The sequence below is a fragment of the Labrys neptuniae genome, assembly GCF_040797145.1.
Lineage (GTDB): Bacteria > Pseudomonadota > Alphaproteobacteria > Rhizobiales > Labraceae > Labrys > Labrys neptuniae.
Window position 1 is genome coordinate 57,672 of sequence record NZ_JBFNQD010000006.1, and the last position, 225,036, is coordinate 282,707.

General features: G+C 64.2%; 210 protein-coding genes and 2 pseudogenes (2 of these 212 running past the window's edge). 104 read left to right on the forward strand and 108 right to left on the reverse strand.

What is annotated here, in order from left to right; all coding sequences use genetic code 11:
* On the reverse strand, positions 1–514 hold the 5' portion of the coding sequence (locus ABXS05_RS18230; RefSeq protein WP_311940551.1) for a YVTN family beta-propeller repeat protein. 461 nt of this gene lie to the left of the window's left edge; only the first 514 of its 975 coding nucleotides appear in the window; the start codon lies at positions 512–514; its stop codon lies beyond the left edge, outside the window.
* A 39-nt stretch (positions 515–553) separates the two neighbouring features.
* Positions 554–1,765 (reverse strand): ABC transporter substrate-binding protein, encoded by a 1,212-nt coding sequence (locus ABXS05_RS18235; protein ID WP_367624927.1) that lies wholly within the window; start codon positions 1,763–1,765, stop codon positions 554–556.
* A gap of 301 nt (positions 1,766–2,066) precedes the next feature.
* Here ABXS05_RS18235 and ABXS05_RS18240 point away from each other — a divergent pair, with 301 nt between their 5' ends.
* From ABXS05_RS18240 to ABXS05_RS18265, 6 genes are all read left to right on the forward strand, one after another.
* A complete protein-coding gene (locus ABXS05_RS18240) occupies positions 2,067–2,549 on the forward strand; it encodes a DUF2380 domain-containing protein (RefSeq protein ID WP_367625118.1) in 483 nt (160 codons plus the stop codon).
* A gap of 66 nt (positions 2,550–2,615) precedes the next feature.
* On the forward strand, positions 2,616–3,314 hold the full coding sequence (locus tag ABXS05_RS18245; RefSeq protein WP_367624928.1) for a (5-formylfuran-3-yl)methyl phosphate synthase: 699 nt from the start codon (positions 2,616–2,618) through the stop codon (positions 3,312–3,314).
* Positions 3,311–3,910, forward strand: a complete 600-nt coding sequence (locus ABXS05_RS18250) for an amino acid kinase family protein (RefSeq protein WP_367624929.1) — start codon at positions 3,311–3,313, stop codon at positions 3,908–3,910. The genes ABXS05_RS18245 and ABXS05_RS18250 overlap by 4 nt, the downstream gene beginning before the upstream one ends.
* Entirely contained in the window at positions 3,907–4,464 is a 558-nt protein-coding gene (locus ABXS05_RS18255; protein ID WP_367624930.1) for a flavoprotein, read from the forward strand. The genes ABXS05_RS18250 and ABXS05_RS18255 overlap by 4 nt, the downstream gene beginning before the upstream one ends.
* Positions 4,443–5,843 carry a DUF6513 domain-containing protein gene (locus ABXS05_RS18260; protein ID WP_367624931.1) on the forward strand — a complete coding sequence of 467 codons (1,401 nt, stop codon included), beginning with the start codon at positions 4,443–4,445 and terminating at the stop codon, positions 5,841–5,843. Before ABXS05_RS18255 ends, ABXS05_RS18260 begins: the two co-directional genes overlap by 22 nt.
* 234 nt (positions 5,844–6,077) lie before the next feature.
* The gene (locus ABXS05_RS18265) at positions 6,078–6,653 is read left to right on the forward strand and encodes a DUF447 domain-containing protein (protein ID WP_367624932.1); all 576 of its coding nucleotides are present in this window, start codon (positions 6,078–6,080) and stop codon (positions 6,651–6,653) included.
* Between the two features lie 147 nt (positions 6,654–6,800).
* Here ABXS05_RS18265 and ABXS05_RS18270 read toward each other — a convergent pair whose 3' ends face one another.
* Complete coding sequence (locus ABXS05_RS18270) at positions 6,801–7,889, reverse strand: hydantoinase/oxoprolinase family protein (protein ID WP_367624933.1); 1,089 nt, start codon at positions 7,887–7,889, stop codon at positions 6,801–6,803.
* An 82-nt stretch (positions 7,890–7,971) separates the two neighbouring features.
* Between ABXS05_RS18270 and ABXS05_RS18275 the strand changes: the two genes are divergently transcribed.
* Positions 7,972–8,694, forward strand: coding sequence for a HisA/HisF-related TIM barrel protein (locus ABXS05_RS18275; RefSeq protein WP_367624934.1), 723 nt, complete (start codon positions 7,972–7,974; stop codon positions 8,692–8,694).
* A gap of 284 nt (positions 8,695–8,978) precedes the next feature.
* Here the strand turns inward: ABXS05_RS18275 and fae are convergent, their stop codons facing one another.
* The 7 genes from fae to ABXS05_RS18310 all read right to left on the reverse strand — a co-directional run bounded on the left by fae (position 8,979) and on the right by ABXS05_RS18310 (position 15,514).
* The gene (fae, locus tag ABXS05_RS18280; protein ID WP_311940534.1) at positions 8,979–9,485 is read right to left on the reverse strand and encodes a formaldehyde-activating enzyme; all 507 of its coding nucleotides are present in this window, start codon (positions 9,483–9,485) and stop codon (positions 8,979–8,981) included.
* 156 nt (positions 9,486–9,641) lie between these two features.
* A complete protein-coding gene (locus ABXS05_RS18285) occupies positions 9,642–10,490 on the reverse strand; it encodes a triphosphoribosyl-dephospho-CoA synthase (RefSeq protein ID WP_367624935.1) in 849 nt (282 codons plus the stop codon).
* Complete coding sequence (locus ABXS05_RS18290) at positions 10,487–11,398, reverse strand: ATP-grasp domain-containing protein (RefSeq protein ID WP_367625119.1); 912 nt, start codon at positions 11,396–11,398, stop codon at positions 10,487–10,489. The genes ABXS05_RS18285 and ABXS05_RS18290 overlap by 4 nt, the downstream gene beginning before the upstream one ends.
* A gap of 94 nt (positions 11,399–11,492) precedes the next feature.
* Positions 11,493–12,467, reverse strand: a complete 975-nt coding sequence (mch, locus tag ABXS05_RS18295) for a methenyltetrahydromethanopterin cyclohydrolase (RefSeq protein WP_311940530.1) — start codon at positions 12,465–12,467, stop codon at positions 11,493–11,495.
* Complete coding sequence (locus ABXS05_RS18300) at positions 12,464–13,618, reverse strand: ATP-grasp domain-containing protein (protein WP_367624936.1); 1,155 nt, start codon at positions 13,616–13,618, stop codon at positions 12,464–12,466. The genes mch and ABXS05_RS18300 overlap by 4 nt, the downstream gene beginning before the upstream one ends.
* Positions 13,584–14,477 (reverse strand): NAD(P)-dependent methylenetetrahydromethanopterin dehydrogenase, encoded by an 894-nt coding sequence (locus ABXS05_RS18305; protein ID WP_367624937.1) that lies wholly within the window; start codon positions 14,475–14,477, stop codon positions 13,584–13,586. Before ABXS05_RS18305 ends, ABXS05_RS18300 begins: the two co-directional genes overlap by 35 nt.
* Positions 14,477–15,514, reverse strand: coding sequence for a beta-ribofuranosylaminobenzene 5'-phosphate synthase family protein (locus ABXS05_RS18310; RefSeq protein WP_367624938.1), 1,038 nt, complete (start codon positions 15,512–15,514; stop codon positions 14,477–14,479). The genes ABXS05_RS18305 and ABXS05_RS18310 overlap by 1 nt, the downstream gene beginning before the upstream one ends.
* A gap of 180 nt (positions 15,515–15,694) precedes the next feature.
* Here ABXS05_RS18310 and ABXS05_RS18315 point away from each other — a divergent pair, with 180 nt between their 5' ends.
* The 7 genes from ABXS05_RS18315 to ABXS05_RS18345 all read left to right on the forward strand — a co-directional run bounded on the left by ABXS05_RS18315 (position 15,695) and on the right by ABXS05_RS18345 (position 22,875).
* A complete protein-coding gene (locus ABXS05_RS18315; protein ID WP_367624939.1) occupies positions 15,695–16,723 on the forward strand; it encodes a formyltransferase in 1,029 nt (342 codons plus the stop codon).
* Positions 16,717–18,351, forward strand: a complete 1,635-nt coding sequence (locus ABXS05_RS18320; protein WP_367624940.1) for a formylmethanofuran dehydrogenase subunit A — start codon at positions 16,717–16,719, stop codon at positions 18,349–18,351. Before ABXS05_RS18315 ends, ABXS05_RS18320 begins: the two co-directional genes overlap by 7 nt.
* Positions 18,339–19,283, forward strand: a complete 945-nt coding sequence (gene fhcD / locus ABXS05_RS18325) for a formylmethanofuran--tetrahydromethanopterin N-formyltransferase (protein WP_311940520.1) — start codon at positions 18,339–18,341, stop codon at positions 19,281–19,283. The genes ABXS05_RS18320 and fhcD overlap by 13 nt, the downstream gene beginning before the upstream one ends.
* The gene (locus ABXS05_RS18330) at positions 19,280–20,086 is read left to right on the forward strand and encodes a formylmethanofuran dehydrogenase subunit C (RefSeq protein ID WP_367624941.1); all 807 of its coding nucleotides are present in this window, start codon (positions 19,280–19,282) and stop codon (positions 20,084–20,086) included. Before fhcD ends, ABXS05_RS18330 begins: the two co-directional genes overlap by 4 nt.
* A 121-nt stretch (positions 20,087–20,207) precedes the next feature.
* Positions 20,208–20,414, forward strand: a complete 207-nt coding sequence (locus ABXS05_RS18335; RefSeq protein ID WP_311940517.1) for a hypothetical protein — start codon at positions 20,208–20,210, stop codon at positions 20,412–20,414.
* A gap of 182 nt (positions 20,415–20,596) precedes the next feature.
* On the forward strand, positions 20,597–22,177 hold the full coding sequence (locus tag ABXS05_RS18340; protein WP_311940515.1) for a sensor histidine kinase: 1,581 nt from the start codon (positions 20,597–20,599) through the stop codon (positions 22,175–22,177).
* A complete protein-coding gene (locus ABXS05_RS18345; RefSeq protein WP_367624942.1) occupies positions 22,174–22,875 on the forward strand; it encodes a response regulator transcription factor in 702 nt (233 codons plus the stop codon). Before ABXS05_RS18340 ends, ABXS05_RS18345 begins: the two co-directional genes overlap by 4 nt.
* 91 nt (positions 22,876–22,966) lie before the next feature.
* On the opposite strand, the gene ABXS05_RS18350 is transcribed toward ABXS05_RS18345, so the two are convergent.
* On the reverse strand, positions 22,967–23,332 hold the full coding sequence (locus ABXS05_RS18350; RefSeq protein ID WP_367624943.1) for an alpha/beta fold hydrolase: 366 nt from the start codon (positions 23,330–23,332) through the stop codon (positions 22,967–22,969).
* Positions 23,333–23,584: 252 nt separating this feature from the next.
* Here ABXS05_RS18350 and pqqA point away from each other — a divergent pair, with 252 nt between their 5' ends.
* From pqqA to ABXS05_RS18380, 6 genes and pseudogenes are all read left to right on the forward strand, one after another.
* Positions 23,585–23,677, forward strand: a complete 93-nt coding sequence (gene pqqA / locus ABXS05_RS18355; protein ID WP_068288997.1) for a pyrroloquinoline quinone precursor peptide PqqA — start codon at positions 23,585–23,587, stop codon at positions 23,675–23,677.
* A gap of 44 nt (positions 23,678–23,721) precedes the next feature.
* Complete coding sequence (pqqB, locus tag ABXS05_RS18360) at positions 23,722–24,639, forward strand: pyrroloquinoline quinone biosynthesis protein PqqB (RefSeq protein ID WP_367624944.1); 918 nt, start codon at positions 23,722–23,724, stop codon at positions 24,637–24,639.
* Positions 24,636–25,654: pseudogene (gene pqqC / locus ABXS05_RS18365) on the forward strand (pyrroloquinoline-quinone synthase PqqC). Before pqqB ends, pqqC begins: the two are co-directional and overlap by 4 nt.
* A complete protein-coding gene (gene pqqE / locus ABXS05_RS18370; RefSeq protein WP_311940508.1) occupies positions 25,651–26,781 on the forward strand; it encodes a pyrroloquinoline quinone biosynthesis protein PqqE in 1,131 nt (376 codons plus the stop codon). The pseudogene pqqC and the gene pqqE overlap by 4 nt, the downstream one beginning before the upstream one ends.
* Positions 26,778–27,467: a hypothetical protein gene (locus ABXS05_RS18375; protein WP_311940506.1), complete on the forward strand. Its 690-nt coding sequence runs from the start codon at positions 26,778–26,780 to the stop codon at positions 27,465–27,467. Before pqqE ends, ABXS05_RS18375 begins: the two co-directional genes overlap by 4 nt.
* Complete coding sequence (locus ABXS05_RS18380; protein ID WP_376717729.1) at positions 27,448–27,807, forward strand: hypothetical protein; 360 nt, start codon at positions 27,448–27,450, stop codon at positions 27,805–27,807. The genes ABXS05_RS18375 and ABXS05_RS18380 overlap by 20 nt, the downstream gene beginning before the upstream one ends.
* A 13-nt stretch (positions 27,808–27,820) precedes the next feature.
* Here the strand turns inward: ABXS05_RS18380 and ABXS05_RS18385 are convergent, their stop codons facing one another.
* The 11 genes from ABXS05_RS18385 to ABXS05_RS18435 form a co-directional block, all read right to left on the reverse strand.
* Entirely contained in the window at positions 27,821–28,105 is a 285-nt protein-coding gene (locus ABXS05_RS18385; RefSeq protein WP_311940504.1) for a hypothetical protein, read from the reverse strand.
* 86 nt (positions 28,106–28,191) lie between these two features.
* Complete coding sequence (locus ABXS05_RS18390; protein WP_367624945.1) at positions 28,192–29,028, reverse strand: quinoprotein dehydrogenase-associated SoxYZ-like carrier; 837 nt, start codon at positions 29,026–29,028, stop codon at positions 28,192–28,194.
* 43 nt (positions 29,029–29,071) lie between these two features.
* Positions 29,072–29,620: a PQQ-dependent catabolism-associated CXXCW motif protein gene (locus ABXS05_RS18395; RefSeq protein ID WP_367624946.1), complete on the reverse strand. Its 549-nt coding sequence runs from the start codon at positions 29,618–29,620 to the stop codon at positions 29,072–29,074.
* 4 nt (positions 29,621–29,624) lie between these two features.
* Complete coding sequence (locus tag ABXS05_RS18400) at positions 29,625–30,440, reverse strand: substrate-binding domain-containing protein (RefSeq protein ID WP_367624947.1); 816 nt, start codon at positions 30,438–30,440, stop codon at positions 29,625–29,627.
* 43 nt (positions 30,441–30,483) lie between these two features.
* Positions 30,484–30,963, reverse strand: coding sequence for a c-type cytochrome, methanol metabolism-related (locus ABXS05_RS18405; protein ID WP_376717733.1), 480 nt, complete (start codon positions 30,961–30,963; stop codon positions 30,484–30,486).
* A 339-nt stretch (positions 30,964–31,302) separates the two neighbouring features.
* Complete coding sequence (gene xoxF5 / locus ABXS05_RS18410) at positions 31,303–33,105, reverse strand: lanthanide-dependent methanol dehydrogenase XoxF5 (RefSeq protein ID WP_311940499.1); 1,803 nt, start codon at positions 33,103–33,105, stop codon at positions 31,303–31,305.
* 352 nt (positions 33,106–33,457) lie between these two features.
* Positions 33,458–34,402 (reverse strand): quinoprotein relay system zinc metallohydrolase 2, encoded by a 945-nt coding sequence (locus ABXS05_RS18415; RefSeq protein WP_367624948.1) that lies wholly within the window; start codon positions 34,400–34,402, stop codon positions 33,458–33,460.
* A 29-nt stretch (positions 34,403–34,431) separates the two neighbouring features.
* Positions 34,432–35,163, reverse strand: coding sequence for an ABC transporter ATP-binding protein (locus tag ABXS05_RS18420; RefSeq protein WP_367624949.1), 732 nt, complete (start codon positions 35,161–35,163; stop codon positions 34,432–34,434).
* Positions 35,132–35,917 carry an ABC transporter permease gene (locus tag ABXS05_RS18425; RefSeq protein ID WP_367624950.1) on the reverse strand — a complete coding sequence of 262 codons (786 nt, stop codon included), beginning with the start codon at positions 35,915–35,917 and terminating at the stop codon, positions 35,132–35,134. The genes ABXS05_RS18420 and ABXS05_RS18425 overlap by 32 nt, the downstream gene beginning before the upstream one ends.
* Positions 35,902–36,888 (reverse strand): ABC transporter substrate-binding protein, encoded by a 987-nt coding sequence (locus tag ABXS05_RS18430; RefSeq protein ID WP_367624951.1) that lies wholly within the window; start codon positions 36,886–36,888, stop codon positions 35,902–35,904. Before ABXS05_RS18430 ends, ABXS05_RS18425 begins: the two co-directional genes overlap by 16 nt.
* Complete coding sequence (locus ABXS05_RS18435; protein ID WP_311940490.1) at positions 36,885–37,055, reverse strand: hypothetical protein; 171 nt, start codon at positions 37,053–37,055, stop codon at positions 36,885–36,887. Before ABXS05_RS18435 ends, ABXS05_RS18430 begins: the two co-directional genes overlap by 4 nt.
* A gap of 134 nt (positions 37,056–37,189) precedes the next feature.
* Here ABXS05_RS18435 and ABXS05_RS18440 point away from each other — a divergent pair, with 134 nt between their 5' ends.
* Positions 37,190–37,576, forward strand: coding sequence for a c-type cytochrome (locus ABXS05_RS18440; RefSeq protein WP_068289025.1), 387 nt, complete (start codon positions 37,190–37,192; stop codon positions 37,574–37,576).
* A gap of 82 nt (positions 37,577–37,658) precedes the next feature.
* Here the strand turns inward: ABXS05_RS18440 and ABXS05_RS18445 are convergent, their stop codons facing one another.
* Both ABXS05_RS18445 and ABXS05_RS18450 read right to left on the reverse strand, forming a co-directional pair.
* Entirely contained in the window at positions 37,659–38,969 is a 1,311-nt protein-coding gene (locus tag ABXS05_RS18445) for an MFS transporter (protein WP_367624952.1), read from the reverse strand.
* Positions 38,970–39,158: 189 nt separating this feature from the next.
* Positions 39,159–39,824 (reverse strand): helix-turn-helix transcriptional regulator, encoded by a 666-nt coding sequence (locus ABXS05_RS18450; RefSeq protein WP_367624953.1) that lies wholly within the window; start codon positions 39,822–39,824, stop codon positions 39,159–39,161.
* Between the two features lie 127 nt (positions 39,825–39,951).
* Between ABXS05_RS18450 and ABXS05_RS18455 the strand changes: the two genes are divergently transcribed.
* Positions 39,952–41,115 (forward strand): NAD(P)-binding domain-containing protein, encoded by a 1,164-nt coding sequence (locus tag ABXS05_RS18455; RefSeq protein ID WP_367624954.1) that lies wholly within the window; start codon positions 39,952–39,954, stop codon positions 41,113–41,115.
* A 221-nt stretch (positions 41,116–41,336) separates the two neighbouring features.
* On the opposite strand, the gene ABXS05_RS18460 is transcribed toward ABXS05_RS18455, so the two are convergent.
* From ABXS05_RS18460 to ABXS05_RS18470, 3 genes are all read right to left on the reverse strand, one after another.
* On the reverse strand, positions 41,337–43,514 hold the full coding sequence (locus ABXS05_RS18460) for a xanthine dehydrogenase family protein molybdopterin-binding subunit (protein ID WP_367624955.1): 2,178 nt from the start codon (positions 43,512–43,514) through the stop codon (positions 41,337–41,339).
* Between the two features lie 14 nt (positions 43,515–43,528).
* The gene (locus ABXS05_RS18465) at positions 43,529–43,981 is read right to left on the reverse strand and encodes a (2Fe-2S)-binding protein (protein ID WP_367624956.1); all 453 of its coding nucleotides are present in this window, start codon (positions 43,979–43,981) and stop codon (positions 43,529–43,531) included.
* 276 nt (positions 43,982–44,257) lie between these two features.
* Positions 44,258–44,716: an Lrp/AsnC family transcriptional regulator gene (locus ABXS05_RS18470; RefSeq protein ID WP_311940477.1), complete on the reverse strand. Its 459-nt coding sequence runs from the start codon at positions 44,714–44,716 to the stop codon at positions 44,258–44,260.
* 122 nt (positions 44,717–44,838) lie between these two features.
* Between ABXS05_RS18470 and ocd the strand changes: the two genes are divergently transcribed.
* Positions 44,839–45,888 (forward strand): ornithine cyclodeaminase, encoded by a 1,050-nt coding sequence (ocd, locus tag ABXS05_RS18475; protein WP_367624957.1) that lies wholly within the window; start codon positions 44,839–44,841, stop codon positions 45,886–45,888.
* 350 nt (positions 45,889–46,238) lie between these two features.
* Complete coding sequence (gene ctlX / locus ABXS05_RS18480) at positions 46,239–47,171, forward strand: citrulline utilization hydrolase CtlX (RefSeq protein WP_367624958.1); 933 nt, start codon at positions 46,239–46,241, stop codon at positions 47,169–47,171.
* Positions 47,172–47,256: 85 nt separating this feature from the next.
* On the opposite strand, the gene ABXS05_RS18485 is transcribed toward ctlX, so the two are convergent.
* The 4 genes from ABXS05_RS18485 to ABXS05_RS18500 form a co-directional block, all read right to left on the reverse strand.
* Positions 47,257–49,332 carry an AAA family ATPase gene (locus tag ABXS05_RS18485; protein ID WP_367624959.1) on the reverse strand — a complete coding sequence of 692 codons (2,076 nt, stop codon included), beginning with the start codon at positions 49,330–49,332 and terminating at the stop codon, positions 47,257–47,259.
* Positions 49,333–49,640: 308 nt separating this feature from the next.
* Complete coding sequence (locus tag ABXS05_RS18490; protein WP_367624960.1) at positions 49,641–50,708, reverse strand: helix-turn-helix domain-containing protein; 1,068 nt, start codon at positions 50,706–50,708, stop codon at positions 49,641–49,643.
* Positions 50,709–50,711: 3 nt separating this feature from the next.
* Complete coding sequence (locus tag ABXS05_RS18495; protein ID WP_367624961.1) at positions 50,712–51,365, reverse strand: hypothetical protein; 654 nt, start codon at positions 51,363–51,365, stop codon at positions 50,712–50,714.
* A 462-nt stretch (positions 51,366–51,827) separates the two neighbouring features.
* Positions 51,828–52,784, reverse strand: coding sequence for a DMT family transporter (locus ABXS05_RS18500; protein ID WP_367624962.1), 957 nt, complete (start codon positions 52,782–52,784; stop codon positions 51,828–51,830).
* 326 nt (positions 52,785–53,110) lie between these two features.
* On the opposite strand from ABXS05_RS18500, the gene ABXS05_RS18505 reads away from it, so the two are divergent.
* Positions 53,111–54,013 carry an alpha/beta hydrolase gene (locus tag ABXS05_RS18505; protein WP_367624963.1) on the forward strand — a complete coding sequence of 301 codons (903 nt, stop codon included), beginning with the start codon at positions 53,111–53,113 and terminating at the stop codon, positions 54,011–54,013.
* A 41-nt stretch (positions 54,014–54,054) separates the two neighbouring features.
* Here the strand turns inward: ABXS05_RS18505 and ABXS05_RS18510 are convergent, their stop codons facing one another.
* From ABXS05_RS18510 to ABXS05_RS18535, 6 genes are all read right to left on the reverse strand, one after another.
* Positions 54,055–55,014 carry an arginase family protein gene (locus ABXS05_RS18510; protein WP_367624964.1) on the reverse strand — a complete coding sequence of 320 codons (960 nt, stop codon included), beginning with the start codon at positions 55,012–55,014 and terminating at the stop codon, positions 54,055–54,057.
* Positions 55,015–55,268: 254 nt separating this feature from the next.
* Positions 55,269–55,961, reverse strand: a complete 693-nt coding sequence (locus ABXS05_RS18515; protein ID WP_367624965.1) for an ABC transporter permease — start codon at positions 55,959–55,961, stop codon at positions 55,269–55,271.
* Entirely contained in the window at positions 55,958–56,647 is a 690-nt protein-coding gene (locus ABXS05_RS18520; RefSeq protein ID WP_311940458.1) for an ABC transporter permease, read from the reverse strand. Before ABXS05_RS18520 ends, ABXS05_RS18515 begins: the two co-directional genes overlap by 4 nt.
* Before the next feature lie 6 nt (positions 56,648–56,653).
* Positions 56,654–57,433, reverse strand: coding sequence for a transporter substrate-binding domain-containing protein (locus ABXS05_RS18525; RefSeq protein WP_367624966.1), 780 nt, complete (start codon positions 57,431–57,433; stop codon positions 56,654–56,656).
* A gap of 70 nt (positions 57,434–57,503) precedes the next feature.
* On the reverse strand, positions 57,504–58,274 hold the full coding sequence (locus tag ABXS05_RS18530) for an ABC transporter ATP-binding protein (RefSeq protein ID WP_367624967.1): 771 nt from the start codon (positions 58,272–58,274) through the stop codon (positions 57,504–57,506).
* A 421-nt stretch (positions 58,275–58,695) separates the two neighbouring features.
* The gene (locus ABXS05_RS18535; protein WP_367624968.1) at positions 58,696–59,607 is read right to left on the reverse strand and encodes a LysR substrate-binding domain-containing protein; all 912 of its coding nucleotides are present in this window, start codon (positions 59,605–59,607) and stop codon (positions 58,696–58,698) included.
* Between the two features lie 96 nt (positions 59,608–59,703).
* On the opposite strand from ABXS05_RS18535, the gene ABXS05_RS18540 reads away from it, so the two are divergent.
* From ABXS05_RS18540 to ABXS05_RS18550, 3 genes are all read left to right on the forward strand, one after another.
* A complete protein-coding gene (locus ABXS05_RS18540) occupies positions 59,704–60,117 on the forward strand; it encodes an NUDIX hydrolase (protein WP_367624969.1) in 414 nt (137 codons plus the stop codon).
* Between the two features lie 101 nt (positions 60,118–60,218).
* Positions 60,219–60,506, forward strand: coding sequence for a CopG family ribbon-helix-helix protein (locus ABXS05_RS18545; RefSeq protein WP_311940448.1), 288 nt, complete (start codon positions 60,219–60,221; stop codon positions 60,504–60,506).
* A complete protein-coding gene (locus ABXS05_RS18550) occupies positions 60,494–60,781 on the forward strand; it encodes a type II toxin-antitoxin system RelE/ParE family toxin (RefSeq protein ID WP_367624970.1) in 288 nt (95 codons plus the stop codon). Before ABXS05_RS18545 ends, ABXS05_RS18550 begins: the two co-directional genes overlap by 13 nt.
* Before the next feature lie 39 nt (positions 60,782–60,820).
* Here ABXS05_RS18550 and ABXS05_RS18555 read toward each other — a convergent pair whose 3' ends face one another.
* The 5 genes from ABXS05_RS18555 to ABXS05_RS18575 form a co-directional block, all read right to left on the reverse strand.
* On the reverse strand, positions 60,821–61,801 hold the full coding sequence (locus ABXS05_RS18555) for an ABC transporter permease (RefSeq protein ID WP_367624971.1): 981 nt from the start codon (positions 61,799–61,801) through the stop codon (positions 60,821–60,823).
* On the reverse strand, positions 61,798–62,856 hold the full coding sequence (locus ABXS05_RS18560) for an ABC transporter permease (protein WP_367624972.1): 1,059 nt from the start codon (positions 62,854–62,856) through the stop codon (positions 61,798–61,800). Before ABXS05_RS18560 ends, ABXS05_RS18555 begins: the two co-directional genes overlap by 4 nt.
* The gene (locus tag ABXS05_RS18565) at positions 62,846–64,375 is read right to left on the reverse strand and encodes a sugar ABC transporter ATP-binding protein (protein ID WP_367624973.1); all 1,530 of its coding nucleotides are present in this window, start codon (positions 64,373–64,375) and stop codon (positions 62,846–62,848) included. The genes ABXS05_RS18560 and ABXS05_RS18565 overlap by 11 nt, the downstream gene beginning before the upstream one ends.
* A gap of 191 nt (positions 64,376–64,566) precedes the next feature.
* Positions 64,567–65,583 (reverse strand): sugar ABC transporter substrate-binding protein, encoded by a 1,017-nt coding sequence (locus ABXS05_RS18570; protein WP_367624974.1) that lies wholly within the window; start codon positions 65,581–65,583, stop codon positions 64,567–64,569.
* A 168-nt stretch (positions 65,584–65,751) separates the two neighbouring features.
* On the reverse strand, positions 65,752–66,264 hold the full coding sequence (locus tag ABXS05_RS18575; protein WP_367624975.1) for an OsmC family protein: 513 nt from the start codon (positions 66,262–66,264) through the stop codon (positions 65,752–65,754).
* A gap of 365 nt (positions 66,265–66,629) precedes the next feature.
* Between ABXS05_RS18575 and ABXS05_RS18580 the strand changes: the two genes are divergently transcribed.
* The 9 genes from ABXS05_RS18580 to ABXS05_RS18620 all read left to right on the forward strand — a co-directional run bounded on the left by ABXS05_RS18580 (position 66,630) and on the right by ABXS05_RS18620 (position 76,553).
* A complete protein-coding gene (locus ABXS05_RS18580; RefSeq protein ID WP_367624976.1) occupies positions 66,630–67,397 on the forward strand; it encodes an SDR family NAD(P)-dependent oxidoreductase in 768 nt (255 codons plus the stop codon).
* A gap of 380 nt (positions 67,398–67,777) precedes the next feature.
* Positions 67,778–68,917, forward strand: coding sequence for an ABC transporter ATP-binding protein (locus tag ABXS05_RS18585; protein ID WP_367624977.1), 1,140 nt, complete (start codon positions 67,778–67,780; stop codon positions 68,915–68,917).
* Between the two features lie 55 nt (positions 68,918–68,972).
* Entirely contained in the window at positions 68,973–70,079 is a 1,107-nt protein-coding gene (locus tag ABXS05_RS18590) for an ABC transporter substrate-binding protein (RefSeq protein WP_311940432.1), read from the forward strand.
* 183 nt (positions 70,080–70,262) lie between these two features.
* Positions 70,263–71,207: an ABC transporter permease gene (locus ABXS05_RS18595; RefSeq protein WP_311940430.1), complete on the forward strand. Its 945-nt coding sequence runs from the start codon at positions 70,263–70,265 to the stop codon at positions 71,205–71,207.
* 13 nt (positions 71,208–71,220) lie between these two features.
* A complete protein-coding gene (locus ABXS05_RS18600; protein WP_311940429.1) occupies positions 71,221–72,021 on the forward strand; it encodes an ABC transporter permease in 801 nt (266 codons plus the stop codon).
* 40 nt (positions 72,022–72,061) lie between these two features.
* Positions 72,062–73,393 carry a histidinol dehydrogenase gene (gene hisD, locus ABXS05_RS18605; RefSeq protein WP_367624978.1) on the forward strand — a complete coding sequence of 444 codons (1,332 nt, stop codon included), beginning with the start codon at positions 72,062–72,064 and terminating at the stop codon, positions 73,391–73,393.
* A gap of 3 nt (positions 73,394–73,396) precedes the next feature.
* On the forward strand, positions 73,397–74,413 hold the full coding sequence (locus ABXS05_RS18610; RefSeq protein ID WP_367624979.1) for a zinc-dependent alcohol dehydrogenase: 1,017 nt from the start codon (positions 73,397–73,399) through the stop codon (positions 74,411–74,413).
* Between the two features lie 72 nt (positions 74,414–74,485).
* Positions 74,486–75,217 (forward strand): histidine utilization transcriptional repressor HutC, encoded by a 732-nt coding sequence (hutC, locus tag ABXS05_RS18615; protein WP_311940425.1) that lies wholly within the window; start codon positions 74,486–74,488, stop codon positions 75,215–75,217.
* A 181-nt stretch (positions 75,218–75,398) separates the two neighbouring features.
* Positions 75,399–76,553 (forward strand): alpha-hydroxy acid oxidase, encoded by a 1,155-nt coding sequence (locus tag ABXS05_RS18620; protein WP_367624980.1) that lies wholly within the window; start codon positions 75,399–75,401, stop codon positions 76,551–76,553.
* Positions 76,554–76,845: 292 nt separating this feature from the next.
* Here ABXS05_RS18620 and ABXS05_RS18625 read toward each other — a convergent pair whose 3' ends face one another.
* Positions 76,846–78,183 carry a hemolysin family protein gene (locus ABXS05_RS18625; protein WP_311940625.1) on the reverse strand — a complete coding sequence of 446 codons (1,338 nt, stop codon included), beginning with the start codon at positions 78,181–78,183 and terminating at the stop codon, positions 76,846–76,848.
* Between the two features lie 459 nt (positions 78,184–78,642).
* Between ABXS05_RS18625 and ABXS05_RS18630 the strand changes: the two genes are divergently transcribed.
* The 4 genes from ABXS05_RS18630 to ABXS05_RS18645 all read left to right on the forward strand — a co-directional run bounded on the left by ABXS05_RS18630 (position 78,643) and on the right by ABXS05_RS18645 (position 82,981).
* Positions 78,643–79,962, forward strand: coding sequence for an ABC transporter substrate-binding protein (locus ABXS05_RS18630; protein ID WP_068289116.1), 1,320 nt, complete (start codon positions 78,643–78,645; stop codon positions 79,960–79,962).
* Positions 79,963–80,457: 495 nt separating this feature from the next.
* Positions 80,458–81,348 (forward strand): carbohydrate ABC transporter permease, encoded by an 891-nt coding sequence (locus ABXS05_RS18635; RefSeq protein WP_311942086.1) that lies wholly within the window; start codon positions 80,458–80,460, stop codon positions 81,346–81,348.
* Between the two features lie 3 nt (positions 81,349–81,351).
* Entirely contained in the window at positions 81,352–82,173 is an 822-nt protein-coding gene (locus ABXS05_RS18640) for a carbohydrate ABC transporter permease (protein ID WP_311942083.1), read from the forward strand.
* A 34-nt stretch (positions 82,174–82,207) separates the two neighbouring features.
* Positions 82,208–82,981, forward strand: coding sequence for an SDR family NAD(P)-dependent oxidoreductase (locus tag ABXS05_RS18645; RefSeq protein WP_311942080.1), 774 nt, complete (start codon positions 82,208–82,210; stop codon positions 82,979–82,981).
* 188 nt (positions 82,982–83,169) lie between these two features.
* On the opposite strand, the gene ABXS05_RS18650 is transcribed toward ABXS05_RS18645, so the two are convergent.
* Both ABXS05_RS18650 and ABXS05_RS18655 read right to left on the reverse strand, forming a co-directional pair.
* Positions 83,170–83,856, reverse strand: coding sequence for an RES family NAD+ phosphorylase (locus ABXS05_RS18650; RefSeq protein WP_311942077.1), 687 nt, complete (start codon positions 83,854–83,856; stop codon positions 83,170–83,172).
* Complete coding sequence (locus tag ABXS05_RS18655) at positions 83,849–84,535, reverse strand: hypothetical protein (RefSeq protein ID WP_311942074.1); 687 nt, start codon at positions 84,533–84,535, stop codon at positions 83,849–83,851. The genes ABXS05_RS18650 and ABXS05_RS18655 overlap by 8 nt, the downstream gene beginning before the upstream one ends.
* 215 nt (positions 84,536–84,750) lie before the next feature.
* Between ABXS05_RS18655 and ABXS05_RS18660 the strand changes: the two genes are divergently transcribed.
* Both ABXS05_RS18660 and ABXS05_RS18665 read left to right on the forward strand, forming a co-directional pair.
* Positions 84,751–85,563, forward strand: a complete 813-nt coding sequence (locus ABXS05_RS18660) for a hypothetical protein (RefSeq protein ID WP_367624981.1) — start codon at positions 84,751–84,753, stop codon at positions 85,561–85,563.
* 46 nt (positions 85,564–85,609) lie between these two features.
* Positions 85,610–86,215: a HutD/Ves family protein gene (locus tag ABXS05_RS18665; RefSeq protein WP_367624982.1), complete on the forward strand. Its 606-nt coding sequence runs from the start codon at positions 85,610–85,612 to the stop codon at positions 86,213–86,215.
* A 53-nt stretch (positions 86,216–86,268) separates the two neighbouring features.
* On the opposite strand, the gene ABXS05_RS18670 is transcribed toward ABXS05_RS18665, so the two are convergent.
* Complete coding sequence (locus ABXS05_RS18670; protein ID WP_367624983.1) at positions 86,269–87,171, reverse strand: LysR substrate-binding domain-containing protein; 903 nt, start codon at positions 87,169–87,171, stop codon at positions 86,269–86,271.
* Between the two features lie 275 nt (positions 87,172–87,446).
* On the opposite strand from ABXS05_RS18670, the gene ABXS05_RS18675 reads away from it, so the two are divergent.
* From ABXS05_RS18675 to aztD, 11 genes are all read left to right on the forward strand, one after another.
* Positions 87,447–88,970, forward strand: a complete 1,524-nt coding sequence (locus ABXS05_RS18675; protein ID WP_367624984.1) for a leucyl aminopeptidase family protein — start codon at positions 87,447–87,449, stop codon at positions 88,968–88,970.
* Entirely contained in the window at positions 88,960–89,865 is a 906-nt protein-coding gene (locus ABXS05_RS18680; RefSeq protein WP_311942058.1) for a proline iminopeptidase-family hydrolase, read from the forward strand. Before ABXS05_RS18675 ends, ABXS05_RS18680 begins: the two co-directional genes overlap by 11 nt.
* 24 nt (positions 89,866–89,889) lie before the next feature.
* Positions 89,890–91,551 (forward strand): ABC transporter substrate-binding protein, encoded by a 1,662-nt coding sequence (locus ABXS05_RS18685; protein ID WP_311942055.1) that lies wholly within the window; start codon positions 89,890–89,892, stop codon positions 91,549–91,551.
* A 20-nt stretch (positions 91,552–91,571) separates the two neighbouring features.
* Positions 91,572–92,588, forward strand: a complete 1,017-nt coding sequence (locus ABXS05_RS18690; RefSeq protein WP_367624985.1) for an ABC transporter permease — start codon at positions 91,572–91,574, stop codon at positions 92,586–92,588.
* A complete protein-coding gene (locus ABXS05_RS18695) occupies positions 92,588–93,559 on the forward strand; it encodes an ABC transporter permease (protein WP_311942048.1) in 972 nt (323 codons plus the stop codon). Before ABXS05_RS18690 ends, ABXS05_RS18695 begins: the two co-directional genes overlap by 1 nt.
* Positions 93,556–94,515, forward strand: a complete 960-nt coding sequence (locus ABXS05_RS18700) for an ABC transporter ATP-binding protein (RefSeq protein WP_367624986.1) — start codon at positions 93,556–93,558, stop codon at positions 94,513–94,515. Before ABXS05_RS18695 ends, ABXS05_RS18700 begins: the two co-directional genes overlap by 4 nt.
* Before the next feature lie 8 nt (positions 94,516–94,523).
* Positions 94,524–95,513 carry an ABC transporter ATP-binding protein gene (locus tag ABXS05_RS18705; protein WP_367624987.1) on the forward strand — a complete coding sequence of 330 codons (990 nt, stop codon included), beginning with the start codon at positions 94,524–94,526 and terminating at the stop codon, positions 95,511–95,513.
* A gap of 293 nt (positions 95,514–95,806) precedes the next feature.
* On the forward strand, positions 95,807–96,502 hold the full coding sequence (gene aztA / locus ABXS05_RS18710; RefSeq protein ID WP_367624988.1) for a zinc ABC transporter ATP-binding protein AztA: 696 nt from the start codon (positions 95,807–95,809) through the stop codon (positions 96,500–96,502).
* Complete coding sequence (locus ABXS05_RS18715; RefSeq protein WP_367625120.1) at positions 96,502–97,377, forward strand: metal ABC transporter permease; 876 nt, start codon at positions 96,502–96,504, stop codon at positions 97,375–97,377. The genes aztA and ABXS05_RS18715 overlap by 1 nt, the downstream gene beginning before the upstream one ends.
* An 18-nt stretch (positions 97,378–97,395) precedes the next feature.
* A complete protein-coding gene (gene aztC, locus ABXS05_RS18720) occupies positions 97,396–98,328 on the forward strand; it encodes a zinc ABC transporter substrate-binding protein AztC (protein WP_367624989.1) in 933 nt (310 codons plus the stop codon).
* A 73-nt stretch (positions 98,329–98,401) separates the two neighbouring features.
* Complete coding sequence (gene aztD / locus ABXS05_RS18725; RefSeq protein ID WP_367624990.1) at positions 98,402–99,643, forward strand: zinc metallochaperone AztD; 1,242 nt, start codon at positions 98,402–98,404, stop codon at positions 99,641–99,643.
* Here aztD and ABXS05_RS18730 read toward each other — a convergent pair whose 3' ends face one another.
* The gene (locus ABXS05_RS18730) at positions 99,644–100,525 is read right to left on the reverse strand and encodes a LysR family transcriptional regulator (protein ID WP_367624991.1); all 882 of its coding nucleotides are present in this window, start codon (positions 100,523–100,525) and stop codon (positions 99,644–99,646) included.
* Positions 100,526–100,639: 114 nt separating this feature from the next.
* Between ABXS05_RS18730 and ABXS05_RS18735 the strand changes: the two genes are divergently transcribed.
* Complete coding sequence (locus tag ABXS05_RS18735; protein WP_367624992.1) at positions 100,640–101,620, forward strand: quinone oxidoreductase family protein; 981 nt, start codon at positions 100,640–100,642, stop codon at positions 101,618–101,620.
* A gap of 263 nt (positions 101,621–101,883) precedes the next feature.
* Here ABXS05_RS18735 and ABXS05_RS18740 read toward each other — a convergent pair whose 3' ends face one another.
* The 5 genes from ABXS05_RS18740 to ABXS05_RS18760 all read right to left on the reverse strand — a co-directional run bounded on the left by ABXS05_RS18740 (position 101,884) and on the right by ABXS05_RS18760 (position 106,792).
* The gene (locus ABXS05_RS18740; RefSeq protein WP_311944866.1) at positions 101,884–103,044 is read right to left on the reverse strand and encodes a LysR substrate-binding domain-containing protein; all 1,161 of its coding nucleotides are present in this window, start codon (positions 103,042–103,044) and stop codon (positions 101,884–101,886) included.
* Between the two features lie 148 nt (positions 103,045–103,192).
* Entirely contained in the window at positions 103,193–103,891 is a 699-nt protein-coding gene (locus ABXS05_RS18745; protein ID WP_367624993.1) for an ABC transporter ATP-binding protein, read from the reverse strand.
* Positions 103,884–104,672, reverse strand: a complete 789-nt coding sequence (locus ABXS05_RS18750; protein ID WP_367624994.1) for an ABC transporter ATP-binding protein — start codon at positions 104,670–104,672, stop codon at positions 103,884–103,886. The genes ABXS05_RS18745 and ABXS05_RS18750 overlap by 8 nt, the downstream gene beginning before the upstream one ends.
* 11 nt (positions 104,673–104,683) lie before the next feature.
* The gene (locus tag ABXS05_RS18755) at positions 104,684–105,871 is read right to left on the reverse strand and encodes a branched-chain amino acid ABC transporter permease (RefSeq protein WP_367624995.1); all 1,188 of its coding nucleotides are present in this window, start codon (positions 105,869–105,871) and stop codon (positions 104,684–104,686) included.
* Between the two features lie 3 nt (positions 105,872–105,874).
* Complete coding sequence (locus tag ABXS05_RS18760) at positions 105,875–106,792, reverse strand: branched-chain amino acid ABC transporter permease (RefSeq protein ID WP_367624996.1); 918 nt, start codon at positions 106,790–106,792, stop codon at positions 105,875–105,877.
* 253 nt (positions 106,793–107,045) lie between these two features.
* Here ABXS05_RS18760 and ABXS05_RS18765 point away from each other — a divergent pair, with 253 nt between their 5' ends.
* The 8 genes from ABXS05_RS18765 (at position 107,046) to ABXS05_RS18800 (ending at position 114,525) form a co-directional block, all read left to right on the forward strand.
* The gene (locus tag ABXS05_RS18765; RefSeq protein WP_367624997.1) at positions 107,046–108,179 is read left to right on the forward strand and encodes a branched-chain amino acid ABC transporter substrate-binding protein; all 1,134 of its coding nucleotides are present in this window, start codon (positions 107,046–107,048) and stop codon (positions 108,177–108,179) included.
* 198 nt (positions 108,180–108,377) lie between these two features.
* On the forward strand, positions 108,378–109,832 hold the full coding sequence (locus ABXS05_RS18770; protein ID WP_149250518.1) for a 4-hydroxyphenylacetate 3-hydroxylase family protein: 1,455 nt from the start codon (positions 108,378–108,380) through the stop codon (positions 109,830–109,832).
* A 23-nt stretch (positions 109,833–109,855) separates the two neighbouring features.
* Positions 109,856–110,275 carry a RidA family protein gene (locus tag ABXS05_RS18775; RefSeq protein WP_367624998.1) on the forward strand — a complete coding sequence of 140 codons (420 nt, stop codon included), beginning with the start codon at positions 109,856–109,858 and terminating at the stop codon, positions 110,273–110,275.
* An 11-nt stretch (positions 110,276–110,286) separates the two neighbouring features.
* The gene (locus ABXS05_RS18780) at positions 110,287–110,964 is read left to right on the forward strand and encodes a DUF1028 domain-containing protein (RefSeq protein WP_367624999.1); all 678 of its coding nucleotides are present in this window, start codon (positions 110,287–110,289) and stop codon (positions 110,962–110,964) included.
* Positions 110,965–111,024: 60 nt separating this feature from the next.
* Positions 111,025–112,194: an acetylornithine deacetylase gene (gene argE / locus ABXS05_RS18785; RefSeq protein WP_367625000.1), complete on the forward strand. Its 1,170-nt coding sequence runs from the start codon at positions 111,025–111,027 to the stop codon at positions 112,192–112,194.
* Between the two features lie 135 nt (positions 112,195–112,329).
* Positions 112,330–113,289: a LysR family transcriptional regulator gene (locus ABXS05_RS18790; protein ID WP_367625001.1), complete on the forward strand. Its 960-nt coding sequence runs from the start codon at positions 112,330–112,332 to the stop codon at positions 113,287–113,289.
* Between the two features lie 80 nt (positions 113,290–113,369).
* Complete coding sequence (locus ABXS05_RS18795; protein WP_367625002.1) at positions 113,370–114,095, forward strand: glutathione S-transferase family protein; 726 nt, start codon at positions 113,370–113,372, stop codon at positions 114,093–114,095.
* The gene (locus tag ABXS05_RS18800) at positions 114,088–114,525 is read left to right on the forward strand and encodes an acyl-CoA thioesterase (RefSeq protein ID WP_367625003.1); all 438 of its coding nucleotides are present in this window, start codon (positions 114,088–114,090) and stop codon (positions 114,523–114,525) included. The genes ABXS05_RS18795 and ABXS05_RS18800 overlap by 8 nt, the downstream gene beginning before the upstream one ends.
* Before the next feature lie 44 nt (positions 114,526–114,569).
* On the opposite strand, the gene ABXS05_RS18805 is transcribed toward ABXS05_RS18800, so the two are convergent.
* From ABXS05_RS18805 to ABXS05_RS18825, 5 genes are all read right to left on the reverse strand, one after another.
* Positions 114,570–115,679 carry an RHE_PE00001 family protein gene (locus ABXS05_RS18805; protein WP_367625004.1) on the reverse strand — a complete coding sequence of 370 codons (1,110 nt, stop codon included), beginning with the start codon at positions 115,677–115,679 and terminating at the stop codon, positions 114,570–114,572.
* 354 nt (positions 115,680–116,033) lie between these two features.
* Positions 116,034–117,260 carry a plasmid replication protein RepC gene (gene repC / locus ABXS05_RS18810; protein WP_367625005.1) on the reverse strand — a complete coding sequence of 409 codons (1,227 nt, stop codon included), beginning with the start codon at positions 117,258–117,260 and terminating at the stop codon, positions 116,034–116,036.
* 154 nt (positions 117,261–117,414) lie between these two features.
* Entirely contained in the window at positions 117,415–118,407 is a 993-nt protein-coding gene (repB, locus tag ABXS05_RS18815; RefSeq protein ID WP_311944845.1) for a plasmid partitioning protein RepB, read from the reverse strand.
* A gap of 79 nt (positions 118,408–118,486) precedes the next feature.
* Positions 118,487–119,698 carry a plasmid partitioning protein RepA gene (gene repA / locus ABXS05_RS18820; protein ID WP_311944844.1) on the reverse strand — a complete coding sequence of 404 codons (1,212 nt, stop codon included), beginning with the start codon at positions 119,696–119,698 and terminating at the stop codon, positions 118,487–118,489.
* Positions 119,699–120,677: 979 nt separating this feature from the next.
* Complete coding sequence (locus tag ABXS05_RS18825; protein WP_367625006.1) at positions 120,678–121,487, reverse strand: alpha/beta fold hydrolase; 810 nt, start codon at positions 121,485–121,487, stop codon at positions 120,678–120,680.
* Positions 121,488–121,569: 82 nt separating this feature from the next.
* Here ABXS05_RS18825 and ABXS05_RS18830 point away from each other — a divergent pair, with 82 nt between their 5' ends.
* Positions 121,570–122,193 (forward strand): CGNR zinc finger domain-containing protein, encoded by a 624-nt coding sequence (locus tag ABXS05_RS18830; RefSeq protein WP_311944841.1) that lies wholly within the window; start codon positions 121,570–121,572, stop codon positions 122,191–122,193.
* A gap of 174 nt (positions 122,194–122,367) precedes the next feature.
* Here the strand turns inward: ABXS05_RS18830 and ABXS05_RS18835 are convergent, their stop codons facing one another.
* From ABXS05_RS18835 to ABXS05_RS18845, 3 genes are all read right to left on the reverse strand, one after another.
* Positions 122,368–123,726 (reverse strand): porin, encoded by a 1,359-nt coding sequence (locus ABXS05_RS18835; protein WP_311944840.1) that lies wholly within the window; start codon positions 123,724–123,726, stop codon positions 122,368–122,370.
* Positions 123,727–124,343: 617 nt separating this feature from the next.
* Positions 124,344–124,607 carry a hypothetical protein gene (locus ABXS05_RS18840; RefSeq protein ID WP_311944838.1) on the reverse strand — a complete coding sequence of 88 codons (264 nt, stop codon included), beginning with the start codon at positions 124,605–124,607 and terminating at the stop codon, positions 124,344–124,346.
* 113 nt (positions 124,608–124,720) lie between these two features.
* Complete coding sequence (locus ABXS05_RS18845) at positions 124,721–125,779, reverse strand: response regulator transcription factor (protein ID WP_311944837.1); 1,059 nt, start codon at positions 125,777–125,779, stop codon at positions 124,721–124,723.
* A 242-nt stretch (positions 125,780–126,021) separates the two neighbouring features.
* Between ABXS05_RS18845 and ABXS05_RS18850 the strand changes: the two genes are divergently transcribed.
* The 6 genes from ABXS05_RS18850 to ABXS05_RS18875 all read left to right on the forward strand — a co-directional run bounded on the left by ABXS05_RS18850 (position 126,022) and on the right by ABXS05_RS18875 (position 132,506).
* Positions 126,022–126,774 (forward strand): DUF899 family protein, encoded by a 753-nt coding sequence (locus ABXS05_RS18850; protein WP_367625007.1) that lies wholly within the window; start codon positions 126,022–126,024, stop codon positions 126,772–126,774.
* Between the two features lie 226 nt (positions 126,775–127,000).
* Complete coding sequence (locus ABXS05_RS18855) at positions 127,001–128,191, forward strand: aminotransferase class V-fold PLP-dependent enzyme (protein WP_311944834.1); 1,191 nt, start codon at positions 127,001–127,003, stop codon at positions 128,189–128,191.
* Between the two features lie 120 nt (positions 128,192–128,311).
* Positions 128,312–129,277, forward strand: coding sequence for an HpcH/HpaI aldolase/citrate lyase family protein (locus ABXS05_RS18860; protein WP_068289226.1), 966 nt, complete (start codon positions 128,312–128,314; stop codon positions 129,275–129,277).
* A 12-nt stretch (positions 129,278–129,289) separates the two neighbouring features.
* A complete protein-coding gene (locus tag ABXS05_RS18865) occupies positions 129,290–130,474 on the forward strand; it encodes a malate--CoA ligase subunit beta (protein ID WP_311944832.1) in 1,185 nt (394 codons plus the stop codon).
* Positions 130,475–130,486: 12 nt separating this feature from the next.
* On the forward strand, positions 130,487–131,383 hold the full coding sequence (gene sucD / locus ABXS05_RS18870; RefSeq protein WP_311944831.1) for a succinate--CoA ligase subunit alpha: 897 nt from the start codon (positions 130,487–130,489) through the stop codon (positions 131,381–131,383).
* 154 nt (positions 131,384–131,537) lie between these two features.
* Positions 131,538–132,506 carry a 2-hydroxyacid dehydrogenase gene (locus ABXS05_RS18875; RefSeq protein WP_367625008.1) on the forward strand — a complete coding sequence of 323 codons (969 nt, stop codon included), beginning with the start codon at positions 131,538–131,540 and terminating at the stop codon, positions 132,504–132,506.
* 144 nt (positions 132,507–132,650) lie between these two features.
* Here the strand turns inward: ABXS05_RS18875 and wrbA are convergent, their stop codons facing one another.
* The 6 genes from wrbA to ABXS05_RS18905 all read right to left on the reverse strand — a co-directional run bounded on the left by wrbA (position 132,651) and on the right by ABXS05_RS18905 (position 138,102).
* Positions 132,651–133,250, reverse strand: a complete 600-nt coding sequence (gene wrbA / locus ABXS05_RS18880; protein ID WP_367625009.1) for an NAD(P)H:quinone oxidoreductase — start codon at positions 133,248–133,250, stop codon at positions 132,651–132,653.
* Between the two features lie 330 nt (positions 133,251–133,580).
* Positions 133,581–134,426 (reverse strand): arylamine N-acetyltransferase family protein, encoded by an 846-nt coding sequence (locus tag ABXS05_RS18885; protein WP_367625010.1) that lies wholly within the window; start codon positions 134,424–134,426, stop codon positions 133,581–133,583.
* A gap of 106 nt (positions 134,427–134,532) precedes the next feature.
* Complete coding sequence (locus ABXS05_RS18890) at positions 134,533–135,048, reverse strand: c-type cytochrome (RefSeq protein WP_367625121.1); 516 nt, start codon at positions 135,046–135,048, stop codon at positions 134,533–134,535.
* A 289-nt stretch (positions 135,049–135,337) separates the two neighbouring features.
* Positions 135,338–136,657, reverse strand: coding sequence for a glycosyltransferase (locus ABXS05_RS18895; protein ID WP_367625011.1), 1,320 nt, complete (start codon positions 136,655–136,657; stop codon positions 135,338–135,340).
* Between the two features lie 47 nt (positions 136,658–136,704).
* Positions 136,705–137,292 (reverse strand): TetR/AcrR family transcriptional regulator, encoded by a 588-nt coding sequence (locus tag ABXS05_RS18900; protein ID WP_367625012.1) that lies wholly within the window; start codon positions 137,290–137,292, stop codon positions 136,705–136,707.
* 180 nt (positions 137,293–137,472) lie between these two features.
* A complete protein-coding gene (locus tag ABXS05_RS18905) occupies positions 137,473–138,102 on the reverse strand; it encodes a TetR/AcrR family transcriptional regulator (protein ID WP_367625013.1) in 630 nt (209 codons plus the stop codon).
* Between the two features lie 66 nt (positions 138,103–138,168).
* Between ABXS05_RS18905 and ABXS05_RS18910 the strand changes: the two genes are divergently transcribed.
* Positions 138,169–139,125 carry an NAD-dependent epimerase/dehydratase family protein gene (locus ABXS05_RS18910; protein WP_367625014.1) on the forward strand — a complete coding sequence of 319 codons (957 nt, stop codon included), beginning with the start codon at positions 138,169–138,171 and terminating at the stop codon, positions 139,123–139,125.
* A 497-nt stretch (positions 139,126–139,622) separates the two neighbouring features.
* Positions 139,623–140,498 carry a glycosyl hydrolase family 17 protein gene (locus ABXS05_RS18915; protein ID WP_367625015.1) on the forward strand — a complete coding sequence of 292 codons (876 nt, stop codon included), beginning with the start codon at positions 139,623–139,625 and terminating at the stop codon, positions 140,496–140,498.
* 363 nt (positions 140,499–140,861) lie between these two features.
* Here ABXS05_RS18915 and ABXS05_RS18920 read toward each other — a convergent pair.
* Positions 140,862–140,987, reverse strand: a pseudogene (locus tag ABXS05_RS18920) (helix-turn-helix domain-containing protein); the annotation flags it as partial.
* Between the two features lie 98 nt (positions 140,988–141,085).
* Here ABXS05_RS18920 and ABXS05_RS18925 point away from each other — a divergent pair.
* The 4 genes from ABXS05_RS18925 to ABXS05_RS18940 all read left to right on the forward strand — a co-directional run bounded on the left by ABXS05_RS18925 (position 141,086) and on the right by ABXS05_RS18940 (position 143,434).
* A complete protein-coding gene (locus ABXS05_RS18925) occupies positions 141,086–141,379 on the forward strand; it encodes a hypothetical protein (protein WP_367625016.1) in 294 nt (97 codons plus the stop codon).
* Positions 141,380–141,381: 2 nt separating this feature from the next.
* The gene (locus ABXS05_RS18930) at positions 141,382–142,074 is read left to right on the forward strand and encodes a DUF899 domain-containing protein (protein ID WP_367625017.1); all 693 of its coding nucleotides are present in this window, start codon (positions 141,382–141,384) and stop codon (positions 142,072–142,074) included.
* 469 nt (positions 142,075–142,543) lie between these two features.
* Positions 142,544–143,188 (forward strand): LuxR C-terminal-related transcriptional regulator, encoded by a 645-nt coding sequence (locus tag ABXS05_RS18935; RefSeq protein WP_311944880.1) that lies wholly within the window; start codon positions 142,544–142,546, stop codon positions 143,186–143,188.
* A 111-nt stretch (positions 143,189–143,299) separates the two neighbouring features.
* Positions 143,300–143,434, forward strand: a complete 135-nt coding sequence (locus ABXS05_RS18940) for a hypothetical protein (protein WP_311944816.1) — start codon at positions 143,300–143,302, stop codon at positions 143,432–143,434.
* Positions 143,435–143,703: 269 nt separating this feature from the next.
* Here the strand turns inward: ABXS05_RS18940 and ABXS05_RS18945 are convergent, their stop codons facing one another.
* The gene (locus tag ABXS05_RS18945) at positions 143,704–145,107 is read right to left on the reverse strand and encodes an amidase family protein (RefSeq protein ID WP_367625018.1); all 1,404 of its coding nucleotides are present in this window, start codon (positions 145,105–145,107) and stop codon (positions 143,704–143,706) included.
* A 187-nt stretch (positions 145,108–145,294) separates the two neighbouring features.
* On the opposite strand from ABXS05_RS18945, the gene ABXS05_RS18950 reads away from it, so the two are divergent.
* On the forward strand, positions 145,295–145,858 hold the full coding sequence (locus ABXS05_RS18950) for a chorismate mutase (RefSeq protein ID WP_367625019.1): 564 nt from the start codon (positions 145,295–145,297) through the stop codon (positions 145,856–145,858).
* 102 nt (positions 145,859–145,960) lie between these two features.
* On the opposite strand, the gene ABXS05_RS18955 is transcribed toward ABXS05_RS18950, so the two are convergent.
* Both ABXS05_RS18955 and ABXS05_RS18960 read right to left on the reverse strand, forming a co-directional pair.
* On the reverse strand, positions 145,961–146,374 hold the full coding sequence (locus tag ABXS05_RS18955; protein ID WP_367625020.1) for a hypothetical protein: 414 nt from the start codon (positions 146,372–146,374) through the stop codon (positions 145,961–145,963).
* A 21-nt stretch (positions 146,375–146,395) separates the two neighbouring features.
* Positions 146,396–147,580 carry an FAD-dependent oxidoreductase gene (locus ABXS05_RS18960; protein ID WP_367625021.1) on the reverse strand — a complete coding sequence of 395 codons (1,185 nt, stop codon included), beginning with the start codon at positions 147,578–147,580 and terminating at the stop codon, positions 146,396–146,398.
* A gap of 216 nt (positions 147,581–147,796) precedes the next feature.
* On the opposite strand from ABXS05_RS18960, the gene ABXS05_RS18965 reads away from it, so the two are divergent.
* Entirely contained in the window at positions 147,797–148,603 is an 807-nt protein-coding gene (locus ABXS05_RS18965; RefSeq protein WP_367625022.1) for an AraC family transcriptional regulator, read from the forward strand.
* 174 nt (positions 148,604–148,777) lie between these two features.
* Here ABXS05_RS18965 and ABXS05_RS18970 read toward each other — a convergent pair whose 3' ends face one another.
* The 5 genes from ABXS05_RS18970 to ABXS05_RS18990 form a co-directional block, all read right to left on the reverse strand.
* Positions 148,778–148,987: a hypothetical protein gene (locus ABXS05_RS18970; RefSeq protein ID WP_311944808.1), complete on the reverse strand. Its 210-nt coding sequence runs from the start codon at positions 148,985–148,987 to the stop codon at positions 148,778–148,780.
* A gap of 102 nt (positions 148,988–149,089) precedes the next feature.
* The gene (locus tag ABXS05_RS18975) at positions 149,090–150,055 is read right to left on the reverse strand and encodes a sulfotransferase family protein (RefSeq protein ID WP_367625023.1); all 966 of its coding nucleotides are present in this window, start codon (positions 150,053–150,055) and stop codon (positions 149,090–149,092) included.
* A 746-nt stretch (positions 150,056–150,801) separates the two neighbouring features.
* Positions 150,802–151,650, reverse strand: coding sequence for a GNAT family N-acetyltransferase (locus tag ABXS05_RS18980; RefSeq protein WP_367625024.1), 849 nt, complete (start codon positions 151,648–151,650; stop codon positions 150,802–150,804).
* A 420-nt stretch (positions 151,651–152,070) separates the two neighbouring features.
* Positions 152,071–155,262, reverse strand: coding sequence for an efflux RND transporter permease subunit (locus ABXS05_RS18985; RefSeq protein ID WP_367625025.1), 3,192 nt, complete (start codon positions 155,260–155,262; stop codon positions 152,071–152,073).
* Between the two features lies 1 nt (position 155,263).
* Positions 155,264–156,490, reverse strand: coding sequence for an efflux RND transporter periplasmic adaptor subunit (locus tag ABXS05_RS18990; RefSeq protein ID WP_311944802.1), 1,227 nt, complete (start codon positions 156,488–156,490; stop codon positions 155,264–155,266).
* Between the two features lie 349 nt (positions 156,491–156,839).
* On the opposite strand from ABXS05_RS18990, the gene ABXS05_RS18995 reads away from it, so the two are divergent.
* Positions 156,840–157,625 carry an SDR family NAD(P)-dependent oxidoreductase gene (locus tag ABXS05_RS18995; RefSeq protein WP_311944800.1) on the forward strand — a complete coding sequence of 262 codons (786 nt, stop codon included), beginning with the start codon at positions 156,840–156,842 and terminating at the stop codon, positions 157,623–157,625.
* 81 nt (positions 157,626–157,706) lie between these two features.
* Here ABXS05_RS18995 and ABXS05_RS19000 read toward each other — a convergent pair whose 3' ends face one another.
* A complete protein-coding gene (locus tag ABXS05_RS19000) occupies positions 157,707–158,786 on the reverse strand; it encodes an alpha/beta hydrolase-fold protein (protein ID WP_367625026.1) in 1,080 nt (359 codons plus the stop codon).
* A 413-nt stretch (positions 158,787–159,199) separates the two neighbouring features.
* On the opposite strand from ABXS05_RS19000, the gene opgC reads away from it, so the two are divergent.
* Positions 159,200–160,696, forward strand: a complete 1,497-nt coding sequence (gene opgC, locus ABXS05_RS19005; RefSeq protein ID WP_367625027.1) for an OpgC domain-containing protein — start codon at positions 159,200–159,202, stop codon at positions 160,694–160,696.
* Between the two features lie 13 nt (positions 160,697–160,709).
* On the opposite strand, the gene ABXS05_RS19010 is transcribed toward opgC, so the two are convergent.
* Entirely contained in the window at positions 160,710–161,111 is a 402-nt protein-coding gene (locus tag ABXS05_RS19010) for a DoxX family protein (protein ID WP_367625028.1), read from the reverse strand.
* 177 nt (positions 161,112–161,288) lie between these two features.
* Between ABXS05_RS19010 and ABXS05_RS19015 the strand changes: the two genes are divergently transcribed.
* Together ABXS05_RS19015 and ABXS05_RS19020 are read left to right on the forward strand one after the other, a co-directional pair.
* A complete protein-coding gene (locus ABXS05_RS19015) occupies positions 161,289–161,732 on the forward strand; it encodes an RES family NAD+ phosphorylase (RefSeq protein WP_367625029.1) in 444 nt (147 codons plus the stop codon).
* 134 nt (positions 161,733–161,866) lie between these two features.
* A complete protein-coding gene (locus ABXS05_RS19020) occupies positions 161,867–163,015 on the forward strand; it encodes an alpha-hydroxy acid oxidase (protein WP_367625030.1) in 1,149 nt (382 codons plus the stop codon).
* A 53-nt stretch (positions 163,016–163,068) separates the two neighbouring features.
* Here ABXS05_RS19020 and ABXS05_RS19025 read toward each other — a convergent pair whose 3' ends face one another.
* Positions 163,069–165,198: a glycoside hydrolase family 3 N-terminal domain-containing protein gene (locus ABXS05_RS19025; RefSeq protein ID WP_367625031.1), complete on the reverse strand. Its 2,130-nt coding sequence runs from the start codon at positions 165,196–165,198 to the stop codon at positions 163,069–163,071.
* 267 nt (positions 165,199–165,465) lie between these two features.
* Here ABXS05_RS19025 and ABXS05_RS19030 point away from each other — a divergent pair, with 267 nt between their 5' ends.
* The 3 genes from ABXS05_RS19030 (at position 165,466) to ABXS05_RS19040 (ending at position 169,249) form a co-directional block, all read left to right on the forward strand.
* A complete protein-coding gene (locus tag ABXS05_RS19030) occupies positions 165,466–166,794 on the forward strand; it encodes a glycoside hydrolase family 15 protein (RefSeq protein WP_367625032.1) in 1,329 nt (442 codons plus the stop codon).
* Positions 166,795–166,931: 137 nt separating this feature from the next.
* Positions 166,932–168,038, forward strand: a complete 1,107-nt coding sequence (aguA, locus tag ABXS05_RS19035; protein ID WP_367625033.1) for an agmatine deiminase — start codon at positions 166,932–166,934, stop codon at positions 168,036–168,038.
* Between the two features lie 107 nt (positions 168,039–168,145).
* A complete protein-coding gene (locus tag ABXS05_RS19040; RefSeq protein ID WP_311944784.1) occupies positions 168,146–169,249 on the forward strand; it encodes a polyamine ABC transporter substrate-binding protein in 1,104 nt (367 codons plus the stop codon).
* A gap of 20 nt (positions 169,250–169,269) precedes the next feature.
* Here the strand turns inward: ABXS05_RS19040 and ABXS05_RS19045 are convergent, their stop codons facing one another.
* The 4 genes from ABXS05_RS19045 to ABXS05_RS19060 all read right to left on the reverse strand — a co-directional run bounded on the left by ABXS05_RS19045 (position 169,270) and on the right by ABXS05_RS19060 (position 173,448).
* A complete protein-coding gene (locus ABXS05_RS19045) occupies positions 169,270–170,022 on the reverse strand; it encodes a helix-turn-helix transcriptional regulator (protein WP_311944783.1) in 753 nt (250 codons plus the stop codon).
* Positions 170,023–170,135: 113 nt separating this feature from the next.
* Entirely contained in the window at positions 170,136–171,710 is a 1,575-nt protein-coding gene (locus ABXS05_RS19050; RefSeq protein WP_311944782.1) for a DHA2 family efflux MFS transporter permease subunit, read from the reverse strand.
* A 96-nt stretch (positions 171,711–171,806) separates the two neighbouring features.
* A complete protein-coding gene (locus ABXS05_RS19055) occupies positions 171,807–172,991 on the reverse strand; it encodes an HlyD family secretion protein (RefSeq protein ID WP_367625034.1) in 1,185 nt (394 codons plus the stop codon).
* Positions 172,984–173,448, reverse strand: a complete 465-nt coding sequence (locus ABXS05_RS19060) for a MarR family winged helix-turn-helix transcriptional regulator (RefSeq protein ID WP_311944780.1) — start codon at positions 173,446–173,448, stop codon at positions 172,984–172,986. The genes ABXS05_RS19055 and ABXS05_RS19060 overlap by 8 nt, the downstream gene beginning before the upstream one ends.
* A gap of 101 nt (positions 173,449–173,549) precedes the next feature.
* Between ABXS05_RS19060 and ABXS05_RS19065 the strand changes: the two genes are divergently transcribed.
* Together ABXS05_RS19065 and ABXS05_RS19070 are read left to right on the forward strand one after the other, a co-directional pair.
* Entirely contained in the window at positions 173,550–173,912 is a 363-nt protein-coding gene (locus ABXS05_RS19065; RefSeq protein WP_367625035.1) for a hypothetical protein, read from the forward strand.
* A 289-nt stretch (positions 173,913–174,201) separates the two neighbouring features.
* Positions 174,202–177,102 carry a caspase family protein gene (locus tag ABXS05_RS19070; protein ID WP_367625036.1) on the forward strand — a complete coding sequence of 967 codons (2,901 nt, stop codon included), beginning with the start codon at positions 174,202–174,204 and terminating at the stop codon, positions 177,100–177,102.
* Positions 177,103–177,171: 69 nt separating this feature from the next.
* Here ABXS05_RS19070 and ABXS05_RS19075 read toward each other — a convergent pair whose 3' ends face one another.
* Positions 177,172–177,930 (reverse strand): SDR family NAD(P)-dependent oxidoreductase, encoded by a 759-nt coding sequence (locus ABXS05_RS19075; RefSeq protein WP_311944777.1) that lies wholly within the window; start codon positions 177,928–177,930, stop codon positions 177,172–177,174.
* Positions 177,931–177,972: 42 nt separating this feature from the next.
* The gene (locus ABXS05_RS19080) at positions 177,973–179,481 is read right to left on the reverse strand and encodes a xylulokinase (RefSeq protein ID WP_367625037.1); all 1,509 of its coding nucleotides are present in this window, start codon (positions 179,479–179,481) and stop codon (positions 177,973–177,975) included.
* A 232-nt stretch (positions 179,482–179,713) separates the two neighbouring features.
* Here ABXS05_RS19080 and ABXS05_RS19085 point away from each other — a divergent pair, with 232 nt between their 5' ends.
* From ABXS05_RS19085 to ABXS05_RS19115, 7 genes are all read left to right on the forward strand, one after another.
* Positions 179,714–180,370: a bifunctional 4-hydroxy-2-oxoglutarate aldolase/2-dehydro-3-deoxy-phosphogluconate aldolase gene (locus tag ABXS05_RS19085; RefSeq protein WP_311944775.1), complete on the forward strand. Its 657-nt coding sequence runs from the start codon at positions 179,714–179,716 to the stop codon at positions 180,368–180,370.
* Positions 180,367–181,320, forward strand: a complete 954-nt coding sequence (locus ABXS05_RS19090; RefSeq protein ID WP_311944774.1) for a shikimate dehydrogenase family protein — start codon at positions 180,367–180,369, stop codon at positions 181,318–181,320. Before ABXS05_RS19085 ends, ABXS05_RS19090 begins: the two co-directional genes overlap by 4 nt.
* Positions 181,321–181,324: 4 nt before the next feature.
* A complete protein-coding gene (locus ABXS05_RS19095; RefSeq protein ID WP_311944773.1) occupies positions 181,325–182,257 on the forward strand; it encodes an NAD(P)-dependent oxidoreductase in 933 nt (310 codons plus the stop codon).
* Positions 182,258–182,261: 4 nt separating this feature from the next.
* On the forward strand, positions 182,262–183,134 hold the full coding sequence (locus ABXS05_RS19100; protein ID WP_367625038.1) for an MBL fold metallo-hydrolase: 873 nt from the start codon (positions 182,262–182,264) through the stop codon (positions 183,132–183,134).
* A 41-nt stretch (positions 183,135–183,175) separates the two neighbouring features.
* Complete coding sequence (locus ABXS05_RS19105) at positions 183,176–184,069, forward strand: SIS domain-containing protein (RefSeq protein WP_367625039.1); 894 nt, start codon at positions 183,176–183,178, stop codon at positions 184,067–184,069.
* A gap of 197 nt (positions 184,070–184,266) precedes the next feature.
* Complete coding sequence (locus tag ABXS05_RS19110) at positions 184,267–185,784, forward strand: helicase HerA domain-containing protein (protein WP_367625040.1); 1,518 nt, start codon at positions 184,267–184,269, stop codon at positions 185,782–185,784.
* 188 nt (positions 185,785–185,972) lie between these two features.
* A complete protein-coding gene (locus ABXS05_RS19115) occupies positions 185,973–187,394 on the forward strand; it encodes a mannose-1-phosphate guanylyltransferase/mannose-6-phosphate isomerase (protein ID WP_311944768.1) in 1,422 nt (473 codons plus the stop codon).
* 193 nt (positions 187,395–187,587) lie between these two features.
* On the opposite strand, the gene ABXS05_RS19120 is transcribed toward ABXS05_RS19115, so the two are convergent.
* The 8 genes from ABXS05_RS19120 to ABXS05_RS19155 all read right to left on the reverse strand — a co-directional run bounded on the left by ABXS05_RS19120 (position 187,588) and on the right by ABXS05_RS19155 (position 195,728).
* Positions 187,588–188,370 (reverse strand): SDR family NAD(P)-dependent oxidoreductase, encoded by a 783-nt coding sequence (locus ABXS05_RS19120; RefSeq protein WP_311944767.1) that lies wholly within the window; start codon positions 188,368–188,370, stop codon positions 187,588–187,590.
* A gap of 378 nt (positions 188,371–188,748) precedes the next feature.
* Positions 188,749–189,750 carry an ABC transporter ATP-binding protein gene (locus ABXS05_RS19125; RefSeq protein ID WP_311944764.1) on the reverse strand — a complete coding sequence of 334 codons (1,002 nt, stop codon included), beginning with the start codon at positions 189,748–189,750 and terminating at the stop codon, positions 188,749–188,751.
* Between the two features lie 35 nt (positions 189,751–189,785).
* Complete coding sequence (locus ABXS05_RS19130; RefSeq protein ID WP_311944762.1) at positions 189,786–190,616, reverse strand: carbohydrate ABC transporter permease; 831 nt, start codon at positions 190,614–190,616, stop codon at positions 189,786–189,788.
* Positions 190,617–190,619: 3 nt separating this feature from the next.
* The gene (locus ABXS05_RS19135; RefSeq protein ID WP_311944760.1) at positions 190,620–191,486 is read right to left on the reverse strand and encodes a carbohydrate ABC transporter permease; all 867 of its coding nucleotides are present in this window, start codon (positions 191,484–191,486) and stop codon (positions 190,620–190,622) included.
* Between the two features lie 235 nt (positions 191,487–191,721).
* The gene (locus tag ABXS05_RS19140) at positions 191,722–193,029 is read right to left on the reverse strand and encodes an ABC transporter substrate-binding protein (protein WP_376717795.1); all 1,308 of its coding nucleotides are present in this window, start codon (positions 193,027–193,029) and stop codon (positions 191,722–191,724) included.
* 226 nt (positions 193,030–193,255) lie between these two features.
* Positions 193,256–194,206: a sugar-binding transcriptional regulator gene (locus ABXS05_RS19145; protein ID WP_311944759.1), complete on the reverse strand. Its 951-nt coding sequence runs from the start codon at positions 194,204–194,206 to the stop codon at positions 193,256–193,258.
* A 180-nt stretch (positions 194,207–194,386) separates the two neighbouring features.
* Positions 194,387–194,800 carry a MarR family winged helix-turn-helix transcriptional regulator gene (locus ABXS05_RS19150; RefSeq protein ID WP_311944758.1) on the reverse strand — a complete coding sequence of 138 codons (414 nt, stop codon included), beginning with the start codon at positions 194,798–194,800 and terminating at the stop codon, positions 194,387–194,389.
* 154 nt (positions 194,801–194,954) lie between these two features.
* Positions 194,955–195,728 (reverse strand): ferredoxin--NADP reductase, encoded by a 774-nt coding sequence (locus tag ABXS05_RS19155; protein ID WP_311944756.1) that lies wholly within the window; start codon positions 195,726–195,728, stop codon positions 194,955–194,957.
* Between the two features lie 637 nt (positions 195,729–196,365).
* Between ABXS05_RS19155 and ABXS05_RS19160 the strand changes: the two genes are divergently transcribed.
* The gene (locus ABXS05_RS19160; protein ID WP_367625041.1) at positions 196,366–197,850 is read left to right on the forward strand and encodes a mannitol dehydrogenase family protein; all 1,485 of its coding nucleotides are present in this window, start codon (positions 196,366–196,368) and stop codon (positions 197,848–197,850) included.
* Between the two features lie 124 nt (positions 197,851–197,974).
* On the opposite strand, the gene ABXS05_RS19165 is transcribed toward ABXS05_RS19160, so the two are convergent.
* From ABXS05_RS19165 to ABXS05_RS19210, 10 genes are all read right to left on the reverse strand, one after another.
* Positions 197,975–198,706, reverse strand: coding sequence for a phosphotransferase (locus tag ABXS05_RS19165; RefSeq protein WP_367625122.1), 732 nt, complete (start codon positions 198,704–198,706; stop codon positions 197,975–197,977).
* Between the two features lie 94 nt (positions 198,707–198,800).
* Entirely contained in the window at positions 198,801–200,432 is a 1,632-nt protein-coding gene (locus ABXS05_RS19170; protein ID WP_367625042.1) for a mucoidy inhibitor MuiA family protein, read from the reverse strand.
* A gap of 184 nt (positions 200,433–200,616) precedes the next feature.
* Positions 200,617–201,474, reverse strand: coding sequence for a type 1 glutamine amidotransferase (locus ABXS05_RS19175; protein ID WP_367625043.1), 858 nt, complete (start codon positions 201,472–201,474; stop codon positions 200,617–200,619).
* 333 nt (positions 201,475–201,807) lie between these two features.
* Positions 201,808–203,397, reverse strand: a complete 1,590-nt coding sequence (gene serA, locus ABXS05_RS19180) for a phosphoglycerate dehydrogenase (RefSeq protein ID WP_311932918.1) — start codon at positions 203,395–203,397, stop codon at positions 201,808–201,810.
* Positions 203,398–203,554: 157 nt separating this feature from the next.
* The gene (locus ABXS05_RS19185; protein ID WP_311932917.1) at positions 203,555–204,721 is read right to left on the reverse strand and encodes a phosphoserine transaminase; all 1,167 of its coding nucleotides are present in this window, start codon (positions 204,719–204,721) and stop codon (positions 203,555–203,557) included.
* A 182-nt stretch (positions 204,722–204,903) separates the two neighbouring features.
* Positions 204,904–205,824: a carbohydrate ABC transporter permease gene (locus tag ABXS05_RS19190; protein ID WP_311932916.1), complete on the reverse strand. Its 921-nt coding sequence runs from the start codon at positions 205,822–205,824 to the stop codon at positions 204,904–204,906.
* Between the two features lie 16 nt (positions 205,825–205,840).
* A complete protein-coding gene (locus ABXS05_RS19195; protein WP_311932915.1) occupies positions 205,841–206,947 on the reverse strand; it encodes a carbohydrate ABC transporter permease in 1,107 nt (368 codons plus the stop codon).
* A 196-nt stretch (positions 206,948–207,143) separates the two neighbouring features.
* Entirely contained in the window at positions 207,144–208,814 is a 1,671-nt protein-coding gene (locus tag ABXS05_RS19200; protein WP_311932914.1) for an extracellular solute-binding protein, read from the reverse strand.
* A gap of 237 nt (positions 208,815–209,051) precedes the next feature.
* Entirely contained in the window at positions 209,052–210,113 is a 1,062-nt protein-coding gene (locus tag ABXS05_RS19205; protein WP_311932912.1) for an ABC transporter ATP-binding protein, read from the reverse strand.
* A gap of 138 nt (positions 210,114–210,251) precedes the next feature.
* Positions 210,252–212,063 (reverse strand): amidohydrolase, encoded by a 1,812-nt coding sequence (locus ABXS05_RS19210; RefSeq protein WP_367625044.1) that lies wholly within the window; start codon positions 212,061–212,063, stop codon positions 210,252–210,254.
* A gap of 93 nt (positions 212,064–212,156) precedes the next feature.
* Between ABXS05_RS19210 and ABXS05_RS19215 the strand changes: the two genes are divergently transcribed.
* From ABXS05_RS19215 to ABXS05_RS19230, 4 genes are all read left to right on the forward strand, one after another.
* A complete protein-coding gene (locus tag ABXS05_RS19215; RefSeq protein WP_367625045.1) occupies positions 212,157–213,107 on the forward strand; it encodes an ABC transporter ATP-binding protein in 951 nt (316 codons plus the stop codon).
* Positions 213,107–213,874 (forward strand): ABC transporter permease, encoded by a 768-nt coding sequence (locus tag ABXS05_RS19220; protein ID WP_311932908.1) that lies wholly within the window; start codon positions 213,107–213,109, stop codon positions 213,872–213,874. The genes ABXS05_RS19215 and ABXS05_RS19220 overlap by 1 nt, the downstream gene beginning before the upstream one ends.
* A 64-nt stretch (positions 213,875–213,938) precedes the next feature.
* Positions 213,939–214,502 (forward strand): GNAT family N-acetyltransferase, encoded by a 564-nt coding sequence (locus ABXS05_RS19225; RefSeq protein ID WP_367625046.1) that lies wholly within the window; start codon positions 213,939–213,941, stop codon positions 214,500–214,502.
* Positions 214,503–214,533: 31 nt separating this feature from the next.
* Complete coding sequence (locus tag ABXS05_RS19230; RefSeq protein ID WP_367625047.1) at positions 214,534–215,025, forward strand: GFA family protein; 492 nt, start codon at positions 214,534–214,536, stop codon at positions 215,023–215,025.
* Between the two features lie 25 nt (positions 215,026–215,050).
* Here ABXS05_RS19230 and ABXS05_RS19235 read toward each other — a convergent pair whose 3' ends face one another.
* Complete coding sequence (locus ABXS05_RS19235) at positions 215,051–215,512, reverse strand: cupin domain-containing protein (RefSeq protein WP_367625048.1); 462 nt, start codon at positions 215,510–215,512, stop codon at positions 215,051–215,053.
* A gap of 299 nt (positions 215,513–215,811) precedes the next feature.
* Between ABXS05_RS19235 and ABXS05_RS19240 the strand changes: the two genes are divergently transcribed.
* Both ABXS05_RS19240 and ABXS05_RS19245 read left to right on the forward strand, forming a co-directional pair.
* Positions 215,812–216,021: a cold-shock protein gene (locus ABXS05_RS19240; RefSeq protein ID WP_149250444.1), complete on the forward strand. Its 210-nt coding sequence runs from the start codon at positions 215,812–215,814 to the stop codon at positions 216,019–216,021.
* Between the two features lie 1,130 nt (positions 216,022–217,151).
* The gene (locus ABXS05_RS19245; protein WP_311932900.1) at positions 217,152–217,361 is read left to right on the forward strand and encodes a cold-shock protein; all 210 of its coding nucleotides are present in this window, start codon (positions 217,152–217,154) and stop codon (positions 217,359–217,361) included.
* Between the two features lie 587 nt (positions 217,362–217,948).
* Here ABXS05_RS19245 and rpsU (ABXS05_RS19250) read toward each other — a convergent pair.
* From rpsU (ABXS05_RS19250) to rpsU (ABXS05_RS19265), 4 genes are all read right to left on the reverse strand, one after another.
* Positions 217,949–218,239, reverse strand: coding sequence for a 30S ribosomal protein S21 (rpsU, locus tag ABXS05_RS19250; protein WP_311932898.1), 291 nt, complete (start codon positions 218,237–218,239; stop codon positions 217,949–217,951).
* A gap of 120 nt (positions 218,240–218,359) precedes the next feature.
* Complete coding sequence (locus ABXS05_RS19255; RefSeq protein WP_367625049.1) at positions 218,360–218,845, reverse strand: hypothetical protein; 486 nt, start codon at positions 218,843–218,845, stop codon at positions 218,360–218,362.
* A 152-nt stretch (positions 218,846–218,997) separates the two neighbouring features.
* Complete coding sequence (locus tag ABXS05_RS19260; protein WP_311932896.1) at positions 218,998–219,903, reverse strand: lysophospholipid acyltransferase family protein; 906 nt, start codon at positions 219,901–219,903, stop codon at positions 218,998–219,000.
* 596 nt (positions 219,904–220,499) lie between these two features.
* Entirely contained in the window at positions 220,500–220,784 is a 285-nt protein-coding gene (rpsU, locus tag ABXS05_RS19265; protein WP_311932894.1) for a 30S ribosomal protein S21, read from the reverse strand.
* Positions 220,785–221,329: 545 nt separating this feature from the next.
* Between rpsU (ABXS05_RS19265) and ABXS05_RS19270 the strand changes: the two genes are divergently transcribed.
* Positions 221,330–221,809: an SRPBCC family protein gene (locus tag ABXS05_RS19270; protein ID WP_311932893.1), complete on the forward strand. Its 480-nt coding sequence runs from the start codon at positions 221,330–221,332 to the stop codon at positions 221,807–221,809.
* Between the two features lie 54 nt (positions 221,810–221,863).
* Here the strand turns inward: ABXS05_RS19270 and ABXS05_RS19275 are convergent, their stop codons facing one another.
* The gene (locus tag ABXS05_RS19275; RefSeq protein ID WP_311932892.1) at positions 221,864–222,445 is read right to left on the reverse strand and encodes a dienelactone hydrolase family protein; all 582 of its coding nucleotides are present in this window, start codon (positions 222,443–222,445) and stop codon (positions 221,864–221,866) included.
* 348 nt (positions 222,446–222,793) lie between these two features.
* Here ABXS05_RS19275 and ABXS05_RS19280 point away from each other — a divergent pair, with 348 nt between their 5' ends.
* Together ABXS05_RS19280 and ABXS05_RS19285 are read left to right on the forward strand one after the other, a co-directional pair.
* Positions 222,794–223,852, forward strand: a complete 1,059-nt coding sequence (locus ABXS05_RS19280) for a histone deacetylase family protein (RefSeq protein ID WP_311932891.1) — start codon at positions 222,794–222,796, stop codon at positions 223,850–223,852.
* Between the two features lie 25 nt (positions 223,853–223,877).
* On the forward strand, positions 223,878–225,036 hold the 5' portion of the coding sequence (locus tag ABXS05_RS19285) for an MFS transporter (RefSeq protein WP_367625050.1). The gene runs 149 nt beyond the window's last position; the window shows 1,159 of its 1,308 coding nt (coding positions 1–1,159); it begins with the start codon at positions 223,878–223,880; the stop codon falls past the right edge of the window.

Genomic DNA, 225,036 nt, shown 5'->3' on the forward strand with positions numbered 1-225,036 from the left:
CCTGGAAGCTGGTGGTGTCGATGAAATGGGCCATGTTGGTGGTCTCGGAGGTGTTCACCAGCATCTTGCCGTCAGGGCTGATGCCCATGCCCTCCGGCTCGACGCCGACGGGCACGGTGGCCAGCACCTTGTTTTGCTGCACGTCGACCACCGTCACCTGGGCATCGTCCTCATTGGCGATGTAGAGGGGGTTGCCGGAAGGGTGCAGGATGAAGAGTTCGGGATCGGGCCCCGACTGCAAGGTGCGGGCCACCTTCATCGTCGCCGTGTCGATCACCTCGACGCCGTCGTCGTCGCTGGCACACAGATAGAGGGATTTTCCGTCATTGGAGATGGTGATGCCGCGCGGGCGACGGCCGGTCGGCACGGTCTGCTTGACGGTCTGGGTCTCGGAATCGATCACGGAGATCGAATTGCCCTTCTCGTTGGAGACATAGACCGTATAGGCCTGCGCCGTTCCGGCCAGGCAAGCGGCCGCCAGCCCCAAAAAAGCAGCCTTGGCGAAATGCGGCATGATCCGGTTCCTCTCCAGGCGGGCATCCCCGCAGCGCGTTCACGGCAAATGACATTGGCTTTCGGGCTGATCGGCGCCGAGCGTATCGAGCACGCTGCGCTGATGCAGGTAACCGGGCTGCGGCGACACCGAAACGATCGCCATCGGCTGGGCAATCAGCACCGGCTGGCGCAGCTGGTGGTCCCAACCGCGAAAATTCACCGGTACGCCCTTGAAGGCGGCCAGCTGGAATTTCGGATCGACGAGGAAGGTCGAGATCGCCGCCGGATCTGCCGACTTGGTCCGCGTCACGGCTTCCCCCACCGCACGTACCGCGACCCAGGCCTGATAGTCGATCGGCCGCATGGTCCGCTTGGCCCGCTTGAAGAAGCGGCTCTGCAGCTGCGCCGAGCCCCAGGCATCCTGGGCGCGGTGCCAGGAGGTCGCGATCAGGCCCTGCGTACCGGCGATGACCTTGGGGTCCCAGGTGCGATAGCTGAGATAGTCGCCGAAATCGGCCTCCTCATCGGCCACCAGCATGATGTCGTAGTCGACGCCGCGGCTGAACACCAAGGCATCCGACTGGGTGATGCTGTCGCTGCGGGCGCGGGCGAGCGGACCGAATTCCCAGGCCTTCTCGGCTACGAGGGTAAGCCCGAACTTCTTGGCCGACTGCTTGAGCGCGTCGGCATAGAGCTTGTCCGCCGCGGTAGGCCCGTAGGTGAGGAAGAGCTTCATCCAACGCTTGGTCGCCAGATACTGCACCAGCGCATCGGTCAGCATGGCGCGGCTCGGCGGAACGTGGAACACATTGGCGCGGCAATCGGCGCCGCGCAGCTGGTCGTCCTGCGCGGCAGCGTTGAACACCACCACCGGCCGTCCCTTGAGGGCATCGGCGACGGCGAGGAGTTCGTCCGCCGTCAGGGCGACGACCAGGAATTTCGCCCCCGCATCGGCCAATTTGACGGCCGATTCCACCGGCGACTGGCCCTTGTCCAGCACGACCTGATCCAGCACATAGCGCTGGCCGGAAAAGCGGCCTGTGGTGTTGTTGTCGTCGATGGCAAGCCCCGCACCGGCCGCGGCCTCGTCTTCCGGCGTGGGATCGAGTTCGTAGAGCGCGGGCGGCGGTGCCTTGTGGGTAATGACCCCGATGCGGACCTCAAGCGGTTCGGCCGCCCTTGCCGTGCCGCAGGACAGCATGGCCACAAAGGCGCACAGCAAGGCTGCCATCAGGCTGGACAGGCTTTTTGAACTCGCAGCCGGTAACACATTTCGCTCCCGAACGCGCAGGCCTCTGCGTGCCTGAACATCAGCAAGCTTACGCATTGCAATTGAAGAACGTCAACTTAATATACCTAAGGAATTTATAAGCCGAATACAGTCTGTACTGGCCTTCATGTTCATGGCAATTTTTACTAGAACGTGAACTGACATGCTTTCATAGAATATTCTTAGTTGCGAAGGGACCACTGTGCTTGAATGGATGTCCCTGATTGCAGGAACGCGCCGGCGCAGCCTGAAGTATTGGATCGGAAGACATCGCGGCCAGCTGCAGCAGACGGGCGTGGCAATGCTTGTCCTGCTGGCAGCGGCCCTTGTGCACCCCGTGCCGGCCCGCGCCAGCGAGGCCGGTAAGGCCCTGCTCGCCCTGCCCTTCGGCTATCTCGACACGTCCGGCGAGGCATCCGACCAGAAGGAAGCCCATGCCGACCGGCTGAAGGCGATGTCGACCCGCCTGACCGACCGGCTGCAGGCGGGCGGCTTCTACCGAATCGTTCCGGCCACGCCGGGAATCATCGCCTGTGCCGGCAACGACCAGGATTGCCTGCTGGGAGAAGCACGCAAGGCCGGTGCGGATTTCATCCTGACCGGAGCCGTGCACAAGACCAGCACCCTGATCTCGGCGATCTGGGTTGGCGTTTTCGACGCCAAGGACGGCAAGCGCATCTTCTTCCGGCAGATCAGCTTCCGCGGCGACACGAATGAGGCCTGGCAGCACGCCACGGACTTCGTTCTGGGCCAGTTGCAGGAAGAGGCGCGGCAGGCGCGGTGAAAAATCGCATGGTTGCCGCCGAACGCCCATGAGGGCATTGTGGGACATAAAGAGGAAGAGCGCATCGTGACCCGTTTGCTTGTCAGTGTCGTCGACAGCGCCGAAGCTGGGCTCGCCCTTGCGCAGGGGGCCGATCTCATCGATGCCAAGGATCCGGAGGCCGGCGCCCTGGGCGCCCTGCCGCTTGCCACTATCCGCAGCATTCAGGCCGGCCTGCCCGAGGACACCATTACCAGTGCCGTTGCCGGCGACGACGACGATGTCGAGCGCCTTGCCGACAGTGCCCTGGCGATCGCCACCACCGGCGTCACCTTCGTCAAGCTCGGCCTCGGCCGGACGATGGCCCAGCCTGCCAGCGTCGCTGCGCTCGGCCGGCGGCTTGCCGGGCATGGCCGCTTCATCGCGGTCCTGTTCGCCGATGAGAACCCGCCGCTGTCCCTCACAGCCGCGCTGCATGAAGCCGGTTTTGTCGGTGCCATGCTGGATACGAGCCAAAAAAGGGGGATCCGCCTGCCCGACCTGCTGACGATGGACCAGCTCAGCTCCTTTGTGGCGGGCTGTCGCCAGCTCGGCCTGATGTCAGGGCTTGCCGGCTCCCTGCGCATCGAGGACATCGACCCGCTCGCCGTCCTCGGCCCCGACTATCTCGGTTTCCGCGGCGGGCTCTGCCTGGCCGGCGATCGCCGCGGCCAGCTCGACCCGCAGGCCATCGGCCGCGTGGCTCGCCGCCTTCAGGCAGTCCGGCACGGCGAGCAGGCTGCATGAGCCTGACCGTGGTCAAGATCGGCGGCAGCCTGTGCGGCTCGGCCCGCCTCGAGCGGCTGCTCGGACAACTCGCCAGCGAAATCGAGACACCACTGGTACTGGTCGCCGGCGGTGGCCCCTTTGCCGATGCGGTGCGCCAGGTCCAGGCGGCCATGCCCTTCGACGACATCCTCGCCCATCGCCTCGCCCTCGATGCCATGACGCACCTGGCCGAAGTGCTGGCCACCCGCCATCCGCGCCTGACAGCGGTGGGAAGCAGGGCTGACGTTACGACAGCTCTGGGGGAGGGCAGGCTCCCGATCTGGCATCCCGCCGAACTGCGTGCGGGACATCCCGATATCGCCGAGAGCTGGGCGGTGACGTCGGACAGCCTGGCGGCCTGGCTGGCGGCCGAACTGAGGGCCAACAGGCTCATTCTGGTCAAGTCTGTCGACGTCCCCGCCGAATCGACCCCCGCCGCCTTGGCGGCGGCCAATATCGTCGACGCCCATTTTCCCCGCTACGCGGCCCGGTTCACCGGTTCCATCGTGGTAGCGGGTCCTTCCAGCGACGACAGGCTTGCCGCGCTGTTTCCCGTTCCCTGCGAGGCCTCATGAGCCGGCGTCCTGCACAACCACGCCTGGCCTGGGCCCTCACCGGCTCCGGGCATTACTTCACCGAATGCCTGGAGCTGATTCGTGAAGTGGGGGATTGCGACCTCTTCGTCACCCGCGCCGCAGCTGAGGTGATCCGCATGTATCGCAAGCAGTTCGAGGCGTTGCCCAAGGGCACGCGGCTGATCAAGGACACCACGGCCAGCGCCGCCCCGGTCGGTGCCTTCTATCACGGCGACTACCATACGCTGGTGGTGGCGCCGGCGACCTCGAACACCGTGGCCAAATGCGTTTTCGGCATCTCCGACACGCTCGCCACCAATGTCTATGCGCAGGCCGGCAAATGCCGCATCCCCTCGATCGTGTTTGCCTGCGACACGGCACCGGAGATGGAGACGCAGGCCCCCTCCGGCATGGTCAAGGTCTATCCAAGGCGCATCGACCTCGACAATGTCGAAAAGCTCAAGGAATTCGAGGCGACGACGGTGGTCGAGACCTATGAGAGCCTGCGCCAGGCGGTGCTGGAAAGGCTGAAATGCGTGACCATCTCGCCCTGATCACCGGCCATCTCAGCCGCGTGAGGCTCGAACGCACGATGACGGCTCTGGGCCCGGTTTCCTTCGACTGGCTGATCCTCGATGCCGGCGTCAAGGTCGCTGCCCTGATGACGGAGGAGATCATCCGCCGGCGCGTCACCCTGCCCGAGGGCATCACGCGCGTCTTGTTGCCCGGCCGTTGCCGGGCCGATCTCGAAGCCCTTTCCGGCCATTTCGGCATTCCCGTGCAGCGCGGCCCCGACGAGATCGCAGACCTGCCGGCCTTTCTCGGCCGGGGCGGCCATCCGCCCGACCTCTCGAGCCACGACGTCACCATCTTTTCCGAGATCGTCGACGCCTCCCAGCTTTCGCCCGAGCAAGTGCTGGAACGCGCCCGCGCCATGGCTGCCAAGGGCGCTGATGTCATCGACCTCGGCGCACTGCCCGACACGCCCTTCCCGCATCTCGAAGACAGCATCAGGCTGCTCAAGCATCACGGCTTCAAGGTCAGCGTCGACAGCGCCGCGCCCGCCGAACTCAGGCGAGGCGCAGAGGCCGGCGCCGATTTCCTGCTGAGCCTCAACGAACACACGCTCGATCTTGCCCTGGGGACGCAGGCGGTCCCGGTGCTGGTGCCGGTCGAGCCCAGCGATCTCGCCTCGCTGCTACGGGCGGTCGAGCGCATGGAGCAGGAGGGCCGACCCTATATCGCCGATCCCGTGCTCGATCCCATCCATTTCGGCTTTGCCGCCTCGCTCGCACGCTATGTCGAGTTCCGGCGCCTGAAACCGCAGGCCGAAATATTGATGGGAACCGGCAATCTTACGGAGCTGACCGAAGCCGACAGCCTGGGCCTCACCGCCCTCTTGATGGGGATCTGTTCGGAACTCGCCATCCGCCAGGTGCTGGTGGTGCAGGTCAGCGCCCACACCCGCCGCACGCTGCAGGAGCACGACGCCGCGCGCCGGCTGATGTTCGCGGCCAAGGCCGATGGTTCCCTGCCCAAAGGCTATGGCTCGGCCCTGCTCGCTCTCCATGACAAGCGGCCGGTGGTGAGTTCGCCGGAACAGGTGGAGCAGAATGCGCAGGCAGTGCGCGATGCCAATTTCCGCATCGAGGTCAGCGATGACGGCATCCACGCCTATAACCGCGCCATCCATGCCCGCGGCACGGATGCCCTGGCCTTCTATCCCGAGCTCGATGTCGCCGGCGATGCCGCCCATGCCTTCTATCTCGGCACGGAACTGGCCAAGGCGGAGACCGCCTGGCGACTCGGCAAGCGCTATGCCCAGGATGAGCCGCTCGATTTCGGCTGCGCCGCGGACAGGCCAAGCGAAGACGCCACCGGCTTCAAGGCGCCCGGCCATACGCTGGCCGGCCGCAAGGAAACAAAAAAATGAGGAGAGCCGATTCTCTACCCTCCCCTGGAAGGGGAGGGTCGGCCTGACAAGGCCGGGGTGGGGTGACTTTCTCGTAGGAATATGCGGTTTTCTTCGGCAAGCGCTGCGTTTCTCACCCCACCCCGACACTTCGTGTCGACCCCAGACCATTCCGAGAGGAATGGTCGACCCCACCAGGGGAGGGTAAAGAATTGGCGCGCCACGAAAGTGGGTTGTCGCGTAGAGGAACGAATGATGCCGCGCATTCTCGAAACCATCGTCACCACGCTCAATGCCGACGGCAGCGCCCATCTGGTGCCCTTCGGCCTGATCGAGGAAGGCGAGCACTATGTGGTCGCGCCCTTCCGCCCCTCGCCGACCATCGCCAATCTGGAACGCCATCCCTTCCTTGCCGCCGCGGCCCCGGTCGACGTCAGGGTGATCGCCGGCTGTGTCACCGGGCGGCGCGGCTGGGCGACCCTCCCGTGCGAGCGGATCGAGGGCGTCAGGCTGGCCGAGGCCTTCGCCCATATGGAGCTTGCGGTCGAAGCCGTGGTTCCCGACGAGGCCAGGCCCCGTTTTCGCTGCCGCGTCGTACATCGGGGCCTGCATCAGCCCTTCCTCGGCTATAATCGCGCCCAGGCGGCCGTGCTGGAAGCGGCCATCCTGTCGACGAGGCTGCACATGCTCAGCCCCGACAAGATCCGCACCGAAGTGGATTACCTTCGCATCGCCATCGGCAAGACGGCCGGCGAGGCCGAGCTGGAAGCCTGGCAGTGGATCGAGGAAAAGATCCTGGCCGGGCCGACACCGGCTGGCTCATCCGGCTGAGACGCGCCCTCCGGACCCAAAACAGTTCTGTCATTCCCGGCCGAGCATAGCGAGGGGAAGAGAATCCAGGGGCTGAAAAACTCCAATTATGGCCCCTGGATCCCCTTCCCTCGCCACGATGTGGCTCGCCGGGGATGACAACGTGCTTCAGCCCCGAGCTGCATCCGAAACCTGATCGGCCGCGAGCAGTGCGAGCGACACCGCCGGCGCGCAGGAGGAGGCCCAGTAGCTCTCCGCCCCCTCGGCGCCCGGCACCAGATCGGCAAGATCGTGATAGGTGAGGCCTATGCGGGCCGCCAACGCCTGCACCACGAAGCGGCCGACGCCGCAGCCCACCACCGGCGGGCGCGCCGTGCCTTTGCGGCGCGACAGGATACGTGCGGCGGCATCGTGCAGGCGGCGCAGTTGCAGTTCGGCGAAATGAGCCGCCAGTTCGTTCCAGACATGATCGGGCGCGTCGCCCGCGTCCTGGCCGACGACGCGTGCGAGCCTTGTCCGCGTGGAGGCGAGGCTCTTGTCGCGGCCATCGGCCGTGTCGTGCTGGTCGGCCTCCTCGGGCAATGTGCCGAGCAGGCGATGGACATCGGCAATGGTGGCGAAATGCTCGGCGACCAGCGTGACGTCCTGCCCCTGGAAGGGCAGTCTTTCGGCGAGCGACATCAAAGGCGTGCGCACGACGCCGGCATAGACGAGTTCGCCCGATGCCAGTCTTTCAGCATCCGTATAGCCGACGCCCGTGATCCTGCCTTCCTCGATCGGGATGAGATCGGAGGTGGTTGAGCCGATGTCGACCAGCAGGGCATTCGGCAGGCGGGAAGCAACGAAGGCCGCGGTCGCATGCCAGTTGGCCGAGGCGACATCCACTGCATGGGCAGCCGCGCGATGGGGAGGCAGGAAACCCGCCCGTCCGCCATAGATGGCGATCTCGCCCTGGCAATGCCGGGTGGCCCAGTCGGTCAGCGCCGCGACGCCGGCGGCGCGATCGTCGAACAGAGCGCTGAGCTCACCGGTCATGGTCACCGCATGGTGGCGCGCCTCGCGCGCCCAGGCCGGCAGGGCGGCGAAGGCTCCGTCGAGCACTGCAAGCCCCTGCCTGATCTGGTAGGGTTCCTGCCTCACCGCCTTGAGCCGGCCTTGTGCCACGGCGGCAACCTTGACATGCACGCCCCCGAGATCCCAGCCCAGCACCAGGTCGTTCGTGGCGAGCCCCGGATCATCATACGCAGTCGAATCCATACCGATCACTTTCACGGCCTGTTGCTTCCACCATTCAAGGCGCCGTGCCACAAAGGGGCAACGCCGCTTTCGAGTCGTCATCATGCCCGCACCGGATCGACAGGACAAAGCCCATGCCGCTCCGGGCGCAAGCCCCGGCGTCGAGATCGTGCCGGTCATCGATCTCCGCCACGGATCGGTGGTGCGGGCCAAGGCCGGAGACCGGGCTCATTACCAGCCGATCATCACGCCGCTCAGCCCCACGGCTGATCCGGTCGACGTCGCCACCGGCCTGCTCAAGGTCGCCCCGTCCCCCCAACTCTACGTCGCCGATCTCGATGGTATCGAGGGACGCGGGCGCGATACCACAAGTCTCCGGCGTCTCGCCGCCGCCTTTCCGGCGGTACGCCTGTGGGTCGATGCCGGCATTGCCACCCGCTCGCAAGCGGAAGCCTTCCTGGAGGAAGGGCTCGGCCTTCCGGTGCTCGGCTCGGAGAGCCAGAGCGACGACAGGCTCGTGCGGGACCTGGCCGGTCAAGCCGTACTGTCGCTGGATTTTCGCGGCGACGACTATGTCGGCCCGGACGCGATCCTCGCCACGCCCTCGATCTGGCCGGAACGGGTGATCGTCATGACGCTGGGGCGCGTGGGCATGGGCAGCGGCCCTGATCTCGAAAGGCTGTCCACGCTTCGTCGGCAGGCTCCGGCCCGTTGCAGGCTCTATGCCGCCGGTGGCCTGCGGGACAAGGGCGATCTTGCCGCCCTCGCCGAAATCGGCGTGTCCGGCATTCTCGTCGCTTCTGCCCTGCATGACGGGCGCCTGTGAGGCTGTATTCGGAATGTCAGCCTCCGGCTGACATCTTGCGTGCTGGCAAACGCTTGGTTTCCAGGGTGTCAGCCTCGCTCCATCAATTGATGGAGCTGTGAGGCTGACACTCCTCGTTTCCCGCGCCCTACCGGCAACGCTTGGGTGAAGCGCATTGGGGCTCGCCGGAGAAACTGGGTTCCTCCGGCGAAGTTTCAGCGTCCGAGAAAGATGGCAGCCAGCCGCTGAAGCAGGCCTGCAGGCATGGGCGCAGCAGGCGGCTCCTGCCCAGGGCTGTCCCCGATCTATGCGGCGAAGGGGTGCTTGACCTGCTCGCGCTTGCTGGTGGCTTCGGCCGCGCTCGGCCAGCCATTGACGGCGCGTTCTATCGCCTGCTTGGTCGCTTCGTAGTTGTATTTCTGGATCTTGGCGTCGTCGTCCGCCAGCCAGTGGATGAAGACACCCACGCTGATGAAGATGTCGTCGGCCTCGTCGGCGGGAATGGTACCGTCGGCGACGCTGTCCTGCACCGCACGCGCCACGGCGTGCTGGGCCGGACCGAACATCTGCACCGCTTGCTTGGCGCCCTTGATCGTCACCTTGTTGAACAGCAAGGTGTTGGGCTTGCATTGCAGGTTTGGGGCGATCACCGCCAGAAGCGAGGTGAAGCCGTCTTTGTTGTTGGTGAGGGCGTTGCAGAACGCCGTCTCCGCGGCCGAGCCGCGAGGACCCATGATCAGGTCGATATGAGCGACTTCATTGCCGTCGCCGACAAGAGATTCGCCGATCAAAACCTTGTTGATCTTTGCCATATTCGATAGTCCTCCCTGCGAGAACAAAGGCCCCGATCCCTTGGAGCGGCGGCCGAGCCATCTATCCTTGTTTGCAGCGTTCGACACGGCGCCGAACCGGTTGGCCAGATAGCTTTATGAGCGTAATCGCGCATTCCGTCACCAGCAAGCATCCGTTCAGGTGCCCGCGGCCGGAAGGCGCATGATCGCGGCGGCAAACAATGTCGCCACGGTGAAGTCGGCGGAAGTTCCGGGGTTGAGATCTCCTTTCTTCAGTTCGGCATCGAATGCCAGCAAGGTTGCGAGCGAGGCCGGGCCTGGTGGACCCGCCTCGATGATTTCGGCGGCGCGCGCCCGCACGGCTTCGGCCTGCTCGCGGCCGCGGCGGCGCTCGATATGCGTATCGGCAAAACGCGACAGGAACGCCATGTGCACCGACGTGGTACACCAGGGCTCGTCGAGGCCCGCCGCTTGTGCCTGCCGGAGCGCCGGCAGGCCCGTCTCGAAGACATCCTCGAAATCGGTGAGATAGGCCCGGGCAATGCGGTCGCGCCCGGCGGCTTCACCCATCGCTTCGCGCAAGGTCACGGTCGGCGCTTCGTGGACATCGTGGCGATCGGCGCTTCCCAGCCCGCCGGGCGAAGCCAGGCGGATCGCCTCGAAAGCATCGCGCGCATCGATCCTGTCGAGTCCCGACAAGATCGAGGCAAGCGCCGCACGCAAGTCTCCCCCCGCCTCGGCGGCCGCAGCAAGCGGCGCACAAAGCAGCACGATACCCAGATTGGTGTTCCAGCCTATGGCCTCGCGCGTCGCCCGGATGGCAGCGAGGATACGAGCCCCGACGCTGGCGCCCGGTTGGCCGATCCAGGGTGCGGAGGCCACCGCGCTCGCCTCGAAATCGGCGACCTTGGTCTCGCCGATATCGGCGAAGACATGCACATTGCCGGGCTTCAGGGCCCGGAGTTCGGCGAGGCAGGCGTCCCGATAGGCACCGGCAAGATCGAGGCTGGGGCGGTGATAGTTCATGACACGGCCACCATTGCCGGACGGTGGGCGGCGTAGACGGCCTTCAGGAAGGCACGGACGACGGCCTCGCTGATATCGACGTCGACGATGCTCTGCAGGCCGGACCAGGACGGCATGCTGTTGACCTCGAGGAGCAGGAAGCGGCCGCGATCATCCTCGATGAGGTCGACCCCGCAATAGGATACATCGACTGCCTGCGCCGCCCTCAGGGCAAGGTCCGCAGCCTCCTCCGGCATCCGCCAGGGCGATGGGCGCCCTCCCTGGTGGACATTGGTGATCCAGCCATCGCCCTCGCGCGCCATGGCTGCCACCACGCGACCGTCGCAGACGAAGACGCGATAGTCCCGCCAGCCCTCGACGTTCCGGCGCACGAAACGCTGCAGATAATAAACCCGCGCCACCTCCTCGAGTTGGGGAAGATCGTCCGGTATGCCGATCAGGCGCAGGCCCTCGCCCTGGGAGCCGAACAGGGGCTTGAGAACCAACGGCACGCCCGGCTTGGCCTCGCGCCGCACGATGTCCATCGCCGCCTCCCGGCTCGACACCACGAAGGTATCCGGCGTCGGCAGGCCGGCCCTGGCGATCAGCAGGCTGGTCATCGATTTGTCGACGCAGCGCTCGATGGCGCGGGGGTCGTTCCACACCACCACGCCCGCGGCGACCAGGGCATGCAGCACGCCGAGCCGCAGGGTGGTCGCCTCGAAGGTGCCGCCCGATATGGTGCGCAGCAGCACCCCATCCGGCAATTCCCCCTCGAAGCCGGGAATGCGCAACGGCTCGCCCCCGCCGGTGACCATGGCCACATCAGCCAGGGAAAACAGCACCGGCTCGATGCCGCAGGCGCGCAGGGCGCCAAGCAGGCGCCCGCGATGCCATTCGCCATTGTCGGCTGCGAGACCGATGCGCAATCCGCGTCCCACAGGGTGTTCGACCGGGTTCAATTCGAGATGTCCTACCAAGGGTTCCTGCGAGGTTGGGGTCCTGTGAGCTCGGCGTTCGATGCTACGAGAAGGAGGCATCCACCAGGTCCGGCATCAGATGGCCGCCGCGGAAGGTCTCGCCGTTCTCGAGTGCGGTGACGATGACCTCCGCCGGGCTGAACAGATGCGGATCGATGGCATAGAAGTCTCCCTTGAAACGGCTGAAAATCTCGGCGAAGGGCTTGCCGTGGTCGCGGGAGGTGGGACTCGGCAGGGCTTCAGCCAGCGATTTGGCGGCCTGGGCGGTGCCGGCCACGAACAGGTGGACACGCCCGCCATAGATGATCGCATCGTTGGTGCGGCCCATGGCGCGTACGAAATCCGGCGTCGGCGGCGCCAAGGGCGCCGTGCCCAAGCCATCGACGATATCGGCAAGCGGAAAACCGAGGCTGTGCGCCTTGTGCAGCGCGACCTCGAGCACGCGGCTGACGACCTGGGTCGCCCCGGCCAGGCTCTGGGTCGGCGCATAGATGAAGGTGAGGGCTTCGGGCGCCAGCCGCGTCGCTTCCGCAACGTTGCGCACCACGGTCTCCGGTGGCGGCGAGGCGGTTTCCAGGATCAGGACGGCACTGTCGGCCTCGTCGCTGTAGCCCAGTTCCACGAAGAGAGGCTCCACCCGCGCGGCAGCGCGTCCCGGCCCCGAGCCAAGCGCGAAATAGGCCTCCTTGCCGCTTCCGGCGCGCAGGCTCCAGCCGGCATATTGGCAGCCGAGACACGCCAGGACGGGATTGGTCGTCTGCACATTGACGGAGAAGGGCCAGCGCTCCACCGGCCCCGTGGGCGCGATCGATACACGGCCGAGCCCCGCCAGGCAGATCTCAGCAACCCGGCGGCCCGCTTCGATGGAGCCGGGAACACCGGCACCGGCATCGATGAAGCGACATCCGCCCGGGCCCGCGCTGACGGTCAGCCGCAGACCCGCCGCATCGGCGACGAGGCTGTCGACCAACGGTCTGGCCAGGGCATTGACGCTTGGGGGCTGCAGAAAAATCGTCACGCGGGAATTCTCTCCTCTTGAACGAGACGGATGATGTCCGCACCACGCTGGTCGAGCAGACGTCGAACCTCAACAGCTTCCCCGCCTGTGGCGGCGACGGTGCAGATCGGCGCCCCGGCCTTGATCGCGCTGGCGCGCTCCGGCCGGTCCGCCACGAAAGCCGGCCATGCGATGTCGGGCACCCTGGCGACAGGCCTGTCGGCATAGACGATCATGGTGCCGGCGGCCGCCTCCGGAGGGGCCTCGAACACGCCCAATTCGCCTCGGCTTGCACGGCAATGGCGCTCGAACAGCGGCGTCTTCCGCCGGTCGAGGCAATCGAGCGTAGCGCCCGGCCGCGGATTGATCTCCAGCAGCCACCAGCGATCCGGCGTCACCATCAGGTCGGCGCTGGCGAGGCCTCGCAACCGGGTGGCCGCCACGATCCGGCCGATCGCCATCTCAATCTCAGGATCGATCGCAAGCGGCCCGCCCGGCTCGATGGCGCCGCCATAGCGCCATGCCGCCCCCCGGCCGGGCGAAACCCATTGACGCGTGCGGGCGATCATCTGAGCCCGGTGGCCATCGGCGAGGAAGGCGACGGAAACCGGCTCCCCCTCGACCGCCCGCTGCAGATAGCTCCCGCGCACCACCCTGTTGGGGCGGGCCTTGCGGATATGACTTCCGCCCGAACCGCCGCGACGCTTGGACAGCCAGCCCGAGGACGAGGCGACCGGCTCCAGCCGGACCTGTGGGTGGCCGATGCCGAGTTCCGCCAGCAGGCGCGCAAAGCCTATCGGATTCTTCAGGCTGGCCACCGTGTCGGCACTGGCACCGATCAGGCCGAAGCGCTCATCGATGGCCTGGATCAAGGCGGGGCTGGCTTCAAAGCCGCTGCCGAGAACGACGCCGAGAGGCGGCCCGGCACTGGCAAGCGCCAATTGGTCCAACGCGTCGAGGACGGCAAGGCCGGCGACACCCACGCCGAACCGACCCTTGACCTGGCGATAGCCCGCGGCCAGGGCTCTGGTATCGCTGTCACCGAAGAGGTCGACAACCAGCGGCCTGTACCCCGCGCGCCTGGCTGCAGCGGCAAGGCCGCGGCCCGACTGGGCGGCGATCAGGACGCTGGCGCCCTCACCCTGCGATCTCGAGGGCAAGCTTGTACGCATCGCGAAAATCCAGGCTGATCGGCTTCTCGGTTGCCAGAAGGCGACGGAACAGGCCGAGTTCGGTCTTGTATTTGACGTTTCCGATCGCAAGCGCACCGACCGCCAGCGCCTTGCCATGTCCAAAAGGCTCGCCATTGGCCATCACGCCGACGCCCTCCACCCCTGCCGGCGGGACGGCGTTGACATCGGCGGCGACCAGCAGGCCCGGCACGGACTCGAGATCGGCCGCGGAAAGGATGTTCACACCGGCGGGCCCGCTGGACAGGACGATTTCGGCACCGGCGACCGCCGCCCGGCGTGCCTCGGGCGTGCTGCCATCGGCATACCCGATATCGACGCCGAAGCGCTGCTTGATGCCAGCGGCAATGTCGCTCACTCGCTTGGTGCCGTCATGGCCCGCCAGCACGGCGTGGCTGCCCTCGAGCGCAACCAGTACGCCGGCGCAATAGGCGACGACACCGGTGCCGCCGAAGATCACGACCTTGCGGCCGGCCAGTTCGCCGCCATGCTTGTCCCTCAGCACGGCCCTGACCTTGGCGACCATGGCCGCGCCCGTGGTGAAGGAGCCGGCCGGATCGGTGAACAGATTGAGGGCGAAAGGCGGCACGAAGGCCTTCTGTGCGGCATCGAGCATGTCGAGCGCAAGGCCGCCGTTCTTGCCTCCGATGAAGATCGAGGTGCGGCTGCCATCGCCCGGCGCCCGCGAGAAGATGGCGTCCTGCACCAGCGGCCGGATTTCCTCCAACATCACACCCGTATAGGGAATGACGACATCGAAACCGGCATCGACCGCCATGTTGACGTCGAAGGGACTCATATGCTTGAGCGGCGAGAGCATATGCAGGATCGATCGGGCCATCAGAACGCGAGCCTCCTCTTGAGCGCATGGTCACGGTTGATCCGCACCTGAGCACCCTGGTTGCGTCCGCGGACGACCTCCAGGCGAATGCCTGGCGGCAACCCGTCGGCCTTCAGTTCGGCGACCAGCCGGCGTGCCTCGCTGTCGGAACCGATAATCACGAAACCGGTGGGGCCCCAGGAACTTTGCCCGATGCCGCCAAAGCCCCGCTGCTCGCAGGCGGCCAGCACCTTGGTGACGATCGGACTGGTGAAGCGACCGCCCTGCGCCGACGCAAAGTGATCACCCACCACGCGCTGCAGCTCGGCCACGCCGGCACCGAAAGCCTCGACATCCCTGCCGGCCGCGGCCGGCAGGATGCGCATCAGGGCAAGACGGCACAGATGTGCTGCGGCCGCCTCGGGAAAGGGCGGCAACTGCCGGAAGGCGCTGACCTCGGCCTCGCCATGCAGGCCGTGGGATGAGGTGTCGAAGACCAGCAGCACCCGCCAATCCTCGGGAAAGGGCAGGCGGGCCAGAATCGGAGGGGCGCGATCATCCTCGCCACGTCCGCCATCGAGAACCAGGCCGCCTTTTTCGAACGCGGCCAAGCCGGCGGAAGAACGATTGCCCCTGTCGAGCGCCTCTGCGGCGTCGCGCGCCTGAAAGGGCCGCCCCCGCAGTCTGGCAAGGCCCGCCGCGACCGCCAGGGCGATCTGCGTCCCAGAGCCGAGGCCGGCATGGGGCATGATGCTGCGCCGCAGCCGAAAATGGCCGCGCGGCTCGACCTGGAGATGGTGTGCCGCCGCTTCCGCATAGCGCAGTACGCGTTCGGCTTCCTCCCCCTCGGCGATCAGGCGTTCGGCATCCGATACGACGAGATCCACGGCAGGGCTGCTCACGGCCAGCCCCAGGCTGCCGAAACGGCGACCGAGACCGCCATGGAGATCGAGAAAACCGAGATGCAGGCGCGCACTCGCCCTTACCCGGATCGAAGCGGGACTTGCCAGGGAGGCGGACTCGAATCCGGGTAAGGTCGTTCCCTTCTGCTGGTACATCGGCGCGGCCTCCCCAATAGGAAAATATCATAACAAATAAACATCGTTGGCAACGCAGCGATTTCTTAGAAATAATCCATATTATTCTTATAAATTTGCCAGAGAGCATCGAGGTACTTGGCCGAACGCTGAGGTGGTTGTTAGCTATAGCGAAAATGAAAGGCAGGAGACGGCACACGGATGCGCGCCTGGATCGAAGGCCAACCGGTTGATCAGCACGAGGCCATCGCCGCTGCGGCGCGCATGCTGGGCGGGGCGCGCCTGCCCATCGTCGGCGGGCTGTCCGGCGATGTGGCGGCGGTGCGCGCGGCCTACCGGCTTGCCTTCCATATCGGCGCTGCGATCGACTGCGAGGGCTCGGATGCGCTCTATGCCGATCTCGGCGCCCTTGCCGCCCGTGGCGCGATGACCACCACCTGGGCCGAGGCGCGTGCCCGCGCCGACCGGCTGCTGGTGGTCGGGCGTCGGGTCGCCACCAACCCCTTGCTTGCCGAGCTCGTGGCGGCCCCCGCTCCCCTGGCCGGCGTAGCCGAACGCGACGTCCTTCGGCTGGAAGCGGCCCCTGACGCCCTTGCCGGGCAGCTTGCGCTGCTGCGCGCCCTCGCGGCCGGCCGATTGGCGCCAAGCCCGGAAACGGCAGAACTCAACGGCCTTGCCGGCAAGATCAAGGCCACCCATTTCGGGGTCGCGGTCTACGATCCCCAGGAATTGGGCGAACCGGCCGTCGGCATGCTGCAGGGTCTGGTCAAGGACCTCAATGACGAGACCCGCTTCTCCAGCCTGCCGCTCGGCGTGCCCGCCGCGGCGCGGTTGGCCCTGGCGGTCGGCAGCTGGACGACCGGCGATGCGCCGCGTGTCGGGCTGGGACGCGGCTATCCCGAGCACGATCCCTGGCGCTTCGACGCTCGCCGCCTGGTGGCGAGCGGGGAAGCCGATGCGGCGCTGTGGCTCTGTGCCCAGGCCCATGGCGAGACGCCGCCGGCCGGCATTCCCGCCATCGTGCTCGCCGGGCGCCCCGACGAGGCGCAGGCCGGCATCGTGATCGAGGTCGCCGTTCCGGGCGAGTCCGGTACGGCCGTCTGCTTCGACGAACGTCGCGGCACGCTCGCAACCATCGGGAGCGGCCCTTCTCCTCGAAACACCGATGCCGCCGAGATCCTCGACGCCATTCAAACCGCAATCGGCGAGAAGGGACCGGGATCATGCTGACGCGCATCGCGGGCGGCCGCATCATCGATCCCGTCTCCGGTCGGGACGGCAAGGCGGATCTGTGGATCCAGGACGAGCGCATCGTCGAAAAGCCGGTGCAGGCCGTCGCAGACACGGTGATCGACGCGCGCGGCTGCGTGGTGATGGCCGGCGGTATCGACGTCCATTCCCATATTGCCGGCGGCAACGTGACCCTGGCGCGCCTGCTGCTGCCCGAACTCCATGTCAGCGAAACCGCCGGCGACCCGGCCCTGCCCTTCTCGACCGCGCGCTGGTCGGGTTTCGAGACCGGTCGCCTCTACACGCGCATGGGCTATACCACGGTGATCGAGCCGGCGCTGGCGCCCAGTGCCGCCCTGGCGACCCATCTCGAACTCGACGACATTCCCCTGATCGACCGCGGCGCGCTCAGCGTGCTCGGCAATGACGACCAGCTGCTCTCCCTGCTTCGGCGCAAGGAAGGCGCCCAGGCGGTGCGCGACCTCACGGCCTTGACGCTGGCGACCTCGCGCGGGCTCGGGGTGAAGGTCATCAATGCCGGCGGGGCAGCGGCGTTCAAGCAGAATGTCCGCACCTTCGGGCTCGACGACGAGGTGCCGAGCTATGGCCTGACCTCGCGCCAGATCCTCACGGCCCTGCTCGATGCGACCACGGCCATCGGCGTGCCGCATCCCCTCCATGTCCATTGCAACAATCTCGGCCTGCCCGGTGCCGTCGATACGCTGATCGCGACCATCAAGGCAGCGGAGGGACGCCCCGTCCATTTCGCCCATGCCCAGTTCTACAGCTATGGCCGGCACGAGAGCGGCGGGATCGTCTCGGCCGCCGCCGAGGTCTGCGCGGCCCTGGCGGCGAACCCCAACGCAACCATCGATGTCGGCCAGGTGGTGTTCGGCCAGACCTGCACGATCTCCCTCGACATTCTCCGGCAATTCTCCAGCCGCAAGGCCGGCCGGCCACGCAAGTGGATCCTGGTCGACGGCGATGCCGAGGGTGGCGGCATCGTGCCCTATCGCTACAGACGCAACTCCGGCATCAACGCGCTGCAATTTGCCATCGGCCTCGAACTTTTCCTGCTCTCGCCGGACCCCTGGCGGGTGCTGCTGACGACCGACCATCCCAATGGCGGTCCGTTCACCGCCTATCCCCGCCTGATCCATCTGCTCATGGACAAGGCGGAACGGGATCGCACTTTGGCGAGCCTGCCGGACATCGTGCGCGAGCGCAGCGGTCTTGCTGCGATCGAGCGTGAATATACCCTGGCAGAAATCGCGATCATGACCCGCGCCGCGCCGGCACGCCTGCTCGGACTGGCCGATCGCGGCCATCTCAAGCCGGGCGCCCGTGCAGACGTGGCCATCTACCGCGAGGATGCCGATCGCACCGCCATGTTCGCCTCGGCCGAGCTGGTCCTGAAAGACGGGGTGGTCGTGCTGCGCCAGGGCGAGCCGCTGGGATGGCGGGCCGGCCGCACCCTGACCCTGGCGCCGGGCTTCGATCCGGCCATGACGCGCCATGCCGACCGCTATCTCGAGGAGCGTTTCGGCGCCGGCCTGGAGAGCTTTGCCGTGCCCCTGGAGGCCTTTGGCGAAAGAGATGTTTTCGAGGTCGAGCCATGTCTGATCTGACGCCCAACTCTGATCTGACGCCCAGCTCCGACCTGATGCTCAACGGCATCGCCATCGACGATACTTTCGCCGAGGCCTTCGGCATGGCCGCGACCGCGATCGTGCTGACGGCCGATACCCCGCACTGGGCCGAGATCGCGGCCGCGAGCCTGACGGGCTTTGCCACGTCGGTGATCGGCTGCGGCGTCGAGGCCGGCATCGACCGCAGCCTCTCGCCGGAGGAGACGCCGGACGGCAGGCCGGGCCTGCGCGTCCTCCTGTTCGGCTTCGATGCCGACGGACTCGGCAAGCAGCTGGCGCGTCGTGTCGGCCAGTGTGTGCTGACCAGCCCCGGCTCGGCCTGCTATGCCGGTTCCGACGGCAAGCGGCGCCTCAAGCTAGGCGCCAATATCCGCTATTTCGGCGACGGCTATGAAACGGCCAAGCGAATCGGGGGCCATCGCTATTGGCGCGTGCCGGTGATGGATGGCGAGTTCGTCTGCGAGCACGATACCGGCCTGGTCGAGGGTGCCGTCGGTGGCGGCAATCTCCTGTTTCTAGGCCGCGACCAGGCCGGCACCCTGGCGGTGGCCGAAGCCGCGGCCCGCGCCGCAGCAGCCGTGCCTGATGCGATCCTGCCTTTTCCGGGCGGTATCGTGCGCTCCGGTTCCAAGGTCGGCGGGCGCACCAAGGGCATGATCGCCTCGACCAACGATTCCTACTGCCCGACATTGAAGGGCCGTGCCCGGTCGGCCCTGGCGCCCGAGGTCGGAGCGGTGCTCGAGATCGTCATCGACGGATTTTCGGCCGAGGCCGTGCGCGCCTCGATGAGACAGGGTCTCCACGCGGCCGTCGAAGCGGGACCGCGGCACGGTCTCCTGCGTGTCACCGCCGGCAATTACGGCGGCAAGCTCGGCAAATATCACTTTCATCTGCGCGAGTTGCTGGCATGAGCGCCCTCACTTTTCGCCTGCGCGAAACCCCGCCCGAACGCCTCGACCTTTCGGGCCTGGTGCCACATCGCATCGGTGCTTTGTCGCTTTCGGACATCGAAAGACTCCCGATCGGCACTTCGCGCTTCGGTGTCGTCGTGGCCGATATCTTCACGGTCGAGGACGGCAAACGCGAGGAGATCCGCTTCGAGGGCGGCTCGCCTCGGTTCGACCTCGCGGGCGCTGGGCTGGAATCCGGCCGCCTCGTGGTGGACGGCGATGTCGGCCAGCGGCTGGGCCAGGCGATGCGCGGCGGCACGATCGAGGTCACCGGGAATGCCGGTCCGTTTGCGGCCAGTGCGGCAAGGGGTGGGCTCGTCCGTATCGCCGGCCACGCGGACGAACGGGCGGGCGGCGCCATCCACGGCGCAATGCATGGCCTCGACGGCGCGACCCTCGTCATCGAGGGCGATGCGGGCGACAGGTTGGGCGAACGCATGCGGCGAGGGCTGATCCTCGTCGGCGGGCGAGCGGGCGACTATGCAGGCTCGGGCCTGATAGCCGGCACCATCATAGCCCCGGAAGTCGGCGACAATCCCGGCTATGGCATGCGACGAGGCACCATCATCGCTGCCTCGCATGGCGCCCTGCTGCCGAGCTTCGTAGCAACCGGCCGGCATCGCCTCGTGGTTGGCGAATTGCTGCGCCGCGCCGTAGCACGCATCCGCCCCCAATCGGCCGAGCTCATCCCCCAGCAGGCCGAGCGCCTGGCCGGCGACCTAGCCACGCTCGGCAAGGGCGAGATCCTGATGCCCGCGGCATGAACGGGCAGGCAGCATTCCGAGGGTGCGCGGCTACCGCCTGGGAGGTAGCTCACAAGTGCAGCTTGATTGGAGCTGCAAACCGGAACAGGCTAATATCGCTTGCTGCAGCAAGAGGCACCCCATGTGGATTCTCCTGACCGTCTGCCTGATGAGCGCGCCCGACTCCTGCCGCGAGGAGCGTATCAGCTGGTCTATGGATACGCGGGACAGCATGGCCTGCTTGCTGCATGCACAGGAAACCATCGCCCAGTGGCAATCCACGCACCGGCAATGGAAAATACGCAACTGGCGCTGCGTCACCAAGCGGGACCTGCCCACCGACATCTGAAAACGGCACTCCCAACAGCGTTTTTCGATTTGCGACATCCGGCAGGAAGCCGGAGCAAACAAGCGTTTTCGTCCAAAACGCGCTTTGCCCGAGGTGCCGCAGCCTTGCGTCGGCGCCTCAGCTGGGCAAGTGTGCATCGTCTACCGACTACAATGGTCGGAACAATTGTGGTTCGTGGCGGCATGGGATCGATTCGAGGCTCTCTCTCCTTTCTGATCGCCGGCGCCGCCATGCTGACCCTGCTGGCGGCGGCCGGCCTGCTGTTCGCGGTGCGGACCTCCGACTTCGCTGTCGAGCGTCTCACCGTGTCGCAGCGCCGGCTCGATCTGCTGGCCGAGGCCTCCGGGCGTCTGACCGACTATGCCTTTGCCGCCATCGACAGCGCCCAGACCGCAGCCTCCAGCCGCCTGCGCCTGACTGCCCTGAAGAACCAGATCGACACCGTGCTGACGGCGGCCGGCGCCGACCCCTGGCAGGGCGAAACCATCCCCGGCCGCGTCGAGACGCCGGAGCGCATGCTGGCACTGCTGCGCGCGGATATCGCCGGCCTGGACGCGTCCATCACCGCCGGGCTCGAGCAATCGGATAGCGCGGCCCGCGGCGATACCATCCGCGGTGCCCTCAACGGCTTCGGCCTCAGCGCTGGTCCGCGCTTGTCCGCCTTGGTCGAGGCCGAGCGGCAGGCCGTCAAGCTGGCGCGCGAGGACATCGCCCGCACTTCCCAGCGCCTGACCATCGCGGCCATCGCCGCGGCGATCCTGGCCATTCTGATCGCGATCCTGCTGCACCAGCGCATCATCCGGCCGCTGCTGCGCCGAATCAGCGCCATCGACGACGCCGCCATCGCCATCGGTCGCGGCAAGCTCGATACCAGGCTCGCCGTCGGGGCGCGCGACGAACTCGGCCTGCTGGTGGCGCGCTTCAACCGCATGGCGGCCTCGCTGGCCAGACGCGAACATAAATTGTCGCTGGACAGGGCGGCACTCGAACGCATCGTGGCCGAGCGCACGGCCGATCTCACCACCGCCAATGAGAGGCTGGCCGGCATCGACCGTTCGCGCCGGCGCTTCTTTGCCGATGTCAGCCATGAGCTGCGCACCCCGCTCACCGTCGTGCTGGGCGAATGCGACATCGCCCTGCGAGCGCCCTCGATCAGCCCCGAGGAAACCCGCACGACTTTCACCACCATCCGTCAGCGCGCCTTCCGCCTGCATCGGCGCGTCGAGGACATGCTGCGCGTCGCGCGCTCGGAAAGCGGCGAGATCACCCTCGATTTCCGCCGCATCGACCTGGCGCGCCTGCTGGCGGACACCGTGGAGAGCTACGCGCCCGTGGCCAGGCGCCACCAGCTCGAAATTGCGCTCGTCCTGCCCGAATCGCCCGGCGACATCGTCGCCGACGGCGATTGGATCCGCCAGGTGATCGAGGGGCTGATCGACAATGCCATCCGCCATGCCAAGGGCGCCACACGCATCGAGGTGCGCCTGGAAGATAGCCCGGACGCCGCCGGCATCTTCGTCAGCGACAATGGCTGCGGCATTCCCGCCGAGGCACGGGAGCAGGTGTTCGAGCGTTTCGTCAGCCGCAACGGCGCTGCCTCTTCAGGCTTCGGCATCGGCCTGGCCTTGGCCCAGTGGGTTATCGCGCGACATCACGGCAGCATCGTTATAGCATCGGATCCAAACACCGAGCGCGGTACGCGGGTGGCGATCACGCTGCCTCGAGCCGCCGAAGGGAATACGCACACAGGATTTGCATCATGAATGTATTGCTCGTCGAAGATGATGCCGACATTGGCTCGATGCTCAGCAGGGGCCTCAAGGTCGAGGGATTCGACGTCACCACGGTGGAACGGGCGGACCAGGCCCTCGACACTGCCCGGGACATCAACCCCTGCGCGGTGGTGCTGGACATGATCCTGCCCGACGGTTCGGGGCTCGATGTCTGCCGGGCCTTGCGCGAGACCGGCTATACGGGACCGATCCTGTTTGTCAGCGCCAAGGACGAAGTGCAGGATCGGGTCGACGGCCTCACCGCCGGCGCGGACGACTACATCGTCAAGCCTTTTCAGTTCGATGAATTGGTGGCGCGGCTTCGCACCCACCTCCTGCATCGGTCCGGCACCTCGGATGAACATGAGCGCCTGATCGTCGGGCGCCTCGTGCTCGATCACGAGACGCGCCAGGCCCATTACGGCACCGTGCATGTGCGCCTGACGCAGCGGGAGGCTGAATTGCTCGCCCTGCTGATGCAGAGCGCCAACCATCCCGTCTCGCGCGGCGAGATCTTCGACCGCCTCTGGGCCACGCAGGGGGGCGTCTCGCTCAATGTCGTCGATGTCTATGTCGGCTATCTCAGAACCAAATTCGCCGACATCACCCGCGTCGGTGGCCCGCTGATCGGCACGGTTCGCGGCCGCGGCTTCATGCTCGACATGGCGGGCAACCGCTCGGGACGGTGAGAAAAGCGGCGGATAGCATTAGAGGCTAACCGGAGCGCCTCGCCGCTGGCAGCACGCTCTTGGAATCGACGGCCCGACTGGCGGTCCGTCATCAGGCGAGCGAGAGCAGCGCCTCGGCGAAGGCGGCGGGCGCCTCCTGCGGGAAGTTGTGGCCGATGCCCGGCAGGATGGCGCGCCGATAGGCACCCCTAAAATGCGGAGCGTCGTGATCGTCCGGCTTGGGCGGGTCGACGCCATCGGCACCGCCCTGCATCACGATTGTCGGCACGCCGATACGGGGCTGGCCGGCCAGCCTCGCCTCGATTGCCCCGAGCGCGGAATCGCCGGGCACCACGCCATAGCGATGGCGATAGGAGTGGATGACGATGTCGACGAAATCCGGATTGTCGAAGGCGGCGGCGCTCTGACCGATTTCGAGATAGGCGATGTCGAGGTCGCCGGCCTGGATGAGCTTCACGCACCGCTCCCAATGACAAGGACGAGCAAAAAAAGCGAGTCTGCGGGGTTGGCCAGACCGTACCAAATCGCTTCGCGACGGCAATAGCCCACAGCCTGAAAAATCCAACCGCTCCTTTCCAGCGGTTTTTCACTTGCGGTATTGATGGAAGACGTGGATAGTGTTGTTGGTAATGATCTTGGTATCATCCAAGATTAATACTTATAAATTCCTTATGAAAAAGCTCACAAACCAAGCAACGGAGGAATTGAAATGCGCTGGACCAAACCTGAAATCATCGAGTTCTGCGTTGGAATGGAAGTGACGGGCTATATGTCCGATGAGGACCTGCCGCCGGAATTCTAAGTTGAACCGGCGACAGCAACGGAATCGGGGTCGTGCAGGCAAGCTTGCATACCATCGTTCTCGGGGCGGCGGCCGGGGGTGGGGTTCCGCAATGGAACTGTGCTTGCCCGGTCTGCCGTCTGGCGTGGGCCGGGGATCCTAGGGTCCGGCCGCGCACCCAGTCGAGTATCGCGGTTTCGGTAAACGGGGGGGATTGGCTCTTGCTCAATGCCTCGCCTGACATCCGCCAGCAACTCCAGGCTGTGCCTGCGCTCCAGCCCGGGGATCCATCGCATCACAAGGGGTCCGCGCGCCACTCGCCGATTGCTGCGGTGCTTTTGACCAACGGTGATGTCGACCATGTTGCCGGCCTGCTGGGCCTGCGCGAGCGCCAGGCTTTCACGCTCTATGGCACGGCCGAGACGCTGGATAGCCTCGCCGGCAACCGGATCTTCGACGTGCTGGCGCGCGACCTCGTCGACCGAAAGGCGGTAAGGCCGGGCCAGAGCTTTGAGGCCCTGCCGGGCCTGACCGTGACCCTGGTACCGGTTCCGGGAAAACTGCCGCTCTGGCGCGAGAACGAACCGATGCGTCTGGGCGAGGAGAGCGAGGCGACGGTGGGCGTGATCCTGGCCGGCGGCGGCAGGCGGATCGCCTATATTCCGGGCTGCGCCGACGTGCCGCCCTGGCTGCGCGAAACCATTGCCGGTGCCGATCTGTTGTTGTTCGACGGTACGCTGTGGGAGGACGACGAGATGATCCGGCACGGCTTGGGCACCAAGACGGGGCGGCGCATGGGTCATATGCCGATTGCCGGCCCCGACGGATCGATGGCCGCCCTCGCCGGCCTGCCCGTGGAACAGCGGGTCTTCATCCATCTCAACAATACCAATCCGGTCCTGGTGGAGGATTCGCCTCAAAGGCAGGCGGTCGAGACGGCGGGTTGGCAGGTCGCCCATGACGGCATGGTATTTTCGCTATGACAACGCTCCTTTCCCCCGCCGCGCTGGAAGCTGCCTTGCGCGATATCGGCCATCGGCGCTACCACAATCTCCATCCCTTCCATGCCGCCTTGCATGGCGGCCGGCTGAGCCGCGACCAGGTCAGGGCCTGGGCCCTCAACCGTTATTTCTACCAGGCCATGATCCCGGTGAAGGACGCCACTATCCTCGCCCGCATGCAGGACCCGGGGCTGCGGCGGATCTGGCGCCAGCGCATCGTCGATCATGACGGCACCGGTGATGGCGATGGCGGGCTGGAGCGTTGGCTCAAGCTGACCGACAGCCTGGATTTCCCGCGCGATTACGTCGTCTCCACCCGCGGCCTGCTGCCGGTGACCCGCTATGCCGTGCAAGCCTATGTCGATTTCGTGCGCGACCGCTCGCTCCTGGAGGCGATCGCCTCCTCCCTCACCGAGCTGTTCGCGCCCACCATCATTTCCGAACGCCTTGCCGGCATGCTGGCGAGCTATGATTTCATCTCCCCTCAGGCCCTCGCCTATTTCGACAAGCGCCTGTCGCAGGCCCCCCGCGATGCCGATTTCGCGCTCGATTATGTCAAGCGCCACGCCACCAGCATCGCCCTGCAGCAATCCGTCCTCGCCGCCCTCGCCTTCAAATGTGACGTGCTGTGGGCGCAGCTCGACGGCCTGCATCACGCCTATGTGACACCCGGCCTGCCGCCGCCCGGCGCCTGGATTCCAGGCATGGAGCTGGCATCATGAGCACGCTCTCCGCCGAGGACGTCCCCAGCCTGCCGCGCGGGGTCAGGCTCCGCTTCGACAGCGTCCGCAACAAGCACATGCTGCTGGCGCCCGAGCGTGCCTTCGGCCTCGATGCGGTGGCCGCCAGCGTGGTGGAACTGGTCGACGGCCAACGCAGCGTCGGTGCGATCTGCGATCTGCTCGCCGAACGCTATGGCGAAAAGCGCGAGGTGATCGAGGGCGATGTCATCGCCATGCTCGACGATCTCCTCACCAAGCGGGTGATCGAGCGATGACGAACCACGCCCGCATCCCCAATCCGATCGGCCTGCTGGCCGAGCTCACCCATCGCTGCCCGTTGCGCTGCCCCTATTGCTCCAACCCGCTCGAACTCGACCACCGCGCGCAGGAAATGGACACAGCGACCTGGAAGCGCGTGTTCTCGGAGGCCGCCGCCCTCGGCGTCCTGCATGTGCATCTGTCCGGCGGCGAGCCGACGGCCCGGCCCGACATCGTCGAGCTGACCGCCCATTGTGCCGAACTCGGCCTCTACACCAATTTGATCACGGCCGGTGTCGGCGCGGCCGATGCCCGGCTCGAGGCCCTCGCCGAGGCCGGTCTCGACCATGTGCAGCTGTCGATCCAGGCTGCAACCGCGCAAACGGCGGAACATATCGGCGGCCTGGCCGGAGCCCATGCCAGGAAGCGCGACTTCGCCCGGCATGTGGTGGCGCTCGGCCTGCCGCTGACGATGAATGCCGTGATCCATCGCGCCAATATCGGCGAGGTTGGCGACATCATCGATCTTGCCGTCGAGATGCAGGCCAAGCGCGTCGAAATCGCCCACACCCAGTATTACGGCTGGGCGCAGCGCAACCGCGCCGCCTTGATGCCGACGCGCGCCGAGGCCGATGCCTCGATCGCTTTGGTGGAGGAGGCACGCGAAAGGCTGAAAGGCCGCATCGTCATCGACCTCGTCGTGCCCGACTATTATTCGGCCTATCCCAAGCCCTGCAACGGCGGCTGGGCGCGGCGAACCTTCAACGTCACGCCATCGGGCAAGATCCTGCCCTGCCATGCTGCCGAAACCATCCCCCACCTCGAATTCTGGTCGGTGCGTGAGCATACGCTGGCAGAGGCGTGGCTGAACTCGCCGGCCTTCAATGCCTATCGTGGCACCGACTGGATGCCGGATCCCTGCCGCAGCTGCGAGCGCCGGGAACGCGACTGGGGCGGCTGCCGCTGCCAGGCCCTGGCCCTGACCGGCGATGCCGGCGTGACCGATCCAGCCTGCCACAAATCGCCCTGGCACGACCGCATGCAGGCCCTGGCCGCCAGCGAATCGGCCGTTTCCTCACCACCGGCCTATGACTACCGCGTCATGACGGCCGCTCCCCGACCGATGGAAGGACAGCCGGCATGAACGATCGTGCACGTCGCAAGCCGGGAAGAGCATGGCTGTCCGCCCCGGCCCTCCTGGTCCTCGCCGGTGCTGCCCATGCGGCCGCGGCGACGCCGGACGCCGCCACCCTGCTATTCGAAGAACCCCAGCTCGACAAGACCGCCGTCAACCAGGTGCTCACCTACGCCTACCACCGCAAGAGCGCCGACGACAAACTCTACGGTGCCTCCTTCGACGATACCATCCGCCTCACCCTCGACAAGGGCGAGACGGAGCAGACCCGCACGGTGCAGGTCCAGCTCTTCAGCGGTGCGCACCGGCGCGCCGCCGGGCCGTTCGAGAACATGAGCGGCAATCCGGTGCTGAGCCTCTTCCTCGAGCATCATATCGGCGTGCTCGCCGAGGCCTACCAGGCCAATCCGCGCTATTTCAAAACGGCCATCCGTACGGCCCTGCGCGACAAGGCCGAGGTGAAGCCGGCTGAAATCCCCTTCGAGGGCCGCTCCCTTCCCGGCTGGCGCGTCTCGATCCAGCCCTTCAGCGACGACCCGAACAAGGCCCGGCTCAACGGGTTGGACACGCTGCGCTACGAATTCCTGGTGGCCAGGGACCTGCCCGGCGAGATCGCCCGCATCGAAGTCTCGGCGCCAGGAAAGAACAGCCCGCTGCTCGACGAAGGAATTTCCTATGAGGCCAAGCCTGACTGACACGCTTCTGGCATTGCTGATGCTGGCAGCCACGGCCGCTCCCGCGTTCGCCGCTGAGGTCGAGAACGACTATCCGACCAAGGCGCGAGTCGACTATGTGATCGGTTGCATGGCCGCCAATGGCGAGACGCGGGAAGCCATGGAACGGTGCGCCTGCTCGATCGACGTGATTGCCTCCATCCTGCCCTATGACGGCTATGAGAGGGCCGAAACCATCCTGTCCATGCGCCAGGGTGTCGGCCAGCAGTCCGCCATCTTCCGCAGCACCAAGCAGTTCGACGACGACGTCGCCAATCTCCGGCGCACCCAGGCCGAAGCCGAGATCCGCTGCTTCAAATAGGATTTCCAGGCACTCAGCCGTTCAGGGTCGCGCCATCCCACAGCGGTTCCAGACGCTGCCGGGCCTGCGCGACGATCTCCCTGTAATCGGGCTTGAAGGGCGTAGCCAATTGCTTTTCGAGATGGCCGAGAAGCCCGAGAAGGACGGCACATTCGGCTGTACTCTGGAAACAGGTGCCTGCCGGCGTGGCATCTGTTTTCGGATCGCACCAGCGCGACAGCAGTTCGAACAGGACGACGGCCTCGTTGGCATCGAGACCGATTTCGACGGTATCCTGCGTTTCCGGGCTTTCGGTCATGGCCTGATCACATCGCGGTGTTTCAGCGGCAATGTTGCGCACGACACGTTATGTGATCGATCCGAGGAGGCACGTCAAAGAGTTCCTCAACTGCCTCCATCCGCGGGAAAGGCGCGCTTGAACTCGTTCCCTTCCGTGTCCTTGGCATCGACGGAGATCGGCTGGCCGTCCTTGTCATAGCTGAAGCGGAAGGTCGGATCCTCGCTGAGCGAGATGCCGCCCTCCATAGAGAAGATCGGTCTCTGCCCCTGGGTGACCGCCAGGGTCTGCACGAACCAGGCCGGCGTGTAGAGCCGCGTCACCTGATCCATCTGCATGCCGGAATAATTGGGGTGGCGGATCTGAATCTGGGCTTCCTTGCTGCCCGTCCCGGAGAAGTCGCGAAAGCGCATCTTACCCAGATTGGCCTTGGCCTCGACAGGATCCTTGCCGGCTGGAGCCGAGCAGCCGCCGGCCGCTTTCACGAAAGCCTTGGTCATGTGCAGCCTGCCGTCGCTGGTCTCACCGACCGCCCGGATATAGGAATAGGAGTTGACGCGGATGCGCGTCGACAGGCTGAACTGCCTGCGCCCCTCACCGAGCTTGAAGGCAGCGACCAGCGGCGAGGGATTCTCGTCCACCACCAGGGTGATCGCCCTGATCGTGCGGCTGTCATCCGCCGGCAGGTCGACATGCACTTCGATCGGCACCAGCGCCGCATCCTCGGCCCTGACCGGCGCACTCAATCGCAAGACCGGCTCGGCATCGATGGTCTTTTCGCCGAAGAGATCCGGGCGGATCGACTCCCAGCTCGCCTCGCTCGGTGTGTCACCAGCCTCGGCCCAGCCCGGGATGGCGAGGAGCATGAGCGCGACCAGCCCCGTCCCACCCAGGAAGCGGCGGCGCGAAGGGCACGATCCTGCCCGTTTTTCAAGAAAGGTCATCGTCCATCTCCCTTTCTGATGCCGGCGGCACGAAGACAGCCGTTCACGGCCGCGGCTTGATCGTCTCCAGGGCCAGGCCTGCGCCCTTCCAGCCATCGACGCCGTCGGCATACCAATAGACCCGGCCATAGCCATAGCCGAGCGCCCGCTTGGCGGCGTTCCACGACATCCAGCAGTCCTTCTTGCAGAAGAACACCAGCGCCTCCTCGCGGCGGCCATGGGTCAACTCGGCCAGGCTACGCTTGAAATAATCCTCCGTCGCCGCCGCCAGAGCACCGCGCCCGACTTCCGGCAGCCATACCGCGCCGACAATGGTTTCATGCGGCGGATCGCGCCATAGCGTACCGGCGGGAAGCTCGGCAGGCTTCGGGGGATGCGGCAGGACATCGACGAAGATGGCCCCTCGCTGCTTCCAGAGTGCCTCGGCCCGCGCCGTATCCAGGACCGTGGCTCCGGCGAGCGTCGCCGGTGTCGGTGCCCTGTAGTCGTCGAGACGATAGCCGCTCGGCTCGGGCGGGGAACCGGCATGGGCGGGCAGTGTCGCAAGGGCCAGGACCAGAAGGACAGCACTGCGCGCGATCGGCCTGATCATCGCCTTATTCCTGCACCTGGCCCGCGGCGAGATTGGGCCGCTCGGCCGGCAGACTGTCGACGGAAACCTGCGGCACCCCATAGTCGGACAGCACCTGCGCGATCTCCTTGCTATGCTTGCGGATGGCAGCGTTGAGCGTGTGCTTCCATTGCGTCTCGTTGGCCCGGATGCCGAAGGTGATGCGATAGGCCAGGAGCGGGCGCTCGCTTTCCTGTACGAGCGGAATGACCTTGAGAGGCTTGGCCGCCTTGCTGGCGTAATAGCCGGCGATCGGCCCCCAAAGCAGCGCACCGTCGGTGTTTCCGGCGACGAGATCGTCGATGGCTTCCTTGCCCGCCGCATTGTCCTGCTGATCCAGCGTCAGCCCATAGCTCCTGGCGTTGGCGATCAAGCCAAGACGCTGCAGGTGGTCGCCCGGCGGGGTGCCGGCGATGATGCCGAATCGACGGCCCTTGAGGGCGGGATCCTCCAGCTTGGTGACGCCGGCCAGCGGCCCGTCCGCCTTGACCACGAGGACATAGGTCGACGCATAGTAGGGATTGGTGTGCTGGGTGAGATCGGAGCCCGAGGCGGCCCCGATGATCACGTCGCACAGGCCGGTGCCCAGCGTGTTGCGCACGAAGCCCATGCCTTGCTGCAGCCAGTAATAGCGCACCGGCCGCTGCAACTCCTTGGCGACGATCTCGGCGATGCGGTTCTCGAACCCTTCCTGGCGGCGGTTCGAGAACGGCATGTTGGCAGGGTCCGAGCAGACGCGCAGATTGGCCTTGTCGACGAGTTCCGGCACCTGCTGGGCATTGGCGGAATTCAAACCGAGCACCATCCCGGCCAGGACAAGGCCGGGAACAAGAAGCAGGCTGGACTCAGTTTGCCATGCAGGCCGTTTCGGCATCCTTGGCACTCTGCGGCTTGGGGTCGTGTTTTTCGGGACGGACACGTGCGAGGGCACCATCGCTGCGCGCCCGCAGATAAACATAGATGTCATCAAGATAGCACATCACGTTCCGGTTCGTGCCAAAAGTCGGCATCACCTTCTGGCTCGACGTGCTCACATCCTTGCGACCCTGGACCACGACAGTGGTGAACTGCTCATAATTCATCTTCTTCAGGGAATCGGTGAGCGCCGGCGCATAGGTCGAGCCTGCCCCGTCGGGGCCGTGGCAGACCGTGCATTCGGAATGGTAGCGCCGATAGCCGGAGAAGGTATACCAATCCACATTGCCATCTGCAGTGATGTTATAGGTCGGTGCACCCTCGGCATCGCTATACTTGCCGTCTTCACTGCTGGCCGGCTTGGCCGGGTCGGCGAAGGCCGAGGTCGCTGCGAAGAGGCCCAGCGCCAACGCCGTCAGGCCGAAGAGCGCGTTGCGATGCAGGGGGGCGGGGCGGTTCCCGGCTCGTGATTTCGTTGGATTGGCTTGAACAAGCAATCGTTTGTCTCCCACTCAGGGCACAGACCACCATTTCGCGGGCCGAAGGGCACCGAAAGCCGGAAGTCTTCGTTTTTGTCTGGCGAGGGGGCTGGGAAAGACGACGTCTCCCCAGCCCCGACGGGATGATCGGCCAAAGTGTTTGCAATTTGCCGATATCGACAAGGGGCGCAAAGACACCTGAGACAGCAAGCCAGGGCAAACGCGCATTCACGGCGGAACGCGCCTTGCCCTGGCTGCTGCATCACGTGCTCATGGCAGCGCGAACACCGTCAGCTGTCCGCCGAGCGCCGTGTAGTTGTTGAGGGCTGCATAGCCGCCAACGGCACCCAGACCCGCATTCGGATCGGTCAGGCCTGCCGCCAGGCCGATGCCGGCCCAGCCACCGACACCCGAGAGCACGGCGATATATTGCTTGCCCTTGTGGGTGTAGGTCATCACGTTGCCGATGATGCCGGAGGGGGTCTTGAACTTGTAGAGTTCCTTACCCGTCTTGGCGTCGATCGCCTTCAGATAGCCTTCCAGCGTGCCGTAGAACACGACGCCACCGGCGGTCGCGAGCGGTCCGGACCACACCGAGAACTGCTCGGGCAGCGACCAGACGATCTTGCCCTTGGCAGCATCCCAGGCAATGAAGTTGCCCATGCCGCCATGGCTGTTGGGGGCCGGATACATCGACAAGGTAGCGCCGACATAGGGCTGGCCCGGGGTGTAGCTCACCTTGAACGGCTCGTAGTCCATGCAGACATGGTTGGTCGGCACGTAGAACAGGCCGGTCTTGGGCGAATAGGCCATCGGCTGCTGGTCCTTGGAGCCGAGAGCCGCGGGGCATACGCCCTTGGTGTTGACGTCTTCGCCATTCTGCTCGGTCGAATATTTGGCCACGACCAGCGGACGACCATAGGTCTTGCTGTTCTTGTCCATGTCGACCTTGGTGGCCCAGTTCACGACCGGGTCATACTTCTCGGCAACCAGGAGCTCGCCCGTCTCGCGGTCGAGGGTGTAGCCGAAGCCGTTGCGGTCCAGATGGACCAGGGCCTTGTGCTCCTTGCCGTCGATCTTGAGATCGACCAGCGGGACTTCGTTGACGCCGTCATAGTCCCATTCGTCATGGGGGGTCATCTGATAGACCCACTTGGCCATACCGGTGTCGGCGTCACGGGCGAAGATGGTCATCGACCACTTGTTGTCGCCCGGGCGCTGCTTGGGGTTCCAGGTCGAGGGGTTGCCGGAACCGTAATAGACCAAGTTCAGCTTGGGATCATAGGAATACCAGCCCCAGGTGCAGCCACCGCCGGTCTTCCATTGGTCGCCTTGCCAGGTCTTGATGCTGGAATCCTTGCCGATCGGCTTGCCGAGTTCGGTGGTCTTTTCCGGATCGACCAGCATTTCCTCGTCCGGGCCCATGGAATAGGCGCGCCAGGCTTGCTTGCCGGTCTTCAGGTCATAGGCGGTGACATGGCAGCGCACGCCGAATTCACCACCGGAAATGCCGACAAGGACCTTGTCCTTGACGGGCATGACGGTCGCGGTGTTGGTCTCGCCCTTTTTCGGGTCGCCGTTGACGACGGACCAGACCACCTTGCCGGTCTTGGCGTCGAGCGCCACGACGGTGGTGTCGGCCTGGTGCAGGAACACCTTGCCGTCTGCATAGGCCAGGCCGCGATTGACCGTGTCGCAGCACATCACGGGAATGACGTTCGGATCCTGCTTGGGATCGTAACGCCAGATGATCTTGCCTTCATTGTTGAGATCGAGGGCATAGACCGTGTTGGGAAACGGCGTATGGACATACATGATGTCGCCGACGACCAGCGGAGAGCCTTCATGGCCGCGCAGGACGCCTGTCGAGAATGTCCAGGAAACCTGGAGCTTCTTGACGTTTTCCGCAGTAATCTGGTCAAGTTTCGAATATCGAGTATTCGCATAATCGCCGGTCTGCAGCACCCATTGATTGGGGTCCTGCGTCAGCTTTTGTACTTCGTCATTGGCGTAGGCCTGCGCGCCGAATAACAGCGAGCAGACCACGCCCAGCCACGCTATCAATATTTTCATTGGGCTTCCTCCGAGTGGCCACACGCATGCCGTCCCGCCGGACCACATGCCGAACTTGATGTCGTTCTTCTAGCCTTGGGGATACCTCGTCTCTTCGACAGCGTGTCACAGCCGGCGGATCCGCCTCGTAGCCATAGGCATAAGCCGCTGGCTTTCGAATCGACACTGCGATCCCCATCACGGTGCCGTTGGAAGTCGAAGATGCGTTACCTTATGCAACGTGTTCAGTTCATGCAAGATTTGACTGACATGCCACTAGATTTATTTTTACCTTATTATGGTGCGTCGCATCATTTATTGAGTGCACCGCAAAATCACGGCGGTACTATACGGTTCTTCGGCTGGGTACTGGCTATTCCCATTCGAGTTCGTGAAAGGCACTTGTGGCATTGCGTGGATTGAACTCGTCAAACAGCTGCCAGTTGTCGCGCTCGGATTGCCCGGCCCGTTCCGCCGCCTCACGCAATGTCCGTCCTTCGGCGATCATCGCGCGCACGTCGTCGCGCAGGCGCGTGAGATAGCGCTGCATCGGATCGGCCGCCGCCGGCCAGGGCATCGCGGCCGGACCATGGCCCGGCACGACGCGGGCGGCCGGACGCGAGCGCAGGGTGTCGATCACGGCAATCCAGCCCATGAGGCTGCCGTCAAGCGCCGGGACGTGGCCGGCAAAGAGCAGGTCTCCCAGGAACCAGGTGTTCGTCTTCTCGTCCAGCACGGTGAGATCGGTGTTGGTATGGGCCGTCGGCCAGGCCTCCAGCAGGAGGCGGCGGCCGCCGAGATCGAGATCGAGCCGGTCCTTGACGAGCAAGGTGGGGGCGATCGCCTCGGTGCCGGCGAAGGCGGCCTCCCCGATCAGCCGGCGCGTCGCCGACAGATAGGTCCCGGCACGCGCGGACAGGGCCTCGGGCAGGTTGGCATGGCCGACGATCGTCACGCCCGGCAGGCGGAAGGCGGCATTGCCGAGCAGATGGTCGGGATGGACATGGGTGTCGATGACATAGCGAATCGGCTTGTCGGTACGGGCGCGGATGGCCGCCAACAGGGCAAGACCGGCCTGCCGCGAACCACCCGTATCGATGACCGCGACCGCCTCATTGCCAATGACGAAGCCGGCATTGCCGATAGCATCGGCATTGCCCGGCGCGGCCAGTTCATGCGGGGCGGCAAAAACGAAGACGCCCTTGGCTATTTCCGTCATCGGCAAGGGCGTCGGTAGCGTCTCAGCCGAAGCGAAGCCGGGAAGCAGGACAAGGCAGGCCGTCATCCAAAGCCGGGCCAGCATCACGAGCCGTTGCATCCTGCAAGCTCCTTCCTCGGCCACCGGCCTTACAAGCCGAAGCGCTCGGCAAATTCCCGGTGCCGCGTTTCGATCCAGGTCGAATGCCGGTCCTGGCGCGCTTCCACGATCGCGACCTCATGGAGGATGCGGGTGGGACGGGGGCTCAGGAACAGCAGCCGATCGGCCAGGCCGATCGCCTCGCGCACATTGTGGGTCACCATAAGAACCGTGATGCGATGGTCGGCGACTTCTGCCAGCAGGCAGGCGCGCAGTTCCAGCGCGGCCTTGTCGTCGAGCGATACGAAGGGCTCGTCCAGCACCAGCAATTGCGGCTCCAGCGCCAGGGCGCGAGCCAGCGCGACGCGCCGCTGCAGGCCGAGCGACAGCGCATGCGGATAATGTGCGCGCCACTCGGAGAGGCCGAGCCGCCCGAACAGAGCGTCGAGGTCACGCCGGCGCTGCGACGGCGGCAAGGCGATGCGGACATTCTGTTCCACCGTCCGCCAAGGCAGCAAGCGCGGCTCCTGGAAGGTCACCCCGACCGTCAGCGCCGTGATGTCGGGCTCCACCCTGCCCTCGAAATCACGATCGAGCCCGAGCAGGATCTTCAGGGCAGTGGTCTTGCCGCAGCCTGAAGGCCCGATCAAGCAGGTGAATTCGCCCATGGCCAGCGAAAGGTCGAGCCCCCTGACGGCTTCCACGGCCCTGCCGCGATCATCGCGATAGATCTTGCTGGCGATGCTGAGGTCAAGCAAGAGCGGGGCGCCAACGTCGGGCATGCTTCTCAAGGGGCTGCAGCAGGAGGAATTCGATAGCGAGCATGACGCAGGTGAAAGCGAGAGCATAACCCAGCACCGCCGTGACATCCGAAAGCTGGAAATAAAGTGAAATCGCGTAGCCGACCCCCGACGAGCGGCCGAGCAATTCGACCACCAGCACGATTTTCCAGACCAGGGCCAGGCCCGAACGCGCGGCCGCAGCGATGTAGGGCGCCAGCTGCGGCATCAGGACATGGCGCAGCCAGGTTCCGGCCGGAAAGCGATAGACATGGGCCATCTCCTCGAGATCGCGATCGAGGGCCCACGTGCCCTCACGCAGCACCACGATGACATTGGGGATCTTGTTGAGGGCGACCGCCGTCACTGCCGCAGCTTCCGTCAGGCCGAGCCAGATGTAGCACAGCACGGCGATCACCAGGGCCGGCATGTTGAGCAGCACCAGGAGCCAGACATCGAAGGCTGCGTTGGCCCGGTGCCAGCGGCCGAGGACGATGCCGATGACGCTGCCGATCAGCATCGCCACGCCGAAGGCGCCGGCAACCCGCCACAGCGTGATGCCGATATTGGCGACCAGGTCGCCGCGCCGGGTCTCCGCGACGATGAAGGCGAGCACCGCCGCGGGCGAGGGCAGCAGCGGGCCGTTGGCCAGCCTGGCCGCGACCTCCCAGATCGCCAGCAGGGCAAGCAGCGAGACCAACCGGGCCGTGAGGCCGGCTAGGCGTCCACTGCTCCAATCTGTCAGTGTCCGGCCCAATAGAGCCCCTCCGGAAGGGTGGCGGTCTTGCCGACCAGCTTCTCGCCGCCGAGTTCGGCCAGCTTGGCGTAGAGCTTGGCAGCATCGGCCCGTTCATCGGCGATCGCCCGGTTGGGAATGCCGGTAAGGAAGGTACGCCTGAGCACGTTATAGGTCGCCTCGTCATCGGCCTGCATCAGGGGTCGGAGCTGCGCCCAGATCGCCTCCTGGCTCGCCAGGGCCTGCTTGGCCTGCCTGGAGGCGGCGGCAAAGGCGGCGATGCGCTTGTCATGTTGCTCGTCGCCCCGTTTGAAGACATAGCCGATGAAGGAGATCGGCCCCTCGACGCCGAAGGAGCGCGCGACCTCGTCGGCGCCGATCAGGCGCTTGAAGCCCTTGGCTTCGAGACGCGCGCAGAAATTCCAATAGAGCAGTGCCGCATCGAGTTCGCCCTGTTCCAGCTTCATGCTCAGCAAGGGAGGCGCCCCGAACACCGGCTCGGCCACCTTGGCCAGGTCGATGCCGGCCTGGTGCCGGGCATAGGCCTGCAGCAGGATCCAGCTCTTGTCGAGCGCCCCGCCGGCCACGCCGATGCGCTTACCGGCAAGGTCGGCGACCGTGGCGATCGTCGATCCCGGCGCCCGCATCACCGCCCCCTCCGAGGCCGAGAAGGGCAGGAACACGATGTCACGTCCCTCGCCGCGCATGCGCGCCGCCCAGAGCAGATCCGAGACGATGCTGTCGACGGCATCCCCGAGAAAGGCGATGCGCGCCGCATCGTTGGAGGCGAGCTTCAAGGGATCGATCCTCAAGCCCGCCGCCTCGTCCAGGCCGAGTGCCCGGATGGCAGCGAGCTCCCACTCGACCGTACCGAAGGATAGAACACCCACGCGCAACGGCGGCAGTTGCGCCCAGGCCGTTCCGGCCGAGCCAAGAAGTCCTCCCCCCAGACCGGCGCCCGCAAGCGCGAGAAATTGTCGCCGTTTCATCATTGCGGCAAACCGCCGTCGAAACCCGCCACGACGCGACCAACCCCATCAAATTGTTTCTGAAAAGGCCGCCGCTGCCGAACCGGGAGCGAGCCGAAATCGCCGGACATCAAGCACGCATCCTCCTTGTGCAGATAATATCTATTCTTGACAAGGAGTGTGATCATCATTCTTCATGCTGTCCAGTCACTTTACGTTGCGCCTAGACTGATTCACAACACAACACGACATGTGAAGAACAAAATAAGCAGAAATTAAGCTTAATCTTCGATGACTTCGGATGAATGGCCGAAAGGGAGAGAAAATGCGACAGGTCGCCGTCGGAATTCTTGCCTCTATCCTGATATCGAGCGCTGCACTCGCACAAGATGCAGCGCTCGGCGAAAAAGTATTCATCAAGTGTAAAGTTTGCCACCAGGTTGGAGAGACAGCCAAGAATGCCGTAGGCCCTGAGTTGAATGGAATAATCGGCCGTAAATCCGGATCGGTAGAAACTTATACCTATTCACCAGCAATGAAGAGTGCCGGCCTGACCTGGGCAGAGGACACTCTCTCAGAATATCTTAAGAGCCCAAAACAGAAGGTGCCCGGCAACAAGATGGCCTTTGTCGGCCTGTCGAAGCCCGACGACATCGCCAATGTCATCGCCTATCTCAAGCAGTTCGACGCCAGCGGCAAGAAGGCACCTTGAGGGGAGCGGCAACCACTGCACACCTACACTGAAAACGCGACAGGCGGATGGCGTCCAGCCCCGCCCGCCGGTCGCGCAGCCGTCATTCGGCAGCAGCGAATTCCGTCTTGGAATCATGCCCCAGGCCCAGGACCAGCAGGGCCGAGACCAGCGGCAGCAGCGACAGGGCCAGAAGCCCCATGGCGGTGCCTCCCGTCTGGTCCTTGAACCAGCCGATCAGATAGGGTCCGCCGAAGCCGGCGAGATTGCCGATCGAATTGATCAGGGCGATGCCGCCCGCCGCCGATGCGCCGCTCAGGAAGGCGGTCGGCAGGGTCCAGAACAGCGAGAAGGTGCAGAACACGCCGATGGCCGCCACCGTCAGGGCGATCATCGTCAGCACGGGATCGCTCAACGCGCTGGCCGCGGCCAGGGATAGCGCGATCAGGAACAACGGCAGCGCGACATGCCAGACCCTTTCGCGGGTGCGGTCCGAATGCTGCGCCCACAGCACCATGGCGACCGAGCCGAACACATAGGGTATCGCGGTGACGAAGCCGGTCTGGATGTTGCTGAGGCCGAAGGCCTTCACGATCTGCGGCAGCCAGAACTGCATGCCATAGAGCGCCCCGACGAAGCCGAAATAGACCAGGCTCAGCACCAGGACCCTGGGCGAGGCCAGCGCCTGACGCAGGCTCATATGGTGTGCGGCCTTCCTCGCGCCCTCCTCGCGCTCCAGGCGATCGGAAAGCCAGCGCTTCTGCTCGGGGCTGAGCCAGGCCGCCGACGCCGGACGGTCGGTGAGATAGAACCAGGTCGCGATGCCGAGCAGGGCTGCCGGCAGGCCCTCCAGAATGAACAGCCATTGCCAGCCCTTGAGACCGCCGACGCCGTCCAGACCCAGCAGATAGCCTGAAATCGGGGCACCGATCACGGTCGATACCGGCACCGCCACGGCAAAGGCGGCGAGGATGCGAGCACGGTATTTGGCCGGATACCAATAGGTCAGATAGAGGATGATGCCGGGAAAGAAGCCGGCCTCGGCCACGCCGAGCAGGAAGCGCAGCACATAAAAGCTGACCGGACCGGCGACCAGCGCCATCAGCGCCGAGACGATGCCCCAGGTCACCATGATGCGGGCGATCCAGCGGCTGGCACCGACCTTGTGCAGGATGACATTGCTCGGCACTTCGAACAGAAAATAGCCGATGAAGAAGATGCCGGCGCCCCAGCTGAACACCAGGGGCGAGAATTTCAGCTCGTCATTCATGGTCAGGGCGGCAAAGCCGAGATTGACGCGGTCGAGATAGGCCAGGAGATAGGCCAGCATCAGGAACGGCAGCAGGCGCCAGGATACGGCACGCACCGTCGACGCCTCGATCGCCTGCCCGTCCCGCTCCGCCATGGCGCTCATCGGGCAATCCTCCCCTTTGCTGGCGGATGCTTGCGACCGGCCTCGTTCGCCAAGCCGGCACACCGCCTTTCCGACGCCGGCGGCAAGCGCGTTCACGACGGAACGCTCTCACCCCAACGCCTTGTTCTGACGCGACCTTGCGGTTCCCGCTGATTCCGTCAAATCACAAAATGCGCCGGCGCCCGCCCGCTACGGCGCTTCTTCCCGGATGCGGTAGGCGCAGCGCCGGGCGCCGTGGACAATATGCTCGGTTCGCTCAACCGAGCAGCGTGGCCCGAGCATTTCGCGGAAAATCGCCAGTTCCGAACGGCAGAAACCCTGGCAGGCCGTGGCCGCCGCACAGATCGGGCAGTGGTTCTCGATGAGGAGCCAGCCCCCGTCCTCCGTCGGCCGGTGCTGCGCCATGTAGCCTTCGCGCGTGCGAATCCCGGCAAGCGCGGCGATGCGGGCCTCGGTTCCCTCCACCCGGCCGAGCTCGGCGCGGTAGGCCGCGCGCATCTCCTCCTCGCGCGCCGCGATCAGGCGCTCGAGCGCTTCGGGCCCGAGCAGGTCACGGATGTTGCGCAGCAGGCCGACGGTCAACTCGGCATGGGCGTCGGGAAAGCGGCCATGCCCCTGCGCCGTCAGCCGCCAGAACTGCGAGGGCCGGCCGACGCCCCGAGCCACCGATTCGGTCTCGACCAGGCCTTCGGCGGCGAGCTTGATCAATTGCTGCCGGGCGTTCTCGCCGGTCGTGCCGATCGCCTTGCCGAGCTCGGCCGCCGTCTGCTTCCCCTTCGTCTTCAGGAGGAACAGCAGGCGATCGGGCCCGGACCGTCCCTGCAGGCTCGAATTTTCCAGCTCCGGCGTCGACATGACCCTCTGCAGTCTATATTCAAAGCATGTACTTGCTTTATACGGTTGCGGACAGCGGGATGCAATCGCGCGATGGCCCCGTCGCCGCCCTCTTGAATTCCGGCAACCCGGCCGCCACTCTCGCAGCATGGCTGAGCATGATGAAGAGGGAGCGAAGGCCGCTTCGCCTCCCGCCGATCAGGTACCCGCGCGGGACGTCCACCTCGCCTACAAGGTGGACATCGTCGTGATCGGTGCCGGCCAGGCCGGGCTCTCGAGCGCCTATCATTTGCACGAACTCGGTCTGGCGCCCGGCCGCGGTTTTCTGGTGCTGGACAAGGCGCCTGCGCCCGGCGGGGCCTGGCAATTTCGCTGGCCGTCCTTGACGCTGAGCACCGTCAACCGCGTGCACGATTTGCCCGGCATGTCCTTTGCCGACGTCATCGATCCCGACCTCACCGAGGTGCCGGCGGCGGAGGCGGTGCCGCGCTATTACCAGGCCTATGAGCGCAAATTCGAGTTGCCGATCTATCGGCCGGTGACGGTCAAGGTGGTGTGCGAGCGCGGTGGGCGCTTCCGGGTCGAGACTGATAGGGAGACCTTTTCGGCGCGCGGCCTCATCAACGCGACCGGCACCTGGGAGACGCCCTATGTTCCCGACTATCCCGGCCGGGAGAGTTTCGGGGGGCGCCAGCTCCACACCCGCGACTATCGGAACGCCGAGGCGTTCGCCGGCCAGCGCGTCCTCGTGGTCGGCGGCGGCATCTCGGCCGTGCAGATCCTCGACGAGATCTCGCGCGTGACGCAGACGATCTGGGTAACCCGCCGCGAGCCTGAGTTCCGCGACAGGCCGTTCACGCCCGAGGACGGGCGGGCCGCCGTCGCCCTCGTCGAGGACCGGGTGCGGCGCGGCCTCGTGCCCGGCTCGATCGTCTCGGTCACCGGCCTGCCCCTCACCCCGGCCCTGCGGGCCGCACGCGAGCGGGGCGTGCTGGCGCGCCGGCCGATGTTCAGCGCGATCACGCCCGAGGGTGTGCGCTGGGCCGATGGCCACGAGGAGAAGGTCGACGTCATCCTGTGGTGCACCGGCTTTCGCTCCTCGCTCGACCACCTGGCGCCGCTGCAGATCCGCGAGGACGATGGCGGCATCGTGATGGCCGGCCGCCTGGCGACGCAGGTCGCCCGCGATCCGCGCATCCATCTCGTCGGCTACGGCCCCTCGGCCTCGACCATCGGCGCCAACCGCGCCGGCGCCGCGGCCGCCCGTGAGCTGACGGCGACGCTGGGGATCGGCGGTGGGGTAACCCTGTAGGTATCGACTCAAGGGCCGGGCGAGATGACGGACCTGCCGAACTAACGCCACGTACGCGCCCCCTCGCCCCGTTTACGGGGTGAGGGTAGGGGTGAGGGGCTACGCAAAGTGTTCAATATAAGAGGTCGCACTGCCCCTCATCCTTACCTTCTCCCCGTGAGAACGGGGAGAAGGGGCGGCCGGTGTCGCGCCTTTCCCCCGGCGTACGCGCCCGTGGGTCCTCACCCGGTCTTCAGCGCATCCGTGTCGATCGGCAGAGTGCGCACGCGCTTGCCGGTGGCGGCGAAGACGGCGTTGGCGACGGCCGGGCCGACGGCGACCGTCGCCGTCTCGCCGATGCCGCCGGGGGCCTCGGCGCTCTTGACCAGATGGGTCTCGATGACAGGCACCTCGTCGATGCGCATGGGCAGATAGGTGTCGAAATTGCCCTGCTCCACCCGGCCGTCCTTCAGGGTGATGGCACCGTGCAGCGCCGCGGTGAGGCCGAAGATCGCGCCGCCCTCGACCTGCGCGGCGATGGTGTCCGGATTGACCTGCAGGCCGCAATCGACGGCGCAGACGAGGCGATGCACCTTGAGCGTGCCGTCGGCCGCCGTCTCCACCTCGGCCACCATCGACATGAAGCTGCCGAAGGCGAACTGTACGCTGACACCGCGCCCGCGCCCCTTGGGCAGAGGCTGGCCCCAGCCCGCCTTCTCGGCCGCCAGCGTGAGCACGCCGAGCGCCCGCGGATTATGGGCGAGCAGGTCCTTGCGATAGGCGACCGGGTCCGCCTTGGCCGCGGCAGCCAGCTCGTCCATGAAGCTCTCGACCACGAAGACGTTGTGCGTCGGCCCGACGCCGCGCCACCAGGAGGTCGGGATGCCCGGCGGCTCGACCCGGACATAGTCGACATGGATGTTGGGCAGGGCATAGGGCGGCTCGGCCGCCGCCTCCACCGCATCGGAATCGATGCCGTCCTTGAAGGCCGGCGGGAAGTAGCGCGCCAGGATGGAGGAACCGGAAATGCGATGGGTCCAGGCCACCGGCTTGCCCGAAGCGTCGAGGCCGGCCGACATCCGGTCGAAATAATAGGGCCGGTACATGTCGTGCTGGATGTCCTCCTCGCGGCTCCAGATCACCTTCACCGGCCCGTCGACCTGCTGCGCGACCTTGACGGCGCGGGCGACGCCGTCCGCCTCCAGCCGGCGCCCGAAGCCGCCGCCGATCAGGTGGTTGTAGACCTTGACCTTGTCCTTGGGCAGGCCGGTGATCTCGGCGGCGATCGCCTGGGCCATGGTGGGCACCTGCGTGCCGACCCAGACTTCGCAGCCATCCTTGCGCACATGCACGGTGCAGTTCATCGGCTCCATGGCGGCATGGGCGAGGAAGGGCACCTGGTAGATGGCTTCGAGCTTCGTGGCCGCGCCGGCGAGCGCCTTGGCGGTGTCGCCCTCGTTGCGAGCCACTGCACCCGGCTGCTTGGAGGCCTCGGTGAGCTGGCTGATGATCTCAGCGCTGTCGACCTTGGCGTTCGGCCCGTCGTCCCAGCTGATATTGGCGGCGGCGAGGCCCTTCTTGGCCGCGCCCATATGGTCGGCGACCACGGCGACGGCGTCGTCGGTCTTGACCACCTGCCTGACGCCCTTGACGGCCAGCACCGCCTTGTCGTCCACGGATTTGGGCTTGCCGCCGAACACCGGCGAGATGGCGATGGCGGCAACCTTCATGCCCGGCAGCTTGACGTCGATGCCGAACTCGGCCTTGCCGACCACCTTGTCCGGCGTATCCAGCCGCTTGGCCGGGGTGCCCAGGAGCTTGAAGTCCTTGGGGTCCTTGAGCTTGAGGCTCTCGGGGGCGGGCACCGGCATGGTCGCGGCTTCGTCGGCGAGCTCGCCATAGCCGAGCGTGGCATTGCTAGCCGGATTGAGCACGGCGCCGTCGCGGGCCGTCAGCTTGGCGGCATCGACGTTCCAGCGCTTGGCGGCGGCGGCGACCAGCATGGTGCGGGCGGCCGCGCCGGCCTGCCGCAAAGGCTGCCAGAAGGCGCGTATGGTGGTCGAGCCGCCCGTCGCCTGGCTGCCGAGCAGGGCATTGCCGTAGAGCTTGTCGTCGGGCGGGGCATGTTCGAGCTTGACCTGGTGGAGGCCGACCTCCAGCTCCTCGGCCAGCAGCATGGCCTGGGCGGTGTAGACGCCCTGGCCCATCTCGACCATCGGCATCACCAGCGTCACCAGGCCCTGGCGATCGATGCGGATGAAGGCGTTGGGCGCGAAATCCTTGGCCTCCGCTGCGGCGACCGGCGATCCGGCCAGCGGCGGCAGAGCGAGGGTGAGAACGAAGCCGCCGCCAATGGCGGCTCCCGCCTTCAGGAAGGCGCGGCGATCGAGGTGTGAACGTGTATCGGTACCGTCGGGCATGATCCCTTCCTCCCTCAAGCAGCGGCGTGATGGATGGCGGCGCGGATACGCTGATAGGTGCCGCAGCGGCAGACATTGCCGGACATGGCGGCATCGATGTCCTCGTCGCTCGGCTTGGGCGTGGCGGCGAGCAGGGCCGCGGCCGACATCAGCTGGCCGGACTGGCAATAGCCGCACTGCACCACTTCGAGATCGAGCCAGGCCTGCTGCAGGGCCTTGCCCTGCGGGGTTTCGCCGATCGCCTCGATGGTGGTGACGGCGCTCTCGCCGACGCTTTCCAGCGGCGTGATGCAGGAGCGCGTCGCCGTGCCGTCGACATGCACGGTGCAGGCGCCGCACAAGGCGGCACCGCAGCCGAACTTGGTGCCCGTCATGCCCAGAATGTCACGCAGCACCCATAAAAGCGGCGTGTCGCCATCGGCATCGATGGTGTGGGCGGTTCCGTTGATCTTGATGGTATAGGCCATGGCAGTCTCCCGCGAGTCGGAAGGGCATATCCCCTCCTTGGAGTCGTTCCAGACAATCAGCCTAGGACGGCGGGAGCAAGAGCTCAATCAATCACAAGCCGGTGTGAACCTCGCGGCACCCGCATGGCGGGTGGATCGGCCCTGTCATCTCCCGCCGTCAGGGAGCGCAACCTCGCCGAGTATCACGCGACCAGCCTTCTCCACGAAGTGGGGAAGGCTGGTCGCGCCTTGTTCTGTCGGGGTACCGCGGCAACCACGACAGCCCGCAGCCATCCCTCACACACTGCTCAGCAGCAGGCTCGTCTCGCTGTTCGACACCCCGTCGATCAGCCGGACCTCGCGCAGCACGCGGTCGAATTCGGCGAGGCTCGCGGCGCGAATATTGGCGACCAGGTCCCAATTGCCGTTGGTGGTGTGCAGCGTGTGCACCTCCGGCAGGCCGCGCAGCTTGCGGATGACCTGCGTGGTCGATTTGCCGACCACCTCGATCATCATCACCGCATGCACGGCGTTCATGTCGTAATCCTCGCGGACGCGGGCGGTGAAGCCGAGCAGCGTGCCGGTTTCGATCAGGCGGTCGAGCCGGTTCTGCACCGTGCCGCGCGCCACGCCCAGCGCATCGGCCAGCTTGGAGAGCGAGGCCCGGCCATCGCTGCGCAGATGCGCGATGATGCCGCGATCCAGCGCATCGGGAATATATTTGACCGTCTCGGCATCCCGCCCCGTCACTGACATTTTTTACAACCCGACCTGGCAATCTGTTCAATGAACTGACAATTCTAGCACAGGATTGCGATTTCGGTGAACATCCGGACGGCCTAGGCTAAGGCCAACATTGACCGTTCAGGGATTTTTCGATGACCGCTCCCCTGCCCTCGCAGAAGGCGATGGTGCCTTTCGTCAGCGTCGAGAACATGATGCGCCTCGTCCACCATCTCGGTATCGAGCGGGTGCTGGCCGAACTCACCGACCTGATCGAGGAAGATTTCGCCCGCTGGGAGAGCTTCGACAAGACCCCGCGCGTCGCCAGCCATTCGCGTGACGGCGTGATCGAGCTGATGCCGACCTCTGATGGCACCATCTACGGCTTCAAATATGTCAACGGCCACCCGAAAAACACCGCCGAGGGCCTGCAGACCGTCACCGCCTTCGGCCTGCTCGCCGATGTCGCCACCGGCTATCCGGTGCTCCTGACCGAGATGACGCTGCTGACGGCGCTGCGCACCGCGGCGACCTCGGCCATGGCGGCCCGCCACCTCGCGCCCAAGGACGGCAAGGTGATGGCGATGATCGGCAATGGCGCCCAGGCCGAGTTCCAGGCCCTGGCCATGAAGGCGGTGTGCGGCATCGACACCGTCAGGCTCTACGACATCGACCCGCGCGCCACGCAGAAGGCCGCCCGCAACCTTGAGGGCAGCGGCCTCACCGTCATCCCCTGCACCTCCTCGCAGCAGGCGATCGAGGGCGCCGCCATCGTCACCACCTGCACCGCCGACAAGCAGTTCGCCACCATCCTCACCGACAACATGGTCGGCCCCGGCATCCACATCAACGCCATCGGCGGCGACTGCCCCGGCAAGACCGAGCTGCACAAGGACATCCTCGCGCGCGCCGACTGCTTCGTGGAATATCCGCCGCAGACCTGGATCGAGGGCGAGATCCAGCAGATGGATCGCTCCTACCCGATCACCGAGCTCTGGCAGGTCGTCACCGGCCAGGTGCCGGGCCGGCGCGACGAGCGTCAGATCACCCTGTTCGACAGCGTCGGCTTCGCCATCGAGGACTTCTCGGCCCTGCGCTATCTGCGCGCCCAGATCGTCGGCACCGATTTCTACCAGGAGCTCGACATGATCGCCGACCCCGACGATCCGCGCGACCTCTTCGGTATGCTGCAGCGCGCCCGCTGAGGCGGGGTCGGCAGAGATAGGCCATCGTCCGCTCCGCTGCGGGCCGTCATGGCCCGGCATTGTCCAACGTAGGTCGCGCTGCCCCTCACCTCTATCCTCTCCCCGCAAGAACGGGGCGAGGAGGCGCAAGCGTCGCGGCTTCATTCTCCGGCCTCCCGTCTCGCCCGACGGTTGGGCGAGATGAGACCGTTCCTGCACGAGCACGCCGCCGAAGTCCCCCTCGCCCCGCCCTTGCGGGGAGAGGGTAAGGGTGAGGGGCAGCACAGCCCCATGCGCAATCGCCCCAAAACCCAACCTGCCCCCTATCCCACCGCACCACCCGAACCAACGCGATAGCCCCCGGAGCCCCCATGTCCAAGCGCCCCGCCTTCTCCGTCCAGGCCCCCTCCGCCGTGGTGATGGTTCGCCCGCACCATTTCACCGTCAACACCGAGACGGCCGCCGACAATCATTTCCAGGTCGCCGGCACAGGCGGCGAGGACCTCGCCCCGCTCGCCCATGCCGAGATCACCAAGGCGGCCGAGACCCTGGCGGCCCATGGCGTCACCGTGCACCTCTTCGAGGACGAAAGCCTGGAAACCCCGGATTCGGTGTTTCCCAACAACTGGTTCTCCACCCATGCCGGCGGCCATGTCGCCCTCTATCCGATGAAGGCGCCGAGCCGGCGGCGCGAGCGCCGGGCCGACGTCATCGAGATGCTGAAGACCGATTACCGCGTGCAGGAGGTCATCGACTATTCGGGCCTGGAGCCCGACGGCCTGTTCCTCGAAGGCACCGGCGCCATGGTGCTCGACCATATCGACCGCGTCGCCTATGCCGTGCGCTCCGACCGCACCGACCCGATCGCCCTCGAGCGCTTCTGCACCCATTTCAACTTCGAGCCGATGGCCTTCGACGCCCGCGACGACAAGGGCGCCGCGATCTACCACACCAATGTGCTGATGTGCATCGCCACCGACTTCGTGCTGATCGGCCTCGACATGATCGCCGACACCGCCCGCAAGGCCGAGATCGTCGCCCGCCTCGAACGTTCCGGCCGGGACGTGCTGGCGCTGAGCAACCGCCAGATCGAGAACTTTGCCGGCAACGCAATCGAATTGCAGGGCAAGGACGGCCGCATCCTCGCCCTCTCGACCACGGCGCTATCAGCCCTCACGCCCGAGCAGCGCGAGATCATCGAGCAAAGCGCCATTTGCGTCGCGCTTGATATCCCGACCATCGAACGCGCGGGGGGATCGGTGCGGTGTACGCTGGCGGGGGTGCATCTGACACCGAGGGGATGAGCGGGGCTCTAAGAAGCAGTAAGATTCTACATGTTGTTCACATCTACATCTTACGATTCCAGTTATTATTCAGAACGCTATTCGATCATCGCCCATAACGGCTCAACTCTATTTGGAGAGCATTCCACAGAGAATCCAAAACCGCTTGCTGCAAGGTGAACCATACATCGTGTACACTCGTTGGGTTGCGGCCTTCCAAATCTTGTCTAAGGAAATCACGATAGACAGCATCAACTGCTTCATTGAGCTCAATATGAAATTCATTATGGCGGTAGACCTTTATTCGATGAAGTGATTGATGAAGACTTGGATATGCAGTTCTTATCGTTTCCCAAAAATAGTTTTTATTTGCGATGGACTTTCCATATGCCTCAATCGACTCTACCAAGCAGCGATTGCATACATTTAGAAAAAGCTGAAGATCACCTTGGTTCTGCGCGGGTTTCAACGCCATGAATTTATGGCTTTCAGGATATTTATTAGGGCCAAAAAGAGTTGGGAGATTTCCCGACGTACCAAGGCGATGAAGGTCATCTAGCGCAAAATCTATGTCTTGTAGCCGGACCGATATCCACTTTGTGCGTTCACTCGCGTCAATCAGCTTCTGGATAGTTTTGCGCCCTTCTCGACGGGCTGCCTCCATCGCGACATACGTGCCAACAACCTCAATCGCGACCGTTGGTATACCACTCGTCGTCTTAACAAGGCCGTAGGAATTTAAATGATCACTATATTCAGGAAGATATGAAAATTCTATATAATCTGCAGTTCGCCCACAAGCAAGCAGTTCAAAAACTTGATACTCGTCTGGATAGAAATCTCTTAGTTCTGATACAACGTGCCCACAGTAAAAAACTAAACTTCCGTCTCTTTCAATTTTTAAGTCACTTAAATCTGAAATATCAACTTTAATAGGGAAGTTTTTCTTCCCCTCCCGAACTTGTCTATACGTAAAACTAGCAGCCAGCCTGCACAAAAGCGGATGACCGCCATACTCTTTGTCAAAAGTCGTCGCGATTTCGGGAACAAATTTGAGCCCCATGCGACGACCAAGAACATTCAACATCCGCCGCACCTCATCGACGGATAGCCCGCTAAGGTAATTGTAGGGGACAATGCCAAAAAGTGGATTTTGGATGCCATCAATTTTATCTACCTCAACGAGCTTAGGGTTAACACCCGCGAGAATTGTTGAGAGTTTTCGAGTTTCACTTTGGGCTGCCCATATACTTTGCCAGAATGGCAAATAATCACGTTTCCAATGATTATCTGTTTTCGAGAAATGAGAAATGTACTCTACCTCATCGAAAATAATGGCAACCCTCTTTTGCCCCGGCATATTTTTGATTAAATCAGCAAGAGTCTCTGACAAAAACCGATTATCTTTAGGTACAATAAAATTATCGCCTACTCCGACGGCAGCCAGATCGAAAATAATTTTCTGCAGTAATTCTACCCAACTTCTTTGTCTGATCGACGGAGATTTACAATCATAAAATAATACCTCTACCTCCCCTTGCTCCTGAAGATCACGTCTTAATTTATAGAGAAATGAAGTTTTTCCTGTCTTTCTAAGGCCAAATAATCCTCGATTTTCTCCCCGTCGCGCACTGTCGGTAAAAGATTGCAAAAGGGCTGTTCTTCCGAAAAAATAAATATCTTTCTCTAGGGGTAGTCGATAATCAAATAAATCTCTAGAAAATAACTGAGAAGCTATCTTACTACGTACAAACCAAGCGTTCCCTGTTGAATTTTTTAGATCATCTTTATTAATAGCTACGACCATGCGTGCTTCGTTAGTCGAGGCATATTCAGTTACCCACTTCTCCGGATTCTTGGCATCGGACACAAGAATAACAAATAAACGCTCAACACGCCCGCGAGCAGGGTCGTCGTTAATAAATTGCTCGATTGATAGAAAAGTTCTAGCTTCAAGTTTATCGTATGGACTGTATATTAACAGTATTTCTTTATCGACTCCAAACGTTTCCTCGGTTGATGGTTCTGGTTTTATAAAATACACTGACGAACGCGAACCATACGCCCTTCTCTCATTTGCCCATGTCACGTCGAAGCCGTTCTGGAAGCATTTCAGCCAATCCAGCTCCTCCGGATGCCGGGTCAGATGACCAGACTTCACATCCTCATGAATACTTCCCATGCTCTGCCCTGATCATTATAATGCGGCTACCAGCGTCGTCTTATTTTTCCTTTATTGAAGATGATTTTAAAGACAATGGGGGTGATGTGTAAAGTCTGTTTTATCGCGACCTATTGTAAATGTTGTAGCTATTTCTTCCTCGCCAGATAAGCCAGATCCGATAAGCTATTCCGAGACATGACGGAATCAAAATTTACAAAAAAAAATTGCCGCGCGCAGCTAATAATGACCGGCACGTAAGTCGAGAATGGAATTCGGATTTTGGCTTGTCCTACCTTGCTCTTATTTTTGCGATCCAGTTAATACAATTATAGAACCAACCTCAGAGGCAAACTGCTTGCGGATGGTGGATCCACACTGGCGGTCAGGCCGAATAACAAATTTTCGAGTTCTTCCTCGGGGATATTCAACCGGGCCGCAATATGCTGACGCGCTACACCCTCGCGCCAAAGCTCTGTAAGGACGCGTTGCCATACTGCCGATCGCTCCGACGGGAGACCATCAGGCTCACTCTTACCGAAGCGCTTGTTTATATGAATGCAGAATGTCCGATAATTCCAATCGGAGATCCGGCCCATTCGGTGGAGACGATGAGCAAGGGCAGCAACAGATACACCCCACCGCTTCTTTGCTAGCACCAGCTGATCTAGGCTTCGAACCAACGGGATGGTCGCCACGACGTCGTCATGAGGCATCAAAAAGGACGATGCGAAGGCGTGCGCTTCAAGCTCGGCAGCACGTCCTTGATTAGGTCCACCATGCTTATGCAAAACGAGGTGAGCCAGTTCATGAGCAGCGTCAAAACGGCTACGTTCCGTGCTCTTAAAGGTATTCAGGAAAATATATGGTTCACTATCATGCCAGCAGGAAAAGGCATCTACATTCTTGGTATTCTCTGCTAGGGAAAAAATACGGATACCCTTCGCCTCAAGTAACTTAATCATATGCGAAATTGGCCGCTCGCCAATCGCCCAATGCTGGCGTAGTGCACGTGCGGCACCGGCGGGATCGCGTTCATGGCTGAGGTCGAGCAGGTCCGGCTGCGGCAAAACAAATTTTTCTCGTACCCAGGCTGACATCTCAAACGCTAAAGAACCAGCGGCTAGAGCGGCATCACGTTCCCGCGCAGACATCGCTGTAAGGCTCCGAAAACTAGCGGCATCCGCGCTAATTGGTGCTGCGTCATCCCGAAAGAAAAACTCTTGGGGAAACCCCAGCGCGCGCACTAAAGCGTTGACCGTGTCCTCATCAGGCGCCTGCTGCCCGTTTACCACACGTGACAATGTCACTGGCGATATGCCCGCTTGTTCAGCAAGAGCCTTTGCGGTCAACCGCCGTCGCTTCCGTGCTAGTTCCATTCTGCCAATATTGAACATGGCCTAGCGACGCAAAACTGCGGGCTCAAATTCGATGCTGTCCGGCCGATCGCCACTAGCAATCCCATCCGCCGGCCACTCGCCGCCACCTACGATAAAGATACGCTCAATAAAACCCGCGAAATTGTCTCCGGAAATGCCAGACGGCAACGACAGCTCAGCGCGGACGTCGTCGCCTTGAACCGATACACAAAAAAACCACACGCCAGTCCGGAGTTCCGCAAGACTTTGATCCCGCGCCGCTTCCATCTCTTCCTCAGGAAACAGTCCAGCTTGTCCCACCGCAATGACACGGTCAGCACCAGAGCCCTTTCCGGAAACAGCCTGCGGCCTGTGTAGCAGGTCGGCTGCGAGATCAACGCTTTGATACACGACCTTCAGCGGCCGGTCGGGATGTCGAACTGATTCAACGTTGTTCTCGCGGTAACGGATCCATCCGTGAGCTTGGAAAACCTGCCGTACATAACGCGTGCCGTAGATATATGCTAGCAGCCCCTCGGCTGAGGCAGGATCATCTGCTGTGGCATCTGCGCGTGCGGCGACCACGCCGTGCACGATTTCGAGCAATTCCTGACGCGAGATGCCAAAGTCGGCGAGACGAGCGTCGACTTCTGGATATTCAGCAAGTACACGAACCGTAGCCATCGAATCACCCAACGATAATTTTCTCTTCCTCATTTGTGGTAGAAAAAATTATCGTACGCAAGTCAATCCACTTGGATTAGCGATGTTGTTAAGCCGTTTTTCAACTTATATCGCGCTCCTAGCGCCGATACCTTATCTCCCTCGTAGACGCCGATCTGGGATGGAGTTCCTGATACTCAGACTCTGAGGTGTCCTTCAGCCCCAATAGTCACCACGTCCCCACTCACCTCATATGTCACGCAATCCATATCTAGCGCCGCAACGGGCGCCGCCCTTGATGAGGTCTACCAGCTGGTCGTATCTCCTCGATGCACGGCCGATCACACCGGGTTACAATGCCGGGTCGAGGGCGTCGATGCAGATGACAATGCGGCTGCCTTCTCGGGGATGGGGCGAGTGTGGCCTCGATGCCCAGCGGTGCAGGTCATGGGCCGGCACGAATGTCACGCCCGGTCAGCGCATCCTCATGGTCGCTCATTGCGGCCGAGCCGATGCCGTGGGCCTTTGCTTGATCAACGCCGGCAGTATCAGCCCGCCAACAATGAAGGCCGCGCCCCAGATGTCGTAGTCGTGCAGGCTTTCCCCGAGCAGGAGATAGGCGAGCAGGGCCACGAAGACGGTCTGCAGGTAGAGCAGCATGCTGGCACGGCCGGCGCCGAGCGCCTCGACGCTGCGATTGTAGAGATAATACATCAGCGCGCCGCCCGGCCCGGCCAGATAGGCGAGCGCCAGCAGGCCGTTCGCGTTCAGGGCGGAGCCGCCGCCGCCGGTCAGCTCCCACAGATAGAAAGGCAAGGCGGCAAGGGCGCCGGCGCCGAGCAGCACCACCACCGTGGGCAGCAGGGGGATGCCGAATCTGGCACGGCGCAGGAGCACGGTGTAGAGGCCCCAGCAGAAGGCGCTGCCGACGATCCACAATTCACCGGCGCTGAACTGCAGCCCCATCAGCGCGCCGAGATCGCCATGGGCCACGATGACCAGCATGCCGGCCAGAGCGAGCAGCGCGCCGATGGCCTTCCACAGGCCGAGCGGCTCGCCGAGCACGATGCGGGCAATCACCATGGTCATCACCGGTGACAGCGCCATGATGATGCCGGCGGTGGTCGCGTTGGTGAAATGGAGGCCAGTATAGATCATGCCCTGGCACAGCGTCAGGCCGATCGCACCGACGAGCAGGACCTCCAGCGGCCGCGAGCGGATCAAGGCGATGATCGCGCCGTAATGGCGATGCACGATCGGCAGCAGGATGGCGCAGGCCAGCAAGAGCCGCCAGAAGCAGAGCGCCCAGGGCCCCATTTCCGGCGCCGCCCATTTGGCCGCGATGTAGACGCCGGCCGAAAGCAGCCAGCCCAGGACGGCGGTCGCGTAGGCGATCGGAAGGGACTCGCCGGGGGCGGCCTTCGCCTCGTCGGGATGTGCTACTGGCAGCATGTGGTTCCCAGCCTCCTCCCCTCGCCGATGGACCGGGAGCGATGGCAGCCCCGTATCGCCGGGTGCCGTGCCCTGGCCTGGAGCCCCAGCGGCGCTCTTCGATCTGCCGGCCTGGCGACCAACCGCCCCTTTATTCGGATGGGGACCGTTTTTGCAAGATAACGAGGCCTTCGCCTTACCCGTTTCAGAAGATCGGCGTGTACGCTGCGAACAACAACCTCGCCTTTACCCCGGCTTTGCTTCCGTAACGGAAATTACGACTGATTGCGAACGCCGGTTGCCAAGCATAGTGTCACGATGCGCCAGTCTTTATCAAGGAGCATGCCGTGACCGAGCAAGAGCGCAGCCTGGAGGAAATCGCCGCCATCCGCGACCTGCTGGCCGCCAAGCCCCGGCCGGTCGGATGGGGCGAGCGGCGCGCACGGCTCGACGAGGTCGGCACCCACTGGCCTGTTGCCGACGACGTCGTCTGCACTGAAGTCGCGTGCGACGGCGTCCCCGGCGAATGGTCGATGGCGCCGGGCAGCGACGCCGGCAAGGTGCTGCTCTACTTCCACGGCGGCGGCTACTGCTCGGGCTCCGTCGAAAGCCATCGCCGGCTGGTGACGGAAGCCGGCCGCGCGGCGCGCATGCGGACCCTGGCGATCGACTATCGCCGCGCGCCCGAACAGCCTTTTCCGGCCCAGCACGAGGACGCCCTCGCGGCATGGCGCTTCCTGCGGCGGCAGGGCATCGCCGCCGAAGACATCGCGGTGGGTGGTGACAGTGCGGGCGGCAATCTCACCCTGGCCCTGATCGGCCGCCTGCGCGCCGCCGGCGAGCCCCTGCCCCGCTGTGCCTGGCTGATTTCGCCCTGGACCGATCTCACAATGTCGGGCGCGACGCTCGCCAGCAAGGACACGATCGATCCGATCATCCACAAGGCCTATCTGCAGGAGCTTGCCGGCGCCTATGTCCCGGCGGGGACGGACCGTGGCGACCCGCTCATCTCGCCTTTGTTCGCCGATCTGCACGGTTTTCCGCCGCTGCTGATCCAGGTTGGCTCGGCCGAGACGCTGCTGTCGGACGCCACGCGGCTTGCCGAGGCCGCCGGCAGCGCGGATGTGCCGGTGCGGCTCGAGATCTGGCCGCATATGATCCACGCCTGGCCGCTCTGGAATGCGGGCCTGGAAGACGGCCGGCGTGCGCTGGCCGCTGCGGGCGAGTTCATACGCAACGCCGGGGGCTAGACGGTTGCCGCCGACTCCCCGCCGGCGGCCGCCTTCTTCCCTTACGCCCGCTGCCGCGCGATCACCCCCAGCGCCGTGGTGATCGCCCGGGCGAAGGTCAGCGCGCCGATTCCGTCCACATCGCGCTCGGGCATGAATTCCACGAAGTCCATCGCCTCGATGCGGCCACGGCGGGCGGCACCCTTGATGAGGTCGACGAGCTGGTAGTAGCTCAGCCCCCCCGGGGCGCGGCCGATGACGCCGGGCACCAAAGCCGGGTCGAGGGCGTCGGCATCGATGCAGATGACGATGCGGCTGCCTTCGGGGATGAGGTCGAGCGCGGCCTCGACGCCCTGGCGGTGCAGGTCATGGGCCGGCACGAATTTGACGCCCCAGGCCAGCGCATCCTCGTAGTCGCTGGTGGCGGCCGAGCCGATGCCGCGGGCGCCCACCTGGATGATGCGCTCGATATGGGGCATTTCCGACGCCCGGCGCATGGTGGAGGAGAGGCCGAGGCGCTCGTCCATATGCACCTCGCGCCAGTCGATATGGGCATCGATCTGCAGGATGGTGTAGCGGGCGCCCGCCTCCGCCCCCAGGGCTTCGAGCATGGGGATGGGGATGGAATCATCGCCCCCCAGCACGATCGGCACCGCCCCGCGGGCGCGGATCATCTTGACGGCGGCGGCGATGGCGGCGCGGTTGGCGGCGCCGTCATTCTCGTCATAGGGCAGGTTGCCGCAATCGACGGCGCGCAGGCACGGCTCCGGGAAGAGCTTGCCGCCATTGTCGAAATCGTGGCGGTCGACATTGGCGGTGAAGGCGGCGGTGGCGCGGCGCAGGGCGTCGGGCGCATTGCGGCAATAGGCGCCGACGGAGCGGTAGGGCGTGGCGCAGGGCGCGCCGATCAGGGCGATCGGGGCGGCGAGCGTGGCAAGGTCGCGGCATTCCTCCAGGCCGAGGAAGGTGAGCGTATCGGCCGCCGCGCCGAACAGCGCGCCGAGATCGGCTTTCTGGTTCATGATGGGGATCCTCTATGCGGGCCGCCCGCGGGCGGCATCGGGTTGGAAAATGGAATGGCGAGCAACTGCTCACCTTCTGTCATTCCGGGCGCGGTGCAGCATGAAATGATGCGCCGCAGACCCGGAACCGCGTCGGAATGAAACGCTTTGCTCCTCCCGCGATCCCCGGACCAAACCTTTGGTTTGGTCTGACTGCACCGCATCACTGCGTGCTGCGATGCGTCCGGGATGACAACTCAAACGACTGCGGCGCCTCAGGACGGGCGGACGTCGAGATAGCCGGCCCAGCGGCGCTCGACGAGGCGGAAGGCGCCGACCAGGACGAAGGTCAGGACGAGGTAGACGATCGCGGCCGCGACATAGGGCTCGAACTGGATGTAGTAGTTCAGCGTGATCATGCGGGCGACGCCGGTGGTCTCCAGCAAGGTGACGGTGCTGGCGAGCGAGGTGGCGTGCAGCATCATGATGGTCTCGTTGCCGTAGAGCGGCAGCGCCCTGGTCAGCATCGCCGGCACCAGGATGCGCCGCGCCCGCGTCCAGCCGGACATGCCATAGGCGGTGGCGGCCTCCACCTCGCCGGGCGGGATGTGGCGCAGCGCGCCGGCGAAGATCTCGGTGGTGTAGGCGGTGGTGTTGAGCACGAAGGCGATCAGCACACAGACGAGCGGGCTGGAGAGCCAGGGCCAGAGCAGGCTGGCGCGCACGAGCTCGAACTGGGCGAGGCCGAAATAGATCAGGAAGAGCTGCACCAGCAGCGGCGTGCCGCGGAACACCAGCGTATAGGCGAAGACCAGGCTGCGGATCAGCCGGTTGGCGCTGTTGCGCGCGAAGGAAAGCGGGATGGCAAGGCAGAAGGAGATCGCCAGGGACGCCACGGTGAGGGTCAGCGTCAACCGGGCACCCTCGGCATAGAGGCCGAGATTCTCGGCAATGACGTCCCAGTTCATGGCGCCAGCTTCCTTGTGCCGAGCTCGTAGCGCCGCGCCAGCCAGGCCAGCACCAGCATGGAGAGGATGGTGATGGCGAGATAGAAGCCGCCGGCGACCAGGTAGAAGGTGAAGGGCTTGCCGGTGGCCTCGGCGGCCCCCTTGGCGCGGAACATCACGTCCTGCAGGCCGATGAGCGAGACCAAGGCCGTCGCCTTGACCAGCACCAGCCAGTTGTTGGTGAAGCCGGGCAGCGCCAGGCGGATCATCTGCGGCAGCACGATGCGGGTGAAGATGCGGGTGCGCCCGAGCCCATAGGCCTCCGCCGCCTCGATCTGGCCGCGGGGGATGTTGAGGAGCGCGCTCTTGAAGGTCTCGGTCATGTAGGCGCCGAAGATCAGGCCGAGCGTGGCGATGCCGGCCCCGAGCGGGGAGAATTCGACCTGGATGTCGAAGCCGAGCCATTCGCCGACCTGGCCGATGAAGGAGGGCAGGCTGTAGAAGACCAGCAGCATCATCACGAGATCGGGGATGCCGCGCACCACGAAGGTGTAGATCCCCGCGAGCGCCGCCAGCGTCCTATGGCGCGAGACCTTGCACAGGGCCGCGCCGAGGCCGAGCAGGACGGCCACCACCAGCGAGGCGAAGGCCAGCAGCAGGGTGATCGCCCCTGCCGCCAGGATCGTGCGGACGAAATCGAGGATCATCTCCGGTCATTCGCCGAAATATTTGGCGTCCAGCGCCTTGAGCGTGCCGTTGTCCCTGAGGATGGCGAGGCCCTTGTTGATCTCGGCCACCAAAGCGGTGTTCTTCTTGCCGATGGCGATGGCGACGCCCTCGCCGAACTCCTTGGCATCCTTGCCGGTGAGCTGCGGGCCGACCAGCTCGTAATCCTTGCCGGCATCCGACTTCAGGAAGCTGGCGCTAATCTGGGCCTGGTAGCTGATGTGGAGTTCGGCGCGGCCGGCGGTCAGCTCCAGATAGGGCGCGCTGCCGGTGTCGTAGCGCTTGATGGTGGCCTTGGGGAAATGGCTGGTGACATAGGCGTCCATCGGCGTGCCGGTCTGCACCGCGATGGTCTTGCCCGCCATGCCCTCGGGCGTGAACTCGAAGGTCGAACCCTTCTTGGCCACGAAGCGGAAGATCGGGTGGTTGTAGATGTCGGAGAAGGCGATCACCTTGCGGCGCTTCTCGGTGACGGTGAGCTGGGAGATCAGCGCGTCATATTTGCCGTCGATCAGGCCGGGGATCATGCCGTCCCAGGCGGCGTTGAAGATGTCGCAGTCGAGCTTGGCCGCCTCGCAGATCGCCTGCATCAGCTCGACGTCGTAGCCGACCAGCTTGCCGTTGGCGTCGATCGATTCGAAGGGTGGGAAGGTGGCGTCGGTGGCGATCTTGATCTTGTCGGCGGCCTGGGCCGTGAGGGCCTGGGCGCCGGTGGCGGCAAGGCCGAGCAGGAGGGCGGCGACGGCGTTTCTGATGCGAATGCTCATGATGGGTCTCTCGGGATGGGTTTGTGGTTATGGGAGCCGGTTTCCACCGGCCTTGGCCAGGCCGCTGCGGCTAATGCTGCAAACGCCCGGCAAGGAATTGCCGCAGCCTGTCGCTGCGGGCATCGGTGAAAACGGCTTCGGGCGGGCCCTCTTCCTCGATGGCGCCGTTGTGCAGGAAGACGACGCGGCTGGAGGCATGGCGGGCAAAGCCCATCTCATGCGTCACCACGATCATGGTGCGGCCCTCCTCGGCGAGGGCCTGCATGACCTTGAGCACCTCGCTCACCAGTTCCGGATCGAGCGCCGAGGTCGGCTCGTCGAACAGCATCACGTCGGGGTTCATGCTGAGGGCCCGGGCGATCGCCACGCGCTGCTGCTGGCCGCCGGAGAGATGGGCGGGATAGCGCTGCAGCACCTCCTGGCCGAGGCCGACCTTGGCGAGATTGGCCCTGGCGCGCTCGGTGGCCTCCGCCCTGGAGACGCCCAGCACGCTGATCGGCGCCTCGATGACGTTGTCGATGACGCTCATATGCGACCACAGGCAGAAATTCTGGAACACCATGGCGAGGCGGCTGCGCATGCGCTGGAGCTGCCTCTTGTCGGTGGCCCGGAGGAAGCCATCGCCATCCCTGACCGTCTTCAGCGCCTCGCCGTCGATGACGATGCTGCCGGCGGTCGGGCGCTCGAGGAAATTGATGCAGCGCAGGAAGGTGCTCTTGCCCGAGCCGCTGGCCCCGATGATGCTGATGACGTCACCCGCCGCGGCCTGGAGCGACACGCCCTTGAGGACCTCGACCTTGCCATAGGATTTGCGGATACCGTCCACGGCCAGCTTGTGCATGCTTCTTCCCAATCCGGCCGCGTTCGTCCGCCACCAAGACCCCTCTCCTGCGCCCAATGCGGTTCACGTAAGCAGGAACCGCTCCGATTTGTCATAGCCGGGCTTGACCCGGCTACCCAGAAGCCGCACGCACAAACCATCGAGGAGCTGGATTGCCGGGTCACGCCCGGCAATGACAAAGGTCGAGCAGCCTCGAAAAGCTTAAGTGAACTGCATTGCTCCTGCGCCGGACTTGTCCGTCCAATCGCGACGGTGCTCATAAAATCAGAAGGCCAGCCTGGGGCAATTGATATTTGATCATCAAATAGATGACGTCATTTCATCTATTGTGCATTCCCGGGGCATATTGCCTGCTAAGGAGGCATAGACCAGCGGTGTATCCGTCCCATTCCTGAAGGGATCTCAACTGTACACCATCCAGTCAACTGATCTGCCAGGCGGCGGCATCCTTGCCGAAACGCGCCAGCAGCCAGCGCAGGAAGAGCCGCACACCCGAGCGCTGCAGGCCGGCATGGGTGGAGACGACATACCAGCCGCCGAAGGCGTCGATGGCGGTGGAGAAGGGCCGCAGCAACGTGCCGTTCCGGACATCCGCGCCCGAAAGCGTGTCGCTGGCCAGGGCGACGCCGGTGCCGTTGATGGCGAGGTCGATCGCCATGCCGAGGTCGCTGCAATAGAGATGGCGGCTATAGGGGCCGAAATCGCGCTCGCCGGCCTCGGAGAGCCAGCGCCGCCATTCGGCGCCGTCGTCCCAATGCAGCAGGATGGCGCTGCGCAGTTCCAGCGGGCTGGTGATGCGCCGGCCGATGCGCTGGAACAAGGTCGGGCTGCAGACCGGCATGATGCTGACATGGGCGAGCTGCGCCGACCATTTGTCGTCCCAGCCGCCGGCGCCGAAGACGATGCCGATATCGGCATCCACCAGCTCATGGATACGGTGGTTCTCGGTGAGCTTGATATGGCATTCGACGGCAAGGTGGTCCTGGCAGAAATCGGCGAGGTTCTTGGCGAGCCAGCCGCTGGCGAACATCGGCGGGCAGGCGATGCCGATGCGCCCGCCGTCCTGGTCCGCCTCCGACAGGCGCAGCGCCGTGTTGGTGATGTCCTGCAGCGCGGCCGAGACCGTCTTGGCGAAGACCCGGCCGGCATCGGTGAGCACCACGCCGCGCCCCGCCTTGTGGAAGAGCGGATAGCCCAGCACTTCCTCCAGCCGCCGCAGCTGGTGGCTGACGGCGCTGTCGGTCAAAGCGAGCTCGCCGGCGGCCCGGGTCAGGCTTTCATGCCGCGCCGCCGCCTCGAAGGTGCGCAGCACGCCGAGCGGCAGGTTACGCATCGCCGCGCCCCGTCATGACACCGGCCTGGCCTTCATCCTCCACCTCGGATCTCCCAAAATATGGATGGCTGCCGGGATATCGCCTAGGATGGCGCCATGCCCTCCTCAGATGCGATTCGTATTGCAGCCGCTGTCATCATCCGTGCCGACGGTATGACACTCCTGGTCAGAAAACGAGGGACATCGGCCTTCATGCAGCCCGGCGGCAAGATCGAGCCCAACGAGCAGCCCCGCCAGGCCCTGTGCCGCGAGCTCGCCGAGGAGATCGGCCTCACGGTTGATCCAGCACACCCCGTCTATCTCGGCCGGTTCGAAGCCCCGGCGGCGCATGAGGACAACAGGATGGTCGAGGCCGAGATCTTCCGCCTCGACATCGCCGAGCCTGTCGCCGCCACCGCCGAGATCGAGGAGATCGCCTGGGTCGATCCCAAGGCACCCGGCCCGCTGCCCCTCGCCGCCCTGACGCGCGACCATGTGCTGGCCCTCGCGACGGCGCTTGGCGGGGGCTAGGATCGCGCATCCAAGTTTGGCAGCTGCTGATCGGTCACTATGGCGCGGAGCACCAAATTCCGATATGGTAACACCATGTAACACCCATATGAGGTGCCTCAATGCCACCCGCTTCCGCCACGACCAGCATCAAGCTGGATTCCAAGGTCAAGGATCGCCTCCAACGGCTGGCCGATGCTCGGCATCGCAAGCCGCATTGGCTGATGAAGGAAGCAATCCATCAATATGTCGAGCGTGAAGAAAAACGCCAGGCGTTCTACGACGACGCTCGCAAGGCTTGGGACGAGTACCAGGCAACCGGCTTGCATGTAACCGGGGAAGAGGTCGCGGCTTGGCTGGAAACATGGGGCACGGATGACGAGAAAGCCTCGCCTGTATGCCACAGGTAATCTTCTCGCCCGCTGCCCTTCGCGATCTCGAAAGGCTACGGGCTTTCCTGGACTCCAAAAACCAAATGGCGGGCAAACGAGCCGCAACGGCAATCATCCAGACCATTCAGACGCTTACGGCTCATCCTGAAATAGGGCGACCGATCCAGGATGCCGAAGAGCGAGAGCTCGTCATCAATTTCGGCCGCGATGGTTATGTGGCCCTCTACCGATACGATGGAGACAAAGTCGTGATTCTCGCCATCCGACATGGTCGGGAAGCCGGATATGATTGAATGATCTAAGCAGGAGAGAGACCGGCTCGATCGAGGCCCTCAATTCTCGCGCCGGCCGGCGAAGGCCAGCAGCAAAGCGAGGAAGATCAGGACACCGGCGCCGACCTGCTGCCAGTAGAAGTTCCAGCCGATCAATAGCAGGCCGTTGGAGACGAAGCCGAACAGCAGCACGCCGAGGATCGTGCCGGCAATGCTGGCGCGCCGGTTGCGGCTGAGCGAGGTGCCGATGAAGGCCGCGCCGATGGCGTTGAGCAGATAGGCATTGCCCGAATAGGGCACATAGGCGTTGACGTTGGAGGAGAGCAGGATGCCCGTCACGGCGGCGACGGCCCCGGAGAGGATGTAGACGATCGCCAGGATCCGCCGCACCGGCAGGCCGGAATAGCGCGCGACCTCCTCCTGGGTGCCGACGGCGAGGACGGTGCGGCCGAAGCTCGATTTCTCCAGGAGGAGCCAGGCGCCGAGCGCCAGCACCGCGACGAGGAGCAGCGAGACCGGCACGCCGAGAATGGTGCCGTGGCCGATGAAGGCGAGCGCGGGCGGTATGCTGCCGGCCGGCACATAGACGGGATTGCCGCCATCGGTGGTGAGCTGCTGCAGGCTGTGCCCGATGAACAGCGTGCCGAGGGTCGCCAGGAACGGCGTGATCGACAGCCGCGCGATCAGGACGGCGTTGAAGAGCCCGGTGCCGATGCCCGCGCCGACGCCATAGAGGCAGGCGAGCGCCACCGGCTGGCCCGAGGACACCGCCGAGACGAAGGCGAGGCTGCCGAGATCCACCGCCGTGCCCACCGACAGATCCGTGCCGCCCGAGGCCACCGTCAGGGTCATGGCGATGGCGACGATGGCCGTCAGCGCGACATTGTTGACCAGCACGCCGGTGATGTTGCCGAGCGTCAGGAAGCCCGGGGCCAGCACGGAGAAGACGGCCACCACCAGCACGAGCGCCAGCGGAATGCCGAAGCGCAGCAGGTCGAATGCCGGCCGGATGCGCGGCCCTTCGGCCCCAACGGCGCTCATGACGCCCTCCTGCGTGCGAGATTGGCGGTGGCGGCGACGACGGCCAGGATCAGCACGCCCTCGATGCCGTTGACCCAGTAGGTCGAGACATGGAGGAGCTGGAACCCGTTGGTGAGCGCGCCCAGAAAGACGGCGGCGAGCAACGTGCCGGCCACGGTCGGCAGCAACCGGCGCGAAAACATGAAGCCGAGAAAGGCGGTTGCCACCACCGGCAGCAGCATGTCGCCCGAACCGCCGGTCGCCCCGTTGAGGAAGGCGACCGACACGACGCCGGCCAGGCCGCCCAGCAGCCCGCTGGCCAGATAGGACAGTGCGACATAGCTGTTGACGGCGATGCCGGCGGCCTTGGCCGCCTCGCGATGTCCGCCCACCGCATAGGCACGCAGGCCGAGAGGCGTGAGATGCAGCAGCACGGCCAGGACCGCGCACAGGGCAAGGAGCAGCCAGCCGAGCACGGGAATGTCGAGCGGTCCGGGCAGGCCGAGCCAGTCGATCAGCGGTGACGCCGCGGGAATGGTGGTGTTCTCGGTCACCACCAGTTCGAGCCCGGCGCAGACATTCATGGCGGCCAGCGTCGCCAGCAGAGGCAGGATCCTGAGCCAGACCACGGCAAGCGCATTGACCAGGCCGACGAGGAGGCCGACGCCGAGCGAGGCCGCCACGCAGGCGAGGTCCGAGTAACCGGCCTGGTTGAGCACAGCGAAAATCGCGGCCGAAAGCCCGAGCGTGCCGGCCAGGGAAAGATCGATGCCGCCGGCGATCACATCCGAACCGCCGGTGATCAGCACCAGCGTCAGGCCGAACCCCAAGATGCCCAGCACCGCCGATTGCGACAGGATGAGGCCGATATTGGCGGGCGAGAGGAAGGAAGGCGCGTTGACAGCAAAGAAGGCCATCACGGCCAGGAAGAACAGCAGACCGCCGGCCCGGACCAGGCGCGCGGCGGCGCCGCTCGCGAGATCACGCCAGCCTGGGCGGATCTTCGCCTCGCGGGGCTCGGGGCGGATCGAGGCCGATGTCGCTGCGGCGATCGCCTCCAGGGTCTCATGCGGCATGGCTGGCTCCCTCCCCGGGATCGGCGCCTGTCAGGGCCGCGGCGAGCAGCTGGTCCGACGAGGTCGCCGACGTCTCATAGGTGCCGACCACGGCGCCGCGATGCATCACCAGGACCCGGTCGCACACGCCCAGGAGCTCGTCGAGATCGGCCGAAAGCAGCAGGATGCCCGCTCCCTTCTCCGCCAGCTCGGCGATGAGGCGATAGATCTCGGCCTTGGCCGCGACGTCGACCCCGACGGTCGGCTCGTCGAGAACATAGACGTCGGAGCGGCGGGCCAGCCATTTGGCGATCACCACCTTCTGCTGGTTGCCGCCGCTGAGGGTGCGCACGGGCGCATCCTGGTCGCTGGCCTTGATCTTGAGCGCCTCGATCAGTTTCGACACCTTTGAACGTTCGCCGGCGCGGTCGAGCCAGCCCAGGCGCGTGATCTGGCCGAGGCTGGCGAGCGTGGCGTTCTCGCGGATGGAGAGGCCGAGCGCCACGCCCTGGGCGCGACGATCCTCCGGCACCAGAGCGAGACCCACCTGCGCCGCCGCCACCGGGCTGGAGAGCCGCCGCACGCGACCGTCGACCTCGATCGTGCCCGCCCGCGTGGGCCGCAGCCCAAACAGGGCCTGGACGAGTTCCTTGGCTCCGGAGCCGAGCAGCCCGGTCAGCCCGACCACCTCGCCGCGATGCACGGTGAGGGACACATCGGCAAAGGCCGGCGGCGCGCCGAGGCCGGCAAGGGACAGCACGGGCCTGCCGCGCTCGGCGCGATGCTTGGGGAAGAGGTCCTTGACGTCCCGATCGACCATCAGGCGGGTGATCTCGCCGATAGTCGTGCGCGCGGGCTCGAGATGGGCGACGTCCCGGCCATTGCGCATGATGGTCACGACATTGCAGATGCGCTCGATCTCGGCGAGGTAATGCGAGATATAGATGCTGGTCAGGCCGCGCGCCTTCAATTGCGCGATGGCGGCGAACAGGCTCTCGACTTCGCGCTTGGCGAGCGCCGCCGTCGGCTCGTCGAAGATGATGAGGCGAGGCTTGGCCAGCAGCGCCCGCGTGATCTGGACAATCTGTTGCTGCGCTGTCGACAGGTCGCGGATGAGCGCGCCGCGGGGCAGGGCGATGCCGAAGAAGTGCTTGAGGGCCTCGTCGGCCCGGCGCTGCAGGCTCGCCTGCCAGACGCCGAGGCGCGATGCCATGGCTTCGCGCCCCAGGAACAGCGCCTCGCCGACGGTCGCGGTCGGCACCAGCAGCCGGTCCTGGTGAATGAAGGCGATGCCGAGCTGCTCCGCCTTCTGGGGCGAGAGATGATCGAGCGGCCGGCCCTCGAATTCGATGCTGCCGGCTTCCGGGCTGACGAGACCGGCCAGGGCCTTGATCAGGGTCGACTTGCCGGCGCCGTTCTGCCCGACCAGGCCGTGGACGGTGCCGGGCGCGACCACGAGCGAGGCGCCGTCGAGGGCCCGGGTCGGCCCGAAGGTCTTGACGAGGCCGCGCATGGCCAGAGCGGGAGGGGGTGAGGTCATGGCGTCGATCACTGGTCGGTCTCGCCGGCACACCGGCCGGCTCAGCCCTTGCTCAAGGAAATGCGGCACGGCACTGGCCACAAGGAAGAGCCACCCCATCCGTCATGCGGATGGGGTGGCTGGGCAGGATGGTGTCAACGAGGGCACCCTGCGGGGTCGGTCAGATACGGGGCGACCGGCATACTCGTCGATCAGGCCTGGCCGAGCTGCTTTTGCACCTCGGCGGCGTTCTTCTTGTTGGCGATCACGGCCGGCAGGAAGGTCTGCGAGGGCAGCGTGGTGTCGCCGTTGAGATAGCGGGCGAGGTTCAGGACCGCCTGGCGGCCGATGACCGAGGGCTGCTGGGCCGCCACCGCGCCGGCCGGCGCCTTGGGATCCTTGACCAGCGCCAGCACCTCGGGCGTGCCGTCGACGCCATAGGTGAGGATCTCGCTGCGCCCCGCGGCGATCAGGGCCTGGGTGGCGCCAAGCTGGGGAATGTCCCAGGCCGACCAGATGGCCGAGATCGATCCCTTGTCCGGATATTTGCTGAGCAGAGCGGTAATCTGGGCATAGGCGTCCTGCACCGTGTTGGGGATGACGTCCCTCAGTTCGGGCTGGATGATCTTCACCTCGGGATAATATTTCAGCACGTTGCGCAACTGGGTGTAGCGGATCTCGCAGACCGGAACGCCCGAAAAGCCGTTGAAGACCACGACATTGCCCTTGCCGCCGATATCGGAAACCAGCTGCAGCGCAAGCTGGGCCCCCAGGGAGAAATTGTCCGAGGTGGCGGTGTTGATGACGTTGGTCGAGGGCAGGTCGACGGAAAAGACCGGGATGCCGGCCTGGCGTAGCTTCTTCAGCCAGGGATCGACCACCGAGAGGGTGCCGAGCGTCTGGATCACCGCATCCGGCTTTTGCGTCACCAGGGTCTGCAGCTGGCTGACCAGTGTCTTGTCGTTGCGCCCGGCATCGAGCCCGATCGGCGTGCCGCCGAGTTCCTTCACGGTCTCGACCTGGGCCTGGTAGGCCTTGAGATCGAAGAAATGGTCGGTACCCGCGACGCTGATCGCGATGGTCTTGCCCTTGAGCGAGGGCAATCCCGCTTCAGGCTTGGCAGCATCATCGGCCCGAGCAGCGCCGCCCAAAGCTGCGGCGGCAACCAGGGCCGAGCCCATCTTGAGAAGCGAGCGGCGCCCGAGCGGGGTGGAGGAAATCGTCGTCATCGTGTCGGTCCAGCTTTGATTTGGCCTGTCTGTCGAGGCCTGACCGAAGCACACATGGTCGCCGACACAATGTCAACTAAATTTATAGACTTAATATAATTAATTGACCGCCAACCGCCGGAACCGTCACTGGGTCATGGGAACGCCTCCCCCGAGCAGCCCGACGCCTCAGGCCATCCGGTGCAGCGACACGCTCGTCTTCGGGCCGTTCTTGATGGTCTGGAACACCACGCAGTAGCGTTCGGTCAGCTTCAGCAATTGGTCGAGCCGCTCCTGCGGCGCCTCGGTATCGACATCGAAGCGAAGCCGGATCTCGGCAAAGCCGACCGGCGCCTCCCTGTCCACCCCCAGCGTGCCGCGAAAATCGAGGTCTCCTTCGGCGCTGACCTGGCCGGCCTTGAGCGGCAGGTCGATCGCCGTGGCCACCGATTTCAGCGTCACGCCGGCGCAGGCCACCAGGGCCTCCAGCAGCATGTCGCCGGAGCACAGTTCCAGCCCGGATCCGCCGGTCGCCGGATGCAGGCCGGCGGTCGCCAGCGCCCGCCCGGTTTCGACTTTGCACGCGATGCCCTCGCCATCGATCGAGCCCTTGGCCTTCAAGGTGATCAAGGCCGTCTTCGGGTCGGCGCGATAGCGCTCCTTGATCGGCGCCTGCATGGCGCGCAGTTCCGTCGAATCCATCTGTTCCTCCCGGACCATCGCGATATCATTGGCCCGAACTATAGGCCGCCGGCAGAGCCTGGCAATCGCTTCCCTAACAACAGCGAATCGGCTCAACGTTTGTCATTGCCGGGCTTGACCCGGCAATCCAACCTCCCCTCCATGCGTCGAAATCGCGAGCTTCTGGATGCCCGGGTCAAGCCCGGGCATGACAAAGATGGCGTATCGGTTACTTTCAACAATGCTCAAGCTGAACGATTGCCCTAGCCCAGAAGCCTCGGCACCTTGCGATCTGCGCGATTCTGTCTGATCAAATTAAGGCAGCCTTCACCGCCCCGATTGCAGAGCAGCCGGCATTGGCATTTCCCGATGGCGAGAGGAGCATCATGTCGCGTCCGATCTTCGACCTCACCGGCCGCCGCGCCGTCGTCACCGGCGCCAGCCGCGGCATCGGCCAGACCATCGCCCTCGCCCTGGCCGAAGCGGGCGCCGATGTCGCCGTGACGGCGCGGGCGCTCGGCAATCTCGACGAGACCCGCAGCCTCGTCGAAGCGTCCGGACAGCGCTGCATCGCCCTCGCGCAGGACGTCGCCGACGTCGAGAACTGCAGGGCCGTCATCGGCCAAGCCGCCGAAGCCCTCGGCGGCCTCGACATCCTGGTCAACAATGCCGGCGTCGAGAGTGTCCGCCCCTCCCTCGAGGTGGACGAGGCCCTGTGGGACGGCATCGTCTCCACCAATCTCAAGGGCGCCTTCTTCTGCGCGCAGGCCGCCGGCCGGATCATGGCCGGGGCGCAAGGGGGCGCTATCGTCAATCTGTGCTCCCTCACCTCCTTCGTCGGCATTCCCACCGCGGTTCCCTATGGCGCTTCCAAATCCGGCCTGCTCGGCGTCACCCATGCCCTCGCCGCCGAATGGGCCGGTCATGGCATCCGGGTGAACGCCATCGCGCCCGGCTATTTCCGCACGGCCATGACCGAGGTGTTCTACCAAGACGAAGCTTGGCAGGGGCAGATGCTGGCGAAGATCCCGCAGCGCCGTTTCGGCGAGCAGGCTGATGTCGCAGGCGTCGCGGTGTTCCTGTGCTCGGACGCCTCGGCCTATGTCACCGGCCATTGCATCCCGGTCGACGGCGGCTATCTCGCCTCGATCTAGGGAAGCTCGGGAGAATAAGTAAGCTGCTCTGAAGCTGTCATCCCCGGCCGAACCGCTCGCGAGCGCAGCGAGAGAGGGTGAGGGGAAGGGGATCCAGGAGCCATAAAGCCACATCCATCAGCCCCTGGATCCCCTTTCCGGGGTCTTCGACCCCGCCGGGGATGACGGGCGCACTTGTTGCCTGACTTCTGCTTGGCGCAATCGCCATCTCAACCCCGGCCTTCGTGCGCTGCACAATAATTAGCCAGAATGTCAAGCCGGGCAAGAATTGCGCATGTTGCGTTGACCGTATTTGTATGTAGCTGTATAGACAGGTTCATGCTGCCGTGAGATCGACCTGCGGGACTGGGCGCGGCGGCTTGGGAAGACAGGGGAACGAAATGGAATCTGCACCCCTCGGCATCAGCCCCTCCGGCGGAACGAGCCCCTTTGCCGTTTCCGTCAAGGATGTCGCCATGATCTTCGGCGACGTCCATGCGGTCAAAAGCGCCTCCTTCGACCTGCCCAAGGGCAAGTTCCTCACCATTCTCGGCCCGTCCGGTTCAGGCAAGACCACGCTGCTGCGCATGGTGGCCGGCTTCGATGCGCCGAGCCGCGGCGAGATCTTCATCAACGGCCAGCCCGTCAGCGCCGTGCCGGCGCACAAGCGAGCCATCGGCATGGTGTTTCAGAAACTGGCCCTCTTCCCCCACATGACGGCCGCCGAGAACGTCGCCTTCCCTCTCAAGATGCGCCGCCACGATGCCCGCGGCATTGCCGACAAGGTGGAGCGCTATCTCGACCTGGTGCGCCTCGGCGGCTATGGCGCGCGCCGCATCAACGAATTGTCGGGCGGCCAGCAGCAGCGCGTGGCGATCGCCCGTGCCTTGGTGTTCGAGCCCGACCTCCTGCTGCTCGACGAGCCCCTGGCGGCGCTCGACCGCAAGCTGCGCGAGGAGATGCAGCTCGAATTCCGCCGCATCCAGAAGGAGCTCGGGGTCACCACCATCAACGTCACCCACGACCAGCGCGAGGCCCTCGTGGTCTCCGACGAGATCATCGTGATGGATGGCGGCCAGATCCAGCAGAAGGCCCGCCCGCTCGACGCCTACCGGACGCCGACCAATCCCTTCGTCGCCAATTTCATCGGCGTCACCAATTTCATCGAAGGCGTGGCCGGTGCCGCGAACGGCTCCACCCTGACCTTCACCAGCGCGGGACGCAGCCTGTTCGGCATATTAGCCAATACCGCAGTCCCGCCGGTACCCGGCGAGGCCTGCCAGGGTGCCGTCAGAGCCGAGCAGATCCGGATCGCTTCGAGCGCGGAGAAGCTCCAGGGCCTCGAAACCATCGTGGACGGCGTGGTCGAGGATTCCATCTTCGAGGGCGAGCGCATCGTCTACGAAATACGGGTTTCGCCCCTCGGCGACGCGCTGCTGCGGGTCTTCGATCACGATCCCGTCGCCCACCAGCAATTCGCCCCGGGCGAGACCGTCAGCCTGGGATGGAATGCCAAGGATATGCAAATCTTCAAGAAGTGAATCTTCAAAAAGTGAAAAAGTGACCCGAGAAGGTCCATCCAGAGGAGAACCAGTGATGTCACACGATCAGTTCCTGTCAGCGCAAATCCGCCGGCGTACCCTGCTCGCTTCGATGCTGGCAGCCGGCGCCTCGGCCACTTTTGGCATGGGCCGGGCCATGGCCGACGAGCCCGAAAAGCCCTCCGAACTCATCGTGCGCGCCTGGGGCGGCAGCTGGGTCGACGCCCTGAAGGCGGGTGTCTCGGACAGCTTCACCAAGAAGACCGGCATCGCCGTGCGCCACGATCTGACCGAGGACAACGAGATCCAGCCCAAGCTCTGGGCGGCCGTGGCGCAGAAGCGCACCCCGCCGATCCATGTGAACTGGGACACCACCACCAACGCCACCAAATCGGCGCTGCGCGGCGTGACCGAGGATCTGTCCGACCTGCCCAACCTCAAGAACACCACCGAGCTCGCCAAGCCCGTCGGCCTCGACGGCTATCCGATCGTCAACACCTATGGCTATGTCTATGTGCTGGCCTACAGGCCGTCGGCTTTCCCGAACGGGGCGCCCAAATCCTGGAAGGACCTGCTCGATCCCAAGCTCAAGCGCCGCATCGCGCTCTACAATGACGGCATCGGCTTCCATTTCCCCGCCCAGGTCGCCGGCGGCGGCAAGCTGGAGGACATTCCGGCCAACATGCAGGCCGCCTGGGACTTCATCGCCAAGGTGAAGGAGCAGCAGCCCTTGCTGGGCGAGGATCCCGATTTCACCACCTGGTTCCAGAAGGGCGAGATCGACGCGGCCTGCACCATTTCCACCAATGCACGCGAGGCCAAGAAGAACGGCATCGACCTCGCCTGGGTGGTGCCGGAGGAAGGCGCCAAGTTCGACACGGACGGGCTGTGGATCCCCAAGGGCCTGCCGGAGAACGAGCTCTACTGGGCCAAGCAGTACATCGACCATGCCCTGACCAAGGAAGCCCAGCAGGTCTGGCTCGACGGCCTCGGCCTGCCGGGCGTGGTGCCCGGCCTCACTCCGCCGGCCGATCTCGTCAACAATCCCGCCTATCCGACCAAGGAGGAGGACTTCAAGCACCTCATCCGCATCTCGTCACGCACACAGGTGGAGAACGAGAGCAAGTGGTTCGCCAAGTTCAAGGAAATCATGCAGGGCTGAGGCCAAGGAGGCTTCTCCCTTTGCGGGACCTAAGGCACTTCCCATGGAAGTGCCTTAGGTCCCGGCAGGGGGATGAGGGGTGTTGGCAAATACCTTGCAAGGTCGTGTTTCACCCCTCATCCGCCCCTTCGGGGCACCTTCTCCCGCAAGGGGAGAAGGCAAATCCCACTAAGGACCGACAGGATGCGCTCTTCGCGTGCCGCCTATCCCCTGACCTGGCGCCTCATGGATGCGCTTGAGCGCCTGGCCGCTTTCCTGTGGCCCTCGAGCTTCCGGGCCGGGCTGCCCTATCTGATGCTGCTGCCCGCGCTCGTATTGGTCGGCCTGCTCGTGCTCGGCCTGATCCAGATGGGTGATGCCAGCCTGCGCGTCCTCGATACCACCACCTTCCTGACGTCGGAGACCTATACCCTCGCCAACTACCAGCGCGTGGTGAGCGAAAGCTTCTTCACCGCCGTGGCCGGGCGCAGCCTGATGGGCGCCGTCATCGTGACGCTTGCCACCCTGATCCTGGCCTTCCCCTATGCCTATCTGATGGTGCGCACGCCATCTTCAGGCCTGCGCAAATTCCTCCTGGTCGCGCTGTTCCTGCCCTTCTTCATCGGCCAGGTGGTGCGCGCCTATGGCTGGCTGATCATCCTGGGCAACCAGGGCATGGTCAACGAGGCCCTCGGCCTGGTTGGCGTCGCGCCGATGCGCCTGCTCTACAATTATCCCGCCGTGCTGTTCGGCCTCGTCCAGTACATGCTGCCCTTCGCCGTGCTGATGCTGGCGCCGGCCCTGACGGCGATACCGGCGGAACTGGAAGCCGCGGCCGCCTCGCTCGGCGCTGGTTGGGTGCGGACCTTTCGCCACATCGTGCTGCCTCTCGCCCGGCCGGGCCTGGTGGGCGCCGGCCTCGTCGTCGTCACCCTCTCGCTGACCGATTTCGCAGTGCCCGCCATCCTGGGCGGCGGCACGCAGGATTTCATCGCCAACGCCATCTACGACCAGTTCTTCCGCACCTCCGACCAGGGGCTCGGTGCCACGCTCTGCCTGATGCTGGTGGCGGTCGGCTCCCTTCTCGTCGGCGTGGTGTTCATGCTGTTCGGCGCCGGCACGCTGGCCATGAACGGCAAGAAGAACTGAGCGGAGAACGCAAATGACCGGCAGCACCAGCAAGTCCATCGTAATCTGGGGCTTCGTGGTCGCGGCACTGGTGATGCTGTCGGCGCCGACCATCGTGGTGCTCGGCGCCTCCTTCACGGCAGGCAACATCATCACCTTCCCGCCCGAAGGCTTTTCCCTGCGCTGGTACGGCGCCATCGCCCAGGCCAGCGACCTGCGCCAGGCCTTCCTGCGCTCGCTGATCGTGGCGACGATCTGCACGCTCATCGCGGTGCCGATCGGCACGCTGGCCGGCATCGCGCTCGCCAAATACAAGGTGCGCTTCGAGCGCTCGATCCAGGTCTACCTGCTGCTGCCCTTCACCATCCCGCTGATCGGCTCGGGCATCGGCATGATGCTGGTCTTCGGCAATCTCGGCGTGCTCGGCCGGCTCTGGCCGGTGGGCATCGCCTGCTGCGTGATCAACCTGCCCTTCATGATCTGGGCCGTCACGGCGAGTGCCAGCAATCTCAGCCCGGACCTGGAACTGGCCGCGGCCAATTGCGGCGCGCCGCCCCTGCAGCGCTTCCTCTACATCACGCTGCCCGCGGTGCTGCCGGGGGTGATCACCGGCTCGCTCCTGATGTTCATCCTCGCCCTCAACGAGTTCCTGGTCAGCCTGCTGCTGGTGGATGCCCGCTCCGTCACGCTGCCGGTGCAGATCTACAATTCCATCCGCTCCATCATCACGCCGGACCTCGCTGCCATTTCCGTCGTCTTCATCGCCTGCGCCGGCCTCGCCATCGCCCTGCTCGACCGGCTCGTCGGCCTCGACATCTTCCTCAAATCCAAATGACCTCCCCGGCCCTGCGAGGCCCCGCATCCAGGACAGAACCATGACCTCAGCCCGCTTCTACGACTATGCCAGCCTCAGCGCGGAGGAGAAGGCCGCCCTGCTGCGCCGTTCGGAAACGGACATTTCCAAATTCATCGAGAAGGTCGCGCCGATCCTGGAGGCGGTCAGGACCGAGGGCGATGCCGCGCTGGCCCGCTTCGGCCGGGAGCTCGACAAGGCCGAAGTGACCGAGGCCAACCTCAAGGTCACGCCGGCCGAGTTCGACGCCGCCTTCCGCGAGGTCGATGGCGACGTCATCGAGGCGATCACCTTCGGCATCGACAATATCCGCCGCTTCCACGAGGAGCAGAAACCCGAGGCGATGTGGCTGAAGGAGATCCGGCCGGGCGCCTATGCCGGCGACCGCTTCACCCCGATCCAGTCGGTCGCCCTCTATGTGCCGCGCGGCAAGGGCTCCTTCCCGTCCGTGACCATGATGACCTCGGTTCCGGCCGTGGTCGCCGGCGTGCCCAACCTCGCCATCGTCACCCCGCCGGCGCCCGACGGCGGAGTCGACGCGGCCACGCTGGTCGCCGCCAGGCTGGCGGGCGTGGAAACCGTCTACAAGGTCGGCGGCGCGCAGGCGGTCGCGGCCGTCGCCTATGGCACCGAAACCATCAAGCCGGCCCTCAAGATCGTCGGCCCCGGCAGCCCCTGGGTGGTCGCCGCCAAGCGCCTGCTCTCCGGCGTCATCGATACCGGTCTGCCGGCAGGCCCCTCCGAGGTGATGATCCTGGCCGACGACAGCGTGCATGGCGGCCTCGCCGCGCTCGATCTGCTGATCGAGGCCGAGCATGGTCCGGATTCCTCGGCCTATCTCGTCACCCATAGCCGCCGGGTCGCCGAGGAGGCGCTCGCCGCCCTGCCCGAGCATTGGGCCCGCATGACCGAGCAGCGCGTCGCCTTCTCCAAGGCCGTGCTGACGGGCAGCACCGGCGGCGTGGTGCTGACCTCCTCGATCGAGGAGAGCTACGCGTTCGTCAACGCCTATGCCCCTGAGCATCTGGAAATCCTGTCCGAGGAGCCTTTCATCCATCTCGGTCACATCACCGAGGCCTCCGAGATCCTGATGGGAACGCACACACCGGTGAGCATCGCCAATTTCTCGCTGGGGCCGAATGCCGTGCTGCCGACCAGCCGCTGGGCCCGCACCTTCGGCCCGCTTTCGGTGAACGATTTCGTCAAGCGTTCCTCGATCGGCTACGTCACCCCGCCGGCCTATGCCGAATTTGCCCGCCATTCCCACAAGCTGGCGCTCTATGAGGGCTTTTCCTCCCATGCCAATGCCGTCTCGCCGATCCGCGAGACCTATCTGACGAAGAAGGGCGGCTGAGCGATGAAGGCCGTCCGGCTGCATGATGTCAGGGATCTGCGCGTGGAAGCGGTCGAGGCCCCCTCAGCCCCGCCGCCTGGTCACGTGAACCTCGCGGTCAGGGCCGCCGGCATCTGCGGCTCGGACCTGCACAACTACCGGACCGGCCAGTGGATCACGCGCCGTCCCTCGGTGGCGGGCCACGAGTTCTGCGGCCGCGTGACGGCGATCGGCGAGGGAGTGAGCGGGTTTGCGGTCGGTGATGTCGTCGTCGCCGATTCCAGATTCTGGTGCGGCAATTGCCCCGCCTGTGCCGGAGGACGGCACAATGTCTGCGAGAATCTCGGCTTTGTCGGCGAGGCTTGCGACGGCGGTTTCGCCGATGCCGTGCAATTGCCGGCCCGGCTGCTGGTGCCACATGCGCCTTCGCTGCCGCCTCGCATCGCCGCCATGGCCGAGCCGCTGGCGGTGGCGCTGCACGTAGTACGGCGACTCGCCGCGCCGCGCGGAGAGCCGGTGCTCGTGGTCGGTTGCGGCACGATCGGAGGCCTATGCGCCCTGCTGCTCGCCCATCTCCACGACGGCCCCATCCTGCTCAGCGACCCCAATGCCGCGCGCGCCGGATTGGTGTCTGCGGTGAGCGGCGGCAGCCGGGTCGGCCTCGTGGCCGAGGACATTGCCGCTACCCTTGCAGGGCGGCGCCTGCGCCATGCCATCGATGCGACGGGCCATGTCGGGGCCATCGCCGCGACGCTCGGCCTCCTTGCCGGCGCGGGTGCGCTCTGCCTGGTCGGCATCGGCCATGGCAAGCTCGACCTCGACCCCACTGAGCTGGTCGAACGCGAGATCGCCTTGATCGGCTGCCATGCCTTCACCGATGACGAACTCGTGCAGGCCACCGCGCTGCTGGTGGAACTGCAAGGCGCCCTCGAACAGTTCTGCGAAATCCTGCCTGCCCTGGACGAGATTCCCGCTGCCTATGAACGCTTGCTGGCCGGTCAGGGCGCGAAGCTGAAAACCATCGTCCAGCTCACGGAATAGCCGTATTCCATCCGATTGAACCAGGCTTTCCGGGGCCTGACTTTCTCGACCCCCCACGCAGGAGACAGGACCATGGACGTTCTTTCCGACTCCGCCTCTCCCCTCTACGAGAAGGTCAAGGACTTCGTCCTCGGCAACATCGCCAGCGGCAAATGGGGGCGCCATGCGCGCCTTCCTTCCGAGCACGATCTCGTCGCCACGCTCGGCGTCTCGCGCATGACCGTGCATCGGGCCCTGCGCGAACTGACGGCACAGGGGCATCTGCGCCGCATCCCGGGCGTCGGCACCTTCGTGGCGCCACCAAAGCCGCAATCGACGCTCATCGAGATCAGCAACATCGCCACCGAGATCAAGGCCCGCGGTAGCCGCCATCGCGCCGAGGTGGTCATGCTCGAACGCATAGCCCAGCCCACGCCGGAACTGATGATCGCCTTCGAATTCGAGGCGATCAAGCCGGTCGACCATTCCATCGTCATCCATTTCGAAAACGACGTGCCGGTGCAGCTCGAGGAGCGCTACGTCAACACCGACCTGGTCAGCGGCTATCTCGACCAGGACTACACCAATGCGGCGACCTATGAATATCTGCAGCAATCCACGCCCCTGACCGAGGTCGAACAGCTGATCAGCGCCTTGCCGGCGGGAGTGGAAACCGCACGCCTGCTCCACATCCGCCCCGGCGACAGCTGCCTCGTCCTGCATCGCAAGACCTTCACCGGACCTGTTGTCGCGACGGTGAACACCTTCACCTATGTCGGCAGCCGCTATTCACTGGGCAGCCGCTATCTTCATACGGCGCGTTGATGACCGAACGCCCGCTTGCTCCGCTACCCACGACATTGACCTGTCATTCCCGGCGCCGCCGAAGGCGGCGGGAAGGGAATCCAGGGGCAACGAGATCCACTTCTGGCCCCTGGATTCCCTTCCCCTCGCTTCGCTCGGCCGGGAATGACAGGCTAAATTCTTCGAAAGTCGACGTAATTCCATGCAATTGGTGAATATTCACGATTATCGCGAGGCGGCCCGCCGTCGCCTGCCGAAGATCTTCTTCGACTATATCGATGGCGGATCCTTCGAGGAGGAAACCCTCCGGGCCAATCGAAGCGACTACGCCCGGCTGACCCTGCGCCAGAACGTGCTGGTGGAGCCGCGCGAGCAGGACCTTGGCACGCACTATCTCGGCACGCGCCATCCCCTGCCCTTCATGCTCGGTCCGGTCGGCTTTCTCGGGCTCTATGCCGGCAAAGGCGAGCAAAAGGCCGCCAGGGCCGCGCATGAGGCGGGGATCGCGCTCTGCCTTTCCAACTTCTCCATCGCCTCATTGGCGGATGTGCGGCAGGCGACCAAGGGGCCGCTGCATTTCCAGCTCTATGTGCTCGACGATCGCTCCCTTTGCGACGAGTTCCTGGAAGGCGCCCGGCTGGCTGGCGCGGATACGCTGTTCGTGACCGTCGACACTGCGATCACCGGTATCCGCGAGCGGGACGTCCGCAATGGCTTCCGCTCGCTGACGCGGGTGACGCCGGGCCTCTTCCTCGGCCTCGCCCGCAAGCCGGGCTGGCTCCTCGACGTGGCGGCGCGCGGCATGCCCAGCGTGCGAGCGATCGAGCACCGGCGCGATTTCGGGCGCGGCGCGCTCGAACAGGCCGCCAATCTGTCGCGCCATATCGACAAGACCGTGTCGTGGAAGGACATGGCCTGGCTGCGCGAGCGCTGGCAGGGCCGGCTGGTGGTCAAGGGCGTCCTCGCCCCCGAGGATGCGCTGAAGGCGAAGTCGATCGGCATGGACGGCGTGGTGATCTCAAACCATGGGGGGCGGCAGCTCGACAGCGCCTCGAGCACCATCGCGGCCCTGCCCGCCATCCGTCAGGCAGTCGGGCCCGACTTCTGCCTGATGCTCGACGGCGGCATTCGCCGCGGAGCCGATATCATCAAGGCCATCGGACTCGGCGCCGACGGCGTCATGCTGGGCCGGGCCTATACCTATGGCCTGGCCGCCGCGGGCGAGGCCGGGGTCGCCGACGTGATCGACATCCTCACCCGCGAGGTCTCGATCACGCTGGCGCTGATGGGCGTGGCCTCGATCGACGAGCTGAAATCGCTCGGCACCAAGGCCGTGATCGCGGTCGATCGAGGCTGAAATCTGCCAGTGTTTTCTGAGATTGCAGGTAAGGATGCCCATAGGTGCTAACCTAAGGGTCGGGCGAGATGATCGAGCTGAAGGTATGGCTCCACATATGAGCCCCCTCGCCCCGTTCTTACGGGAAGAGGATTGAGGTGAGGGGCTACGGAATACTTGGTTTTCGAGGTCCGCGCCGCCCCTCATCCTTACCTTCTCCCCGTAAGAACGGGGCGAAGGGGCGGCTGGCGTCGCGCCTCTCACCCTGAGTTAACGCCTATAGGCAAGGATGTCTGCGATCCCGGAAAGAGCCTCACGCCTCGGCGCCATCCACCCTGCGTGCCAGGAGCTTGTCGATGCGTCGATCGTCCATGTCGATGATCTCGAACACCCAGCCGCCATAGTCGAACTGCTCGCCGACCTCGGGCAGGTGGCCGAGCTGCGAGAGCGCGAAGCCGGCGATGGTGTGGAAATCCCGATCCTGCGGCCTTGTCTGCAGCTGGAGCCGGTCGAAGGCGGCATAGGCCGGCATCATGCCGTCGATCAGCAGCGAACCGTCCTGGCGCTCGACGATATCGGGCTCCTCGCCCTCGACCTCGGGCAGGTCGCCGGCCATGGCTTCGAGCAGGTCCGTCTGGGTGACGATGCCTTCGAGGCCGCCATATTCGTCGATGATGAGGGCCAACCGGATCGGGGTCCGCTTGAACTGGTCGAGCACCCGGAAGATCGGCATCGCCTCGTGCACGATCAGCGGCTGGCGCATGACGGCGAGCGGATCGAGCCTCTCCCCGTCCAGTACCCGGTCGAGCAGATCCTGCTTGACGATCATGCCGAGCGGCTCGTCGATATTGCCGCGCCCGACCAGGATGTGGTCGTGCCGGCATTCGCGGATAATGCGCAGCGTCTCCTTCGGATCGTCATCGATATCGACCCAGTCGATCTCGCGTCGCGGCGTCATGATATCGCTGATGCGGCGCCCGCCGATGCTGAGCACGCGCACCATCACCTCTTCCTGCGCATCCTGCAGGATGCCGGCATCCTGGCTGGCCCGGACCAGCAATTTGAGTTCCTCGGGCGAATGCAGCGATTCCTCCCCTGAGCCGGGCCGCAGGCCGAATGCCCGCAGCACCAGATTGCCGAGACCGTTCAGCATCAGGATGGCCGGCCGCAGCAGGAACAGGAACAGGCCCAGCGGCCGGACGATCCATAGCGCCGTGCCCTCGCTGCGCTGCAGGGCCAGGCTCTTGGGCGCGAGCTCGCCGAGGACGATGTGAAGGGCCGTGATGATCACGAAGGCAAGGGCGACGGCAATGGCATGCGAGCCGATGGTAGCGATCCCCGCCGGCAGCCAGCCGAGCAGCGGTTCGATGAGATGGGCGAGCGCCGGCTCGCCGATCCAGCCCAGCGCCAGGGACGAGATGGTGATGCCGAGCTGGGTCGCCGCCAAATTGGCGTCGAGATTGTCGATGGCGCGCAAGAGCGGGCGGGCATTCATCCGCCCCGCCGCGGCAAGCTCGGCCACCCTGCTGCGGCGGACGGCAACGAGCGAGAACTCGGCGGCCACGAAAAAGCCGTTGGCGGCCACGAGAGCAAAGACGGCTAGTACCCTCAACAAGTCCATGACGAGAGCACCGTCGTCGGAACCGGACATCATCTCCCCTTCCGCGCCGGGCGCGGTCCTTTCACAAAACGATCGCTTCTAGCATCGCCGCTCTGAAGCCGGGAGGCAAACCGCTCTTCGTCAAGGCTGTGCGAAACCTCCCGAAAGGGGAAGGCCGCTGGGGTCATGCCCCCGGAAACCCGACTTCAGGCGTGATCCGACAGATCGCGCCTGCTCGGGCAGCTTCGTTGTTGACTTAAACAATCTCCATGATAGCTTTTGGAATGTTATGAAAACATATGAAAGAAAAATACCAACGGCCGGAGGAAACAGCCTGATCTGCTAGCAATCGCTGCCAAAGCCCACTCGCCTTGCCTGAATTTGGATGAAGCTTGCGCATTTCACCAATGCTGCGGCGCGGGGGGTGCTTGCCCTCGCGACAGCCGGGCCAGGCCATCGATTTGCAGCCCATCGAGATGTCGAACACGACACCACAAGGAGGAGGAAACCATGCGAGCTCTCAAAACACTGTGCCTCGGCGCAGCGGCGGCGTTTATCGCCGGCCTGCCGGCGCAGGCCGAAACCAAGCTGACCATCGCCACCGTCAACAACAACGACATGGTGGTGATGCAGAAGCTGTCGAAGGATTTCGAGGCCAAGAACCCCGACATCAAGCTGAACTGGGTGGTGCTGGAGGAAAATACGCTGCGCCAGCGCCTGACCACCGACATCGCCACCAAGGGCGGCCAATACGACATCATGACCATCGGCCTGTTCGAGGCGCCGATGTGGGGCGAGCGCAACTGGCTGACGGCGTTCGACAACGTACCGGCCGACTACAAGCTCGACGACGTGCTCAAATCGGTGCGGGACGGACTTTCCTATAATGGCAAGCTCTATGCCCTGCCCTTCTATGCCGAAAGCCAGATGACCTTCTATCGCAAGGACCTGTTCGACAAGGCCGGCCTGACCATGCCCGAGCAGCCGACCTGGAAGGACATCGACGGCTTTGCCGCCAAGATCCATGATCCCGACCATGGAGTCTATGGCATCTGCCTGCGCGGCAAGCCCGGCTGGGGCGAGAATATCGGCCAGATCACCCCGGTCGCCAATTCCTATGGCGCACGCTGGTTCGACATGGAATGGAAGCCGCAATTCGACACGCCGGCCTGGAAGGAAGGCCTGACCGTCTATGTCGACCTCCTGAAGAAATACGGCCCGCCCGGCGCCGCCTCCAACGGCTACAACGAGAATCTCGCTCTGTTCGCCAGCGGCAAATGCGGCATGTGGGTGGATGCCACCGTCTCGGCCGGCTTCCTCAACGATCCCAAGCAGAGCAGCGTCGTCGGCAAGCTCGGCTACGCCCATCCGCCCTATGGCAAGTTCAACAAGGGCAACCACTATCTGTGGTCCTGGGCCCTGGCGGTGCCGGCTTCCTCCAAGGCACCGGACGCAGCCAAGAAGTTCATCTACTGGGCGACCTCGCCCGACTACATCAAGCTGGTCGCCGACTATTCGGGCATCGTCACCGTGCCGCCGGGCACCCGCCAGTCGACCTATGACAATGCCGACTACATCAAGGCTGCGCCCTTCGCCAAACTGACGCTGGATACGATCCAGACCGCCAACATGACGGACGCCACCCAGGAGAAGGTGCCCTATCGCGGCATCTCCTTCGTCGGCATTCCCGAGTTCCAGAGCATCGGCACTGCCGTCGGCCAGGAATTCGCCGCCGTCATCGCCGGCAAGAAGACGGTCGACCAGGGCCTTGCAGCCGCCCAGTCGCTGACCCAGCGCGCCATGCGCCAGGCCGGCTACCCCAAGAAATAGGGCAACAGCAAGACGCTGATGCGGTTCACTTAAGTATCTTCAAGGTTGCACGATGCTTGTCATCCCCGGCGCCGCCGCAGGCGGCGGGAAGGGGATCCAGGGACCGTAAATACGATCTTCGGCCCTTGGATTCCACTCACAAGCAAAGCTTGTGAGGATACCTCGCCCTCTCTCGCTTCGCTCGCGAGAAGCTCGGCCAGGAATGACGGTGCGCTTATTCTTGAACGGTCCCCAAGTGAACCGCATTGGCGCAACACACAGGCTTGCCGGGGCGATCCCGCCCCGCTCCGTGCCAAGATGCGTTTTCTCTCCCGGAACGCATCTTCGGCGGCGCGATCCCGATCCTGCCTGATCGAGATCGCGCCGCCTACTCCCGGAAAGCGGCTTGTTCGAGCCGAAACGCTTGCCCGCTCTCCCCTGTTTCGACGCGTCCTTGCGCTGCCGCCGATGCCGGCAGATCGCAGAACGCCCTGGGATCGATCCGAAAGGAGCTCCATGGCCGTCGCCTTGTTCGCCCGCCATCGCGGCGTCGGAGTTGACACGCGTCCCCTGCTGGCGCCGTCCGTTCTGTTGCTGTTCGTCTGGATGATCGTGCCGCTGGCCCTCACGATCTACCTGTCGTTCCAGCGCTACAATCTAAACTATCTCGACCAGACCGGCTTTGCCGGCTTCGACAATTACCGCTATCTCATCGAGGATCCCGGGCTGACCAACGCCATCCTCAACACGGTCATCCTGGTGGTGAGCGTGCTGGCGATCACGGTCGTGGTCGGCATCATCGGTGCCATCCTGCTCGACCAGCCGGTATTCGGACGCGGGCTCGCCCGGCTCTTGTGCATTGCGCCCTTCTTCATCATGCCCACGGTCAGCGCCCTGGTGTGGAAGAACCTGCTGATGCATCCGGTGAACGGGCTGTTCGCCTGGATCTCGCGCTCCCTCGGGCTGCCCGTCATCGACTGGTTCTCGGACTACCCGCTCGCATCGGTGATCATCATCGTGGCCTGGCAGTGGATCCCCTTCGCGCTCCTGATCCTGCTGACCTCGCTGCAATCGCTTGACCGCGAGCAGATCGAGGCCGCCCGCATGGACGGCGCCAACGGCCTGCGGCTTTTCGCGCACATCATGCTGCCGCACCTCTACAGGGCCATCACCATCGTGGTGATGATCGAGACGATCTTCCTGCTCTCGATCTTCGCCGAGATCCTGGTCACCACGGCCGGTGGCCCGGGCGATGCTTCCACCACCCTGCCCTACCTCATCTACAAGACCGCCCTCCTCGATTCCGACATCGGGGGTGCCTCGGCCGGCGGCATGCTCGCCGTGGTTCTCGCCAATCTCGTCGCCGTCTTCCTCATGCGCACGATTTCCCACACGCTGGAGGACTGACCGATGGCCGTCTCGCTCACCCGCCGCATCGTCGTCAGCCTGCTATGCTGGCTCATGACGCTGGTGCTGTTCTTCCCCATCCTGTGGATGATGATCACGGCCTTCAAGACCGAGCAGCAGGCGATTGCCACGCCCCCGATCCTGTTCTTCCAGCCCAGCCTGCACAATTTCGAGGAGATCCTGGAGAGCGCCGACTACCTCCACTTCTTCGCCAACAGCGTGATCGTCTCGGTCGGCTCGACGGTGCTCGGCATCGTCGTCGGCCTGCCGGCGGCCTATGCGCTCGCCTTCTTCCCCGGGCGGCGCGCCAAGGACCTGATGATGTGGATGCTCTCCACCAAGATGATGCCGGCCGTCGGCGTGCTCGTGCCGATCTATCTGCTGTTCCAATGGGCGGGACTGCTGGATTCGCTCCTGGGGCTGACCTGCCTCTACATGCTGATCAATCTGCCGATCATCGTGTGGATGCTCTTCACCTTCTTCCGCGACGTGCCCAAGGAGATCCTGGAGGCCGCACGCATGGACGGCGCCGGTCCCCTCAAGCAGTTCGTGTGGATGCTCTTGCCGATGACCATGCCCGGCATCGCCTCGACGGCGCTGCTCGCCATCATCCTGTCCTGGAACGAGGCGTTCTGGAGCATCAACCTCACGGTGACGCAGGCGACACCCCTCACCGCCTTCATCGCCCGTTTCTCCAGCCCCGAGGGCCTGTTCTGGGCCAAGCTTTCCGCCGCCTCGCTGATGGCGATCGGCCCCATCCTGATCTTCGGCTGGCTGACGCAGCGCCAGCTCGTCCGAGGTCTCACCTTCGGCGCCGTCAAGTGACGGCGCGACAATCCACCTGGAGGATATTGCAGCGATGTATTTGAAGAAATTCGACCTGTCCGGCCAGACGGCCTTCATCACCGGCGGCGGCCGCGGCATCGGGCTCGCCAGCGCCGAGGCGCTGCTGGAGGCCGGCGCCGAGGTGGTGATCTCCGATCTCGACCCGGCCGTGCTCGCCGGCGGCCGGGAGGCCCTCGCCGCCAAGGGCTGGACCGTCGATGCCGTCGCGCTCGACGTCACCGATGCCGATGCCGTCGGCCGGGCCGCGCGCGAGGCCAATGAACGCCATGGCGGCGTCGACATCCTGATCGCCAATGCCGGCATCGCCTGGCCCGACACCGGCGGCGAGGACATGACCGACGAGGTCTGGCGCAAGGTGATCGATGTCGACCTCAATGGCTGCTACTGGAGCTGCCGCGAATTCGGCCGGGCCATGCTGCAGCGTGGCAAGGGCTCGATCGTCACGCTGGGCTCGATGTCCGGCCTCATTTCCAACAAGCCCCAGCGCCAGGTCCACTACAACGCCGCCAAGGCCGGCGTGCACCACATGACCAAGTCGCTGGCCGGCGAATGGGCGCCCCACGGCGTGCGCGTCAATGCGGTGGCGCCGACCTATGTCGACACGCCGATGTCGCGCGGCGGCTTCGACAAGCCGGAACTGTTTCCGGTGTGGATGGAGATGACGCCGATGAAGCGCGTGGCCCGCGCCGACGAAATCGCCTCGGCCATCCTGTTCCTGGCCAGCGATGCGGCGAGCGCCATGACGGGCGCGGTCGTCGTCGTCGATTGCGGCTACACCATCTGGTAGCCCGATCTCGCGTCCATCGGGAGCTTCGTTCCCCCGACCCCGATGGACGCGGTGCCCCCTTGAAACCTTCAAAGAGTGAAACACGTCGCTCGGAAGCCGTCATTCCCGGCACCGCCGGAGGGGGTGGGAAGGGAATGACCGAGACGCTTCGGGCCGAACTCTCCATACCCCTCACGATCGCACGGCTATCAGGCCCTGCCCGCAACCAGCTTCACGCCGATGCGGTCGGCGAGCACGGTCAGCTCGGTGAGGGCATCAGCCGAGCCCAGAACGGCACGCGGCTCGCCCGCCGGAGCCAGGACATCGCCGGGAAGGCGGTCGCCGAACAGGACGAGGGCGAGCGCCCGATCGTCCTGCCGGGAAACCCAGCACAGGCCCTGCACGTCCGGCAACGCCGCATGGAAGGCTGCGGCCCAGGCGCGCGTGCCGGGATAGCGGTCCTTTTCCGTATCGATGAGCTGGGTCCGGCGCAGGCCGAGGCGGCGCAGGGCCGTGGCGCTGAGATCGACGAGCAGGAGATCCTGCCGGGGCTCGAGCCGGGAATGCACCTGGCCGGCCAGCCTGGCCTTGTCGAGAGTCTTCAGGCGCGCGGTGAAGGGCACGTCGTGAAAGACGGTTTCCATGGCGGCGCATTCGAAGGAGGTACCGCCATAGAGGGTGGGGATCGGCCCGCCCTCCCTATCCTTGATCGGGCTGAAGCGGGCATTGCCGGCAAGGCCCGGATTGAACTGGGCGGCCCCATATCTGTCGAGATGGATACGGTGGATGACCTGGCCCTTGGGCCAGGTCATCATGGCCGTCTTGGCGGCGAGCTGGGATGGTGGCGCGGGTGTCGCAGGGCGTGCCTTGGCAAGCCTCAGCGCGCCCCTAACCATGCAGCACGCCCTCCATTTCGTCGCGGGCCGCGGCGATGACCCGATCGGGTTCGCGCAGCAGCAGGTCCAGGGGACGCTCTCCGCCCAGATAGCTGTTGTCGGAGGCGAACCAATAGGCCGCGCCCCAGCCATCCTTGGCCTGGCCGAAGATCTTCAGAACCTCGCCCAGCGGCTTGGCCGGACGATATCCGGTCGAAGGATCCAGGCCGTAGCCGGGGAAATAGTCGACACCCTGGTGGCGGATGGCGAAGATCTGCCCGTCCTTCTTCCACTTGTTGGGCTGGGCGCTTGGATTGGTCGCGCTGAACCCAGCCACCTCGGCGACCTGGGCGGCGGTGAGCCACTCGCCCTCTTCCAGCACGGCCTTGCGGGCCTCGGCCGTCATCCGGGCTTCGGCGAGCATATGCTGGGGCAAGGGCACCTGGGGCACCAGGGCCTCGATGATCGACTGCAGCGCAGCCTTCTCGCGCCGGGCCACGATCGCCCCGACCAGGGGAGCAATCGCCTCGAACGTGTGGGCGAGCACCTTCGCCGCCGGAGAGCTGACCTGGTCCAGCGTCACGGCGATGACCTGCGTGCCCTTGGCACCGAGATGGCCGAGGCCATCGCGCACCTCTTCCGGGGTCCCGGTGATGGTGGTGACCCCCGACAATGTCTTGAGCGCCTGGGACGCCGTCATGTCACGCCCTCCAAAATTTGAAATGATCATGGTTATCTATATAGCATGATAACCCATATCATCAAGAAGGCCGGGCCAGAACGGCGGATCATGCCGGGCTGCCGGCACGCCACGGTTTTCCCAAAGCAGCGTTTCGGAAAATGCGAATTCCCGTCCATGCGGCGTGTCGCTAGGCTTCGAACATCGCAGCAGAGCCGCTTCCGGGGATTTGCCCAATGGCATGGACACAGCCTATCCAGCATGAGCAATGGCAGCCTGCCGGCCAAGGCGGCCTGCGCCATGTCGCCGAGGGCCTGCCGGCCGGCGACCCCGATCGCGGCGCGGTCCTGCTGCTGGGCAATTTCGACGGCTTCCATCGCGGCCACCAGGCCCTGCTCGATGCTGCCGGGATCATTGCCGGCGAGGACCTGCCCTTGGCCGTGATGTCCTGCGAGCCTCACCCGCGCAGCTTCTTCTGCGTGGCGGATTCGCCTTTCCGCCTGACCACGCCTGCCACCAAGGCTCATCGCTTTGGCGTGCTGGGGCTCGATTATGTCTTCTCACCGACCTTCGACGCCGCCTTCGCCTCGCTGACACCGGCCGAATTTGCCCATGACATCCTCAAGCGGGGCCTCGGCGTCAGCCACGTCGTCACCGGCGACGATTTCCGCTTCGGCCGTTCGCGGGCGGGGGACGTCGGCCTGCTGGTGCAGCTCGGCCGCTCCCTCGGCTTCGGCGTGACTCGCGTCCCCGAAGTCAGTGCCAACGCCCGGCGCTGCTCCTCCAGCCAGGTCCGGGCCTTTCTGCGCGCCGGCGACATCCAGGCCGCCAACGCCATGCTCGGTTCTGCCTGGACGGCGGAAACCGTCGCTTCCCGTGGCCAGCTCGCCCTTGCGTCGATGCTCTGCCGCCCGCCCGCCGGTCTCTATCTGTGCTGGATCGACAAGGGCACCCGACACCTCCACCTGGGCGCCGACGGCGTGATCACCCCGGAGCGGGGAACAGCGCCTGTTCCGGGCCTCCTTCGCTTTCTCGACCGGCTGGCCTGATCGGCCCGGCCGCCGAGACCCACGCAGCACCGACAACCGGACCATCATGGCCATCGAACATCTTGCCCGCACCGCCTACGCGACATTGCCCTGGAAGAACGGGCGCGGGGAAACCGACGAGATCTATCTTTCGCCGCAAGGCGGCTCGCGCGAGGACTTCGAGGTGCGGATCAGCAGCGCGCCGATCATCGAGGACGGCGCCTTCTCCAGCTTCCCCGGCGCCGAGCGGGTAATTACCCTGATCGAAGGCGAGGAGCTGGAGCTCGATTTCGGGCAATCCAAGCACCGCCTTCTGCCCTTCGCGCCGTTCCGCTTCGATACCGGCCTCGCCCCCGTTGGCCGGCCGGTCAAGGGGCCGGTACGGGTCTTCAACGTCATGGCCAGCCGCCGGCACTGGCACCATGTCGGGCAGCAGGTGCTGGCCGGCTCCGACAGCCATGCGGTCCCGCCCGGCGATCTCGTCGTCATCTTCGCCATCAGCGGCAGCTGGAACCTCGACACCACCACCCGGGGTGCCCTTCGCCTGGCGGAGCGCGACACGGTGGTACTGAGGCAAGAGGCGGCAGCGCTCCTCGCATCGGATGGCGGCAGAAAGGCACGCGCCCTCGTCCTGCGCCTGCGCTCGGCCATAGCCTTTGAGGAAGGCCTGTAATACCGACGCCATCGATGTTTGATCGGTCGAGCATCAAACCCGTTGGTATGATCTCAGCCGATCGCCATCGCCCGCTTGTGCTCGGCGACCTCGGCCAGCAGCCAGTCCTGGAACAGGCTGGCGCCCTGCTTGTTGCCGATGCTGCGGCGCTGATAGAGATAGATACCGGCGGGATAGGTATGGCGGGCACCGAAAGGGGCGACCAAGCGCCCCTGCTCGAGCAGGTCCTGCGCCATCATCGTATCGGCCAGCGCGATGCCGACGCCATTGATGGTTTCCCGCATGATCGCCGTGCAATCATCCATGATCGTGCCCGACTTCGACGGGCTGTCCACAATGCCTTCCTGCTCGAGCCAGCGCTTCCATCGCGTGGTTTCGCATTCATGGATCAGGTGATGATGAATGAGATCCGCCGGCGAACGCAACGGCAAGGGGCCTTCCAGCAGCGAAGGGGCGCAGACCGGTGTCAGCACCAGCGGGATCAGCAGCGTCAGGGCCGGGCCGGCCTTGTAGTCGAACTCGTCGACGATGGCCAAATCGAAATTGGCGCGTTTGCCCGAGGTCATCACCTCCAGGTCGACGGAGGGATGCTGGCGGCGAAAGCCCGGCAGCCGGTCGGCCAGCCATAGATTGAGCACGGGGGGCACGCACAGCACCCGGACACGGTGCGCCTTGGCCTGCCGTGGGCCGTCGTGAAAGCTGACATCGTCCGTCGCACGCCAGATCGCCTCGAAGGCCTCCGACAGGCTACGCGCATAATAGGAGCCCCGCGTCGTCAGTGTGACCTGGCGAAAGCCGCGCTCGAACAGATCCTGGCCCAGCGTCGTCTCGAGCGTGCGGATATGGCGGCTGACGGCGGAGGCCGTCAGATGCAGCTCTTCCGCCGCTTCCTTGATGCTGCCCAGGCGCGCGGCGGCCTCGAAAGCGCGCATGCCATTGAGTGAGGGGAGTGCCATGCGCCGATGATGAATTGTCGGATGAGTTTTTGTCAATCGACGTGGACGAAATTGGCGTTTGATCGCCTGCCGGCTTCGGGGATACCGAAGAAGGACCAAGTCGTCACGACAAAGCGACCACAGGGGACATCGGCACCGCACCGCTGCCAGAAGCGGTCGCGGCTCTGCGCATGCGCGGGAACTTCGGATCGAACGGCAAAGCCGGGCGCTGGAGCGAGCCTATGCGCCGGCTGGCTACCCGCGCGTCGCGCTGCAATGAAGGAGCCCGCCGTCCGATGCCGCAATCTCCAGTACCCGTGTTCGAGCCGGCAGACGACGTCTCCCCCACAGCCACCACCATCGTGGTCCTGAAGCCGGCCGGGCCGGCACTCGGCCCCCGGGCGGCCGTCCTGGACGCCGAAATGGGGGGCCTTCTGTCCCGGGTCTGCGCCGACCCTGTCACCCTTGCAGCCTCCGGCACCTGCACCGACATCTTCGCACCGCCGGCGGCATCGGTCCGGCGGGTGATCGTACTGGCCCTGGGCGCGCCCAAGACGCTCGATGCCTTGTCGCTGGCACGTGCCGGCGGCGCGCTCGCCGCGCATCTGGAAAGCAAGGGCATCGGCGAGGCGACGCTCGTCCTTGATCCCATTGCCGGCGCCAGCCTGTCCGGGGCGGAGATCCTGGCACGCGTCGCGCTCGGCATCCGCTTGCGCCGCTACCGCTTCGACCTGCGCAACAAGCGTCCGGTGGCTGAGGCGGATCAAGCCTGGCGGCTGGCGCTGGTCGGTGCCGGCAAGGCCGAGCTCGCCGCGGCGCTGGCACGCACCAATGCCATCGCCGACGGCGTCGACTATGCCCGCACCCTGGTCAATCTGCCGCCGAACCATCTTCATCCCGACAGTTTCCCAGATCACCTCGACGCCCTGCGCGAAGCCGGCATCGAGGTCGAGATCCTCGATGCGGCGCGCCTGAAAGAGCTCGGCATGAATGCTCTGCTCGCCGTCGGTTCCGGCTCGGCCCGCGCCCCGAGGGTGGCCGTGCTGCGCTATCGCGGCAAGGGCTCGGGCGAGCAGCCGCTCGCCTTCGTCGGCAAGGGCGTCTGCTTCGATTCAGGCGGCCTGTGCATCAAGGGTGGCGCCCAGATGTTCGACATGAAGGCCGACATGGGCGGTGCGGCCGCTGTGGTCGGCCTCCTGCTGGCCCTGGCCCGGCAGGGCAGCCCCGTCCACGCGGTGGGCGTGCTCGGCATCGCCGAGAACCTGCCTTCGGGCACCGCGCTCAAGCCGCGCGAGATCATCACGACGGCTTCGGGCCAGACCGTGGAGATCTTCGACACCGATGCCGAGGGACGCCTGCTCCTGGCCGACTGCCTCTACTACGCCGCCTCGCGCTTCGAGCCCTCGGCGATCGTCGACCTGGCTACCCTGACCTATTCGGTGATGCGGGGCCTCGGATCGGTCTTCGCCGGCCTGTTCAGCACCGACAATGCCGTCGCCGCACAGATGATCGCGGCCGGCGAAACAGTCGACGAGCGCTTCTGGCAATTGCCGCTCGACCGCGCCTATGACGAAGGCCTCTATTCACCCCTCGCCGATCTCAGGCACCACGCCAAGGACATGGAAGACGGCGACGCGCCCTATGCCGCCGCCTTCCTGCGCCATTTCACGCAAGGTCGCCCCTGGGTCCATCTCGATATCGCCGGCAAGGAACTGGCCGACAGCGACCGGCCCCTGGGCCGGCAGGGCGCTACGGCCTTCGGTGTGCAGATGCTGGAAGAATGGGTCCATAACCTCAATGGGAAGCACAATGTCGCTTGAGATCATCAGCCGGGAAGGCCGCGCTGCCTTCCGGAACTACGAGACCTGGTATCGCATCAGCGGCGAACTCGGTGGCGACAAGGCGCCGGTGGTGATCCTGCATGGCGGCCCCGGCGTCGCCCATAATTATGTCGATGCCTACAAGCTGCTCGCCCATGACGGGCGGGCCGTCATCCACTACGACCAGCTCGGCTGCGGCAACTCCACCTTGCTGCCCGAGAAGGGTGCCGATTTCTGGACGCCGCAACTCTTCATCGAAGAGCTTGAGAACCTCGTCGACCATCTCGGCATCCGCGCCGGCTTCCATGTGCTCGGCCAGAGCTGGGGCGGCATGCTGGGCGCCGAATATGCCGTGACCCGGCCTGATGGCCTGAAATCGCTGACCATCGCCAACTCCCCGGCCTCGATGAAGCTGTGGGTGGAGGAAGCCAATCGCCTGCGCGCCGACCTGCCCCGCGAGGTCCAGGACACGCTGACCCGTCACGAACAGGCCGGCACCACAGATGATGCCGAGTATCAGGAGGCGACCATGGTGTTCTATGAGCGCCATGTCTGCCGCGTCGTGCCCTTCCCGCCGGAAGTGGCGGCGAGCTTTGCCCAGGTCGCGCGCAATCCCACCGTCTACAATGTGATGAACGGCCCCAACGAGTTCCACGTCATCGGCACGCTGAGGAGCTGGAGCATCATCGACCGCCTGGCGGCCGTCGAGGTGCCCACGCTGATCCTGTCGGGACGCCATGACGAAGCCACCCCTGCGACCGTGCAGCCCTACAAGGACGGCATTGAGGGATCGCGCTGGGAGATCTTCGAGCATTCCAGCCACATGCCGCATGTGGAAGAACAGGAAAAATGCATGCGGGTGGCCGGCGACTTCCTGGATCAGCACGACCGGTAAACAAATCAGAAGAGGGGATCGACGATGAAGAAACTGCTTTTGGCTGCTGCAGCCACGGCCCTGCTGGCCGGCACCGGCCTGGCACCCGCCCAGGCCGAATACCTCAAGGAGCATCGCGGCGGCACCATACGCCTGCTGGCCCGCTCGGCGGCCGGAACACTCGATCCCCACATCAACTACACCGACCAGGGCTGGCAGATGTACCAGCCGGTCTATGACGGGCTGGTCATCTTCCGCAAGGCGGAAGGCAAGGACGGCTTTTCCGTGGTGCCCGACCTCGCCGAGGCGCTGCCCACCGTCAGCAATGACGGCAAGACCTTCACCTTCAAGCTGCGCAAGGGCATCAAGTTCTCGAACGGACAGGATCTCGGCGTGAAGGACGTCGTCGCCTCCTTCCAGCGCATCTTCAAGATTTCCGGCCCGACCTCCGGCACCTTCTATGCCGGCCTCGTCGGCGCCGACAAATGCCTGGCCGACACCAAGAGCTGCACGCTGGAAGGCGGCGTCGTCGCCGACGAGGCGGCCGGCACCATCACCCTCAACCTGACCAAGCCGGATGCCGAACTGCTCTACAAGCTGGCTCTGCCGCATGCGGTGATCCTGCCCGCCGACACGCCGGCCGAGGATATGGGCTCGCGCCCCATTCCCAGCACCGGGCCCTACATGATCTCGGCCTTCGATCCCAACAAGGGCATGACGCTCTCGCGCAATCCCAACTTCAAGCAGTGGAGCGAAGAGGCCCAGCCCGAGGGCTATCCCGACGTGGTCCAGTATGATTTCGGCCTGTCCGAGGAAGCCGCCGTCACCGCGATCCAGAACGGCGAGGCCGACTGGATGTTCGACCCGCTGCCGAGCGACCGCCTCGCCGAACTCGGCACCAAGTTCAAGGACCAGCTCCACATCTCGCCGCTGTCGGCGTGGTGGTATGCCCCGCTGAACACGCGCCTCGCCCCCTTCGACAACGAGAAGGCCCGCCAGGCCGTGGCCTTCGCCATCGATCGCAACACGCTGGTCAAGCTGTTCGGCGGCAAGGTGCTGGCCTCCCCGGTCTGCCAGGTGCTGCCGCCCGATTTCCCCGGCCATGAGGATTATTGCCCCTTCACCAAGAATCCGGGCGCCAAATGGTCGGCCCCCGATCTCGACAAGGCCAAGCAGCTCGTCGAGGAATCCGGCACCAAGGGCCAGAAGGTCACCATCATCGTCGAGGATACCGCGGTCTCGCGCTCCATCGGCGTCTATCTGCAGAGCGTCTTGACCAGCATCGGCTATGTCGCCGACGTCAAGCCGATCTCGACCAACATCCAGTTCACCTACATCCAGAACACCAACAACAAGGTGCAGATGTCGGTCAGCCAGTGGTACAAGGACTATCCGGCGGCTTCGGACTTCCTGAACATCCTGTTCGGCTGCGCCTCCTTCCGTGAGGGCTCGGACGCCTCGATCAATATCTCCGGCTTCTGCGACAAGGAGATCGACGCCAAGATGCAGAAGGCACTCGACCTCGGCGTCACCGACCAGAAGGCCGCCGACAAGATGTGGGCCGAGATCGACAGGCAGATCACCGACAAGGCGCCCGCCGTCGGGCTGTTCACGCCCAAGCGCCTCGATTTCGTCAGCAAGCGCGTCGGCAACTTCAAGTTCAACCCGCAGTTCAACTGGATGGTCACCCAGGCCTGGGTCCAGTGACGCACTGCGAGGGCACGCCCATGGCGAACCAAGCCATTGCCATACCGTACAAGACGCGAGGGCCCTGGGCCCTCGCTTTCGTGAAACTCAGGCGCAACCGGACGGCGATGGCCTCCCTTGCGGTCTTCCTGCTGATCGTGATCGCCTGCCTCAGCGCACCGCTCTATGCGCGCTGGGCGGGCGTGGACCCCTTCGCCTCGACACTCGACGCCGTCATCCAGATCGACGGCGCCGAGGTCCCGGTGATGGAGCAATCGACGGAGGGGCTCGGGCTCGGCTACACGCCGATCGGCCCGACCTGGCGGCTCGGCAACTACTTCCTCGGCGCCGACAGCCAGGGCCGCGACGTCATGGCAAGGCTTCTCTATGGCGGCCTCAACTCGCTGATGATCGCGGGCGCCGCCACCATCTTCACGCTGATCTTCGGCACGGCCGCCGGCCTGATCGCCGGCTATTTCGGCGGCATCGTCGACACCGTGCTGTCGCGCTTCCTCGACGTGTTGTGGGCGTTCCCCATCTATCTGCTGGCGATATCGCTTTCGATCGTCACCATCGCCCAAGGCATTTCGATTGGGCCGATCGTGATCGAATCCGGGAGCCTGTGGCTGCCGATCATCATCATCGGCATCGTCTACGTGCCCTATGTGGCGCGGCCTATCCGCGGGCAGGTGCTGTCGCTGCGCAAGAGCGAATTCGTGCTCGCCGCCATCAATCTGGGGGTGCCGGGATCGCGCATCCTCTGGCGCGACATCCTGCCCAACATCACCACCACCCTGATCGTCTTCGTGCCGCTGATGATGGCGCTGAACATGCTGACGGAATCGGCGCTCTCCTTCCTGTCGATCGGCGTGCAGCCGCCGGCGGCGAGCTGGGGCACCATCATCCAGGACGGGCAGGCGCTGCTCTATACCCGGCCCGCGGTCGCCCTGGCGCCAGGCATCATCATTGCCCTGTCGGTGATGGCGCTCAACGTCTTCGGTGACGGCCTGCGCGATGCGCTCGATCCGCGCTCCAAAGTGCAACTGGGGCGCGACTGATGATCTACGCCATCCTGCGCCGCTTCGGCCAGATGCTGTTCGTGATGTTCGGCATCTCGGTCATCGTCTTCCTGATCTTCTTCGCCACGCCGGGCGCCGATCCGGCGGCACGCATCGCCGGCCGCAACGCCTCGCCCGAGGTGCTGGCGGCGGTACGTCACAATTTCGGTTTCGACCAGCCGCTCTACGTCCAGTACGGCCTGATGATGAAGAAGATCTTCATCACCGGTGACCTCACCTCCTTCGTCAATCGCGGCTGGAAGGTGGTGCCGGCGGTGCTCGACGCCATCCCGGTCACGCTCTCGCTGGTGTTCGGGGCGGCGGTGCTGTGGGTGGTGGTCTCCGTGATCATCGGCATGGTCGCCGCCGCCACGCGCAACAGCTGGATCGACCGGCTCCTGATGGCGGCCGGGCTGATCGGCATTTCCATGCCGGTCTACTGGCTGGGCGAGGTGATGAATCTCATCACCCAGAGCCGCTATCACGACACCTGGCTGTTCGGTTGGGTACCGCCGCTCGGCTACAAGAACCTCCTCGACGATCCCAAGGGCTGGTTCCTCACCCTGGTCATCCCCTGGGTCACGCTCGCCGTGCTCTATATCGGCATCTACGGGCGCGTGCTGCGGGCGGCGATCATCGAATCCCTGCAGGAGGACTACATCCGCACGGCGCGAGCCAAGGGCCTGTCGGAGACGCGCATCCTGCTGCGCCATGCGCTCAGGACCTCGCTGATCGCCTTCGTCACCTTGTTCGGCCTCGATTTCGGGGCGCTGGTCGGCGGGTCCGCCTTGCTGACCGAAGTGGTGTTCGGCCTGCACGGCATCGGCAAGCTCACCTATGACGCCCTGCAGAACCTCGATCTGCCGATGATCATGGCAACCGTGATGTATGCCTCCATGTTCGTGGTCCTCGCCAATGCGGTGGTCGACTTCGTCTATATTCTCCTCGATCCGCGCGTGAGGACGTCATGATGCTGTCCGTACGCGACCTTCGGGTTTCCTTCCGCACCGATGACGGCCTGGTGCGCGCCATCGATGGCGTCTCCTTCGATCTCGCCGAAGGCGAGATCCTCGGCGTCGTCGGCGAATCCGGTTCCGGCAAGACCGTGTCGCTGCTGGCCGTGATGGGCCTGATCACCGATCCCAATGCTAGGATCGAGGGTTCGATCCGCTACAAGGGCCGCGAACTGGTGGGCCTGCCCGCCCGGGAGCTCCGGCGCCTGCGCGGCAACGAGATCGCCATGATCTTCCAGGATCCGATGACGGCGCTGACGCCGGTCTACACCATCGGCTGGCAGATCGCCGAGCAGATCCAGGCCCATCGCAAGATCGGCAAAGCCAAGGCGCTGGAACGGGTGGAGGAACTGCTGGCGGAGGTGAACTTCCCCAATCCGCGCGAGGCGATGTCGCGCTATCCCCACCAGCTTTCCGGCGGCATGCGCCAGCGGGCGGTGATCGCCATGGCGCTGTCCTGCGACCCGGCTTTGCTGGTGGCCGATGAACCCACCACGGCGCTCGACGTCACCGTGCAGGCCGGCATCCTCGACCTCGTGCGCAAGCTGCGCGCGACCCACAATTCGGCCGTGGTCTTCATCACCCACGACATGGGCGTGGTCTCCGAGCTCGCCGACAGGGTCATGGTCATGTATGCGGGCCGTGTGGTCGAGCGCGGCAGCCGGGCGGAATTGTTCTCCGACCCCAGGCACCCTTATACGCAGGCGCTCCTGGGTTCGATCCCGCCCTTGACCGGCGAGAAGCCCAGACGCCTACCGGCCATTCCCGGCTCGCCGCCCTCGCTGCTACGATTGCCGCAGGGCTGCGCCTTCGGCCCGCGCTGTCCGGTACGCTACGAGCCCTGCCAGGCCGACAAGCCGGACCTCGGCCGCGGCACGCATGCCGCCGCCTGCTTCCGGGTGGCGCAAGCATGAGCGGTGAAATGACAGACAGCAACCAGCCGATCCTCGAAACGCGCGCGCTCGGCAAGCGCTTCTCGATCGGCAGCCGCTTTTCTTCGGAAGGCAAGCGCACCGTCCATGCGGTCGACAACGTCTCCCTCACGGTGCGGCGCGGCGAGACCGTCGGGCTCGTCGGGGAATCGGGCTGCGGCAAGTCCACCTTGGCCCGTTGCCTGGTCCGGCTCTACGACATTTCCGAAGGCCAGCTCATCTTCGAAGGGGACGACATCACCGGCAGGTCGCTGGCCGAACTCAGGCCGCTGAGGCGCCGGCTGCAGATGGTGTTCCAGGATCCATCGGCTTCGCTCAACCCGCGGCGGCGCGTCGGCGACCTGGTGGCAGAGCCGTTGCGTATCCACACCAAACTGTCCTCCGCCGAGATCGCCAGGCGCGTGGCTGAGCTGTTCGATCTCGTCGGGCTGCTGCCGGATCATGTCATGCGCTATCCGCACGAGTTCTCCGGCGGCCAGCGCCAGCGCGTCGGCATTGCCCGCGCCATCGCGCTCAATCCGGATCTGGTGGTGCTGGATGAACCGGTCTCGGCGCTCGACGTGTCGGTGCAGGCCCAGATCGTCAACCTCCTGGCCGATCTCCAGGAGAAGCTGAACCTCACCTATGTCTTCATCGCCCACGATCTCTCGGTCGTCCGCCAGGTCTCGACCCGCATCGCGGTGATGTATCTCGGCTCGATCGTCGAGGAAGGGCCGGCCGAAGAGGTGTTCTCCACCCCGGCCCATCCCTACAGCCAGGCCCTGATCTCGGCAGTTCCGATCGTGGAGACGACACCGAGCGGCAGGCGCAAGCGCATCATCCTCACCGGCGACGTGCCCAGCCCGCTCAAGCCCCCGGCGGGCTGCCGCTTCCACCCGCGCTGTCCGGTCGCCCAGGATCGCTGCCGTACGGAGCGCCCGCAGATGCGGGGCTATGGCCCCGGCCGCAAGGTCGCCTGCCACTTCCCGGTCGCCTCCTGACAAGGCAAGCGGGTCGCCGGCTCCTGCCTACTCCCGGGGGCAATGTACGGTTCCTCCGAACCCCACTTCGCCCTACGACATCGTTATTGCCGAGAATCGGCGCCCACTTTTCGGCACGATGCTTTGGCGAAGTCACGTCACGCCTCTGCATCGTGACGTGACTTCGCCAAAGCATCGAACGCCACAGGTCATCCACGGCAGCATTCGTCGCACCGGCGGCGGCGCGCTTGCATCAGCGCCCCGATCTCGATAGTTATGTTATAACATCTCATATTGAGAGAACTGCAGCGGTCATGCCCGACAGAGCCGTCACTTTCGCCGATCTCAGCCTTGGTTACGGCCACCAGGCCGTGCTGACGGGGCTCGACCACGTCGTGCGCCGGGGCTCGCTCACCGCCGTGGTCGGCGCCAACGGGTCGGGCAAGTCCACGCTGATGCGCACCATCGCCGGCATTCTGCGGCCGATTGCGGGACGTTGCGCCATCGGCCCGAATCTCCGGCTCGCTTATCTGCCGCAGCAATCCGAACTCGACCGCTCCTTCCCGGCCCGAACCATCGACCTCGTCGGCCTCGGCCTCTGGCCCCGACGCGGATTGATCGGGCGCCATCGTGCCGGCGACCGGCGCGCCGTACGAGCGGCGCTCGCCGCGGTCGGCCTCGAAGGCTTTGCGAACATCCCCCTCGACCGTCTCTCGGGCGGCCAGATGCAGAGGGCCTTGTTCGCGCGGGTGCTGGTGCAGGATGCCGACCTGATCCTGCTCGACGAGCCCTTCAACGCCATCGACAGCCAGACCGTCGCCGTCCTGCTCGGCCTGATCCGGCATTGGCATGCCGAGGGGCGCACGATCATGACGGTGCTGCACGATCTCGACCTGGCCCAAAGCCACTTTCCCGAAATCCTGCGCCTCACCGGCATCGCCGAAGCCGAGCCTGCGGCCGCGCACCGGGGCAGGCAAGTCCTCCGCCTCGCGGCCGGAGGGCCGGCGTGATGGAGATGGTGCAGCAGGCGCTCCTCGCTCCCTTCGTGGAGTTCGCCTTCATGCGCCGCGCCCTGCTCGGCACGTTCCTCATCTGCGTCAGCGCCTGTCCGGTCGGTGTCTTCCTGATGCTGCGCCGCATGAGCCTGGCCGGCGATGCCATGGCGCATGCCATCCTGCCGGGCGCGGCGGCAGGCTTTGCCTTGTTCGGGCTGAAGCTGGTGCCGATGACACTCGGCGGCCTCATCGCCGGCGGCGTGGTGGCGCTCGGCGCCGGGGCAGTGTCGCGGTTCACCATCCTCAGGGAGGACGCCGCCATGGCGGCCTTCTACCTGATCTCACTCGCCGCCGGCGTGGTGATGGTCTCTGCGCGCGGCTCGGGCCTCGATCTGCTCCACATCCTGTTCGGCACCGTCCTCGCCCTCGATGATCAGGCCCTCGCCCTGATCGGCCTGATCGCGGCGGTGACCAGCACGACGGTCCTGCTGCTCTGGCGTGGCCTTGTCGCCGAATGCCTCGACCCGCTCTATCTGCGCTCGGTGTCCAAGCTCGGCCCGGCGCTCCATTTCGCCTTCCTGGTGCTGCTGGTGCTCAATCTGATCGCCGGCTTCCAGGCTCTGGGCACGCTGCTCTGCGTCGGCCTGATGATCCTGCCCGCGGCTGCCGCCCGGTTCTGGGCCGATCGGGCCGCCAGCCTGTGCCTCACGGCGATCGCCTTCGGGCTGGCCGCCTCCCTCGCCGGCCTGCTGCTCTCCTATCACGCCGCCTTGCCCTCCGGCCCCGCCATCATCCTGTCGGCCGGCTCGCTCTATCTCGGCTCGCTGCTGCTCGGCCCACGCGGGCTGCGGCTCTCGCTGCACGCCTCACCGCGCCGTCGCGCCATCTGACCACACGGACCTGCCCGCATGCTTCCCATCAAGATCCTGCCCGTCTTCGCCGTTCTCGCCGCCTTGCTGGGTACCGCGACGGCCGCGGTGGCAAAACCCCTCGATGTCGTCGCCAGCTTCTCGATCATCGGCGATTTCGCCAGGCAGGTCGGCGGCGACCGGGTGAGGCTGCGCGTCCTGGTCGGCTCGAACGGCGACGCCCATGTCTATGAGCCCAAGCCGGCCGATGCGATCGCCATGGCCAAGGCGGATGTCATCCTCGTCAACGGGCTGCAGTTCGAGGGCTTCCTCAAGCGTCTCCTGGAAGCCAGCGGCAGCACCGCCACCGTCGTGGAGCTTTCGGGCGGCATCGAAGCCCTCGAGGATCCGGCCGGCGGGCATTTTCATCATCATGACGGCAAGGCCGTTTTTCACCCGGCACCATTTGACCCGCATGCCTGGCAGGACGTGGCGAATGCCAGCCTCTATGTCGAAGCCATCGCCCGGGCCTTCTGCAGCGCCGACGCCGAGGGCTGCGAACTCTACAAGACCAATGCCCACGCCTATCTGCAGGTGCTTTCCGGTCTCGACCGGGAGATCCGGGCCATGATCGCCGCCATCCCCCCCGGAAAACGCGTCGTGGTCGTGGCGCACAATGCCTTCCGCTATTTCGAAGCGGCCTATGGCCTTGCCTTCCTGGCACCGCAGGGCGTCTCGACCGAGGCGGAGGCGTCGGCCACCGATGTCGCCGGCATCATCCGGCAGATCCGCCTCAAGCATGCCAGCGCCGTCTTTGCCGAGAACATCGCCGATAGCCGCCTGGTCGGGCAGATCGCCCGCGAGGCCGGCCTGCCGCTGGGCGGCACGCTCTATTCGGATGCGCTGTCGGAACCGGACGGCCCCGCCGCCTCCTATGTCGAGATGATGCGTCACAACGCCCGGACGCTCGCAGGCGCAATCACTCGCCGCTAGCTGCTCCCGACAGGCCGCGACCGGCCTGCCTTTCATTCGCCAACCCCTCAAATCTCGATCCATGGAGAAAACCATGAAGCCATTGCCATATCTTGCCTGGGCCCTGGGCCTCGGCCTTGCCCTCGGTCCCGCGGGCAACGTCGCTCTTGCCGAAGAAGACGACGTCACCGCCTGGCGGCTATTCGTGTCCGATCACGCGGCCCCGGTGGTGCATGTCATCGATGCCCTGAACGGCGGCATGCTCGCCCGCTTCAGCATCAAGGGTCCCGCATCGCTCTACCGCAGCGAAAGCGGCCGCACGGTGTTCGCGGTGCAGGGCTCGGCCGGAACGGTGTCGGCGATCTCGACCGGCATTGCCTTTCACGATCACGGCGACCATGGCGATATCGACATCGATGATCCCAAACTGCTCGGTCTCGGCATGACCGGCAGCAAGCCCGGCCATTTCGTCGAGCGCCAGGGCCTGGTGGCGCAATGGTTCGACGGCGAGGACAGGACGCGCCTCTTCACCGAACAGGATGTCCTCGACGACAAGGCAAATCCGCGCAGTGTCGATGTCGTCGCGCCCCATCACGGCGTGGCCGTGCCCTATGACAACGGCGCCGTGATCACCATCCCCGATCCGCAAGATGCCTCCAAGCGCCCGATCGGCGCCAGGATTGTCGGTTTCGACGGCAAGCCTGTCGGCCCCGACATCCCCTGCCCCGGCCTGCATGGCTCGGCCGGCTCGGGAAGCCTCTATGCTTTGGCGTGCGACACCGGGCTGCTGCTGATCGGGCAGGGCACCGGCGTTCCGGTGATCAGGCACCTTCCCTATGCCGCCTCCCTGCCCAAGGGCAGTTCCTCGACCCTGATCGGCGGCAGGGGCCTGCAATATTTCATCGGCAATTACGGCGCCGACCGCATCCTGATCGTCGACCCCTCCGAAGCCGGTGGCTTCCGCCTCGTCCAGCTTCCGACACGGCGCGTCCATTTTGCCGTCGACCCCATCCGGGCGAAATTCGCCTATGTCGTCACCGAGGACGGCCAGTTGCATCAGGTCGACGTACTGAAGGGCGAGATCGTCAAATCGCTGAAACTGACGCAGCCCTATTCGATGGATGGGCATTGGAGCGATCCGCGCCCGCGCGTGGCCGTCGCCGGCGACAGGATCGTGGTGACCGATCCGCTCGCCTCGACCCTCCACCTCGTCAATGCCGCCGATTTCACCGCGGCCGGGGAGATCAAGGTCGACGGCAGGCCCTTCAACGTCGTGGCCGTCGGCGGTTCCGGCAAGGTCCATGACCATGCAGCGGAAAACCAGTCCCAGCCATGATCAGCCAAAACGGGCGACGGCAAAGTCGACGAAGGAGCGCAGCTTCGGCGTGATCCGGCGATCCGGCGCATAGAGGATGTGCATGATCCGTGGCGGGACTTCATAGCCCGGCAGCAGCCGGACCAGCTGTCCGGCCTCGATCTCGCTCTGCACCAGCGAACTCGGCTGGAGCATGATGCCGAGGCCGGCCAGGGCCGCCGTAAGCAGGGCCTGGCCATTATTGGCCAGGAAGCGATAGGAGAGCTCGACCGTCTCCAGACCGTCGGGACCGGCAAAGCGCCATTGGTCGCGCGTATTGCCGTGCATGAAGCCGAGGCTTTCATGGTTCTTGAGGTCGGCCGGCTTTTCAGGATGGCCATGCGCCGCAAGATAGACCGGCGACGCGCAAACGGTGAAGGTCATCGGCCGCAACGGCCGGGCGATCAGGCTGGAATCGGCCAAGGGGCCGACGCGGAAGACGGCGTCATAGCCCTCGTCGACGAGGTCGACGACGCGATCGGACAAAGTGAGCTCAACATCGACCTGGCGATGCGCGGCCAGATAGTCCGGCAGGATTGGGGCCAGTTCATGCGCGCCGAAGGTCACCGGCGCATTGACCCGGATCTGGCCGCGCGGGATCGCCCGTGTCTCGGCGGCCAGCACTTCGGCCGCCTCGACCTCGGCCAGGATGGTGCGAACCCGCTCGTAATAGCTGCGCCCGATCTCTGTGACGCTCTGGCGCCGCGTGGTGCGGTTGATCAGCTTGACGCCGAGGTGATCCTCCAGCAGGCGCACATGCTTGCCCACCATCTGCGAGGACATCGAGAGCGCATTGCCGGCGGCCGAGAAGGACCCCGCCTCCACGGCCTTGGCGAACACGCCCATGCTGGTGAATCTGTCCATTAATTTGAAATGAATTGTTTCAAGTGTTGCAACGATCTCCCCATTTATCACGAAATGTAGGGAGATCATAACGAGGGTGACACCGAAATACGGTTCACCCGGGAGAAACGCTCCATGTCCGTCCAACGCAGAGTCGTCGTCAGTGAATACGGCGCCCCCACCGTGATGAAGCTCGATATGCGGGACCTGCCCGCGCCCGGCGCCGGCGACGTCCATGTCAGGCACACGGCGATCGGCTTCAATTTCATCGACATTTACCAGCGCAAGGGCATCTACCCGCTGCAATTGCCGAGCGGGCTCGGCTTCGAGGCCGCCGGCGTGGTCGAAGCGGTCGGTGCAGACGTCGATGAACTGAAGGTCGGCGACAGGATAGCCTACATCAATGCGGGCCTGGGCGCCTATGCCGACAGGCGCAATGTCCCGGCCGACAAGCTTGCCGTCCTGCCCGCCTCCGTCAGCGACGAGGCGGCCGCCACCTTGTTCTTCAAGGGCATGACGGCGCAATATCTGCTGCGCAAGACCCATGCTGTCCAGCCGGGCGATCTCCTGCTGGTCCACTCGGCTGCCGGGGGTGTCGGCCAGATCCTCAGCCGCTGGGCAACGGCGTTGGGGGCGACCGTCATCGGCACCACGGGCTCGCCGCAGAAGCGCGAGGCCGCCCTCGCCGCCGGATGCAAGGCCGTGATCGATCTCAACGATCCCGCCTGGCCCGAAGCCTTCCTGGCGGCAACCGGCGGCCGCAAGGCCCGCGTGGTCTATGATGCCGTCGGCAAGGATACGCTGATCAAGTCGCTCGACTGCGCCGCGCCCTTCGGGCTGGTCGTGTCCTATGGCGCGGCATCCGGCCCGGCGCCGGCTATCGACCTCGACCTTCTCAACAAGAAGGGCGGCCTGTTCATCACCCGCCCATCGATCTTCGCCCACAATGCCGATAGCGTCAGCTTCCGCGCCAACGCCGCCGATTTCTTCGACGCGGTCGCCAAGGGGCATGTGAGCGTCGACATCGGGCAGCGCTTCTCGCTCGACGAGATCGCCAAGGCGCATGAGGCCGCCGAGGCCCGCCAGGTCGTCGGCGCCATCCTGATCACGCCCTAGGAGGGTGGTGCTTGGGGCATTCGGCCATTTCTTGCACGAATGCTGCTGCCCCTCACCTTACCTCTCCCCGTAAGAACGGGGCGAGGAGGCGCAGACGCCGCAATCCATCCCCAGATCTCTCGTCTCGCCCAACCGTTGGGCGAGACGGTATCTTTTCGACACGAAGCGCTAGGTCGAAGTCCCCTCGCCCCGTTCTTACGGGGAGAGATAAGGTGAGGGGCTATGCAACTTCGCTAGTAAAATTCAGCCACTACGAGACGAGCTCACTGCTTTGCAAAACGCCTGGCGCATAGATCGGCGAAATGCCGGGCCGCGGGCGAGAGTTCGCGTTCGGCGCGGTGGGCGAGCACGATGCGGTTTTCGCGGTGCCTGCCGGTCAGGGGGCGGGTCACCAGGTTGAGCCCGTCATAGCTCATGTCCGAGGCCGGCTTGGTCGCCAGGATCGAATAGCCCAGGCCATGGGCCACCATGCCGCGCACCATCTCGAAGGAGATCGAGCGATAGGCGATCAAGGGCTTGATGCCGGCGTCTTCGAGAATGCCGGTGAAATAGTCGCGGCTGGGCGGGGCGTCGAGCAGGATCATCGGCTCGGCGGCGAGGTCCTCGGGCGCCACCTCGCTCTGGTGGCAGAGCGGATGGTCGGCGGCGAGCAGCACATAGGGCGTCAACTCGCCCAGGGACAGTTTCTCGAATTCCTCGCCGAGGTCGAAATCATAGAGCAGCGCCAGTTCGCTCTCGCCCGCCAGCAGGCTCTCGCGCAGGCGGCGATGATCGCCCTCGATCAGCTTGACGCCGATGCCGCCCATCTCGCGGATGAGAGAAGGCATGAGATAGGGCCCGAAGGTGTGGAAGCAGCCGATCACCAGCCTGGCGGTCTCGCCCGCCAGCGCCGCGCGCAGCGAACTCGCCCCCTCGATCCGGTTCGACGAGCCATACGACCGATTGGCATAGATCAGCGGCGAACCGTGGCGGGAGAGATGGATGTCGCGCACCTCGCACAGGAAGATGTGATGCGTGCCCACCTTCTCGCTCGACAGCAGTTTGCAGTCGAACGCCACCAGGGGATCGGCGATGCGCGGCGCGCCGGTCGAGGCCGTCACCCATTCGGTGCATTCGAACTTGTCGCCGATCTCGTCGCGGAAACGCCCGGCGAAGACATCGGAGATGTAGGACTGGTCGTCCCGCAGAACGTTGACGCACAAGACACCGTTCTCGACGATCTTGGCCGCCGCCGGGCTGAGATGATGGACGCAGACCAGCATGGTCGGCAGCTCCGTATCCGCCGAGACCGAGGCCATGGCCGAGACGGTCACCCCTGCCCGGCCGGCCGGGCCGTCGGTGGAGACCACGTTCACGGTGCAGGCGGCCTGGCTCATGCCGCCGAGAAATTTCTCCCGCACCTTCGGATCGATCCCCACGCCCATCCGCTTTCTCCCATTGGTCTTGAAGCCGGTGTCACCCCGGCCGTTCAGGCCGACGATCCTTCCGGAATTCGTCGGCGCTGGAAAATATGGATTTCCGCGGCACGGGTTCGGAAAAGCCGCAGCACGCCCGAGACTGGCAAGTGCCCGCTTAGAGATAGAGGTGATGCACCGTGTCGTTGGCGAGCAGGTCCTTGCTGGTGCCGCTCGCCGCGATCTGGCCGCGCACCAGGAGATAGCCGCGATCGGCGATCGAGAGCGCGGTCTCGGCATTCTGCTCGATCAGCAGCACGGTCTTGCCCTCGTCGCGGATGCGCCCGACGATGTCGAAATATTCGTCGATCAACTTGGGGGAGAGGCCGAGCGAAGGTTCGTCCATCACCACCAGCTGCGGGTTGCCGATCAGGGCGCGGGCCAGCGCCACCATGGCCTGCTCGCCGCCCGACATCGTCCCCGCCCCCTGCGTCAGCCTCTCGCGAATGCGCGGAAACAGGCCGGCCATCGCCTCCAGCCGGTCCTCGAACGGCACCCGGCATCTGGAGGCATCGAAGGCAAGCTTGAGATTCTCGCGCACGTTCAGGGTCGGAAAGAGCCGGCGCCCTTCGGGGACGAAGCCGACGCCGAGTGCCGACAGGCGTTCGGTTCCCACCGCCGCCACCTCCTTGCCGACAATGCCGATCGAACCGGCATCGAGCCTGATCAGGCCGCAAATGGCATTGAAGGTCGTGCTCTTGCCGGCTCCGTTCGGCCCGAGCAGGCAGACGAGCTCACCCTTGTTCACGGCAAGCGAGACGTTGCGCAGCATGGGCACCGGCCCATAGCTGGTCGAGACGGATTTGAGTTCAAGCATGGCCGGCCTTGTGTCCGAGATAAGCCTGCTGGACGCGCGGCAGCTGCCGCACCTCCTGGAAATCGCCGTCGGCGATCTTCCGGCCGTAATCGATGACGGCAACCCTGTCGGGCAGCGCCCTGACCAGGCGCATGTCGTGTTCGATGATCAGGAAGGACAGGCCGGCACGCCGGGCCATGACGGAGCGGATGCTGGCCATCAGGGCATCGGTGTCGCGGTCGTCCATGCCTGAGGACGGCTCGTCGAGCAGGATCACCTTCGGGTCGGAGGCAAGCGCCCGGGCAATCTCCAGGCGGCGGCGGTCGGCCTGCGGCAGCGTGCCCGCCAGGGTATGGCGCCGCTCATAGAGGTCGGGCGAGATGGAGCGGATCAATTCGCCCGCTCGCTCCGCCGCCTCGTCGAGTTCGGCGCGGGCCTTGCCCGGACGCAGCAGCGCCGTGAGCACGCCGGTGCGGGTGCGGCAATGCATGCCGATCACCACATTGTCGACCAAGGTGAGGTCGTTGAACAGCCGGCTCGACTGGAAGGTACGGGTGATGCCGGCGGCCGCGATGCGGTGGGCGGGATTGCCGGTGATGTCCCGCCCCTCCAGCGCCACCGTGCCCTTGGAGGGCCGGTAGATGCCGGTGATGACGTTGAACAGCGTGGACTTGCCCGCCCCGTTCGGCCCGATGATGCACAGGATCTCGGAGCGCCCGAGGCTGAGGTCCACACCATCGACCGCCGTCAGCCCGCCGAAGCGGATGGTCAGGCCGCGGGTCTCCAGAAGCGCCTGGCTCATGACCGGCTCCCTCATGGCTGGCCCCCATAATTGCGCGCGCGCTGCGGGAAGAGCCCCTGGGGCCGCAGGATCAGGAAGGCGATCACGATGACGCTGACGAAGAGCAGGCGGTAGTCGGAGAACACCCGGAGCTTTTCCGGCAGCAGTGTCAGCAGGAAGGCACCGATGATCACGCCGAGCGTGTTGTCCATGCCGCCCACGATCACCATGGTCATGATGGTGACCGACACCACGAAGGTGAAATTGTCCGGCGAGATGTAGCTGACATAGAAGGCGTAGATGGTGCCGGCGAAGGCGGCGAGGAAGGCATCGACGCCGAAGGCCAGGATCTTGTACCAGACCACGTTGATGCCCTGGCAGCGCGCCGCGAGCGGATCGGCCCTCAAGGCATTCCAGGCCAGGCCCACCCGGCTGTGATGCAGGCGCCCGGCCGAGAGGATGGCAAGCCCCACCAGCGCCGCCGAGAGATAATAGAAATTGGCCTGGCTCGGCAGCTTGTAGCCGAAGATGTAGAGCGGCTTGATGAAGGAATGCCCGAAGAAGGTCGGCGCGGGAATGCCGACCAGGCCGTTGGGTCCGCCCGTCCAGGACAGGTTGTTGAGCAATTGCTGGATGACGATGCCGAAGGCGATGGTCACCAAAGCAAGGTAGCTCTCCTTGGTGCGCATGGAGGGAAAGCCGAGCGCAAAGCCGAACAGGGTCGCCACCACCGCCGAGATCGGCAGGGTCAGCCAGAAGGAAATGCCGAAATTGATCGCCAGCAGCGCCGAGGTATAGGCGCCGATGCCATAGGAGGCACCTGTCGCGAAGTTCGGAATGTTCGCGCTGCCGAGCTGGAAATTGAGGGCGAGCGCCAGCACCGAATAGAGCTGGGCCACGATGAGCAGATGCAGTGCGTAGCTGCTGCCCTGCATGAAGAAGGGAAACGCCAGGACGATGGCGATGCCGAGGATGATGGCAACGCCGCGGTGCTGCCGGAAGGCGGCGATGATCTGTTCTTCGATCTGCGGCCTGAGCTGCAGGACGGCGAAACCCGCCCCGAGCAGGGCCAGCAAAGCGACGATGATCCAGGTCTGTTCGGCCAGGAGCAGGGCTCCGAGCAGGACGGCTCCGGCGAGCTCGACGCCGAGGACGATGGCCAGGGCACCGAGCGACGCGCCGGCACGGGCCTGCGACAGATTATGCGTGGTGGCGGCCATCGCTCACACCTTCTCGAAGACAGGCTTGCCGAGCAGGCCCGAGGGTTTGAAGACCAGCACGCAGATCACCAGCACGAAGATGCAGACCAGGCGATAGGAGGCGCCATCCGCCAGCAAAGCCTGCGCCAGCATCTCGATGCCGGCGATCAGGAGACTGCCGATGATCGCGCCCTGCATCGAGCCGAGGCCGCCGATCACCGCGGCCGAAAAGCCGATCAGGCCGAGCTGGATGCCGAAATCGAAGCGCACCACGCCGGCATGGCTGGCATAGAACAGGCCGCCGATGGCCCCGACCGCCGAGGCGAGCAGGAAGGTGGCGGCGAACATGCGGCTGGGATTGATCGCCATCAGCCGCGCCGTGTTGCGGTCTTCGGCGACGGCCCGGATCCGCATGCCGAGCGGCGTGTGCCGCATCAGGGCAAACAGGGCCGCCACCATGGCGATGCAGAGCACGATCACCGTGAGGCTGAAGGCCGGTATGGTCAGGCCGAACAGAGAGACTTCGCCCGTCACCAGGGCCGGGAAGGGCTTGGGATTGCTGCCCTGCGGATAGAAGCTGCGGATCAGTTCGCGCACCACGGTGCCGAGCGCCACGGTGGCGACCAGGGCCATCATGGCCGGGGCATTGCGGAAGCGACGGATCACCAGCCAGTCGAGCAGCACGCCGAGCAGGCCGACAAAAGCGATCGCGATCAGGCAGGCGATCAGGGCGGCCGGCACGGTATCGAAGCCGAGCATGCCGCCGGTCAGGATCTGGATCATCGCCAGGGCGACGAAGGGCGCCGTGATCGAGACGTCGCCATGCGAGAAATGGATGACATTGAGCACGCCGAACAGCAGGCTGAACCCCAAGGCCACCAAGGCATAGATGCTGGCCAGCACCAGCCAGTTGAGCAGATATTGCGCGAGCAGCGCATCCATAGAATTCCCCTCCCGCCTCGTTTGCCGAGTGTCCGGTCTTCTTTTCTAGGCATAGGCGGGGCAGTGATGAAAGCCGGCGCTGCTTAGGCATTTCTGAGGCAGTGCTTCAAAAATTGCGACTTCTCGCTTTCGCAAAAACTTCGCACCCTTGCTCTCGTCTTCGGACAAGCCGACCGGCCACGGGCTCCCAAACAAGAAGACAAGTCCAGCCATCCTGCCGTGGTCCGGCGCACCATCGAGCAAGGGAATAGACATGACCATCTTCAACGCACGCCGGCGCCGCCTCCTCGGCAGTGTGCTGCTGGCGACCGCCATGGCCTCGCTGCCGACTCTGGCCTTGGCCAAGGACACCATCAAGATCGGCTTCCTCGGCCCCCTCAGCGGCGGCAACGCGCCCCAGGGCCTGGGCGCCCGCAACGGCTTCCTGCTCGCGATCAAGCAGGCCAATGAGGGCAATTATCCCTATACGATCGAAGGCGTGGCGCTCGATGACGCCTCCGACCCGCAGACCGGCGTCTCGGCGGCCATGAAGCTGGCCAATGATTCAGCCGTGGTGGCGGCAACGGGCCATTGGAACAGCCCGGTGGCGCTCGCCACCATTCCCGTCTTCCATCGCTTCGAGATGCCGATGATCGTCTGGGGCGCCATCGGCCCGAAGATCACCGAGCAGAACCTGCCCGAGATCACCCGCGTTACCCCGACCCTGGTGGCCGAAAACCAGCCTCTGGCCGGCTGGGCCTTCAAGACGCTGGGTGCCAAGAAGGTCGCCATCGTCGCCGACACCTCCGACTATGGCGTCTCCAACGCTGACTTCTTCAAGAAGTTCTTCGGCGAGGCCGGCGGCCAGACCTCCTCCACCGACCTGCTCCCGGTCGGCACCACCGATTTTCGCACCATCCTCACCCGCATCAAGGGCGAGGCGCCCGACGCCATCTATTTCGGCGGCGTCATCACCGAGGCCGGCATCCTGCGCAAGCAGATGGCCGAGCTCGGCCTGACCATGCCGATGATCGGCATTTCCGGTTTCTACGATCCGGAATTCATCTCGGTGGCGGGCAAGGCCGCCGAAGGCACCATGGTGAGCTATCCGGCTTCCCAGTCGAACCCGGCTTTGACCAAGATGGAGGCCGACTACAAGGCCCAGAACTATGCCGAGGCGCCCAGCCCCTACACCAAATATGCCTATGAGGCGACGCAGATCCTCCTGAAGGTGATCGCCGACAACGGCATCGAGGACAAGGCCAAGCTCGCCCAGGCCATCCGCTCGATCAAGCATGACGGCGTGCTCGGCACCACCTCGTTCGACGATCACGGCCAGACCCAGATCCCGGTCGAGATCGAGATCAAGGTCGTCAAGGACGGCGCCTGGACCACCAAGACGAACTAGTCGCCTGACCTCACCGGTGCCGGTCGTTACGGCCGGCACCACCAACCTCCCGCATCACGGGGCAAGCCCTGCCTGCCCTGATCGACGGTCTGCGCCTTCGACCGGGCGCCCAAGATCTAGCGCACATGCAAAGCGGGCTCACCCGCCGCACACCTGGCGACATGCCTTCATGTCGCTGAAAACTTCGAAGGAAAGACCATGCTCAGAACGGGGCAGCAATACAGGGATTCGATCCGGGACGGCCGGCGCATCTGGATCAATGGCGAGCGCGTCAAGGACGTCACCGTCCACCCCCAATTCAAGCCGCTGGTCGACATCCGCGCGCGCATCTACGACCTCGCGCATGAGGACGCCACCCGCGACATCCTCAGCTATGAGGAAAATGGCGAGCGCTATTCCGTCGGCCTCAAGCTGCCCCACAGCCAGAACGACTGGCACGCCAAGCGCCTGGCCACCGATACCATCCTGGAGGATGTCGGCGGCGTCGTCACCCGCGTCGGCGACGAGACGGCCGGCGAGATGTGGTCGCTCTATGACGGCCAGGATATCCTGAACGAGGTCGACCCGCGCTTCTCCGTCAACATCCGCAACCACATCCAGCGCGTCGTCGACCGGGACCCCTTCCACGTCTCGGCCAATACCGATCCCAAGGGCGACCGTTCCAAGCGGCCGCAGGACCAGGATCCGGATATGCTCCTGCATGTGGTCAAGGAGACCGATGCCGGCATCGTGGTGCGCGGGGCCAAATACGAGACCGCCGCGGCCTATGCCAACCAGGCCTTCACCAAGCCGACCATCGCCAATTGGGGCAATTCGGAGCTGTCCGACTATGCCGTCGGCTTCGTATGCGACTTCTCCTCGCCCAACCTGCGCTTCATCGCCCGCACCGGCTTTGCCGGCCGCGCCCCGGCCGAGGACTATCCGCTCGCCAATCGCTTCGACGAGGTCGACTGCCTGGTCATCTATGACGATGTGCTGATCCCCTGGGAGAACGTGCTGTTCTACCAGCACACCAAGGCGGCTGCCTTCATCCGCGCCACGCTGCACCGCTATTCGGCCTTCGCCTTCGTGCAGCGCAACCTCAAGCTCGCCGACATGCTGATCGGCGCGGCCCTATGGAACGTGCGCCAGACGGGCCTGGAAAACCAGCAGGCGGTCCAGGAAAAGCTGGCGACGCTCGCCTGCTACCGCGAGGGCATCAACGCGCATCTGACCGCCGCGATCACCAATGCCGAAAAGAGCCCTGGCGGCCTGATGATGCCGAACCAGTCCCTCCTGATGACGGGGCGCGTGCATGCCTGCTCGCAGCTTCATCACATGATGCATATCGCCCGCGAGCTCTGCGGCGGCCAGATCTGCGTGACGCCCGACGCCGCCAGCTTCGCGGACGAGGAAGCCGGTGTCTGGCTGAAGAAGTACTACACGCTCAACGAGAACTGGGACAGCAACGACCGGCGCAAGCTGCTCGCCTTCGCGCGCGACCTGCTCAACTCCGACTATGCCGGCCATCGGCTGACCTTCCAGCTCTTCGCCCAGTCACCACCCTTCGCCCATCTCGGTGCCGTCTACCGCAATTTCGACTGGAACGACGCCCTGCGCTTCACCAAGAAATCCGCCGGTCTGTCGGACCGCATCCTCGCCGCCCAACGCTAATTCGGCACCCGGAGTACCCGATCATGATCCACAAGCGTCTTCGTCCCTTCAACACCAAGGACACCTATCCCGAGCAGAAGCTCAACACCGATCTCAGCCAGGGCGTGGTCGCCCGCGGCACCATGGTGTTCCTGCGCGGCCAGGTCTCCCAGGACCTCGACACCCGCGAGAGCCTGCATGTCGGCGATCCCCGGGCCCAGGCCCGCAAAACCCTGGAGAACATCAAGATGCTGCTGGAGGAAGCCGGCAGCGAAATGGCCCATATCTGCCGCATCGTGGTGTATCTGACCGATATCCGCTACCGCGAGGCGGTTTATCTGGAGATGGGCGAGTGGTTCAAGGGCGTCCATCCCTGCTCCACCGGCCTGGTGGTGCCTGCCTTGGCGCGGCCCGAATGGGTGGTCGAGATCGAGGTGACCGCCGTCATCCCCGACGCGGCCTGAGGGAGAGCCCGATGACCTTCTCGATCTCGGCGCGCTGCGCCCGGACCGGCATGTTCGGCATCGCCGTCTCCTCCTCCTCGCCCTGCGTCGCCGCGCGCTGCGCCCATGCGCGGGCCGGTGTCGGCGTCGTCGCCACGCAGAACATCACCGATCCCCGGCTCGGGCCGAAGGGCCTCGACCTGATGGCCGGGGGACTGTCGGCTCCGGACGCCCTCGAACGCCTCAAGGCCGAGGCCCCGCATCTCGAGTTCCGCCAGCTCGCCCTCGTCGACAGCGAAGGTCGCACTGCCTCCTTCTCGGGCAGCCGGACGCTCGGTACCCATCGGGTGGTCGAGGGCGCCGGCGTGGTCGCAGCCGGCAACCTCCTGTCGTCGCCGGAGGTACCGGTCGCCATGGTCGCGGCCTTCGAGGCCGCGTCCGAGCAGTCGCTCGGCGATCGCCTGATCGGCGCGATGCGCGCCGCGGTTAAGGCCGGAGGCGAGGAAGGCCCGGTCCATTCCATCGGCATGCTGCTGGTGCGGGATGTGGCCTGGCCCGTCGCCGATCTCAGGGTCGACTGGAGCGAGGGCGATCCGATCGAAGACCTCGACCGGCTCTGGCAGCGCTGGCAGGGCGAGATGGAAGCCTATGTCCAACGGGCCCTCGACCCGAGCCAGGCGCCGAGCTATGGCGTACCAGGCGATCTTTGAGCGGCTATACAATCGGGGCTCGGTCCGCGGGATCGGGCCCTTTCATGTGGCGATGACAGCATGGCAATCGAACCGACGACCCTGGACATTCTCGAGCGCCTGATCGGTTTTGCGACCCTCAGCCGGCAATCGAACCGCGAGCTGATCGGCTATGTCACCAGCCTGCTCGATGGAGCCGGCATCGGCTGGGATCTCGTCGAGAGCCCGGATGGCACCAGGGCCAATCTGTTCGCGACCATCGGTCCCGCCACCAATGGCGGGGTCGTGCTCTCCGGCCATACCGATGTCGTTCCGGTCGAGGGCCAGGCCTGGAGCACGGATCCGTTCGCCCTTTGCGAACGGAACGGCCGTTATTATGGCCGCGGCACCACTGACATGAAGGGTTTCGTGGCATCGGCCCTTGCCACGGCTTTGCGGGCAGCCAGGTGCGAACTGAAGACGCCTCTTCATCTTGCCTTTTCCTACGACGAGGAAATCGGCTGCGTCGGCGTGCGCAGCCTGATCGACCGGCTGTCGAGCCATCCGATCCGCCCTGCTCTGTGTATCGTGGGAGAACCGACCGGCATGCGCATTGCCACCGGGCACAAGGGCAAGGTAGCGCTGCGGGCCTGCTGCACCGGCCGCGCCGGCCATTCGGCCCTGGCGCCGCTCGCGCTCAACGCCCTGCATCTGGGGGCAGACTTCCTCGGCAGGCTGCGCGAGCGCCAGCGTCTCCTCGCCGAGACCGGCAGGCGCGACGAGCACTATGAGATCCCGTACACCACCCTTCACGCCGGGCGCATGAGCGGCGGCCAGGCCCTCAACATCGTGCCGGAATGCTGTGAGATCGAGTTCGAGATCCGCAACGTCGTCGGCGATGATCCCCAGACCATCATTGCCGGTCTGAAGGACGATGCCGAGGCGATCGTCGCGCCGCTGCGTCCCATCTTTCCGGAAGCCGCCATCGCCATCGACGAGGTCAATGCCTATCCGGGCCTGGAGACGCCAGTCGATTCCCCGGTGGTGACGTTGCTACGCCTGATCAATGAAAGCCGGGAGTCGCCCTTCAAGGTCGCCTTCGGTACTGAGGGAGGCTTGTTCCAGGACAGGCTCGGCCTGGCGACGGCGGTCTGCGGCCCCGGTTTCATGGCGCAGGGCCACAAGCCCGACGAATATGTCGGCGCTGACCAGCTCGGCCGTTGCGATGCCATGCTCGCCGCACTGGTCGATCGCCTTGCCGTTGGCCTGTGATCGCGTGCCCGAGCGGCCAGTTGCCGCTTTGACGGACCGTGCCGAAGCGAGGATTTTGTCTGGCAGTTGATCGAATGATTCAGGGCCTGCAACGCGAGGCGCCGATGCCGCCGCAGGCCGCGTGAGGAGCAACCCATGCGTTTTACCTTGCGACAATTGAGCTATTTCGTCGCCGCCGGCGAGACCGGCAGCGTCACGCGGGCGGCCGAGCTGGTCAACATCTCCCAGCCCTCGGTCTCGGCGGCGATCTCGCATCTGGAGACAGAGCTCGGCGTGCAGATCTTCGTGCGCCAGCACGCCCAGGGCCTGTCCTTGACCACACCGGGCAAGCGCCTGCTCAGGGCCGCCAAGGAATCGCTGCGCGCCGCCTATGAACTCTACGACGTCGCCAATGCCGCCGGCTCCATCGTGTCGGGCCCGATCAATGTCGGCTCCTTCCGCACTTTCTCCTCCCTGATCATGCCGGAGCTCTGGCGCGGTTTCATCGCCAAATATCCCGATGCCCAGATGGTGGTGACCGAGGGCAGCGAGGCCGAGTTGCTGGAAGGCCTGCGATCTGCCCGGATCGACATCGCCCTCACCTACCAGCTCAACCTGACGCCGGACATGAGCTTCCAGCCCCTGGTGGAAATGCCCTCCTATGTACTGCTGGCGGCCGACCACCGTTTCGCCACCAGATCAAGCGTGCGCCTGGAGGAATTGGCCGACGAGCCCTTCATCCTGCTCGACCTGCCGCTCAGCCGCCAATATTTCCTCTCCATGTTCGAGCAGCGCAGCATCACCCCGAGGATCGTCGCCGAAACGGCCAGCCCCTCGACCCTGCGGTCCTATGTCGGTGCGAGCCTCGGCTTTTCCATGCTGACGGTGAGGCCGGTGAACATGATGGCGGAAAACGGCCGCCCTCTCGCCTATGTCGAGCTCGAGGGCAATACCGCCCCGATGGTGATGGGGCTGGCCTGCCTGAAGGACATGCGGCGCCCGCGCATCGTCGACGCCTTCGAGGCTCATTGCCGGGAGGTCATCTCGGCCGATCATATTCCAGGCATGCGCGGAACCGAGTTAGGTCCCTCTCGTGTTATAGCCGATGAGGTGTAATCGATCCTGATTCTCGCACCCGGATGCCTGTCCGACCCGGCACCATGCGGCCGGACGCCATCTTGTGCATGGGAGGCGGCATGAACGAGCCAAGACTCATCCTCTACGAACTCGCCGGGTCCGACCCGCAGCTTCGCTTCAGCCCGCATTGCTGGAAGATCCGGATGGCCCTGGCCCATAAGGGGCTTCAGGCCGATCGCAGGCCGTGGCGTTTCACCGACAAGGAAGCCATCGCCTTCTCGGGCCAGGGGCTGGTGCCGGTTCTCATCGACAGCGCCAATGTCGTCTCCGATTCCTGGCGCATCGCGCTTCACCTCGACGAGCGCTTTGCCGACCGCCCTCCTCTCTTCGGCGCGCCGCAAGCGGCAGCCGTGACGCGTTTCATCAACAGCTGGGCCGATACGGCCCTGCTGCCGGCCATCGCCCGCCTGATCCTGCTGGATATCTACACTATCCTCGACGAGAAGGACCGGGACTATTTTCGCGCGAGCCGCGAACAGCGCTACGGCAAGACATTGGAACAGGTCGTCGAGGACCAGCAGCTCCATCTCGACAGGCTGCGCCACACGCTCACACCCCTGCGCCACTTGCTGGGTGGACAGGCCTTCCTCGGAGGCTTGCAGCCCAGTTATGCCGATTACTGCGTCTTCGGCATGTTCATGTGGGCCCGCTGCACCAGTGATGTCACCCTCCTGGCGGCTGACGACACCATCCATGCTTGGCGCGAGCGCCTGCTCGATCTTTTCGATGGTCTTGCGCGTCAGGCTCCCCATCACAAGGCCGTTTCGGAGTTGCCCGATGCCTGAGTTGCCCGTGTCGGCAGACTACGAGTTCCTGACCACCGACAAGCTGCGCTATGGCGATACGGACCGGCAGGGCCATGTGAACAATGCGGTCTTTGCAACCTTCCTGGAGACGGGCCGGGTCGAGCTCCTCCATGATCTTGCCGCCCCCATCGCGGATGTCGGCAGCTCTTTCGTGCTTGCGCGCGTGGTCATCGATTTTCGCGCCGAGGTGCTTTGGCCCGGGACGGTGGAGATCGGCACGAGGGTCAGCGCCTTCGGCCGCAGTTCGATCACACTCGATCAGGCCGTATTCCAGAACGGGGCGTGTGTCGCGCAGGGACAGAGCGTCGTAGTGCTCGTCGACAACAGCACGCGCCGCTCTCGTGCCCTTTCCGAAGGAGCTGCCAAGCGTCTGCACGAACTGGGCGCTCACCGGTCTCAGCCGGCCTAGAGCAAAACGCTATAGGGAACCGCAGACAGCCTTGCCATGTCCGCTTATATGATCGCCCAGGCCCGATAGCGGCCTCGCCCGGTGATCTCCCTCACGCCCAGTTCCGCAATGAGATCCTGCGCCGCCCGCGGCGTGATATCGAGCCGCTTGGCGATGAGCTGTGCCGAGGCGAGAGGCGTCGTCAGCAGCAGCTCGATCAAGGCCGGTAGTTTCGAGGTGGAGCGACGGCCGGCGAGGTGTCGTTCGAGCTGATGTCGAGCCAACATCCAGCGGTCGTGATCCTTCAATCCCTGTTCTGCCGCCACCGCGATGGCCTGGATGAAGGCCAGGAGCCGCGGCCCGGGACCATGGGCAAATCGCGTTTCACGAGGCAAGGCACGCAAGCCCACGCACAGGCAAGGCAGATGAAAGCGCGCCTTGTCGCGCGCCCGCAGGACAGCGGCTCCCAGCGCGCGCCCGAGCCAGGCGGCATATTGCAAGGGCTCGATGGTTTCCCAAGCGAGGACCGCAGTTGCTGCGGCCAGCACCGGTGGCAGACCGTCCAGGTGCCTGATGTCTTCGCGCCATTCCTCAAGGCGCGCTTCTTCGTCCCAGTCGGCATCATAGATGTCCGGCTTGCGATTGGGCGCCGAGGCGGTTTCGCCGGCGAGCACGGCTGATGAGCGCGAGACTATGGCATCGATGGCTGCGAGTTCGGCGGCCCAGGCCTGGTCCTCCTCCGTTTCACCGGGTTGGGCGATCGCCCTGTCCTTTCCTTGGCGCTCGGGATCATCTGCTTCCCGGGACGCGGGAGGTGATCCACCTTGCGGGGGGGCTTCCCTGCCGAGCAGGCTCGCCAGTCCTTCCTGCGAGAGAGCCCAGTCGGCTGGAGCAGACGCAATGCGTCGCCGGGCCCGCAGGACGGTATGGGCCCGGGTAAGCTCATGGGTCGGTGTGCGTGCGTCCATGGCCGCGTCGTGCAGCACAAGGTCTTCGAGATGTACCAATTCGCCGTCGAGCCACAAGCTGCCGGCGGCATCGTAGAAGTGGGTGCGCGCGATCCAGCCCTGCCGGATCGGGCTGGTGCGTAGCCTCTCGTCGAGCCGCGCAAGTCCATCCTCCGCGATGGCGAGAGGGACCGCAATTTCGCCCCAGGGTAGCTTTTCAAGCTCCAAACCAGCTATTTTCAAAGGCCTGATAACCCTAATGAAAAATCAAATAACGGAACCTAACACATATTTAGCTTCCGCCACATCGAGAAGGTCTTCTTTTGACCTTCGTCGTCGGCAGATGGGCTTCCAATTCCGACCTTGCCGATATTTAACGCTGTCCGACCTTGAAGCGGAGCCTGCCTCTCTCCATATCCCCGTTGTCGGGAGCACGTCCCCATTCTTCCCCGGTGGGTTGATGGGTTCCCGGGGTTTCCTCCCAAGAGAAACTTCTTGGATGCCTATCCAAGCAACGGCCGGTTTTCCGGCCGTTTTTTTTTGCAAAGGTCATCATTCGTTTCATCCTGGCCATGATGATCGTCAGGTTCGTGGGGGCTGTGGTTCGCGGGCATGGATTTGTGCCATCAGAATGGGGCCAAGCGACAATTGCCCTGCCTCGGCCTTGCGGGTGAGGCTGCGCAGGTAACCGCCAGCCGAATTGATATTGGCAGCTCGCTGCACGATGCAGGCGATGACGACGGCAGCCTGTGCTTCGCCCATCACGGTTTGCGCCTCCTCCCAGGCGCTTGGGCTGATCCGCAGGATGGAGCGGGCCAGGCTGGTGGCTCCGAGGAAATCACGCCAATTGCCGATGCCGTTGCGGGTGTAATCGACAATGTCGGGGCAGGCGCGCAAGACCATGCCGAGCGTGTAGCTGCCGTCGAGCATAGCGGCATGGCTTGCCGGTGCCGGTTTCGGCGCCTGAGCGGCGGATGTCGTTGGTTCAGAATCAATAAGGGATTCTGGATCTGATTTCTGTATGTGGCGCCCATTGCTGGACTCAATGGTGCTCACTTTTGCAGTTTTGATCTGTAGTTCCAAGCGGTTGAGAATGTCGTCGGCCAGTGCTGAAAGCTGGTCCGCCAAGGTCTCGAGCTGTTCGAGGGTGGCGCGTCGTGGCAGGCTTTCGACAAGGTCGCGATAGAGGGTGTGCAGGTCGAGCCAGATTTGGCCCTCTGCTTTCTCAGGGGTCTCGTGCATCAGTTCCTGTTGTGCGGCGGCGATCATTTTGGAGATGTCGCGCCGGCAGATGGTGATGCGCTCGCGGGCGAGCTTGAGCGATCGGGCGGCGTCCTCGACCTCGGTGGCGAGCTGCATGAACTCGTCGGCACGGGCAAGCAGGGGGGCGAGGTCGAAGCCATAGGCGAGCTCGATGCTGCCGCCGCGATTGCGACGGGCATAGCGCTTGCCGTTGGGGCTGTCGCGCCGGATGATCAGGCCGGCTTCGACGAGGACGGCAAGATGGCGTCGCAGTGTGGAGGCGGGCATGCCGTGGGCGCGGCGGCTGAGCTGCTCGTTGGATGGAAACACGATGATGGCTTCACCCGAAAGAGTGGTCTCGGGGTGGAAAGTCAGCAGGGCATTGAGGACGGCAAGAGAGCGCTCGGAAATGTCGAGACGAGCTCGTGCCGTGCATAGGGCCTGGTAGATCTCCCACTTTGGTCGTGCGCGCGTGGTTGGACGCGTCTTGGCGATCGCTTGACTTGCAATTTGGGCAAGTGTCAGCGTTCGCCGCCCAAAGGGCGACGTTGCATGATGAATCTGCACTCTCTTTCACCTTATCCAGGCAAAAGAAATCCGCTCGTCGAAGTACGACGCCTGAAACGCTTGACAGTGATTCGCGGAAATGAGATTCTCTGTTTGCTTACGACAGAAAAGGCTTCCGCGCGGCGACGCTCGGGGGCTTTTTTCTTTTGCGGGGTTAATCTCCTGTTTGGTTGCGTTGTTTTGCCTCCCTGAAGGCCTCGTAAAGTGCCTCCAGGTTGGACGAGAGGTAATTGCCGAACTCGCCCGCATCCTTCGATTTGAGCGAGAGGCTGAAGGACTTGCCGGTGTTTCGGTAACTGGCCGCCACGCGCTTGTCCTGCGCAGCCCAGTTGCCGGCCGATTGTGGTGCGGGTGCTGCGCGGACCGGTCTGCGTGCGCGCTGGAGATGGGTGAGCAACTGGTTGAAGCGGGCAGGCGTATCGAGATGGCGGAAGTCTTCCTCGGCGAGAAGTTCCTCCGCCTGGCTGGCTGCGCCGGGCCGTAGCAGGAGCTTCTTGAGTTCTTCCCAGCGGTCACGGCCGATCATCTTGGCGGCACCGATCGTCTCGATGATCGAGGCGGGTACGATCTCAGCCACCGACAGCATGCGCGACAACAGCGTATCGTCGACGGTGAGGGCCGATTTGATCGTATCCTTGCTTTGGCCCATCGCGAGCAGTTTGGCGGCAAACAGCGATTTCTCGATGAAGGACAGGTCGGCCCTGCGGGTGTTTTCCTGGCCCTGCGCGATGATATGGGCGATTTCCTCGACATTCTTGACCACGGCACGCACCCGTATGCCGAGCTCCCGTGCTGCGCGCGCCCGTCGATGGCCAAAGACGATCATATAGCGCCCGTCACTGTCCGGATGAGGGCGAACAAGAATGGGCTGAAGCTGGCCATCCTTCTCGATCCCCTGGCGGAATAGGGCAAATTCCTCCTCGTCGTCCTCGATACGATCGGAGACGAAGGAAGCGTCGAGAAGGTCCGGATCAAGCGCGACAATGGTCTCGCCATCGGTGAGACGTTTGGCACTCTCGGCCAGTTCTTCGATCGACAGCATCATGGAGCGCGATGCCCCGCGCGAAGCATAGTCGGAGCGCGTTTCATGCATCGTCCGATCCGCAGCCGGGCCGGTGATGCTCGCTAGAAGATTCTTGCGTGCCAAAGCGCCCTCCCCTGCTCTCGTCCAACATATTGAAAGAATGTATTTTTTTGCCGGTCTGCACGGCTGTCAAAAAACGCTTTCATCGCCGCCCCCATGCCTTGTGGACCAGAGCGGTGATCTCCTCATTCACGGCATTGAGAGCCTCGATCGCGCGGTCATAGGTCGATCGGATGAATTGGGAGCGGTCGACTTCGTAGAGGGTCTGGTTGGTGATGCCGGCATCCGAAATCGCGGTGGATTTCAGCATCGGGCTTTTCAGCATCTGATGGGGGAACAACGCCTGCATGAAGCCGACCATCTGGGTCTGAGGACCGTCTATGGGTTCGAAACGGGTGACCAGATATCGGAACCACTGCAGGCGCACTTCCGCTCCCGCCTTGCTGATCGAGCGCAGGACGCCGCCCAGCATCAGCAGGAACTGGCTCATCGACATGACGTCGAGCATCTGAGGGTGGATCGTGATCAGCACCGAGGTCGATGCCGTCAGCGCCGTCAGGGTGAGATAGCCGAGCTGGGGCGGGCAATCGATCACCACGACGTCATAACGATCCTCGACTTCCTTCAACGCGTTGGTGATGCGCGTGAAGAACAGCCGTCCATCCGGCGAGGCGCGGTTGGAGGCGGCGAGCGGCGTGTCGTACTCGTATTCCTGCAGCTCCAGATTGGCCGGCACGATGTCGAGGCCCGGGAAATTGGTCGGCCGGATCACCTGGGTGATCGGCTTCCTCTGGTCGTCGTAGCGCAGGGCCTCATAGAGCGAGAGATTCTTGTCGAGTTCGGGCTGGATGCCGTGCAATGCCGAAAGCGAGGCCTGCGGGTCGAGATCGATGGCCAGTACCCGGTGCCCGGTGAGGGCAAGGTGCTGGGCGAGATGGGCGGCTGTGGTGGTCTTGCCGCTGCCGCCCTTGAAGTTCACCACGGAAAGGATCTGTAGCTTTTCGCCGGCGCGGCGATGCGGGACATATTTCTTGAAGTCCGCCCGGCCATGCCGGTCGAGATATTGCCGCAGCTCCAGCATCTGCTCAGCCGTGTAGCTGCGTCGCCCCGAGCTGGAAGTGGTCGGAATCGGACCCTTGCCTTCCAGATGCAGTTTCTTGACGTTGGATTGGGTGACGCCAAGGAAATAGGCAACCTCCGCCAGCGAGAACGAGCGCAGGCTCTTCATCGCATTCGGCGGATAGTGCTCCACCCGGAGCATATTTAGCTTGTCCGAGATCAACTCCCCCTGCTGGAGGATGGTCTCGTGAAAGCTGAATGCCTCCAGATCCTGGTTTGAGATCGACATGTTCATCGACTACGATTCTCGGAATAACGCTTTTTCGCATGAAACAACATTTCAAGCGGGAATTATGCCCGATTCTCGCGAAGCGGCAATGAATTTTAGGTTAATGAAAGGTTAACGCCGAAATAGTGTCTCGAATCACTTCCGGCACAGCCTGTTTCGATCCTATCTTTTTGTATTATCGCTGGTTTTTTGCGGTTTGCACGGCTGTCAAAACGCCGCCTGAGGCCGGCAAGAAAAATAAAAGATTTGCGGCGCTGCCTATTGACGGGAATCGAAGTCTGATTCCCGGAGATTCTATCCTCTCCGAAGCAAATATCTCAAGACGAGGGCAGCGCGCTGTGCTTGTGACCGCGAAGGGCTGCCGATTTCAGGAGTGGCGATTTGCCATTCGCGCAAATGCCGATCGATTGCGGGCGATCAAGCGCGCTCGGAATCCTTCCTGGAAAGGGGAGGGCATGGGTGTCCTGTGCGGAATGCCGGGAAAGGTCCACCTTGGGGTAGACTTCTGACTGCGATGCCAATCTCGGACCGCAGGATGGCATGGGAGTGCCCGAGGCCTCGCCTGGAACGCAGGTCAGCCTCCCTGAGAATTCGCTGACCGATCGATCGCCAAGGGGCTCAGGATGTCGCCGAGCCTGACAGCGCCGCCGGGCCGTCGCTGAGATCCACCACCGCTGTTGTGTTTGCCGAAGATGCGCTCGATATATGGAGAGTCAGCTTCTCAGCTTCGTCAGGTGGCGGGGCGAGGCTGACATCCTGTTGTCCGGTGTTTCGTTTCCAAGGTGTCAGCCGGAGGCTGACACTCCCAAGCCCGCTCAAATGAAAATCGCAACTGCGGTGCTGGGCCTGCGTTTCGGAAAAGTGCCGAAGGGGAGGGAACGACGTCGGGTGTTCCGCAAGGGGCCTGCCGCCAGGCGCTCCGCGACTGAGCGATAGACTCCGCTCTTGTCGAGTCTCTGCGCGACGAGGGGAGTACCAACTTTCCTCAGGCGGGATCGTCGAGGACGGCAGCAACGATGGCCTCCGGTGCATCCTCCTGGACGAGATGGCCGGCGCGAGGCACGGAGATGAGGGCACCATCAGTGAGGCGGTCGGCGAGCTTGCGTCCCTGGGCGATGGGAATCCAGGCGTCGTCCGCTCCCCAGACGATGCGGGTCGGAAAGTCGGGACGTCGATAGCGAGCCTCGACCTCCTCGATATAGCGTTGGTTCATCTGCGCGATCTGGCGATAGAAGGCGCGCTGGCCGATGTCGCCCAGCCAAGGACCTCGATAGATCGACAGCGCCTCTTCGCTCAGAGGCTGCGCGACGGCATTGCCGATATAGGCGGAGACGAGGGCATGGTGGGCATAGGCCGGCAGTCCCGCAAAGGCGGCTTCATGGTGACCGACATGCCGGACGAAGGCAGACCCTTGCGGTGCGATCGCGACGGGATCGATCAACGTCAGGCCGGAAAAGGCGACATCGTCGAGGAAATGCGTACGCAGAGCGGTGGCACCGCCGAAATCATGGGCGAGTACCTGCGGCCTCTTGAGGCCCCATTCGCGCAGCATGGCACCGAGAAGCCGGTTCTGCATGCCGAGCGAGACATCCCTGTCCGGCATGTCGGATTGGCCGTAGCCGAGCAGGTCGTAGAAGAAGACCCGCCGCCTGCGGGCGAGCCAGGGAGCGATGCGGCGCCAGACCTGCGACGAGAAGGGGGTGCCATGCACCAGCACCATGGGGGGACCATCGCCCAGCATACCCCAGGCGATCTGGCTACCTTCGAAGGTGAAACGGTTGGTGAGTTCCAGCATGGCGCTTCCTCCGGAATAACCTCTTTATTTGAATTATAGGTTAGACTGGATTTTCGAGCGCGCAACCGCTAAATTCAAAATAATGGTTATTTCCGAGTCTCAGAGCCGATTTGCCCAAGGGTGGAGCGAAGCCGATTATGTCGGCGGCCATCCCGCGCTTGATTTCATCAACACCGTTGCCGACACCGGCAAGACCCGCCTGGGCGACAAGATCGGCAGCTGGGAGGCGCTGCGTGATTGGGTTGGCGGGGCAGGGCTGCTCTCGAAGCAGGAACTCGCGGCGTTCCTGCAAGACCCCGAGCTCGACGATGATGGCGCGTTGGCCAGGCTGCATGACCTACGGGAGCAGGCCTATGAGGGGATGCTCGGCCTTGCTGGCCTTGCGGATACGGCTCGCCAGGGCATGGCGTATCAGGGCATGGAGCATGTGGGAGAGGCGATCCGCGAGGCCTTGGGACGAGGCGCTTTCCGGGAGGAGGGGGGGCGATTCCGCTGGCGGCCGGACGCCGGCAGTTCCGAGCGCTGGCTGGACGCCGTCGCCTTGGGCCTCGAGGATTTCCTGCGCAGCGAGGACGTCGCGCGCCTGCGGCAATGCGCACGCTGCACCTGGCTCTTCGTCGATCGCGGGCGGGGAGCAGGTCGACGCTGGTGCGACATGCGCACCTGCGGCAATCGCGCCAAGGCCGAGGCTTTTCGCTGCCGGTGAGCGCTATTGGTAGCCGGCTATCTGCATCGATTTCATAGGCTAAGGAGAACGCAGCTCGGTGCTCGCTGGCCGGATTTAGTGGCGTTGTAATCCGGTGATCATTGCAGCGGATGATCCAATGAAAAGGGCTCGGCGCAAGCCGAGCCCTCATGGTTTGTCGCTGAAGACAGAGACTTAGAACACGCGCCGTATGCGGATGCCGGCCTGCCAGATATTGGGCGTGGCCTTGGTATTGGTGACCGTGGTGGTGGTTTCGCCGTCGGTCGTAGTGGTGCTGCTCGAACCCAGATTGAAGTCGGCCCGGGTGTAGGCGACTTCGGCGCCGATGGTAAGGCCCTTGACGATCGTGTAGGTGAGGTTGGCGGCGACCGTGAATTCCTTGTCGAAGGACTTCTTGCCGGCGAAGCCGAGCAGGTCGTCGTAGCGAACGTCGATATAGCTCGCCACGAGGTTGGCGTTCAGGACGGGCGTGATATTGCCGCCCAGTTCGCCGACGACCGACCAGCCCTTGCCGGCGCGGAAGGTGCTGTTCGAGCCGAAATAATAGTCGCTGTAGTTGTTGAAGATGCTGTTGCCGGCGCCGAGATAGTCGAGGGCGCCATCGGCATACTGGCCTTCAACGATGAAGTGCCCGCCATCGATGAAGGGCAGTTTCAACAGGCCCGTGCCGCCCACGGCCCAGCCATATTTCTGCTTGTGGGGGATATAGTCGGGGTCGGTGGCCAGAAGCGGAACGCCATTGGCATCGACGGCCTCGGCCGAACGGAACTGGTGGCCTGCAGCCTGGATGGCGACCGAGCCCCAGCTTTGATCCCAGCGCAACTGGCCGACCACGTCCGGAACCTGCTGGCCGCCCTGTTTCACCGCGACGTTGGAGCGGTGATCGCGGCCGTCTTCGACCGACAGCGTGGCACTGAAGCCACCGCCGAACTGGGCGGTGTAGGCCAGCAGGTTGACGGTGTTGCTCTCGGCATAATAGGGCGCCCAGATCGTATCGCCATATTCGTTGTCGTAGAAGCCGAAGAACGAATGGGCGTAGCCAGCGGTCAGGCCGCCGAACTGGATGAAGGCCTTGTCGATGGTGAAGGTGTTGCCGTTATAGACGCCGCCGCGGCCCTGGTGGCTGATCGGATGCGAGTCGGCATTGATCTGGAAATAGGAGCGCAGCAGGCCCCAGTCGGTCTGGGTGCGGGCATCGAACCAGATGCGGGCCTGGGTGTTGAACGCCGTGCGATCGTTGTTGCGGCTCCACTTGAAGTTCGAGCGCGTGACCGTCGGTGTTCCGCCGTTGACGGTCGTCTCGACGCGGCCGCTGCCGCTGCCGCCGAAGCCGCGGTAATCGGCACGGATTTCGCCGCCGATCTTCAGGCAGGTGTCGGTGCCGGGAATATAGAAGAAGCCCGGGCCGAACGCCGTGCAGACCTTCACATATTCGACGGCTTCGCCCTTGGTCATGGGCAGATCGGCGGCCTGGGCGATACCGACGACGGCGATGCCGGCTATGGTTCCTAGAAGCAGAGATTTGGTCGCCATGCGACTCCCCCTTTGAGGTTGTTACCGGGGGTGAGATTGCGACACTTCCTGAGTCATCGCAAAAAGAATCCGATCAATGTGTCAGTTGGTGTGGCCGTTTTAGGCATCAGTGTAACAAAAAGGCCACAATCTAATCAGTGTTCATGGGTGAGTATGAAGATATTTCTTTAAAAATACAACCGATTATTCGAATTTACATTACTAAAATCGCCCCTTGGTTGTATCGTAATCTGGAATAATTACACGCAATAACTATCTGATTGAGGCGCAATGCAACCTCGCGCTTGTGGTGCAAAGGCAGGCGATTCCCTATCTTCTTCTTGGGTTCGCGAGACCCTGAGCTATTGGAGCCCGGCCAGGAATTGACCTCCCTGGTCGGGTTTCGCTTTGGGTGGAGAGCTGCGGGGAATCGTGCGGAAGGCGGCGCGGCTGGAGGCCTGCGCACCGGGACTTCGGGGACCGCTTGAAACGGGCGATGCTCTGCGCGGGCCTTGGCAGATACGAGGCAGGTCTCACTGCCCCCATGGGGGAGTAATGGGAACGGAAGCTGCCAGCCGGACCTTCGGCATGTCATCCGCCAATATGTCTTGGGGGGAGGAGCTGTCCTCTCCCTCGCGCTACCGTGGCATGGGTGGCCATTGTCGCCCGATGGCGGCCAGTCCCGAGATCAGGGCGTCCAGGTTCTTGCCCCCGGCGGCGATTTTCTGATTGGACTTGTAGCAGGTATATTCGACCCGCTCGTCCTCGAAGACATCGATCTCGAGCCGGTTTTCCTCGACCGTGATCGTCAGGGTGACGGAGTCGGAACCCAAACGATCCATCATGAACCAGAGGCGATGCCGTTCCAGTGTTCGCAGCAATGCATAGAGCTTATGAGGCATGGGCGCTTCCGGTCCGCGCGGCAGGCGGCTGATCGTGAGGGCTCGCTGCGTCCGGCGATCCATTCGAGGCGAGGACGAATGGACGGCGCCGGCGAAGGAGGCAAATAAACGGGCTAGCGAGCTTGATGGACGCCGATGGGGGCTTCCTGCATCCCGCAGGACCGGGCGGGCTGGAGCTGCAGGGCATTCGTTCTCGCCACGACTTCGGTGCGGCTGCGAGCCTTCAGCCTGCGCAGGATGTTGCGGACGTGCACTCTCACCGTGAACTCGCTCATCCCGAGTTCGCGGGCAATGTCCTTGTTGGCCGAACCCTTGCGCAATTCGAGGACGATTTCCAGCTGCCTGGGTGTCAGCAGTGCCTGCAGGGGCTGCTCCTGTTCCTTCGGATCGGGCGTAACGGCTTTCCTTCGGTCCGCTTCCAGGAGCGGCGTGAACAATCCGCCCCGACGCACGAGGCGGGCGGCAAAGATGACATTGTCGATCGTCGATTCCGAGGGGACGACACCCCTTGCGCCCTGCTTGAGAAGAGCGATCAGCATGGCCTGGGTGGTAACGTCGGCGAGCACGAGAATGCGGGCTGCAGGTGCGGTCTCGAGGATCGCCCCAATGTCCCTGCCGATCGCCGCGATGCTGGGAGAATGCTCCGAAGCGATGAGAAGAACGTCGTTGGCACGAAGGGAAGCACTCGCCCAAACCTCGACATCCTTGAAGCCCTCCACTGCAAGAGCGGTCTCCGACGCCGTGAGGCAGCGCATCAAGGCCGTGCGGTGGAGGCCGCAGCCGCCGATCAGATCGATGGATATCGGAGGTATGTTGGTGCGCGTTCCGGCGCTCCTGCATTGGGTGAGACCATAGGTGTCGAAGGTTCGTTCGGCCTGCAGGGCATGCAAGCAACGTCCTTCGTCCACGCGAACCCCGATTAGAATCTCTGTCGGCGATAAGGTCATGCGGGCTTTGAAACCATCCTGGCGTTTCCTCCGGCAGATCAGTCCGAAAGTGCGGCTCGCCCCCAAGCCACTTACCTCAATCGAGGATTGCACTCCCTCCACCGTACCATCACATTTATACCGGCTTTTTTTACTGAATGTTTCTGCCAGTATTATACGTTGGTATGATGGTGGGCGGTGAAACTTGTTCTCACGGGTATTTGCAGCCGCCGATTCCGCCTTCATCGTGCCGATCTTCGGACGGCCTCAAATCCGGGCTGGGCAGAGCCTGGCTTACGCCGGAGCCCCTCCCTCTGTAAGAGAGAGCATAGGTAATATCATACAGAAGTGAACAAGGGTGAAAAGTTGGCGGCGCTTGGATCGCGGACGAGCCCGCGTCGGAATCCCGACTCACTTGTCACTCGCAGCGTTCGGACATCCCGCGCTAGCCTGGTCGCCATCGATACAGGCCGGGGAAGGCGAGAACGATGATCGACGACAACACCGCAGATCGACTTGGAACTCCCGAAATAGTCGATCGGGATAGTTTCCAGGCGAAGATAGAGGCGTTGCGGGCTCGGGAAAAGGTTCACACCCGGGAGGGCGATGCCATCGCCGCAGCCCGCCGGCGGCTGCCCATGGTCAAGGTGGATGGGGCAATCCCGCTCATCGGTACCCAGAGGGCAGTGACCTTGCTGGATGCCTTCGAAGGGCGCCGCATGCTCATCGCCTATTACTTCATGTGGCATGCCGGCCATCCTGCGCCGGAGCAATGCGAAGGCTGTACCTGGGTCACTTCGCAGGTCCGCGAACTGTCCTATGTGCATTCGCGCGATGTCACCTACGCCACCTTCTGCCAGGGGCCCTACCCGGAAAGTGCCCGCTATCGGGATTTCATGGGCTGGCAGATGCCCTGGTATTGCGCGCCTCGTGCCTCGCTCGATGCGCTCCTGGTCGGGCGCCGGGTAGGCCTGATGTATATCGTCTGCTATCTGCGGCTGGGGTCGGACGTCTTCGAGACCTATTGGACGACGTGGCGTGGCGTCGAGGCGATGGACAACAATTACCGGCTGCTCGATTTGACCGTCTATGGACGGCAGGAGGCGTGGGAGGACTCGCCTGCCGGATGGCCGCGACGGCTCGAAGGGGTCGACAGGATGCGTGTCGATGGGCGCCCTACCGCCCAGTGGTCCCGCCTCAAGGCCGGCTACTCCGACGATCTCGGCCCTTCCGGGCATTGAGGCCGCTTGTTGCTGGGGGCGGTTTGATCCTCTCGGGGCAGTCCGGGTAGGGTCTCACCCATCCGATGGGGTGCGGCAGGCTCTGAAAGTGTAGGGGGCGTCCAACGCCCTCAGGCTCGTGAATCTATCCCGACAGGTGTTGTGGGCAGGAGGCCCCCCGACCGATCATCACCCTCGAAAGCAACCGGCAGGCTCAGGACCCGCCGCACATTTCGGGAGGATTTAGATGGCCGGCTTCACCCAGCTTTTCGTTCCAGGACCGACCAATGTTCCGGAAGTCGTTCGCCAGGCGATGAACATGCCGATGGAGGACATGCGCGCGCCTGACTATCCAGACTTCACCCGCGGTCTGTTCACCGACCTGATGAAGGTGTTCCGCAACGAGACCGGACGCGTCTTCATTTTCCCCTCCTCGGGCACGGGCGCCTGGGAATCGGCAATCACCAATACGCTCAGCCCGGGTGACCGCGTGCTGATGTCGCGCTTCGGCCAGTTCTCGCATCTATGGGTCGACATGTGCGAACGCTTCGGCCTCGACGTCGATGTGGTCGATGTCGAATGGGGCACCGGCTGCCCTGTCGAGATCTATGCCGAGCGGCTTCTCCAGGACAAGGAGCACCGCATCAAGGCTGTCTTCGTCACGCATAATGAAACGGCGACCGGCGTGACCAGCGATGTCGCCGGCGTGCGGGCCGCGCTCAACGCGGCCAAACATCCGGCCCTGCTCTTCGCCGACGGTGTTTCCTCGATCGGCTCGATCGATTTCCGCCAGGAGGATTGGGGCGTCGACTGCGCCGTCTCCGGTTCGCAGAAGGGCTTCATGCTGCCGCCTGGCCTGGGCTTCCTGTCGGTCAGCCAGAAAGCTCTCGCAGCCGCCAAGACCGCCGGGCACAAGCGCTGCTACTTCTCCTTCGAGGATCAGATTCGCGCCAACGACACCGGCTATTTCCCCTATACGCCGGCCGTTCAGCTCCTGCGCGGGCTTCGCGTGGCGCTTGATCTCCTCCACGAGGAGGGCCTCGAGGCTGTCTTCGAGCGTCACAACCGCCTGGCCACCGGCGTGCGCAAGGCGGTGGAGGCCTGGGGGCTGAAGCTCTGCGCCAAGGAAGCCAAGTGGAATTCCGACACGGTCAGCGCGGTGCTGGTGCCCGAAGGCATCGACAGTGCCGAGATCGTGCGGCGGGCCCATTACGGCTACCAGACCTCCCTCGGCGTCGGGCTCAACAAGGTTGCCGGCAAAGTGTTCCGCATCGGTCATCTCGGCTGGGTCAACGACGTGATGATGTGCGGTGCGATCTCGGCGGCTGAAATGGCGCTGCGTGATTGCGGCGTGAAAGTCCAGCCCGGCTCCGGCGTGGGCGCGGCCCTCGAACATTATCGCCTGTCGGCCCAGCCGAGCCTGGCCAAGGCTGCCTAAGACGCAACTCTGCCCTCCCCATCCGGGGGAGGGCGAAGACATGCTCCATAAAGACTTGAAGCCAGTGCCAATGGGTCGCGCCCACGCTCGAAGCTGCGGCAACCCGGAGGGAGGAACATCATGAGCCACACCATCCATCACCTGCGAAAACTGCGGCTGCAACGCAGCGAACTCGCGGTACCGGGCTCCAATCCGGACATGATCCGCAAGGCCGCCGACGGCGAGGCCGACTATATCTTCCTCGACATCGAGGATGCGGTCGCCCCGCCGGACAAGGAGCGGGCCCGCAAGAACATCATCGAGGCCCTCAACGAGATCGACTGGCGCGCGCGTGGCAAGACCATCTCCGTGCGCATCAACGGCCTCGACACGCATTACATGTATCGCGACGTCGTCGACGTGATGGAGCAGGCGGGTGACCGGCTCGACACCATCCTGGTGCCCAAGGTCGGCGTGCCGGCCGATCTCTACATGGTCGAGGCCATGGTCAACCAGATCGAGACCGCCAAGGGTTTCAAGACCCGTGTCGGCCTGGAGGGTCTGATCGAGACGGCGCTCGGCATGGCCAATGTCGAGGCGATCGCCGCCTATGGCGGTCGGCTCGAGGCTCTGCATTTCGGCGTTGCCGACTATGCGGCGAGCTGCAAGGCGCGCACGGTCTCGATCGGCGGCCTCAATCCTGATTATCCCGGCGATCAGTGGCATGCGGCCCTGTCGCGCATGACGGTGGCCTGCCGGGCCTATGGCCTGCGCGCCATCGATGGTCCGTTCGGCGACTTCTCCGATCCCGAAGCCTATATCGCGGCGGCGAGGCGTGCCGCCGCGCTCGGCATCGAAGGCAAATGGGCGATCCATCCCACCCAGATCGCGCTTGCCAATGAGGTGTTCTCGCCGCCCGAGAAGGAAGTGAACCGTGCCCGCCGCATCATCGAGATGCTCCGGGAGGCCGAGGAGCAGGGCAAGGGTGCTGCCGCCCTCGACGGCAAGATGATCGATGCCGCATCCGAACGCATGGCCCGCAACGTCCTGGTCATGCACGAGGCCATCCAACAGTCGACCCAGCCGCGCGCCGGCCTGCCCAACTGACGAGGTACCCTTATGGACATCCATGAATACCAGGCCAAGGAACTGCTCTCGCGCTATTCGGTGCAGATCCCGCGCGGCGGGCTTGCCTACAGCCCCGAGCAGGCGACCTATCGTGCCAGCGAGATCGGCGGCGACAAATGGGTGGTCAAGGCCCAGATCCATTCCGGCGCCCGCGGCAAGGCCGGCGGCATCCGCATCTGCAAGTCGGACAGCGAAGTGTCGGATGCGGCCGAGGCCATGCTCGGCCGCAAGCTGGTGACCCACCAGACCGGCCCGAAGGGCAAGCTCGTCTCGCGCCTCTATGTCGAGGAAACCGTCGATATCCGCCAGGAGCTTTATCTCGGCATCGTGCTCGACCGCAAATCCGAGCGCGTGATGATCGTGGCATCGGCCTCCGGCGGCATGGAGATCGAGGAAATCGCCGAAAAGCAGCCTGACTCCATCATCCGCGCCATCGTCGATCCCGGTGCGGGCATGCAGCAGTTCCAGGCCCGCGAGATCGCCTTCGGCCTGGGGCTGGAGAACAACCTGATCGGCAAGGCCGTCGACACGCTGCTCGGCTGCTATCGCGTCTTCCGCGACTACGACGCCTCGATGCTGGAGATCAACCCGCTGGTCGTCACCCGCGACGGGAACCTGATCGCCCTCGATGCCAAGATGTCCTTCGACGAGAATGCGCTGTTCCGCCGTGCCGAGATTTCGGAATTGCGCGACAAGTCGCAGGAAGACCCGCGCGAGACCTTCGCCTCCGATCGTGGCCTGTCCTATGTCGGGCTCGACGGCAATATCGGCTGCATCATCAACGGTGCGGGCCTGGCCATGGCGACGATGGACATGATCAAGATCGCGGGCGGTGAGCCGGCGAACTTCCTCGATATCGGTGGCGGCGCCTCGCCCGAGCGTGTCGCCAAGGCGTTCCGGGCCGTGCTGGCCGACAAGAATGTCGAGACCATCCTGGTCAACATCTTCGCCGGCATCAATCGCTGCGACTGGGTGGCCGAGGGCGTGGTGAAAGCAATGCGCGAGGTCGGCGTGAACGTGCCCCTGGTGGTGCGCCTGGCCGGCACCAATGTCGAAGAGGGACGGCGTATCCTTGCCGAGTCCGGCGAGAAGGTGATCGTAGCCGAAACCCTGGCCGAAGCGGCCGAAAAATCGGTCGAGGCGATGCAGGCCTTTGCCAAAACCAAGAAGCATTGAGGGGGAAGCGAAATGGCAGTTCTGTTGAACCGCAAGACGCGCGTCATCGTCCAGGGCCTGACCGGCAAGATCGGTTCCTTCCACGCCCAGGACATGAAGCGTTACGGCACCAATGTCGTCGGCGGCGTCACCCCCGGCAAGGGTGGCCAGGAGCATCACGGCATTCCGGTCTTCAACACGGTCAAGGGCGCGGTGCGGGAGACGGGTGCCGAGGCCTCGATCGTGTTCGTGCCGCCGCCTTTCGCGGCTGATTCCATCATGGAAGCTGCCGATGCCGGCCTGAAGTTCTGCGTCTGCATTACCGACGGCATCCCCTCTCAGGACATGATGCGCGTGAAGCGTTATATGCGCCGCTTCCGCTACGAGGACCGCATGCGCCTGATCGGCCCCAACTGCGCCGGTGTCATCACGCCCGGCCAGGCACTGATGGGCATCATGCCTGGCAATATCTATCTGCCGGGCCGGGTCGGCATCGTCGGTCGCTCGGGCACGCTCGGCTATGAGGCGGCCTCGCAGATGAAGGCGCTGGGCATCGGTGTTTCCACCAGCGTCGGCATCGGCGGTGACCCGATCAACGGCTCGTCCTTCAAGGACATCCTGAAGCTCTTCGAGGAAGATCCGGATACCGACGCCGTGGTGATGATCGGCGAGATCGGCGGCCCCCAGGAAGCGGAAGCCGCCGAATGGGCCAAGCATCACATGCGCAAGCCGCTGATCGCCTATATCGCCGGCCTGTCCGCACCCAAGGGCAAGCGCATGGGCCATGCCGGGGCCATCATCTCCGCCTTCGGCGAGTCGGCCCAGGAAAAGGTCGAGATCCTGCGCGATGCCGGTGTCGCGATCGTGCCGACGCCGGCCGAATTCGGGCCGACCGTGGCAAGCGTGCTCGAAAGCAGGAAGGCGGCCTGACCGGCAAGGTCACGCCGCCCCTCGCCCACGCACCTGCAGGCAAGTGCGGACCTCTCCCCGTTAGAATGGGGAGAGGCTAGGCAAAGCAAAAGGGGCCGCGCGGCCCTATGGGTCGAAGCGCGCCCTGCTATCCCGCCGATCGCAAGGAGTGACCATGAAACCTCGGATTCTCGTGACGCGGCGCTGGCCTGAAGCGGTCGAACGCATCCTTGCCGACAGGTTCGACACGACATTCAACCAGAACGACACGCCGCTGACCGCATCGCAGCTGAGCGACGCGTTCAGACAGTTCGATGCTGTCCTGCCCACGGTCAGCGACAAGCTGCCGGCCTCGGTCTTTCCCCAGGCGGATGTGCGGACCAAGCTCCTGGCCAATTTTGGCGTCGGCTTCAGCCATATCGACATTGACGCGGCGCGCGCCCGCGGCATGACGGTGACCAATACGCCGGGCGTCCTCACCGACTGTACCGCCGACATCGCCCTCAGCCTGCTCCTTGCCGTGGCGCGCCGGGCAGGGGAGGGGGAGCGTCAATTGCGGGCCGGAGAGTGGGCGGGCTGGTGCCCCACCCACATGATCGGTGCCAAGGTGAGCGGCAAGACCATCGGCATCATCGGCATGGGGCGGATCGGCAAGGCAACGGCCAGGCGAGCCCATTTCGGCTTCGACATGAAGGTCGTGTTCTACAACCGCTCGAAAGTCGACGACGAGGCTGTCAGCGCCATGGGCGCGCGGCAGCTGGCAAGCGTGGAGAATGTGCTGGCCGAGGCGGACTTCGTCTCCCTGCATTGCCCGGGCGGCGCGGAGAACCGGCATCTCATCAATGCCGCGAGATTGCGGGCGATGAAGCCGAGCGCCTTCCTGATCAATACTGCGCGGGGCGACGTTGTCGACCAGCAGGCCCTGGTCGATGCGCTCGAAAGCGGGACGATCGCCGGCGCGGGGCTCGACGTCTATGACGGCGAACCGGCGGTGCCCGCCGCGCTCCTGCGCCTGGAGAATGTGGTCCTGTTGCCGCATCTCGGCAGTGCTACGGAAGAAACCCGCGTGGCGATGGGCATGCGGGCGGTCGACAATCTCACCGCCTTCTTCGAGGGACGGTCCGTGCCCGACAGGGTTGCGTAGCGTATCAGGCGACCTGTCGGAAGCGGCAGGAACTGCGATAGCGGCTTGAGACAGTGCCATTCCCGGTCCGTAGGGACCGGGAAATTCTGGGGCTACAGCTGTTGATCTGGGAGGCTGATCTTGCCGTCAGAGAGCCTCAGATCGTCAGCCATGCAGCTTGATTGCGGTTTCGGCGATCGCGCGGCCCTGATAGCCTGCGCCCGCCAGTTCGTTCTCGCTCGGCTGGCGGCTACCGTCGCCACCGGTGATGGTGGTGGCGCCATAGGGGGCGCCGCCGGTGACCTCGTCGAGCCGCATCTGCCCGGCAAAGCCATAGTTGAGACCGACGATCGTCATGCCGAAATGCAGGAGATTGGTGATGATCGAGAACAGGGTGGTCTCCTGGCCCCCATGCTGGGTCGCGCTCGAGGTGAAGGCGCCGCCGACCTTGCCGTTCAGCGCGCCCTTGGCCCAGAGGCCGCCGGCCTGGTCGAGGAAGTTCGCCATTTGCGAGGACATCCGGCCGAAGCGGGTGCCGGTGCCGACGACGATGGCATCATAATCGGCGAGCTCCTCGATCTTGGCGATCGGCGCGGCCTGATCAAGCTTGTAGTGCGATGCCTTGGCGACCGCCTCCGGCACCAGTTCGGGCACGCGCTTGACGTCGACGACGGCTCCGGCCTCGCGAGCACCCGCCGCGACTGCGTTGGCCATCGCCTCGATGTGACCATAGGCGGAGTAATAGAGTACGAGAACCTTTGCCATCGACATCTCCTCTCGATCCAGCGACCTGACTTGTCCGGGCTATTTGCGGTTCGGTTGGGCAGCCGCGCGATTTCCCTGATGAAGGTTCGTTCCCTGCCTCAAGGAAGATAGGCAAAGATACCGGAAGGAGAGCTGTCGAACAGCAAAATCGTGCCTGAGGCGACGACGACCGGGGCAAAGGAGGCAGCGTCGGGCAGACCGTGTGCTGTCAAGCCCGGGACGAACTTGGCCTCGCTGCCTTGCGGTTTCAGGATCCGCCGGACGACGAAGACCGCCAGCCGATCACCGATCAGCCGAACGGGTTCTGCTGCGCCGGCAAGGGATGCCCGTTCAGCTGGCTTTCTCGTGGCTGACCGCCTGGATTCTTTCCCAGACTTGTCCGGACCGGGGAATGTCGAGGTCGAAGATCGTATGGAACATCTCAGCGAGATGGTCCGCGCTCGTGATGCGCTGTTCGCTGACGCTGGCTGCCGTCACACTGCTCAGGCAGTCGTTCTTCAGGGCGACATAGCCATCCTCGGTATGCCGCAGGATCGCCAGCGCGTTTGTGAACGGCGAGCCGGGATCCTGCGTCAGCCAGCCCAGCGTGGCTGCTATGGCGGCCTCGTCGCTGTGATCGGGTCGGAAATCGAAGCTGTGTGCGAGGCCATTGGCATGGTTGCTGAAACGCAGCCAGCCATCGTCCGTCGACACGATTGAAAAATCGAAGCCGCGCTGGCGGATCGGCCCGGCGGCAAGCGGTACGGGTTCGATGATGCCGTCCGCCAGGCCGACCTCGGCAAGGTATGGTCGGTCGAGATCGACACGCAGTGTGAGATGGTTGCCGATGGCGACATCGCCCAATATTGCGCGGTTGACGCCGCCGCACAGGCGGGTGACGCGGAAACCGAGTGCGGCCAGTGCCGCGCCGAACAGACCGTTCATTTCGTAGCACCAGCCGCCGCGCCTGCCCTCCACCATCTTGGCGAAGGCGGCGGCCGGCGCGATCGAGGACGGCCATCCCATGAAAGCATCCAGCGCCTCCCAGGTGAAGGCCGTGAGATGGGCGCGGTGAAGTCTCGTCAAGCCGTTGGCATCGAGGGAAACTGGCCGGGCCACCCCGATTCTGATGAGATAGGCATCCAGCTGGGCGGACGTCAGGGCCATTCCATTGTCGCTGGCAGGGACGTGTTTCATCCTTCGGTTCCTTTCGATGGACCGTTTTCGAGGTTTGCGAGATCGTGTTTCAGGGGCCCCGTTGCGGGATCGCCGCGTCGTCAGGCGTCATCAGGGCCGGCCTGTCTCATTTGGCCGGCGGCTTCGGCAATGAAGAATAGGTCTCCGCGGGCATGACGGCGAACACGAAGGTGCTGGGCTTCTCGGAAGGGCCAAAGGGGCCTGCGATCTTGTTGGAGACCGGCTTGATGCTCTTCAAATAGGCCGCAATGGCTTCGGCATCCGCGCTGCTAAGGTGCGAGAAGGCTTCAAAGGGCATGACCGGCGCAAGCCTGCGCCCGTCGGGACGTTTGCCGGTCGTGATCGCGGTCACGATCTGCCGTGTGCTCCAATTGCCGATACCCGTCTCCTTGTCGGGCGTCAGATTCGGACCCGCGAAAACGCCGAGGCCTGGTATGGCAAAGCCGACATCCGAACCACCCAGATAGCGGCCCCTATCTGGATGGCCCAGGAAAGTTCCGGGCGTGTGGCAATCCGAGCAGCCTGCGACGGTCACCAGATATTTGCCCCGCTCGATGGATGACTGCGCTTGCGCCTCGATCGGGAATGCGCCGAGCGCGATGGCCAATGCGAGCAGGAACATAAGAACGGGTGAGACCCGGACGACCTTCCCGGGCCGGAAGGAGGCGGCGGGAAGCTCCTCGGCGCCGAGTGCCTTTCCGGTCGCGATGGAGAGGAGGACAGTAGAAAAGGCAGTCGGAAGGCGCTTCATTGGGGTGGCTCCGTTCGAAGGGGGGGGCCGGATAGCTTGCTATGGGCGAGTTGGCACAAGGCTCCGCCGTTCGCCGGTGCGGAGGGCAACGGCGTTCGGTAGTGCGGGAAGGAGCGACGGGGCGGTGGCCGGCGCTTCCGCCGCGCTCAGCGGCTGCCAATCAGGCGGCGGACAGGGTTCTTCGGGAAGGGCTCAGCGCGAAATCCTCGATCTCGGCGACGAGCCGCGCAGGCCCCGGGCCTTCCCGGGCGATGGCGCGCCCGAGTGCCGAAGCCCGCGCGGCGAAACTCGGCTCGGAGAGGACACGCCGTACGGCCTCAGCGAGCCTTTGCGGGGAAATTGAAGGATCCAGGTGCAGGCCCGCGCCGTGATAGTCCACGCGCGCGGCGTTGTCGTTCTGGTCGCGCCCCATCGGGAGAACGACGAGGGGGACGCCGTGGTGCAGCGATCGCATGACCGTGCCGTGCCCGCCATGGGTGACGACGGCGCTGGCCTTGGTCAGGATGTCGTCATGCACGGCATTGGCAACGATCGTGACATTCGCCGATGATTTCAGGCGAAGGTCTTCGAGTGCCTTGCCGAGGGTGACGACCACCTCGACCGGCTCGCCGGCCAAGCCGGATATCACCCGCTGGAGCACGTCGGCCTGCCCCTGATTGGTGGTGCTGAACGAGACGAGCACGAGGGGCCGCATCTTGCGCGCAGGCGGCCTCCTCCAGCGTTGGTGGGCCCAGCTCGGCAGCTCCAGAAGTGGCCCGACATAGCGCAGGTGGTCCGGCAGGCGCTCGGCGGGAAAATCGAAGCTGGCGCTGGTGGCAAGCAGATAGCGGCCTGCGCTCAGGGGCTGCTCGCGGACATGGGCCAGCGGCGCGGCACCGAAATGCGCGCGGGTGGCATTGAGGCAAGGCAGGAAGCCGTCCCAGGCTTGCTCGATCAGGGCCGAAACCTCGGCGTCGCGCGCCCGGTCCGCCGCCGAAAGGGCAGGCTGAAAGCCGGGACCGAAGGGCGGATGGCCAGGCAGGGGCCAGAGCGAGATATTGCTTGCGAGCAGGGCCGTCGGAACCTTGGCAACTTCGCCGGCGAGCATGCTGCCGAACAGCAGGTCCGAGCCGAGAAGCATATCGGTCGGCTCCGTCGCCAGGGTCTCGAGAATATCCTCGGCATAGGATCGTGCCGGTCCGACGAAGATCCGTTCGCACCCTCTTTGGAAGCCGGCCAGAGCGTCGGCGGTTTCCCAATCGCGTATGAAACAGCTTTCGAAGGAGCGATCTGGACGGTTCGGCGCACGCTGCCATGGCAGGAATCGAGCGCCTGCCTCGATCGCTTCCGTTCTCATCGTGTCATCGGCGATCAGGCGCACATCATGGCCCCGGCTGGCGAGGGCACGTATGGCGGCGAGCGTCGGCGGCACGTTGCCGCCGCCCTCCCAGCTGGCCGCCAGGATGCGCAGATGCGGCCTCGCATCCGTCGTCTTTGTCATTGCCTGGCTCCTTTCCCGATGGAGACCGGATCAGTTCGTATTTTGCTTCAGTCCTCACGCAGCAGACGCTCGATCGCCTGCGTCATGAGCCGGTGTGTATTCGCCGCCGAATGTCCCTGCGCGCGGCGCAGCAGATGCCAGATCCAGACATCGGTCTGGGCCAGCAACTGCGCGAGCCGATCCTCGCGAGCCTTGTCATCGAGCTTGTCGAGCCAGGCCTTGAACATGTCCCCGATCCACTCGCGATGACCTTTGCGTCCGCGATCGAGGACGGCGGCGAACTCGGGAATGCGGGCTTCCTGCCCGAGCGTCCGCACGAGGATGTCGCCGGTGCGTTCATAGTCGTCCATCAGGAGCGTGACGATGTCGGCTACGCTCTCTGCCGGCGCGCGCCAACGCTGGGCCCGGATCGAGACATCCATCTGGGCCGCCATGGCGCTGAGTACACCGGTCTTGCTGCCGAAGCGCCTTATCACGGTTTGGCGGGTGGTGCTGGCCGCGACGGCGATGTCGTCGAGAGTGATTTCGTCGAACCAGCGCTCTGCAAGGAGCGTGGTCAAGGCATCGACGATCTGCTGCTCGGTATCCTGAACCGCGGTGGCGCGCGCCGATTGACGATAGGCTCGCGGAGACATGGCGTCGTTTCCTAATTTTATGTTACATAGTGTAACGCGAAATTGGAAGAGCGTCAACGCGGGTTGATAGTGCGAATGGATACAACTTTTGATTGTGTCTATCGCAGTCGAGAGAGAGCAGGGCCTATCCCTGCGGGGAGAATGCCGGCTTCACACAATGCCGGAGGAACCTGTCTCCACCTATCCGTTTCGATCGATGGAGCCCGGGCTTTTTACCGCTCCGTTGGCGTCCGCCTGTGTTCGAAATCCCAGCCAGGCGACATTCAGCACGAGTTCGAGGATCTCCTCGCGCCTCGGTCCCGGATGATCGAGCCACCACACGGCAACCGCGTGGAGACCTTCCTTCAGAAACTCTGCCGTGCCATGTCGCTGCCATGACGGTTGATTTGGCGCGAAGTCGGCCAGGAGCGCTACGATGCCGGCGGACGCGCCGGCCTGGACCTCGCGCGAAACTTTCGCAGCGACCCGATCACCCGCCGGAACCGTCAGCAGCACCCGCGCGGCATCAGGCGACTGCTCGACGAATGTCAGGAAGGCGTCGATCGAGCGGCGGAACTTTTGCTCGAGGCTGGTGTCATCCTGCGCGATCACCTTGCCCTTGCCGATCAAGCTGTCGCGGATTGACTCGAGCACGGCCAGGAATAGCGCCTGTTTCGAAGGAAAATGATCGTAGAGAACCGGTTTGGTGATCTCCGCACGGGCCGCGATGTCGTCCATTTTCGTGCCGTCATATCCGTCGCGCGCAAATGCGCTCACAGCGGCCGCGATGATCCGGGCCCGCCGTTCTTCCGCGCTCAGACGTTTGCGCACCCTTGACTTCATCGAGATCGATACTAACCTACTTCAAAGTAGGTTAGCAAGTCGTGAGGTGAGACGATGCGCATTTTCGTTGCAGGTGCGACGGGCGCGGTCGGACGCCGCCTGGTTCCGCGTCTGATCGGCAACGGCCATAGCGTGGTCGGATTGACGCGAACTCCGGCGAAGGCCGGCTTCTTGCAGGAACTCGGCGCCGAGCCGGTTGTTGCCGACGCGCTCGATGAAACGGCCATCCGCGCATTGGTCGCTGCTGCGAACCCGGACGTGATCGTGCATCAGCTGACGGATTTGAAGGGGGCTTCGGACCTGCGCAAATTCGACCGCGTTTTCGCGAGCAGCAATCGGCTGCGCACCACTGGGACCGATCATCTTCTTGCAGCCGCGCGCGACTGCGGCGTGAAGCGGATCGTCGCGCAAAGCTTTTGCGGCTGGCCTTATGCGCGGGTTGGCGGTGATGTGAAAGTCGAGGACGATCCGCTCGACCAGGATCCGCCGCAAGAGCTCCGCGGTACGCTCGATGCGATCCGTTATCTCGAGCACGCCGTCACGACAACGCCCGGCCTGGTTGGTGTCGCGCTTCGCTATGGCGGATTCTATGGCTCCGACACGGGCGTCTTCGATCCAGCCATGATCGAACGGATTCGCAGGCGTCGCATGCCGCTGATCGGTGGCGGTACCGCGTGGTGGTCATTCCTGCATATCGATGACGCGGCGGAGGCAACCGCGGCGGCGGTCGAGCGTGGCGAGGGCATCTACAACATTGTCGACGACGATCCGGCGCCGGTGCGCGCCTGGCTCACCGAGATCGCTGCAATGCTGGGCGCAAAACGGCCATTCAGCGTGCCGGCATGGCTTGGCCGCCTTGCCGCCGGGCAGCATATCGTCGTCATGATGACGGAATCGCGGGCGGGATCGAACGCCAAGGCCAAGCGGGAACTCGACTGGTCGCCGCGCCATCCTTCATGGCGGCAGGGATTTGCCGAAATCATCCGGAATGAAGCGCCACTGGCTACCTAGCTCAGGACCCGCCTCGCCAGCATGCCAGGAGGCGTGAGCAACGGATTGGATCAGGCGGGCACTCCCGAAGGTTGATGGCCGGGACACAACCATGCTCCGAGCGCCGATCTTTGTGGCACTCCCGGAGGACGAGTTTCGATTGCGAGCGCAGTCGCTAGTGAGCTTCTTGCTGGTATGGACGCTGGGCCGAAGAGGGCTGGGCGCCGCCGCTTCCATGTGCCCCGATCCCGCTTGGGGCGGAGGTGCGCCACGAGGAGACGCCGGGATCGCTGCCGATTCCAGACGTTCATTCTGACATATCCCAACCACGTGCTCTGGTTGACTCAGATATAGAACGCGTTGAAGTCATGCCTCGACTTCGATTGATATACTAAGGTTATCTCCCAGTATCTTCTTGATTTTCCGTGTAACTATACAGAATAATGATGAGCTGTATTGATTCAGCAAATGGATCCGCCGCCGCATGGCGGCATCGGGTGTTTACAAGGAGGCGCCAAGTGTTCGTTTGCTATTCTCCCTATCATCGAACCGACAGCGGCCCGCCCAGCGGCGTCACCGAAGCCGATGTCGAAGCCGACATGAAGATCGTTGCTGCGCACTTCACGCAGATTCGCACCTATGGCGTCGATGGCGGCAATCAGTGGAATGCCGACAAGGCCCTGAAGAATGGCATCCGCAAGATGTCGGTCGGGGTCTGGGTCACGCCCAACGATGCATCGGCGACGAACAAGCAGATTGACCTGGCGTTGAGCCAGCTCGACGCTGCCGCCAAGAAGTACGGCGGGTTCGAGCACTTGGACCTGGTCATCGGCAATGAGGTCGATCGCACGGACGTCGCCGTCTATGCGCCGGCCGACATCCGCAACGGCATGGCTTATGCCAAGCAGGCAGTACAAAAGTATCCAACGCTGGATAGCGTCTATGTGACGACCTGCTTCAGCGGCACGGTCCTGGGACCCGGCCCTAACGCGGCCAAGTGGCAGCCGGTCGTCGATTTTTGCGACGAACGCACTTTGCTGACGGTCTATCCGTGGTACGGCGGCGCCGATCCGGGCAATATCGACAAGCAGATGCAGTGGTCGTGGGACAATGGCCTGAAGCAGGTGCAGGCGCGCAAGAAGCAGATCGTGATCGCAGAGATCGGCTGGCCGAGCGCCGGCGGCCGCGCGACATCGGTCGAAAACGAAAGGATCAACTTCGAGACGACGAAGAAGTGGGTGAACTACGGAAACCCGATGGGAATGCAGTTCGATACCTACTGGTTCGAGATGTTCGACGAGCGGTGGAAGACCAAGGAAGGCGCCCAGGGCCCGCACTGGGGCCTGTACACTGGCGGGCCAAATCCCCAGCCGAAGTTCGCCTTCGAGGGCTGAAACACGCCATGCCTGAAGCTCACAAGCAATGAACGCAAGGCCGTCCAGCCGGATCTGGTTGGGCGGCCTGCACCCGTGGTGATATGTCGGTTCGTCGCCTGCTCGGTGAGCGACAGCGCCTTGTTACTTGCTTTTTGCCAAATCCGTCATGCTGGCGGAAGTGTCGGCGGCCCTGAGACCGAGGGCCCCTTGGGCGACCGAGCCCATGGAGAAGCGGCGGTCACGCTCGCCCGTTCCACCGAACCCGGACAGTCGCCTGGGCCGCGTCGAGCGTTTGCAAGGACCGGCCAAGATCGCACGGGCAAGGACGATTTTGCCTCGGCGACGGCATAACACGCATGAGCTCCCGTCTCTTTCGGTTTGAAGCTGCGCCAACGCGAGGCCACGCAACGCCAGCCCCGGAGGGTCATCGCGCAATGTGACCCTCTTCAGCGCAGCGAGGGGCGCAACCGAGAGAGCGCGTGCGGTGGCAGTGATAAGCGAGTCCATTGAAATCCCGTCACACTTGTAACTCTCGCTGGGCCTGCCGACCGGGATAACGTCTTCGTATCGCAACCCCGGAAACGGCAAATGTCGGAGGATCGAAAATGACGATGTTTGCATCAGCAGGGAGGATCGGTTCGTTGCGAGAGCCTGCTACTGACATGGCCGGCTGGCTCGGGCTCGCCGCTGCCCCGACTTTCGCATTGATGGCCGGGATTTCTGCCGCTGGCTCGCCGGCCATGATGATGTGCTCCACCATCCCGACCTTCATGCCGATCAACGACATGGCCCTGATGTACCTGCTGATGAGCTTTTTCCATGGTTCGGCGTGGCTGAAATTCCTTTCCGGCCGTTTGCAGCGCCGCAACGTCCCCACCACCCAAACCGAAGGAGACTGACAATGCAGAACGCTGTCGTTTCACACGGTGAATGGCTGACCGCCCGCCGGAATTTCCTGAAGGCGGAAAAAGAGCTCACCCATCTTCGCGACAAGGTCGCCAGGGAGCGGCTCGCCCTCCCATGGGTGCGCATCGACAAGGACTATGTGTTCGACACGCCGAATGGCCCGCGCACGCTGGCCGATCTCTTCGACGGTCGATCGCAGCTTCTGGTGCAACATTTCATGTTCGCGCCGGGATGGAAGGAAGGCTGCCCGAGCTGTTCCTACATGGCCGATCACACCGACGGCATGAACAGGCATCTGGCGCATCATGACGTCACCATGATCGCCGTCTCGCGTGCGCCACTCGCCGAGATCGAGCGCTACCGCAGACGCATGGGCTGGCAGTTCAAATGGGTCTCGTCCTTCGGCAACGACTTCAACTATGACTTCCGCGTCAGCTTCACACCCGAGGAAGTCGCCAGCGGACATATCGACTACAATTTCGGGGAATGGCGGGAAACCGGCGGGGAATGGCCCGGCGTCAGCGCCTTCTGCAAGGACGATGCGGGTGAGGTCTTCCGCACCTACTCCACCTATGGGCGCGGCGTCGAGGTGATGATGGGCACCTACAACATGCTCGATCTCGCTCCCAAGGGCCGTAACGAGGCCGAGGGAATGGACTGGGTGCGCCGCCACGACCGCTACGAGTAACCGCCCCGGAGAGCAGCGACCGACCTGCCAACAGCGAGAAGATAAGGTGATTGCCGGGCTCCTTCGGGATGCCGGCAATTGCCTTTTTCGTTTCTGTAATCCGTGGCCGTAATTCACGCTCGCAGGCCGGCATCGAGTGCCCATCAGACGGGCTCGGAACGGATTTTTCCTGCCTAAGGACAAACTATGTTGTGATTTGCGGACAAAGATTGATTCACTGCGCACAACCCATGGGGGAATGAAGTCGCTCCAGCACCGTGAAATCAAACAACGCACTGGAATGAAAAAATGTTTCACGGTATGAATATGAACTGAGGCAGGTACCGGATCGTCGTCGTGGCTCGAAGCGCCCCGAAACAGAGAAGGCCCAAAACAGAAGACGTCGGATCAGAGGTGGCGCGCGCCGCAAATCGAGGGGCATATGAACGCCGAGGGGAAAAGCCAGCGTCAGGGCATCGAGGTCGATAGGATGCGGGGAGCTCCGGAAGGCCGGTTCAGGGTGCTGATCGCCGAGCGCAACCCCTTGGTTGTGGCCGCTCTCGGCGACATGATCAAGAATGATGCCCGTTTCGAACTGGTTGCCAGCGTGCAGTCCGGCGAGGCCTTTCTGGCGGCTGTGGCTGAGCCGAAATTCGATTTGGCCGTTCTCGGCTGGAAACTGTCCGACATGAACGGCGCCGAAGTCCTGGAGGAAATGCGCCAGCGCGGCCTGCATACACGCATCGTCATCTTCTCGAACGATCATGACATTGCCATTCTCAAGCAGTGCGTGCGCCTGGGCGTACAAGGCTATTGCTACCAGTTCGACGACCCCGCGATCCTGTTCGACACGCTGGTAGCTGTCGCCCATGGCCGGATCTGCATCCCTTACCTGGACGTATCCAAGATCAACGATACCCCGCTTTCACGCCTGACGACCCGCGAGCGCGAACTGCTTGCCGTGCTCGCCGATGGCTGGACCAATCTGCAGATCGCCGCCCGCACTGGTATCTCGGAAAACACCGTCAAATATCATCTCAAGAATCTCTACGACAAGCTCGAGGTGCGCAATCGGGCCATGGCGGTCGCCCTCTATGCCACCGAGAAGAGCAGGGGCCCGCAGGCCAATTCCTGACGCAAGGCGGCCGCCGGATTCACACACACTCGACTGGGATTACAGACTCGTACGTCATCCGCCTGTCATGACGGAAGGGCAGAAGGCCGCGCGTGTGAGGAGAGCGACGCGATGACCATCGAACTTTGGCCCTTTCTGGTTCTACCCCTTGCCGGGCTCGTGGCGGGGGCGGGCATCGTTCGCTTCGTCATCGGACCGGAATGGATGGAATGCCTGCGCCAGCGTCGCGAGTTTCAGCGCCGCTAGAGCAAAGTGCGTTCAAGTGTGAACGCTCGTTTGCTCCAGCTCGTTGTTTCGACGCGTCTTTGCGATTCGAGGTGATTCCGTCCCATCGCAAAACGCTTTGGGTTTCTTCCGGAAGAAGCTGCAAGGCGAGTGCTCGGCGACGGCCGGCATGGCCTGGTGACACCCTTACCCGAACGCCCGCATGTCGCGATCGGCTATCCGCGGGATCGCGGCCGATGAGATCAAGCAACACATTCCGACAAAGCCTCCGGGCCGAGCCAGCAAAGGTTTCAGCTGCCGGCGGGATCCACCACGCAGGGTGATCCGAATGCGGCTTCGATGACGGCGCCCGCCGCAAGGCACAGGTCCTCGCGAAAGCGCGGCGCCAGCACCTGAATCCCTGTCGGGGTCCGCCCGGTCATTCCGGTAAAGACCGAGAGCCCCGGCAGACCGAGGAAGGGCACGCCGATTTGCGGGATCTGAGCGCCCCAGACCCGCTCGAATGCGGCCTGGCCCTTGAGGTCCAGATCATCCTCGAACGGCAGGTCGGCCGATACGGGCAGCAACACCACCGGATAGGTCTCCATGAAGAGCTGCCACTGCCGGATCAAAGTGGCACGCCGGGTCAGTGCCTGCGAAAAAGAGGTGAGGGTCGTGGCATGACCGAGTGCCTGGTGACCCCGCAAAATGGCGAGCGCGCCTGGGTCGCCCTCCTTCTCGGCGGCGGCAAGCTTGGCCTCGTAGCCCTCGCCGATCCACAACCGGACCTGCAAATCGGCGGCTTCGCGCAGCGGTGGGAGGTCCTCGACTTCGTCGACGATCCAGCCGGCGGCCTCCAGATGCAGGGCGGCCTCGCGCAGTTTGGCGCGAATGGCCTCACAGGTGCCGATCCGGCCCGGATCGAGGCAAAGGGCGACACGCCTTGCGACCTCAGGCCCCGTCAGCGGCGCGGGCGTCCACCACGGATCGCGTACGTCCCGACGCGACAGCGCCCTGAGCGCGAGCCCGATGTCGTCGATCGAGCGCGCCAGCGGCCCGGATACCGCCGTGATCTGGCCGACGATGTCGCGCTCGGGAGACGAGGCGTTGTAGGCCGCCACCCGTCCGGGCGAGGGGCGCAGGCCATGGACGCCGCAGGCATAGGCGGGATAGCGGATCGAGCCTGCGATATCCGTGCCATGGGCGATGGCACCGATGCCGCTCGCGACCGCCGCGGCCGCGCCGCCGGACGATCCGCCCGGCGTCAGCGTGGGATCATGGGGATTCCGCGTATGGCCGTGCAGGCGGTTGTTGGTGAACCAGCGATAGGAGAAGGCGGGGGTGTTGGTACGGCCCAGCAGGACCGCCCCGGCCTCGAGCAGGCTGTCGACGACGGGGCTGTTGTCCGCGGCCAGCAGATCCTTCTGCAAGGTCACGCCGTTGGTGGTGGCATATCCCTTCTGGTCTACATTGACCTTGACGGTAACGGGGACCCCCGCCAGCGCGCCGGTTTCCTCGCCGCGGGCAATGGCGGCATCGATCCGGCCCGCCTGGGCCAGGACGTCGCCGGGCCGCATGTCGACCACGGCGTTGATCGACGGATTGACGGCAGACAGCCGCTCGAGGGCCGCCGCCGCGACGTCGCGTGCAGAGACCTGCCTGGATTTGACGAGAGCGGCGATTCTCACCGCGTCCAAGCGCCAGAGTTCATTCATCGCGGTTTTCCGATTCCCTCGATCGTGGCATGAAGGCAGAAATAGTGTCGGCTCGTTGCTCATGGAGCAAGAAGGATCGCGGCATCTCGCGCCGGCGCAGGGCAAATTCGCTTCCGCGATCGTGGAATAAGGTGCAACACCATTTGCACGATCGGCTTCAATCACCAATGAGGATCTTGGATTGAACATGTCGCGTATTGGATTGAACCAGGCAGCGGTGTGGCTGTTGCCATTGCTGTTTGTGAGCCTGTTCTTGGCGGCTCAGACGAGTTCTTTTGCCGACGGGATCACGCCCCTGGCGGAAAAGGTCGGCCATCGGCTGTCCTATATGAAGGATGTCGCCGGATATAAGGCGCAAAATCACCTGCCCATAGAAGACCTGGCCCAGGAAGCCAAGGTCCTGGCCAGTGCCAAGTCCGATGCGGAGAAACTGGGGCTGGATCCTGCCACGGTGGAGCCTTTCATCATCGCCCAGATCAATGCTGCCAAGGCCGTCGAGTATCGCTACCTGGCCGATTGGCTGGCGCAGCCTGAGACGGGGTGGCAACCGCGGCCGCTCGACAAGGTACGGCAGGACATCGCCCAGTTGAGCAAGGAGATTCTGCAGCAGGTGGCGCAGGACCTCAAAAGCGGACGGTTCACCTCGGACGAGCGCTCCAGCTTCTTCAAGGCAGTACACGAGCCCAATCTGAGGGAATCGGACAAGCAGCAATTGTTCATTGCCTTGCTGGCGATAAGGCTGGTGAAGTAGGGCTCAAGGGCTGCGCGCAGCGCGCCCTCAGATCGTGGCAGCCATGGGTTGCACCGGCCACGGGGAGGTGCAGCCACCTCCATCATAGCGCAAGCCGGCGGGTCATGCGGTTCCCCGTCCAGTCGCGATCTGCCGCGTGGCGAGGGCCGTGGCTTCCTCGGAAGAGGCGGCAATTTCCATGGCGATCCCGAAGGCCTTGGTGGCCATCGCCGTCTGGGCCCGGAGCGCGATGCGCTTCAGGCGATCAGGCTCGATGGCGATCAGGGACAGGCAGAGCCTGCCCAGGACCTGCTTGTTCGCCTTGAGCCAGATACCCCTGCGCTTGCGATCCTCATGGGCTTCTTCCGCCTGGCCGCCTGGAAAGATCACGACGAAGGGCTGGCCTTGCATAAGGAGTGCCTCCATCTCGCTCACCCAGCGCCCGGCATAGCCCGGAACGATTGCTTCGGGCCGGGACCGAATGATCGGAAAGTCGGAAACGTCGTGGACGATGAAGGCTTGATGGTCGAATGGCATGAGCGATCCTCGGTTTCATGGTCAGATGGCGGTGTCTTCGCCGAAAAGGCGGTGCGCACCCTGCTGGGAGGCCGCGATCGCCGCATTGGCCCGCCGGCGCAGATCGTCTTCATAGGCAGCAATCGCTGCCGGAAGTGGGGATTTGCCGGCAGCCACCATGCCCAGCCAGGTGGCGAGATGGGCGGCATCGTCCAGCGCCGTGTTGGCACCGACGCCACCGGCCGGGCTCATCGCGTGGATCGCATCTCCCAGCATCGTCACGCGGCCTGGCGTCCATGCGGGCAGGGCGTCGGCACTGCGTATCGCAAGCGCAGCGATGGTAAACCTGTCAGCCTCGGCAAACAGGGCACGCAAGCCACCGGCCCAGGAACGGGCGAGGTAACGCACCCGAGCCGCCAGTGCCTCGCCATCCAGCTCGCCCAAGGTCGCCTCGTCCAGTCCCAGGCCCGTCTGCCGGCCAATGACGGCCCAATAGAGATAATCCGCTATCGGCGTGAGCCCCGCCGCAGCCAGCGGGAAGCGGAAGGTCATGGCATCGACGATCACCGCGAAGTCGTCGGCGAAGATCACGGACGTACCGTCCAGGAGCGCGTCGGCAACCCGACCGTCGAAGGGGGGATGGGATTTGCCGTAGATGCAAACGGCACCGGTTTCCTTCGGTGCCAGCAGCGGCAAGGCCTGGCGACGTATGGTGGAATTCACGCCGTCGGCGGCGACGAGGATGTCGGCTTCGCACGCCGTGCCGTCTTCGAATCCTATTGTAACCGCGCCCTCCTTTCGCGCGTCGAAACGGCGAAAGGCCTTGCCGAAGTGGACACGGTCCTCGATGCCGCGCAGGAGAATCTCCCGAAGGGTGAGACGGTTGGCGCTGAGATCGCCATCGCTTGATGGGTCTGCGCCCACCGCCGCGGGGCGCCAGTTGCCGGAAGGCCGACCTTCGACCGGCCCGAGTCGGGTATCGAGAAAACGTCCATTCGAGTGAGAGATGGCACAGGTCTGGCGAAAAAGTTGGTTCAGTTCCGGTGTCAGGCAGGCCGCCAGCGCCTGTCGGCCCGTCTCGTCGATCCTGATCCTGTAGCCCTGCGTCCTGCTATCCGCCGCCTCGTCTCTTTCATAGACGTCAAACGAGATGCCGTGCTGTCTCAGTCCCTGGGCCAGACAGAGGCCGCCCAGCCCTGCACCGATGATAACGACATGAAGGGGCATGCGAAGCCTGTTCCGGGACAGGGTATCCGCGGCCATGGCCAGGTACCTGCCCTCATTCCTGTTTCGATGCGTCTTTGCGGTCCGTGGCGATTCCGCCCGGCCGGGAGACGCTCCTGCGTGAAGAAGACCAGGCTAGAGCAGAGCAGGAAATCCTGATAACGACATTTGGCCAAATAATAGTGAGAAGTGGCCAAGATGGTGCCTGATCTTCAGGGCATGGATTTCATCGAGCGGTCGGATGGGCCGCCGCTGGTTGCGATATGGGGCGGTGAGGAGCCGGAAAGCCGATATCGTCTGGGCACCCGTGAATATGATTGGCACTGCCACGTGCGCGGCCAGGTCTTTTGTGTCGAGAGCGGGCTTGTCCATGTGCGCACGTCGCACGGGTCATGGCTGCTGCCGCCTCACCGCGCCGGATGGATACCGCCAGGGGAGCATCATTGGGCCAGTGTCAGCGGTGCCACCAGCGGTTGGAGCGTCGTCGTGGCGCCGGAGCAGGCCCGGCAATTGCCGGGTCTGCCCTGCGTCTTCGGCATCAGCGAGTTGATGCGGGCGCTGGTGCGGCGCGCTGTTTCCTGGACGATGCAGCCATCGCTGTTCCCGGAGCAGCAGCGTGTCATGCAGGTTCTGCTCGATGAGATGGCACGCGCGCCGCACGAGCCGCTCCATCTGCCCATGCCATCCGACCCGCGGCTGGCGCGTATCGCGCGGGCTGTCCTAAGTGAGCCGGGCGACACCCGCACATTGGAGCAATGGGCGTTCTGGGGGGCGATCTCTGGGCGGACGCTGCGCCGGCTGATGCAAGCCGAAACCGGCCTCAGTTTCGCGGCGTGGCGCCAGCAGGTCCGATTGACCCATGCCCTCGAAATGCTTGCATGCGGGGAGCCGGTCGCCACCATTGCGGACGCCCTGAACTATGCCTCCCCCAGCAGTTTCATCGCGATGTTCCGGCGTGCCTTCGGCGAATCGCCGGCGCGCTATTTCTCGGGACGCGGACCGCGGGATTTCGAGGGGAGCCGCTAGGACATCTTCAGGAAAAGCGGATGGACTTTCGGATCGAGAAAAGGTGTCGGTGCGGCCGGAGAACCAGCCACACCGAGGCCGATGCGGGATTTGGCCCGATGCCGGAGCGGGCGATCGTGGCTTCAGGGAGAGCGGAATCGGTGGTTGCTGCTCTCCACGTGGAAGCTGCCAGGGTCAGGCCGGCTGGCGCCAATAGTGGTTCGACTGCCATCTTGGTTTGAAGTGCTGGCACCAATTGCCGGCACTCGGTGTCCAATGCTTTGGCAGGCGGCCGGCGCGGGCGCAATCAGTGGCGCTGTAGGGAATGCCGCGCTCCGTCGCGCACGCACTCAGTCCGATTGCCAGGCTGGCGGCCATCACGGCCAGAATCAGTTTCGTGCGCATGAACATTCCCTCACTTTCGCAACGTGGCGGTGAACCTGAACCGGACGCCAAGGGCCGTCAAGTCACTCCATGCCAGTGGCGTGGCCGCTGTTCGCGATGGACCTATCCCGCATGGGATCGCGCCCGCATATCGAAGAAATAGTCGCCCGGAAACCTCTCTCGTATCGCCTGATAGAGCTTCAGGTCATGGCCCAGCCGGGGACCGAGGCGTTCGGCCACCTCGTTCCTGTCGAGCGCGGCCATCTCGTCCGACGCCGGCGTGACGTTGTCGACATGATGTGGCAGCTCCTTGCCGAGGTAGAAGCTGATCGCCTCCAGGCTCTGCTTGTAGTTCTCGACCGTGCCGATATAGGCAAAGTCGTTGTCGACGTTTTTCAGCGCCGTCTCGAATTGTGCCGGACCGACTTTCTGCTGGTCAGGGTATCCAGCCAGATATCGCGTGCTGTAATTATCGAATGTCACGTCGTCGACATTGTCGAACGCATCGAAGATCGATGAGCGGGTGACGATCCTCGGGTCCTTCATGACATATTTCATGTAGAGGTAACATGAGATGGCATGGTCGATCGGGTCCCTCACGATCGAGACATACTGGTGGCGCCTGCCGGAATGCCTGTGAAGCCCGTACATGTAGTGGCCGAAGATGATGTCGACGTCATCGAGGGCGCTGTCGCTGAAGGTGGCGAACTGCTCTTCATGCAGGCAGGGATATTGATGATAGACCTGCAGCAACTGGATATCCGGGTCGCTTTGCAGGGCTCGCCGGGTGCTGGTTCCTGCCGTCTTGGGAATATGCATGAAATAGACGGCCGGCCGCGTCGAATGGGGACGCGGGTCATAACGGTGATAGCGGCGTTGAACCACGCTGCCATTGACTGCGACCTCGATCAGGATGGTGCCGAGCTCGCCGATCAGATGTTTGCGGGGTTCGAAATAGACGTGCCAGCCGAGCGCGTGCGGCCGGTTGGTCGCGATGGGAACGTCGGGGCGTTCGCAGGTCTCGACATAACCAAGCGGCTGCCGATTGACGAAAACCGAAAGTGAATCGATCGGGCTATGCGATGACACCCACCCTTCGATCTGGGTAATTCTATCACGCAGCGGATTTTTGTATTCCGTATCGATATAAGCAATCGCAGAATTATCCGTCATTGTTTCCATCTGGATCGTGTTTGGCCAACTCAATCTCGGAAAGCCCTATTTTGGACATATTCTCTACATGGTTGTCCAATTTGTGCAAAGGAGAAATGAAGAAACGCGCGTCCTTTCCCATGAAATCGGGATACTGTGCTTGTAATATCGTTTGTGTGTGCTGTTGCCGTTCAGATTCCGATGACCATTGGCGGGACGCGATTGCCTTGAGGGCTTATCTCATTGAACTTCAACAGGAATTTTGAAGCGCTAAATATCGGGGCGGATGTTCCCGGAAAGACCCCGGCATTTTTGACGGGTAGACTTGTGAGCTCTCTCCCGTAAGATCCTACCCAAGCTAGCAGGGGCGCCAAGGCTAGCGACTACGTTGCGGGGTTGTGGGTGTTCTTCTGCCAGGCGGTGCTTCACGTAGCATCCAAGTGTAGATCTCACCTGTGAGAACTCGACGTTGGTGAATTCAGGACCGGAGGAATTGAGTTGCAGGCTCATTCCTCCGTTTTCTGTTGTGGGTCCCGTTCCGCGCAAATCCGCCAGGTCGCTCGATGCACCGGCCTGTTTTCGGGCCTTTTATCGCCCGCTGCGATCGCTTTTTTATCCGAACAGTACGCGGCTGCTCACGCCGGCAATGCGAGCCGGCCCCTCGGCGTTGTGGCACGCAGATATCAGCAAAACGCGTTGTAGACTTCCGGGTTGAAGCGGCGGATCTCCCGCAGGGTGCGATAGAGCGGCGTCGACTTGGAGACGATATAGCGCGGACTCACGGTACCGCCGAAGCCGGAGAACAGCAGCATCGAGCCTGAATTGACCACCCCGTCGAAGTCGAAGGTCAGGCCACGGGCAACCGCCTCTCGGATACCGTGCCAGAGCAGCAAGGGGATGACGCCATTCGCACTGTCGGCCGACCGGGTCGACAGCAGGTAGTAATAGGCCTTGCTGTCCCAGGCGCAGAAGACGGCCGCCTTGGCCACGCCGCCATCGCGGGCTACCAGGAAGTGGCCGCGTCTGCGTTCCAGACTGGCCGTCGTGACCGCTTGGCAGGCCGCAAAATCGACATTGGCGCTTTCGTTGCGCGCTTCCAGATTGGCGCTCGCGAAGCGGAAGAATTCCTCCGGATCCATGTCCTGCGAGACGAGATGGTGCTCCTCGGCTCGACGGATTACGTTGCGCGTCTTGTCACGCATGCCGCGCCAGAGCTGTTGTTGTTCTGCCGGCTGGATCTCGAAGGTGAATTGCACCGAGACCTCGTAATTCTCGGCCTGGAAAGCGAGAGCATCCGAAATGCCCGCATGCATTTTCTGGCGGAAGGAGGCGATTGCCGGGAGCTTGCGCAGCAGTTCGCGGATGATCCCTTGCGTCTTCAGGAAGCGGTTCGGCTTCGATCCCTGGGGTTCGACAACGCCGGGGCCGAGGAAATGCGTCATCGGCGGCATGTTGGCGCTCTGCAGGCCAAGACGCGATTCCAGGACATAGGGCAGGCGTCCGACGGTGCGCCCTCCTTCCTGATGTTCCACGAACTCGACTTTCCCCAGCGTAGCCGCGTTCAGCCACCAGTCTTCATGGAAGACGGTCGGGACCAAGGGGTCGACAAGGATGCCTGACGTCGCTTTTTCCAACACGCTGCTGGTGGCCCAGTATGATTGAAATAATTATCGAATAATCGCGCTTCCTTGGTCGTTTACAGAATGATTCAGGCGGCGGTCAAGATTGAAGCTTCGAGTTTATGCTTCAATTTCAATAATAATTCCGAGGATACTATCCTTTTTCGTACATTAAAAATATTTAATTAAACCAAAAGTATTAGATAGGACCTGCGATGGGGTAGTGCGTCCGCCAAACTACCATCTTAGTTCTTTCCATTGCCGGCCTGCGCATGAAAAACCCCGCTACGTTGCCGTAGCGGGGTGGTTTGTGCGTTACGGAAGGAGCCCGATCTAATGGGCGGGGTTATCTCCCGCGTGGGGCTTGCCCCCGAAACGCTGCTTCACCCATTCGCGCAAGCCCTGGAAGAAGACATAGAGCATCGGGATCAGGAAGATGCCGAGAACGGAGGCGCCTACCATGCCGGCGAACACAGCCGTACCGACGGCGCGGCGGCTGACCATGGCGGCACCGGTGGCGATCACCAGCGGTACCAGGCCGAGGATGAAGGCGATCGACGTCATCATCACCGCGCGGAACCGCATCTTGGCACCGAGAATGGCGGCATCCCGGATCGGCAGGCCGGCCTCGCGCTGTTCCTTGGCGAACTCGACGATCAGAATGCCGTTCTTGGCGGCGAGTGCGATCAGCACCACCAGACCGATCTGGGCGTAGACGTCGAGAGAAAGCGTGGCGACCGGCATCCCGGTTATCGAGCCGACCCAGGCCAGGAATTGCGGGACGAACAGGATGCCGAGGAAGGAGGTGAACACCGCCACCACCACGGACAGCAACACGGGGATCGGAATCACCCAGCTCTCATACAGGGCCACCAGGAAGAGGAAGGCAAACAGCACGGCAAGGCCAAGGATGATGCCCGTCTGGCCGGAGGCCTGGCTCTCCTGATAGGAGGTGCCCGTCCATTCGAAGCCATAGCCGGGCGGCAGGGTCTTGGCCGAGACCTCGGCCATCGCCGACATGGCATCGCCCGAGGAGATGCCCGCCCCGGGCGAGCCGTTGACGCTCACGGCGCGATAATTGTTATAGCGCGCGATCGTCTGAGGCCCGAGCTGGGTCGAGATCGAGGTGATGGAGCGTAGCGGCACCATCTCGTTCTTGTTGTTGCGGATATAGATCTTCCACAACGCCTCGGTATCGTTGCGATCGCCGATCTCGCCCTGGATGTTGACCTGCCAAGTACGGCCATACAGGTTGAAGTCGTTGATATAGGCCGAGCCCAGCGTCGCCTGCAGGGCGGCGAACACATCCGACATCTGCAGCCCCAGGGCCTGGGCCTTGTCACGATCGATGTCGAGGAAGATCGACGGGTTGTTCGCGCTGAAAGTGGTGAACACGCGCGACAATTTCGGATCCTGGTTCGCAGCCGCGATCAGGCCCTGCGCCACGCCTGCCATGGTTGCCGGCTCGGCGCCCTCGAGGTTTTCCAGCATGTACTGGAAGCCGCCCGTGGTGGACAGGCCGATGATCGGCGGCACGTTGAGCGCCAGCACCTGAGCGGTGTTGATCGACTGCGTAGCGCCAAAAACCTGCCTGATGAGCGTCTGGGCGGAATCGGCCGCCTTCTTGCGATCCTCGAACGGCTTCAGGCGCGCCACCATGAAGGCGCTGTTCGACTGGGCGCCGCCATCGAGGAACGAGAAGCCGACGATCGCCAGATTGTCCTGGATCTGCGGCATTTTCTTGAGGATGCCTTCGACCTGTTCGACCACGGCTGTGGTGCGATTGACCGAGGCGCCGTCCGGCAATTGCAGGACGATGAAGAAGGCACCCTGGTCCTCCTCAGGCACGAAGCCGGTGGGGGTCTTCTGCTGAAGGAAATAGGTACCCGCCGCGAAGGCGGCGACGGCAACCACGCTCAGCACGGAGACGCGCACCAGCCTCGTCACCACGGCGGCGTAGCCGTCGCGGACATTGTCGATCCGCCGCATCACCCAGGCCATGATGCCGCGCTTCTTGCTGTGGCGCAGGAAGACGGCGCACAAAGCGGGCGACAGCGTCAGGGCGTTGAGGGCCGAGATCAGCATGGCGGCCGAGATGGTCACGGCGAACTGGCGGAACAGCTCGCCCGTCAGGCCCGGGATGAAGGCGATCGGCACGAACACCGAGAGCAGCACCAGGGTGATCGCGATGATCGGCGCGGTGATCTGGCTCATCGCCTTCTTGGTGGCGGCGACCGGCGACAGCTCCGGCTCCTCCTCCATCACGCGTTCGACGTTCTCCACCACGACGATGGCGTCGTCGACGACGATACCGATGGCAAGCACCAGGGCCAGCAGCGACACCGTATTGGCCGAATAGCCGAGCGCCAGCATGATGGCGAAGGTGCCGACGAGGCTGACGGGCACGGCGATGGCCGGAATGATGGTGGCGCGCAGGCTGCCCAGGAAGAGGAAGACGACGACCACCACCAGGATGAAGGCTTCGATCAACGTCCGGATCACCTCGCCGATGGTATCGGAGACGAAGGTCGAGGTGTCGTAGACGATGGTGGAGGACAGCCCCTTGGGGAAGTTCTTCTGCGCAGCGGCGAGGGTCTTCTGCACTTCCTTCGAAGTTGCCACGGCATTGGCGCCGGGCGACAGATAGATGGCGACCGCGACGGCCGGCTTGCCGTTGAGGCGCGAGGTGGTGTCGAGGTTCTGGGCACCCATTTCGACGCGGGCGACGTCACGCACGCGCAGCACCGAGCCATCAGGATTGGCGCGCACCACGATATTGCCGAACTGCTCCGGCGTGGTCAGGCGCCCCTGGGTCTGCAGGTTGAGCTGCAATTGCTGGTCCGCGGCGGCCGGCTGTGCGCCGATGCGCCCGACCGGCGCCTGCACGTTCTGCGACTGGATCGCGCTGGCGATATCGGAGGGCTGCAGGCCCAGATTGGTCATGCGCTGGGTATCGAACCAGATCCGCATGGAATAGTTTTGCTTGCTGAACAGGCTGGCCTGGCCGACACCGGGTGTGCGGGACAGCCGGTCGAGCACGTTGATCGCCAGATAATTGGTGATGAACAGCGGATCGAGCTTGGGATCGTCCGACGAGAACAGCACGAATTGCAGGATCGAGGACGAGCGCTTCTGCACCGTCACGCCCTGGGTTCGCACCGTGTCCGGCAGCTTGGCGAGCGCGGCCTGCACGCGGTTGTTGACGTTCACCGTGTCGATGTCGGGATCGGAGCCGAGCGCAAAGGAGACGGTGAGGCCGTAGCTGCCGTCATTGCCGCTGTTCGACTGCATGTACAGCATCTTGTCGACGCCGATGATCTGGGCTTCCAGCGGCTGGGCCACGGAAGATTCGACCACGGAAGCCGAGGCGCCCGGATAGGTGGCGCTGACCTGGACCTGCGGCGGTACCAGGTCGGGATATTGGGCGACGGGCAGGAAGCCCATCGCCAGCGCGCCCGCCAGGGTTATGACGATGGCGATGACGACGGCGAGGCGCGGCCGGTCGATGAAGACGGATGAAAACATCTTACTTGGCCGCCCCATTGTTGGAGGCGGGGGCCGGCGAGGGGGCGACCTTGATGCCGGGACGGACCTTCTGGATGCCGTCCACGATCACCTTCTCGCCTTCGTTGAGACCGGCCGAGACCATGGCGGTCGCGGGCGTCGTCTGGCCAAGCTGGACGCGGCGTTGCTCGACGGCATTGTCCGGGCCGACCACATAGACATAGCTGCCCTGCTGGTCGGTCAGCACGGCGCCGCGCGGGATGCCGAGAACCTGGATCGGCTCCACACCCTCAAGCAGCACGGTGACGAACTCACCGTCGATCAGCGGCCGGCGGTTGATCTCGCCAGGCGTGGCGCCGGAGACGGTGGGGTTGGCGATCTCGCCGCGCAGGGTCACCGTGTCGGTGCCGTTGGCGATGGTCGGATCGACGTAATTGAGCTTGCCGTCCTGCTCATAGGTCGAGCCGTCGGGCAGCTTCAGCTTGATGCGCACGGCGGCAAAGCCGCCGCGGCTGCCGTAATATTTCGACATTTCCAGGAATTGCGGCGACGGCACCGGGAAGGTGACATACATCGGATCTTGGCTGACGATGGTGGCGAGCGTTCCCGAGGTCGGCCCGACGATGTTGCCGGTGGTGACGGCGTAGCGCCCGATCTTGCCGTCGATCGGCGAGGTGATGGTGGTGTAGTCGAGATTAATCTGCGAGGTGCGCAGCTGGGCGTTCGCCCCCAGAATCTGGGCTTCGAGGGCCTGCTGGGAGGCGATCGCCGTGTCGACCGTCGATTGCTGGCCGGCAGGCGTCTTGAGCAGGGCCTGCGCACGCTCGGTCGTCAGCTTCGCATTGCGAAGCTGCGCTTCATACTGGGCGATCAGGGCCTTGTTGACGTCGAGGGCGGCCTGGTAGGGCGGCTGCTCCAGCCGGAAGAGCACTTCGCCCTTCTTGACCTCGCGTCCTTCCGTGAACGGGGTTTCCTCGAGCTGGGCGGTGACGCGGGCTACGATGCTGACCCGATTGATCGCCTCGATGCGGCCGATGAATTGCTGGGTCTGGGTGATCGGCATCTTGGCGGCGACGATGAAGCCGACGGCCGGAGGACCGGCGTTGGGCATCTGGGCGGCGGCCGGCGAGACGAAAACCGGCACCATCGCGGTCGAGCCGAGCAATGCCGCGAGGGCGAGCATTGGTAGGGGGCGGGGCTGGGCGTAGGAATTGGAAGAAAGAAAACGCCGTAGAATTGCTGCTATCATCACGCGCCCTGTCGCAAGATGCCAGCCGCTGCGGCGCTTGGCATCCCCATCGCAGTGATGCGGCGCCACGAGACAAACTGGATCAAAATAAAAAACAAAAACAATTTAGTAGAATGAACTGCCTTTTTGGAAGCTCCATTGTGGCAGATCAATGGCCTCCGCGGCACAAACCGGCAAGCCAGCGTCGCTCCTGCCCTAAATGGGACATTTTTGCAACAGCGCCGATGCCGCCCGACTTGGACATGACTTTCAAAAGAGGGGACAGGGCGGCAGAATCTTTCTACAGAAACTCGGCAAGAAAAGATGAAGCGCCGGGTCCGGCAAGGGCCGCTGGCGCAAGGGGGAAGTCATGAGTGATTTTGCCGGCAAGTCCGTGATCGTGACCGGTGGCAGCCTTGGCATGGGGCTGGCCTGCGCCACACGCTTCGTGCAGGGCGGTGCGGATGTGCTGATCGTGGCGAACGACAAGGCGTCCATCGAGACCGCCCTTGCCAGCCTTGGCCCGCAGGTGCGCGGCCTGGTGGGCGATGTGCGCAAGGCGGCAGACATGCAGGCAGCCGCTGCTGAGGCGGCGAGCGCCTTTGGCGGCGTCGACATCCTGGTGTGCTGCGCCGGCATCCAGCGCTACGGCACGGTGGTCGAGACGCCGGAGGAGGTCTGGGACGACGTGCTCGACGTCAATCTCAAGGGCATCTATCTGGCGGCCAAATACGCCATTCCCGAGATGCGCAAGCGCGGCGGGGGCGCGATCGTGGCGATCTCGTCCGTGCAGGCCTTCGCGTCGCAGACCTCGGTTGCCGCCTATACCGCCAGCAAAGGGGGCATCAACGCGCTGGTGCGGGCGATGGCGCTCGACCATGCCGGCGAGAACATCACCGTCAACAGCGTCTGCCCGGCCTCGGTCGATACGCCGATGCTGCGCTGGGCCGCCGATCTCTACAAGGGCGATTCGACCGCGGAAGCCACCCTTGCCGCCTGGGGCAAGGGCCACCCGATCGGGCGCATCGGCCAGCCCTGGGAGATCGCCGAGGCCGTCGCGTTCCTGGCCGGCGACAAGGCGCGTTTCATCACCGGCAGCGATTTCAAGATCGATGGCGGCGTGATGGCCAAGCTCGGCATCGTGCTGCCGGAATGAGGTTTTCCGGGCGCACCGGATTCACCGTGGTCAGCGCGCCGGCCCCTTGAAGCATCGAAGCGGCGGAGAGCCCCGATCGGGTTATTTCACCACGGTCTCGCCGCCGGCCATCTTGGGTGCTGGTTCGCCGCTGGCGCTGCTCGGCATGGCAGGGCTCACCGCCACCAGGGGCGGGGCGGTCACTGGCGTGAATTTCGAATCCACGAATTCGAGGGCATCCTCGATGGTCTTGCGCCACAGCGACCAGGTGTGGTCGCCATCGGTGACGCGGAATTCGATGTTGATCCTGTCGGCCATCAGCGTCTCGTAGAGGGCCATGGAGCCGCGCCAGAAATTGAGGCCGTCATGGTCGCCAACGGTGAGATAGATCGCCGGCAGTTCGCTGCCGGCTTCGATCTGCCGGGCGAGCAGGGTGAACACATTGGCGTCATTGAAGCGCCGGGCGTCGAAGGGCGTACCGAAGGCACCGCCGAAATGGGCGCCCTCCGGTGGCAGATCGGGGCCTCCGACCACGGTGGCCTGGTCGATGCGCTTGAAATAGCTGCCGCTCGCGCCCGCCCATGCCGTCATGGTCTGGGAGGTCGGGATGTTCTGCCACAGTGCGCCGGACAGGCTCGCGACCGCGACGAAGCGGTCCGGCCGCTTGAAGGCAAAGCGCAGCGCCCCGAATCCACCCATGGAAATGCCGGCGATGGCGCGGGATTTGCGGGTGCAATGGGGGGCGAAGCGCTTCTCGAAAGCGGTAGGCAGCTCGTTGAGGAGCGCGGTTTCGTAATTGCCCGGCCCCTTCACATCGGCGGAATCGACATACCAGCTGTTGCCGGCGGAGGGCATCACCACCAGCATCGGGTTGATGCGCCCGCTCTTGATCAGACGGTCGAGCGTCACCTTGATGGTGGCGAGCGACGACCAGTCGCGATTATTGGCGTCGCGGCCATGCAGGAGATAGAGCACCGGCCAGCCGGTTTCCGGCGCCGGCAGGTCCGGACGATAGACAGACACGGTCAAGGGCCGGCCCAAGGCCTTGCTGGGAAAGGACATTTCCTCGAGCGTGCTGGCCCTGGCCCCGGCGAGCATGGTCAATCCGGTAACGAGGCCGAGACAAAGCGTCATGGCCCTGCGGGCAACAGAAAAAATTCCTGCGGGTTCGGTGCGGACCATGCGCATTTCAAGCTCGTATTGTGCCGTGCGACAAGCGAATTCGTCGAAAGCCGGCGATCGCTGCTCGCATCCATCGCATGGTTGCTGCGCTGAGGCCGTTTGACCAGCCGCTTATGACGGCAAGCTGTGTCACAAATTTGGAAAACAACGACAATTTCCGGCCTTGACGTTGCCGGAGCGTCATTTTGTCGAACAGCGTGGCGATGATGCAACAGGGCATGCAACTTTTTGGCCGCAACTTCGTTCATCCCCGGTACAGGATGAGGCCGCCACTATGTCGCCAGGCTCCAAGAATCGCTTCTGAACTTGGTTGAGCGAGGTGCTGAAGGAAGGATGCCGAAGTGCTGGCATCCTGTCGTGGCAATTCAAGCGCGCCGCGGCGACAGCAGTGATGGAAGTGGAAGGCGCGTATTATGAACAATCAATTCAGCTTCTTGCAGCTGGCACGGCCGATGCGCCCCTATCTGCTTACGGCGCTTTTGTTCGTGCCCTGCTATTTTCTGCAGGCCTATCTGGGCTGGCACAGCTATTCATACTTTGTCTTCTTGCCGGCGGTCGTGCTTGCGGAAGTTCTGTTCGGCTTCGGCATTGGCCTGTTTGCCATCCTGCTGACGGCCACCGTCGTCACGTTCCTGTTCATCCAGCCCTTCTATACGCTGTGGCTGGCGCCCGCCCAGCTTCCGGCGCTGGCGTTGTTTGCCCTTACGGCGATCCTGATCTTCGGCGCTTGCGAGGCGGTGCGCCTGTTGATCGACTATGTTGCCGATCGTCGGCAAAACCCTCCGAAGCCGGTTGCCGCCAGCCCGGCGGTGAGGCCCAATCAGCGCGCCATCTCCGTCGACATGTGGCGCGGCTTCGTGCTGTGCACGATCTTCATCAACCACATGCCCGGCAACCTCTTTGAGGTCATCACTTCGCGCAATTTCGGTCTGTCCGATTCGGCCGAAGCCTTCGTCTTCATGTCCGGTGTCGCCATGGCGCTTGCCTATGGCCGCAAGTTCAATGCCGGCAAGGAAGTCGATGTCTCGCTGGCGCTCGGCAAGCGCGCCCTGAAGCTCTATGGCGTGCATGTCCTGATGACGCTGGCCGGCATCGCCATCTTCGCGGCAGGTGCCCTGCATTGGCGGATGCCCGATCTCATGGCGATGCATGGACGTGATCTCTACATCCAGGATGCCGGCACCTTCCTGCTCGGCACGCTCTCGCTCGGCCATCAGATCGGCTATTTCAACATCCTGCCGCTCTATATCGCCCTGATCGCCCTGGTGCCCGCTCTGTTCTATCTGGCGCGGCTGCATATCGGTGTGATGCTGGCCGCGTCGGCACTGCTCTACGGTTTGGCCCGCCACTATGGCTGGAACCTGCCGTCCTGGCCGATCGCCGGCGGCTGGTTCTTCAACCCCTTCACCTGGCAGTTCATGATGGCGATCGGTATCGCCGTCGGCCTGCTGCTGCAGCAGGGGCGGCTCGCCATCTCCAAGCCGCTGTTCGCCCTTGGCGGCCTGATCGTCTTCGCGGGTGCCTTCGTCGTCACCAACGGCTTCGGCCTGTCCTTCGGCGTGCGTGAGGCTGTTTATGGCTGGCTCGACCTCGACAAGACCAATCTCGGCCTTGGCCGCCTCGTGCACTTCCTGGGCATGGCCGCCTTCATCTATGGACTGGGCATCTCGCCCAAGCTGGCGTCGCTGCGGGTGATGCAGCCGCTGATCATGCTCGGTCGCCACAGCCTGCTGGTGTTCTTCCTGCTTTCGCTGCTGGCCGGAGCCGGTCAGGTGGTGCTGATGACGGGCCATGACGCGCTGTGGATCCAGATCGCCCTGGTCTGCGGCGGCATCGCCTTCCTGTGCGCCGCCGCCAAGTTCAGCGAGGCCGAGAAGGCGGCCGGCGGCCCGGTGATGGTGCGGGGCTGAACCAGCCCCCACCTCAGCGCAGCAGGGGCAGGATGGCCCGGACCCTGGCATCGCGCAGATAGAGGCCGCCCCACATCAGCACGCCGAGATAGACACCGAAGAGAAGGTGGCTGAAGACCGGCGTGCCCGCCCTGAGATTGGTGGCGACGGCGCCGCCCAGCAGGCCGGTGAGCAGCACCGCTCCCAGGATCGAGCTGCGCGGAATGGCGTAGAGCACCGTGGCGGCGAGGGTGATCACGCCAATGGTGCGGGCATGCTCGGGCGGATAGCCCAGGCCCTGCATGGTGTCGATCACCACCTGCAGGGGCACCAGCTTGATGGCACCGTCGAAGAGGAGGAAGACCACCACCAGGGTGCTGAGCACGATGCCCGTCCAAGAGGCACCCCTGGAGATGGAGGCGGTTTCGTTCGGCATGGCTTCGTCTCCGTGTTGGCGGAACGGGTTGTCCGCCCGTTGCCACAAGGACGTTCGTCTGCACGTGGGGCCGACAGGACCCGCGCAAGATCGTTCGCTTTTCCCGTTGTAAAAGGCTGCTGCCGGAGTATCTCTCGGCGCCGACCTGTTGCAGGCGATGAGGGAAGCGGGACGGATATGCGGTTATGGCGATTGGCGCGGCGCCCCTTCCTGGCTCTCGACGGCAGCGGCGCGGAGCGCCATGGCGCCCGCTGGACGTCACCGGGCCGGCCGGTCGTCAATTTCGCCTCGGAAGCGGCCCTCTCCGTCCTTATCGTCCTGCGTTACTTGCCGCGGGATCTGGAGGGAATCGATCAGGACTATTTGCTGGGCTGGACCGAGACTGAGGAAGAACCGGAGGACATTCCCTTCACGCCGGATCCGGTCGAGAAGCGGGCGAGGGGGGATGCATGGCTGTCCTCGAACCGCTCCCTGCTCGCAGCCGTGCCCTCCGCCGTGCTGCCGGAAGCCAGGCTCATCCTGATGAATCCGAGACATCCCAAGGCGGGCTCGATCGCACCCTTGACGGTGCGCCCGTTCAGTTTCGAGCAGTGCCTCAGCCTGCCTCCCATGCCGGGCTAGGATCGATGAACGTCCGTGGCTGGATGGCGCACCTGTCGTCCTCAGCTTCGTGCATCCGGTTGCGACGCGGCGCCTGGGCAATATTGCGAACCATGCCGTAGAGTACGCCCGGATCGAACCGGTAGAGCAACCAGATGCGCCTCGGGCAGTGCTACAATTTTCACGATTTCCGTCGCATGGCCAGGCAGCGACTGCCGGGGCCGATCTTCGACTATATCGACGGCGGTGCTGATGACGAGGTGACCTATCGGCGCAATACCGCTGCCTTCGAGGCCTGCGACCTGGTTCCGAACGTGCTTCGCGGAGTGGCGGAAGTCGACATGTCGGTCACGGTGATGGGCCAGAAGCTGGCCATGCCGGTCTATTGTTCGCCGACCGCGCTGCAGCGCCTCTTCCACCACCAGGGCGAGCGGGCCGTCGCGGCGGCGGCGGGAAAATACGGCACGATGTTCGGGGTGTCCTCGCTCGGCACCGTCAGCCTGGAGGAGGCGCGGCGGATCAGCGGCGGTCCGCAAGTCTACCAGTTCTATTTCCACAGGGATCGGGGCCTGAACCACGATATGATGGCGCGCGCCAAGAGCGCCGGCGTGCAGGCGATGATGCTGACCGTCGACAGTATCACCGGCGGCAATCGGGAGCGCGACAAGCGCACGGGATTTGCCATTCCCTTCAGGCTCACGCTCGCCGGCATGGCCCAGTTCGCGATCAAGCCGGCCTGGGCGATCAACTATCTCACCCATGAACGCTTCCAGCTGCCTCAGTTGCAGGAACACCTCAAGCTCGACGGCGGGGCGCTGTCGATCAGCCGCTATTTCACCGAGATGCTCGACCCCTCCATGTCGTGGCACGAGGTGGCGGAGATGGTGCGGCTTTGGGACGGACCGTTCTGCCTGAAGGGGATCATGTCGGCCGAGGATGCACGGCGTGCGGCGGAAATCGGCTGCAGTGCGATCGTGCTTTCCAATCATGGCGGCCGCCAGCTCGACGGCTCGCGCAGCGCCTTCGACCAGCTGGCGGAGATCGTCGATGCGGTGGGAGACCGGATCGACGTCATGATGGATGGCGGTGTCCAGCGCGGGACGCATGTCCTCAAGGCGCTCTCTTTGGGGGCCAAGGCTGTCGGGTTGGGCCGGTATTACCTATTCCCGCTTGCCGCAGGCGGGCAGCCCGCCGTCGAGCGCGCCCTGGAGCTGATGCGGATCGAGATCGAGCGAGGCATGAAGCTGATGGGCTGCACGTCCGTCGCCCAACTCACGCGCCAGAACATTCGCCTGCGTTCCTGAAACGGTTCCCGGTCCGCGCCCGGTCCGGCAAGCGCGATCCGCGATGGGGCGTCTCACAGCTTGAGCGTCACCCTGGCGTTGAGGAGCTGGCTGCGCCTGGCGCTCGAACCCAGCTTGATCTCGAAGTCGCCAGCTTCCAATACCGGCTGCAGGTCCCTGCCGGGGAAGGCGAGATCCCTCGCCGCCAGCGCGATGGTGACGGTGCCGCTCTGGCCGGGATCGAGGCTGATCCTGGCAAAGCCCCTCAGTTCCAGCAGGGGCCGGGACAGGCTCGCCACCAGATCATGCGTGAACAGGAACACGGTTTCCTGGGCCGCGCGCTTGCCGGTGTTGGTTACAGTGGCGCTGACCTCGATGGTGTCGTCGGGGCCGAACACGGCCTTGCTCACCTTCAGGCCCGACAGGCTGAAGGCGCCATAGGTGAGGCCATGGCCGAAAGGGAAGGCCGGCGCATTGGGGGCGTCGATATATTTAGAGGTGTAGTGGTCGTTCGGGTTGAAGGGGCGGCCCGTCGGATATTGCTCGTAGTAGAGGGGGGCCTGCCCGACTGCATCGGGCCAGCTCACCGGCAGGCGGCCGGAGGGCGATTCCTGCCCCATCAGGAGATCGCCGATGGCGGGGCCGGCCTGTTCGCCGGGCCACCAGGCCATCAGCACGGCCGATGCCTTGTGGAACAGCCAAGGCAAGGTCAGCGGCCGGCCGGCGAAGAGCACGACGACCACCTTCTTGCCGAGCGCCAGGATCGCCTCGGCGAGCTCGCGCTGCTTGCCCGGCAGCTCGGGATGCGCGCGGCTGGCGGCTTCCCCGCTCATCGGTGCCGTCTCGCCCAGGCAGAGCACCACGGTGTCGGCAATGCGCGCCGCTTCCACCGCGGTGGCGATGCCGGAGGTGTCGTCCGAGTTGATCTTCACGCCCTCGGCCTGTGCCACGACGGTAGCGACCTTGCCGAGGCTGGTACGCAGCGTGACGCTGTCCTCGGCCACCGAGGCGCCGCCCCAGGGACCGCGCATGTCGGCCTGGGCGTCGGCGAGCGGACCGATCAGGGCGATTCGCTCGGTACGCGTGAGCGGCAGGGCCTCGTTGTAGTTGGTGAGCAGGACGCAGGATTTGCGCGCCGCGTCGCGCGCGACCTCATGATGGTCGATGTTGCCGGCCATGGCGGCCAGGGGCGCCGTACCGCGCCGATAGGGCTGGTCGAACAGGCCGAGCCGCTCCTTGAGGGCGAGGACGCGCCTGACGCAGGCGTCGATCTCCGCCATGGTGACGAGGCCGCGCGACAGCGCCTCCGGCAGATGTTTGCGATAGGCGTTGGACACCATGTCGATGTCGACGCCTGCCCGCAGGGAGAGGGCTGCCGCCTCGGCGAGGTCGCCCGCGACACCATGGTTCAGCAGCTCGGCCACCGCATTGTAGTCGCTGATGATGACGCCGTCGAAGCCGAGCTTGTCGCGCAGCCAGCCCTTGAGCAGCGGCTCATGCGCCGTCATCGGCATGCCGGCCAGGCTGTTGAAGGCGGGCATGATCGCGGCCACCCCGGCTTTGACGGCAGCCTCGAAGGGCGGCAGATAGATCTCGTGCAGAGCCCGATCCGAAATATCCACCGAGGCGTATTCACGCCCGGCGACCGGCGCGCCATAGGCACAGAAATGCTTGGCGGTGGCGGCGATCGAGCCAATGGCCGACAGATCCGAGCCCTGGAACCCCTTGACCTTGGCAATCGCCATTTCGGCGTTGAGCCAGGAATCCTCGCCCGCGCTTTCGACGATGCGGCCCCAGCGCAGGTCCCTGGAGACATCGATCATCGGCGCGAAGGTCAAGGCAAGGCCGTCGTTCCAGGCTTCCACGGCCGCGATGCGCGCCGTGCGGGCCCAGGCAGCCCGATCGAACATGGCGGCTTCCGCCAGCGGCACCGGGAAGGCCGTCTTGTGGCCGTGGATGACGTCGAAGCCGAGCAGCAGCGGAATGCCGAGGCGTGATTCCTCCACGGCGATGCGCTGGACCTCGTTGACGTGATCGACGCCGACCATGTTGAGCAGATTGCCGATATCGCCGGAGCGGATGGCGTCGGGCGAGTCCCCGCCGAGCAGGGGGCCGGTCACCGCATAGCCCGAGGCAACCATATTGAGCTGGCCGAGTTTTTCTCGCAGCGTCATCTTGGACAACAGGGTCTCGATGCGGCTCATCATAACTCCTCGTTCGGCAGGCTTTCGCCGATCGCCGGATCGGCGGGGCCGATGTGCAAATCAGCCTCTCTTCCTTGCTTAACGCCTCGCGGCTTCTGTTCAACCCCCGCCTTGGTTAGCATCGCCGGAACATCGTGCGGTTTGGCGGAATCGCCAGGAACCGCAAGGGCGCTGTGGCCAATCCGTTGAATTGGCCGGGAACAAAGAGTTAGAGCAAGAACGACGTTTCCCGCTAACGTGTTTTGCTCTGGGAATCGGAGAGGGCAGATGAGCGTGATCACGGATCTGGATCGCTGGATCGAACAGCAATATCCCATTGCCGTCAGGAACATGCAGCTTGCGATCTCCGCCACGGCCACGGTGAAGGAGCGGCCGGGTTTCGGCCAGACCATCACGCCGAAAAGAGGTTCGGTGGTGGCATCGCCCGTACCGGCCTCCTACGATCCGGACCCCGACTATTTCTTTCACTGGTACCGCGACTCGGCCGTGGTGATCGATGCCCTCCGGCAGATCGATCCCCGCTGGCTGGACGGCGATATGGCAGCGGCGCATTTCTGCGATTTCGTCGATTTCAGCCTGTCGCTCAACGCTCTCAGGGGCGCCGATCTGGTCGCGGAGCCGGGTTGGCGCGTCAAGGTCGCCGAGGACTATCGGCAATTCGTGCGCGAGGATGCGGATCTGGCCAGCGCGGTGGTGCGTGGAGAAACGCGGGTCAACCCGGATGGATCCCTCGACATCTCGCGCTGGAACCGGCCGCAATATGACGGCATCGCGGCCCGTGTGCTGACCGTGCTGCGCTGGGCCTCCGGCCGATCCTTCGGTGTCAGGCACGACGATGCCGTCGCGACCCTGCTGGACCAGGACATCCGTTTCGTCCTCGCCCATTGGCGCGAGCCGAGCTACGACATCTGGGAGGAGGAAAAGGCGCATCACTACTATACGCTGCGCATCGAGGCGGCGGCGCTGGAGGAAGGGGCCTCCTGGTTGGCGGCGCAGGGCGATGCCGCGACCGCCCAGCGCGCCCGGGCGGATGCCGCGGAGATCCAGGGCCGCCTCCATCATTTCTGGCAGCCGGAGGAGGAGTTCTACCGCTCCCGCCTGACCGAGGACGGCAAGCCAACGCCGAAGGATCTCGACATCGCCGTCATCCTCGCCGCGATCCATGCCGCCGGCGCCCTGCCCACCCATTCGCTGCACGATATCAGGATGGAAGCGACGCTGGATCGCCTCGATGCGATCTTCGAAGAGGACTATGCGATCAACCGGGGCCGGCCCGAGGGACGCGGCATCGCGCTTGGTCGCTACCGGGGCGACGAATATTACTCCGGCGGGGCCTATTACTTCTCGACGCAGGCGGCGGCCGAATTCTGCTATCTGCGCGCGGCGGCCCTGCGTGCGGCGGACCCTGCCGCTGCCGATCGCCTCAAGGCGCGGGGCGACGCCTATCTCGAGACCATCCGTGCCTTCACGCCCGATGACGGCGAAATGTCCGAGCAGTTCGACCAGGCGACCGGCGAACACACCTCGGCCAAGCATCTGGCCTGGAGCTATGCCGGTTTCATCACGGCGGTGGAGGCGCGGCGAAAGGCGGGGTAAGCCGCCCGGCATAAGCACGATTTCGGCGACTTCCCTGCGAAACACTCTATCCCAAATGGGACATGGCGTCGGCGCCGACAAGGCTCCTACGATGGCCGGCAAGCCGCTGAGGCGGTACCGGATCAGAGGGGAAGGCCTTGTCGAAGACGCTCACCACCACGCCGCGGCAGGATGGTTTCCGCGCGCCCGGCGAGTTCGAGCCGAAAGCCGGTTGCTGGTTGATCTGGCCCGAACGGCCCGACACCTGGCGGCTGGGGGCCAAGCCCGCGCAGAAGCTGTTCGCCCGCGTCGCCACCGCGATCGCCGCAAGCGAGCCGGTCACGGTAATCGTCTCGGCGCGGCAGTGGCGTCATGCCCGGGCCTGCCTGCCCGACACGGTGCGGCTCGTCGAAATGTCGAGCAATGATTCCTGGTTGCGCGACAGCGGCCCCAATTTCGTCGTCAACGACCACGGCGAGGTGCGCGGTGTCGACTGGACCTTCAACGCCTATGGCGGGCTGAATGGCGGGCTGTATTTTCCCTGGGACCTCGATGACCAGCTTGCCCACAAGATTCTCGAAATGGAGGGGATGCACCGCTATCGCTCCACCCTGATCGCCGAGGGTGGCGGCCTGCAATGCGACGGGCAGGGCACGCTGATCACCACCGCGCAATGCCTGCTCAATGCCAACCGCAATGGCCATCTCGGCCTTGCAGCGGTTGAGCAGCAACTCGCCGACTATCTCGGCATCGACACCATCGTCTGGTTGCCTCGGGGCTTCGCCTTCGACGAGACCGACGGCCATGTCGACGACATCTGCTGCTTCGTGCGCCCGGGCGAGGTGGTGTTGAGCTGGACCGACGAGAAGGACGATCCGCAATATGAGATCGTGCGCGAGGCCGAGGACGTGCTGCGCTCGGCGCGCGATGCCCAAGGCAGGGCGCTGAAGGTGCACAAGCTGCCCCATCCCCTGCCGATCGAGACCACGGCCGAGGAAAGCGAGGGGGTGGACCAGGTCGAATTGACCTGGGCGCGGCCGGTGGGCAACCGCATCGCGGCGAGCTACATCAACTACTATCCCGGCAACAGCGTGGTGGTGGTGCCCGAATTCGGCTGCGCCCTGGATCGTCCCGCCAAAGCCGTCCTGGCCGGTCTTTTCCCCGGCCATGCCATCGTCGGCATCGAGAATTCCCGCGAGATCCTGCTCGGCGGCGGCAATGTCGCCTGCATCACGCTGCCCGTCTATGCCGGCCGTCGCGCCTAGAGCGGGCTTCGGTCTGCTTGGATAATTCTCCTCGTGATCTCAACGAGATGGGACCTTCCTGGTCTGAGCGGACCGGAAACGCTCCATCGGCTGCAAAGGAGGTTCGCATGCGCTCCCTGCTTCGTTCGGTCGTCCTTGTCATATGTCTCGCCCTTATCGGCCTGGCTCCAGTCCGGGCCGAGGACGAGAAGATCGTCAATGTCTACAATTGGACGGACTACATCGCGCCCGACACGGTGGAGAAATTCCAGAAGGAGACCGGAATCAAGGTCGTCTACGACAATTACGACGGTAACGAGATGCTGGAGACCAAGCTGCTGGCGGGCCGCTCCGGCTACGACGTGGTGTATCCTTCCGCCTTTCCCTTCCTCAGGAACCAGGTCAAGGCCGAGACCCTGCAGCCCTTGCGGCGCGATGCCATGCCCAATGCCGCCAAGGTCGACCCTCAGGTGTTGACCCTGATTGCGCAGGCAGACCCCGGCAACCAGCACGCCATGCCTTACATGGGCGTGACCGATGGCATCGGTTACAATGTCGAGGCCATCAAGCGCCGCATGCCGGATGCGCCCGTCGATTCCTTCGCCATGATCTTCGATCCGGTGATCGTCCAACGCTTCGCCGATTGCGGCGTTGCGATGATCGATGCGCCGACCGAGGTGATCCCCATGGCGCTGGCCTATCTCAAGCTCGATCCGCATTCGACCGCCCCAGGCGATCTCGCCAAGGCCGAAGCCCTGCTGAAGAAGGTGCGGCCCTCCATTCGCTATTTCCATTCCTCGCGCTACATCAACGATCTGGCCAATGGCGACATCTGCCTGGCGCTGGGCTGGTCGGGCGACATCCTCCAGGCCAAGACGCGTGGAGCGGCGGCAGCCAAGCCGGTCGAGGTGGCCTACGCCATCCCGCGGGAGGGCACGCTGGTGAATTTCGACACCATGGCCGTGCCCAAGGACGCGCCGCATCCCGACAATGCCATGCGCTGGATCGACTTCAATCTGCGGCCGGACATCGCGGCGGCCAATTCCAATTTCATATCCTATGCCAATGCGGTGCCGGCGGCGCGGCCTTTGCTCACCGAGGCGATTGCCAAGGACCCCGGCATCTATCCGCCGGACGACGTGAAGGCACGGCTGTTCGTGGTGACCAATTCCGACGTGGCGGTCCTCCGCCGCCAGACCAGGGCCTGGACGCGGATCCTGACGGGGCAGTGAGCCTGCCGTGAGAAGACGCCTCAGAGCGAGCGCCCGTCGCGTCCGCCGGCGAGCAATTCGACCTGGGAGTGCACGCCCAGCTTGGCATAGATGCTCTTGATGTGGTTGCGCACGGTGCCGGGCGATATGGCGAGCCTGCGGGCGATGGATTTGGCGCAGCCACCCTCCAGCATGAGGTCCAGGATCTGCCGTTCCCGGGCGCTCAGCCCGGTCTTGCCGCCGATACGGCCAGCCTGGCGGCCCGTCTGCCACAGTCGCCACAGCCGTTCCAGCACCAGCCGGATGGCGTCGCCGGCCCCTTCGGCGAGGACGAGGTCGGCATGGATGAAGCCGGGGCTTCCCCGATGGCGGAAGAAGGTCACGTAGCCGGCGGTGCCGGGTGAAAGATTGAACACGCCGGTGATTTCGTCGATGGTCTGCGACGGCTGGTAGAAGTCCCGATAATAGGGCGTCTTCTCGAAATGGAAGGTGTCGAAGCTGGACAGGGGCAGCAGGAAATCCTGCCGCGTGGCGGCGAATTTCTGGAAGAAGGGATCCTGGCGAAAGAGGCCCCCGTCATATTGGCGGTTCCAGCGATCGGGCCGCCCGCCGTCGATGGTGACGCAGGCGCCTTCCCGCAGATAGAGGCCGACATGGCAGCTGTCCGCTGCCAGGAGGTTGCGGGCGCTCGGTGCAAAGCGTTCCGCCAGTTGCGCCGGGGACGTTGCGGCGAACGCCTCGGCAAGGCCGCGATTCCACTGCGCAAAGCGGGACAAAGGGAGCCCTGGTTCCATGGGACGGCCATCGCATGTTGTTCGAGCGCGGCAGACACCGCTTTCGAACAACATGGCATAAAGTCCGGGAGGCTCAAATCGGTGCTTTCACCCTCAAACGAACCGCCAGACCCTCACTCCATCGCCATGCTGTGGTCCATTTCCGGGGGCTTGGCGGCCTTTCGCAGGAAGAAGACCAGCGGCATCGCAGCGAGTGTCAGCAGCATCATCAGCTTGAAATCATTGATATAGGCGATGATGGTCGCCTGCTGGCCGACCATGCCGTCGAGCATGGTCTGGCCCGCTGCGCTCAGCGGGTCGATGAGCTTGGCCCGGGTCATGTCCTGCAGGGCCTGGTTGTAGGGCGTGATGTGGGTGACGAGATCGGCGTGGTTGGCCTGGGTGCTCTCGATCAGCAGGGCCGAGGTCATGGAGATGCCGACGCTGGAGCCGATGTTGCGCGACAGGTTGTAGAGGCCGGTGCCGTCGCCGCGCAGGCTGGCATCGAGGGTCTGGAAGGTCACCGTGGTCAGCGGCACGAACAGGAAGCCGAGGCCCGCCCCCTGCACGAAGCCGGTGACGATGATCTGCCATTGCGAGATGTCGGGGGTCCAGCCGGTCATGTCGTAGAGCGACCAGGCCGTCAGGCCGAAGCCGATCAGCAGGAGCAGGCGGGTGTCGAGCTTTCCGACCATGCGGCCGACGATGAACATGCAGACCATGGTGCCGATGCCGCGCGGCCCCATCACCAGGCCGGCGGTCACCACCGGATAGCCCATCAGCGATTGCAGATAGGGCGTCATCAGCGCCATAGCAGCGTAATAGGTCAGGCCGACTGCTGATATCAGCACCACGCCGACGGCGAAGTTGCGGTCCACGAACAGGCGCGGCTTCACGAAGGTATCCTTGCCCGTGAAGGTATGGACCAGGAAAATGTAGAAGGCGGCGGCGCAGATCAGGGCCTCGAGCTGGATCTCGCCGGAGGAGAACCAGTCGAGCTGCTCGCCCCGGTCGAGGAAGACCTGCAGCGCGCCGATGGCGATGGAGAGCATGCCGAAACCAAGCCAGTCGAGCTTCACGGCCGTGCTGCTGCGGGTCTCGGTGACGAAGGCCATCACGCCGAGCATGGCGACGAGGCCGATCGGCAGGTTGATGTAGAAGATCCAGCGCCAGGAAATGTGGTCGGTGAGCCAGCCGCCGATGACGGGACCGAGCACCGGCCCCACCATCACGGCGACCCCGAATACGGCCATGGCCCCGCCGCGTTCCTCGGGCGTGTAGATGTCGAGCATGATCGCCTGGGCCAGCGGCACCAAGGCGGCACCGAACACGCCCTGCATCAGGCGAAAGCCGACGATCTGCACCAGGGATTGTGCCATGCCGCACAGCATGGAGGCGACCACGAAGCCGATGATGGAGACCAGCAGCAGGCGCTTGCGGCCGAAACGCGCGGCCAGGAAGCCCGAAGGCGGGGTCATGATCGCCGCCGCCACGATATAGGAGGTCAGCACCCAGTTGATCTGGTCCTGGCTGGCGGCGACGCTGCCCTGGATATGGGGCAGCGCGATATTGGCGATGGTGGTGTCCAGCGCCTGCATGATCACCGCCAGGATGACGCAGGCGGTGATGGCGCCGCGATTGGCGACCTTGGGGGCGGGCAGGGCGGGGCTGGAGATTTGGCCGGCGCTCGCGGTGGCGGATGCGCTCATGGCAGGCCTCGTTCGCAACGATCTGGGACTATAGGTGATGAAATAATCAGGTGCTCAAAAAGCGGGCCGGCGCACGGGAGCGCGACGGCGTCATCGTCAGCCGGCCTGGTGGTTGCCTTGGGGCTTGTCTTGTCCGAACCAGCTCGTCACGAAGCTGGGCAGGCCGCGGGCATGGCCGGTATCGACACCGACCACCGCGCTCATGCCGACCCGTAGGTTCGGCTTGTCGGGTGCGGGATCGATGCTGATGCGCATGGGAATGCGCTGGACCACCTTCACCCAATTGCCCGAGCTGTTCTGCGCCGGGAGCAGGGAGAAGCTCGAGGCGGAGGCCGGGCTGATGGTCTCGACCTTGCCGGTCCAGGTCACGCCCGGATAGGTGTCGACCGAAATCTCAACCGGCTGGCCGGGTTTGACATAGGTGAGCTCGGTTTCCTTCGGGGTCGCGTCCACCCAGATATTGGTAGTGGAGACCAGGTTGAAGGCGCGCTGGGAAGCGTTGAGATAGGCGCCGCGCTGCAGGGAATCGACATTGGTGACGATGCCGTCGAAGGGCGCCCGCACCACGGTGTCGCCGAGGTCGCGCTTGGCATTGTCGACGGCCGATTGGGCCTGGAGATAGAAGGGGTTCCTTTCCACCGGCAGGGAGGCGTCGCCGCCGAGCTGGGCCAGCATGGCCTGGGCATTGGCCTGGGCCACGATGACCTTCTGGCGCGCCGCATCGAGATCATGCTTGGCCTGGTCGAAGCTCTGCTTGGAGGCGGCGCTGGAGGATTGCAGGTCCTGCTGGCGCTTGAACTGGGCCTCGTAATAGGGAATGTCCGCCTTGGCCTGCTCGATCTGGGCCTCGGCCTGGGCGTAACTCGCCTGTAGGGTCAGAACCTGGTTGCGCACGGTGCCGAGCTGCGCTTCCGCCCCTTCAAGGGCCGTGCGGTAGCTGCCGGGACGGATGCGATAGAGCACGTCTCCCTTCTTGACGGCCTGGTTCTCGACGACGTCGATTTCCACCACCGTGCCGGCGACATCGGTGGATATGCCGACCATCGCCGCCTGCACATAGGCGTTGTCCGTCTCCATCACCTGCCCGCCGGTGACATAGAAATAGCCGCCGGCAACGAGGGCGACGGGGAGCAGGGCAAAGAGCAGGGGGCGGGTCAGCGAGCGCTTGCGCATCCTGGCCGGCTGCGGCGTGACCGCGTCCTGACCGGCCTTGTCGTCGGAAAGCCGCTCGATCTCGATGGGGTTTTCGAGTTTCTGGGCCTGGTTGCTGCCATCAGCCATGTTTTGCCTCCTTGTCGTCGACCGGCTGGCGGCAGGCTTCGAGAAGGTTGGCCTTCATCTGCGTCAGGGTGTCGAGTAGTTTCACGCGGTCTTCGTCCGGGATGGATGCCAAGGCCTCCGCCCGCGTCCGGTCGCCGAGAACGCGCATCTCGGCGAGAATGGGATGGGCGGCCGGCGTCAGGAAGAGCAGCCAGACCCGACGGTCGCTCGCATGCTGGCGCCGTTCGATCAGCCCGCGCGCTTCGAGCTTGTCGAGAATGCGCACCAGGGTGATCGGTTCGATTTCGAGCAGTTCGGCCAGCCCGCTCTGATGGATCCCCTCGCTGCGCGAGAGGAAGGCGAGCGCCTGCCATTGCGAACGCGTCAAGCCGATATCACCGGCGCGCTGCTCGAAGCGCTTCCGCATCAGGCGGGCGACGTCATGCAGGATGAAGCCGAGGGTGGGCTGGTTGAGCATATCTAGAACATGCCGTTCTAATTATAAGCTTGCTTATCTTTATCCATGATTATAACAAGGATGCCTCAAATGCAATCGCCCAGATGGTGCGGACCGCAAAAATGGCTGCTGATCACGCGAGATTTGATCGGGGTTCGGTCCTGACGGGGGCCGGCTTGCTGTGTGCGGCCTGGTTCGGGCTGGCGCTTGGCACGCAACCTGCGGTCGCCGCGCCGCGCTTCGTCAGTTGCGGCGGCGCAGCCATGCTGGGGGCTGCACTGCTCAATTGCTCCCACCTGGCACCGACCAAGCCGGCGCAGCTGTGCAATTTCAGCTGGAGCCTCCTGCAGGTCGGTAACGTCCCGCAGGTGGTGAGCGGTTCCTTCCTGCTGCCGCCGGGCGCCAACAACGCCCAGGTCTATCAGGGGGCCGGCTATGTCGCCGCCCTGGCGTCGCCGGTCATCCTCTGCCAGGACCAGAATTAAGACCGGTCTCGCATCCGGGGCTTCAAAACCCAACGATTTTCGACACCAAATCAAGGGTTTGGCGTGTATCGTCGGACGGAGCCAGGAGTCGTTTTCGATGAGGCTCGGGATGACCGTCACGGTCCGCTTTCGGCGGCCAGCCTCTCTATTGCCGCTACAACGCCCCAAAACAGCCCCTTTTGGTTCACACGCCATACAAGTCGGCCAAGCTATCGCTTAGGTTGTACTCACAGGCCATGAGCCGTTCGAGCTCGGCCCACCCCGGGTGGAAACCAAGAGGGCCAGATCAATGTCCGCGACCTTTCGCAGCGCGTTTGCGCTTTTGTTCATCCTCATCGCGGCGAGTTTGCCGCTGCAACCAGCCCGGGCACAGAGCCAGGGCGAAAAGCGCATTGCCCTCGTCATCGGCAATGCCGACTACAAGGCCGGATCATTGGCGACCAGCGCCAATGATGCGGGCCTTATCGCCCAGACCCTGCAGGCTGCCGGTTTCGACGTCACCGGCGCTCGCGACCTGGATCAGGATTCGCTGCGCAAGGCGTTCCGTGAATTCCTCGACAAGGCCTCCGCATCGGGACCCGACACGGTGGCTTTCGTCTATCTGGCCGGTTATGGCCTGCAATCGGAAGGGCAGAATTACTTCGTGCCCGTCGACGCCGCCATTCAGACGCCAGCCGCCGTGCCGGCAGAGGCGATACGGCTCTCCGATTTCATTCGGCCGCTCGGCGCCTTGCAGTTGAAGGCCAGCATCGTGGTGATCGACGGCGCGCGCGCCAACCAGTTCGCCCGCGGCGACCAGCCCCTCGCCGGCGGCCTGGCACTCGTCGATGCCGAGCCCAACTCCCTGATCGCCTTCAACGCCGCACCCGGTACGGTGGGGCCGGCCGAGCAGGGGCCTTATGGCGCCTATGCCCAGGCTCTCGCCGAAATGATGCGGACGGGCGGGCTGCCGATCGCCGATGTGTTCGACCGTACCCGGTTGCGGGTGAGCGAGAGGACCAATGGCGCGGTGCTGCCCTGGAGCGCATCGAAGCTCGGCGAGCCCTTCGCCTTCTTCGACCGTGCCGCCGATGCGCCCGCTCCGCAGGTTTCCCTGGAGGAAGACAAGGCGATGCAATCCAAGCGCATCGCCGATTTCGACGCGCGTGATGCCTATGTCGCCGCCGTGGATCGGGACACCATGCAGGGCTATCAGGACTTCCTGACTGCCTTTCCGCGCGATCCCATGGCCAAGCGCGTGCGCGCCATCGTGGCCGCCCGGCGCGAGGCCATCACCTGGCATGAGACCTGGAAGCGCGATACGCCCAATGCCTACTGGTCCTATCTCAAGCGCTATCCGCGCGGTCCCCATGCCTGGGACGCCCGCCGCCGCCTGAGATATCTGTCGGCCGAGATCGAGCCGCCGGCGCGTTTCGACGTGATCGAGTATGACGTGCCGCCGCCACCGGAAGTTGAGGTCGTCTATGTCGAACGTCCGGTAATCGTCTTCTCCGATCCCGAATTCGACCTGCCGCCGCCCCCGCCGCCGCCGGTGATCTTCCTGCCGCCGCCGCCGCGGGAATTCGTGGAGCTTCCGCCGCCGCCGCCGCCGGTCGATGAGTATGTGCTGCCGTCGCCGCGCTATGTGGCGATGCCCGAATGGGTGCGGCCGCCGCGTTACGTCGAGCCGCCGCCGCAGAACTTCATCTTCAACAACATCCACAACGCCACCGTCATCAACGAGACGCTGGAAGCCCCGCCCGAGCGCATGCCGCGCCAGGAAGGCGAGGGCGGCCTGACGACCGGAGAGAAGGCGGCCGGTGCGGCGATTGCCGTTGGTGCGGCGGCTGCAGCCGCTCGCGTCGCCCTGCCGCCCTTCCTGCGCAATCGCGGCGGGCGCGGTGGCCAACCCGGTATGACGCAGCCGGCTGTGGCGCCGCAGCCGGGTGAGCCCGGTCTGGCTCCGGCTCCCGGCGCACCACAAAAGCCGGGGCGCCTTCTGCCAGGACAGGCTGTTCCTGGCCAGGCTCTTCCCGGTCAGGAAGGCCAGCCCGGCCGATTGCTGCCGGGGCAGGAAGGTCAACCAGGACAGGCCGTGCAGCCCGGTACGCTGAAACCGGGGCAGGCTCAGCCGGGTCAGCCCGGTCGGCTGCTGCCGGGACGGGTCCAGCCAGGCCAGGCCGCCCAGCCGGATGAAACCAAGCCGGGACGAGCCCAGCCCGGACAACTCCTGCCGGGCCAGGCGGCCCAGCCTGATGAAGCCAAGCCGGGACAGCGCCAACCCGGCCTGAAGCCCGGTCAAGGCCAGCCGGGCAAGGCCTTGCCGGGCATGAATGGCGAGGCTCTGCCGCTCGATAACGGCAAGCCGCCATTGGGTGACACCCCGCTTCCCGGACGCAAGCAGCCTGGTGGCAAAGCCGCCAAGCCGGGTCAGCTCGGCCAGCCACTGCCCGGAGCACAGCCTGAGGGGCAGCCGGATCAGACCCAGCCTCAAAAACCCCTTCCGGGGCAGAAGGGCCAAGGTCGCCTGAGGCCGGGGCAGCCGCAGCCGGACGGCACCACTCAGCCTCCGGCCGAGAACGGCCAGCAGCTCGGCAAGCCATTGCCGGGAGCCGACGAGGCGCAGCCGCTTCCCGGCCGCAAACGGCCAAAGGGCCGTCAGCCCCAGGATGGTGGTATCCAGGCTCCGCGGCCTGGCGCTACCCCTGAGGAACAGGCCTTGCCTGATGCCGGAGCACCGTCGCAGCCGGCAGGCCGCAAGCGTCGCCCGGCCCAGGACGGGCAAGGCCTTGGCGAACCCTTGCCACCAGCCGGGCGAGCTCTTCCGGACGGCAGCGGGCAGCCGCAGCCCCAGCCGGGCCGTCGTCGCCCGCGCCAGCCCGATGCCGGTTTTGCTCAGCCGGACGAGCCGGCCCAGCCGTCCGGTCGCCGGCCGCGCGTCCTGCAGGGCCAGCCGGGTGGTGGATCTGACGAGGGTGGGGCACCCCCGCCGCGCCAGAAGCGTTTGAACCAGGCCCCCGCGCCGGACATGGAACCGGCCGTGAATGCACCGCGTCAGAATCGGCAGCTGCGCGCGCAGCCAGAGCTCGAGGGTGGGGCGTCCCGGCCGATGCAACGCCTGCGGCCGCCGGCGCAAGAGGGTGGTCCGGCCGCGGGTGGCGGCGGACGTCAGCGCCGCTGTGGCGGCCAGGGCGCACCGCCTTGTGAATGAGACGTGACGAAAACACCGCCCGGCTTGCCGGGCGGTGTTGCTTCAGGCCTTCTACCGGAGTTTTTCGGGTCAGAAGCCGCTGACGACATAGCCGCCATCGACGGGCAGCGTGGTGGCGGTCACGAAGATCGAGGCAGGCGAAGCGAAGAACAGGGCAGTGCCGACGAGATCATCGACGCTGCCCCAGCGCTTGAGCGCCGCCTTGTTGGCGATCTTGCCGGCCGGTACCGGATCCGACCACAGAGGCTTGGTCATGTCGGTGCGATGATAGCCGGGCGCGATCGCGTTGACGCGGATTCCCTCGGGCCCGAATTTGTGGGCAAGGGCCCGGGTGAGCCCCATGATGCCGGTTTTGCTGGCGCAATAGGCCGGCACGCTGTCATCGGCGAGATAGCTCAGCATCGAGGCGAAGTTGATGATGGACCCTTGCGATTTCACCAGCAGGGGGTGGGCCGCCATGGCAAGGCGCATGGCGCTGTTCATGTTGACGTCGACGACTTCGAGATAGGTTTCCTCGGTCCATTCGGCATCGGGCCGGGCGATTCCCTGGGCGTTGACGAGCACGTCGAGGGCCGGCAAGGCCGCAAAGAAGCGCTCGACCGCTGCCTTGTCGCGAACGTCGAGCTGCTCGAAACGGATGGACCGGCCACCATTGGCGGCTTTGGCTGCGGCCAGCCGCGCTTCGGTGGAGCCCGTCGCGATGACATCGGCGCCGAGATCGGCAAAACCCTGGGCGATGGCGAGGCCGATGCCGCTGGAACCGCCGGAGACCACGACGGTCTTGCCTTCGAACAGGCCGGGGCGAAAGGCGGATAGGACGTCCTGCATGGAGATTTCCTTCGATTGGATGAGAGAGGACCAGACGGCGGTTCAGCCTTGCTGCAGCCGGTCGAGATCGTCGTAGAGCGCCTGGGAATGGCGGTAGAGCCGGTCGAACACCGGCTGCATGCGGGCATAGGTCTCGGCCCAGGCCGAGTCGGGCAGGATCTCGGCGCCATAGCGCACGAAATGGCGGACGGCATCCTCGACCTTGCCGAAACGCCCCAGGGCCGTTGCCGCCATCGCGGCGCAGCCGACGAGGCCGCATTCGGTCTCCTCGGGCACCAGGATGGGCACGTTGTAGGCGCTGGCCTTGATCTTGAGCCAGAGCTCGGTCTTGGCGCCGCCGCCGGAGGCGACCACACGCTCGAGCTTCTGGCCGGTGGAGGCTTCCATCACCCGGATATGGCGGTTGACCGCGAAGGCCACCCCTTCCAGCGTGGCGCGATGGAGATGGGCGAGGCCATGCTTGGCGCCGATGCCGAAGAACTGGGCGCGGGCATTGCGATGGGCGCCGAGCCGCTCGCCGGCCAGGAAGGGCAGGAAGAACAGGCCTTCGGCGCCGGCCGGGGCCTCGGCGGCCTTGGCGACGATGTCGCCATAGGAGAGCGCCTTCTCATGGAAGGCGCGGCGGGCCCAGCGCATGGCGTCGCCCCCGGTTTCCAGCAGGGTGAACGGGCCCCAGTGCCCCTCGACGGTGCGCACGTTGCAGATCTCGGGATCGAGCAGCGGTTCGTTCGTCACCAGGGTGATGATGGAGGAGGTGCCCATCACATCCGAGGCCGTCCCGGGGTGGACGACGCCCGATCCGAGCACCGCCACCGGATAGTCGGCTCCGCCCACCAGGACGGGCGTGCCCTGGGCAAGGCCGGTCTCCAGGGCGGCGCCTGCGGTGACATGGCCGAGAATGTCGAGCGGCGAGCGGATCGGCGGCAGTTTGGCGGCATCGAGGCCGAGACGATCGATCATCGCGGTAGACCAGGTTCCGCTCGCCGGATTCATCAGGAAGCTGCAGGAGGCATCGCCCTCGTCCATGGCGATCTCGCCGGTCAGCCGCAGGTTGATGTAGTCCTTCGGCATCAGCACCGTGCTGGCGGCTCGATAGGCCTCGGGGTCGTTGTCACGCAGCCAGGCGAGCTTGAAGCCGGGCCAGGCGGGCGTCGGCGGGTTGCCGCTCTCGGAAAGGTAGGAGCCAGGCGGGTTGTCGCGCTCGAAGGCCGCCACCAGGCCCGCCGTGCGCTTATCGTTCCACAGGGGGGCGGTATCGCGGGTGGGATTGCCGTGACCATCGACCAGCACGGTGCCGTGCATCTGGCCGCAGGCGGCGACGGCCTGGATCCGGGCGGCGGCATTCTCCTGCCGGGCGAGCACGGTGCGGATGGCCGCCACGGTGCCGGACCACCAGTCGCTCGGGCGCTGTTCGGCCCAGCCGAAAGCAGGTACGATCTGGTCATATTCGCTGGCGGCAATCTCCAGAATGGCGCCTTTGCCGGCCTCGACCAGGGCTGCCCGGGCGCTGCCGGTTCCGACATCGATGGCCAGGATGAGATCCTGCGTCATGGGTGTGTCCTCGGCTCGCTCTTTGAAGAATGGGCGTGCAGCCATTGCCTCTGCATTTTTGGGAGTGATGCTACACGTTTTCCAGGCGGTCAACTGAAAATTCCGACATATTCATGTTGCATCGCAATAAAATCACCGAACTATCTTGCCGGGGCGACATGGAATATGTAGCATTGCTACAAAATTGACGCCCAGGCCGATATCATCGGCAAGCCCTGAGGAGAGCGCAGACATGGCCATCAACCCCATTGAGCGGATCGAGGCGATCGGCGTGGTGCCGGTCATCGCGATCGACAATCCCGCGGACGCAGTCGCGTTGGCCGATGCCTTGACGGCCGGCGGCCTGCCGATCGCCGAGATCACCTTCCGCACCAAGGCGGCCGCCGAAGTCCTGGCCATCCTGCACGACCAGAGGCCGGAGTTCCTGGCCGGTGCTGGAACGGTACTGGATCTGGAATCGGTGCAGGCCTGCAAGGACAATGGCGCGAGCTTCGCCCTCTCCCCCGGTTTCGATGCGGAGATCGTCGCTGCCGCCAAGGCGATCGGACTGCCCTTCGCGCCGGGCATCATGACGCCGACGGACCTTACCGCGGCCACGCGCGCCGGCCTGCGCCTGTGCAAGTTCTTCCCGGCCGGTGTCGCCGGTGGGCCGAAGGCCCTGGAAGGCATCGCCGCGCCCTTCAATCACCTGGGCGTTCGCTTCATCCCGACCGGTGGCGTCACGCTGGAGACGATGGGCGACTGGCTCAAGCATCGCTTCGTCGCGGCTGTCGGCGGCACCTGGATCGCCAAGCCCGAAGACATCAGCGGCGGCAAGTTCGCCGAGATCACCGCCAAGGCAAAGGCCGCCGTCGAGCGTGTCAAGGCGATCCGGGCGGGCGCGGCATGAGCAACTATCAGCCGGCGACCCGGCCGACTCTCTATTTCATCGGTGTGACCACCACCAAAAGCTCGATCATGCGGGTCTTCCCAGCCTGGGCCGAACATCTGGGCCTGAAGGATGCGGTGATCAAGGGCATCGACTTTCCTCTCCATGCCGATCCGGCCGCCTATCGCGAGGCGGTCGCCTTCATCAAGGCCGATCCCCTCTCGTTGGGGGCACTGGTCACCACCCACAAGATCGACCTCTACAAGGCCTGCCGGGACCTGTTCGACGAGGTCGACGATTTCGCCCTGCGCATGGAGGAGACCAGCTGCCTGTCCAAGCGGGACGGACGCTTGATCTGCCACGCCAAGGACCCGATCTCCTCCGGGCTCGCCCTCGACAATTTCATTCCCAGGGGCCATTTCGAACGGACCGGCGCCGAGCTCTTTTCGATGGGGGCAGGCGGTTCCACCATTGCCCTGACCTGGCACATGGTGCGCGAGGCACGCGGCGCCGACCGGCCGTCGCGCATCGTGGTCTCCAATCGCAGCCAGCCCCGCCTCGACGAGATCCGGCGCATTCACGAAGAGATCGGCATGCCGGTGCCGGTCGATTACGTGCTCGCACCCCACCCGACGGACAATGACGCGGTCACCGCTGCCCTGAAGCCAGGTTCTGTGGTGATCAATGCCACCGGGCTCGGCAAGGATGCGCCCGGTTCGCCGCTCACCGATGCGGTAGTCTTTCCGGAACGGGCGATCGTGTGGGACCTCAACTATCGCGGCGACCTCGTCTTCCTCGACCAGGCCCGGCGCCAGCAGGCGGCACGTCATCTCCAGATCGAGGATGGCTGGACCTATTTCCTGCATGGCTGGACTCAGGTGATCGCCGAGGTCTTCGACATCGAGATCCCGACCTCCGGCCCCTCCTTCGAACGGCTGGGCGAGATCGCCATCGCCGCTTCCAAGGGGTGATGCCGTGGAACGTATCCTGGTCACGCCGCGCTCGCTGACATCGGCGACCCATCCCCTGGTCGAACGCCTCCGGGCCGAGGGCCACGAGATCGTCATGCCGGCGCCCGGCAAATTGCCGGATGAGGCGGACCTGCTCGCACTCGTGCCGGGCGTGACCGGCTGGCTGGCGGGGGTGGAGAAGATCTCGCCGCGTGTCATCGCCGCGGCGAGCTCGCTGCGGGCGATCAGCCGCAACGGCACCGGGACCGACAATCTGCCGGTCGATACGCTGCTCGCGCGCAAGATCGCCGTGCGCATCGCCGCAGGCGCCAATGCGGCGGGTGTGGCGGAGCTTGCCATCGGCCTGATCTTCGCGGCGCTCCGCCAGATTCCCCTTTGTGATGCCGGCATCAAGCAGGGGAGCTGGCCGCGCCGGATCGGTGCCGAGATCCGGGGCCGCAAGGTCGGCGTGGTCGGCTGTGGCGCCATTGGCGCCGAGGTCGCGCGCCTGGCTGCCGCGCTCGGGGCCGAGATTCTCGCCTATGATCCGCAACGTCCTGCCGTCAATGTCGAGGCAAGCAGCCTGCGCTGGGTGGAGATTTCAGGCATGCTGGCGGAAGCCGATGTCGTCACGCTTCATTGTCCGGCGCCGGCCGATGGTCGTCCCCTGCTGGGCGCGACCGAATTCGCGGCCATGCGGCGTGGCGCGGTGGTGATCAACACGGCGCGGTCGTCGCTGGTCGATGAAGCGGCTCTGCTGGAGGCCCTCGAAGACGGGCGTCTCGGCTGTTACGCCACCGATGTTTTCGAAGAGGAGCCGCCGGCGAGCCTCGCTCTCGCCGGCCACGCCGGAGTGATCGCCACCAGCCATATCGGCGGCTTCACCCAGGAGAGCGTCGACAGGGCCACCGAGGTCGCCATCGCCAATCTGATGGATGCGCTGCAGGGGAGGGCGTGAGGGAATGCTGGAAGTCCTGCCCTTTGCCGGCCCGCTGGCCGGACAGCTCGCGAACCGTCCGCAGGCCGGCCTCTCGCTCTACTGGCTCGGGCAGGCCGGTTTCCTTCTCGACAGCGGCCGGCGCCGCCTGCTGATCGACCCCTATCTCTCGGATTCGCTGGCGCAGAAATATCGCGATCGCGGTCCTTCGCATGAACGCATGATGCCGGCACCGATCGAGATCGAGGACATGCCACCGCTCGATTTCATCCTCTGCACCCACCACCACACCGACCACCTCGATGCGGCGACATTGAACCCGCTCGCCCGGCGCTTTCCGCGGCTGCGCCTGGTGGTGCCCAAGGCCTCGCTGAAACTGGCGCAGGAGAGAACCGGGCTCGATGCGGAGCGCTTCATCGGCATGGATGCCGGCGAAACCCTCATGCTCGACCAGGACATCGAGGTGCGCGCCGTGCGGGCTGCCCATGAAGCGCTGCAGCGAGACGAGCACGGGCATCACCTGTTTCTGGGCTATGGCCTCGCGCTGAACGGTGTGTGTGTCTTCCATTCCGGCGATACGATCTCCTTCGCCGGGCAGGTGGATGAGGTGAGGGCCCTGGCGCCCGACCTGGCGCTGCTGCCGGTGAACGGCCGCTCACCGGAGCTCGCCGCTGCCGGCATCGCCGGTAACCTCACCCTGGATGAGGCGGTCGAACTGGCCTCGTCCTGCGGCATCGATGCCATGCTCGCCCATCACTACGGCATGTTTGCCTTCAATACGCTTGTGCCCGAGCGGATCGATGCCAAGGCTGCCGCGATGACCGGGCCGACCCGGCTGCTTCGGGCCGGGATTGGAATCGAGTATAGGCTGACAGGTCCGTCCGAGACGACGGACTGAGCCCTCCGATCCGAAGAGGGAGCCAGAAAGGGAAGCCGTTCATGACCTTGCCGGATCAGACCGCATCGCAGCCCGGACCCCGGACCACGATCCAGAACGTGCTGGAGGTGATCCGGCTGACCTTGGGCGAACTGCGCAAGTCCGACCGCAAGGTCGCCGACCTCATCCTGGCCGATCCCCAGCGCATCCTCAACGCCACGGTGGCGGAGACGGCGCTCGCCGCCGGGGTGAGCGAGCCCACGGTCATCCGTTTCTGTGCCGCCATCGGCTGCAACGGCTTCCAGGATTTCAAGCTGCGCCTGGCCCAGAGCCTGGCGTTGGGCACGCCGGCCACCCATTCGGTGCTGCTCGGCACCGATACGCCGGAAACCGTGGTCGAGAAGATCTTCGACTACACCATCACCAGCCTGGATTGGGCGCGCCATCATCTCGACAAGGCGGCTTTGGCCCGGGCGATCGACATCCTGGAGAAGGCGACGGCCATCGAATTCTTCGGCCTGGGCGCTTCGGGCGTGGTGGCGCGCGACGCCCAGCAGAAATTCCCGCTGTTCGGTGTGCCCTGCGGAGCCCAGCACGATACCCACCAGCAGATCATGGTCGCCTCGATGATGAAGCCGGGCGATGTGGCGGTGGTGATCTCCCACACCGGGCGTTCGCGCTCGATCATCGAGGTAGCCCGCACTGCGCGCGAGAACGGGGCCAAGGTCATCGGCCTGACCGGGTTCGAGACCTCGCTCGCCAGCCATTGCGACGTGGCCTTGCTGGTGGAGACGCTCGACAACACCAACATCTACACCCCCACCACCTCGCGCATCGCCGCCCTGGTGGTGATCGACGTGCTGTCGACCGCGGTGGCACTACGCCGCGACGAGGCCCATGTCCGGCGCTTCCAGGCGATGAAGCGCAAGCTCGCCGAATATCGCATCGGCGAATAAGGGAGATGTGGAAACCGGCGGACGAAGGCGGCCGGGGGTTGTGAGCAGCCCCTCAGGGGCGCTATGGCTATGGCGTTTTGCGATTTGACGGAATCACTAAGAATCGCAAAGACGCGTCAAAACAATGAGTTAGAGTAAAGCGGCGGTTACGTGTAAACGCGCTTTGCTCTAGGACGAAACCGGAATCACTGCTTGAGATGAAGATCGAAATCGAGATGGGCGTCGCGTCTGCCGCCGGCAGTGCGCCTGCAATGCTCGACATCGAGGAATTGCTGGCCACGCGCCTGCTCGTGCAGGGCAATTCGGGTTCCGGCAAATCGCATCTCCTGCGCCGGCTGCTCGAGCAGAGCGCTCCGCATGTCCAGCAGGTCATCATCGACCCCGAGGGCGAGTTCGCCAGCCTGTCGGATCGCTACGGCCATGTCGTCATCGACGGCGAACGCAGCCTGGCCGAACTCGAGCACATCGCCCAGCGCGTGCGCCAGCACCGGGTCTCGGCCGTGCTGGTCTTGGAGAGCCTCGACGCCGAGATGCAGATGAAGGCCGCGGCCGCCTTCCTCAATGCCTTGTTCGACGCCGAGCGCGACCATTGGTTCCCGATGCTGGTGGTCGTCGACGAGGCCCAGCTTTTTGCGCCCGCCGCTTCCGGCGATGTCGGGGAGGAGGCGCGCAAGGTCTCGCTCGGCGCCATGACCAACCTGATGTGCCGCGGCCGCAAGCGCGGCCTGGCCGGCATCATCGCCACCCAGCGCCTGGCCAAGCTGGCCAAGAACGTCGCCGCCGAGGCGTCCAACTTCCTGATGGGGCGCACCTTTCTCGACATCGACATGGCGCGCGCCGCCGACCTGCTCGGCCTCGATCGGCGCCAGGCCGAGACTTTCCGGGAACTGCAGCGCGGCCAGTTCGTGGCGCTCGGCCCGGCCTTGTCACGCCGTCCGCTTCCCATCAAGGTCGGCCCGGTGGAGACGCGCCCCAAGGTGGCGACGCCCAAGCTGACGCCGCTGCCGGAAGGGGGTGAGGCGGCGCGCGATCTCATCCTGGCGCCCGTGCCGATGGCGCCGCCGCGTCCGCGCCCCGAGCGCCGCGTGGTGACACCGCCGCCGATGTCGACCACCGAGATCCTCGAACAACTCGTGCGTGAGCGGCCTGCGGAAGCCGCCGGCGAGGAAGCCTTGCCTGCCATGCTGCCGGCCGAGCTGCAGCAGGCCCATGCCCGCATCGCCTTTGCGATCATGCAGGAGCCGGATGCGAGTTTCCGCACCGATGCCGTGCTCTATCAGGATTTCATCGTGCGCTGCCGCATTGAGCGGCTTGGCGGCTCGCCGCCCGCCATGGCCGAGTTCAAATTCCTGCTCAGCGCAGCCCGCGCCGGTCTCGATCCCGACGGTATCGACCAGGAGCAATGGCAGCGTGCGCTCGATCACGCCCGCCTTGTGCCGGCTGACCTCCAGGCCGTGTTCCTGATTCTCGCAGCGGCGGCGATGACGGGGCTGCCATGCCCTCCGGACGCCGAGATCGCCAGGCGCTGCGGCAGCCATTCGGCGGGCCGTGCCCGCAGCCAGATCCGCCATCTGCAGAATGCGGACTTCGTGATGACTCGCGTCGACATGCGTGGCGCGCGCATCGCCGTGATTCCCGATCTTGGCTGGGAGACTGCGCCCGGCGATCCCAATGGCCCTGCGCTCGACAGGGATGGCCTAGCCGCCGCCGAGTGACGACGGCTCCTGCATCAGCCGCAGGAGACCTCGCACTATCCGGAAGCATTAGTGTGGCGATGACCAAAAGCCCCCTAGGATGAGCGTAATAAACCAAAGCAGGCCTGAAATTCATCTGACTCTGTCGATATAATCGTGGCATAGAGCTAATCGGTTGATGGCTCCTCCAATTCAAATATGAGCGGATGATGTCTACCCAGATCGTTCCCCTGATCGTTTGCGGCGGCTCCGGAACGCGGTTGTGGCCGGCCTCGCGGGCCAGCCGACCCAAGCAGTTCCTGCCTTTATTCGGTGATCTCTCGACCTTCCAGGAAACGATGCGGCGTGTAAGCGGCGCCGAGCTGTTCGGCCGGCCCGTCATCGTCACCAACCAGGACCACCGCTTCCTGGTGGCCGACCAGTTGCTGTCCATCGGCGTCGAGGCCGATATCGTGCTCGAGCCCGAGGCGCGCGATTCCGGCCCGGCCATTGCTGCTGGCGCGGCTTTCATCGCTGCGCGCGACGGCGCCAAGACCCCGGTTCTGACGCTGGCCGCCGACCACCGCGTGCGCGATATCGAAGGCTTCCGCGCCGCCTGCGTGGCGGCGCGTCGTGGTGCTGCCAAGAAGAGCATCGTCACTTTCGGCGTGGTGCCCAACCAGCCCGCCACCGGCTATGGCTATATCGAGGCCGGCGAGCCCCTGGTCGACGGCGTCATGAAGGTGCGCCGCTTCGTCGAAAAGCCCGATGCCGAGACCGCCACGCGCTATGTGCGCGAAGGCTATCTGTGGAACTCCGGCAATTTCCTGTTCGAGGCCGGTTTCTTCCTCTCTGAATATGCCCGCTGCGAGCCCGATACCATCGAGGCGGTGAACGAGGCGGTCGCCAAGGCCAAGCTCGACCTCGGCTTCCTGCGCCTCGATGCCGAGGCCTTTGCCCGTTGCGGCAAGCGCTCGGTCGACTATGCCGTGATGGAGAAGACCCAGGCCGCCGCCGTGGTGCCGGCGAGCTTCGACTGGTCGGATGTCGGCTCCTGGGGGGCGGTGCGCGAGCTCTCGCCGCAGGACGAGGCCGGCAACGCCAAGCTGGGCGAAGCGCTGTTCGTCAATGCCCGCAACAATCTGGTGTCTTCGGAGCGCCAGCTCGTCTGCGTCGTCGGGCTGGACGACCTTGCCGTCATCACCACCGGCGATGCCGTGCTGGTGGCCCGCCGCGACGATGCCGCCGGCATCAAGGCGCTGGTCGAGAAGCTCAAGCAGAGCCATAACGGCCTGACCCAGGACCATCTGCAGTCCTACCGTCCGTGGGGGCACTACAAGTCGCTCGATCTCGGTGCGCGCCACCAGGTTAAGCGCATCGTGGTCAAGCCCGGCGGCCAGCTCTCGCTGCAGAAGCACCATCACCGTTCCGAGCACTGGATCGTGGTGCGCGGCGTCGCCAATGTCAGCATCAACGGCCAGATCAAGACGCTGCATGAGAACGAGTCGATCTATATCCCGATCGGCTCGACCCATCGGCTTGAGAATCCCGGCAAGATCGAGCTCGAACTGATCGAAGTGCAGACCGGTTCCTATCTCGGCGAGGACGACATCATCCGCATCGAGGACATCTACAATCGCGCCGCGTCCTGAGGCGCCAATAAACCTTCTCCCCTTGTGGGAGAAGGTGGCGCGCAGCGCCGGATGAGGGGTTGATGGAACCTAACAATTCTTGGTGACCTCTCCGGAGGTGACCTAGATGGGTCGCAAAACCCCTCATCCGTCCCTTCGGGACACCTTCTCCCGCAAGGGGAGAAGGTTAGGGTAGCGCCTTTGCGTGCTGCCCCTACCAGCAGGTGTAGCCGCCATCGACGGTGACGATCGAGCCGGTCATCAGGCTGGCGGCATCGGAAGCCAGGAACTGCACGGCGGAGGCGATTTCCTCCGGCTCGCCCATCCGCCCCTGCGGTGTCATCTCCAACCAGGTCTTGAACATTGCCGCATTGGCCGGGTCCGTCGCGGCATAGGCAGTCAGCGGCGTGTTGATATAGGTCGGCGCCACCGAGTTGACGCGTACGCCGCGCAGGCCCCATTCCGCCGCCAGGGACTTGGTGAGGTGATGCACACCGGCCTTGGAGGCGTTGTAGTAGGACTGCTCCTGCGGCTTGTTGACGATGATGCCGGACATCGAGCCGATATTGATGATCGAGCCCTTTCTGGCGGCCAGCATGTGCTTGCCGAAGGCGCGGCAGCACCAGAACACGCCATTCAGATTGACGTCGAGCACGTTGAGCCAATGCTCGTCGGCGACGTCCTCGGCCGGGGTCATCGAGCGAGCGATGCCGGCATTGTTGACCAGGATCTCGACGGTGCGGCCCTTGGCGGCGAGGTCGTCGGCCACGGCGGTCACTTCCGCCGAATTGGTGACGTCCATCTTCACCGTCTCGGCCTTGTAGCCCTTGGCTGCGAGGGCGGCCTGCCCCTCTGCCGCGACCTTCATGTCGAAATCGGCGATGACCACTTCGGCCCCGAACTCGGCCAGGGCTTCGGCGCAGGCCAGGCCTATGCCACGCCCGCCGCCCGTGACGAGGGCATGCCGGCCAGTGAGATCGAGTTTCTTCTTATACATCGCGGATCCTTTCCATGCGTCGCTCCCGTTTGCTGCATCGATTTTGCAAACGGGACAAAAGCCCGTGCAGCTACGGATCAATCTAATGCGGCATGCCGATTCGACGAAGTCAATCCTGCATTGGCCCTACAATTGGACAAGCATTTCGTGGGCTGTCTTCAAAGCCGGATCGAACGTCACAGGAAGCTCGACCTTCGTCATCACCGGACATCTCGTCCCCGACTGGACGAGGTGTCCGGTGTAGATCCAGGGGCCACAATCTCGACGGGTTGCGCCAAGCTGGATGCCCGGGACAAGCCCCGGGCATGACAAAAGTTGGAGCCCTTTCCGGTTCCGTCGCGAATTTTGAGTCCGTCTCTGGGGACCTGTCCTCCAGAATCAGGCGAGGGACAGGCCCTTGTCGTCGAAGCGATGCAGGCGGTCGGGCTGCGGCGTGAGATAGATGGTATCGCCGGTGGTGAGGCTGAACTCGCCGGGTGCTCGCGCGGTGACGCGGGTGCCCTCGTCGAGATCGACATAGAAGAAGGTGTCCGAGCCCAGATGCTCGGAGATCGAGATCTTGCCCTTCCATTGCCCCTCGCTCGGGGACAGGTTGAGATGCTCGGGACGGATGCCGATGGTGGTGGCGTTGTAGTTTGCCGCCGCGCCATCCTTGAGGAAGTTCATCTTGGGCGAACCGATGAAGCCGGCGACGAACAGGTTCCTCGGCTTGTTGTAGAGCTGGAGCGGCGAGCCGACCTGCTCGACATTACCGGCATTGAGCACCACGATCTTGTCGGCCATGGTCATGGCCTCGACCTGGTCGTGGGTGACGTAGATCATCGTGGTCTTCAGGTCCTTGTGGAGCTGCGAGATCTCGATGCGCATGTTGACGCGCAGCGCCGCGTCGAGGTTCGACAAGGGCTCGTCGAACAGGAAGGCCTTGGGCGAACGCACGATGGCGCGGCCGATGGCGACGCGCTGGCGCTGGCCGCCCGAGAGCTGGCGCGGCTTGCGGTCGAGATAATTGGTGAGGTTGAGCGAGGCGGCGGCCTTGGCGACCTTCTGGTCGATGACGTCCTTGCTCTCGCCCGCCATCTTCAAGGCGAAGGCGATGTTGTTGCGCACGCTCATATGCGGGTAGAGCGCGTAGGACTGGAACACCATGGCCAGCCCTCGCTTGGACGGCGGGGCCTGTGCCATGTCGACGCCGTCGATCTTGATCTCGCCCGAGGTGGTGTCCTCCAGGCCGGCGATCAGGCGCAGCAAAGTGGACTTGCCGCAGCCCGACGGACCGACGAAGACCACGAACTCGCCATCCTCGATGTCGAGGTCGAGATCGGGAATGATCACGACTTCACCGAAGGCCTTGCGCACATTGCGAAGATTGAAGCGGCCCATTTACGCAGCTCCCCATTCTGACATGTTGTTGTTCGTCATTTCACGGCGCCGAAGGTCAGGCCGCGGACGAGTTGTTTTTGCGAGAACCAGCCGAGTACCACGATCGGCAGGATGGCGAGGGTCGAGGCGGCCGACAACGTGGCCCAGAACAACCCCATCTTGGCCGAGTAGCCCGCGATGAACTGCGGCAGCGGCGCGGCGTCGAAAGTGGTCAGGTTCAGGGTCCAGAACGCCTCGTTCCAGGCCAGGATCGTGTTGAGCAAAAGCGTGGAGGCGATGCCGGGGACGGCCATCGGCGTCAGCACATAGACGATCTCGCGCCAGAGCGAGGCGCCGTCCATGCGGGCCGCTTCCAGGATCTCGCCGGGGATCTCCTTGAAATAGGTGTAGAGCATCCACACCACGATCGGCAGGTTCAGCAGGAACAGGACGACCATCACGCTCCAGCGGCTGTCGAGCAGGCCCCAGCGGTTGAAGAGCAGGAAGATCGGCATCAGGGCGCCCACCGCCGGCATCATCTTGGTGGAGAGCATCCACATCAAGAGATCCTTGGTGCGCTTGCCGGGCGCGAAGGCCATGGCCCAGGCGGCCGGAACCGCGAAGATCAGGCCGAGCAGGGTGGAGCCGACCGACAGGAAGATCGAGTTGAGCGCGGCCCTGCCATAGTTGGATTCCGTAAAGATGTTGCGATAGTTCTCCAGCGTCCATTCGAAGAAGACGAATTTGGGCGGCAGGATGCCTGCCTCGCCTTCCGTCTTGAAGCTGGTGATCACCATCCAGAGGATCGGGAAGAAGATCAGGAAGCCGACGATCCAGGCGGCGGCTGTCACGACGACCTTGCGCCGGGTGGAAACTGCGCGTGCCATGGCTCAGGCCTCCAGATTCTTGCCGATCATGCGGACGAGGAAGAAGGCGACGATATTGGCCAGCACCACGGCGACCAGCGCGCCGGCCGAGGCCGCTCCGATATCGTGGTCGCCCGCTTCGGTGAGATAGACCAGGAAGGGCAGATTGGCCGTGTTCAAGCTGCCATTGGTCGTGACCTTGATCTCGGCGAAGATGTTGAGGAGGAAGATGGTCTCGATCAGGATCACCACCGTGATGGCGCGCGAGAGATGCGGCAGCACGATGTAGAAGAAGTAGGAGATCGGCTTGGCGCCGTCGAGCTGGGAGGCTTCCTTCTGTTCCTCGTCCAGCGACTGGATGGCGGTGAGCAGGATCAGGGTGGCGAAGGGCAGCCATTGCCAGGCTACGATGATGATGATCGACAGGAGCGGCCAGTTGGTGAACCAGACGACCACCGGCAGGTGGAGCACCTGCGAGACCCAGGTCAGCATGCCGCCGTCGGCATTCATGAACAGGTTCTTCCAGATCAGCGCGGCCACTGTCGGCATCACGAAGAACGGCGCCAACACCATCAGGCGCACGATGCCCTGGCCGGCGAAGGGCTGATCCATCAGCAGGGCGATCAGGATGCCCCCGACGATGGTGATGGCAAGCACGGAGCCCACGATCAGCAGCGAGACGCCCAGCGACTTGAAGAAGGTGGGGTCCGTCAGAAAGTAGGTATAGTTCCCGAAGCTGTTCCAGTAGAAATTCGTCGGATCGTCGAGCGTATAGTTGTTCAACGAATAATAGATCGTCAGAACGAGCGGAACGATCATCCAGATGAAGAGCATGATGACCGAGGGCGCGACGGCCACCCTGGCGAGCACACGCGTCTGCTGCGTTGCCATCTTGAGGTCCTCCCCACAGACCAAATCTTGAATGTTTCCGAGCAAAGCGCGTTCAGGCTCGACCCCCGTATGTGAGCCCAATCTTTGCTTCGACGCGTCTTGGCTTCTTTGGCGACCCCTTCGAATCCCCAAAAAGCGTTCGTTCTAGTCTTCGAAAGGGGGCTGTCCCGGTGATGAAGAGCCGGGACAGCCAAGTTTCAGGAGGGGCGATGAGCCCCGTCCCGGGAGGAAGGGGTCACTTGATGTAGCCGGCCTTGGTCATGGTGCGGGTCACCAGCTTCTGCGATGCGGCCAGGGCATCGTCGATCGAAGCCGAGCCGGCCAGGGCCGAGGAGAATTGCTGGCCCACCGAGGTGCCCATGCCCTGGAACTCGGGAATGGCGACGAACTGCACGCCGACATAGGGCACCGGCTTGACGGTGGGATGGGTCGGATCAGCCGACATGATCGAATCCAGCGTCAGCTTGGCGAAGGGCGCAGCCTTCTGGTAGTCGGGATTGTTGTAGAGCGAGGTGCGGGTCCCGGGAGGTGCCGCAGCCCAGTTGCCCTCGGTCTTGGCAACCAGGGCCGAATAGTCCTTGCTGGTGGCCCAGGCGATGAACTTCTCGGCGGCTTCCACCTTCTGAGAGCCGGCGGGGACCGCGAGCGACCAGGCCCACAGCCAGTTGGCGTTCTTGCCCTGGCCGGTATTAGGGGCGAGGGCGAAGCCGACCTTGTCGGACACAGTCGACTGCTTGGGGTCGGTCACGAAGCCGGCCGCTACCGTAGCGTCGATCCACATGGCGCATTTGCCCTGGTTGAACAGGGTGAGGTTCTCGTTGAAGCCGTTGGAGGAAGCATCCGGCGGGCCGGCTTCCTTGAGCAGGTTCACATAGAAGGTGAGCGTGGCCTTCCATTCGGGCTGGTCGAACTGGGGCTTCCAGCTTTCGTCGAACCAGCGGGCGCCGAACGAGTTCGACATGGCGGTGAGGAAGGCCATGTTCTCGCCCCAGCCGGCCTTGCCGCGCAGGCAGATGCCATAGGTGTCGGCGGTCTTCAGCTTCTTGGCGGCATCCGCCACGAAGTCCCAGGTCGGGCTGTCGGGCATCTTCAGCCCGGCCTTCTCGAACAGGTCCTTGCGATACATGATCATCGAGGACTCGCCGTAGAACGGAGCGGCGTAGAGCTTGCCTTCATAGGTCAGGCCGTCGCGGATCGGCTTGATCAGGTCATTGGTGTCATAGTTGTCGCCGAGCTTGTCGAGCGAGACCAGCCACCCCTTCTTGGCCCAGATCGGCACTTCATAGGTACCGATGGTGAGGATGTCGAACTGGCCGGCCTTGGTCGCGATGTCGGTCGTCACCTTCTCGCGCAGGGCATTCTCCTCGAGGGTGACCCAGTTCAGCGTGATGTCCGGATTGGCCTTGGTGAAATCCTCCGAAAGCTTCTGCATCCGGACCATGTCGCCATTGTTCACCGTGGCGATCGTCAACGTCTCGGCGGCTCCGGCCACCGTAGACCAGGCGAGGGAAACGCCGCAGGCAAGCGCGCCTGCAAGCGAAATCAGTGATTTTGCCGTTTGCACCAGAACCTCCCGTCAAAAATGCGCACCGCTTGTCACGGCTTGTGGGCGTGGGCAGACGCCCAATACAAGAGCATATTCTCAGCGGCGTGGCTTAATGTCAAGCTGAGTCATGCGCCGGGATCGCGCCTGCTGGGCAGGCAAGCGCCAGCGCGCGCGGAAGAGGGGCCGCGCGTCGGGCGATTTTCGGTTCTGGGCAGGGGTGGGTCTATTCGAGCAGAGCGATGGCCGTCTGTTCGTCGGTGATCAGACCGGAAAGCAGGTCGCCCTTCAGGGCGGCGCGGATCGGGGCGATCTTGCGCTGGCCGGCGGCGACGCCGACCACAGGCACGAGACGCGCCAGCCGGTCCGGGCGGAAGCCGGGCAGGCGCTCGGTATAATCGTTCTGCAGGATGCGGCCGTTGCGGTCGAAGGGCCAGGCGGCGATCTCGCCGATGGCGCCATTCTCGATGAGATAATGCATTTCCTGCTCCAGCACGAAGCCGTCCTGGTGGATTGGAGAGCCGTAGCTGACGTCGCTGACGCCGACATAGACGGCCCGTGCCGTCTCCACCAGATCCTGCAGCAAAGTGTGTACCGGCTGGCTTCTCAGAGCCTGGCAATGCTCGACGGTGTCGGCGAGCACCGGCATTTGCAGCGGGTAGCATTTGGCGTCGAGCTTATCGGCCAGGCGCATCGCGATCTCGAAGGGGCTGACGCAGCCGTCGCGCGCGGCATTGCCGACGATCGAGACCATCTTGAGGTCGGGGCGCGGCTTGGCCGAGATCTCGCGGACCATGCGCAGCAGGGTGCGTCCGGTCGAAAAGCCGAACACGCCCGAGCCGCGCTGGCCGAACTGGGTCTCGAGGATCTGCGCGGCGGCCAGTCCCACGGCTGCGAGCGGGTCGTGCAGGCCGTTCGGTACGACTTCGCAGATGGTCAGGCCGTAGCTGTCGCGCAATTGCTTGGCCAGGGCCGTGCATTCGGCGATGGGGCTCTGGATGCGGAACTCGATCACGCGTTCCGAGACGGCCAGAGCGACCAGGCGCTGCACGCTCTGGCGCGAAATATCGAACTGGGCGGCGATCTCATCCTGGGTCGCCCCGTCGATGTAGTAGAGCCAGGCGGCGCGGGTGGCGAGATCGAGCTTGCGGTTCTGCAGGTCTGCGAGGTCGCTCATGATATCCCATCCCTCTGAGTATTTGCCCAGGCTGGTTGCGAACGCCCAGTTTTATAACCTAGAATGCATTCATCGGGTAGCGGCGCAAGCCTCAGCATCGAGCGACGGTACGATTTTAGTCCTGCGGCGCTCGGGACAGGCCTCGTTGGGGACAATTCCGGCATTGTTGTCAGAACGGCGTCAGCGCAGCTTGTCCAGCAGCGCCCGCAGCGTGCCGCGCTCTGTCTCGCTCAGCGGCGCCAGGGTCAGGTCCGTGACGGCGGAAGCCTTGGCCACTAATTGGACGTAAAGCGCTTCGCCCGAGGCGGAGAGGGAGACGACGAGGCGGCGGCGATCCTCGGCATCGGGCCGGGTTTCGATCAGGCCGCGGCGCGACAGCCGCTCGACCACGCCCTTGACGGTAGCGACGTCCATGGCCGTGAGCCGGCCCAAGAGATTCTGGGAGGAGGTGCCGAGTTCGGCAAGCTTGGCCAGCACCGCCCATTGCATCGGCGTCAGGTCCTCGCCGAGCCCGTCGGAGAACAGGACGGCATGCCGCTGGTAGACCTGCCTCAGAATGAAGCCAATCTGATCGTCCAGTCTGTAATCGGTCATGGCATTCCAAGCAGGATTTCTCGATATTGCCCACGAATGGGCGATATCGAGAAATTCTGCAAGCGTTTGAAATTCTGCAGATTCCTCCCGATCGAGCCCGTGGTTCGATCGGGAGGAATCTGCCTGGAGGCGAATCGAGACGTGGACGCCGAGCCTACTTGTCCACGAAGGCCTTTTCGATCACGAAATCGCCCGGCTCACCATGATTGCCCTCGACGGCCCCGCGTTCCTCCAAAAGGGCCTTGAGGTCGCGCAGCATTTCGGGGCTGCCGCAGATCATCACGCGGTCCTGCTCGATGTCGAGCGGCGGCAGGCCGATATCCTCGAACAGCTTCTCGGACTTGATCAGGTCGGTGATGCGGCCGGTGTTGCGGAAGGCCTCGCGCGTCACCGTCGGATAATAGATGAGCTGCTCGCGCACGGCCTCGCCCAGGAATTCATGGGCGGGAAGCTCGTGGGTGATGCGCTCGCCATAGGCCAGTTCCTGGACCTGGCGGCAACCATGGATCAGCACGATCTTCTCGAAGCGGGCATAGGTCTCCGGATCCTTGATCAGGCTGAGGAAGGGAGCCAGGCCCGTACCGGTACCGACCAGGTAGAGGTAGCGGCCGGGCTTGAGGTTGTCGAGCAGCAGTGTGCCGGTGGCCTTGCGCCCGACGATGATGGCATCGCCTTCCTTCAGATGCTGCAGCCGCGAGGTCAGTGGCCCATCCTGCACCTTGATGGAGAAGAATTCGAGCGTCTCTTCATGATTGGCACTGACCAGGCTGTAGGCGCGCAGCAGGGGGCGGCCATTGACCGGCAGGCCGATCATGGTGAACTGGCCGTTCTCGAAGCGGAATCCCGGATCACGCGTGGTGGTGAAACTGAACAGCCTGTCGGTCCAATGATGGACGCTCAGAACCCGTTCCTCGTTGAAATTGCTCATGCTGGCCGCCTTGCCACTAGGCAGGTTCCTCCTGATCGGGCCGCGGTCCGATCAGGAGGAACCTGCAGGATATCAAACTTTCCAGAGTGTCTTGGCGAGGCTCGTCCATGGGCCTCGCCAGGGCACTCCGTTCAGGTCGTCACTCATTCTCACCGAGGAGATATCCGCAAATAATCTGGCAATCAAATAAATAAACAAGGAATTGCGTGAATTAGAACCGATCCACGGTGGACGTCCTGATTTTAGGCAAAACTCGTTAGTGTGCAAACGAATTTTGCGCGCCAAAAAATGACCCTCTGCAACAAGTCCTTGCCAAAATGTCGGAAGCAGGGCCAAGTATGCAGCTATTGCAGGCACGCCTTCGAATTGCGGTCAGGCGTCGCCGCTTTCAGCCGGACGAGAACAGGAGGGGCAGCCCCGTTCCCGGTCCGGCATCCATCACCCAGGCATGGAGGCTCGGGCAGGCCCGTTCTGCCGGCTCGAGCTAGAGCAAAACGCGTTTGAACGTAAACGCTCGATTGCTCTAACTCCTTGTTTTGACGCGTCTTTGTGATTCTTGATGATGCGTCAGATTGCAAAACGCTTTCGCGACCGACGGCGCCGGATCGCCGCTGCCGCTACCATCATGGAGACGATCTTGAAGAAGCTTTCCTCGAAGACCCTCGGAAGCCTCGGCGCTGCCATCGCCGTTCCCGGGTATGATCGTTCCGCCGTGCGCCCTGGCATCGTGCATTTCGGCCTCGGCAATTTCCATCGCGTTCACCAGGCCGTCTATGTCGATCGCTGCCTGCACAAGCCCGGTAACGAAGGCTGGGGCATCTGCGGCGTCGAACTGATCGACGTCCCCGCCACCCGGGCCAAGGCCGAGGCCTACCGCGCCCAGGATTGCCTCTACACCGTCACCGAATATGCGCCGGATGGTGCGGCCAGCACGCGGGTGATCGGCGCCATGGTGGATTATCTGCATGCGCCCGACGATCCGGAAGCCGTGCTGGCCCGCCTCAGCCACGCCGATACCCGCATCGTCTCCCTGACGATCACCGAAGGCGGCTACAATCTCGACGAGACCACTGGCGTGTTCAAGCTCGATACGCCGGAGGTGGCGCTCGATCTGGCCGGCGGTCCGCCGCGCACGGCCTTCGGCTACATCGTCGAGGCGCTGCGGCGCCGACGCGAACAGGGCACGAAACCGTTCACGGTGATGTCCTGCGACAATCTCCGTCACAATGGCGGCACGGCGCGCAAGGCCATCGTCTCCTTTGCCCGCGCCCGCGACGCGGGGCTTGCGGCCTGGATCGAAGCCGAGGTCGATTTCCCCAATTCAATGGTCGACCGCATCGCGCCGCAGATTCCGCCCGAGGTGAAGGAGCGCCTCAACAAGCGCAGCGACATCGATGACGCCGTGCCCGCTTTGGGCGAAACCTTCAGCCAATGGGTGCTGGAGGACGATTTCCGGGCCGGGCGCCCGCCCTTCGAAGAGGTCGGGGTCGAGATGCGCGACGACGTGCCGGCCTTCGAGTTCATGAAGGGGCGCATGCTCAATGCCTCCCACATCCTGCTGGCCATGCCCGGTATTCTCATGGGCTACCGCATCGTGCACCAGGCGCTCGCCGACACCCGCCTGCATCGGCTCCTGGAAACCTTTCTCGACCGCGACGCCATTCCGCGCATCGAGGGGCCGAAGGGTGTTTCGCTGGAAGAGTACAAGAACGCGGTGCTCGAGCGCTTCTCGAACCCGGCCATCAACGACCAGCTGCTGCGCATCGCCTTCGACACCACGGCCAAGATCCCGGTCTTCCACTCCAAGACCCTGGAAATGCTGCTGGCGGACGGTGGGGATCTTCGGCGCGAGGCCTTCTTCCTCGCCTGTTTCGGCGCCTATCTGACCGGCAAGGATGACAGGGGCGAGGCGTTCGATGTGGTCGAGCCGCGCCTCAGCGAGCAAGACTGGGAGCTCGTCCGCGGCGGCAATCCACTCGACCTGCTGCGCACCAGCCCCTTCGCCAAGCTCGGCCTCGCCGAGCATATGGAATTCGCCAAGCTCTATGCCGGCTATGTCGCCTCCATCCAGGCGACCTCGGCGGGCCAGACCCTGGCGGCGCTGCTGGTCGAGACGGCGTGAGGAGCGGGGGTGCAGCGCGCTCCCTTCCCCTCGGGGGAGGTCACCTTGCGGGCGGCATGAGCCGATGGAGTAGTAGCGCCGGAGAATCCGGCATTCGATCGGCCTCCCGTTTCATGGCCGTTGCTCAGACTGCCCGAACTTCGGTAAGCCGCCTGACGGCATGCTCGTCATCCCAGCAGACGGCGGCTTCCCATGCGGCGGACGCCTGCGCAGCGATGTCATAGGCGTTGCCGTCGAGGCCGGCGGCGTTGTGAGGCAGAGCCAGGTCGAGGTCGGGGACGTCGACATGCGACTCGTCCCAGTCGATCAGCGCGACCCGATCCGCGGTCATGCGGATGTTGCGCGGATTGGGATCACCATGGACGACGCAGGTCCCACACCCGATCAGCCGTGCCCATGCAGCCCGGCACCGGGCAACGCCCTCCGACGGCATCGCGGTGAGATTGATCCTCGTCCCGGTCTCGGCGCTCAGGAGGTCGATCGACGATCGCCAGCCTGGACGCTGCGGCCACCCCTGTGTCACCCGATGCAACCGGCGAAGCACGTCGGCGACGCGACGCCACTCGGCCTGCGTCTCCGGCGGTCCGCCTTCCACACGGGTCATCACCATCAGACCATCTGCGAACAGACGGCCGTCTGTCGTGGGAATCGGCACCGGCACGGTCAGACCTTCACGGTCGAGGTAGCAGAGGAGTTCGGTCTCCCAAGCCAGATCGGCATCGCTCCTGGTACCCAAACGACCGACTGCAAGGTGCCCGCGGGCACGTACGCTCCACACATCATTGGCAACGCCGCCGGAAAGCGGTTCGATGCGAGCGACGTCCGCACCCCACTGGCTGAGTGCCTCCCATCCCACTGGCGACCCTTTCGACCAACCACCGGTTCCCAACTCTAGCTCAGGCGCGTGGCACCGCAAGGGAGAAGGCCGTCGCCCTCCATCCTGACAAGCCTCAATCCAGGTTGATCGTCTCGGCGCCCGGCCAGGTGACCTTGTAGCCGAAATTGATGTCCTTGCTGGCGCCGGGGGCGAGATCCACCGTCCAGACCAGCACGCCACGGCGATTGTCGGCGTCGCGCTGGGTCGGTGGGGTCATCTGGGCGGAGGGTTCCACTTTGATGTCCTTGTTCTCGGCGACCGGCAGGGCTTCCTCGATCGACAGCTTGATGGCATTGGCGCGGCCATTGCGCAGGCTGATCTTGTAGTCGCGCCTTTCGCTGGTGGTGGGGCGAGCGATGCCGGTGTTGCTTTCCAGCTTGCGCGTCACTGCCCGTTCCACCTTGATGCGATCATCGGCGCCGAAGCCGAGGCGCACGGGTTCTCCCTTGGTGGCGAGCGGCATGGCGGTCTGGCCGGCATAGAGGCCGTCACGATAGATCGAGACGGAACCCGGAAAAAGCGGCGTATCCTCGCCATTGCTGAAGCTGGCCTCGAGAAAGGCCGTCTGCTGCAGGGAGGGGACGGCACGCGCCACGATTTCCGGCGTGAGCGTGGCCGAGGCGAGGCGCAATGCCTTGGAACCCGGCCCCGAGGGCACGCTGGCGCGGGCCGGAAGGGCCCACACGCTCTGGTAGCCGGCCGTGTTGAGCTTTGCCTCGGTCTCCCGCCCCGGCCTTGGCTGGGCCTGCGCCGCTGCGGAAGCTTTCGGTGCCGGGGGCGCTGTGCTCTCTTCGGCACGGCTGCGCGCCAGAGCATCGGCCGGCAGCACGTCATAGTCGGGCTGGAAATTGAGGACATAGCTGGCAAGCTTGGGAGGCGCGGCGCCCGTGGTGGCGCGGGCGGTCGAGATGGTGAGGGCGACGTCGCTCCAGTCCTCGCCGGTCGCTTGCGTGATCTTGGCCCGCCGTACGAGTTCGAGTTCACCCTTCTCGCTGTCGAGGCGGGCATCGTAGAGCGGTGACCAGCCGGCATTGCCGATCAGGTAGGAGACGGCGATGCGGCCTTTCACGGCCTGCTCGGCATTGACGGAGAGGCGGAGCTGCGTGCGCTTCTGGCCCTCGGGCCGACCATCGCGCTGGCTCTGCAGCCTGGCGATGTCCTCGTCGAGATCGCGGATCTTGAGCGCATTCTGGCGCAGTGCCTCATTGACCTCTGCCATGTCGTCGCCGACGGCGTTCCAGGCGCCGCGCAAGGCGGCGATGTTGCTGCCCTCCTTGGCCGCGTTGAAGGTGGCGCCATTGGCGAAGCGTTCGATCAGACCGCGCTTGGCGAGCAGGGCCTTGCCGATCCCGGCCAGGCCTTCGCGCTGATCCTTGAGATCCTGCAGGGTCTTGTTCGCCGCGGCATCGGGTACGGGGCCGTCGCTCAGGGCATTGGCGATGTCGGTTCCCGCCAGGGAGACGCCAGAGGCCTCACGCATGTCGACCCGGATCGAGGCTGCGTCGAGACCTGCGGGCAGATCCTTGGCGACCAGCACATTCTCGCCCGCCGGTATGTCGAACTCGATCACCCGGGTGACCGTGGCGGCGTCGGGATAGACAGAAACGGCATCGATCTTCGACTGCACCCCCAGATCCGCTGCAAAGACCGGCGTGGTACCCAGGAGCAGAAAGGCAGTAAGAGCGAGGCGAGGGACGGGGGACATGGCGGATCTCCGTTGCGGGACCGCCATGGGAAGGCAGGATTGCGGCGCGATGGCGACCGCAACCTCGAGCTGTATCGGGGGGAACAGAGAGCGCCGGCCTTGTCGGCGATGGGCCGGAAGATCGGCACGCCAAAACCGCATTGCGACCGACGGGGTGGCGTCGATCGCATGGGACAATTTGGGATCAGCCGCGCCCGCGTTCGGAAATCACTGGTTTCACGCGCAGCTCGATGAAATTCTCGATTTCCCTCAGCCGGCGGCGGGCGTCGAGGATGTCGGGACCGATGCCGTAGCGCCAGGAGATGTCGGTGCGTCTGACGTCGGCGACCAGCGCCTCGAGGTCGGCAATCCAGCTATCGGCAGCCCTTTCTTCGCGGAAGAAGCCTTCGGCGAGCAAGGTCGGCTTGTAGCGCCGCATGATCACCGTCAACTCGTTGAGCGAGAATTCGGGATGGTACTGGATGCCCCAGAAACGTCCGCCATCATGGCTGATATCGACCGCCTGTACGTCGCTCACCGTGTTGCTGGCAAGCACGATGGCACCTTCCGGCAGCGCCTCGACCTCGTCGCCATGCACGCAAGGGCTGGTGAAGATGGGCGCCTTGCCAGCGTAGAGCGGGTGGTCGCGTCCCTCGGCCGTCAGCGTGATGTCGCGCGCGATGCCAACTTCGCGGCCCTTGGGATTTGATCGTACCGAGCCGCCGGCGGCCACGGTCGCCACCTGCAGGCCCCAGCAGGAACCGAAGAAGGGCGTGCCGGACTTGTAGACCTCGCGGGCCAGCTCGACCTGGCGCATCGATTCGGGCTCGGCCTTCCAGATGTTGAGGCCGGAGCCGGTGATGACGACACCGTCATAGCTTTCGAGGCCGGCGGCATCCGGCAGGTTGGCACCTTCGTCGGCGGGCAGGGCGATGTCGCAGATCGCATCCGGCGCCAGGCTCTTCAGTACCGCCGCATAGGATTCCGACGGCGTGAGGCCGTAGGTCGCGCGGTGACGTTCACGCGCTGCACGGACATTGCCTTCGACGACGAGGAGACGCATTGCTCACCTGTGATCACATTTTGCCGCGACCGGGTTTAGCAGCCCGCGAGCCGGCGGGAAAGGGTGAAGAGTAACGATCCGTACAAGATGGGGGCCGGGGCGGCAAAATGAAGCGTTTGGAAGGGAGGGGAGGCAAAAAGTCATCCCGGACGCGATGCGGCACAAAGTACCGCTTCGCAGATCCGGGACCCCAAGAGGAGACCAGCGCTCTATCCGCAAGGCGGTCCCCGGACCAAACCTTCAGTTTGGTCTGACTGCATCGCATCACTTCGTGTTGCAATGCGTGCCCGCTCCTATTCGCCTTGGCGAATAGGAGCGGAGGATGACCTCACCTCAGAAAGTCAGCGCCTTCACCTGCACCACGTTCGGGATGGTGTTGATTTCCTTGAGCAGGGTTTCGCCCACCACCTGGTCGATGCCGACCAGGGCGATGGCATTGCCGCCTTCGAAATCGCGGCCGAACTGCATATGGGCGATGTTGATGCCGTTCTCGCCGAGCAGCGTGCCGATACGGCCGATGAAGCCGGGGCGATCGTGGTTGGTGATGTAGAGCATGCGTGGCAGCAGGTCCGCCTCCACATTGATGCCCTTGATCTGCACGATACGCGGCTTGGTGCCGGCGATGATGGTGCCGGCCACGGCCCGGGTCAGGTTCTCGGTCTCGACCTCCAGCGTGATCAGGCTGTCGTGGTCGCCCGTCTTCTCGCGCGTGGTCTCCTCGATGACGATGCCGCGCTCGCGCGCGACGCTGGGGGCGGCCACGATGTTGATGTCGGCCAGGGCCGGGCGCAGCAGGCCCGCCACCGCGGCCGACGTCAGTGCCTTGATCTTCATGTGGGCGACATCGCCCTCATAGACGATGCGGATGGTCTTGATGTCGGTCTCGGTGAGCTGGCCGGCAAAGGAGCCGAGCTTCTCGGCAAGCGAGATATAGGGCTTGAGGCGCGGGGCCTCTTCCGCCGTGATCGAGGGGAAGTTGACGGCATTGGAGATGGCGCCGCGCAGGAGGTAGTCCGACATCTGCTCGGCGACCTGCAGGGCGACGTTCTCCTGGGCTTCCGTGGTCGAGGCACCCAGATGCGGCGTGCAGACGACATTGGGCAGGCCGAACAGCGGGTTCGCCGTCGCCGGCTCCTCGACGAAGACATCGAGGGCGGCGCCGGCGACATGGCCGGATCTCAGGAGCTCGGCGAGGGCTTCCTCGTCGACCAGGCCGCCGCGGGCGCAGTTGATGATGCGCACGCCCGGGCGCGTCTTGGCCAGCGCCTCGCGCGACAGGATGTTGCGGGTCTGCGGCGTCATCGGCGTGTGCAGGGTGATGATCTCGGCCCGGGCGAGCAAATCGTCGAGTTCGACCTTCTCGACGCCGAGTTCCAGCGCGCGTTCGGCGCTCAGGAACGGGTCGAAGGCGATGACGCGCATCTTCAGCCCCACCGCGCGGTCGGCGACGATCGAGCCGATATTGCCGCAGCCGATGATGCCGAGCACCTTGCCGGTGATCTCGACGCCCATGAAGCGGTTCTTCTCCCACTTGCCGGCCTGGGTGGAGGCGTCGGCGGCGGGGATCTCGCGGGCCAGCGCGAACATCATGGCGATGGCGTGCTCGGCCGTGGTGATGGAATTGCCGAAGGGCGTGTTCATCACGATCACGCCGCGGGCGGTGGCGGCCGGGATGTCGACATTGTCGACGCCGATGCCGGCACGGCCGATCACCTTGAGGTTGGTGGCCTTGGCGAGGATGGCAGACGTGACCTTGGTGGCCGAGCGGATGGCAAGGCCGTCATAATTGCCGATGATCTCGGCGAGCTTGTCCTTGTCCTTGCCGAGGGCAGGCTGGAAATCGACCTCGATGCCGCGATCCTTGAAGATCTGGACGGCGGCGGGGGAGAGGGCGTCGGAAATCAGGACTTTGGGAGCAGTCATGGAAGCTCTCCTGGAGCGCGGGCATCTGCCCGCTTATGGAAACGGGATTCTTTGCAGAAGATGATGCTGCTGGGGCCGCCGATCTCTTGTCGGCCTCATTCCGGAAACGTCGTGTTTCCGAAGAGCCGGCAGGATGCCGGCGGTCCCAGGGAAGAATTCAGCCGAGCGTGGCGATCGCCTTGTGGAACGACCAGTCGAGCCAGGGCATCAGGGCCTCGACATCGGCGGTCTCCACCGTGGCGCCGCACCAGATGCGCAGGCCCGGAGGGGCATCGCGATAGGAACCGATGTCGAGCCCCGCCTTCTCAGCCTCGATGGCGGAGGAGAGCGCCTTGGCGAAGGCAGCCTGCCCGTCGGGAGCAAGGGCCGCCACCCTCTCGTCCACCACCTTCAGGCAGACCGAGGTGTTGGAGCGGGTCGCCGGATCCTTGGCCAGGAAGTCGATCCAGGGCGTCTTCTCGACGAAGCGCTCGATGGCGGCGAGATTGGCGTCGGCGCGGGCGATCAGCCCGTCGAGGCTGCCCGTGGCCTTGGCCCAGTTCAGCGCGTCGAGATAGTCCTCCACGCAGAGCATCGACGGCGTGTTGATGGTCTCGCCCTTGAAGATGCCTTCGATCAGCTTGCCGCCCTTGGTCAGACGGAAGATCTTGGGCAACGGCCAGGCCGGCGTATAGCTTTCCAGCCGGGCGACGGCGCGAGGGGAAAGGACGAGCATGCCATGGGCCGCTTCGCCGCCGAGGGCCTTCTGCCAGGAGAAGGTCGTGACGTCGAGCTTGGCCCAGTCGAGACGCTGGGCGAAGGCGGCCGAGGTGGCATCGCAGATGGTCAGGCCTTCGCGATCGGCCGGGATCCAGTCGGCGTTGGGCACGCGCACGCCGGAAGTGGTGCCGTTCCAGGTGAAGACGATGTCGCGGTTCTTGGCGTCGATCTCGCTGATATCGACGATGTCGCCATAGCCGGCCTTGAAGATGCGGGCATCGGTGAGCTTCAGCTGCTTGACGACGTCGGTGACCCATTCGGCGCCGAAGGATTCCCAGGCCAGCACGTCGACGCCGCGGGCGCCGAGCAGCGACCACAGCGCCATCTCGACGGCGCCCGTGTCGGAAGCCGGCACGATGCCGATGCGGTAGTCCGCCGGCACGCCCAGCACGTCACGGGTCAGCTCGATTGCCTGCTCAAGCTTGGTCTTACCAAGCTTCGCACGATGCGAGCGGCCGAGGGCAGCGGATTTCAGGGCTTCGGGGGTCCATCCGGGGCGCTTGGCGCAGGGGCCGGACGAAAAGTTGACAACAGCGGGCTTGGCCGCTGGCATTGGCAGTGTCATCGCGATGTCTCCATCCTCGCAGATGGGCGTTCCTCGTTGGGGAGGAATGTCCCGCAGCCCGTATGCGCTGCGGCGGGGATGGCGTCAAGAGACTTTTGATGGTCGGATAGAGGAAACTTTGGCGTAAGCCTTTCGAGAGCGCGACCGTGGCAGAAACGCCACGGTCACCCTGTTACTCGCCGTCACTTCACCGAGCCGGCCGTCAGGCCCTTGACGATGTAGCGCTCCAGGAAGATGCCGATCAGAGCGAGTGGGGCGATCGCCGTGGTGGCAAGCGCGGCCATCGACCACCAGTTGATGCCCTGCGAGCCGGTCTGGCTGGCCACCATCACCGGCAACGTCTTGGCGTCCGAGGAGGTCAGCAGGGCAGCGAAGAAATATTCGTTCCAGGTCAGCACCAGCGCCAGGATGAAGGCCGCCACCATGCCGGGGAGGGCGATCGGCAGGATGATGTGCCAGAAGGCGCCCCAGAGTGACAATCCGTCGACCAAAGCGGCCTCGTCGAGCTCGGTGGGGATGGTGTCGAACTGGTCGCGCATGATCCAGATCACGATCGGCAGCACGGTGAGGGTGTAGAGCAGGATCAGGCCGATGCGGGTGTCGAGCAAAGCGAGCTCGCGGTAGAGCACCAGGAAGGGCAAAGCCAGCACCACCGGTGGCAGGATCAACTGCGACAGGAAGAAGAAGGAGATGTCGCGGTTGCGCATCCAGCCGAATTTGTACTGGAAGCGGCTGAGGCCATAGGCGGCGAGCGAGCCGATCACCACGGCGAGCAGCGAGGAACCGAGCGAGGTGATCACGCTGTTCAGGAAGCGCGACAGGAATTCCGAGCGCACCGTCGAGGTCGAGCCGAGCGTATCGGGCGACAGGCCGAGCGAGCGCCAGCCCTTCCAGTCGGGCTGGAAGTCGAGCCACGGAATGAGATGGCCCTGGGTGACGTCGACCGCCGATTTCATCGAGGTGGTCAGTGTCCAGTAGATCGGAAACAGGCAGATGAAGGCCCAGGCGACCAGCGCGCCATAGATCAGCACGCGGCTCAGCACGGTGGTCAGGCGAAAGGCGGTGTCGCGGGGCACGGCGGTCGGGATGGTTGTCGTCGTCATGTCGATCCCTTCCCGATCAGCTGCTGCGCTGCATGAAGCGGTTGGCGATGTTCAGGAGCACGGTGACGAAGACGATGATCGCCACCAGATAGAACATCGCCAGCATGGTGCCGTAGCCGACATTCGAGCGGTCCCTATACTCGCGATAGATGAAGCTCGATACGGTGTCCGTCGCCCCGCCCGGGCCGCCGGAGGTGGTGTTGATCACGATGTCTGCGAGCTTGAGCTTGAAGATGATGCGCAGCACGATCGCCGTGATCGAGACGGGCAGCATCAGGGGGAAGATCATCTCCTTGAACTGCTGCCAGCCCGAGGCGCCGTCGATCTTGGAGGCTTCCATCACCTCCTTGGGCAAAGCTTGCAGGCCGGCGAGCAGCAGGATCATCAGGAAGGGGATCGAGACCCAGGCATCCATCGCTTCGATCGAGAGGCGGGCGATCCAGGGCTGGGTAAAGAAGGTCGGCTGCGACCAGCCCAGCTCCCGCATCAGCCGCGCCACCGGCCCATAGCGATATTCCATCATCGATTTGCCGACCATCCAGCTCACCGCCACGGGGCTGAGCATGAAGGGCAGCAGGAAGGCGACGCGGAAGAATTTGCGGGCCCTGATCTCGGCGTTGAGCAGGAGGGCGAGGCCGAAGGCGATGGCGTATTCCACCAGCACCATCAGCACGTAGAACACCATGTTGGCCAGAGCGTTCCAGAAATCGGGGTCGTGGAAGAGCGCGACGAGGTTGTCGAGCCCGTTGAAGCGCTGGCCGGCGAAGGAGGAGAGGTTCCAGTCGGTCAGGGCGATATAGAAGCCGAAAATGGTGGGGAAGATCACCATCGCCACGGTGAACAGCACGGCCGGCAGGATGAACAGGGCGCGCTCGCCCGCTTCCCCGCGCATCAGCACCTGCCCGACGCCGAGCGCCACCGACCACAGCACGAAGGCGTAGAGCACGGGACGCCAATTGTCGAAGCCGAGGGCCAGGCCCTGGTTCTCGTGCAGGAACTGCACCAGAGCGGCAACGACGAGGAGTACGGAGGCCAGGCCGATCAGGACGCGGCCCAGGAGGATGCGGCCGCTCGGGATGGAGCTTGGGATGTGTGTAGCGGTTGCAGACGAGGTCGGCGGCATCAGGGGCCCTGGACGCTGAACATGATGGACGGGCGCGACGCTCCCCTTCTCCCCCTGCGGGAGAAGGTGCCCCGAAGGGGCGGATGAGGGGTCTTGCTGTGCACACCACGTATGGCGCGCCCACCCCTCATCCCCCTGCCGGGACCTTCTCCCGCAGGGGGAGAAGGAGCTCTTGTCGGCGGTGGTCGAACGAAGACTACAGCCCCAGCGAGGCCTTGTAGAGCTTGATCTGCTTCTCGCGGCCGATCTGGTCGGTCAGCTTCTCCCAGGCGGCGGCGATCTGGTCGGCGCCTTCCTGGGCCTTGAGCTGGCCCGCATAGATCTTGGCGAGGATGTCCTCGGCCAGGCTGTAATATTGGAAGATGCCGGGGATGCGCGGCTCGATTGCTCCGTTGGGGTGGTTGTAGGAGTTGAACTGCGAGTCGAGATAGTTGGAGATGAAGGCCTTGTCATAACCGGCCGCCACCCACTCGTCGATATTGTGCTGGCTGTTGCGATAGCACTGGAAGCCTGAGGGATAGACCGCCGTCCACAGCGCCAGGTCCTTGCCACCGAGATGGGCGGCGGCACTCCAGGCGGCTTTGTGTTTCTTCTCGTCCTTGTCGACGCGGGCCATCACATAGACGCCCCAGCCGAGATAGGCCAGATTCGGCGCGAAGTTCGGGCCGCTGGCGAGCTTGTCCCACTTGCCGGTCTTCGCATTGTAGACGTCGTCGGAGCCGGGCAGGATGTCGAAGCCGCATTTGTCGCCGATGACCGAGGAGTCGTTGGTCTTGGCGTTGGAACCGATGTCGCCCCACCACACGCACATCGAGCCGGTGCCGCCGAGGAATTGCTGGAAGCCGGTGGTGTTGGGGTCGGCGTTGAGCTGGTCGGCGGGCTCGGAGGGCAGGGCGTCGAGCACGTCCTGGATGGCGCGCACCCAGGCCGGGTTGTTGATGCGCGGCTTCATGGTGTCGACGTCGAACAGCCAGGCCTTGTCGTCGGGATGCTTGGCATAGGCGGTGGCGCGGCTGCCGAGGAAGTAGAAGCCGAAGCCCCCCCAGGCCTTGCAGGCGTCGAGATAGCCATAGGCGTCCTGGCCGTCGACCTGCTTGCCCTTGAGGAACTTGGTCACCGCCTGCACCTGCTGCCAGGTACGGGGCACTGCCCATTCAGTGGTGTTGCCGGCTTCCTTCCAGGCCTTGGCCAGGGCCTCGTCCTTGAAGTAGTCGGTGCGGTAGTTGAAATTGTGGGTGTCGCCGTCGATGGTGACGCGGTACTGCTTGCCGTCCCAGGTACCGACGGGCGGCTTGAGGTAGGAGACCAGATCGTCCATGTCGATCTGCTTCTTGACCCAGTCCGGCATTTCCGACGCCAGACCCTTGCCGCAGACGTCGCCCTCGAAGGGGGCGCCCATCTCGAGCAGGTCGAAATCGACCGTGCCGGTGGCGATGGCCTGCTGCAGGCGGGGATTGTAGTCGGCCTGGGCGAGATCGATCCAGTTGATCTTGGCGCCGGTATAGGCCTCCCAGGGTTTGAGGAAGCCGCGGAACAGGAGGTTGTGCAGGTTCTGGTTGTTGAGCCCCATGAAGGAGAGTTCGACGCCCTTGAACTCGCCCTCCTTGATGGAGGCCTTGGTGGCGCCGAGGCAGAGTTCGCCGACCTTCTGCCAGTCCGCATCGGTGGGCGAACCCTTGCCGACGCCGGGGATCTGCAGGATCTTGGCCCTGAGGTCGCTGGCTTCGTCCGCCATGGCCGGCTCGATGGCGGCGGTGACGCCCAGGCTGCCCATCGCGGCCAGGGCACCGACGCTTGCGGCGCTCTTGAGCAGCCCGCGGCGGCTCGCCTGCAGGGCGAGAAGATGGTTGTAGTCTTCCGTTTTCACGTCGATTCTCCCGGTCTGGATGGCTCGTCTTGTTCTTGGCTGTCTGGCAGCAGGGATGTTTCTTCGAACCGCTCCGACAACGCGTGGTTGTGGCGGAGCGGCAGGATGCTAGGAAGGCCTTGTTTTCCCGTCAACAAAAAGGTCAGACCATTCCGGTGCACGGGCATCCTGGCGGTTCTTTTTGCAACGCGCGCGATGATTCCAAGAACGAACGGGACGTCCGTGCATCCGGAAATCTCAGTTCAACCGCAAACCCGTCTCGGCATCGAAAAGATGCACGGCGGCAAGATCGGGCTGAAGCGCCAGGGTCTCGCCCGAGCCGGCGGTAACCCGCTCGCGGAAGACACCCAGCACCCTCTGCTCGCCGAGCTGGGCGAAGACCTGGGTTTCGGCCCCGGTGGGTTCCACCACGGTGATCCTGGCCTGCAGGTTGCCGCCGAGGGAAAAGTGCTCGGGGCGGATACCGTAGACGACGCGCCGGCCCTCGCTGCCGGCTGGCGCTGAAGGGACAGGCAATTCCACGCCGTCATCGGTGACGAAACGCGGCGCGGGGCTGGTTTCCAGCCGGCCCTTGATGAAATTCATGGCCGGCGAACCGATGAAGCCCGCGACGAACAGATTGGCCGGGCGGTCGTAGAGCTGCAGCGGCGAGCCGATCTGCTCGATGATGCCGTCATGCAGCACCACGATGCGATCGGCCATGGTCATGGCCTCGATCTGGTCGTGGGTGACATAGATGGTGGTGGTCTTCAGGCGTTGATGCAGTTCCTTGATCTCGGCACGCATCTGCACGCGCAGCTTGGCGTCGAGATTGGAGAGCGGTTCGTCGAACAGGAACACCTGCGGCGCCCGCACGATGGCCCGGCCCATGGCGACGCGCTGGCGCTGGCCGCCGGAAAGCTGGCGGGGATAGCGCGCCAGATAGGGGCCGAGGTCGAGGATCTCGGCCGCCCGCTTTACCCGCTCGTCGATCTCGGCCTTCGGCGTCTTCCGGATCTTGAGCGCGAAGCCCATGTTCTCGGCCACGGTCTTGTGCGGATAGAGCGCGTAGCTCTGGAACACCATGGCGATGTCGCGATCGCGCGGCGGCAGGTCGTTGACGAGGCGGTCGCCGATCTTGAGGGTTCCCTCGGTGATCGGTTCCAGACCGGCGATCATGCGTAGCAGTGTGGACTTGCCGCAGCCAGAAGGCCCGACCAGCGTGACGAACTCGCCATCCTCGATATTGATCGACACGCCATGAATCACCTTCTGGGCGCCATAGGATTTCTTGACGTCGACGACATCGACTGAGGCCATGCGGCGAGGTTCCCTCTGACTGGATTTGTCGGACGAGGATTGGTAGCCGAATGCTTCGCTGTTCGGCAAGGGTAGGGCTATGGTCATCCCGTGCGCGCCGCACCGCTTCGCGCTGCAATGCGTGCGGGATGACTTCTCCTATTTGAACCCTTCGGCGCGGTAGACCTCCTTGCCGCCCACCACCGTCAGCAGCACCTCGGTCTTGGAAACCTGCTCCACGGGGATCTTGAGCGGGTTGCGGTCCAGCACGATCAGATCGGCGAATTTGCCGGGCTCCAGCGAACCGGTGACCTCGTCCTGATGCAGCTCATAGGCGGCGTCGATGGTGGCGGCCCTGAGCGCCTGCCTGATGGTCAGGCCGGGATCGGCGTTGAGCTTGCCCGGATTGCTCGGGTCGCTGCGGGTGACGGCGATCTGGAAGGCATACCATTCGTTGAGCGGATCTACCGGCCAGTCGCTGCCGAAAGCCACTCGCGCGCCAGCCTTGAAGATCTGGCCATAGGGCTCGACGAAGGGCAGGCGCTTCGGTCCGGCCTGCTCCTTGATGGCCGCCACCTGGTCGGGCGAGGCCGCGCCCCATTGGAAGGAGAGCACGGGAATGGCGTCTAGCTTGGCGAAGCGCGGCAGGTCGGCCGGATCCACCATCTCGTTATGCGCCAGTGCGGGCCGGATGTCCTTGCCCGGTACCTTGGCGCGCATGGCCTCGATCGCATCGAGCGTGACATGGACGGCACCGTCGCCATCCGTGTGCAGATGGGGATCGATGCCCGCCTTGGCGAGCCCGATCAGCAGCGGGGTGAGGCGGTCGGGCTGGACGTAGAGCGCGCCGCGCTCCGTGCCCGGCTGCCAGTCCGGCTTGTCGACACTGCCCTTGTTGACGAAATAGGGAGCTAGCGTATAGCCGGTCTGCGCCGGCGCCTGGATGACGCCGTCCATGAAGATCTTGGCGTTGCGCAGCGTGATGCCGGGTTCGGCCCGCAGCGGCCCCTGATCGAAGCGGGCGGCGAGCGTACGGACCCGCTGGACGTGGGCGTCGGCACTCTGGTCGGTGTCGGTGGCCAGCTTCGGCGCCAGATGGGCACGCGCCGTCAACTCGCCTCGCTTTTGCAGGGTCGCCCAGGCGGTCATCTCGCCCTCGTCGGCGGCCGCTTCGAGGAAGCTGGTGATGCCGCCCTTGCGCAGCGCCTCGAGCGCAGTGCGCCCGAAGGCGAGATTCTGCTCGGCCTCCTGTTCGGGCGAGAGCTTGGGCATCGCCGCCATCACCAGTGCGTCACCGCCATCCTCCAGCATGCCGGTCGGCTCGCCAGCGGTGTCGCGCACGATCTTGCCGTCCTTGGGATCGGGGGTGTCCCTGGTGACACCCGCGAGCGCCAGGGCCCGGCTGTTGGCGAGCTTGGAGTGGTAGTCGAAATTGATCACCAGGATGGGGCGCTTGGTCTTGAGCTTGTCGAGCTCGCCGCGGGCCATGTCGGTGCCCGCCGGCAGCATCTTCTGGCGGAACCAGTTGTTGACGATCAGGAAGGCGTCGGCGGAGGCGTTCGGCTCCGCGTCGAGACAGGCCTGGATGGCGGCCAGGGTTTGGTCGAGGGTCAGGGCCGCATAGTTGAGATTGCATCCCGTCAGGCTCTTGCCGCCGCCGAGGGGGTGCATATGGCCGTCGATGAGGCCGGGCATGGCCATGCGGCCGCCGAGATCGACCACCTTGGTCTTGGGGCCGATATGGGACTTGGCATCCGCGCCCGTACCGACGAAGACGATCCGTCCTTCGCGCACGGCCAGGGCTTCGGCCATGCTGTCCTTGCTGTCGGCCGTATAGATCAGGCCGTTGAGGTAAACCGTATCGGCAGGTCTGCTCTCCTGGGCATTGGCGCCGGCTGAACCGAGTGCCGAGATTGCGGTGAAGGCCATACAGAACAAGCCTGCCTTCAGGCTGTGGCTAATCATCTTCATTCCCCCTAAGACCCCTCCCGGTCTCCAGCGTCTTTGAAGAAACATGGTTGCACTTGGTTTGGAAAGACGCCATTTCCCCGCAGGGAGGCACGCATGAAAGCCAACAATTCACCGTCCGCCGAGGACGTCATCGTCGCGGTGTCCGGCGTCAGCAAGACCTACAAGACGGGCTTCCAGGCCCTGAAACAGATCGATCTCACCCTGCGTCGCGGCGAGATCTTCGCTTTGCTCGGGCCGAACGGGGCCGGCAAGACCACGCTGATCTCGATCATCTGCGGCATCGTCAATCCCTCCAGCGGTACGATCCGTGCCGACGGCTCCGACATCGTCAGGGATTACCGGGCCGCCCGCACCAAGATCGGGCTGGTGCCGCAGGAATTGTCGACCGATGCCTTCGAGACGGTATGGGCGACGGTGAATTTCTCGCGCGGCCTGTTCGGCAAGCCGCCCAATCCGGCCTTTCTCGAAAAGATCCTGCGCGACCTCTCGCTTTGGGAGAAGCGGGACTCGAAGATCATGGCGCTGTCGGGCGGCATGAAGCGCCGCGTGATGATCGCCAAGGCCTTGTCGCACGAGCCGACCATTCTCTTCCTCGACGAGCCGACGGCGGGCGTCGACGTCGAATTGCGTCGCGACATGTGGGAGATGGTGCGCGGGCTGCGCGAGAACGGCGTGACCATTATCCTCACCACCCACTATATCGAGGAAGCCGAGGAGATGGCCGACCGCATCGGCGTGATCAACAAGGGTGAGATCATCCTGGTCGAGGACAAGACCGAGCTGATGCGCAAGCTCGGCAAGAAGCAGCTCACGCTCAGCCTGCAGCAGCCCCTCGAAGCGGTGCCGACGGCGCTTGCCGCTTATCGGCTGGATATCGCCGACAACGGCAACCAGCTCGTCTACACCTTCGATGCCAAGGACGATCCGGAAGTGCTCTCGCGCCTGCTCCACGATGTCGGCGAAGCCGGTATCGGCTTCAAGGACCTGCAGACCAGCCAATCCTCGCTCGAGGACATCTTCGTCAGCCTGGTAGGGGCGCATTGATGAACATCCACGCCATTCGCGCGATCTACGTCTTCGAGATGTCGCGGACCTTCCGCACGCTCCTGCAGTCGATCGCCTCGCCGGTGATCTCGACCTCGCTCTATTTCATCGTGTTCGGCTCGGCCATCGGCAACCACATGCCCACGGTCGGCGGCGTGAACTACGGCGCCTTCATCGTGCCCGGCCTGGTCATGCTGGCGATCCTGACCGAGAGCATTTCCAATGCCTCCTTCGGCATCTACATGCCGAAATTCATCGGCACCATCTACGAAGTGCTGTCGGCTCCGGTCTCGGTGGTGGAGATCGTCATCGGCTATGTCGGCGCGGCCGCCTCCAAATCCATATTGCTCGGGTTCATCATCCTCATCACCGCCTGGCCCTTTTCGCATTATTCCATCGAGCATCCGTTCTGGATGCTGGCTTTCCTGGTACTCACTTCGGTGACCTTCAGCCTGTTCGGGTTTCTGATCGGCATCTGGGCCGATGGCTGGGAAAAATTGCAGATCGTGCCGACCCTGATCATCACGCCGCTGACCTTCCTGGGCGGCAGCTTCTATTCGATCAAGATGCTGCCCGACTTCTGGCAGGGCGTCAGCTACGTCAACCCGGTTCTCTATCTGGTGAGCGGCTTTCGCTGGGCCTTCTATGGGGCCTCCGCTTCCGATGTCGATTTCGGGCAGAGCCTGGGCATGACGCTGGTCTTCATGCTGCTGTGCCTGGCCGTGATCGCGCTGATCTTCCGCACGGGTTGGCGGATCAAGGTGTGAGCGAAGCTTCCAGGAGCCGTCTCGCAGCGGGCGGCGATTTCATGGCAAAGCGAGATTTGAAATAATGATCGAAACACCGCGCCTTCTCCTGCGCAAACCCATTCTCGACGATTTCGAGCCCCATGCCGCGATGTGGGCAGAGCCGGAAGTCTACAGGTACATCTCGGGCAGTAGGCGCAGCCGCGAGGACATGTGGCAGCGTTTTCTCCAGGCCCACGGCACCTGGCATTTCTTCGGCTTCGGCTATTTCTCGGTGATCGAGAAGGCGAGCGGGCGCTATCTCGGCATGACCGGCTTCCAGGATGCCATGCGCGACATCGAGCCAAGCCTGGTAGGCTCGCTGGAGGCGGGCTGGGTGTTCGCCTCCCACGCCCATGGCCGGGGCATCGCTTTCGAGGCAGGCCAGGCCGCCTTCGACTGGGCGCGCGGCATGCATCCCGGCCGCAGGGTCACGGCGATCATTGCGCCTGAGAACACTGCTTCGATCCGGATCGCCCAAAAGCTCGGTCTCGAGGCCGGCCCGGACGTCACCTATCATAATTCCGTCGTTACGCTGTTCGAGGGCTGGCTGGGTGAGACCGATACCCCGGCTCGACATTCCAACGGCGGCGCAGTAGCAGGGGCGTAACGATCACAGCCATGGCCGGGAAGGTGCAAGCATGCCGAATCAACCGACACCGATGACGGGAAGCTGCCGCTGCGGGCAGGTCGAGTTCGAGGTTGCTGCTGCGCCTTTGATGACCATGGCCTGCCATTGCCGCGGCTGCCAGAAGATGACCGGGAGCGCCTATTCCCTCAGCGCGGCAATTCCTTCTGAAGGCTTTCGGGTCACCCGCGGCGAGCCCGTGATCGGTGCCCTGCATGGACCGACACGGCATTTCTACTGCGGCCATTGCAAGAGCTGGCTGTTCACCAGGCCCGAAGGCATGGATTTCTTCGTCAATGTCCGCCCGACCATGCTGGCTGAAGCGGTGTGGACGGAACCGTTCATCGAAACCTTCACCGCGGAGAAGCTGGCCTGGGCCTCGACACCGGCCCGTCATAGTTTCGAGCACTATCCGGCGCCCGAGATGTACCAACCCCTGATCGCCGAATTTGCCGAGCATATCGCCTTGCGTCAGGCGGATGAGGCGCCCGCCACAGGGCGTTGATCGATACCGGCGGCTGGGATTGCTTTCAGGTCTCGGCATAGGGCGTGCCGTCCTTGTGCAGGAAGCGACCGTCCGAACTGGGGCTCGTCATGTCGATGTCGGAGCAATGGATCACGTCGGCGGGCGAGCGGGAGCCGATTTCGAGATAGTGCGCCATGGCACCGGATCTGTTGATCATGTGATGGCCATTGCCCGAGTCCTTGGGAAAGGCGGCGCAATCGCCGGCACGCAGGATCGTCTCGCCGCCATCCTCGACGAGAGTCAACTCGCCTTGCAGCACATAGACGAATTCGTCCTCGGCCGTGTGCCAGTGGCGCTGGCTCGACCAGTTGCCCGGCGGCAGCTGCATGAGGTTGATGCCGAAGTCCTGGAGACCGCCGGCATTGCCGAGGCGTTGGCGGACCCGTTCCGCGCAGGGAGCATCGAAGGGCGACGGATAGCCTGAGCCTTGGTGCTTGGGGACGGTGGCAAGGTCGACCTTGGGCATGGCAAACTCCCGGGTGTCACGGCCGTCGGGGCGACGACGGCAGCAGGGCGGCCATCTTGCCTTTTCCAGGCTCTTGATCAAAGGGGGCATGGATGCCGCAGGTTCAGGCGCGGTGAGAAGCCATTGTCACTTGCGGCTTGACGGGCTCCGACGTGCGGCGCACACTGATGAAGTCGATTATGGCCGGTGACCTCGATCTTCAGCGGCCAATAAGCCCTTGAATCAGCCAGCCTTTCACCGACGTGATTTGGCATGGTCTTCCACCTGGAAGGTGCGAAGGAAGTTAAGAAGGGCACGATATGAGCACAGGTACTGTGAAGTGGTTCAATTCCACCAAGGGATATGGATTTATCCAGCCGGACGACGGAACACCAGACGTTTTCGTACATGTGAGCGCTGTGGAGCGTGCGGGTTTGCGGGAATTGGCGGAAGGCCAAAAGATTAGCTTCGAGTTGGTTCGTGACCGCAAGACGGGAAAATCTTCGGCCGGCGACCTCAGGGTAGGCTGAACTCGGTAGGTTGCTGCGGGTGCTTGATGACATTGCCTTCGACAATTGCTCATCAGGCCTAGCATCCCAAGTGAGAATTCTTGCTCATCGTCATTGGCGACGAGGAATGTCGGCCGCATGAAAGTATCAAAATAGAGGCAGACATGATGCGGCGGGCCTTAAGCTCGTCCGCAAGTCTTTCTACCCCAAAACTCAAGGCATTCCACTTTCCTGACCTACTTCGTCGCACGCCGAAATCCGATTCAAGAGAAGATGGGGCGTCAGCGTCGAATCCATTCCAGAACACGACCGAAACAAAGGACAGGGGATGGGTATACACACTTTCGGAATTGGCGATCTTGTTATCTTGAAGCTTGCTCCCATCCGTCAGCAAGACAAGGCTTATGAAATTATCCGGCTGTTACCAGCTGATGGATCGGAGCCCATCTACAGGATCAAGAGTATAGGGGAGCCTTTTGAGCGGAGGGTCCGGGAGTCCGAATTGAGCGCCATGAAGATCGTCAATCGACTCAGCGTATTGCCGTCCCCCTGATCCATTGGGCCAGCCGCGCCAAATAGACCGGCTGGGGGCATTTCAATGCCATTCAGCGAATCCCTCGATTTATCGGACGCGCCGCCGCATATCCGATGGATGTACTTGGACTGGTCGCAGGGATTCGCTCTCTCCCGGTGGGAGTCGGCCAGGGGGGATGCGAACCACTGAGCCTCTGGCCGGAGCTACCCTTGTATGGCGGTCATTCCCTGTATCGGCCTTCCAGTTTCAATGCCAAAAGTGCTTGGGGCTTTATCGCGAACATGCGCGGTAATCTTGGCAAGGACATCGCAGGGCTGCCGGCCTTTGCTGCCTTCCGCAGGGCAGGTGAATAGCGCGAGGGCGCCCGATCACCGCAATCAGATGATCATGCCGAAAAAGCAAGATAATTCCTTCATGCGGCCTTTCAATAAAAAAAATTTACGCCTATATTTTTTTGAAAATTTACAATATATATAGAGAATTATCGATCTTGCTGATGAATTCCCAGGCAATTTCAAATTGCCTTTGACGATTCCCTCCGACAATTTCGGTAGAAATTTAGCGCCTGCTGCATCAACGCGGCAGGTTTATCTATGTCGATTGAAAGGAAATCGTCGTGAGCACGGGTACTGTCAAATGGTTCAACTCCCAGAAGGGATATGGCTTCATCGCTCCTGAAGATGGCAGCCGGGACATTTTCGTCCATATCAGCGCCGTCGAGCGGGCTGGCATGTCGGACCTTCGCGAAGGCCAGAAAGTCAGTTTCGACGTCGTCACGGACAGCCGCAGCGGCAAGGCCTCTGCAGACAACCTGCAGACCGTGTAGAACCAGCGTCTGCAGTCTTTGACCACGGATGTACCGGCATGGTCTGTTGAGGCGCTCTGAAGAGGCCGGGTTCACACCCGGCCTTTTTTGCATCGGCCAGTAAAATGACCATCAACTCCCTCGGCGCCTCATCCGCCATCCGGTAGCATCATTGGTTTGGTCATAAGCCACGCCAAGAAGAATGTCGGTCGTCACGGGTACTTTGAGCTTGGCCAAGTGCATGCTCGCTTCATTGCCCGTGCAAGGCCATTGGATCGAGTAGCGATCATCGTTCCTCACCACGAGCCCGACCGGCGGCCAATCTCTCTCCTCGAGAGCCCATAAGATCACCATCGCTTCGCTCCGATAGGATTCCCCGATCAGGCTGCCATCAAAGGACCAGTCTTCCAGTTGGCACGATAGCGGCGGGCATGGCCAATACACGCGACAGAGGATAACAGGCCTCGCCGTCGCCTTTCCCTGGGCGTTGCCTGAATTGGGAAGTGGAACAGCCATCTGCGGTCCACTTGCCCAAAGCGATATAATCGTTGCGAAACATTCCCTTGCAATGACAGCGCGGTTCATCGCAAGGGGGAAACTGAAAGATGTCAGGAAACCTGAGCGGGCTTCGCCGGTGAAGGGGCTCTCGCTGGACCGCTGCGCTTAGCTGCATTTTCACGCGGTTTCGGAGGCGGGAGAAGCCCCTCGCGCTGAGCTTGTTTGCGCGCGAGCTTGCGAGCCCGGCGCACCGCTTCGGCCTTTTCCCTAGTCTTCCTTTCGGACGGTTTCTCATAGGCCCGGCGGCGCTTCATCTCGCGAAAGAGGCCCTCTCGCTGCAGCTTCTTTTTGAGTACGCGTAAGGCCTGTTCGACGTTGTTGTCCCGCACCAGCACCTGCAATGAGTCATCTCCTTTTTGGTTGGGTAGACATGGGAGCAATCTCGAACATCGTTCATTGCTCCAAAAGCTCGATCTATTCGGTGTTGTGTCGATCGGATTTGGCCGTTCAGAATCAAGCCGTCAGGCGCGCGCTATCTCATGCTCTTTGACTGCGCGCAGATGCCGCTCACTCTTGCTCCTGATGCGATAGGCCGGCTCGGCATTTTCAACGGGAAGGATATTGACGATCTCGTAATACCCACTCTGCCCCACCAGGCCGGGACGCAAATAGACGACGGTGTCGCCGATCCCGAATTTGTGACATGTCGGGCCGGGCTCCCCACTAGCCGAACGCGAGGTGTTTTTGGCACCGGCTTGAACGGCATGCTTTCCCTTCAGAGGATAGTGTTCATCGTCATAGAGAGAGCGAATGGCGGAGCCTGTGTATTCGCTCGTGTCTGTGTGAATAGAGACCCCGTTAAGATTGGCCCCATACTCGTCCACGGCAAATTTTACGGCAGAGGCGAGGCTGTCAAACCGGCGATATTTTACAGAATTTCGAGTCCATCCAGTGGACTTTGATTTTACAAAAAGCTCAGAAGGAATGCAAAAATCCAATTTTGACATATGTCAAACTATCACTAAATTCCAGATTTGTCATTATATATCTAAAATTAAGATAGAATGGCGGCGGGATAAATTTACGGTTTCTTTGAAATATTGAGCGTCTGCACCATCCTACCAATTGCGACCGCCCTCGATGAAGGAGCGCCAGGTGTCTAGCCCCAGCGGCGGTGCGCCCACATCCATTGCTCGGGATATTCACGCACCCATTTTTCGAAGAGCCGATGAATCTGGTGCGTTGCCGCGTCGATATCGGCATTCCGATCGGCGGTGCGGGGCATGTCGAGAATCTCGGCCTCGATCCGAAAGCGCACGCCGCGCGTACGGATGACGCGGGCCGCGACCAGCAGCGCATCGCTTCCCCTGGCAAGCAAGGCCGGAAAGGTGGTCGAAGGGGCGGGCCGATCGAAGAATGGCACGGAGAGCCCATTGCGGTCGCGCAGATCGGCCAGCAATGCGATGGCACCCCCGCCACGCACGATGCGCAGCAGCTTCTTGCCGGTATCCGCGCCCTTGACGAAAAGCCCGCGCGGATAGCGGTCGCGGCGCACCAGCGCGACATAATCGTCGACTTTCGGATTTTTCATGCGCTGATAGACGCCGGCGACCTTGATGCCATTCGTCACCGTCGGGATGACCACGAGTTCCCAATTGCCGGTATGGAGCGAGACGAAAACCACGCCCTTGCCGCTGGCCTTCACCGCCTCGATCAACGGGCCGCTCGCATCCTCGACCCGTCCGGCCTTGACGATGCGATCCACCATCAGGCTTTCGGCGAATGTTCGTCCCAGATCCATCCACATGGCACGCGCCAATGCGTCGATCTCGGCGGCGCTCTTTGCCGGATACGCCGCGGCGAGGTGCTGCAAGGCGCGCTCGTGGCGGCGCAGTCGCGGCGCGACCAGGCGCCATAGGGACCCCATGGCCCAGGAACCGAAATCGAGTGGCAAGAGGTGAAGCAGGCCCACAAGGCCGCGCAGCAGGATATATTCGGCGGCGTGCTTGGTGTTGCGCCAGCTGCGCCCTGTTTCCGACGGGATCACGTTGGATATATCTGACAAATTTACCATCATCGTAACCGATATCGCCGGTTCGACCGAATGTCGCGGCGACGCATCAAGGTCGTGGGCCCGAATCTCGGCTGTGGAGGATGGTGAGGCCACCAACCTTGCCTATACCGGCATCTGCGCCCGAGGCCTGTTCTTTCGGGGACTCGGCGCGGACCCGGCGCCCAGACCACAGACGGCCAGCCCTCCACCTGGAGGACCATCCGAGATTTGCACCCCTTCCCAGCCTACCTCATGGCGATCGCCGCGTCGGCCTCGTCCGCGTGGGCCTCAAGGAACTTTGACCCGGCTCCGCCATCGCACCCGCGCCTTGCCTGGAAGCCCGCAGTTCATGTTCCCGAGCCACTCTTTCGCGGGAATCCGCCACGCCCTTGAGCCTGTAAGCGGGCTCGGGGCCGTCTGCGGGCATTTGCCGGGTTACTTGATAGGGGCCTTCCTCGTGCCTTGAGATGGACGAATGAAGGGTGACGATATCGCCGACCTCAAACGCATGCTTCATCACTCACTCCTCCTTGGATGTTCTGGAGGTGTCGGGAGGCGCTCGCCGTGCCGCCAATATCGCGATCCGCGACGCGTCGAGCCGGCGACAATCAGGTCCTGGTGACGGTCGGGGGTGCACTCCTGGGTGGGCCTCCCCGTCCTCGCGACTGAGCCTTGGGCTTGGGGGCGGGCAGAAGGCCCTCGCGCTGGGCTTGCTTGCGCGCGAGCTTGCGCGCGCGGCGGACTGCCTCCGCCTTCTCGCGCACCTTGCGCTCGGACGGCTTTTCATAAGCCCTGCGCAGCTTCAGCTCACGAAGGACGCCTTCGCGCGCCAGCTTGCGCTTCAGGGCCTTGAGCGCCTGTTCAATATTGTTCTCACGAACGAGTATCAGCATACGAACTCCAAATACCAAAAACAAAAGGGCCGAACGCATCGCCGGCCCAAAGATGAATCGTAACCGTCTTGCACCAATCAACCGTTCTGATCGGTCGGGACTGAAGGCGGCGGGCACCTTTCCCTATTGCCAGCCACGGACTTACCCATCCCACGGCGCGCTACGGCGGGGCCGGGAGAAGAGTTGCAGTTTCCTGGAAAAATCGCAGCCTGCAGGCAGGATGCTGCAAGAGCTTCGGTCAATCCGCCGATCGTGGAGCGTGTCTCAATCAGGCCAGCATCTCACGCACTGGCTCCGCTCCAATTTTTGGAGTTGTACACCATTCACTGTGGGATAGCTAGGATCGGATGACCGCACGGTTCGATACATCTTGTCCGCCGGCCGTCCAGGATTGACCTGGGCTTCACAGGTCGATCCTGAATGGCGGGCATGGCGTTGGAAGGGGTGTGGGCTGAAACGCGCCGAATCCCGCCATGCTTGTAACTCACGCCGTTCGCCGGGCCTTCCTACAATCCCGTCATCGAACCAAGCAACGGGAGACAGCCATGACGGATCGCAGCTACACCACCAGTTTCACGGTCGACCAGACGCCGGCGCAGGCATTCGCCGCCATCAGCAATGTGCGCGGCTGGTGGTCGGAGACCATCGAAGGCGAGACCAGCCGGGTCGGCGAGAAATTCAAATATCGCTACGAGGATCTGCATCGCTGCGAGATCCAGGTGCGAGAGTTGATCCCGAACCGCAGGGTCGTCTGGCACGTCCTCGACAATTATTTCAGCTTCACGCAGGACAGGTCCGAGTGGAAAGGCACCGACATCCTTTTCGAGATCGCCAGGAAGGGCGAGCAGACCGAGGTCACCTTCACTCATCTGGGGCTCGTGCCCGACTATGAATGTTATGACGCCTGTTCGGACGGCTGGCACACTTATGTCAGTGGCAGCCTGCGGGACCTGATTGCCACCGGCGCGGGTCGCCCCAATGTCGGCGAGGCCATCACGGAAAGCGAGCAGCTGCTGACCCGCTGAGATGCGGTTTGGCCGGTTCTGGAGCAGGGCGCGTTCCCATTGGCGCGCCTTGCTCTAGATGCGGTCGAGGAAATCGAGCACCCGCCGAGTGAGCAGCCGCGTTGCATCCGCGTCGAAGGATGGCAGCGAATTGTCGGCGAAGTAATGCTGGTCCCCCGCATAGAGGAACAGTTCCGCATCCTCGGCTTTCCCGACGATCTCGCGCGCCGCCTGGATGTCGCCTTCGCCGACGAAGATGGGATCCCGGTCCATGCCGTGGATCTGTACCGGAACGCCCTGCGGCCAGGGGCCGAACGCCCATTCGCCGCTGATCGGCAGGCAGGAATAGAAGAACAGGGCGCCTCGGGCGCCCGGGCGCGTCTGCGCGAGCTTCTGGGCCGGCACCACGCCGAAGGAAAAGCCGGCATAGACCAGGTCCGAAGGTAGGCCGTCGGCGCAATGCTCGGCACGAGCCCGCATGGCGTCGAAGCCGACCTCATTGATATGAGCGAGGCCTTCCTCGATGCTGGCGAAGATGCGCCCGCCGAACAGGTCCGGTGCATGCACGCGATGGCCGGCGGCACGCAATGCGTCGGCGAATGCTCGCACGCCAGCGGTCAGGCCCTGGGCATGGTGAAACAGCAGAATCTCGGCCATCGTCGTTCCCCGCTGCCTGTGACGCCGCCAGCTAACCACGCCAATGTTGCAAATTGAAGGTCCTGCAGAACAGCGCTCCTCTCTCGCAGCATTCACGAGGGCGTCGGTGAATGTGGAACCACCGACTGCAATTCCGGCATATTCCTTTCGCCAGTCCAATTCACAGGACCGGCAGCCGGATGGGTGGCATTCTCGCCAGCTTCTGCAAGATTGGGGCAAAGTTCGATTCATCCGAATCGTATTTTTCCTCTGACTTATTGTTCTGACGCATTTTCTCAGCCGAAAGATCGGCCGGCTTTTCTGGAAAATGCTTTGGGGCCTCGCATTCGTTGCCCGGAGTGTTGCTCGATGAAATTGTTCTTTTCCGACAGGCAGATGGCCCATCGGCCGACCCAATACATGATCAATGGTCGTATCGGCAGCGCCCTTGAAAATCCCGAGCGCGCGCAAACCCTGGTCGGGTCTCTCACGGCGCTCGGTCTGACGCTCGAGGAGCCGAAAGATGCGGGTCGGGCGCCGATCGAGGCCGTACATGCCGGCCATTATGTCGACTTCCTGGAGACGGCCTATCGGCGCTTCCAGGAACTGCCCAATGCCGGGCCCGAAGTCCTGCCGGCCGTCAGCCCCTATCAGGGCGCCGACGCGGCCTTCCGCCCGCGTCCTGCCCCGCGCCCGAAGGGCATTCTCGGGCAGACGGGCTGGTACATCAACGGCCTGTCCAATGCGATGACGGAGCACACCTTCTCCTCCGCCTATCTGTCGGCCCAGAGCGCCGTGGCGGCCGCCGACGATCTCATCGCCGGCGCCTTCGACAGCTTCGCGCTTTGCCGCCCGCCGGGGCATCACGCCTATGTCGATCGCGCGGCCGGATTCTGTTTCTTCAACAATGCCGCCATCGTCGCCGAGCGGCTGCGCGCCCGCTATCAGCGCGTGGCCATCATCGATTTCGATACCCATCATGGCGATGGCACGCAGGCGATCTTCTACAGCCGCGGCGACGTCTTCTTCGGCTCGACCCATACGGACCCATCCAGCTACTACCCCCATTACACCGGCTATGCCGACGAGACGGGTGAGGGCGCGGGCGTGGGAACCAACCTCAACCTGCCCTTGGCCGAAGGCAGCGGCGACGAGGCCTTCGTCGAAGCCAACCGGGCGCTGGCCGCTGCCGTGACGGCGTTCGGGGCCGAGGCGCTGGTGGTGTCCGCCGGCTGGGATGCCCATCGCGAGGATCCGCTGTCCAAGCTGGCCGTGACCACCGCCGCCTATGAGGCGATCGGTTCCGTCTGGGGTGCGCTGCCCCTTCCCGTCGTGATCGTACAGGAGGGCGGCTATTCGCTCAGTGCGGTGTCGGAAGCTGCGCCGCGCTTCGTCTCAGCGTTCCGCACGGCCCGGCCGTCACGCTGATCCAGAAATCGAGACGAGGACCATCATGACACAGACTGTGACAGCCGGCGCCCAACAGGCGCCCGAGCGCCAGCCGATCCGTGCCGCACTCGGCGCCTTCGTCGGTACCATGATCGAATGGTACGATTTCTACGTCTACGGCACGGCCGCGGCGCTGGTCTTCGGCGATGTCTTCTTCAAGTCCGAAGATCGCTTCATGGGCATCATCGCCTCGCTCGGCACCTTCGCTATCGGCTTCGTGGCCCGTCCTGTCGGCGCCCTGCTGTTCGGCCATTTCGGCGACAAGGTCGGGCGCAAGAACTCGCTGATCATCACGCTCCTGCTCATGGGCGGGGCAACCGTGCTGATCGGCCTCTTGCCCGGCTATAATTCGATCGGCATCAGCGCCGCCATCCTGCTCATCGCGCTGCGCCTGATCCAGGGCGTTGCGGTCGGCGGCGAATGGGGCGGTGCGGTGCTGATCGCCGCCGAGCATGCACCGCCGAAGTGGAAGACTTTCCTGGCCTCGGCCCCGCAATATGGCAGCCCGATCGGCCTGATGCTGGCCGCGCTCGCCTTTCGCACGGTCTCGGATCTGCCGCGCGAGGATTTTCTCGCCTGGGGCTGGCGCATTCCCTTCCTGGCCAGCGCCGTGCTGATCATCGTGGCCTTCGCCATCCGCGCCGGCATCAAGGAGAGCCCGGAACTGATCAAGCGGCTGCAGGAAGCGCCGCAGGACGACATCGTGCCGGCCAAGGAGATCTTCCGCACGCGCGGTTATACGCTCCTGCTCGGCATGGGCCTGTGCCTGCTCGGGGTCGCCGGCTTCTACTTCCTGACCACGCTGATGACGACCTTCACCACCGAGTCGCTCGGCATCTCCAAATCCGACATCCTGAACGTGATCTTCTGGGTCGGCGTGCTCGAGCTCATCGCCTTTCCGTTCGGCTCCTGGATTGCCACCCGGTTCAACGAACGCTTTTTGCTGGTGGCGATGTCGGCCGCTGCCTTCGTCTTCGCCATCCCGATGATGATGCTGATCGTCACCGGCGATCTCGGCAATATTCGCATCGGCATCCTGGTCGGCACCTTCTTCGTCGCCGCCCATTATGCCGTGATGGCGCCTTTCCTGACACGCGCCTTCCCGGTGCATCTGCGCTATACCGGCATTTCCCTGAGCTCGTCGCTGAGCGGTGCCATCTTCA

Excerpts from the sequence above, each read along its gene's own strand:
- ABXS05_RS18255 (WP_367624930.1), top strand. The coding sequence starts at position 3,907 with ATGAGCCGGCGTCCTGCACAACCACGCCTGGCCTGGGCCCTCACCGGC.
- ABXS05_RS19000 (WP_367625026.1), bottom strand. The coding sequence starts at position 158,786 with ATGGTCCGCACCGAACCCGCAGGAATTTTTTCTGTTGCCCGCAGGGCC.
- ABXS05_RS18960 (WP_367625021.1), bottom strand. The coding sequence starts at position 147,580 with ATGCCCCTTCATGTCGTTATCATCGGTGCAGGGCTGGGCGGCCTCTGT.
- ABXS05_RS18555 (WP_367624971.1), bottom strand. The coding sequence starts at position 61,801 with ATGAGCGCCGTTGGGGCCGAAGGGCCGCGCATCCGGCCGGCATTCGAC.
- ABXS05_RS18860 (WP_068289226.1), top strand. The coding sequence starts at position 128,312 with ATGAGCCACACCATCCATCACCTGCGAAAACTGCGGCTGCAACGCAGC.
- rpsU (WP_311932894.1), bottom strand. The coding sequence starts at position 220,784 with ATGCTGATACTCGTTCGTGAGAACAATATTGAACAGGCGCTCAAGGCC.
- ABXS05_RS18830 (WP_311944841.1), top strand. The coding sequence starts at position 121,570 with ATGGTTATTTCCGAGTCTCAGAGCCGATTTGCCCAAGGGTGGAGCGAA.
- ABXS05_RS18680 (WP_311942058.1), top strand. The coding sequence starts at position 88,960 with ATGTCGCTTGAGATCATCAGCCGGGAAGGCCGCGCTGCCTTCCGGAAC.
- ABXS05_RS18850 (WP_367625007.1), top strand. The coding sequence starts at position 126,022 with ATGATCGACGACAACACCGCAGATCGACTTGGAACTCCCGAAATAGTC.
- ABXS05_RS18580 (WP_367624976.1), top strand. The coding sequence starts at position 66,630 with ATGTCGCGTCCGATCTTCGACCTCACCGGCCGCCGCGCCGTCGTCACC.
- ABXS05_RS19155 (WP_311944756.1), bottom strand. The coding sequence starts at position 195,728 with ATGAGCAATTTCAACGAGGAACGGGTTCTGAGCGTCCATCATTGGACC.
- ABXS05_RS18955 (WP_367625020.1), bottom strand. The coding sequence starts at position 146,374 with ATGCCATTCGACCATCAAGCCTTCATCGTCCACGACGTTTCCGACTTT.
- ABXS05_RS19125 (WP_311944764.1), bottom strand. The coding sequence starts at position 189,750 with ATGGGCCGCTTCAATCTTCGCAATGTGCGCAAGGCCTTCGGTGAAGTC.
- ABXS05_RS18540 (WP_367624969.1), top strand. The coding sequence starts at position 59,704 with ATGCCCTCCTCAGATGCGATTCGTATTGCAGCCGCTGTCATCATCCGT.
- ABXS05_RS19030 (WP_367625032.1), top strand. The coding sequence starts at position 165,466 with ATGAGCGTGATCACGGATCTGGATCGCTGGATCGAACAGCAATATCCC.
- ABXS05_RS19060 (WP_311944780.1), bottom strand. The coding sequence starts at position 173,448 with ATGCTCAACCAGCCCACCCTCGGCTTCATCCTGCATGACGTCGCCCGC.
- ctlX (WP_367624958.1), top strand. The coding sequence starts at position 46,239 with ATGTCCAAGCGCCCCGCCTTCTCCGTCCAGGCCCCCTCCGCCGTGGTG.
- fhcD (WP_311940520.1), top strand. The coding sequence starts at position 18,339 with ATGTCTGATCTGACGCCCAACTCTGATCTGACGCCCAGCTCCGACCTG.
- pqqE (WP_311940508.1), top strand. The coding sequence starts at position 25,651 with ATGACGAACCACGCCCGCATCCCCAATCCGATCGGCCTGCTGGCCGAG.
- ABXS05_RS18995 (WP_311944800.1), top strand. The coding sequence starts at position 156,840 with ATGAGTGATTTTGCCGGCAAGTCCGTGATCGTGACCGGTGGCAGCCTT.
- ABXS05_RS18420 (WP_367624949.1), bottom strand. The coding sequence starts at position 35,163 with ATGCCCGACGTTGGCGCCCCGCTCTTGCTTGACCTCAGCATCGCCAGC.
- ABXS05_RS18700 (WP_367624986.1), top strand. The coding sequence starts at position 93,556 with ATGATGCTGTCCGTACGCGACCTTCGGGTTTCCTTCCGCACCGATGAC.
- ABXS05_RS18395 (WP_367624946.1), bottom strand. The coding sequence starts at position 29,620 with ATGATCAGGCCGATCGCGCGCAGTGCTGTCCTTCTGGTCCTGGCCCTT.
- ABXS05_RS19105 (WP_367625039.1), top strand. The coding sequence starts at position 183,176 with ATGACCTTGCCGGATCAGACCGCATCGCAGCCCGGACCCCGGACCACG.
- ABXS05_RS19220 (WP_311932908.1), top strand. The coding sequence starts at position 213,107 with ATGAACATCCACGCCATTCGCGCGATCTACGTCTTCGAGATGTCGCGG.
- ABXS05_RS18560 (WP_367624972.1), bottom strand. The coding sequence starts at position 62,856 with ATGCCGCATGAGACCCTGGAGGCGATCGCCGCAGCGACATCGGCCTCG.
- ABXS05_RS18970 (WP_311944808.1), bottom strand. The coding sequence starts at position 148,987 with ATGCGCACGAAACTGATTCTGGCCGTGATGGCCGCCAGCCTGGCAATC.
- ABXS05_RS18775 (WP_367624998.1), top strand. The coding sequence starts at position 109,856 with ATGATCCACAAGCGTCTTCGTCCCTTCAACACCAAGGACACCTATCCC.
- ABXS05_RS18750 (WP_367624994.1), bottom strand. The coding sequence starts at position 104,672 with ATGAGCCAGGCGCTTCTGGAGACCCGCGGCCTGACCATCCGCTTCGGC.
- ABXS05_RS19065 (WP_367625035.1), top strand. The coding sequence starts at position 173,550 with ATGGCTGCTGATCACGCGAGATTTGATCGGGGTTCGGTCCTGACGGGG.
- ABXS05_RS18440 (WP_068289025.1), top strand. The coding sequence starts at position 37,190 with ATGCGACAGGTCGCCGTCGGAATTCTTGCCTCTATCCTGATATCGAGC.
- ABXS05_RS18600 (WP_311940429.1), top strand. The coding sequence starts at position 71,221 with ATGACCGGCAGCACCAGCAAGTCCATCGTAATCTGGGGCTTCGTGGTC.
- ABXS05_RS19120 (WP_311944767.1), bottom strand. The coding sequence starts at position 188,370 with ATGTATAAGAAGAAACTCGATCTCACTGGCCGGCATGCCCTCGTCACG.
- ABXS05_RS18640 (WP_311942083.1), top strand. The coding sequence starts at position 81,352 with ATGGCCGTCTCGCTCACCCGCCGCATCGTCGTCAGCCTGCTATGCTGG.
- ABXS05_RS18320 (WP_367624940.1), top strand. The coding sequence starts at position 16,717 with ATGCTGACGCGCATCGCGGGCGGCCGCATCATCGATCCCGTCTCCGGT.
- ABXS05_RS18575 (WP_367624975.1), bottom strand. The coding sequence starts at position 66,264 with ATGGATTCGACGGAACTGCGCGCCATGCAGGCGCCGATCAAGGAGCGC.
- ABXS05_RS19170 (WP_367625042.1), bottom strand. The coding sequence starts at position 200,432 with ATGTCCCCCGTCCCTCGCCTCGCTCTTACTGCCTTTCTGCTCCTGGGT.
- ABXS05_RS18390 (WP_367624945.1), bottom strand. The coding sequence starts at position 29,028 with ATGACCTTTCTTGAAAAACGGGCAGGATCGTGCCCTTCGCGCCGCCGC.
- opgC (WP_367625027.1), top strand. The coding sequence starts at position 159,200 with ATGAACAATCAATTCAGCTTCTTGCAGCTGGCACGGCCGATGCGCCCC.
- ABXS05_RS19270 (WP_311932893.1), top strand. The coding sequence starts at position 221,330 with ATGACGGATCGCAGCTACACCACCAGTTTCACGGTCGACCAGACGCCG.
- ABXS05_RS18925 (WP_367625016.1), top strand. The coding sequence starts at position 141,086 with ATGACGATGTTTGCATCAGCAGGGAGGATCGGTTCGTTGCGAGAGCCT.
- aztC (WP_367624989.1), top strand. The coding sequence starts at position 97,396 with ATGCTTCCCATCAAGATCCTGCCCGTCTTCGCCGTTCTCGCCGCCTTG.
- ABXS05_RS18730 (WP_367624991.1), bottom strand. The coding sequence starts at position 100,525 with ATGGACAGATTCACCAGCATGGGCGTGTTCGCCAAGGCCGTGGAGGCG.
- ABXS05_RS18945 (WP_367625018.1), bottom strand. The coding sequence starts at position 145,107 with ATGAATGAACTCTGGCGCTTGGACGCGGTGAGAATCGCCGCTCTCGTC.
- ABXS05_RS19085 (WP_311944775.1), top strand. The coding sequence starts at position 179,714 with ATGGCCATCAACCCCATTGAGCGGATCGAGGCGATCGGCGTGGTGCCG.
- ABXS05_RS18985 (WP_367625025.1), bottom strand. The coding sequence starts at position 155,262 with ATGTTTTCATCCGTCTTCATCGACCGGCCGCGCCTCGCCGTCGTCATC.
- ABXS05_RS18875 (WP_367625008.1), top strand. The coding sequence starts at position 131,538 with ATGAAACCTCGGATTCTCGTGACGCGGCGCTGGCCTGAAGCGGTCGAA.
- ABXS05_RS19190 (WP_311932916.1), bottom strand. The coding sequence starts at position 205,824 with ATGACGACGACAACCATCCCGACCGCCGTGCCCCGCGACACCGCCTTT.
- ABXS05_RS19025 (WP_367625031.1), bottom strand. The coding sequence starts at position 165,198 with ATGAGCCGCATCGAGACCCTGTTGTCCAAGATGACGCTGCGAGAAAAA.
- serA (WP_311932918.1), bottom strand. The coding sequence starts at position 203,397 with ATGACTGCTCCCAAAGTCCTGATTTCCGACGCCCTCTCCCCCGCCGCC.
- ABXS05_RS19240 (WP_149250444.1), top strand. The coding sequence starts at position 215,812 with ATGAGCACAGGTACTGTGAAGTGGTTCAATTCCACCAAGGGATATGGA.
- ABXS05_RS19115 (WP_311944768.1), top strand. The coding sequence starts at position 185,973 with ATGTCTACCCAGATCGTTCCCCTGATCGTTTGCGGCGGCTCCGGAACG.
- ABXS05_RS19045 (WP_311944783.1), bottom strand. The coding sequence starts at position 170,022 with ATGGAACCAGGGCTCCCTTTGTCCCGCTTTGCGCAGTGGAATCGCGGC.
- ABXS05_RS18300 (WP_367624936.1), bottom strand. The coding sequence starts at position 13,618 with ATGCGTACAAGCTTGCCCTCGAGATCGCAGGGTGAGGGCGCCAGCGTC.
- ABXS05_RS18260 (WP_367624931.1), top strand. The coding sequence starts at position 4,443 with ATGCGTGACCATCTCGCCCTGATCACCGGCCATCTCAGCCGCGTGAGG.
- ABXS05_RS18965 (WP_367625022.1), top strand. The coding sequence starts at position 147,797 with ATGGATTTCATCGAGCGGTCGGATGGGCCGCCGCTGGTTGCGATATGG.
- ABXS05_RS18715 (WP_367625120.1), top strand. The coding sequence starts at position 96,502 with ATGGAGATGGTGCAGCAGGCGCTCCTCGCTCCCTTCGTGGAGTTCGCC.
- ABXS05_RS19150 (WP_311944758.1), bottom strand. The coding sequence starts at position 194,800 with ATGACCGATTACAGACTGGACGATCAGATTGGCTTCATTCTGAGGCAG.
- xoxF5 (WP_311940499.1), bottom strand. The coding sequence starts at position 33,105 with ATGAAAATATTGATAGCGTGGCTGGGCGTGGTCTGCTCGCTGTTATTC.
- ABXS05_RS18630 (WP_068289116.1), top strand. The coding sequence starts at position 78,643 with ATGCGAGCTCTCAAAACACTGTGCCTCGGCGCAGCGGCGGCGTTTATC.
- ABXS05_RS18840 (WP_311944838.1), bottom strand. The coding sequence starts at position 124,607 with ATGCCTCATAAGCTCTATGCATTGCTGCGAACACTGGAACGGCATCGC.
- ABXS05_RS18635 (WP_311942086.1), top strand. The coding sequence starts at position 80,458 with ATGGCCGTCGCCTTGTTCGCCCGCCATCGCGGCGTCGGAGTTGACACG.
- ABXS05_RS18650 (WP_311942077.1), bottom strand. The coding sequence starts at position 83,856 with ATGGTTAGGGGCGCGCTGAGGCTTGCCAAGGCACGCCCTGCGACACCC.
- ABXS05_RS18340 (WP_311940515.1), top strand. The coding sequence starts at position 20,597 with ATGGGATCGATTCGAGGCTCTCTCTCCTTTCTGATCGCCGGCGCCGCC.
- ABXS05_RS19175 (WP_367625043.1), bottom strand. The coding sequence starts at position 201,474 with ATGCGTCTCCTCGTCGTCGAAGGCAATGTCCGTGCAGCGCGTGAACGT.
- hisD (WP_367624978.1), top strand. The coding sequence starts at position 72,062 with ATGACCTCAGCCCGCTTCTACGACTATGCCAGCCTCAGCGCGGAGGAG.
- hutC (WP_311940425.1), top strand. The coding sequence starts at position 74,486 with ATGGACGTTCTTTCCGACTCCGCCTCTCCCCTCTACGAGAAGGTCAAG.
- ABXS05_RS18530 (WP_367624967.1), bottom strand. The coding sequence starts at position 58,274 with ATGCACAAGCTGGCCGTGGACGGTATCCGCAAATCCTATGGCAAGGTC.
- ABXS05_RS19110 (WP_367625040.1), top strand. The coding sequence starts at position 184,267 with ATGAAGATCGAAATCGAGATGGGCGTCGCGTCTGCCGCCGGCAGTGCG.
- ABXS05_RS18855 (WP_311944834.1), top strand. The coding sequence starts at position 127,001 with ATGGCCGGCTTCACCCAGCTTTTCGTTCCAGGACCGACCAATGTTCCG.
- sucD (WP_311944831.1), top strand. The coding sequence starts at position 130,487 with ATGGCAGTTCTGTTGAACCGCAAGACGCGCGTCATCGTCCAGGGCCTG.
- ABXS05_RS19055 (WP_367625034.1), bottom strand. The coding sequence starts at position 172,991 with ATGGCTGATGGCAGCAACCAGGCCCAGAAACTCGAAAACCCCATCGAG.
- ABXS05_RS18770 (WP_149250518.1), top strand. The coding sequence starts at position 108,378 with ATGCTCAGAACGGGGCAGCAATACAGGGATTCGATCCGGGACGGCCGG.
- ABXS05_RS18845 (WP_311944837.1), bottom strand. The coding sequence starts at position 125,779 with ATGAAGGCGGAATCGGCGGCTGCAAATACCCGTGAGAACAAGTTTCAC.
- ABXS05_RS18520 (WP_311940458.1), bottom strand. The coding sequence starts at position 56,647 with ATGATCCTCGATTTCGTCCGCACGATCCTGGCGGCAGGGGCGATCACC.
- ABXS05_RS18890 (WP_367625121.1), bottom strand. The coding sequence starts at position 135,048 with ATGTTCCTGCTCGCATTGGCCATCGCGCTCGGCGCATTCCCGATCGAG.
- ABXS05_RS18310 (WP_367624938.1), bottom strand. The coding sequence starts at position 15,514 with ATGTACCAGCAGAAGGGAACGACCTTACCCGGATTCGAGTCCGCCTCC.
- ABXS05_RS19020 (WP_367625030.1), top strand. The coding sequence starts at position 161,867 with ATGCGCCTCGGGCAGTGCTACAATTTTCACGATTTCCGTCGCATGGCC.
- ABXS05_RS18490 (WP_367624960.1), bottom strand. The coding sequence starts at position 50,708 with ATGTTCAATATTGGCAGAATGGAACTAGCACGGAAGCGACGGCGGTTG.
- ABXS05_RS18885 (WP_367625010.1), bottom strand. The coding sequence starts at position 134,426 with ATGAAACACGTCCCTGCCAGCGACAATGGAATGGCCCTGACGTCCGCC.
- ABXS05_RS18835 (WP_311944840.1), bottom strand. The coding sequence starts at position 123,726 with ATGGCGACCAAATCTCTGCTTCTAGGAACCATAGCCGGCATCGCCGTC.
- ABXS05_RS18450 (WP_367624953.1), bottom strand. The coding sequence starts at position 39,824 with ATGTCGACGCCGGAGCTGGAAAATTCGAGCCTGCAGGGACGGTCCGGG.
- ABXS05_RS18625 (WP_311940625.1), bottom strand. The coding sequence starts at position 78,183 with ATGTCCGGTTCCGACGACGGTGCTCTCGTCATGGACTTGTTGAGGGTA.
- ABXS05_RS18685 (WP_311942055.1), top strand. The coding sequence starts at position 89,890 with ATGAAGAAACTGCTTTTGGCTGCTGCAGCCACGGCCCTGCTGGCCGGC.
- ABXS05_RS18275 (WP_367624934.1), top strand. The coding sequence starts at position 7,972 with ATGCCCGCACCGGATCGACAGGACAAAGCCCATGCCGCTCCGGGCGCA.
- ABXS05_RS18735 (WP_367624992.1), top strand. The coding sequence starts at position 100,640 with ATGTCCGTCCAACGCAGAGTCGTCGTCAGTGAATACGGCGCCCCCACC.
- ABXS05_RS19280 (WP_311932891.1), top strand. The coding sequence starts at position 222,794 with ATGAAATTGTTCTTTTCCGACAGGCAGATGGCCCATCGGCCGACCCAA.
- ABXS05_RS19070 (WP_367625036.1), top strand. The coding sequence starts at position 174,202 with ATGTCCGCGACCTTTCGCAGCGCGTTTGCGCTTTTGTTCATCCTCATC.
- ABXS05_RS18990 (WP_311944802.1), bottom strand. The coding sequence starts at position 156,490 with ATGATAGCAGCAATTCTACGGCGTTTTCTTTCTTCCAATTCCTACGCC.
- ABXS05_RS18250 (WP_367624929.1), top strand. The coding sequence starts at position 3,311 with ATGAGCCTGACCGTGGTCAAGATCGGCGGCAGCCTGTGCGGCTCGGCC.
- repA (WP_311944844.1), bottom strand. The coding sequence starts at position 119,698 with ATGAACATGTCGATCTCAAACCAGGATCTGGAGGCATTCAGCTTTCAC.
- ABXS05_RS19080 (WP_367625037.1), bottom strand. The coding sequence starts at position 179,481 with ATGACGCAGGATCTCATCCTGGCCATCGATGTCGGAACCGGCAGCGCC.
- ABXS05_RS19100 (WP_367625038.1), top strand. The coding sequence starts at position 182,262 with ATGCTGGAAGTCCTGCCCTTTGCCGGCCCGCTGGCCGGACAGCTCGCG.
- ABXS05_RS18795 (WP_367625002.1), top strand. The coding sequence starts at position 113,370 with ATGAACGAGCCAAGACTCATCCTCTACGAACTCGCCGGGTCCGACCCG.
- ABXS05_RS18670 (WP_367624983.1), bottom strand. The coding sequence starts at position 87,171 with ATGGCACTCCCCTCACTCAATGGCATGCGCGCTTTCGAGGCCGCCGCG.
- ABXS05_RS18665 (WP_367624982.1), top strand. The coding sequence starts at position 85,610 with ATGGCCATCGAACATCTTGCCCGCACCGCCTACGCGACATTGCCCTGG.
- wrbA (WP_367625009.1), bottom strand. The coding sequence starts at position 133,250 with ATGGCAAAGGTTCTCGTACTCTATTACTCCGCCTATGGTCACATCGAG.
- ABXS05_RS19090 (WP_311944774.1), top strand. The coding sequence starts at position 180,367 with ATGAGCAACTATCAGCCGGCGACCCGGCCGACTCTCTATTTCATCGGT.
- ABXS05_RS18415 (WP_367624948.1), bottom strand. The coding sequence starts at position 34,402 with ATGCAACGGCTCGTGATGCTGGCCCGGCTTTGGATGACGGCCTGCCTT.
- ABXS05_RS18935 (WP_311944880.1), top strand. The coding sequence starts at position 142,544 with ATGCGGGGAGCTCCGGAAGGCCGGTTCAGGGTGCTGATCGCCGAGCGC.
- ABXS05_RS18485 (WP_367624959.1), bottom strand. The coding sequence starts at position 49,332 with ATGGGAAGTATTCATGAGGATGTGAAGTCTGGTCATCTGACCCGGCAT.
- ABXS05_RS18375 (WP_311940506.1), top strand. The coding sequence starts at position 26,778 with ATGAACGATCGTGCACGTCGCAAGCCGGGAAGAGCATGGCTGTCCGCC.
- ABXS05_RS18545 (WP_311940448.1), top strand. The coding sequence starts at position 60,219 with ATGCCACCCGCTTCCGCCACGACCAGCATCAAGCTGGATTCCAAGGTC.
- ABXS05_RS18380 (WP_376717729.1), top strand. The coding sequence starts at position 27,448 with ATGAGGCCAAGCCTGACTGACACGCTTCTGGCATTGCTGATGCTGGCA.
- ABXS05_RS18550 (WP_367624970.1), top strand. The coding sequence starts at position 60,494 with ATGCCACAGGTAATCTTCTCGCCCGCTGCCCTTCGCGATCTCGAAAGG.
- ABXS05_RS18620 (WP_367624980.1), top strand. The coding sequence starts at position 75,399 with ATGCAATTGGTGAATATTCACGATTATCGCGAGGCGGCCCGCCGTCGC.
- ABXS05_RS18950 (WP_367625019.1), top strand. The coding sequence starts at position 145,295 with ATGTCGCGTATTGGATTGAACCAGGCAGCGGTGTGGCTGTTGCCATTG.
- ABXS05_RS18755 (WP_367624995.1), bottom strand. The coding sequence starts at position 105,871 with ATGGCCGCCACCACGCATAATCTGTCGCAGGCCCGTGCCGGCGCGTCG.
- ABXS05_RS18460 (WP_367624955.1), bottom strand. The coding sequence starts at position 43,514 with ATGCCCGACGGTACCGATACACGTTCACACCTCGATCGCCGCGCCTTC.
- ABXS05_RS19210 (WP_367625044.1), bottom strand. The coding sequence starts at position 212,063 with ATGAAGATGATTAGCCACAGCCTGAAGGCAGGCTTGTTCTGTATGGCC.
- ABXS05_RS18595 (WP_311940430.1), top strand. The coding sequence starts at position 70,263 with ATGCGCTCTTCGCGTGCCGCCTATCCCCTGACCTGGCGCCTCATGGAT.
- ABXS05_RS18435 (WP_311940490.1), bottom strand. The coding sequence starts at position 37,055 with ATGATGATCACACTCCTTGTCAAGAATAGATATTATCTGCACAAGGAG.
- ocd (WP_367624957.1), top strand. The coding sequence starts at position 44,839 with ATGACCGCTCCCCTGCCCTCGCAGAAGGCGATGGTGCCTTTCGTCAGC.
- ABXS05_RS18865 (WP_311944832.1), top strand. The coding sequence starts at position 129,290 with ATGGACATCCATGAATACCAGGCCAAGGAACTGCTCTCGCGCTATTCG.
- ABXS05_RS18705 (WP_367624987.1), top strand. The coding sequence starts at position 94,524 with ATGACAGACAGCAACCAGCCGATCCTCGAAACGCGCGCGCTCGGCAAG.
- ABXS05_RS18740 (WP_311944866.1), bottom strand. The coding sequence starts at position 103,044 with ATGGGCGTGGGGATCGATCCGAAGGTGCGGGAGAAATTTCTCGGCGGC.
- ABXS05_RS19010 (WP_367625028.1), bottom strand. The coding sequence starts at position 161,111 with ATGCCGAACGAAACCGCCTCCATCTCCAGGGGTGCCTCTTGGACGGGC.
- ABXS05_RS18655 (WP_311942074.1), bottom strand. The coding sequence starts at position 84,535 with ATGACGGCGTCCCAGGCGCTCAAGACATTGTCGGGGGTCACCACCATC.
- ABXS05_RS19225 (WP_367625046.1), top strand. The coding sequence starts at position 213,939 with ATGATCGAAACACCGCGCCTTCTCCTGCGCAAACCCATTCTCGACGAT.
- ABXS05_RS18445 (WP_367624952.1), bottom strand. The coding sequence starts at position 38,969 with ATGAGCGCCATGGCGGAGCGGGACGGGCAGGCGATCGAGGCGTCGACG.
- ABXS05_RS18385 (WP_311940504.1), bottom strand. The coding sequence starts at position 28,105 with ATGACCGAAAGCCCGGAAACGCAGGATACCGTCGAAATCGGTCTCGAT.
- ABXS05_RS18745 (WP_367624993.1), bottom strand. The coding sequence starts at position 103,891 with ATGCTTGAACTCAAATCCGTCTCGACCAGCTATGGGCCGGTGCCCATG.
- ABXS05_RS18940 (WP_311944816.1), top strand. The coding sequence starts at position 143,300 with ATGACCATCGAACTTTGGCCCTTTCTGGTTCTACCCCTTGCCGGGCTC.
- ABXS05_RS19145 (WP_311944759.1), bottom strand. The coding sequence starts at position 194,206 with ATGAGCGACCTCGCAGACCTGCAGAACCGCAAGCTCGATCTCGCCACC.
- aztD (WP_367624990.1), top strand. The coding sequence starts at position 98,402 with ATGAAGCCATTGCCATATCTTGCCTGGGCCCTGGGCCTCGGCCTTGCC.
- ABXS05_RS19015 (WP_367625029.1), top strand. The coding sequence starts at position 161,289 with ATGCGGTTATGGCGATTGGCGCGGCGCCCCTTCCTGGCTCTCGACGGC.
- aztA (WP_367624988.1), top strand. The coding sequence starts at position 95,807 with ATGCCCGACAGAGCCGTCACTTTCGCCGATCTCAGCCTTGGTTACGGC.
- ABXS05_RS18535 (WP_367624968.1), bottom strand. The coding sequence starts at position 59,607 with ATGCGTAACCTGCCGCTCGGCGTGCTGCGCACCTTCGAGGCGGCGGCG.
- ABXS05_RS18345 (WP_367624942.1), top strand. The coding sequence starts at position 22,174 with ATGAATGTATTGCTCGTCGAAGATGATGCCGACATTGGCTCGATGCTC.
- ABXS05_RS19040 (WP_311944784.1), top strand. The coding sequence starts at position 168,146 with ATGCGCTCCCTGCTTCGTTCGGTCGTCCTTGTCATATGTCTCGCCCTT.
- ABXS05_RS19205 (WP_311932912.1), bottom strand. The coding sequence starts at position 210,113 with ATGGCCTCAGTCGATGTCGTCGACGTCAAGAAATCCTATGGCGCCCAG.
- ABXS05_RS19230 (WP_367625047.1), top strand. The coding sequence starts at position 214,534 with ATGCCGAATCAACCGACACCGATGACGGGAAGCTGCCGCTGCGGGCAG.
- ABXS05_RS18270 (WP_367624933.1), bottom strand. The coding sequence starts at position 7,889 with ATGGATTCGACTGCGTATGATGATCCGGGGCTCGCCACGAACGACCTG.
- ABXS05_RS18590 (WP_311940432.1), top strand. The coding sequence starts at position 68,973 with ATGTCACACGATCAGTTCCTGTCAGCGCAAATCCGCCGGCGTACCCTG.
- pqqA (WP_068288997.1), top strand. The coding sequence starts at position 23,585 with ATGCGCTGGACCAAACCTGAAATCATCGAGTTCTGCGTTGGAATGGAA.
- ABXS05_RS18285 (WP_367624935.1), bottom strand. The coding sequence starts at position 10,490 with ATGAACTATCACCGCCCCAGCCTCGATCTTGCCGGTGCCTATCGGGAC.
- ABXS05_RS18585 (WP_367624977.1), top strand. The coding sequence starts at position 67,778 with ATGGAATCTGCACCCCTCGGCATCAGCCCCTCCGGCGGAACGAGCCCC.
- ABXS05_RS19235 (WP_367625048.1), bottom strand. The coding sequence starts at position 215,512 with ATGCCCAAGGTCGACCTTGCCACCGTCCCCAAGCACCAAGGCTCAGGC.
- ABXS05_RS19185 (WP_311932917.1), bottom strand. The coding sequence starts at position 204,721 with ATGACACTGCCAATGCCAGCGGCCAAGCCCGCTGTTGTCAACTTTTCG.
- ABXS05_RS18760 (WP_367624996.1), bottom strand. The coding sequence starts at position 106,792 with ATGGATGCGCTGCTCGCGCAATATCTGCTCAACTGGCTGGTGCTGGCC.
- ABXS05_RS18240 (WP_367625118.1), top strand. The coding sequence starts at position 2,067 with ATGCTTGTCCTGCTGGCAGCGGCCCTTGTGCACCCCGTGCCGGCCCGC.
- ABXS05_RS18455 (WP_367624954.1), top strand. The coding sequence starts at position 39,952 with ATGGCTGAGCATGATGAAGAGGGAGCGAAGGCCGCTTCGCCTCCCGCC.
- ABXS05_RS18315 (WP_367624939.1), top strand. The coding sequence starts at position 15,695 with ATGCGCGCCTGGATCGAAGGCCAACCGGTTGATCAGCACGAGGCCATC.
- ABXS05_RS18910 (WP_367625014.1), top strand. The coding sequence starts at position 138,169 with ATGCGCATTTTCGTTGCAGGTGCGACGGGCGCGGTCGGACGCCGCCTG.
- ABXS05_RS18525 (WP_367624966.1), bottom strand. The coding sequence starts at position 57,433 with ATGAGCATTCGCATCAGAAACGCCGTCGCCGCCCTCCTGCTCGGCCTT.
- ABXS05_RS18430 (WP_367624951.1), bottom strand. The coding sequence starts at position 36,888 with ATGATGAAACGGCGACAATTTCTCGCGCTTGCGGGCGCCGGTCTGGGG.
- ABXS05_RS18780 (WP_367624999.1), top strand. The coding sequence starts at position 110,287 with ATGACCTTCTCGATCTCGGCGCGCTGCGCCCGGACCGGCATGTTCGGC.
- ABXS05_RS19075 (WP_311944777.1), bottom strand. The coding sequence starts at position 177,930 with ATGCAGGACGTCCTATCCGCCTTTCGCCCCGGCCTGTTCGAAGGCAAG.
- ABXS05_RS18565 (WP_367624973.1), bottom strand. The coding sequence starts at position 64,375 with ATGACCTCACCCCCTCCCGCTCTGGCCATGCGCGGCCTCGTCAAGACC.
- ABXS05_RS18465 (WP_367624956.1), bottom strand. The coding sequence starts at position 43,981 with ATGGCCTATACCATCAAGATCAACGGAACCGCCCACACCATCGATGCC.
- ABXS05_RS19050 (WP_311944782.1), bottom strand. The coding sequence starts at position 171,710 with ATGAGCGCATCCGCCACCGCGAGCGCCGGCCAAATCTCCAGCCCCGCC.
- ABXS05_RS18825 (WP_367625006.1), bottom strand. The coding sequence starts at position 121,487 with ATGCTGGAACTCACCAACCGTTTCACCTTCGAAGGTAGCCAGATCGCC.
- ABXS05_RS19275 (WP_311932892.1), bottom strand. The coding sequence starts at position 222,445 with ATGGCCGAGATTCTGCTGTTTCACCATGCCCAGGGCCTGACCGCTGGC.
- ABXS05_RS18695 (WP_311942048.1), top strand. The coding sequence starts at position 92,588 with ATGATCTACGCCATCCTGCGCCGCTTCGGCCAGATGCTGTTCGTGATG.
- ABXS05_RS18765 (WP_367624997.1), top strand. The coding sequence starts at position 107,046 with ATGACCATCTTCAACGCACGCCGGCGCCGCCTCCTCGGCAGTGTGCTG.
- ABXS05_RS19135 (WP_311944760.1), bottom strand. The coding sequence starts at position 191,486 with ATGGCAACGCAGCAGACGCGTGTGCTCGCCAGGGTGGCCGTCGCGCCC.
- ABXS05_RS18500 (WP_367624962.1), bottom strand. The coding sequence starts at position 52,784 with ATGCTGCCAGTAGCACATCCCGACGAGGCGAAGGCCGCCCCCGGCGAG.
- ABXS05_RS19255 (WP_367625049.1), bottom strand. The coding sequence starts at position 218,845 with ATGTCAAAATTGGATTTTTGCATTCCTTCTGAGCTTTTTGTAAAATCA.
- ABXS05_RS18895 (WP_367625011.1), bottom strand. The coding sequence starts at position 136,657 with ATGACAAAGACGACGGATGCGAGGCCGCATCTGCGCATCCTGGCGGCC.
- ABXS05_RS19195 (WP_311932915.1), bottom strand. The coding sequence starts at position 206,947 with ATGCCGCCGACCTCGTCTGCAACCGCTACACACATCCCAAGCTCCATC.
- ABXS05_RS18510 (WP_367624964.1), bottom strand. The coding sequence starts at position 55,014 with ATGAACCAGAAAGCCGATCTCGGCGCGCTGTTCGGCGCGGCGGCCGAT.
- ABXS05_RS18645 (WP_311942080.1), top strand. The coding sequence starts at position 82,208 with ATGTATTTGAAGAAATTCGACCTGTCCGGCCAGACGGCCTTCATCACC.
- ABXS05_RS18790 (WP_367625001.1), top strand. The coding sequence starts at position 112,330 with ATGCGTTTTACCTTGCGACAATTGAGCTATTTCGTCGCCGCCGGCGAG.
- ABXS05_RS18610 (WP_367624979.1), top strand. The coding sequence starts at position 73,397 with ATGAAGGCCGTCCGGCTGCATGATGTCAGGGATCTGCGCGTGGAAGCG.
- ABXS05_RS18900 (WP_367625012.1), bottom strand. The coding sequence starts at position 137,292 with ATGTCTCCGCGAGCCTATCGTCAATCGGCGCGCGCCACCGCGGTTCAG.
- ABXS05_RS18570 (WP_367624974.1), bottom strand. The coding sequence starts at position 65,583 with ATGACGACGATTTCCTCCACCCCGCTCGGGCGCCGCTCGCTTCTCAAG.
- ABXS05_RS18515 (WP_367624965.1), bottom strand. The coding sequence starts at position 55,961 with ATGAACTGGGACGTCATTGCCGAGAATCTCGGCCTCTATGCCGAGGGT.
- ABXS05_RS18675 (WP_367624984.1), top strand. The coding sequence starts at position 87,447 with ATGCCGCAATCTCCAGTACCCGTGTTCGAGCCGGCAGACGACGTCTCC.
- ABXS05_RS19130 (WP_311944762.1), bottom strand. The coding sequence starts at position 190,616 with ATGGCACGCGCAGTTTCCACCCGGCGCAAGGTCGTCGTGACAGCCGCC.
- ABXS05_RS18265 (WP_367624932.1), top strand. The coding sequence starts at position 6,078 with ATGCCGCGCATTCTCGAAACCATCGTCACCACGCTCAATGCCGACGGC.
- argE (WP_367625000.1), top strand. The coding sequence starts at position 111,025 with ATGGCAATCGAACCGACGACCCTGGACATTCTCGAGCGCCTGATCGGT.
- ABXS05_RS18330 (WP_367624941.1), top strand. The coding sequence starts at position 19,280 with ATGAGCGCCCTCACTTTTCGCCTGCGCGAAACCCCGCCCGAACGCCTC.
- ABXS05_RS19215 (WP_367625045.1), top strand. The coding sequence starts at position 212,157 with ATGAAAGCCAACAATTCACCGTCCGCCGAGGACGTCATCGTCGCGGTG.
- ABXS05_RS18305 (WP_367624937.1), bottom strand. The coding sequence starts at position 14,477 with ATGGCCCGATCGATCCTGCATATGCTCTCGCCGCTCAAGCATATGAGT.
- ABXS05_RS18800 (WP_367625003.1), top strand. The coding sequence starts at position 114,088 with ATGCCTGAGTTGCCCGTGTCGGCAGACTACGAGTTCCTGACCACCGAC.
- ABXS05_RS18470 (WP_311940477.1), bottom strand. The coding sequence starts at position 44,716 with ATGTCAGTGACGGGGCGGGATGCCGAGACGGTCAAATATATTCCCGAT.
- ABXS05_RS18690 (WP_367624985.1), top strand. The coding sequence starts at position 91,572 with ATGGCGAACCAAGCCATTGCCATACCGTACAAGACGCGAGGGCCCTGG.
- ABXS05_RS18930 (WP_367625017.1), top strand. The coding sequence starts at position 141,382 with ATGCAGAACGCTGTCGTTTCACACGGTGAATGGCTGACCGCCCGCCGG.
- fae (WP_311940534.1), bottom strand. The coding sequence starts at position 9,485 with ATGGCAAAGATCAACAAGGTTTTGATCGGCGAATCTCTTGTCGGCGAC.
- ABXS05_RS18660 (WP_367624981.1), top strand. The coding sequence starts at position 84,751 with ATGGCATGGACACAGCCTATCCAGCATGAGCAATGGCAGCCTGCCGGC.
- ABXS05_RS18335 (WP_311940517.1), top strand. The coding sequence starts at position 20,208 with ATGTGGATTCTCCTGACCGTCTGCCTGATGAGCGCGCCCGACTCCTGC.